General features: G+C 71.0%; 177 protein-coding genes, 2 tRNA genes and 13 pseudogenes (2 of these 192 cut by a window edge). 72 read left to right on the top strand and 120 right to left on the bottom strand.

Going from position 1 to position 215,705, the window contains the following annotated elements; genetic code table 11:
- On the top strand, positions 1-899 hold the 3' portion of the coding sequence (gene trpS, locus ACOBQB_RS31060) for a tryptophan--tRNA ligase (protein WP_423596384.1). 112 nt of this gene lie to the left of the window's left edge; only the last 899 of its 1,011 coding nucleotides appear in the window; its start codon lies beyond the left edge, outside the window; the stop codon is at positions 897-899.
- A 447-nt stretch (positions 900-1,346) separates the two neighbouring features.
- On the opposite strand, the gene proC is transcribed toward trpS, so the two are convergent.
- From proC to ACOBQB_RS31045, 3 genes and pseudogenes are all read right to left on the bottom strand, one after another.
- A complete protein-coding gene (proC, locus tag ACOBQB_RS31055) occupies positions 1,347-2,171 on the bottom strand; it encodes a pyrroline-5-carboxylate reductase (RefSeq protein WP_423596382.1) in 825 nt (274 codons plus the stop codon).
- A gap of 90 nt (positions 2,172-2,261) precedes the next feature.
- Positions 2,262-2,381: pseudogene (locus tag ACOBQB_RS31050) on the bottom strand (ABC transporter permease); the annotation flags it as partial.
- Positions 2,382-2,438: 57 nt separating this feature from the next.
- Positions 2,439-2,921: an EamA/RhaT family transporter gene (locus ACOBQB_RS31045; RefSeq protein ID WP_423596380.1), complete on the bottom strand. Its 483-nt coding sequence runs from the start codon at positions 2,919-2,921 to the stop codon at positions 2,439-2,441.
- Positions 2,922-3,155: 234 nt separating this feature from the next.
- Between ACOBQB_RS31045 and ACOBQB_RS31040 the strand changes: the two genes are divergently transcribed.
- The gene (locus ACOBQB_RS31040; RefSeq protein ID WP_423596378.1) at positions 3,156-5,567 is read left to right on the top strand and encodes a protein kinase domain-containing protein; all 2,412 of its coding nucleotides are present in this window, start codon (positions 3,156-3,158) and stop codon (positions 5,565-5,567) included.
- A 90-nt stretch (positions 5,568-5,657) separates the two neighbouring features.
- On the opposite strand, the gene ACOBQB_RS31035 is transcribed toward ACOBQB_RS31040, so the two are convergent.
- From ACOBQB_RS31035 to ACOBQB_RS31015, 5 genes and pseudogenes are all read right to left on the bottom strand, one after another.
- Positions 5,658-5,957, bottom strand: coding sequence for an SH3 domain-containing protein (locus ACOBQB_RS31035; RefSeq protein WP_423596376.1), 300 nt, complete (start codon positions 5,955-5,957; stop codon positions 5,658-5,660).
- 110 nt (positions 5,958-6,067) lie between these two features.
- Positions 6,068-7,921, bottom strand: coding sequence for a dihydroxy-acid dehydratase (gene ilvD, locus ACOBQB_RS31030; RefSeq protein ID WP_423596374.1), 1,854 nt, complete (start codon positions 7,919-7,921; stop codon positions 6,068-6,070).
- 216 nt (positions 7,922-8,137) lie between these two features.
- A pseudogene (locus tag ACOBQB_RS31025) lies at positions 8,138-8,606 on the bottom strand (TetR/AcrR family transcriptional regulator); the annotation flags it as partial.
- Positions 8,603-9,427, bottom strand: a complete 825-nt coding sequence (locus tag ACOBQB_RS31020) for a sugar phosphate isomerase/epimerase family protein (protein WP_423596372.1) — start codon at positions 9,425-9,427, stop codon at positions 8,603-8,605. The gene ACOBQB_RS31020 and the pseudogene ACOBQB_RS31025, both read right to left, overlap by 4 nt.
- Before the next feature lie 70 nt (positions 9,428-9,497).
- Positions 9,498-10,433, bottom strand: coding sequence for a Ppx/GppA family phosphatase (locus ACOBQB_RS31015; protein ID WP_423596370.1), 936 nt, complete (start codon positions 10,431-10,433; stop codon positions 9,498-9,500).
- A gap of 311 nt (positions 10,434-10,744) precedes the next feature.
- On the opposite strand from ACOBQB_RS31015, the gene ACOBQB_RS31010 reads away from it, so the two are divergent.
- Complete coding sequence (locus ACOBQB_RS31010; protein ID WP_423598878.1) at positions 10,745-11,542, top strand: hypothetical protein; 798 nt, start codon at positions 10,745-10,747, stop codon at positions 11,540-11,542.
- Between the two features lie 40 nt (positions 11,543-11,582).
- Here the strand turns inward: ACOBQB_RS31010 and ACOBQB_RS31005 are convergent, their stop codons facing one another.
- Complete coding sequence (locus ACOBQB_RS31005) at positions 11,583-13,403, bottom strand: BACON domain-containing protein (RefSeq protein ID WP_423596368.1); 1,821 nt, start codon at positions 13,401-13,403, stop codon at positions 11,583-11,585.
- Positions 13,404-13,629: 226 nt separating this feature from the next.
- Here ACOBQB_RS31005 and radA point away from each other — a divergent pair, with 226 nt between their 5' ends.
- Together radA and disA are read left to right on the top strand one after the other, a co-directional pair.
- Entirely contained in the window at positions 13,630-15,039 is a 1,410-nt protein-coding gene (gene radA / locus ACOBQB_RS31000) for a DNA repair protein RadA (protein ID WP_423596366.1), read from the top strand.
- Between the two features lie 79 nt (positions 15,040-15,118).
- Complete coding sequence (gene disA, locus ACOBQB_RS30995; RefSeq protein WP_423596364.1) at positions 15,119-16,243, top strand: DNA integrity scanning diadenylate cyclase DisA; 1,125 nt, start codon at positions 15,119-15,121, stop codon at positions 16,241-16,243.
- A 43-nt stretch (positions 16,244-16,286) separates the two neighbouring features.
- Here disA and ACOBQB_RS30990 read toward each other — a convergent pair whose 3' ends face one another.
- Positions 16,287-17,111, bottom strand: a complete 825-nt coding sequence (locus ACOBQB_RS30990) for a hypothetical protein (RefSeq protein ID WP_423596362.1) — start codon at positions 17,109-17,111, stop codon at positions 16,287-16,289.
- A 173-nt stretch (positions 17,112-17,284) separates the two neighbouring features.
- On the opposite strand from ACOBQB_RS30990, the pseudogene ACOBQB_RS30985 reads away from it, so the two are divergent.
- Positions 17,285-17,899 (top strand): annotated as a pseudogene (locus ACOBQB_RS30985) (phosphatase PAP2 family protein); the annotation flags it as partial.
- A 177-nt stretch (positions 17,900-18,076) separates the two neighbouring features.
- Here ACOBQB_RS30985 and ACOBQB_RS30980 read toward each other — a convergent pair.
- Entirely contained in the window at positions 18,077-18,739 is a 663-nt protein-coding gene (locus ACOBQB_RS30980) for a response regulator transcription factor (protein WP_423598876.1), read from the bottom strand.
- An 8-nt stretch (positions 18,740-18,747) separates the two neighbouring features.
- Complete coding sequence (locus ACOBQB_RS30975) at positions 18,748-21,069, bottom strand: histidine kinase (protein WP_423596360.1); 2,322 nt, start codon at positions 21,067-21,069, stop codon at positions 18,748-18,750.
- A gap of 191 nt (positions 21,070-21,260) precedes the next feature.
- Here ACOBQB_RS30975 and ACOBQB_RS30970 point away from each other — a divergent pair, with 191 nt between their 5' ends.
- From ACOBQB_RS30970 to cseC, 5 genes are all read left to right on the top strand, one after another.
- Positions 21,261-22,196, top strand: coding sequence for an A/G-specific adenine glycosylase (locus ACOBQB_RS30970; protein ID WP_423596358.1), 936 nt, complete (start codon positions 21,261-21,263; stop codon positions 22,194-22,196).
- A 205-nt stretch (positions 22,197-22,401) separates the two neighbouring features.
- Positions 22,402-22,950 (top strand): SigE family RNA polymerase sigma factor, encoded by a 549-nt coding sequence (locus tag ACOBQB_RS30965; protein WP_398516120.1) that lies wholly within the window; start codon positions 22,402-22,404, stop codon positions 22,948-22,950.
- Entirely contained in the window at positions 22,938-23,582 is a 645-nt protein-coding gene (locus tag ACOBQB_RS30960; protein WP_423596356.1) for a hypothetical protein, read from the top strand. Before ACOBQB_RS30965 ends, ACOBQB_RS30960 begins: the two co-directional genes overlap by 13 nt.
- A gap of 160 nt (positions 23,583-23,742) precedes the next feature.
- Complete coding sequence (gene cseB, locus ACOBQB_RS30955; RefSeq protein WP_423596354.1) at positions 23,743-24,456, top strand: two-component system response regulator CseB; 714 nt, start codon at positions 23,743-23,745, stop codon at positions 24,454-24,456.
- Positions 24,457-24,530: 74 nt separating this feature from the next.
- Positions 24,531-26,030, top strand: a complete 1,500-nt coding sequence (gene cseC, locus ACOBQB_RS30950) for a two-component system sensor histidine kinase CseC (RefSeq protein WP_423596352.1) — start codon at positions 24,531-24,533, stop codon at positions 26,028-26,030.
- Between the two features lie 18 nt (positions 26,031-26,048).
- On the opposite strand, the gene ACOBQB_RS30945 is transcribed toward cseC, so the two are convergent.
- The 3 genes from ACOBQB_RS30945 to ACOBQB_RS30935 all read right to left on the bottom strand — a co-directional run bounded on the left by ACOBQB_RS30945 (position 26,049) and on the right by ACOBQB_RS30935 (position 28,620).
- Positions 26,049-26,495, bottom strand: a complete 447-nt coding sequence (locus ACOBQB_RS30945; protein WP_423596350.1) for a VOC family protein — start codon at positions 26,493-26,495, stop codon at positions 26,049-26,051.
- On the bottom strand, positions 26,492-26,983 hold the full coding sequence (locus tag ACOBQB_RS30940; protein WP_423598874.1) for a helix-turn-helix transcriptional regulator: 492 nt from the start codon (positions 26,981-26,983) through the stop codon (positions 26,492-26,494). Before ACOBQB_RS30940 ends, ACOBQB_RS30945 begins: the two co-directional genes overlap by 4 nt.
- 83 nt (positions 26,984-27,066) lie before the next feature.
- Positions 27,067-28,620 (bottom strand): MDR family MFS transporter, encoded by a 1,554-nt coding sequence (locus tag ACOBQB_RS30935; RefSeq protein WP_423596348.1) that lies wholly within the window; start codon positions 28,618-28,620, stop codon positions 27,067-27,069.
- A gap of 153 nt (positions 28,621-28,773) precedes the next feature.
- Between ACOBQB_RS30935 and ACOBQB_RS30930 the strand changes: the two genes are divergently transcribed.
- Positions 28,774-29,361, top strand: a complete 588-nt coding sequence (locus tag ACOBQB_RS30930; protein ID WP_423596346.1) for a TetR/AcrR family transcriptional regulator — start codon at positions 28,774-28,776, stop codon at positions 29,359-29,361.
- A 34-nt stretch (positions 29,362-29,395) separates the two neighbouring features.
- Here ACOBQB_RS30930 and ACOBQB_RS30925 read toward each other — a convergent pair whose 3' ends face one another.
- The gene (locus ACOBQB_RS30925) at positions 29,396-30,085 is read right to left on the bottom strand and encodes a M23 family metallopeptidase (protein WP_423596344.1); all 690 of its coding nucleotides are present in this window, start codon (positions 30,083-30,085) and stop codon (positions 29,396-29,398) included.
- A gap of 481 nt (positions 30,086-30,566) precedes the next feature.
- Here ACOBQB_RS30925 and ACOBQB_RS30920 point away from each other — a divergent pair, with 481 nt between their 5' ends.
- Positions 30,567-33,671: an NACHT domain-containing protein gene (locus tag ACOBQB_RS30920; protein WP_423596342.1), complete on the top strand. Its 3,105-nt coding sequence runs from the start codon at positions 30,567-30,569 to the stop codon at positions 33,669-33,671.
- A gap of 87 nt (positions 33,672-33,758) precedes the next feature.
- Here the strand turns inward: ACOBQB_RS30920 and ACOBQB_RS30915 are convergent, their stop codons facing one another.
- Positions 33,759-36,287 (bottom strand): ATP-dependent Clp protease ATP-binding subunit, encoded by a 2,529-nt coding sequence (locus ACOBQB_RS30915; RefSeq protein ID WP_423596340.1) that lies wholly within the window; start codon positions 36,285-36,287, stop codon positions 33,759-33,761.
- A 440-nt stretch (positions 36,288-36,727) separates the two neighbouring features.
- Between ACOBQB_RS30915 and ACOBQB_RS30910 the strand changes: the two genes are divergently transcribed.
- On the top strand, positions 36,728-37,318 hold the full coding sequence (locus tag ACOBQB_RS30910) for an SCO3374 family protein (RefSeq protein WP_423596338.1): 591 nt from the start codon (positions 36,728-36,730) through the stop codon (positions 37,316-37,318).
- On the opposite strand, the gene ACOBQB_RS30905 is transcribed toward ACOBQB_RS30910, so the two are convergent.
- From ACOBQB_RS30905 to ACOBQB_RS30860, 10 genes are all read right to left on the bottom strand, one after another.
- Positions 37,297-37,635, bottom strand: a complete 339-nt coding sequence (locus tag ACOBQB_RS30905) for a histone-like nucleoid-structuring protein Lsr2 (RefSeq protein WP_423596336.1) — start codon at positions 37,633-37,635, stop codon at positions 37,297-37,299. The two genes, ACOBQB_RS30910 and ACOBQB_RS30905, sit on opposite strands and share 22 nt — an antisense overlap.
- 266 nt (positions 37,636-37,901) lie before the next feature.
- The gene (locus ACOBQB_RS30900) at positions 37,902-38,444 is read right to left on the bottom strand and encodes an amino-acid N-acetyltransferase (protein ID WP_423596334.1); all 543 of its coding nucleotides are present in this window, start codon (positions 38,442-38,444) and stop codon (positions 37,902-37,904) included.
- Positions 38,445-38,453: 9 nt separating this feature from the next.
- Positions 38,454-38,897, bottom strand: a complete 444-nt coding sequence (locus ACOBQB_RS30895; protein ID WP_423596332.1) for a BlaI/MecI/CopY family transcriptional regulator — start codon at positions 38,895-38,897, stop codon at positions 38,454-38,456.
- Between the two features lie 221 nt (positions 38,898-39,118).
- Positions 39,119-39,298, bottom strand: coding sequence for a hypothetical protein (locus ACOBQB_RS30890; protein WP_423596330.1), 180 nt, complete (start codon positions 39,296-39,298; stop codon positions 39,119-39,121).
- Between the two features lie 14 nt (positions 39,299-39,312).
- Positions 39,313-39,966, bottom strand: coding sequence for a hypothetical protein (locus ACOBQB_RS30885; RefSeq protein WP_423598872.1), 654 nt, complete (start codon positions 39,964-39,966; stop codon positions 39,313-39,315).
- Positions 39,967-40,934: 968 nt separating this feature from the next.
- Positions 40,935-41,741, bottom strand: a complete 807-nt coding sequence (locus ACOBQB_RS30880; RefSeq protein ID WP_384550121.1) for a type III pantothenate kinase — start codon at positions 41,739-41,741, stop codon at positions 40,935-40,937.
- Positions 41,741-42,730, bottom strand: a complete 990-nt coding sequence (nadC, locus tag ACOBQB_RS30875) for a carboxylating nicotinate-nucleotide diphosphorylase (protein WP_423596328.1) — start codon at positions 42,728-42,730, stop codon at positions 41,741-41,743. Before nadC ends, ACOBQB_RS30880 begins: the two co-directional genes overlap by 1 nt.
- Positions 42,731-42,732: 2 nt before the next feature.
- Positions 42,733-44,448 carry an L-aspartate oxidase gene (locus tag ACOBQB_RS30870; protein WP_423596326.1) on the bottom strand — a complete coding sequence of 572 codons (1,716 nt, stop codon included), beginning with the start codon at positions 44,446-44,448 and terminating at the stop codon, positions 42,733-42,735.
- Complete coding sequence (gene panC / locus ACOBQB_RS30865) at positions 44,445-45,449, bottom strand: pantoate--beta-alanine ligase (protein ID WP_423596324.1); 1,005 nt, start codon at positions 45,447-45,449, stop codon at positions 44,445-44,447. Before panC ends, ACOBQB_RS30870 begins: the two co-directional genes overlap by 4 nt.
- Positions 45,446-46,384: a Rossmann-like and DUF2520 domain-containing protein gene (locus ACOBQB_RS30860; protein ID WP_423596322.1), complete on the bottom strand. Its 939-nt coding sequence runs from the start codon at positions 46,382-46,384 to the stop codon at positions 45,446-45,448. The genes panC and ACOBQB_RS30860 overlap by 4 nt, the downstream gene beginning before the upstream one ends.
- Before the next feature lie 147 nt (positions 46,385-46,531).
- Here ACOBQB_RS30860 and ACOBQB_RS30855 point away from each other — a divergent pair, with 147 nt between their 5' ends.
- Positions 46,532-47,713, top strand: a complete 1,182-nt coding sequence (locus ACOBQB_RS30855) for a threonine aldolase family protein (RefSeq protein ID WP_423596320.1) — start codon at positions 46,532-46,534, stop codon at positions 47,711-47,713.
- On the opposite strand, the gene ACOBQB_RS30850 is transcribed toward ACOBQB_RS30855, so the two are convergent.
- On the bottom strand, positions 47,670-47,915 hold the full coding sequence (locus tag ACOBQB_RS30850) for a hypothetical protein (RefSeq protein ID WP_423596318.1): 246 nt from the start codon (positions 47,913-47,915) through the stop codon (positions 47,670-47,672). The two genes, ACOBQB_RS30855 and ACOBQB_RS30850, sit on opposite strands and share 44 nt — an antisense overlap.
- 216 nt (positions 47,916-48,131) lie before the next feature.
- Between ACOBQB_RS30850 and ACOBQB_RS30845 the strand changes: the two genes are divergently transcribed.
- Positions 48,132-49,238 carry a DUF5937 family protein gene (locus ACOBQB_RS30845; RefSeq protein ID WP_423596316.1) on the top strand — a complete coding sequence of 369 codons (1,107 nt, stop codon included), beginning with the start codon at positions 48,132-48,134 and terminating at the stop codon, positions 49,236-49,238.
- A 36-nt stretch (positions 49,239-49,274) separates the two neighbouring features.
- Here the strand turns inward: ACOBQB_RS30845 and ACOBQB_RS30840 are convergent, their stop codons facing one another.
- Entirely contained in the window at positions 49,275-49,946 is a 672-nt protein-coding gene (locus ACOBQB_RS30840) for a response regulator (RefSeq protein ID WP_423596314.1), read from the bottom strand.
- Between the two features lie 97 nt (positions 49,947-50,043).
- Positions 50,044-51,245 (bottom strand): annotated as a pseudogene (locus ACOBQB_RS30835) (sensor histidine kinase).
- Positions 51,246-51,351: 106 nt separating this feature from the next.
- Here ACOBQB_RS30835 and ACOBQB_RS30830 point away from each other — a divergent pair.
- A pseudogene (locus tag ACOBQB_RS30830) lies at positions 51,352-52,430 on the top strand (SAM-dependent methyltransferase).
- Here the strand turns inward: ACOBQB_RS30830 and ACOBQB_RS30825 are convergent.
- A complete protein-coding gene (locus ACOBQB_RS30825) occupies positions 52,395-53,558 on the bottom strand; it encodes an NADH-quinone oxidoreductase subunit D (protein ID WP_423596312.1) in 1,164 nt (387 codons plus the stop codon). The pseudogene ACOBQB_RS30830 and the gene ACOBQB_RS30825 sit on opposite strands and share 36 nt — an antisense overlap.
- 102 nt (positions 53,559-53,660) lie before the next feature.
- Here ACOBQB_RS30825 and ACOBQB_RS30820 point away from each other — a divergent pair, with 102 nt between their 5' ends.
- Both ACOBQB_RS30820 and ACOBQB_RS30815 read left to right on the top strand, forming a co-directional pair.
- Positions 53,661-54,170 (top strand): PH domain-containing protein, encoded by a 510-nt coding sequence (locus tag ACOBQB_RS30820; protein WP_423596310.1) that lies wholly within the window; start codon positions 53,661-53,663, stop codon positions 54,168-54,170.
- 152 nt (positions 54,171-54,322) lie between these two features.
- The gene (locus tag ACOBQB_RS30815; protein WP_423598870.1) at positions 54,323-55,651 is read left to right on the top strand and encodes a PH domain-containing protein; all 1,329 of its coding nucleotides are present in this window, start codon (positions 54,323-54,325) and stop codon (positions 55,649-55,651) included.
- A gap of 202 nt (positions 55,652-55,853) precedes the next feature.
- On the opposite strand, the gene ACOBQB_RS30810 is transcribed toward ACOBQB_RS30815, so the two are convergent.
- From ACOBQB_RS30810 to ACOBQB_RS30795, 4 genes are all read right to left on the bottom strand, one after another.
- Positions 55,854-57,017, bottom strand: coding sequence for a hypothetical protein (locus ACOBQB_RS30810; protein ID WP_423596308.1), 1,164 nt, complete (start codon positions 57,015-57,017; stop codon positions 55,854-55,856).
- 122 nt (positions 57,018-57,139) lie between these two features.
- A complete protein-coding gene (locus ACOBQB_RS30805; RefSeq protein WP_423596306.1) occupies positions 57,140-58,114 on the bottom strand; it encodes an ABC transporter substrate-binding protein in 975 nt (324 codons plus the stop codon).
- A 38-nt stretch (positions 58,115-58,152) separates the two neighbouring features.
- A complete protein-coding gene (locus ACOBQB_RS30800) occupies positions 58,153-58,833 on the bottom strand; it encodes an ABC transporter permease (protein ID WP_423596304.1) in 681 nt (226 codons plus the stop codon).
- The gene (locus ACOBQB_RS30795; protein ID WP_423596302.1) at positions 58,830-59,558 is read right to left on the bottom strand and encodes an ABC transporter permease; all 729 of its coding nucleotides are present in this window, start codon (positions 59,556-59,558) and stop codon (positions 58,830-58,832) included. Before ACOBQB_RS30795 ends, ACOBQB_RS30800 begins: the two co-directional genes overlap by 4 nt.
- 209 nt (positions 59,559-59,767) lie before the next feature.
- Between ACOBQB_RS30795 and ACOBQB_RS30790 the strand changes: the two genes are divergently transcribed.
- Positions 59,768-60,925, top strand: a complete 1,158-nt coding sequence (locus ACOBQB_RS30790) for an ABC transporter ATP-binding protein (protein ID WP_423596300.1) — start codon at positions 59,768-59,770, stop codon at positions 60,923-60,925.
- A 32-nt stretch (positions 60,926-60,957) separates the two neighbouring features.
- On the opposite strand, the gene ACOBQB_RS30785 is transcribed toward ACOBQB_RS30790, so the two are convergent.
- On the bottom strand, positions 60,958-62,076 hold the full coding sequence (locus tag ACOBQB_RS30785) for an alpha/beta hydrolase (protein WP_423596298.1): 1,119 nt from the start codon (positions 62,074-62,076) through the stop codon (positions 60,958-60,960).
- A gap of 255 nt (positions 62,077-62,331) precedes the next feature.
- Between ACOBQB_RS30785 and ACOBQB_RS30780 the strand changes: the two genes are divergently transcribed.
- From ACOBQB_RS30780 to ACOBQB_RS30755, 6 genes are all read left to right on the top strand, one after another.
- Positions 62,332-64,152 carry a phosphatidylglycerol lysyltransferase domain-containing protein gene (locus tag ACOBQB_RS30780; protein WP_423596296.1) on the top strand — a complete coding sequence of 607 codons (1,821 nt, stop codon included), beginning with the start codon at positions 62,332-62,334 and terminating at the stop codon, positions 64,150-64,152.
- A 30-nt stretch (positions 64,153-64,182) separates the two neighbouring features.
- On the top strand, positions 64,183-65,055 hold the full coding sequence (gene folP, locus ACOBQB_RS30775; protein WP_423596294.1) for a dihydropteroate synthase: 873 nt from the start codon (positions 64,183-64,185) through the stop codon (positions 65,053-65,055).
- Positions 65,052-65,582, top strand: coding sequence for a nuclear transport factor 2 family protein (locus ACOBQB_RS30770; protein WP_423596292.1), 531 nt, complete (start codon positions 65,052-65,054; stop codon positions 65,580-65,582). The genes folP and ACOBQB_RS30770 overlap by 4 nt, the downstream gene beginning before the upstream one ends.
- 177 nt (positions 65,583-65,759) lie before the next feature.
- A complete protein-coding gene (gene folB / locus ACOBQB_RS30765; protein ID WP_423596290.1) occupies positions 65,760-66,119 on the top strand; it encodes a dihydroneopterin aldolase in 360 nt (119 codons plus the stop codon).
- Complete coding sequence (gene folK / locus ACOBQB_RS30760; RefSeq protein ID WP_423596288.1) at positions 66,116-66,727, top strand: 2-amino-4-hydroxy-6-hydroxymethyldihydropteridine diphosphokinase; 612 nt, start codon at positions 66,116-66,118, stop codon at positions 66,725-66,727. Before folB ends, folK begins: the two co-directional genes overlap by 4 nt.
- Before the next feature lie 73 nt (positions 66,728-66,800).
- Positions 66,801-67,289: a DUF3180 domain-containing protein gene (locus tag ACOBQB_RS30755; RefSeq protein ID WP_423596286.1), complete on the top strand. Its 489-nt coding sequence runs from the start codon at positions 66,801-66,803 to the stop codon at positions 67,287-67,289.
- A 4-nt stretch (positions 67,290-67,293) separates the two neighbouring features.
- Here the strand turns inward: ACOBQB_RS30755 and ACOBQB_RS30750 are convergent, their stop codons facing one another.
- The 7 genes from ACOBQB_RS30750 to dacB all read right to left on the bottom strand — a co-directional run bounded on the left by ACOBQB_RS30750 (position 67,294) and on the right by dacB (position 75,523).
- Positions 67,294-67,422, bottom strand: coding sequence for a hypothetical protein (locus tag ACOBQB_RS30750; RefSeq protein WP_423596284.1), 129 nt, complete (start codon positions 67,420-67,422; stop codon positions 67,294-67,296).
- 433 nt (positions 67,423-67,855) lie between these two features.
- Positions 67,856-68,461 carry a GTP cyclohydrolase I FolE gene (gene folE / locus ACOBQB_RS30745; RefSeq protein WP_205034924.1) on the bottom strand — a complete coding sequence of 202 codons (606 nt, stop codon included), beginning with the start codon at positions 68,459-68,461 and terminating at the stop codon, positions 67,856-67,858.
- Between the two features lie 113 nt (positions 68,462-68,574).
- Positions 68,575-70,602 (bottom strand): ATP-dependent zinc metalloprotease FtsH, encoded by a 2,028-nt coding sequence (ftsH, locus tag ACOBQB_RS30740; RefSeq protein ID WP_423596282.1) that lies wholly within the window; start codon positions 70,600-70,602, stop codon positions 68,575-68,577.
- 231 nt (positions 70,603-70,833) lie between these two features.
- Positions 70,834-71,394, bottom strand: a complete 561-nt coding sequence (gene hpt, locus ACOBQB_RS30735) for a hypoxanthine phosphoribosyltransferase (RefSeq protein WP_055565725.1) — start codon at positions 71,392-71,394, stop codon at positions 70,834-70,836.
- Positions 71,395-71,447: 53 nt separating this feature from the next.
- Positions 71,448-72,503: a tRNA lysidine(34) synthetase TilS gene (tilS, locus tag ACOBQB_RS30730; RefSeq protein WP_423596279.1), complete on the bottom strand. Its 1,056-nt coding sequence runs from the start codon at positions 72,501-72,503 to the stop codon at positions 71,448-71,450.
- Between the two features lie 241 nt (positions 72,504-72,744).
- Positions 72,745-73,887 carry a zinc-dependent metalloprotease gene (locus tag ACOBQB_RS30725; protein WP_423596277.1) on the bottom strand — a complete coding sequence of 381 codons (1,143 nt, stop codon included), beginning with the start codon at positions 73,885-73,887 and terminating at the stop codon, positions 72,745-72,747.
- A 148-nt stretch (positions 73,888-74,035) separates the two neighbouring features.
- On the bottom strand, positions 74,036-75,523 hold the full coding sequence (gene dacB / locus ACOBQB_RS30720) for a D-alanyl-D-alanine carboxypeptidase/D-alanyl-D-alanine endopeptidase (protein WP_423598868.1): 1,488 nt from the start codon (positions 75,521-75,523) through the stop codon (positions 74,036-74,038).
- 124 nt (positions 75,524-75,647) lie between these two features.
- Between dacB and ACOBQB_RS30715 the strand changes: the two genes are divergently transcribed.
- The gene (locus ACOBQB_RS30715) at positions 75,648-76,139 is read left to right on the top strand and encodes an inorganic diphosphatase (RefSeq protein ID WP_030785786.1); all 492 of its coding nucleotides are present in this window, start codon (positions 75,648-75,650) and stop codon (positions 76,137-76,139) included.
- 124 nt (positions 76,140-76,263) lie between these two features.
- A complete protein-coding gene (locus tag ACOBQB_RS30710; protein ID WP_423596275.1) occupies positions 76,264-77,940 on the top strand; it encodes a threonine/serine ThrE exporter family protein in 1,677 nt (558 codons plus the stop codon).
- Between the two features lie 21 nt (positions 77,941-77,961).
- Here the strand turns inward: ACOBQB_RS30710 and ACOBQB_RS30705 are convergent, their stop codons facing one another.
- The 6 genes and pseudogenes from ACOBQB_RS30705 to ACOBQB_RS30680 form a co-directional block, all read right to left on the bottom strand.
- On the bottom strand, positions 77,962-78,642 hold the full coding sequence (locus ACOBQB_RS30705) for a DedA family protein (RefSeq protein WP_423596273.1): 681 nt from the start codon (positions 78,640-78,642) through the stop codon (positions 77,962-77,964).
- A gap of 177 nt (positions 78,643-78,819) precedes the next feature.
- A pseudogene (locus ACOBQB_RS30700) lies at positions 78,820-79,330 on the bottom strand (MerR family transcriptional regulator).
- Between the two features lie 82 nt (positions 79,331-79,412).
- Positions 79,413-80,057, bottom strand: a complete 645-nt coding sequence (locus ACOBQB_RS30695; protein ID WP_423598865.1) for a PadR family transcriptional regulator — start codon at positions 80,055-80,057, stop codon at positions 79,413-79,415.
- Between the two features lie 96 nt (positions 80,058-80,153).
- Positions 80,154-80,312 (bottom strand): annotated as a pseudogene (locus tag ACOBQB_RS30690) (DUF664 domain-containing protein); the annotation flags it as partial.
- Entirely contained in the window at positions 80,270-81,727 is a 1,458-nt protein-coding gene (locus ACOBQB_RS30685; protein ID WP_423596271.1) for an aldehyde dehydrogenase family protein, read from the bottom strand. The pseudogene ACOBQB_RS30690 and the gene ACOBQB_RS30685, both read right to left, overlap by 43 nt.
- Positions 81,728-81,837: 110 nt before the next feature.
- The gene (locus tag ACOBQB_RS30680; protein WP_423596269.1) at positions 81,838-82,701 is read right to left on the bottom strand and encodes a helix-turn-helix domain-containing protein; all 864 of its coding nucleotides are present in this window, start codon (positions 82,699-82,701) and stop codon (positions 81,838-81,840) included.
- Positions 82,702-83,015: 314 nt separating this feature from the next.
- Here ACOBQB_RS30680 and ACOBQB_RS30675 point away from each other — a divergent pair, with 314 nt between their 5' ends.
- A complete protein-coding gene (locus tag ACOBQB_RS30675) occupies positions 83,016-83,507 on the top strand; it encodes an ATP-binding protein (RefSeq protein WP_423596267.1) in 492 nt (163 codons plus the stop codon).
- Positions 83,508-83,550: 43 nt separating this feature from the next.
- On the opposite strand, the gene ACOBQB_RS30670 is transcribed toward ACOBQB_RS30675, so the two are convergent.
- From ACOBQB_RS30670 to rpmG, 5 genes are all read right to left on the bottom strand, one after another.
- Positions 83,551-83,790, bottom strand: a complete 240-nt coding sequence (locus ACOBQB_RS30670) for a DUF397 domain-containing protein (protein ID WP_223775964.1) — start codon at positions 83,788-83,790, stop codon at positions 83,551-83,553.
- 354 nt (positions 83,791-84,144) lie between these two features.
- On the bottom strand, positions 84,145-84,384 hold the full coding sequence (rpsR, locus tag ACOBQB_RS30665) for a 30S ribosomal protein S18 (protein ID WP_157996640.1): 240 nt from the start codon (positions 84,382-84,384) through the stop codon (positions 84,145-84,147).
- A gap of 2 nt (positions 84,385-84,386) precedes the next feature.
- Positions 84,387-85,517: a CobW family GTP-binding protein gene (locus ACOBQB_RS30660; RefSeq protein WP_423598863.1), complete on the bottom strand. Its 1,131-nt coding sequence runs from the start codon at positions 85,515-85,517 to the stop codon at positions 84,387-84,389.
- Between the two features lie 62 nt (positions 85,518-85,579).
- Positions 85,580-85,825, bottom strand: a complete 246-nt coding sequence (locus ACOBQB_RS30655; protein ID WP_423596264.1) for a type B 50S ribosomal protein L31 — start codon at positions 85,823-85,825, stop codon at positions 85,580-85,582.
- Between the two features lie 5 nt (positions 85,826-85,830).
- Positions 85,831-85,995, bottom strand: a complete 165-nt coding sequence (gene rpmG, locus ACOBQB_RS30650; RefSeq protein WP_030361075.1) for a 50S ribosomal protein L33 — start codon at positions 85,993-85,995, stop codon at positions 85,831-85,833.
- 71 nt (positions 85,996-86,066) lie between these two features.
- Between rpmG and rpmB the strand changes: the two genes are divergently transcribed.
- The 3 genes from rpmB to ACOBQB_RS30635 all read left to right on the top strand — a co-directional run bounded on the left by rpmB (position 86,067) and on the right by ACOBQB_RS30635 (position 87,299).
- On the top strand, positions 86,067-86,303 hold the full coding sequence (gene rpmB / locus ACOBQB_RS30645; protein WP_423596261.1) for a 50S ribosomal protein L28: 237 nt from the start codon (positions 86,067-86,069) through the stop codon (positions 86,301-86,303).
- A gap of 3 nt (positions 86,304-86,306) precedes the next feature.
- A complete protein-coding gene (gene rpsN / locus ACOBQB_RS30640) occupies positions 86,307-86,612 on the top strand; it encodes a 30S ribosomal protein S14 (RefSeq protein ID WP_423596259.1) in 306 nt (101 codons plus the stop codon).
- A gap of 63 nt (positions 86,613-86,675) precedes the next feature.
- Positions 86,676-87,299 carry a hypothetical protein gene (locus tag ACOBQB_RS30635; RefSeq protein ID WP_423596257.1) on the top strand — a complete coding sequence of 208 codons (624 nt, stop codon included), beginning with the start codon at positions 86,676-86,678 and terminating at the stop codon, positions 87,297-87,299.
- Between the two features lie 186 nt (positions 87,300-87,485).
- Here the strand turns inward: ACOBQB_RS30635 and ACOBQB_RS30630 are convergent, their stop codons facing one another.
- Positions 87,486-89,711: an FUSC family protein gene (locus ACOBQB_RS30630; protein ID WP_423596255.1), complete on the bottom strand. Its 2,226-nt coding sequence runs from the start codon at positions 89,709-89,711 to the stop codon at positions 87,486-87,488.
- A 41-nt stretch (positions 89,712-89,752) separates the two neighbouring features.
- Positions 89,753-90,850: a peptidoglycan-binding domain-containing protein gene (locus ACOBQB_RS30625; protein ID WP_423596253.1), complete on the bottom strand. Its 1,098-nt coding sequence runs from the start codon at positions 90,848-90,850 to the stop codon at positions 89,753-89,755.
- Between ACOBQB_RS30625 and ACOBQB_RS30620 the strand changes: the two genes are divergently transcribed.
- Both ACOBQB_RS30620 and ACOBQB_RS30615 read left to right on the top strand, forming a co-directional pair.
- Positions 90,842-91,054 carry an ATP-binding protein gene (locus ACOBQB_RS30620; RefSeq protein WP_423598861.1) on the top strand — a complete coding sequence of 71 codons (213 nt, stop codon included), beginning with the start codon at positions 90,842-90,844 and terminating at the stop codon, positions 91,052-91,054. The genes ACOBQB_RS30625 and ACOBQB_RS30620 overlap by 9 nt on opposite strands.
- Entirely contained in the window at positions 91,051-91,584 is a 534-nt protein-coding gene (locus tag ACOBQB_RS30615) for a hypothetical protein (RefSeq protein WP_423596251.1), read from the top strand. The genes ACOBQB_RS30620 and ACOBQB_RS30615 overlap by 4 nt, the downstream gene beginning before the upstream one ends.
- A 28-nt stretch (positions 91,585-91,612) precedes the next feature.
- On the opposite strand, the gene ACOBQB_RS30610 is transcribed toward ACOBQB_RS30615, so the two are convergent.
- Positions 91,613-92,806: a DUF2786 domain-containing protein gene (locus tag ACOBQB_RS30610; protein WP_423596249.1), complete on the bottom strand. Its 1,194-nt coding sequence runs from the start codon at positions 92,804-92,806 to the stop codon at positions 91,613-91,615.
- Between the two features lie 120 nt (positions 92,807-92,926).
- Between ACOBQB_RS30610 and ACOBQB_RS30605 the strand changes: the two genes are divergently transcribed.
- Together ACOBQB_RS30605 and ACOBQB_RS30600 are read left to right on the top strand one after the other, a co-directional pair.
- Positions 92,927-93,808 (top strand): ABC transporter ATP-binding protein, encoded by an 882-nt coding sequence (locus ACOBQB_RS30605; protein WP_423596247.1) that lies wholly within the window; start codon positions 92,927-92,929, stop codon positions 93,806-93,808.
- A 2-nt stretch (positions 93,809-93,810) separates the two neighbouring features.
- Positions 93,811-95,997, top strand: a complete 2,187-nt coding sequence (locus ACOBQB_RS30600) for an FtsX-like permease family protein (RefSeq protein ID WP_423596245.1) — start codon at positions 93,811-93,813, stop codon at positions 95,995-95,997.
- A gap of 612 nt (positions 95,998-96,609) precedes the next feature.
- Here ACOBQB_RS30600 and ACOBQB_RS30595 read toward each other — a convergent pair.
- Positions 96,610-97,545, bottom strand: a complete 936-nt coding sequence (locus tag ACOBQB_RS30595; protein ID WP_423598859.1) for an NADP-dependent oxidoreductase — start codon at positions 97,543-97,545, stop codon at positions 96,610-96,612.
- Positions 97,546-97,717: 172 nt separating this feature from the next.
- Between ACOBQB_RS30595 and ACOBQB_RS30590 the strand changes: the two genes are divergently transcribed.
- On the top strand, positions 97,718-98,986 hold the full coding sequence (locus ACOBQB_RS30590) for a LuxR C-terminal-related transcriptional regulator (RefSeq protein WP_423596243.1): 1,269 nt from the start codon (positions 97,718-97,720) through the stop codon (positions 98,984-98,986).
- Positions 98,987-99,010: 24 nt separating this feature from the next.
- Here the strand turns inward: ACOBQB_RS30590 and ACOBQB_RS30585 are convergent, their stop codons facing one another.
- Entirely contained in the window at positions 99,011-99,280 is a 270-nt protein-coding gene (locus ACOBQB_RS30585; RefSeq protein WP_423596241.1) for a hypothetical protein, read from the bottom strand.
- Between the two features lie 449 nt (positions 99,281-99,729).
- Between ACOBQB_RS30585 and ACOBQB_RS30580 the strand changes: the two are divergent.
- Positions 99,730-101,447: pseudogene (locus ACOBQB_RS30580) on the top strand (bifunctional 3'-5' exonuclease/DNA polymerase).
- Positions 101,448-101,465: 18 nt separating this feature from the next.
- Here the strand turns inward: ACOBQB_RS30580 and ACOBQB_RS30575 are convergent.
- The 4 genes from ACOBQB_RS30575 to ACOBQB_RS30560 all read right to left on the bottom strand — a co-directional run bounded on the left by ACOBQB_RS30575 (position 101,466) and on the right by ACOBQB_RS30560 (position 109,702).
- Positions 101,466-104,885, bottom strand: coding sequence for a BTAD domain-containing putative transcriptional regulator (locus ACOBQB_RS30575; protein WP_423596239.1), 3,420 nt, complete (start codon positions 104,883-104,885; stop codon positions 101,466-101,468).
- Between the two features lie 233 nt (positions 104,886-105,118).
- Complete coding sequence (locus ACOBQB_RS30570) at positions 105,119-107,050, bottom strand: sensor histidine kinase (RefSeq protein WP_423598857.1); 1,932 nt, start codon at positions 107,048-107,050, stop codon at positions 105,119-105,121.
- A 58-nt stretch (positions 107,051-107,108) separates the two neighbouring features.
- The gene (locus ACOBQB_RS30565; protein WP_423596237.1) at positions 107,109-107,894 is read right to left on the bottom strand and encodes a response regulator transcription factor; all 786 of its coding nucleotides are present in this window, start codon (positions 107,892-107,894) and stop codon (positions 107,109-107,111) included.
- 188 nt (positions 107,895-108,082) lie between these two features.
- Positions 108,083-109,702, bottom strand: a complete 1,620-nt coding sequence (locus tag ACOBQB_RS30560) for a PLP-dependent aminotransferase family protein (protein ID WP_423596235.1) — start codon at positions 109,700-109,702, stop codon at positions 108,083-108,085.
- Positions 109,703-109,815: 113 nt separating this feature from the next.
- Between ACOBQB_RS30560 and ACOBQB_RS30555 the strand changes: the two genes are divergently transcribed.
- The 3 genes from ACOBQB_RS30555 (at position 109,816) to ACOBQB_RS30545 (ending at position 112,704) form a co-directional block, all read left to right on the top strand.
- Positions 109,816-110,661, top strand: a complete 846-nt coding sequence (locus ACOBQB_RS30555; protein ID WP_423596233.1) for an alpha/beta fold hydrolase — start codon at positions 109,816-109,818, stop codon at positions 110,659-110,661.
- Positions 110,662-110,755: 94 nt separating this feature from the next.
- Complete coding sequence (locus ACOBQB_RS30550; RefSeq protein ID WP_423596231.1) at positions 110,756-112,096, top strand: histidine kinase; 1,341 nt, start codon at positions 110,756-110,758, stop codon at positions 112,094-112,096.
- Positions 112,060-112,704 carry a LuxR C-terminal-related transcriptional regulator gene (locus tag ACOBQB_RS30545; protein ID WP_423596229.1) on the top strand — a complete coding sequence of 215 codons (645 nt, stop codon included), beginning with the start codon at positions 112,060-112,062 and terminating at the stop codon, positions 112,702-112,704. Before ACOBQB_RS30550 ends, ACOBQB_RS30545 begins: the two co-directional genes overlap by 37 nt.
- Before the next feature lie 82 nt (positions 112,705-112,786).
- Here the strand turns inward: ACOBQB_RS30545 and ACOBQB_RS30540 are convergent, their stop codons facing one another.
- Positions 112,787-113,485 carry an SDR family NAD(P)-dependent oxidoreductase gene (locus tag ACOBQB_RS30540; protein ID WP_423598855.1) on the bottom strand — a complete coding sequence of 233 codons (699 nt, stop codon included), beginning with the start codon at positions 113,483-113,485 and terminating at the stop codon, positions 112,787-112,789.
- Between ACOBQB_RS30540 and ACOBQB_RS30535 the strand changes: the two genes are divergently transcribed.
- Complete coding sequence (locus ACOBQB_RS30535) at positions 113,441-114,067, top strand: hypothetical protein (protein ID WP_423599022.1); 627 nt, start codon at positions 113,441-113,443, stop codon at positions 114,065-114,067. The two genes, ACOBQB_RS30540 and ACOBQB_RS30535, sit on opposite strands and share 45 nt — an antisense overlap.
- Here ACOBQB_RS30535 and ACOBQB_RS30530 read toward each other — a convergent pair.
- Positions 113,991-114,572 carry a cupin domain-containing protein gene (locus tag ACOBQB_RS30530; RefSeq protein WP_423596227.1) on the bottom strand — a complete coding sequence of 194 codons (582 nt, stop codon included), beginning with the start codon at positions 114,570-114,572 and terminating at the stop codon, positions 113,991-113,993. The genes ACOBQB_RS30535 and ACOBQB_RS30530 overlap by 77 nt on opposite strands.
- A gap of 81 nt (positions 114,573-114,653) precedes the next feature.
- Positions 114,654-115,248 (bottom strand): annotated as a pseudogene (locus ACOBQB_RS30525) (TetR/AcrR family transcriptional regulator).
- A gap of 198 nt (positions 115,249-115,446) precedes the next feature.
- On the opposite strand from ACOBQB_RS30525, the gene ACOBQB_RS30520 reads away from it, so the two are divergent.
- Positions 115,447-116,499, top strand: a complete 1,053-nt coding sequence (locus tag ACOBQB_RS30520) for a serine/threonine-protein kinase (RefSeq protein ID WP_423596225.1) — start codon at positions 115,447-115,449, stop codon at positions 116,497-116,499.
- Between the two features lie 5 nt (positions 116,500-116,504).
- Positions 116,505-117,260 carry an RICIN domain-containing protein gene (locus ACOBQB_RS30515; RefSeq protein WP_423596223.1) on the top strand — a complete coding sequence of 252 codons (756 nt, stop codon included), beginning with the start codon at positions 116,505-116,507 and terminating at the stop codon, positions 117,258-117,260.
- Between the two features lie 50 nt (positions 117,261-117,310).
- Here the strand turns inward: ACOBQB_RS30515 and ACOBQB_RS30510 are convergent, their stop codons facing one another.
- The gene (locus ACOBQB_RS30510) at positions 117,311-117,865 is read right to left on the bottom strand and encodes a Uma2 family endonuclease (RefSeq protein WP_423596221.1); all 555 of its coding nucleotides are present in this window, start codon (positions 117,863-117,865) and stop codon (positions 117,311-117,313) included.
- A gap of 280 nt (positions 117,866-118,145) precedes the next feature.
- Between ACOBQB_RS30510 and ACOBQB_RS30505 the strand changes: the two genes are divergently transcribed.
- Both ACOBQB_RS30505 and ACOBQB_RS30500 read left to right on the top strand, forming a co-directional pair.
- Positions 118,146-118,922 carry a hypothetical protein gene (locus ACOBQB_RS30505; RefSeq protein WP_423596219.1) on the top strand — a complete coding sequence of 259 codons (777 nt, stop codon included), beginning with the start codon at positions 118,146-118,148 and terminating at the stop codon, positions 118,920-118,922.
- 97 nt (positions 118,923-119,019) lie between these two features.
- On the top strand, positions 119,020-119,163 hold the full coding sequence (locus ACOBQB_RS30500) for a hypothetical protein (protein WP_423596217.1): 144 nt from the start codon (positions 119,020-119,022) through the stop codon (positions 119,161-119,163).
- Positions 119,164-119,495: 332 nt separating this feature from the next.
- Here the strand turns inward: ACOBQB_RS30500 and ACOBQB_RS30495 are convergent, their stop codons facing one another.
- From ACOBQB_RS30495 to ACOBQB_RS30475, 5 genes are all read right to left on the bottom strand, one after another.
- Positions 119,496-121,154, bottom strand: a complete 1,659-nt coding sequence (locus ACOBQB_RS30495) for a protein kinase domain-containing protein (RefSeq protein ID WP_423596215.1) — start codon at positions 121,152-121,154, stop codon at positions 119,496-119,498.
- A gap of 75 nt (positions 121,155-121,229) precedes the next feature.
- Positions 121,230-124,451: a type I restriction endonuclease subunit R gene (locus ACOBQB_RS30490; protein ID WP_423596213.1), complete on the bottom strand. Its 3,222-nt coding sequence runs from the start codon at positions 124,449-124,451 to the stop codon at positions 121,230-121,232.
- A gap of 12 nt (positions 124,452-124,463) precedes the next feature.
- On the bottom strand, positions 124,464-125,738 hold the full coding sequence (locus tag ACOBQB_RS30485; RefSeq protein WP_423596211.1) for a restriction endonuclease subunit S: 1,275 nt from the start codon (positions 125,736-125,738) through the stop codon (positions 124,464-124,466).
- A complete protein-coding gene (locus ACOBQB_RS30480; protein ID WP_423596209.1) occupies positions 125,735-127,765 on the bottom strand; it encodes a type I restriction-modification system subunit M in 2,031 nt (676 codons plus the stop codon). Before ACOBQB_RS30480 ends, ACOBQB_RS30485 begins: the two co-directional genes overlap by 4 nt.
- Positions 127,762-129,495, bottom strand: coding sequence for an N-6 DNA methylase (locus ACOBQB_RS30475; protein WP_423596208.1), 1,734 nt, complete (start codon positions 129,493-129,495; stop codon positions 127,762-127,764). Before ACOBQB_RS30475 ends, ACOBQB_RS30480 begins: the two co-directional genes overlap by 4 nt.
- Before the next feature lie 155 nt (positions 129,496-129,650).
- Here ACOBQB_RS30475 and ACOBQB_RS30470 point away from each other — a divergent pair, with 155 nt between their 5' ends.
- Complete coding sequence (locus ACOBQB_RS30470) at positions 129,651-130,220, top strand: hypothetical protein (protein ID WP_423596207.1); 570 nt, start codon at positions 129,651-129,653, stop codon at positions 130,218-130,220.
- Between the two features lie 832 nt (positions 130,221-131,052).
- Here the strand turns inward: ACOBQB_RS30470 and ACOBQB_RS30465 are convergent.
- From ACOBQB_RS30465 to bldG, 11 genes are all read right to left on the bottom strand, one after another.
- Positions 131,053-131,126: transfer RNA gene (locus ACOBQB_RS30465), tRNA-Thr, on the bottom strand.
- A gap of 106 nt (positions 131,127-131,232) precedes the next feature.
- Entirely contained in the window at positions 131,233-132,816 is a 1,584-nt protein-coding gene (locus ACOBQB_RS30460; RefSeq protein ID WP_423596205.1) for an alpha/beta hydrolase, read from the bottom strand.
- Positions 132,817-132,986: 170 nt separating this feature from the next.
- Positions 132,987-134,192 (bottom strand): DNA polymerase III subunit delta', encoded by a 1,206-nt coding sequence (locus tag ACOBQB_RS30455; RefSeq protein ID WP_423596203.1) that lies wholly within the window; start codon positions 134,190-134,192, stop codon positions 132,987-132,989.
- 132 nt (positions 134,193-134,324) lie between these two features.
- Positions 134,325-137,696 carry a dTMP kinase gene (gene tmk, locus ACOBQB_RS30450; protein WP_423596201.1) on the bottom strand — a complete coding sequence of 1,124 codons (3,372 nt, stop codon included), beginning with the start codon at positions 137,694-137,696 and terminating at the stop codon, positions 134,325-134,327.
- Between the two features lie 121 nt (positions 137,697-137,817).
- On the bottom strand, positions 137,818-140,709 hold the full coding sequence (gene topA, locus ACOBQB_RS30445; RefSeq protein ID WP_423596199.1) for a type I DNA topoisomerase: 2,892 nt from the start codon (positions 140,707-140,709) through the stop codon (positions 137,818-137,820).
- Positions 140,710-141,305: 596 nt separating this feature from the next.
- Positions 141,306-141,503, bottom strand: coding sequence for a hypothetical protein (locus ACOBQB_RS30440; RefSeq protein WP_423596197.1), 198 nt, complete (start codon positions 141,501-141,503; stop codon positions 141,306-141,308).
- A gap of 202 nt (positions 141,504-141,705) precedes the next feature.
- A complete protein-coding gene (locus tag ACOBQB_RS30435; protein WP_423596195.1) occupies positions 141,706-143,229 on the bottom strand; it encodes a DUF7059 domain-containing protein in 1,524 nt (507 codons plus the stop codon).
- Between the two features lie 110 nt (positions 143,230-143,339).
- Positions 143,340-143,930, bottom strand: a complete 591-nt coding sequence (locus ACOBQB_RS30430) for a small secreted protein (protein ID WP_423596193.1) — start codon at positions 143,928-143,930, stop codon at positions 143,340-143,342.
- A gap of 233 nt (positions 143,931-144,163) precedes the next feature.
- On the bottom strand, positions 144,164-146,566 hold the full coding sequence (locus ACOBQB_RS30425; protein WP_423596191.1) for a sodium-translocating pyrophosphatase: 2,403 nt from the start codon (positions 146,564-146,566) through the stop codon (positions 144,164-144,166).
- A gap of 315 nt (positions 146,567-146,881) precedes the next feature.
- Positions 146,882-147,322 carry an ATP-binding protein gene (locus tag ACOBQB_RS30420; RefSeq protein WP_423596189.1) on the bottom strand — a complete coding sequence of 147 codons (441 nt, stop codon included), beginning with the start codon at positions 147,320-147,322 and terminating at the stop codon, positions 146,882-146,884.
- Between the two features lie 81 nt (positions 147,323-147,403).
- Complete coding sequence (gene bldG, locus ACOBQB_RS30415; RefSeq protein ID WP_423596187.1) at positions 147,404-147,745, bottom strand: anti-sigma factor antagonist BldG; 342 nt, start codon at positions 147,743-147,745, stop codon at positions 147,404-147,406.
- 80 nt (positions 147,746-147,825) lie between these two features.
- Here bldG and ACOBQB_RS30410 point away from each other — a divergent pair, with 80 nt between their 5' ends.
- A complete protein-coding gene (locus ACOBQB_RS30410; RefSeq protein ID WP_423596185.1) occupies positions 147,826-150,282 on the top strand; it encodes a DEAD/DEAH box helicase in 2,457 nt (818 codons plus the stop codon).
- A gap of 34 nt (positions 150,283-150,316) precedes the next feature.
- Here the strand turns inward: ACOBQB_RS30410 and ACOBQB_RS30405 are convergent, their stop codons facing one another.
- Positions 150,317-151,210 (bottom strand): LysR family transcriptional regulator, encoded by an 894-nt coding sequence (locus tag ACOBQB_RS30405; protein WP_423596183.1) that lies wholly within the window; start codon positions 151,208-151,210, stop codon positions 150,317-150,319.
- Positions 151,211-151,400: 190 nt separating this feature from the next.
- On the opposite strand from ACOBQB_RS30405, the gene ACOBQB_RS30400 reads away from it, so the two are divergent.
- The gene (locus tag ACOBQB_RS30400; protein ID WP_423596181.1) at positions 151,401-151,790 is read left to right on the top strand and encodes a VOC family protein; all 390 of its coding nucleotides are present in this window, start codon (positions 151,401-151,403) and stop codon (positions 151,788-151,790) included.
- Positions 151,791-151,957: 167 nt separating this feature from the next.
- Here ACOBQB_RS30400 and ACOBQB_RS30395 read toward each other — a convergent pair whose 3' ends face one another.
- The 10 genes and pseudogenes from ACOBQB_RS30395 to ssd all read right to left on the bottom strand — a co-directional run bounded on the left by ACOBQB_RS30395 (position 151,958) and on the right by ssd (position 161,204).
- Positions 151,958-152,371, bottom strand: a complete 414-nt coding sequence (locus ACOBQB_RS30395) for an Rv3654c family TadE-like protein (RefSeq protein ID WP_423596179.1) — start codon at positions 152,369-152,371, stop codon at positions 151,958-151,960.
- Positions 152,368-152,853 carry a TadE family type IV pilus minor pilin gene (locus ACOBQB_RS30390; RefSeq protein WP_423596177.1) on the bottom strand — a complete coding sequence of 162 codons (486 nt, stop codon included), beginning with the start codon at positions 152,851-152,853 and terminating at the stop codon, positions 152,368-152,370. Before ACOBQB_RS30390 ends, ACOBQB_RS30395 begins: the two co-directional genes overlap by 4 nt.
- Positions 152,840-153,067 (bottom strand): DUF4244 domain-containing protein, encoded by a 228-nt coding sequence (locus tag ACOBQB_RS30385; protein WP_423598853.1) that lies wholly within the window; start codon positions 153,065-153,067, stop codon positions 152,840-152,842. The genes ACOBQB_RS30390 and ACOBQB_RS30385 overlap by 14 nt, the downstream gene beginning before the upstream one ends.
- Before the next feature lie 137 nt (positions 153,068-153,204).
- Positions 153,205-154,018 (bottom strand): annotated as a pseudogene (locus ACOBQB_RS30380) (type II secretion system F family protein).
- Positions 154,015-154,947: a type II secretion system F family protein gene (locus tag ACOBQB_RS30375; protein ID WP_423598851.1), complete on the bottom strand. Its 933-nt coding sequence runs from the start codon at positions 154,945-154,947 to the stop codon at positions 154,015-154,017. The pseudogene ACOBQB_RS30380 and the gene ACOBQB_RS30375 overlap by 4 nt, the downstream one beginning before the upstream one ends.
- A gap of 8 nt (positions 154,948-154,955) precedes the next feature.
- Positions 154,956-155,342: pseudogene (locus ACOBQB_RS30370) on the bottom strand (secretion protein); the annotation flags it as partial.
- Between the two features lie 37 nt (positions 155,343-155,379).
- Entirely contained in the window at positions 155,380-157,827 is a 2,448-nt protein-coding gene (locus ACOBQB_RS30365) for a tyrosine-type recombinase/integrase (protein WP_423590873.1), read from the bottom strand.
- On the bottom strand, positions 157,824-159,083 hold the full coding sequence (locus tag ACOBQB_RS30360; protein ID WP_423590875.1) for a tyrosine-type recombinase/integrase: 1,260 nt from the start codon (positions 159,081-159,083) through the stop codon (positions 157,824-157,826). The genes ACOBQB_RS30365 and ACOBQB_RS30360 overlap by 4 nt, the downstream gene beginning before the upstream one ends.
- A gap of 113 nt (positions 159,084-159,196) precedes the next feature.
- Positions 159,197-160,063 (bottom strand): annotated as a pseudogene (locus ACOBQB_RS30355) (TadA family conjugal transfer-associated ATPase); the annotation flags it as partial.
- Positions 160,060-161,204, bottom strand: a pseudogene (gene ssd, locus ACOBQB_RS30350) (septum site-determining protein Ssd). The pseudogenes ACOBQB_RS30355 and ssd, both read right to left, overlap by 4 nt.
- Before the next feature lie 604 nt (positions 161,205-161,808).
- On the opposite strand from ssd, the gene ACOBQB_RS30345 reads away from it, so the two are divergent.
- Positions 161,809-162,633, top strand: coding sequence for an HAD family hydrolase (locus ACOBQB_RS30345; RefSeq protein ID WP_423596175.1), 825 nt, complete (start codon positions 161,809-161,811; stop codon positions 162,631-162,633).
- A gap of 392 nt (positions 162,634-163,025) precedes the next feature.
- Here the strand turns inward: ACOBQB_RS30345 and ACOBQB_RS30340 are convergent, their stop codons facing one another.
- Positions 163,026-163,841 (bottom strand): oxidoreductase, encoded by an 816-nt coding sequence (locus ACOBQB_RS30340; protein ID WP_423596173.1) that lies wholly within the window; start codon positions 163,839-163,841, stop codon positions 163,026-163,028.
- 101 nt (positions 163,842-163,942) lie between these two features.
- On the opposite strand from ACOBQB_RS30340, the gene ACOBQB_RS30335 reads away from it, so the two are divergent.
- Positions 163,943-164,923 (top strand): ATP-binding protein, encoded by a 981-nt coding sequence (locus ACOBQB_RS30335; RefSeq protein ID WP_423596171.1) that lies wholly within the window; start codon positions 163,943-163,945, stop codon positions 164,921-164,923.
- A gap of 15 nt (positions 164,924-164,938) precedes the next feature.
- Here the strand turns inward: ACOBQB_RS30335 and ACOBQB_RS30330 are convergent, their stop codons facing one another.
- A complete protein-coding gene (locus ACOBQB_RS30330) occupies positions 164,939-166,222 on the bottom strand; it encodes a hypothetical protein (protein WP_423596169.1) in 1,284 nt (427 codons plus the stop codon).
- A 297-nt stretch (positions 166,223-166,519) separates the two neighbouring features.
- On the opposite strand from ACOBQB_RS30330, the gene ACOBQB_RS30325 reads away from it, so the two are divergent.
- From ACOBQB_RS30325 to ACOBQB_RS30300, 6 genes are all read left to right on the top strand, one after another.
- Positions 166,520-168,889, top strand: a complete 2,370-nt coding sequence (locus tag ACOBQB_RS30325) for a bifunctional SulP family inorganic anion transporter/carbonic anhydrase (protein ID WP_423596167.1) — start codon at positions 166,520-166,522, stop codon at positions 168,887-168,889.
- Positions 168,890-168,989: 100 nt separating this feature from the next.
- The gene (acs, locus tag ACOBQB_RS30320; protein WP_423596165.1) at positions 168,990-170,948 is read left to right on the top strand and encodes an acetate--CoA ligase; all 1,959 of its coding nucleotides are present in this window, start codon (positions 168,990-168,992) and stop codon (positions 170,946-170,948) included.
- A 238-nt stretch (positions 170,949-171,186) separates the two neighbouring features.
- Positions 171,187-172,626, top strand: coding sequence for a Na+/H+ antiporter NhaA (gene nhaA, locus ACOBQB_RS30315; RefSeq protein WP_423596163.1), 1,440 nt, complete (start codon positions 171,187-171,189; stop codon positions 172,624-172,626).
- Between the two features lie 90 nt (positions 172,627-172,716).
- Positions 172,717-173,214, top strand: a complete 498-nt coding sequence (locus ACOBQB_RS30310; RefSeq protein ID WP_423596161.1) for a phage holin family protein — start codon at positions 172,717-172,719, stop codon at positions 173,212-173,214.
- On the top strand, positions 173,211-174,251 hold the full coding sequence (locus ACOBQB_RS30305; protein ID WP_423596159.1) for an alpha/beta fold hydrolase: 1,041 nt from the start codon (positions 173,211-173,213) through the stop codon (positions 174,249-174,251). The genes ACOBQB_RS30310 and ACOBQB_RS30305 overlap by 4 nt, the downstream gene beginning before the upstream one ends.
- A gap of 125 nt (positions 174,252-174,376) precedes the next feature.
- Positions 174,377-174,565: a hypothetical protein gene (locus tag ACOBQB_RS30300; protein ID WP_423596157.1), complete on the top strand. Its 189-nt coding sequence runs from the start codon at positions 174,377-174,379 to the stop codon at positions 174,563-174,565.
- A gap of 34 nt (positions 174,566-174,599) precedes the next feature.
- Here ACOBQB_RS30300 and ACOBQB_RS30295 read toward each other — a convergent pair whose 3' ends face one another.
- The 3 genes from ACOBQB_RS30295 to nth all read right to left on the bottom strand — a co-directional run bounded on the left by ACOBQB_RS30295 (position 174,600) and on the right by nth (position 177,734).
- Positions 174,600-175,805, bottom strand: a complete 1,206-nt coding sequence (locus tag ACOBQB_RS30295) for a MarP family serine protease (RefSeq protein WP_423596155.1) — start codon at positions 175,803-175,805, stop codon at positions 174,600-174,602.
- A gap of 49 nt (positions 175,806-175,854) precedes the next feature.
- Positions 175,855-176,673, bottom strand: coding sequence for an NUDIX hydrolase (locus ACOBQB_RS30290; protein WP_423596153.1), 819 nt, complete (start codon positions 176,671-176,673; stop codon positions 175,855-175,857).
- A gap of 65 nt (positions 176,674-176,738) precedes the next feature.
- Positions 176,739-177,734 carry an endonuclease III gene (gene nth / locus ACOBQB_RS30285; protein WP_423596151.1) on the bottom strand — a complete coding sequence of 332 codons (996 nt, stop codon included), beginning with the start codon at positions 177,732-177,734 and terminating at the stop codon, positions 176,739-176,741.
- A 356-nt stretch (positions 177,735-178,090) separates the two neighbouring features.
- On the opposite strand from nth, the gene ACOBQB_RS30280 reads away from it, so the two are divergent.
- A complete protein-coding gene (locus tag ACOBQB_RS30280) occupies positions 178,091-178,765 on the top strand; it encodes a Crp/Fnr family transcriptional regulator (RefSeq protein ID WP_016642758.1) in 675 nt (224 codons plus the stop codon).
- Positions 178,766-178,870: 105 nt separating this feature from the next.
- On the opposite strand, the gene ACOBQB_RS30275 is transcribed toward ACOBQB_RS30280, so the two are convergent.
- From ACOBQB_RS30275 to ACOBQB_RS30260, 4 genes are all read right to left on the bottom strand, one after another.
- The gene (locus ACOBQB_RS30275) at positions 178,871-179,701 is read right to left on the bottom strand and encodes an MBL fold metallo-hydrolase (RefSeq protein WP_423596149.1); all 831 of its coding nucleotides are present in this window, start codon (positions 179,699-179,701) and stop codon (positions 178,871-178,873) included.
- A gap of 73 nt (positions 179,702-179,774) precedes the next feature.
- A complete protein-coding gene (locus ACOBQB_RS30270) occupies positions 179,775-180,644 on the bottom strand; it encodes an NUDIX hydrolase (protein WP_423596147.1) in 870 nt (289 codons plus the stop codon).
- A gap of 73 nt (positions 180,645-180,717) precedes the next feature.
- Positions 180,718-181,188 (bottom strand): RidA family protein, encoded by a 471-nt coding sequence (locus ACOBQB_RS30265; protein ID WP_423596145.1) that lies wholly within the window; start codon positions 181,186-181,188, stop codon positions 180,718-180,720.
- Entirely contained in the window at positions 181,185-181,346 is a 162-nt protein-coding gene (locus ACOBQB_RS30260; RefSeq protein WP_003975360.1) for a DUF4177 domain-containing protein, read from the bottom strand. Before ACOBQB_RS30260 ends, ACOBQB_RS30265 begins: the two co-directional genes overlap by 4 nt.
- 195 nt (positions 181,347-181,541) lie before the next feature.
- Between ACOBQB_RS30260 and ACOBQB_RS30255 the strand changes: the two genes are divergently transcribed.
- Positions 181,542-182,522 (top strand): ArsA family ATPase, encoded by a 981-nt coding sequence (locus ACOBQB_RS30255; protein ID WP_423596142.1) that lies wholly within the window; start codon positions 181,542-181,544, stop codon positions 182,520-182,522.
- Complete coding sequence (locus ACOBQB_RS30250) at positions 182,519-184,093, top strand: ArsA-related P-loop ATPase (protein WP_423596140.1); 1,575 nt, start codon at positions 182,519-182,521, stop codon at positions 184,091-184,093. Before ACOBQB_RS30255 ends, ACOBQB_RS30250 begins: the two co-directional genes overlap by 4 nt.
- 141 nt (positions 184,094-184,234) lie before the next feature.
- On the opposite strand, the gene ACOBQB_RS30245 is transcribed toward ACOBQB_RS30250, so the two are convergent.
- A complete protein-coding gene (locus tag ACOBQB_RS30245; protein ID WP_030782081.1) occupies positions 184,235-184,579 on the bottom strand; it encodes a WhiB family transcriptional regulator in 345 nt (114 codons plus the stop codon).
- Between the two features lie 620 nt (positions 184,580-185,199).
- Between ACOBQB_RS30245 and ACOBQB_RS30240 the strand changes: the two genes are divergently transcribed.
- Positions 185,200-187,509 (top strand): transglycosylase domain-containing protein, encoded by a 2,310-nt coding sequence (locus tag ACOBQB_RS30240; protein ID WP_423596138.1) that lies wholly within the window; start codon positions 185,200-185,202, stop codon positions 187,507-187,509.
- Between the two features lie 486 nt (positions 187,510-187,995).
- Here the strand turns inward: ACOBQB_RS30240 and ACOBQB_RS30235 are convergent, their stop codons facing one another.
- Positions 187,996-188,460 (bottom strand): GatB/YqeY domain-containing protein, encoded by a 465-nt coding sequence (locus tag ACOBQB_RS30235; protein WP_423596136.1) that lies wholly within the window; start codon positions 188,458-188,460, stop codon positions 187,996-187,998.
- Between the two features lie 117 nt (positions 188,461-188,577).
- Here ACOBQB_RS30235 and ACOBQB_RS30230 point away from each other — a divergent pair, with 117 nt between their 5' ends.
- The 5 genes from ACOBQB_RS30230 to ACOBQB_RS30210 all read left to right on the top strand — a co-directional run bounded on the left by ACOBQB_RS30230 (position 188,578) and on the right by ACOBQB_RS30210 (position 194,994).
- A complete protein-coding gene (locus tag ACOBQB_RS30230; protein WP_423596134.1) occupies positions 188,578-189,507 on the top strand; it encodes a metallophosphoesterase in 930 nt (309 codons plus the stop codon).
- A 172-nt stretch (positions 189,508-189,679) separates the two neighbouring features.
- Positions 189,680-190,435: a Pr6Pr family membrane protein gene (locus tag ACOBQB_RS30225; RefSeq protein WP_423596132.1), complete on the top strand. Its 756-nt coding sequence runs from the start codon at positions 189,680-189,682 to the stop codon at positions 190,433-190,435.
- A 50-nt stretch (positions 190,436-190,485) separates the two neighbouring features.
- Positions 190,486-190,559, top strand: a tRNA-Pro gene (locus ACOBQB_RS30220).
- Positions 190,560-191,293: 734 nt separating this feature from the next.
- Positions 191,294-191,632 carry a hypothetical protein gene (locus ACOBQB_RS30215; RefSeq protein ID WP_423596130.1) on the top strand — a complete coding sequence of 113 codons (339 nt, stop codon included), beginning with the start codon at positions 191,294-191,296 and terminating at the stop codon, positions 191,630-191,632.
- Between the two features lie 977 nt (positions 191,633-192,609).
- Positions 192,610-194,994, top strand: coding sequence for a hypothetical protein (locus ACOBQB_RS30210; protein ID WP_423596128.1), 2,385 nt, complete (start codon positions 192,610-192,612; stop codon positions 194,992-194,994).
- A gap of 186 nt (positions 194,995-195,180) precedes the next feature.
- Here the strand turns inward: ACOBQB_RS30210 and ACOBQB_RS30205 are convergent, their stop codons facing one another.
- From ACOBQB_RS30205 to ACOBQB_RS30195, 3 genes are read right to left on the bottom strand one after another with little or no spacing between them, the layout of a single operon-like run.
- A complete protein-coding gene (locus ACOBQB_RS30205; RefSeq protein ID WP_423596126.1) occupies positions 195,181-196,701 on the bottom strand; it encodes a LacI family DNA-binding transcriptional regulator in 1,521 nt (506 codons plus the stop codon).
- Between the two features lie 27 nt (positions 196,702-196,728).
- Positions 196,729-197,112 (bottom strand): DNA-binding protein, encoded by a 384-nt coding sequence (locus tag ACOBQB_RS30200; protein ID WP_423596124.1) that lies wholly within the window; start codon positions 197,110-197,112, stop codon positions 196,729-196,731.
- Positions 197,113-197,168: 56 nt separating this feature from the next.
- Positions 197,169-197,426 carry a helix-turn-helix domain-containing protein gene (locus ACOBQB_RS30195; RefSeq protein WP_030561284.1) on the bottom strand — a complete coding sequence of 86 codons (258 nt, stop codon included), beginning with the start codon at positions 197,424-197,426 and terminating at the stop codon, positions 197,169-197,171.
- A gap of 474 nt (positions 197,427-197,900) precedes the next feature.
- On the opposite strand from ACOBQB_RS30195, the gene ACOBQB_RS30190 reads away from it, so the two are divergent.
- The 6 genes from ACOBQB_RS30190 to ACOBQB_RS30165 all read left to right on the top strand — a co-directional run bounded on the left by ACOBQB_RS30190 (position 197,901) and on the right by ACOBQB_RS30165 (position 203,376).
- Positions 197,901-198,305: a hypothetical protein gene (locus ACOBQB_RS30190; RefSeq protein WP_423596122.1), complete on the top strand. Its 405-nt coding sequence runs from the start codon at positions 197,901-197,903 to the stop codon at positions 198,303-198,305.
- A 185-nt stretch (positions 198,306-198,490) separates the two neighbouring features.
- Positions 198,491-198,817 carry a hypothetical protein gene (locus ACOBQB_RS30185; protein WP_423596120.1) on the top strand — a complete coding sequence of 109 codons (327 nt, stop codon included), beginning with the start codon at positions 198,491-198,493 and terminating at the stop codon, positions 198,815-198,817.
- A gap of 53 nt (positions 198,818-198,870) precedes the next feature.
- Complete coding sequence (locus ACOBQB_RS30180; protein ID WP_423596118.1) at positions 198,871-199,539, top strand: ATP-binding protein; 669 nt, start codon at positions 198,871-198,873, stop codon at positions 199,537-199,539.
- Between the two features lie 456 nt (positions 199,540-199,995).
- Positions 199,996-200,991, top strand: a complete 996-nt coding sequence (locus ACOBQB_RS30175; protein WP_423596116.1) for a DUF2637 domain-containing protein — start codon at positions 199,996-199,998, stop codon at positions 200,989-200,991.
- Between the two features lie 329 nt (positions 200,992-201,320).
- Entirely contained in the window at positions 201,321-201,692 is a 372-nt protein-coding gene (locus ACOBQB_RS30170; RefSeq protein WP_423598849.1) for a plasmid mobilization protein, read from the top strand.
- A 4-nt stretch (positions 201,693-201,696) separates the two neighbouring features.
- Complete coding sequence (locus tag ACOBQB_RS30165) at positions 201,697-203,376, top strand: mobilization protein (RefSeq protein ID WP_423596114.1); 1,680 nt, start codon at positions 201,697-201,699, stop codon at positions 203,374-203,376.
- A 47-nt stretch (positions 203,377-203,423) separates the two neighbouring features.
- Here ACOBQB_RS30165 and ACOBQB_RS30160 read toward each other — a convergent pair whose 3' ends face one another.
- The 12 genes from ACOBQB_RS30160 to ACOBQB_RS30105 all read right to left on the bottom strand — a co-directional run.
- On the bottom strand, positions 203,424-204,653 hold the full coding sequence (locus ACOBQB_RS30160; RefSeq protein ID WP_423596112.1) for a damage-control phosphatase ARMT1 family protein: 1,230 nt from the start codon (positions 204,651-204,653) through the stop codon (positions 203,424-203,426).
- Between the two features lie 733 nt (positions 204,654-205,386).
- On the bottom strand, positions 205,387-205,596 hold the full coding sequence (locus ACOBQB_RS30155; RefSeq protein WP_225882038.1) for a hypothetical protein: 210 nt from the start codon (positions 205,594-205,596) through the stop codon (positions 205,387-205,389).
- A 459-nt stretch (positions 205,597-206,055) separates the two neighbouring features.
- A complete protein-coding gene (locus ACOBQB_RS30150) occupies positions 206,056-207,555 on the bottom strand; it encodes an amino acid permease (protein WP_423596109.1) in 1,500 nt (499 codons plus the stop codon).
- 44 nt (positions 207,556-207,599) lie between these two features.
- The gene (locus ACOBQB_RS30145) at positions 207,600-208,529 is read right to left on the bottom strand and encodes a hypothetical protein (RefSeq protein ID WP_423596107.1); all 930 of its coding nucleotides are present in this window, start codon (positions 208,527-208,529) and stop codon (positions 207,600-207,602) included.
- A 79-nt stretch (positions 208,530-208,608) separates the two neighbouring features.
- The gene (locus ACOBQB_RS30140; protein ID WP_423596105.1) at positions 208,609-209,259 is read right to left on the bottom strand and encodes an L-threonylcarbamoyladenylate synthase; all 651 of its coding nucleotides are present in this window, start codon (positions 209,257-209,259) and stop codon (positions 208,609-208,611) included.
- A 4-nt stretch (positions 209,260-209,263) separates the two neighbouring features.
- Complete coding sequence (locus ACOBQB_RS30135) at positions 209,264-210,028, bottom strand: phytanoyl-CoA dioxygenase family protein (RefSeq protein WP_423596103.1); 765 nt, start codon at positions 210,026-210,028, stop codon at positions 209,264-209,266.
- Positions 210,012-210,848, bottom strand: coding sequence for a creatininase family protein (locus ACOBQB_RS30130; protein ID WP_423596101.1), 837 nt, complete (start codon positions 210,846-210,848; stop codon positions 210,012-210,014). Before ACOBQB_RS30130 ends, ACOBQB_RS30135 begins: the two co-directional genes overlap by 17 nt.
- Positions 210,845-211,642: a class I SAM-dependent methyltransferase gene (locus tag ACOBQB_RS30125; protein ID WP_423596099.1), complete on the bottom strand. Its 798-nt coding sequence runs from the start codon at positions 211,640-211,642 to the stop codon at positions 210,845-210,847. The genes ACOBQB_RS30130 and ACOBQB_RS30125 overlap by 4 nt, the downstream gene beginning before the upstream one ends.
- The gene (locus ACOBQB_RS30120; RefSeq protein WP_423596097.1) at positions 211,639-212,304 is read right to left on the bottom strand and encodes an HAD family hydrolase; all 666 of its coding nucleotides are present in this window, start codon (positions 212,302-212,304) and stop codon (positions 211,639-211,641) included. The genes ACOBQB_RS30125 and ACOBQB_RS30120 overlap by 4 nt, the downstream gene beginning before the upstream one ends.
- Entirely contained in the window at positions 212,301-212,747 is a 447-nt protein-coding gene (locus ACOBQB_RS30115) for a hypothetical protein (protein ID WP_423596095.1), read from the bottom strand. Before ACOBQB_RS30115 ends, ACOBQB_RS30120 begins: the two co-directional genes overlap by 4 nt.
- Positions 212,729-213,799, bottom strand: coding sequence for an enolase C-terminal domain-like protein (locus tag ACOBQB_RS30110; protein ID WP_423596093.1), 1,071 nt, complete (start codon positions 213,797-213,799; stop codon positions 212,729-212,731). Before ACOBQB_RS30110 ends, ACOBQB_RS30115 begins: the two co-directional genes overlap by 19 nt.
- Positions 213,796-215,705 carry the 3' portion of a hypothetical protein gene (locus ACOBQB_RS30105; RefSeq protein ID WP_423596091.1) on the bottom strand. Its footprint extends 142 nt past the window's final position, so 1,910 of the gene's 2,052 nt are visible here — the last part of the coding sequence; its start codon lies off the right edge, out of view; its stop codon occupies positions 213,796-213,798. Before ACOBQB_RS30105 ends, ACOBQB_RS30110 begins: the two co-directional genes overlap by 4 nt.

The raw sequence follows: 215,705 nt of genomic DNA, 5'->3' as shown, positions 1-215,705 counted from the left end.
TCAGCGTCGTCGATCTGCACGCGCTGACGGTGGAGCACGATCCCGGCCGGGTACGCAGGCTCAGTAGGCAGGCGGCGACGCTGATGCTCGCATCGGGGATCGATCCCGAGCTGGCCACCGTCTTCGTACAGAGTCATGTGGACGAGCACGCCCGGCTCTCGTATCTGCTGGAGTGCGTCGCCACGGACGGCGAGATGCGCCGCATGATCCAGTACAAGGAGAAGTCCGTCCGTGAGCGGGCGAGCGGCGGAAGCGTGCGGCTGTCGCTGCTCACCTATCCCGCGCTCATGGCGGCGGACATCCTGGCGTACGGGGCGGATGAGGTGCCGGTCGGTGACGACCAGACGCAGCACGTCGAGCTCACGCGGGACCTGGCGGTGCGGTTCAACCAGCGGTACGGACACACGTTCGTCGTGCCGCGCGCCACTCCGCCCAAGGTGGCGGCGCGGGTCATGGACCTTCAGGACCCGACGTCGAAGATGGGCAAGTCCCATGAGGCGGGGGCCGGGATCATCTATCTGCTGGACGAACCCGAGGTCGTACGGAAGAAGGTCCTGCGGGCCGTCACCGACAGCGGCAGCGAGGTCGTGTACGACCGGGGGGCCCGGCCGGGGGTCTCGAATCTGCTGGAGATCCTCGCCGCTTGCCAAGGTGGGAACCCAGAAGCCTTGAGCGGTGTATACGAGTCGTACGGCGCACTGAAAACCGACACCGCCGATGCCGTGGTCGAGCTGCTCAGGCCCGTGCAGGAGCGGCACAAGGAACTGATGGCGGATCCCGCGTATGTAGAGGGGGTGTTGCGGCGGGGAGCTGAGCAGGCCAGGGCGATGGCCAAGCCGACGGTGGACGGTGCCTATCGGGCGATCGGGCTGCTGCCGCCGGTGAACGACGTGCGGTAGGCGCGGAGGAATCGGGGCGGACTGTCAGGGCAGGGCTTGGAGGGGGACGTGGGTCACATGGACCGTGTGCGAGCAAGGGCAAGCTGCGACGGGCCGCAGTCGCGAGCGCGGCCGAGGGGACGTGGGGGTATGTGCGCGCGGAGCACAGTGGAACACCGTGCCGGAGCCGATGAGCACCGAGGCGCCCGCGCCAAGATGGCGAGCACGGACATACCCCCACGGCCCCGCCCACACGACGCACCGAAGGCGACACCACCCACCGCGGCCGGACGAGAGGCGGCCTCGACTCACGACGGCCGGTCCCGAGGCAGCAGCCAACCCACGACGGAGGCCCGCGGCGGCCAACCCGCGGACGGTCGGCTCACGGACGGTCGGCTCACGAGCGGTCGGCTCACGGGCGGCCGGGCCCTGCGGCTGATTCGGGGGACGGAGAAAGCAGAGGCGGAGTTAGTTGTTGTTGCCGGAGGCCAGCTCGCGGCTGCGGTCGCGTGCGGCCTCCAGGGCGGCGATGAGCGCCGCGCGTACTCCGTGGTTCTCCAGTTCACGGATGGCGTTGATCGTCGTACCGGCAGGGGAGGTGACGTTCTCGCGGAGCTTCACCGGGTGTTCGCCGCTGTCGCGGAGCATGACGGACGCGCCGACCGCCGCCTGGACGATCAGGTCGTGCGCCTTGTCGCGGGGAAGGCCGAGCAGGATGCCCGCGTCGGTCATGGCCTCGACGAGGAAGTAGAAGTAGGCCGGCCCCGAGCCGGACAGCGCCGTGCAGGCGTCCTGCTGTGCCTCCGGCACCCGCAGCGTCTTGCCGACCGCACCGAAGATCGCCTCGGCGTGGGCGAGCGCGTCCGCGGTGGCGTGGCCGCCGGCGGAGATGACGGACATGCCCTCGTCGACGAGGACAGGCGTGTTCGGCATGACGCGGACGACCGGGGTGTTGTCGGCCAGGCGCTCTTCGATGAAGGCGGTGGTGATGCCCGCGGCGGCGCTGATGACGAGGCGGTCGGCGGTGACGTGCGGGGCGAGTTCGTCGAGCAGCTTCGCCATGTCCTGGGGCTTGCAGGCGAGGATGAGGGTGTCGGCCTGCTTGGCGGCGTCGGCGTTGCTGACGGGGGTGACGCCGTAGCGGGTGCGGAGTTCGTCGGCGCGTTCCTGGCGGCGGGTGGTGACGAGGAGGTCGGCGGGGGCCCAGCCGCCGCGGATCATGCCGCTGAGCAGGGCTTCACCGATCTTTCCGGTGCCGAGGACTGCGACTTTCTGGCTCGTGTTGCTGCTCATGAACGGGGGCCTCCGGGTTGCGTCGTCCGGGTGCCATCCTCCCACTGGGGTGCCGGGGGCGGCGGGGTTGTCCGGTGGGCGGACCCCCGTTCACGCCGTGCGGCGGCGCAGAGTGGCCGCGCCCAGGCACAGGACCAGCAGGGCACAGACGGCGACGATGAGGGCGTCGCGTACGAAGTCGCCGGTGATGTCGGGGTGGCGGAGGACTTCCCGCGACCAGCAGGTCAGGGCTCTCGGGGCTCTCAGGGCTCTCAGGGCTCCGAGACTTCAAGCCTTCCGCTTTTTGCGCGAAGGGTTTCCCGTCCGCCGGGACGCGCGCTTCGCGTACTGCTCGCGGGCCCTCTCGTACTCCTCGCGGTGGAGCTGTTCGCCCGGGGCCTCTGTCAGGGAGCGGAAGAAGTGGGCGAGGAGGACGCCGATGAAGCCGATGGTCAGCAGGCCGCGCATCGAGGCCTGGGACGCCGGGTCATGGCGCTTGGCGAAGCCCTCCCAGGTACGGCGGAAGGCGATCACGCTACAGATCGCGAACATCACGACGACGAGGAGGTTGACGAACGTACCGACGTCCGCGATGGACAGGCCTTCGTAGGCGAAGCGCAGTACGAAGCAGCCCGCGGCCGCCGCCAGGAGCGAGCCCACGGCGACAGCGGCGCGGCGGACGCCGTAGCCGCCGTCGTGGGCGAGCCACGTCGTCCCGAAGAAGCGGATGGGCTCGGGCTGCGGGCCGGGGGTGGTGGGTTCGTCGCTCACCGTTTGATTATCGCCCGCCGGGCGCCGTGCCCGACCGAACGACCGCCCGAGACGGCACGGGATGGACGGGACGGCACGGGACTGCGCGGGGACGGCGCGGGGACGGCGCGGGGACGGCGCGGGACGGCGCGGGGCGGCGCGCCCTATTCGTCCCCCTCCTTGTCCTCTCCTGCCATCCGGCAGCTAGTTTGGGCGGCGTAAGACGTAACGGGGGATCACGGGGAGGTCGGGACAGTGTCGCTCCGTGGAGGAGATCCGGAGGAGATCGGCGGCTATCCGCTGGAGGCGCGGCTCGGCTCGGGCGGCATGGGTACGGTCTTCCTGGCGCGTACGGCTTCGGGGCGCCCCGTGGCGATCAAACTGATCCACCAGCAGTTCGCGGACGACGACGAGTTCCGCATCCGCTTCCGGCAGGAGATCGCCGCCGCCCGCCGGGTCAGCGGCGCCTTCACCGCGGCCGTCATCGACGCCGATCCGGAAGCCTCGCATCCGTGGATGGCGACCACGTACATCGAGGGCCACACCCTCGCGCAGCGCATCGCCAAGCAGGGCCCGATCGGCGGCGCCGAGTTGCGCACCCTGTCCATCGGCCTCACCGAGGCGCTGCGTGACATCCACCGCGCGGGGGTCGTGCACCGGGACCTCAAGCCGTCCAACGTGGTCCTCTCCCCCGAGGGGCCGCGGGTCATCGACTTCGGCATCTCACGCGCGGCGGACCAGCAGACGCTGACGATGACGGGGCGGGTGATCGGCACGCCGCCGTTCATGTCGCCGGAACAGTTGCAGGCGCCGCGCGGCGTCGGGCCGCGCTCGGACGTGTTCTCGCTGGGCACGCTGCTGGTCTACGCGGCAACAGGGCAGGGCCCCTTCGACGCGGACAGCCCCTACATGACGGCGTATCAAGTCGTGCACGAGCCGCCGTCGCTGGGCTCGGTCCCGGCCGCGCTGCGGGCGGTGGTCGAGCCGTGCCTGGCGAAGGATCCGAAGGACCGGCCCTCGGCGGACGAGCTGCTCGTACGACTGCGGGACCTGCCCACGGATCTCGGTGGCGCGGCGGCCGGGAGCGGTGCGCGCTGCACGCGCGAGACGGCCACACAGCACCATCTGGCCGGGCAGGACACCCCACCGCCGAGCACCTCCGCGCCGCCGGATGCGTCCCCCGCGCCCCCTGAGTCACCCAAGTCCCCCGCGGCCCCCACCTCCCCTGAGTCCCCTGAGTCCCCCGCGGCCCTCACCTCCCCCACCTCCCCCACTGACATCTCGGCCCGCACCGACCTCTCGTCCCCCACCGACCTCTCGGCTCATGGCAAGCGCGAGGTCACCGACGACCACAACCGCCCTCGGCCCCGCCGCCGCCTCCGCAAGGTGCTCGCCGCCGCCGTCGCCGTCGCCGCGATCGGTGGCGGTGTCGCGCTGATGAACACCGATGTCTCCGGTGAGCCGGGCGGTACGGGTGGCTCCGGCAAGGGAGGTGACGGCGGCCGCACCGTCGCCGCCACCGGAGCACCCCTCCCGGACGGCTTCAAGCCGTGGCGCAAGACCGTGCCCGGCGGCCGCGCGGACATCCCGGACGAGTTGCGCTGCGAGGCGCGCGGCGACGCCCTGTTCTGTGGGGGCGGGGGCGTCGTCGCGACCCGCATCAGGGCCTCCGACGGTTCCCGGGTCTGGACGGAGAAAAGCCCTGGAGTTCCCGTCCAGGGCATGCACCTCGTGGGCGTCACTGACGACACGGTGCTCGGTTACCGCTTCGCGGCCGAGGACGCGCCGGGCGATCCGCAGACCGAAGTGGTGGCCATCGACGCGGACAAGGGCACGGAGCTGTGGTCCGTGCCGTCCGGCGCCCAGTCGACGGCCGTCACGGGACGTACGCAGGACGCCGTGGTGCTGAACTCCACCGTGGTGACGGTCGATGCGTCCAACTCGCGGTTCGAGGCCCGGCAGGCGCACACCGGGAAGGTCCTCTGGCGCCGGCCGTTCCCCGTGGGCGAGCAGTGCGCCCCCGTCCCGGCGGGGACGCGGCTGTACGCGATGTGCGCGCCGGACGCCGAGCTCGCCTCCGGCGCGGTACGCCACCCCGTCCTGCACGTCACCGACCTGGCCTCGGGCAGCCTGGGCCAGGCGATCCCTCTCAAGGGCCCCGCCCAGCCGGTCGGCACCGCCGGCGACAGCCTCGTACTCCTCCACCAGCGTCAGGAGGGCCCGGCGACGGTCGGCTACGACGAGGTCGTGCGGGTGGACCGGGCCTCGCACAACACCACGTACGCACGGCTGCCGAAGGTGTACGAGGGGACGCCCGGCATGGCCGACGGCACCGTCTTCCTCAGCGGGCGGACAGGCCTCGTCACGGCGTTCGACCCGGCGACCGGCAGGAAGAAGTGGGCCCGGCAGACGGACGTCGAGGGCGCCTCGGGGCCCGTCCTGGGCGATGACGGGGCGTTGTACTTCAGCTCGGCCAGCGGCCGGGTCGCCGTGCTCTCCTCGCACAAGGGCAAGCCTCTGTTGTCCACGGGGCCGCGGGCCGACGGCGTGGCGGGCGAGACGAACGCCGAGCCGCGCGTGGTCGTCGCGGGCCGCCTGGTGGTCGTGACGGCGGCCAAGAACACCGTGTTCGCGTTCGACGTGACGAAGCCGCCGAAGTCCGGCTGACGTGACGAAAGCCGCCGAAGTCCGGCTGAGAGGCCGGGCCCCGGCGGCGGGCTGAGCACCGGCCGCAGCATGGCCGGCGGTCGGGTGTGCTCAGCAGCGCGGCGCCACGTAGCCGTCGCTGCCCGTGCGGACGTACGTGTCCGAGACGTAGCGGCCGCTGCCGATCCGGTCCCACAGCTTCGAGGTGCCGGTCGGGCCGGTGACCGTCTCGCCCGGCTTCTGGCAGTGGATGGTGACGCGGGTACCGGCGCTCAGCCGGCCGACCTTGGCGTACGACGTGCCGGGCCCCGAGCGGACGTTGACGTCCGCGGCGATCGCGTACGTCCCGGCGGCCGCCGCCTCGACCCCCGTGGCCTCGGCGCTCTCTGGTGTGATGACGTTCTCGCTCATCGTGCTCCCCCGTAACCGGCGGCGCGGGCCGCCCTTGGCGTGTTCCTCACACCAAGGACGCGCCCGCGCCGCAAACGGTTTCTGGGGATTCTCCCGGGGTTCTCGCCGGTTCAGCCGAGCTTCGACACGTCCCGCACCGCGCCCTTGTCGGCGCTGGTCGCCATCGCCGCGTACGCGCGCAGCGCCGCCGAGACCTTGCGCTCGCGCGCCTTGGGTTCGTACACGCCGCCGAGGGCCTCGCGGCGGCGGTCCAGCTCCGCGTCATCGACGAGGAGTTCGATCGAGCGGCCCGGGATGTCGATGCGGATGCGGTCGCCGTCCTCGACCAGCGCGATCGTGCCGCCGGACGCCGCCTCGGGCGAGGCGTGCCCGATCGACAGGCCCGACGTGCCGCCGGAGAAGCGGCCGTCGGTGACCAGGGCGCAGACCTTGCCGAGGCCGCGGCCCTTCAGGAAGGACGTCGGGTAGAGCATCTCCTGCATGCCCGGGCCGCCCTTGGGGCCTTCGTAGCGGATGACGACCACGTCGCCTTCCTTGACGGCCTTGTTGAGGATCTTCTCGACGGCCTCTTCCTGCGAGTCGCAGACGACCGCGGGACCCTCGAAGGTCCAGATCGACTCGTCGACGCCCGCCGTCTTCACGACGCAGCCGTCCACGGCGATGTTGCCCTTGAGGACGCCGAGTCCGCCGTCCTTGGAGTAGGCGTGGGCGACGTCGCGGATGCAGCCGTTCGCGGCGTCCGTGTCGAGGGTGTCCCAGCGCTCGGACTGCGAGAAGGCCTCGGCGGAGCGCTTGCAGCCGGGCGCCGCGTGCCACAGCTCCACGGCCTCCTCGGAGGCGGCGCCGGAGCGGACGTCCCAGGTGTCCAGCCACTCCTTGATGGAGGGCGAGTGGACGGTGTGCACGTCCTCGTTGAGCAGGCCGCCGCGGTACAGCTCGCCGAGGAGGGCGGGGATGCCGCCGGCGCGGTGCACGTCCTCCATGTAGTACGTCGTGGTGGGCGCGGCGTTCGGGGCGACCTTGGCCAGGCAGGGGACGCGGCGCGAGACGGCGTCGATGTCGGTCAGGTCGTACTCCACCTCGGCCTCGCGGGCTGCGGCGAGCAGGTGCAGGATCGTGTTGGTCGAGCCGCCCATCGCGATGTCGAGCGCCATGGCGTTCTCGAACGCGGCGTGGGTGGCGATGCTGCGCGGCAGCACGGAGGCGTCGTCACCGTCGTAGTACCGCTTGGTGATGTCGACGACGGTCCGGCCCGCGCGCTCGTACAGCTCCTTACGGGCGGTGTGGGTGGCGAGGACCGAGCCGTTGCCCGGCAGGGAGAGGCCGATGGCCTCGGTCAGGCAGTTCATCGAGTTGGCGGTGAACATGCCGGAACAGGAGCCGCAGGTCGGACAGGCGTTCTCCTCGATACGGAGGATGTCCTCGTCCGAGATGCTTTCGTCGACGGCGTCGCTGATCGCGTTGACCAGGTCGAGCTTGCGGACCGTGCCGTCGACGAGGGTGGCCTGACCGGCCTCCATCGGGCCGCCGGAGACGAAGACCGTCGGGATGTTGAGGCGCAGGGCCGCCATCAGCATGCCGGGGGTGATCTTGTCGCAGTTGGAGATGCAGATCAGGGCGTCGGCGCAGTGGGCCTCGACCATGTACTCGACCGAGTCGGCGATCAGGTCGCGCGAGGGCAGGGAGTACAGCATGCCGCCGTGGCCCATCGCGATGCCGTCGTCCACGGCGATGGTGTTGAACTCGCGGGGGATGCCGCCCGCCTCGCGGATCGCGTCGGAGACGATGCGGCCGACCGGCTGGAGGTGGGTGTGGCCCGGCACGAACTCCGTGAAGGAGTTGGCCACGGCGATGATCGGCTTCCGCCCGATGTCGGCCCCGGGTACACCGGAGGCGCGCATAAGGGCGCGGGCGCCCGCCATGTTGCGGCCGTGGGTGACTGTGCGGGACCTGAGCTCGGGCATCGTCGCTCGCTCCTTCGTAAGAGATGGGGCTGCTGTCGAGCGTACGCCGCGGCTCCAGGATCTGGACAGTGTGTCCGGATGGCGGGACGGGTGTCTCGGCGGGCGAGCGGGGTCCGGTTGTACGTTCCCGGGCTCACGCCCTGACCGCGCGCCCGGGGCGCGTGGCCTGGCAGCTCACGCCCCCGTCGGCTGCCCCTGCACCACCGGCGCCACCCGCTGGGCGACGATGAGGCGGCGGAAGACCGCGGCGGCCGTGGCGTTGTTCATCGCGGAGCGCACGACGGCGAGCAGCGGGGCGCGCGTGGCGGGGTCTCCCACACGCCGAAGACGAAGCGGGTCAGGCGCTCGCCGACCCCGTCGAGCGGCCCCTCCTCGACGGCGGCGGGCGCTTCCAGCGCGGGCGCCAAGGCGAGGGTGACGGCTGCCTCGAAGACCTGCTCCTTCGTACCGAAGTAGTGGTGCACGAGCGCCGGGCCCACCCCGGCGGCCTTGGCGATGCCGCGCACGGACGTCTTCTCGTATCCGCGTTCGGAGAATGCGTCTCGCATCCCCGTTCGGAGAATGCGTCGCGGGCCGCCTGGAGGATGCGGTCGCGCGTGGCGGGCCCGGTCTCGGACTGCGTACGAGAGGGACGTCCCCGGCGGCGCGGGGCGGCGGGCCCCGACGGCGCGCCGGCGGAGGTCATGAGCGGGGCACCTTGACCGCCGACGCCAGATGCAGCCGCGTGAAGGCGAGCGCCTCGGCAAGGTCGGCCTCGCGTTCGGCACTGGACATCGCACGCCGCGTGTTGACCTCGATGACGACGTGCCCGTCGAAGCCGGTGGTCGCCAGGCGCTCCAGGAGCTCGGCGCACGGCTGGGTGCCGCGGCCGGGGACGAGGTGTTCGTCCTTGGCGGAGCCCTTGCCGTCGGCGAGGTGGACGTGACCGAGGCGGTCGCCCATGCGGCCGATCATGTCCATGGCGTCCGTGCGGGCCGTCGCGGTGTGCGAGAGGTCGACGGTGAAGTGGCGGTAGTCGTCCTTGGTGACGTCCCAGTCGGGGGCGTAGGCGAGCATCTCGCGGTCGCGGTAGCGCCAGGGGTACATGTTCTCGACGGCGAAGCGCACGTCGGTCTCGTCGGCCATGCGCCAGATCCCGTCGACGAAGTCGCGCGCGTAGTTCCGCTGCCAACGGAAGGGCGGGTGCACCACGACCGTGGACGCGTCGAGCTTCTCGGCGGCGGCCCTGGCGCGCTGGAGCTTGACCCACGGGTCGGTGGACCAGACGCGCTGCGTGATCAGCAGGCACGGGGCGTGAACGGCGAGGATCGGGATCTGGTGGTAGTCGCTCAGCCTGCGCAGGGCCTCGATGTCCTGGCTGACGGGGTCGGTCCAGACCATGACCTCGACGCCGTCGTAGCCGAGGCGCGCGGCGATCTCGAAGGCCGTCGCCGTCGACTCCGGATAGACCGAGGCCGTCGACAGGGCGACCTTCGCATCCGGGATGCGCACCACTGGTTCTGCCACGAAGGACAGCGTACGGGCCGCGCCCGCACGCCGGGCAGGTGGCCTCATCTCACCAGGCCCCGGGGCCCGCTCACGGAGTCGGCGGCAGGTGGTCGAGCCGCCGCAGGATCACGCCCTCACGCAGCGCCCACGGGCAGATCTCCACGGTCTCGACCCCGAAGAGGTCCATCGCGCCCTCCGCGACGAGCGCCCCGGCGAGCAGCTGCCCGGCCCGCCCGTCGGAGACACCGGGCAGCTCCGCGCGCTCCTGCGTGGTCATCGCGGCGAGCTGCGGCACCCAGTCCTCCAGGGACTTCCGCTTCAGTTCGCGCTGTACGTAGAGACCGTCGGCCGAGCGCGCGGCACCCGCGAGGCGGGCGAGCTGCTTGAACGTCTTCGACGTGGCCACGATGTGGTCGGGGGCGCCGAAGCGGGCAAACTCCCCGACGGTCCGGGCGATCTGGGCGCGCACGTGCCGCCGCAGCGCCTTCACGTCGGAGGGATCCGGCGGATCCGTCGGCAGCCAGGCCGCGGTGAGCCTGCCGGCGCCGAGCGGCAGGCTGACCGCGCAGTCCGGCTCCTCGTTCATGCCGTACGCGATCTCCAGCGAGCCGCCGCCGATGTCCAGGAGGAACAGCTTGCCCGCGGACCAGCCGAACCAGCGCCGGGCGGCAAGGAACGTGAGCTTGGCCTCCTCCTCGCCGGAGAGCACCTGGAGGTCGACGCCGGTCTCCTCTCTGACCCGGGCCAGGACGTCGTCGGCGTTGGTCGCCTCGCGCACCGCGGAGGTGGCGAAGGGCAGCACTTCCTCCACGCCCTTGTCCTCGGCGGCCTCCATGGCCGCGCGTACGGTGGCGACCAGGCGGTCGACGCCGTCGGGGCCGATCGCCCCTACGGGGTCGAGGAGTTGGGCCAGGCGCAGGTCGGCCTTGTGCGAGTGCGCGGGCAGGGGGCGCGCGCCGGGATGGGCGTCGACCACGAGCAGATGCACCGTGTTCGACCCCACGTCGAGGACACCGAGTCTCATGTACGGAACGCTACGCCGCGTGGGCCTCCCGGCTGGCCCCGGGCGGCTCACCGCACGCATACCCTGGAGTTGTGCCAAAGACGAAAAAGACGAAGGCCGACAAATCGAAGTCGGGGAAGTCGTCGCCCAAGCCGCCCGGGCCCCAGGAGCCGACGAAGCAAGGGGAGCTGGAGAAGGTGGGAAGTCAGGGCAAGGAGAAAACGACGGACAAGTCGGGTAAGCCGAACAAGTCAGGCAAGGCCGACAAGTCAGGGCGAGCCGTGAAGCCCGAGAACACCGTGAAGGCCGGGCGGCCCGAGAAGGCCGAGGAGATCGGGAAGTCCGGCAAGCCGGCGAGGACCGGCCGGGGCGAACCGGACGAGAAGGGCCTGGACTTCGCCCGGGCCTGGGTGGAGTTCCCCGACCCCGCGGACGACGAGCAGATCTTCCGCTGCGACCTGACCTGGCTGACCTCCCGCTGGAACTGCATCTTCGGCAGCGGCTGCCAGGGCATCCAGGCGGGCCGCGCCGACGACGGCTGCTGCACGCTGGGCGCGCACTTCTCGGACGAGGACGACGAGAAGCGCGTGGCCGCGTACGTGGAGCGGCTCACGCCCGACATCTGGCAGCACCACGACGTGGGCCGGGAGACCGGCTGGGTCGCCACGGACGAGGACGGCGACCGCCAGACCCGTCCGTACAACGGCTCGTGCATCTTCCAGAACCGCCCCGGCTTCGCGGGCGGCGCGGGCTGCTCGCTGCACATCCTGGCGCTCCGGGAGGGCCGCGAGCCCCTGGAGACGAAGCCGGACGTCTGCTGGCAGCTGCCGGTGCGCAGGACGTACGAGTGGATCGACCGGCCCGATGACACACGTGTCCTACAGGTGTCGATCGGTGAGTACGACCGGCGCGGCTGGGGCCCCGGCGGCCACGACCTGCACTGGTGGTGCACGTCGGCGACCTCGGCGCACGGCGCGGGTGACCCGGTGTACGTCTCCTACCGCCCCGAGCTGATCGAAATGATGGGCAAGGAGGGCTACGACCGCCTGGTGGAGCTGTGCGAGGAGCGCCTCGCCTCGCAACTCCCGCTTCTGGCACCGCACCCGGCGGATCCGGCCCGGACCCGGTAGGCGCCGTGAGGGGCGCGGAGGGGCTCACCGCTGGCCGGCCTCACCCCTGGCTGGGCGTGCCCCCGCCCTCACCCGGCGGTGGCGACGAGTCCCCCGGCCCCGGGTCCGACGGCGTGGGCTCCGGGTCCGTGGGCGTCGGCGTGGGATCGGGGTCGGTGGGCCCGGGGTCCGAGGGGCCCGGATCCGACGGGCCCGGGTCCGAGGGGCCGGGATCCGAGGGGCCCGGGTCGGAAGGCCGGGGGTCGGTGGGCCGCGGCCCCGGTCCCGGCGGCGTCGGCGGCCGCCCGCCCCCGTACCCGTCGATCGAGATGACCGCGCCCGAGGGGGCGATGGCCACCCGTGCGCGCCAGGGGCCGGACGGCTCGCGGTTGCGGTCGACGTAGACCTGGATGGTGACGGACTCCCCCGGCGCGAGCGTGCCCGACGAGCGGCTGAGGTAGAGCCAGGACGCCTGCTCGCTCGCCGACCAGCGGACCGGTGAGCCGCCGGACGCCGTGAGCGTGATGAGCGTCGTGTCGCCGCTCGGCTGCGCGTCGACGGTCAGGCGCCCGGGGCCCGTGCTCGCACCGGACGAGGACCCGCCGCTGACGACCTCCACGGAGACGTCGTGCGAACGGCCGCCCGCGCCGAAGCCGGGCCCGTCCTTCTTGCGGGCGTTTCCCGCGTTCTCGTAGTCCCGTACGTCGTCGCTGCCGAGGCCGCCCGGGCCCTCGCCGTCGCTCGCGGTGACCGCGCCGCCGTCGTGGCCCTCTCCGGTGAGCGGCGCTCCCCGGTAAGCGGCCCAGAGGGCGAGCACCGGGGCGGCCACCACGGTGGCGACGACGGTCGTCGTGACGGCACGCGCGCGCAGGCGGTCGCGGCGCGCGGCGTTGTCCTTGGGGTCGATCGGGAAACCGCGCCGGTTGTAGCGGGGGTGGGCGCCCCGCGCGCGCGGGAGGCGCGCCATGGCCTGGGCCAGAGCGTCCCGCGGGGCCTCGATGACGGGGAGGGTGGCCGGGCTGATGGCCGTGCCGGGCCAGGCGCCCGCCCCGGCGCGCTCGGCGGTGCGGCGGCAGCGCGGGCAGTCGTCGACGTGCCGGACGAGCTCGCGGCGCAGGGCCGTGCCGAGCAGCACCTGATTGTCGCCGGTGAGACGGGCGACGATGGGGCAGCTGCCGGTCTCCACGACGGTGAGCGCGGCGCGGGTGCGCTCCACCTCGCAGGCGGCGGAGGCGAGCAGGCCGCGGGCCTTGGCGAGGTCCATGCCGAGGACGGCGGCGATCTCGGCGGGCGTGAGCTGGTGGCGCACGGCCAGTTCCAGGGCCTCCCGCTGCTCGGGGGTCGTCCCGGCGGCTTCCGGCCAGGCCAGCTGCGCCAGTTCACGGTGGCGCCGCTGCTCGGTCTCCTCCGTGGCGTGCGGGGCGGGTCTCGCGGCGCCCGCGGTCGTCTCCGCGGCGTGCGGGGCGGGTCTCGCGGGGCGCGGGGCGGACTTCTCGGCGTCCGGGGCGGACTTCGCGGCGCGGGTGGTGCCCGTGCCGCGGGCGGCGTGCGCGCCCTGGCGGTCGCGCTTGGCCTCGGCCAGACGGCGCAAGCAGACCCAGCGCGCGAGGGCGTAGAGCCAGGCCCGCAGCTCACGCTCGGCTTCGGGGCCGCGCGAGCCCCGCCGCTCGGCGAGGTGGAGCACGTCTCCCAGCGCCGCGGTCGCCGCGTCGTGATCGCACAGGACGGACAGGCAGTACGTGAACAGCCCGTTCAGGCACGGTTCGTAGCGCGCGGGCGGGGTCGTCCGGGGCGCCGGGCGGGGCGCCGCACGCTTGCGCGCGTCACGGTGCGCCCGGTGTGCGCCGGTTGCGTTCGCGGGAGTTTCCGGCCTGCTGCTCATCACCCGTGCGAAGTTAGGCGGATGATGCAGGCCGCTTCCTCCCCCTCGCACACATTTAATCCTTACGGGTGAACAGATCCCTCGAAAGGGGACAGGAACCCACCATTCCGCAGTCTTGACTTGCGCGCGGAACCCGCTGCCGTGGAACCCGCTGTTGTGGCGCCCGTTGTCGGGGAACCCGCTGTCGCGGAACCCGTTGTCAGTGGCCTCGGCTACGGTTCCGAGCATGGCTGCCCGTACGAAGACCTCCAAGGACAGGCCGTCCTACCGCTGCACCGAGTGCGGCTGGCAGACGGCCAAGTGGCTCGGCCGCTGCCCAGAGTGCCAGGCCTGGGGCACGGTCGAGGAGTACGGCGCGCCCGCGGTCCGCACCACCGCCCCCGGCCGCGTCACCTCCTCCGCCGTCCCGATCGGCGAGGTCGACGGCCGTCAGGCCACCGCGCGCTCCACCGGCGTGCCCGAGCTGGACCGGGTCCTCGGCGGCGGCCTGGTCCCCGGCGCCGTGGTGCTGCTCGCGGGCGAGCCGGGCGTCGGCAAGTCCACGCTGCTCCTGGACGTCTCGGCGAAGGCGGCCAGCGAGGAGCACCGCACCCTCTATGTGACCGGTGAGGAGTCCGCGAGCCAGGTCCGGCTGCGCGCCGACCGCATCGGCGCCATCGACGACCATCTCTACCTGGCCGCGGAGACCGATCTCTCCGCCGTCCTCGGCCACTTGGACGCGGTCAAGCCCTCGCTCCTGGTCCTGGACTCGGTGCAGACGGTCGCCTCGCCCGAGATCGACGGCGCGCCCGGCGGCATGGCGCAGGTCCGCGAGGTCGCGGGCGCCCTGATCCGCGCCTCCAAGGAGCGCGGCATGTCCACCCTCCTGGTGGGCCACGTCACCAAGGACGGCGCGATCGCGGGCCCCCGCCTCCTGGAGCACCTGGTAGACGTGGTCCTCCAGTTCGAGGGCGACCGGCACGCGCGCCTGCGCCTGGTCCGCGGCGTCAAGAACCGGTACGGCACCACGGACGAGGTCGGCTGCTTCGAGCTGCACGACGAGGGCATCACCGGCCTCGCCGACCCCAGCGGCCTCTTCCTGACCCGCCGTGCCGAGCCCGTCCCCGGCACCTGCCTGACCGTCACCCTGGAGGGCCGCCGCCCCCTGGTCGCCGAGGTCCAGGCGCTCACGGTCGACTCGCAGATCCCGAGCCCCCGGCGCACCACCTCCGGCCTGGAGACCTCCCGCGTCTCGATGATGCTGGCCGTCCTGGAGCAGCGCGGCCGGATCACGGCCCTCGGCAAGCGGGACATCTACAGCGCGACGGTCGGCGGCGTGAAGCTCTCCGAGCCCGCCGCGGACCTCGCCGTCGCGCTCGCCCTCGCCAGCGCGGCGAGCGACACCCCGCTGCCGAAGAATCTCGTCGCGATCGGGGAAGTGGGCCTGGCCGGCGAGGTCAGACGGGTCACTGGCGTCCAGCGCAGGCTGGCCGAGGCCCACCGGCTCGGCTTCACGCACGCCCTCGTACCGACCGATCCCGGCCGGATCCCCGCCGGTATGAAGGTCATCGAAGTCGCCGACATGGGGGACGCCCTGCGTGTCCTTCCACGATCCCGTCGCCGAGAGGCCCCACGGGAGGAGGAAGCGCGCCGGTAGACTTTGCCCTGGTCTCGCCCATCCGTACGAAGTCAGACGTACGCAAGAGGCTTGGACAACCTGCGACCGAGGGAGTGCAGTGGCAGCCAACGACCGGGCAGCGAACCCCGGCAAGTCCGGCGGAAGCTCGGCCGCCGATGTGCTGATGCGCGCCTCCCTGAGCGCCGTCGCGCCCGGCACGGCCCTGCGCGACGGGCTCGAACGCATCCTGCGCGGCAACACCGGCGGCCTCATCGTCCTCGGCTGGGACAAGACCGTCGAGTCGATGTGCACGGGCGGCTTCATCCTGGACGTCGAGTTCACGGCGACGCGCCTGCGCGAGCTGTGCAAGCTCGACGGCGGCATCGTCCTCGACAAGGACATCACCAAGATCCTGCGCGCCGGCGTGCAGCTGGTGCCGGACCCGAAGATCCCCACGGAGGAGACGGGCACCCGTCACCGCACGGCGGACCGCGTCTCCAAGCAGGTCGGTTTCCCGGTGGTCTCCGTCTCCCAGTCCATGCGCCTGATCGCGCTGTACGTGGACGGGCAGCGCCGCGTCCTGGAGGACTCGGCGGCGATCCTCTCCCGCGCCAACCAGGCCCTCGCGACCCTGGAGCGGTACAAGCTCCGCCTCGACGAGGTCGCGGGCACGCTCTCCGCCCTGGAGATCGAGGACCTGGTGACGGTGCGGGACGTCACGGCGGTCGCCCAGCGCCTGGAGATGGTGCGCCGCATCGCCACGGAGATCGCCGAGTACGTGGTGGAGCTGGGCACGGACGGCCGGCTTCTCGCCCTCCAGCTGGACGAGTTGATCGCGGGCGTCGAGCCCGAGCGGGAGCTGGTCGTCAGGGACTACGTGCCCGAGCCGACGGCCAAGCGCTCCCGCACGGTCGACGAGGCGCTGTCCGAGCTGGACGCCCTCACCCACGCGGAGCTGCTCGAACTCTCCACCGTGGCGAGGGCCTTGGGCTACACCGGCTCTCCGGAGGCCCTGGACTCCGCCGTGTCGCCGCGCGGCTTCCGCCTCCTGGCCAAGGTGCCCCGGCTCCCCGGCGCCATCATCGACCGCCTCGTCGAGCACTTCGGTGGCCTGCAGAAGCTGCTCGCCGCCAGCGTGGACGACCTCCAGACGGTGGACGGCGTGGGCGAGGCCCGCGCCCGCAGCGTCCGCGAGGGCCTCTCACGCCTCGCGGAGTCGTCGATCCTGGAGCGGTACGTCTAGTAGACCGACCCTGGAGCGGTGCCCCGCGGCAGCGCGGGGACCGTCAGTCCTTCTCCAGGACGAACGACGCCCGGGCGGTCCCGAGGCCAGGGGCCTTCGCCTCGACGAGGTAGGTGTCCGCGGGCGCCGAACGCGGCGCGGGCGTCGCGCACCGCGGGGCGCTGGCGTGCCGGTCCCACTGCACGGTGTGCGTGATGCGCCCCTCGGCCGGCACGCGCAGCAGCAGGCTGCCGCTTCCGGCGGGGCAGTCGTCGGAGGACCAGAACGCGTCGTCACCGTCGGCCTGAGTGATCGTCACGACCGTTGCCCTGCCGCCCAGATCGACCTTGCAGGCCTTGCCGCCGCTGTTCTCGGCGATCAGCTCGAACTTCGGCTTCTCGTCGATCCCGTACTCGTTCTGGACGCTGCGGACCTTCAACTTCACCGTGCTGCCGGTGCAGTTGGGCAGTTTCGTCCCGGCCGGGAGCCGGTCGGCCGAGCCGCCCCCGCCCTTGGCGTCGTCCGAACCGCCGGAGCCCCCGGAGCCCGAACCTCCGGAGCCACCCGAGCCAGAACCGGAACCAGAACCTGACCCGGACCCGGAACCAGAACCGGATCCGGAACCGGAGTCCGAGCCTTCACTCGACTCGTCCCGCCCGCCCGGGTGTTGGCTGACCGCGGGCCCCGAGCTGGAGGGCCCCGGAGTGATCGACGTGGCGGGGCCGTTGCCGCTCGGCCCGTCGGCGCCGTTGCGTTCGCCGTCGCCCCCGGAGGTGGCGACCCAGACGGCGAGCAGCACCAGCAGGCCCAACACGGACAGCAGGACGGCCCTCCGACGCCAGTAGATGGTGGAGGGAAGCGGCCCGACAGGATTGCGCAGAGATCCCACGCCCAAACCTTACGAGAGATCTGACGCGTGTCCTGCCCCACCCGCCGTCCTGGGCAACAAAGTTTGTAGATCATCATCCCGGAACGCCCTCCCGGCCCTGTCGATCGTCAGGGGCCCCCACGGGTCGGTCGCCAGATGTGACGATTCGGACTCACTCCGTACCGTCCGTAATCATGGACACCATGGACGACGACCTCTACCGCGACATCACCGACTTCGCCCACGACACCCCCTCGTGGTTCCAGCACCTCGCCGAGGTGTGGACGGAGCTCGGCCTGCTTCTCTTCGGCGTGCTTTTCATCGTCGCCTGGTGGCGGGCCCGGCGCGGTGACCCCCGCGCCCTGGCCATCGCGGTGCTCGCCCCGCTCGCCACCGCGGTGGCGTATGTGTGCAGCGAGCTGCTCAAGTCGGTGATCGACGAGGAGCGCCCCTGCCGGGCGGTGTCCGGCGCGCTGAAGCCGCTCGTCGAGTGCCCCGCCTACGGCGACTGGTCCTTCCCGAGCAACCACTCGACGATCGCGGGCGCCGCCGCCATCGGTCTCGCCCTCGCCTGGCCCCGCATCGCGGCCCTCACGGTCCCGATGGCCGTGCTCATGGCGTTCTCGCGGGTCTTCGTCGGCGTGCACTACCCGCACGACGTGGCGGTCGGTCTCGTCCTCGGCGCGGTGCTCGCGTTCGTGGTGGTACGGATCACCACGCGTCCCGTGGCGCGGATCGGGCAGGCGATGCGTGGCTCCTCGAACGGCCTCGTGAAGTGGTTCGCGGGTCCGGGCCCCGCCCTCGCGCCGTCCCCCGCGACGGACCCGGCGGCGTACGACTCCCCGACGATGACGTTCCGCCGCCACGACTCGCACCCGCACGACGCGCACCACCACGACTCGCACGGCCACGGAACGCACCGCCGCGACTCGCACGGCCACGGAACGCACCGCCGCTGACACGGGCGGCCGGCGTGCCCGCGGGGCTCAGTCCGTTTCCGGGACGAGCCCCGCTTCGTACGCGACGATCGCCGCCTGGACGCGGTTCCTGACGTCGAGCCGCTCAAGGACCGCGCTCACATACGCCTTGACCGTGCCCTCCACGAGGTGCAGCCGGGCAGCGATCGCCGGATTGGACAGCCCCGCGCCGACCAGGCCGAGGACCTCGCGTTCGCGTGGGGTGAGGGCCCCGACGCGGGCGCGGGCCTCGGCGCCGCGGCCCATGCGCCGGGCGCCGAAGCCGTCGATGACATGCCGGGCCACCTTCGGCGAGAGGAAGGCGGCGCCGCCCGCCACCGCCCGTACGCCCGCGATGAGTTCATGCGGGTCGCCGGACTTCAGCAGGAAACCGGTGGCGCCGCCGCCCAGCGCCCGTGCCACGTACGCGTCTTCGGAGAACGTCGTCAGCATGGCGACCGCCGTCCCCGGCACGGTACGGACGATCTCCTCGCCCGCGGCGAGTCCGTCCAGGCGCGGCATGCGGATGTCCAGCAGCGCGACGTCGGGCCGGTGGGCCTGCGCGAGGGAGACGGCCTCGCGCCCGTCGGCGGCCTCGGCGACGACCTCGATGTCCCCGCCCGCGGCGAGGATGGCGCGTACACCCGCGCGGATCATGGCCTCGTCGTCGGCCAGCAGGACCCGGATGGTCATCGCCTGATTCACCGCACACGCTCCTTGTTCATCTCACCTGCCGTGGGGATCACGGCCTTGTCCACGAGGCGGGCCCTGTTCTCGCCGTTGTCGCCGCCGAAGCAGACCCTGAAGTAGGGGACGGCGGTGAAGAGTTCACCGCTCGCGCGGTAGTACGCGCAATCGGCGCCCTCCGGCGGCGGGGCCGGCGCGCGCTCCACGGGCGGGTCGGTGGCGGCCTGGTCCGGCAGCAGGTGCGCCACCTCGGCGCGGGGTGCGCCGACGCGCAGCCGTGCGTAGTCGGCGGGGTCGAGGACCGAGTGGGTGCGTGAGTACGCGTACCAGGCGAAGGCCCCGCCGACGAGCAGCGCGCCCGTGGCGACGACAGCGCCGAAGGCCAGGACGGTGCGGCGGCGCGCGTACGCGAGGTGGGCGCCGAAGCGGGGCGGGGGCGCGGGGGCGGCCCCCTCGGCGGGGACGCGCGCGGTGACCCGGAAGCCGTCGCCGTGCGGCCCCGCGTCGAAGGCGCCGCCCAGATCGGTGACGCGGGCCCGCAGACCGCGCAGCCCGCTGCCACCCTCGGACGGCGGACCCGGCTCCTGGGGACGGCCGTTGGTGACGGTGACCGTCGTCGCGTGGCGGTCGCGCGCCACGGTAACGGTGACGTGGGCCCCGGGCGCGTGCCTGGCGGCGTTGGTCAGGGCTTCCTGGACCACGCGATGGACGGTGCGCTCGGCGAACACGGCCTCTGCTTTGCCGGCTGACGGGGCGTGGGCCACCGATACGGCCTGGGCGGCGACCTCAGCCTGGGGGCCCGCCCCGGCTGCACGCACCGACACGGCCTGGGCCGCCGCCTCGGCTTCGGCCGCAGACGCACGTTGAGGACTCGCCTGGGCTTCGGGCACCGCCTCGGCTACGAACGCCGATGCCGCTTGGGGTGCCGCCTCAACTACGGGGCCCGGCCCGGCTTCGCGTACCTGGGCCGCCGCCTCAGCTCCGACTGCCGACACACGATGAGGGTTCGATCCCACTTCGGGCACCGCCTCGGCTTCGGCCGCAGACGCACGTTGAGGACCCGCCTGGGCTTCGGGCACCGCCTCGGCTACGAACGCCGATGCCGCTTGGGGTGCCGCCTCAACTACGGGGCCCGGCCCGGCTTCGCGTACCTGGGCCGCCGCCTCAGCTCCGACTGCCGACACACGATGAGGGTTCGGCCCCGCTTCGGGCACCGCCTCGGCTACGAACGCAGACGCACGTTGAGGACCCGCCTGGGCTTCGGGCACCGCCTCGGCTACGAACGCCGATGCCGCTTGGGGTGCCGCCTCAACTACGGGGCCCGGCCCGGCTTCGCGTACCTGGGCCGCCGCCTCAGCTCCGACTGCCGACACACGATGAGGGTTCGATCCCGCTTCGGGCACCGCCTCGGCTTCGGCTGTCGGCACGCGTTGAGGCCGCGGCCCCGCTTCAGGCACCGCCTCGCCTGCGGGGTCCGTCCCGGTGTCACGCCCCGCCGGCCGCAACCCGCATGCGTGGTCGTCGGTGTACGTGATGCGCAAGCCCGACTCCGCCGCGCGTGCGACGAGGTCCGCGACGCTCTCCCCGGTTGGTGCCAGCGGTGCTCGCTCGTCGTCGTCCTCGCGGAGCAGGCCGATGATCGCGTGCAGGCGGTCCGTGGCTTGCGAGGCCGCCGCGCGGAGGTCGGCGGCGGCCTCGCGGTGCGGGGCCGGCAGGTCGGGGGCGACCTGGAGGGCGCCGGCGCGGACGGCGATCAGGCTCAGTTCGTGGCCCAGGGAGTCGTGCATGTCCTGGGCGATACGGGCCCGTTCCCGCAGCCGGGCGCGGTCGGCGACGATGCGCTGCTCGCGCTCCAGCTGGTCGGCGCGCACCCATCCCGCGGCGGCCAGTTCGCGGGCCTGGCGCCAGTAGCGGCCGGTGAGCCACGGGAAGACCGTGCCGAACACGAGCGTGCCCATGAGGACCAGCCACTCCACCACGGGGTCGACATCACGCACGGCGATCTTGACCGTGCCGACGAGCGCGACGGCACCGAAGGCGAGCAGGGCCGGGCGGGCGCGGCCCGCGCGGCGGCCGAGGAGCAGGGCGAAGGCGGCGAGGGCGGGCCCGTAGGAGAGCGTGAAGAGGGAGGAGCCGGTGACGAGGCCGAGGGCTGCCGCCGCGAGGAACGCGGGCAGCGGCCGGGTGCGGTGGATCGCGACAGCGGCGGCGAGGACGGCGAGCGAGGTGATCTGCTGCCAGGCCGGGCGGGGTTCGTTCATGCCGAGCCGGTCCACCGACACCACGGGGACGGCGAGCGCCCCCCACAGCAGCGCGCTCCTCGTACGTCTCTCCACGCACCCGACGCTACGTGTCCGGTGACACCCGCCACCCCTGCCGATCGTCAGGTGCGGCGGGGCCATACAGAACCCGGTCACACAGAACCCGGTCACTCAGAAACCGGTCACTCAGAACCCGGCCACACCGGACACACCTCGCCCGGGGGAACCCGTGGAACCGACGCGGCCATGGCAGGATCGATGGTGCCATGACTGCTCCCACGAAGCCCATGCCGAACAGCCCGGCCCCGGGGGACTCCCCCGAGCCCACCGGGGACGCCCTCCACACCCCCGTCATCGCCTGGTTCGACGCGCACGCCCGTGATCTGCCGTGGCGGCGCGAGGACGCCGGGCCGTGGGGCGTGATGGTCAGTGAGTTCATGCTCCAGCAGACGCCCGTCAGCCGGGTCCTGCCCGTGTACGAGCAGTGGCTGGCCCGCTGGCCCCGCCCCGCCGACCTCGCCAAGGAGGCCCCCGGTGAGGCCGTCCGCGCCTGGGGACGGCTCGGCTACCCGCGCCGCGCCCTGCGGCTGCACGGCGCGGCCGTCGCCATAACGGAGCGGCACGGCGGCGACGTACCCACGCAGCACGGCCAGCTGCTCGCACTGCCCGGCATCGGGGAGTACACCGCTGCGGCCGTGGCGTCCTTCGCGTACGGGCAGCGGCACGCCGTCCTGGACACGAACGTGCGCCGGGTCTTCGCACGGGCCGTGACCGGGGTGCAGTACCCGCCGAACGCGACCACGGCCGCCGAGCGCAGGCTCGCCCGCGCCCTGCTGCCCGAGGACGAGCGCACCGCCTCGCGCTGGGCCGCCGCCTCGATGGAGCTCGGCGCGCTGGTGTGCACCGCGAAGAACGAGAACTGCGCGCGGTGCCCGATCGCCGACCGGTGCGCCTGGCGCACGGCGGGCAAGCCGGCCCACGACGGCCCGGCCCGCCGCGGCCAGACGTACGCGGGTACGGACCGCCAGGTGCGGGGCAAGCTGCTCGCGGTGCTCCGTGAGGCCCTGACGCCCGTACCGCAGGCGGTGCTCGACCAGGTGTGGGACGAGCCGGTGCAGCGGGCCCGCGCGCTGGACGGCCTGGTCGCGGACGGTCTCGTCGAGCCGCTGCCCGACGGCCTCTACCGGCTGCCCCTGACCTGACGCCGGGGGCGCCCGGCGCCCTTGGCGGACCCGGTGAGCGCAGGCGTTTACGCGGGTCCTACTTCTGTTACACAACCTACGCACAGCCGTGCGTCCGCCGCTGGCTGCTCCGCACAACCCCGTGACACGGCCTCCGTAGCTTCTTACCTGTACCGCACAGGCAAGGACCGCGGTCGACATGGGGACGGAACGGAGGCGGTTTCATATGGCGCACGGCGAGGTGCTCGAGTTCGAAGAGTACGTCCGCACTCGGCAGGATGCCCTGCTGCGCAGTGCCCGGCGCCTGGTCCCGGACCCCGTCGACGCCCAGGACCTGCTGCAGACCGCGCTCGTACGGACGTACGGCCGCTGGGACGGCATAGCCGACAAGCGGCTCGCCGACGCCTACCTGCGCCGCGTCATGATCAACACGCGTACCGAGTGGTGGCGGGCGCGCAAGCTCGAAGAGGTGCCCACCGAGCAGCTGCCCGACGCGAGCGTGGAAGACTCCACCGAACAGCACGCGGACCGCGCTCTGCTCATGGACATCATGAAGGTGCTCGCACCCAAGCAGCGCAGCGTCGTCGTGCTGCGACACTGGGAGCAGATGTCCACAGAGGAGACGGCCGCCGCACTCGGCATGTCGGCCGGAACGGTCAAGAGCACGCTGCACCGGGCGCTCGCCCGGCTCCGCCAGGAGCTGGAGAGCCGCGACCGCGAGGAACTGGTCGCCGGCGCGCTCGGACGTGAGGAGCGGGAGCGTTGCGCGGCCTAGGCCCTGAGGCCAAGTCAAGCGTGCAGGCGGTGAGCACGGCGGTGGCCGTGCTCGCCGCCGTCGGCCTTTCCCTCTCCGCCTGCTCGACCGGTGGTTCCGGCGCACGCGACGAGGGCCCGGCCCGCAGCGAGCCCGTGCTGTCCGCCTCGCCGTCCACGTCGCCGTCGGTCTCCGTGCCGTCGGAGAAGATCGACGCGGTGCGGCTCGTCAGGGACGACCCGAAGGTCAGCCCGGCGGTCAAGAGGGACCTGAAGCCGTGCGCGGGCAAGACGTACCCGATCGACGTGTCGTACGGCGACCTGACCGGAGGCTCCGCCGCCGACGTCGTGGTGAACGTCCTGACCTGCGCGGACGCCGTCGGCATCGGCAGCTACGTGTATCGCGCAGAGAACGGCGGGTACAAGAACGTGTTCACGGCCGAGGAGCCCGCGTCCGTCTACGCCGAGATCGACCGGGGCGACCTGGTCGTGACGAAGCAGCTGTACGAGAAGGGCGACTCGGTGGCGTATCCCTCCGGCGAGGAAGTGATCACGTACCGCTGGTCGGCGCACCGCTTCACCGAGGCGGACCGTACGCGCAGCGACTTCAGCAACGCGGTGGGTGGCGAGGAGCCCGCGCCGGCGGCGGAGTGACGACCGTCCCTCCCCGCGGAGAACCCGCAGAACCCCCACCACCCGCAGGCCCGCAGAACCCGCACCACCCGCAGACCCGCAGACCCGCAGACCCGCAGACCCGCAGACCCGCAGACCCGCAGAGAACGTACAGAGCACCGAGAAGGACTGAGAGCATCCGATGGCAGAGCAGACCCATGTCCTGTTCGTCGAGGACGACGACGTCATCCGTGAGGCCACCCAGCTCGCCCTGGAGCGCGACGGCTTCGCGGTGACGGCCATGCCCGACGGGCTGGCGGGCCTTGAGGCGTTCCGCGCGAACCAGCCGGACATCGCGCTGCTCGACGTCATGGTGCCGGGCCTGGACGGCGTCTCGCTGTGCCGCCGCATCCGCGACGAGTCGACCGTCCCCGTGATCATGCTGTCGGCGCGCGCGGACTCCATCGACGTCGTGCTGGGCCTGGAGGCGGGCGCCGACGACTACGTGACGAAGCCGTTCGACGGGGCCGTCCTGGTCGCCCGTATCCGCGCCGTCCTGCGCCGCTTCGGGCACGCCAGCGGTAGCGGCTCGGCGACGGCCGCCTCGGGTGAGGAAACCTCGGCGGCGGGCGGTGTACTGCACTTCGGCGACCTGGAGATCGACACGGAGGGCATGGAGGTCCGCAGGGGCGGCACCCCGGTCGGGCTGACGCCGACCGAGATGCGGCTGCTCCTGGAGTTCTCGTCCGCGCCCGGCACGGTCCTCTCCCGCGACAAGCTCCTGGAGCGCGTGTGGGACTACGGCTGGGGCGGCGACACCCGCGTCGTCGACGTCCATGTGCAGCGGCTGCGTACGAAGGTGGGCCAGGACCGCATCGAGACGGTGCGCGGCTTCGGCTACAAGCTCAAGGCGTGAGCTCACGGCGTGAGCGGACGCGTGACGAACGGCGCACGGCGGCGGCCCCGGGGCCGCGGACTCAGGGGACGTACATGAACGGGGGCCACAGGGCGGTCGAGCGCGTCCGTGAGGTGCTCCGGAACGGCGTGGGCACACGCCTGCGCACCGGCCTGCGCACCGGTCTGCGGACCACCGGTTCACGCACCACCGATCTGCGCACCGGTCTGCGGACCACCGGTTCACGCACCACCGATCTGCGCACCGGTCTGCGCACCACCGGCCTGCGCACCGGCGTGCGCTGGAAGATCAGCGCGGCGATCGCGCTGGTCGGCGCGCTGGTCGCCGTGGCGCTGAGCCTCGTCGTGCACAACGCCGCGCGTGTCTCGATGCTGGACAACGCGCGCGACGTGCAGGACGAGCGCATCCAGTTCGCCCTGCGGCTGTACTCCGCGTCGCAGCGCCAGACCCTCCAGTTCGGCACGAAGGTCGACGACCCGGAGCTGCCCGAGGAGCTGCGGCAGAAGGTCCTCACGGGCCGCCGCGCCACCTTCGTCGAGGACAAGCCGGACGGCGTGCCGGACATCTGGGCCGCCGTGCCGCTCGCCGACGGGCACGTCCTGTCGCTGCACTCCCGTTTCACCGACCGCAGCGCCACCGTCATGAAGGACCTCGACCAGGCCCTGGTCATCGGCTCGATCGCGGTCGTCTTCGGTGGCTGCGCCCTCGGCGTGCTGGTCGGCGGGCAGCTGTCGCGGCGCCTGCGGAAGGCGGCGACGGCGGCGAGCGAGGTCGCCCAGGGGCAGACGGACGTCAGCGTCCGCGACGCGATCGGCGGTGTCGTCAAGGACGAGACCGACGATCTGGCCAGCGCCGTGGACGCGATGGCCGACGCCCTCAAGCAGCGCCTGGAGGCCGAGCGCCGGGTGACCGCGGACATCGCGCACGAGCTGCGCACCCCGGTGACCGGGCTGCTCACGGCGGCCGAGCTGCTGCCGCCGGGCCGCCCCAGCGAGCTGGTCAAGGACCGCGCCCAGGCGATGCGCACCCTCGTCGAGGACGTCCTGGAGGTGGCCCGCCTGGACTCCGCGGCCGAGCGCGCCGAGCTCCAGGACATCACCCTCGGCGAGTTCGTGACGCGGCGGATGGCGTCCCTGACCGCGGACGTGACGGTGACGGTGGTGCACGAGTCGGAGGTCACCACCGACCCGCGCCGTCTTGAGCGCATCCTCGGCAACCTCGTCGCCAACGCCGCCAAGCACGGCAAGCCGCCCATCGAGGTCAGCGTCGAGGGCCGCGTGGTCCGGGTGCGCGATCACGGCCCCGGCTTCCCCGAGGCCCTCCTGCACGAGGGGCCGAGCCGCTTCCGCACGGGCAGCACCGACCGGGCGGGGCACGGCCACGGCCTCGGTCTGACGATCGCGGCGGGCCAGGCGCGGGTGCTCGGGGCGCGGCTGACCTTCCGCAACGTACGCCCCGCGGGTGCGGCGCCCGAGGAGCCCTCCGAGGGCGCGGTCGCGGTGCTGTGGCTGCCGGAGCACGCGCCCACGAACACCGGGAGCTACCCGATGCTTCAGCTGCCGGACAACCTCTGACGGACAGCCGTCAGGGGGTCAGCACGACCAGTCCTTGTCGAGGTCGAGGCCGCCCTCGCGGCGCTGCGTGAACGAGAACCAGTTCCCGGAGTCGTCGCGGAAGAGCGCCTCGATTCCGTACGGGCGCTCCTGCGGCTCCTGGAGGAACTCGACGCCACGCGCCTTCAGCTTCTCGTAGTCCCCGTGTACGTCGTCGGTGACGAGGACGCCCGCGCCGAGGACGCCCTTGGCGACCAGCTTCTTCATGGCCTCGGCCGACTCGGGGTCCATGGCGGGCGGGCCCGGCACCATCAGCGTCAGCTCCACGTCGGGCTGGTCCTTGGCGCCGACCGTGAGCCAGCGCATGCCGCCGTCGCCCATCGTCATGTCCGTACGGACTTCCAGGCCCAGCTTCTCGGTGTAGAACTCCTTGGCCCGGTCCTGGTCGAGGACCCAGACGGTGGAGATGGCGAGTCCCTTGATCATGGCGTGCTCCAAGCGGGAGGGGGGGTGGGGCGGGGCTCCGCCCCACCAGAACACCGTAGGCAGTGCGGCTCTCGGTCCGCTTCTTCACATGTGCGACTCTCCTTCCGCCCGGGGAAGCCGTCGGCCCAGAGCATCGCGTAACACCCGGGGATGAGGGCGGCGCCGCGGCCCACGTGCTGGGTGCGGTGCTCGCTGGGGGTCAGGCCGGTGCGGCGCTTGAAGGTGGACGAGAACGTGCCGACGCTGCTGAAGCCGACGAGCAGGCAGATCTCCGTGACGGTCAGGTCGGCCGTGCGCAGCATGTCCTCGGCGCGCTCGATCCGGCGGCGGGAGAGGTACTGCCCCGGCGGCTCGCCGTACACCTCCTTGAAGGCGCGGATGAAGTGGTGGCGGGAGTAACCGGCGTGGGCCGCCACCGCGTCCAGGTCGAGGTGCGGGTCGGCCCAGTCGCGGTCCATGGCGTCCTTGGCCAGACGCATCAGCCGCAGTTTCTCCACACCCCGATGCTGGCACGCGGCACTGACAACGGCCCCCGGCGCGAGGGCGCCGGGGGCCGGGGAGGGCGACCGGGTCAGGCCGGGCCCGAGCCGCGCAGCGGGGTCTCCTTCACAAAGAGCGAGGCGAGCAGCGCGGCGACGCCGATGGCGGCACCGAGCAGGAACGCCGCGTGCGTACCGGAGGCGACCGCGACCTTGTACGCGTCACTCACCTGCTCCGGCAGCTTCGCCAGGCTCGCCGCGTCGAGCTGCGCCGACTTCTCGGTGACCTTGCCGCCCAGCTCCCCGGCGCGCTCGGCCATCACGTGCTGGACCCGGTCGTTGAAGAGCGCGCCCATGATCGCGACGCCGAAGGAGGAGCCGAGCGTACGGAAGAGCGTGGCCGAGGACGAGGCGACGCCCATGTCCTTCATCTCGACGCTGTTCTGGGCGACCAGCATGGTGACCTGCATCAGGAAGCCCATGCCCGCGCCGAGCACCGCCATGTAGAGGCCCGAGGTGAGCCGCGAGGTCTCCGTGTCCATCTGCGCCAGCAGGAAGAAGCCGACGATCATCAGTACGGTGCCGACGACCGGGAAGGCCCTGTACTTGCCGGTGGCCGTGGTGAACCGGCCGGCGAACATCGAGACGACCATCATCGAGAGCAGCATCGGGAGCAGCAGCAGCCCGGAATTGGTCGCCGAGGCACCCTGCACGGATTGCTGGTAGAGCGGCAGGAAGAGCATCGCGCCGAACATCACGAAGCCGGTGATGAAGCCGATCACGGCCATCAGCGAGAAGTTGCGGCTGCGGAAGATGTGCAGCGGCATGATCGGCTCGGCGGCCTTCTTCTGTACGAGGAGGAAGCCGATGAGCGCGACGACGCCGATGGCGATGAGCTCCATGATCACGGCGGAGCCCCAGGTGTACTCCGTGCCGCCCCAGGTGGTGACGAGCACCAGCGCGCTGATGCCGACGGTGAGCAGGGCCGCGCCGAGATAGTCGATGCGCCCCTCGGCCTTCTTCTTCGGCAGGTGCAGGACCGTGGTCACCATGGCGAGCGCCACGGCGCCGAGCGGCAGGTTGATGTAGAAGGCCCAGCGCCAGCCGAGGTGGTCGGTGATGGCGCCGCCGACGAGCGGGCCGCCGATCATCGCGACCGCCATGACGCCGGTCATCATGCCCATGTACTTGCCGCGCTCACGCGGCGGCACGAGGTCCCCGATGATCGCCATGACGCCGACCATCAGCCCGCCCGCGCCGAGGCCCTGGATGGCCCGGAAGCCGATCAGCTGCCCCATGTCCTGGGCCATGCCGCTCAACGCGGAGCCGGCCAGGAAGATCACTATCGCGGTGAGGAAGGCGCCCTTGCGCCCGTACATGTCGCCGACCTTGCCCCAGATGGGGGTCGAGGCGGCGGTCGCGAGGGTGTACCCGGTCACGACCCACGAGAGGTGCTCCAGGCCGCCGAGGTCGCCGACGATCGTCGGCATCGCGGGGCTCACGATCATGTTGTCGAGCATCGCGAGCAGCATCGCGATCATCAGGGCCATCAGCACGACGCGCACGCTGCGCGGCCGCGGCTCGGCCTTTCCCCCCGGCTCGGCCCCCTGCTCCGGTCCGGCTTGCGCCGTGCTGGTGTTCGCCATGTTCCCCACTCCCGCGCCTTCCAGGACGCCTTCGGCGCCCACGGACCCACCCGGCGCCTTACTTGCCGCCCGGCTAGTTGACTACACTGAGGGAAGGTAGACCCCCGACTAGCCGGGCGTCAAGTAAGTTTGAGTGGAGCCGAGGAGCACCCGATGGGCACGGGCACAGGCAAGCAGCAGCGTCGCGGGAACACCCGCCAGCGCATCCAGGACGTGGCCCTCGCACTCTTCGCCGAACAGGGGTACGAGAAGACGTCGCTGCGCGAGATCGCGGAGCGGCTGGAGGTCACGAAGGCGGCGCTGTACTACCACTTCAAGACCAAGGAAGCCATTTTGACCAGCATCTTCGACGACCTCACCCGGCCGATCGACGAGCTGATCGAGTGGGGCCACCAGCAGCCGCAGCCGCCCACCCTCGCCATCAGGGAGCAGGTCCTGCGCCGCTACAGCGAGATCCTGGTCGACGCGGCACCGCTCTTCCGCTTCATGCAGGAGAACCAGGCCACGATGCGCGACCTGAAGACCGGCGAGAGCTTCCGGGACCGCATGATCGGGCTCTACGAGATCCTCAAGGACCCGGGGGCGCCGATGGCCGACCAGGTGCGGTGCTTCAGCGCCCTGTTCACCATGCACGGCGGGATGTTCGTGCTCAAGGACATCGAAGGCGACCCCGAGGAGAAGCGGAAGGCCATCCTCGAAGTCGCCATCGATCTGGTCACGCAGGCGCACGCGGGCGACTGAGCCCACGTGCGCCGGGGTCGGAGACCCGCTCGGGTCAGACCTTCACGCCCACCGAGCGCAGGAAGGCGACCGGGTCCACGGCCGTGCCGTAGTTGGGGGTCGTACGGATCTCGAAGTGCAGGTGCGGGCCGCTGGAGTTGCCGGTGTTGCCGGAGAGGGCGACACGCTGGCCGGTGGTGACGTTCTGCCCCACGCGGACGTCGACCTGCGAGAGGTGCGCGTACTGGGAGTACGTGCCGTTGCTGTGCTTGATCACGACGGCGTTGCCGTACGCGGGACCGTCGCCGGCGCCGTTGGGGCCGGCCTTGACGACGGTGCCGCCGTGCACGGCCGCGACCGGGGTGCCCACCGGGACGGCGAAGTCCTGGCCGGAGTGCTTGTGCGACCACATGCTGCCGCCGAGACCGAAGCTCGCGGAGAGCGTGTAGCGCTGGACCGGGTGGACCCAGGCGGCAGCCGTCGGCGCCTTCGGGGCGGCCTTCGGGGCCGCCTTCTTGACCGCCGCGGCCTTGGCCTTCTGGGCGGCCTTGGCCTGGGCGGCGGCCTGCGCGTGGACGGAGTTCACGGTGACGCGGGGCAGCGCGCCGCCGCTCTGGGCGCTGTCCGCAGCGACCGAGACCCCGGCCCCGAGAACCGCCGACATCCCGAGGCCCGCGGCGACGACGGCCGCCCGCGTACGGGAGAGGGACGGGCGGGGATGGTGGGACTTGGTGCGCTTCGACATGGGGACGTCCTTCGGAGCTGGGTGACGGAGGCGTGAGAGAACCCGGCGGACGGGAGCGGGTGGGATCCCGCTGAGCACGCTTCGCCGGGTCGGCCATCCCTTGGTAACCCGCCCTCAGTCCACGCCCAAACCACCCATCTACTACCGAAAGCCGTAGTCAGCCGTCAGGATTTCGCCCTCTTGACACCATCAAATCCGGACAATTCACCTGATCATCGATCACGGGATTTCCCGCCGCCGGGAAGGTTTAAGCGCACGTAAGGGCGCCCGTCGGCCCGTGTCCACACCCGGCCCCCACCACACCCCCACCTGGATGCGCCCGACGCGGCAAAGGTCCCGGAGGTTGTGGGCCGAAGGTCCCGCGTCCCGATCCCCCCGGGTCCACTATTCCGCCTAGTACCGGGCGAAATCCCTGTGCGGCATGTCACCGGTCGGCAAGATCGACCCCGCCGCCGATGTGACGCCGACTACGCTCACGCCCATGGATCCCGCGGTCATGGGCACCCGCCTGGCATCGAGCGTCATCGGCCCGCTGATCAAGCGACTGTTCGTCCGGGAGGGACCGGGGGCAGGCCTCGTGGAGCGGCCCGTGCGGCTCTCCGGGCTCGTCTCCTTCCGGGGCGAGAAGCGCACGCTGACCGAGCCCGACGTGCGCCGCCTCGCGCAGCGGCTCGTGAACCGGTCCCTGGCCTGCCCCGGCGAGGCCCCCTTCCCGCCGGACGAGGCAACCGCGGTCACCGACGCCCTGGCCCGCGTACTCCTCGCCCTCGGCGGCCTCGACATGGACGACGTCCAGGCAGTCCGCCTCGGCCACCGGAAGCTGGCCCGCGAGCTCATCCGCGGCGCGTCGGCCACCGGCATCCCGGTCCCCGCGGGGCTGTCCGCGGACGCCGCCCGCTATCTCGACTCCGTCACCGAGTGGGCCTGCCTGCACATCCTCCAGTTCTTCACGCAGCGCTCCACGTTCGTGGCGGCGACGCTGGTCGCGCAGAGCCACGGCCAGGACGAGCTGATCGCCAAGGTCGACGAACTGATCGCCCGCGACCCCCGCCCGGGAGCCCTGGACGCCGCCTTCGAACGCCGCTACCTCGCGTACGTGGCGAAGAAGCACGGCAAGCTGACGATCTTCGGGATCCACCTGACGGACACCCCGGGCAAGTGGCCCCTGGACGCGGCCTACATGTCCCTGGAGGCGACGGCACCCGGGCGCGTGACGACGGCGCGGCTCCTGGCCGGCGCGGAGTACCACGTGGAAGAGGTGGAGGTCGTCGAGCACAGCTCCCCGCTCCCCGCCGACCAGGCCCTCGCCGCCCACGACCGCGTCCTGCTGCGCGGCGAGGCCGGCTCCGGCAAGACGACCCTCGTCCAGTGGCTCGCGGTCAGCGCCGCCCGCCAGGACCTGGCCGAGGGCCCCATGACGTACCTCTACGACCGTGTCCCCTACGTCCTGCCGCTGCGCGCCCTCACCCGCCACGGCGAGCGGCTGCCCGCCCCCGCGGACTTCCTCGCGTCGGTCGGCTGCCCGCTCGCCGGCACGCAGCCCGCAGGCTGGGAGGCGCGCGTCCTGTCGGCGGGCCGCGCCCTGGTCCTGGTCGACGGCATCGACGAGATCCCGGACGCGGAACGCGCCCGCACGCGCGCGTGGCTCACGGATCTCATCGACGCCTACCCCGGCAACCACTGGCTGGTCACCTCGCGCCCCTCGGCGATCCGCACCGACTGGCTCGCCGAGGAGGGCTTCACGGAGCTGACGCTCTCCGCGATGAGGCAGCCGGATGTGGCCGCGTTCATCGAGCGCTGGCACACTGCGGCGGTCACCGGCAAAGCCGACGACGACGCGGTCCTCAAGGCGTACGAGAACCAGCTCCTGGCCGCGGTGAAGTCGCAGCCGGACCTCGGCCTCCTGGCCACCAACCCCCTGATGTGCGGCCTGATCTGCGCCCTGCACCGCGACCGCAGGGGTTTCCTGCCGCTGGGCCGCAAGGACCTCTACACCGCCGCCCTCTCCATGCTCCTGGTCCGCAGGGACCGCGAACGCCACATGGCCGTCCCCGAACTGCGCGAGGAGCCGCAACTCCAGCTCCTGCAACGCCTCGCGTACTGGCTGATCCGCAACGGCCGCACGATGATGGACCGTTCCCGCGCGGAGTCGATCATCGCGGACGCCCTGCCGGCCGTCCCGGAACTCGCCGCGCTCGGCGACGCGGAGGCCGTCTACGCCCACTTCCTGCACCGCAGCGGCCTGTTGCGCGAGCCGGGCCCCGATACCGTCGAATTCGTGCACCGCACCTTCCAGGACTTCCTGGGCGCCCGCGCGGCCGTCGACGAGGGCGACTTCGGCGTCCTCGCCCGGCACGCGGCGGACGACCAGTGGGAGGACGTCATCCGCATGGCGGTGGCCCAGGCGCGGCCCCGTGAACGCACCGAACTTCTACGCGAGGTGATGGCCTACGGAGACGGCCACCCCGACAAACGCTCCCGGAATCGCGTCCATCTCCTCGCCGCGGCCTGCCTCGAACACGCGGCGGAACTCGCCCCGGCGGTACGGGAGGAGGTGGAGCGGCGCACGGCCCGGCTCATCCCGCCGCAGAGCCGCCGCGAGGCGCGCGAGCTGGGCGCGGTCGGCCCGATGGTGCTCGACCTGCTGCCGGGCCCTGACGGCCTTGACGACGAGGACGCCAGAGACGTGGCGATCACCCTGACACACGTCCGCTCGGACAGCGCCATCCCCCACCTCGCGCGCTTCGCCCGCCATCCGGCCATAGCCGTACGCAGCCAGCTCATGTGGGGGTGGAGCCGCTTCGAACGCCGGGCCTACGCGGAGCAGGTCATCGCGCGCCTGGACGACGGCACGACGCACTTCTCGATCCGCGACGACGAGCAGGTGGCGGAGCTGGAGCGCCTGGGACTGCGCCCGCGGCACCTGGACATCCGCGAGACGGTCTCGCCCGGGGCCGCCTCCCGCCTGCTGGCCGCCACGGCTCCCGGCTACCTCTCGCTCGGCCTCTCCCCCGCCCGCCTCACCGAGGAGGCTCTCGCGGCCGTACGCGGCGTGACGGAGCTGCGGCTGTGGAACATCCGCGAGCCCTACACGCTCGCCCCGCTGCCCCCGCAGGCCCCGCTGCGCACCCTCGGGATCTTCGACGCCGACCGGCACCTGGGCGACCTGCACCGCGTGGACCGGTGGCCGCACCTGGCGGGCCTGATGATCGGCCACGAGAGCACCGCGCACGACGGCCTGCCGTGGGATGCCCTCACGCGCCTGCCCCGTCTCACGATGATGTCGCTCCCCTCCGGCTGCCTGGCCGACGCACCGCCCGGTGCGAGCCTGCCCGGCGTCACCGAGCTCACCCTCCACGTCGAGAGCGGCTGGGAGGCCGCACAGGCCCGGCTCGGCGGGCTCTTCCCCGGCGTGCGACGCCTGCGGCTGACCGTGCTCCCCGACCGGGAACCGATCGGCATCGCCCCGCTGCCCACGCTCCTGCCGGACCTCGCCCTGGTGAGTGTCCCCGCCATGCAGGCTTACGGCTACGAGACGTTCCCCGCGCACGTCAAGGTCGACGCGTACGCCCTGCACACCGACTGAGCCGCCCCCGCCCCGCCCATGCGAAAAGGGGCTGCCCCGGAACCGTACGAAACGGTCCGGGGCAGCCCCTTCGAGCGTGCCCTGAGGCTATGCGTCCTTGCTCAGGTTCGGGCCCGCGCCGCCACCGGCGGCCGACTCGATCGGCGGCACGTCGGGCAGCGCCGCCTTCTCCTCGCCGCGGAAGGTGAAGGTCTTGTTCTCGCCCTCGCCCTCCGTGTCGACGACCACGATGTGGCCGGGGCGCAGCTCGCCGAAGAGGATCTTCTCGGAGAGGGTGTCCTCGACCTCGCGCTGGATCGTGCGCCGCAGCGGACGCGCGCCGAGCACCGGGTCGTAACCCTTCTTCGCGAGCAGGTCCTTCGCGGACTGGGAGAGCTCCAGGCCCATGTCCCGGTCCTTGAGGCGCTCGTCCACCTTGGTGATCATCAGGTCGACGATCTGGAGGATGTCGTCCTGGCTGAGCTGCGGGAAGACGACGACGTCGTCCACGCGGTTCAGGAACTCCGGGCGGAAGTGCTGCTTCAGCTCGTCGCTGACCTTGTTCTTCATCCGCTCGTAGTTGGACTTCGTGTCGCCCTGGGCCGCGAAGCCCAGGTTGAAGCCCTTGGAGATGTCACGCGTTCCAAGGTTGGTCGTCATGATGATGACCGTGTTCTTGAAGTCCACGACGCGGCCCTGGGAGTCGGTCAGGCGACCGTCCTCCAGAATCTGCAGGAGCGAGTTGAAGATGTCCGGGTGGGCCTTCTCGACCTCGTCGAAAAGGACGACGGAGAACGGCTTGCGGCGGACCTTCTCGGTCAGCTGACCGCCCTCTTCGTAACCCACGTAACCGGGAGGCGAACCGAAGAGACGCGAGACCGTGTGCTTCTCGCTGAACTCCGACATGTCGAGCGAGATCAGCGCGTCCTCGTCACCGAAGAGGAATTCGGCGAGCGCCTTGGACAGCTCGGTCTTACCGACACCGGACGGACCGGCGAAGATGAACGAACCACCCGGACGCTTCGGGTCCTTCAGCCCCGCACGCGTACGCCGGATCGCCTTCGAGAGCGCCTTGACGGCGTCCTTCTGGCCGATGACGCGCTTGTGGAGCTCGTCCTCCATGCGCAGCAGGCGGGAGGACTCCTCCTCCGTGAGCTTGAAGACCGGGATGCCGGTGGCCGTGGCCAGGACCTCGGCGATCAGCTCGCCGTCGACCTCGGCGACGACGTCCATGTCGCCGGCCTTCCACTCCTTCTCGCGCTTGGCCTTCGCGGCCAGGAGCTGCTTCTCCTTGTCGCGCAGGGAGGCGGCCTTCTCGAAGTCCTGCGAGTCGATCGCGGACTCCTTGTCCCGGCGCACGCCCGCGATCTTCTCGTCGAACTCGCGGAGGTCCGGCGGCGCGGTCATCCGGCGGATGCGCATCCGGGAACCGGCCTCGTCGATCAGGTCGATCGCCTTGTCCGGCAGGAAGCGGTCCGAGATGTACCGGTCGGCCAGGGTCGCGGCCTGGACCAGCGCCTCGTCGGTGATCGAGACGCGGTGGTGCGCCTCGTACCGGTCGCGCAGGCCCTTGAGGATCTCGATGGTGTGCGGCAGCGACGGCTCCGCGACCTGGATGGGCTGGAAGCGGCGCTCCAGCGCGGCGTCCTTCTCCAGGTGCTTGCGGTACTCGTCGAGCGTGGTGGCGCCGATGGTCTGGAGCTCACCGCGGGCCAGCATCGGCTTCAGGATCGAAGCGGCGTCGATGGCGCCCTCGGCGGCACCCGCACCGACCAGCGTGTGCAGCTCGTCGATGAACAGGATGATGTCGCCGCGGGTGCGGATCTCCTTGAGCACCTTCTTCAGGCGCTCCTCGAAGTCACCGCGGTAGCGGGAACCGGCGACGAGCGCGCCGAGGTCGAGGGTGTAGAGGTGCTTGTCCTTGAGGGTCTCGGGCACCTCGCCCTTGACGATGGCCTGCGCGAGGCCCTCGACGACGGCGGTCTTGCCGACGCCGGGCTCACCGATCAGGACCGGGTTGTTCTTCGTACGGCGGGACAGGACCTGCATGACCCGCTCGATCTCCTTCTCGCGCCCGATGACCGGGTCGAGCTTGGACTCACGAGCGGCCTGGGTCAGGTTCCGGCCGAACTGGTCGAGCACCAGGGACGTGGAGGGCGTGCCCTCGGCAGGACCGCCGGCGGTGGCGGTCTCCTTGCCCTGGTAACCGGAGAGCAGCTGGATGACCTGCTGCCGCACCCGGTTGAGATCGGCGCCCAGCTTGACCAGGACCTGGGCGGCGACGCCCTCGCCCTCACGGATCAGGCCGAGCAGGATGTGCTCCGTGCCGATGTAGTTGTGGCCCAGCTGAAGGGCCTCGCGGAGCGACAGCTCCAGGACCTTCTTGGCACGGGGGGTGAAGGGAATGTGCCCGGACGGAGCCTGCTGGCCCTGCCCGATGATCTCCTCCACCTGCTGGCGGACCGCCTCGAGCGAAATCCCGAGGCTCTCCAGGGCCTTAGCGGCGACACCCTCGCCCTCGTGGATCAAGCCCAGGAGGATGTGCTCGGTGCCGATGTAGTTGTGGTTGAGCATCCGGGCTTCTTCCTGAGCCAGGACGACAACCCGCCGCGCGCGGTCGGTGAACCTCTCGAACATCGTTAATCGCTCCTCAGAGCGGTCAGGCAGTAAGGGGTCGGTCCCCTCCCTGTCCTTCCGCAGCTTAGTCCCGCAAGCGGGGACCGCTCATTCCAACTGCCGACACCCGGCCCTCCTCATCGAGGAACTCCAGACCCCGAACGCCGACAACTGCCTCAACCCGATGGTGCGAGACGATGTTCCCGCAGGCCAGGCAGTTACCCCCACCAGCACTACGCCGATGGCGAACGTGAGACGCCCGGAACCGCGTGTCGCCCCTCCCCACTAGGGATGTCTTACCCGTAACGACGGACAGTCCATGCGGCGCGCCCCGGTTCCCTCCGCTACGGGCGAACACTCTTGCACCGCCGAACACGCCTGTACGCCCCCTTTCCGGACACGTTACGCATTCAGTCGGCGACCCTGCGTAACTCGCGCCGCCTTCGGGCTGTTGCTGTGACATGGCCCCCACAGTTCCTCAGCCCCGGACCCCGGTCGAGCAGAGCGACCCGGTGCGGCAGTGGTACGAGAACGGACTCGGCTGGGCGACCGTGCCCGGCCCCGGCCCGGTGCGCCTCGTGACGGGGCTGCGCTTCGACGTCCTGGAGCTGCCCGCGGAGGCGGGCTTCGCGGCGCTGCGCCACCTCGGGCCGAGGGCTCCGGTGGCGCTGCGCGGGGAAACGATGCGCCTCCTGGTGGGCACGGGAAGCGCGGACGAGCTGCCGGGGCTGCTCGACTGGCTGGAGTGGGGGAACATCCCCCTCGACCTCACCGCCGTCGGGGCAGGCGGGCACATCGACGCGCCCACGCCTCCGGGGTGGTCCGGCTCGCGGGGGGCCGCCGTGTGGCTGCGACCCCCGGAGCCCGGGTGCGAGGTGGAGCCGACGCTGCCGGCGCTGGCGTCCCTGCCCACGATGGGGGGCGGCGGGACCGCGCACCACAGCGACCCCGCCGTGGGCTCCGATCTCGTACGGCTGGTGGACACGGCGGCAACGCAGTGCCACCGGGTCCGGCTGCGACGGCGCAACCGTCAGCCGTTGGCCTTCTCGTAGGCCTCACGAATCGACGCGGGAACACGGCCGCGGTCATTGACCTCGAAACCGTTCTCCTTCGCCCAGGCGCGGATTGCGGCGGTGTCCTGGCTACCGCTCGTCGACGCCGCACGCGCCTTGCCGCGGCCGCTCGAACCCCGGCCGCCAGTACGCCGACCGGCCTTGACGAAGTCCTCCAGGGCGCCACGGAGCTTGTCCGCGTTGGCCGTGGTGAGGTCGATCTCGTAGGACTTGCCGTCCAACGCAAACGTCACGGTCTCGTCTGCCTCGCCGCCGTCGAGGTCATCGACAAGAAGGACCTGAACCTTCTGTGCCACCGGATTTCCTTTCATCGATAACTTCGAGGCCGGCCCGCACGGCGTACGCCGCCCGATTCACCGGCCCCTGTTATATGCAGTACTGCAGTACGTCGGAAAGCAAACCGCTTTTGCCGGAAAAACACAAACCCCTGGGAGAGACCAGGGGCCCCTAGAAGCCTGGAAACATGCGCGTTTCGGACATAGGCGACCGCGGCAGGTGGTCGGATCGGAATACCGCAGCGGCGATCAGATGCAGAAGCATCCGGTCGATCACATCCGGGCGATCACAGGTGCAGAAGCATCCGACTGTTACCCAAGGTGTTCGGTTTCACTCGTTCGAGGCCGAGGAACTCGGCGACGCCCTCGTCATAGGAACGCAGGAGCTCGCTGTAGACATCTCCGTCGACCGGAGTCTCGCCGATCTCCACGAAGCCGTGCTTCGCGAAGAAGTCGACTTCGAAGGTGAGACAGAAAACCTTCCGGACGCCGAGCCACCGGGCGGTCTGGAGCAACTTCCCGAGCAGCTGATGCCCTACGCCGGCCCCCTTGACCTCGGGATTCACCGCGAGAGTACGTACTTCCGCGAGGTCTTCCCACATCACGTGCAGGGCGCCACAGCCGAGCAACTCGGCGTTGTCGTCCCGTTCCGCCACCCAGAACTCCTGGATGTCCTCGTAAAGCGTCACCGTCGCTTTGTCCAGGAGGATGCGCTCCCGTACGTACGAGTCGAGGAGCCGGCGCACGGCCGGCACATCGGCGGTTCGCGCCCTGCGGACCGAGACCGCTTTTGCGCTGAGTTCGCTGAGTTCGGGGCCCTCTGCTGCCATGAGCGGACGCTATCGCCCGGTGTCCGGCTCCGCCGAGTCGGGGTTCTCTGGGCCGGGCTTCTCCGGGCCGGGGTTCTCCGGGCTGGGGTTCTCCGGGCCTTGGACGATACGCATGGCGTCGCTCAGCGCTTCGCGCTGTTCCGCCGACATCATCCCGAAGAAGGCGACGAGAGCGGCGGCGGGGTTGTCGCTCCGCGACCAGGCTTCGTTCATCAGTGCGGCTGCGTAGGCAGCCCGAGTGGAGACCGCCTCATATCGATAGGCGCGGCCTTCCGCTTCGCGGCGCACCCAGCCCTTCTGATGGAGATTGTCCAAAACGGTCATCACGGTGGTGTAGGCGATGGACCGTTCCTGCTGAAGGTCTTCCAGGACTTCTCGAACGGTCACGGGGCGGTTCCACTTCCACACCCGTGTCATGACGGCGTCTTCGAGTTCTCCCAATGGACGAGGCACAGCAGAACAATAGTGGGAGACGTCACTATTGGCGTGATGGGTGAGGGACGTGGCGTAGACGGCGTAGGACTCGTAGGCCTAATTACGCAACAAAAAGGGCGTACGACTCGAAAGGGGGTGAGTCGTACGCCGTGGTGTGCGCGGGGGGGTGCACGGAGTCGCACGCCGGGTGGTACAGCCGAGTGGTACAGGTGTGACCTGCGGCTTCGGTGCCGGGCGGGTCAGGCGCCGCCGGCCTTGGAGGCCTGGTGGAGGGCCTCGGCCCGGCTGATCGCGGCGTCTGCTGCCGCGTCCTCCTTGGCCTTGTTGGCACCGCCCTGGGTCTTCACGATCGTCACGATGAGACCGCCGAAGAACACGGCCATCACTACGGGGGGCACGAGCGCGGAAACGTAGTCCATGCCCCCCAGCGTAGCTAGCCCGCGACGAGTTGGTGCGGCGGGTCCGCGGGGGCGGGGGTCTGGGTGGGTGCCGCCGGGGGCGTGGGAGGTGTGGGGGGCGTGGAGGGCGTGGAGGGCGTGGGCGGTTCTGCGGGTGGCGCGGGGCGGCGTCTCGGCGGGAAGACCTCGGCCGGGGTGGGGACCGGGCGGGCCGGGTCCTGCGGCCGGTCCTGCTTGGCGGTGGCGAGGCCGCCGGGCAGGGAGCGCAGGGGGGTGCGGGAGGCGGGGACGGTGGGGCGTTCCTGGACGCGGAGAGAACGCCCTGCCAGGCGGGCGCGGACGGACCGCTCGGCGAGCGTCCGGCAGCGGTCGAGCAGCGTGGCGGCGAAGGTGTTGCCGCGCAGGGCGCGCAGGGCGGCGAGGTCGTCGGGGCCGGGTTGGTAGCCGGCGCCGAGTACGTCGTCCAGGAGGGCGAGGTAGCCGGCCGCGGTGCCGGGCAGGGCGGCCCGGTAGCGGGACAGGTCGGCCACGAGGAAGGCGCGGAGCCTCGCGCTCTCCCGCATGGCCTCGTCCACCGATTCGGCGAGGCGGAGACAGTCCTGGACGTCCTCGTCGGGGACAGGGCTGGGGTTCAGGGCGAGAGCCAGAGCGCGACGGAGCACACGCAGCTCCTCCGCGCTGAAGGCCATGCCGCCGCGGGATCCGTATGGCGTGGGCATGAGCTGACGATACGCGCCAAACGGACAAAATCGGCTTAACGCCAGTGTGTGGCGCGGCGGGGGCGCCTCTGGTGCGTCGTGGGGCGGGGCCGCGGGGGTACGTCCGTGCTCGCCATCTTGGCGCGGGGCCTTTGCTGCTTCGGAGCCCTGATGACCACCACTGTGCTCCGCGCGCACATACCCCCGCGTCCCCTCGGGAGCGCTCGCGACCGCGGGCCGTCGTCGCTTCACGGTGCCCCTCGGAAGCGCTCGCAGCTGCGGGCCGTCGTCCGGTTTCCGTCGGGCCCGTGCGGAGGCTGCGGGCCGTCGTCCGGTTTCCGTCGGGCCCGTGCGGAGGCTGCGGGCCGTCACCGGTTCACGATTCCCCCGGGCACGCTCACGACTGCGGGCCCTCGTCATTTCACGATTCCCCCCGGGCACGCTCACGACTACGGGCCCTCGTCACCTCACGATTCCCCCCGGGCCCATGCGCAGGCTGCGGGCCCTCGTCACTTCACGATTCCCCCCGGGCACGCTCACGACTACGGGCCCTCGTCACCTCACGATTCCCCCCCCGGGCCCATGCGCAGGCTGCGGGCCGTCGTCGCTTCACGGTGCCCCTCGGAAGCGCTCGCAGCTGCGGGCCCTCGTCCGGTTTCCGTCGGACCCGTGCGGAGGCTGCGGGCCGTCGTCCGTTCACGTTCCCCGGGCCCGTTCGCAGGCTGCGGGCAGCACCCCGTCCCCGACCGTACCCACCTTGACGTCCCGACACCGAGCAACTGACACCAGCCTCTGCCCCCACACCTCGACGTCGGGTAACGGGCACCCCGCCCGCCCCTACCTCGACATCTCGACGCCAGTAACGGGCGGGTGGGTGGGAGAGATCCGGCGCGGAGCGGCGGGGTGGGGGTGCCGCCGGGCGCCGTCGTGCTCCGTACCGCCGGGGGCACGTGCACCCCTCAGCTGCGGGAGACGTTGCGTTCGTAGACCAGGCGGAGGCCGATCAGCGTCAGCCACGGCTCGTGTTCGTCGATGACCGACGCCTCGCCCAGCACCATCGGCGCAAGCCCCCCCGTCGCGATCACCGTCACGTCGTCGGGGTCGCCGCCCGCGCCCACCAGCTCGCGCGCCATGCGGTTCACGACACCGTCGACCTGGCCCGCGAAGCCGTACAGGATGCCCGCCTGCATGGCCTCCACGGTGTTCTTGCCGATGACGCTCCGCGGGCGGGCCAGCTCGATCTTGCGGAGCTGTGCGCCTCGTACGCCCAGCGCCTCCACGGAGATCTCGATGCCGGGGGCGATGACGCCACCCGCGTACTCCCCGCGCGCGGACACCGCGTCGAACGTCGTGGCCGTGCCGAAGTCGACGACGATCGCCGGGCCGCCGTAGAGCTCGACCGCCGCGACCGCGTTGATGATGCGGTCGGCGCCGACCTCCTTGGGGTTGTCCATGAGGATCGGGACGCCCGTCTTGATGCCGGGCTCCACGAGGACGGCGGGCACGTCTCCGTAGTAGCGGCGCGTGACCTCGCGCAGCTCGTGCAGGACCGAGGGGACCGTCGAGCAGATCGCGATGCCGTCGATGCCGTCGCCCAGCTCCTCGCCGAGGAGGGGGTGCATGCCCATCAGGCCGTTGAGCAGGACGGCGAGTTCGTCGGCCGTGCGGCGGGCGTCGGTGGAGATGCGCCAGTGCTCGACGATGTCCTCGCCGTCGAACAGGCCGAGGACGGTGTGGGTGTTTCCTACGTCGATGGTCAGCAGCATCAGTCGCGCACCGCTTCCCGCAGGTCGAGGCCGATGTCGAGGATCGGCGAGGAGTGGGTCAGGGCGCCGACCGCGAGGTAGTCGACGCCTGTGGCGGCGTACGCGCGGGCGTTTTCCAGAGTGAGGCGGCCCGAGGACTCCAGGAACGCGCGGCCGCCCACGAGGGCGACGGCCTCCTCCGTCTCGCCCGGCGTGAAGTTGTCCAGGAGGATCAGGTCGGCGCCCGCGTCGACGACCTCGCGGAGCTGGTGCAGCGTGTCGACCTCCACCTCGATCGGTACGTCCGGGAACTGCTCGCGTACGGCCTTGAAGGCCTGCGCGACGCCGCCCGCGGCGACCACGTGGTTGTCCTTGACCAGGGCCGCGTCGGAGAGCGACATGCGGTGGTTGACGCCACCGCCCATGCGTACGGCGTACTTCTCCAGGGCGCGGTAGCCGGGCGTGGTCTTGCGGGTGTCGCGGACCTTGGCCTTGGTGCCGTCCAGCACGTCCGCCCACGCGCGCGTGGCCGTCGCGATGCCGGAGAGGCGGCACAGGATGTTCAGGGCGCTGCGCTCGGCGGTGAGCAGGTCGCGGGTGCGGGTGGTGACGCTGAGCAGCACGTCGCCGGCCTCGACGCGGTCGCCGTCCTCGACGTGCCGCTCGACCTCGAACTCCTCCTCGCACACCACGGAGACGACCGCTTCGGCCACGCGCAGGCCCGCGGCCGTGCCCGCCTCGCGCGCGACGAAGTCGGCGGTGGCGACGGCGTCCTCGGGGATGGTGGCGACCGTGGTGACGTCCACGCCGCCCGCCAGGTCCTCCTCGATGGCCATGTGCGCGATGTCCTCGATCTGGAGGGGATCCAGGCCCGCCTCGGCCAGGAGGCGCGCGAGAGCGGGGTCGAGGCCGCACTCCAGGGGGTCGAAGGCGTCGTCCCCGCCGCAGCCGCAGGCGTCGCCGCAGCCGCCGCCGGTCGGGGCGAGGGGGAGGTCGTCGGGGGTGCTCACGGTCACTGCTCCTGGGGACTGGGGCGGGTCGGGGGGAAGTCGGGGGTCGCTGTGGTGTGTGCCGCCAGCGTTCTGTCCGGGTTGAGGCGTACGACGATGTGGCGCCGCCACGCCTCGTCGTCGCGGTCGGGGTGGTCCTCGCGCCAGTGGCAGCCGCGGGTTTCCTCGCGGCGCTGAGCCGCGGCCACCAGGACGCGGGCGACGCACAGGAGGTTGGTGGTCTCCCAGGTGTCGACGCCTGGCTCCGCGGTCTTGCCGTGCTCGGCGAGGGCTCCTGCTGCTTCGGCGTGGATGCGGGCGAGGCGGGCCGCCGCTTCCTTGAGGGACTCGGCGGAGCGGAGCACTCCGGCGCCCTCGGTCATCACGCGCTGGATGGCGAAGCGCGCCTCGGGCGGCAGCAGGGGGTGCGAGGGGGTCTCCGGCCGCGCGACGGGATGCGGCACGCACGCGTGGAGGGTGTTCCGCGCGTGCTGGGTGGTGATGTCGGCGGCGATGCGCTCGGCGTAGACCAGGCCCTCCAGGAGGGAGTTGGAGGCGAGGCGGTTGGCGCCGTGCACGCCGGTGCAGGCGACCTCCCCGCAGGCGTACAGGCCGGGGACGGTGGTGCGGCCGTGCGGGTCGGTGCGGACACCTCCGGAGGCGTAGTGCGCGGCCGGGGCGACGGGGATGGGCTCGGTGACCGGGTCGATGCCGTGGGCGCGGCAGGCGGCCAGGATCGTCGGGAAGCGGGTGGCCCACATGTCGGCGCCGAAGTGCCGGGCGTCGAGGTACATGTGCTCGGCACCCCGCTCCTGCATGCGGCGCGTGATGCCCTTGGTGACGATGTCGCGGGGCGCCAGCTCGGCCAGTTCGTGCTGGCCCACCATGAAGCGCACGCCGTCGGCGTCCACCAGATGCGCGCCCTCGCCCCGCACCGCTTCGGAGATCAGCGGCTGCTGGCCCTCGGCGTCGGCGCCGAGGAAGAGCACGGTGGGGTGGAACTGCACGAATTCGAGGTCGGAGACCTCGGCGCCCGCGCGCAGGGCGAGGGCGACGCCGTCGCCCGTGGACACGGACGGGTTGGTGGTCGCCGAGAAGACCTGGCCCATACCGCCGGTCGCGAGGACCACCGCGGGGGCCTGGACGGCCCCCACGCCGTCGTGCTGGCCCTCTCCCATGACGTGCAGGGAGACACCGGCGGTGCGACCGTCGGCGTCGGTCAGCAGGTCCAGGACCAGAGCGTTCTCGACGGTCGGTATGCCACGCGCGCGTACCGCCTCGACGAGGGCGCGGGAGACCTCCGCGCCGGTCGCGTCGCCGCCCGCGTGGACGATGCGGCGTCGGTGGTGGCCGCCCTCGCGGGTCAGCTCGATGGCGCCCTCGGGCCCGGTGTCGAAGTGCGCGCCGGTCTCGATGAGGCGGCGTACGGCGTCGGGGCCCTCGGTGACGAGGGTGCGCACCGCCTCCTCGTCGCAGAGGCCCACGCCCGCCACGAGCGTGTCGTCCAGGTGCTGTTCGGGTGTGTCGCCCTCGCCGAACGCCGCGGCGATGCCGCCCTGGGCCCAGCGTGTGGAGCCGTCGTCCAGGCGGGCCTTGGTCACCACGACCGTCCGCAGGCCGGCGGCCGAGCAGCGCAGGGCGGCGGTCAGTCCGGCCACTCCGGAGCCGACGACCACGACGTCGGCGTCCAGGGACCAGCCGGGCGCGGGGGCGTGCAGCCGTATTCCGGTGGCACTCATAGGGCGGCTCCGAAGGTGAGCGGGATGTTGTCGATCAGCCGTGTCGAGCCGACCTTGGCGGCCACGGCGAGGACGGCTTCGCCGGTGTGGCCGGGGCGTACGTCGGTGAAGTCGGCGGGGTCCACCAGCGCCACGTAGTCCAGCTCCAGCGGGGGCCGCAGGCGCGCGGCCTCGTCGAGGACCTGCCGGGCCGCCGCGACGACGGCGGCTGGCCCGCCGGGCGTCGAGGGCGCCGAGGACTGCGCCACGGCGTGGGCGTCGGCCGCCGCGCGGGACTCGCCGATCGCGCTGAGGGCCTCGGCACGCGCGCGCGTGGCGGGCGCGCTGGCGGCACGGGCGCGCAGCGCCTCCTGTGCGGCATGCCGGTCGCGGCCCGCGAAGAGGGCCTGGGAGAGGGCGAGGGCGGTGCGCCGCTCGTCCGGCGCGAGGTAGCGGTTGCGGCTGGAGAGGGCCAGGCCGTCGTCCTCGCGGACGGTGGGGACGCCGACGATCTCCACGGGGAAGTCGAGGTCGCGGACCATGCGGCGGATCAGCGCGAGCTGCTGGGCGTCCTTCTGCCCGAACAGCGCCACGTCCGGGCCGGTGAGGTGCAGCAGCTTGGCGACGACGGTGAGCATGCCGTCGAAGTGCCCGGGGCGGGTCGCGCCTTCGAGGACCGTGCCCATGGGGCCCGCGCTGACGCGGACCTGGGGCTCGCCGCCCGGGTAGACCTCGTCGACGGCGGGGGCGAACACGGCGTCCGCGCCCGCCTGCTCGGCGATCTTGACGTCGGCGTCGAGGGTGCGGGGGTAGCGGTCGAGGTCCTCGCCCGCCCCGAACTGCAGGGGGTTCACGAAGACCGTGACGACGACCTCACCGTCGGGGCCGGCGATACGGCGGGCGGCGCGGATCAGCGAGGCGTGCCCGTCGTGCAGGGCGCCCATGGTCATGACGACGGCTCGGCGGCCTTCACGCGTGCGGGTGCGCAGGGCCTCGGCGGTGTGCAGGAGGGTGGTGGTCATCGGCTGCCCCCCTCGGTCCCGCTGACGCCGCCCGCGCCGTTGGCCAGGACGCCGAGGAGGTCCTCGGCGAGCTCCGGCTTGAGCAGGCCGTGGGCGAGGGCGCGGTCGGCGGTGGCTCGGGCCATCGCGAGGTAGCCGGCGACGGTCTGCGGGGCGTGCTTGCGCAGCTCGGCGACGTGCGCGGCGACCGTGCCCGCGTCGCCGCGCGCCACGGGGCCGGTGAGCGCCGCGTCGCCCGAACGCAGAGCGTTGTCCAGGGCGGCGCCGAGCAGCGGGCCGAGCATCCGGTCGGGGGCCTCGACGCCCGCGTTACGCAGCAGGTCCATGGACTCGGCGACCAGGGTGACCAGGTGGTTCGCGCCGAGGGCGAGCGCCGCGTGGTAGAGCGGGCGGTTCTCCTCGGCGATCCACTCGGGCTCGCCGCCCATCTCGATGACCAGGGCCTCGGCGGCGAGCCGCAGCTCCTCGGGCGCGGTCACGCCGAAGGAGCATCCGGCCAGGCGCTGCACGTCGACAGGGGTACCGGTGAACGTCATGGCGGGGTGCAAGGCCAGCGGCAGGGCGCCCGCGCGCAGGGCGGGCTCCAGGACCTTGGTGCCGTACCGCCCGGAGGTGTGCACGAGGAGCTGTCCCGGGCGCACCGCGCCGGTCTCCGCGAGGCCTTCGACCAGGCCCGGCAGGGCGTCGTCTGGCACGGTCAGGAGCACCAGGTCGGCGCGTTCGAGGACCTCGGCCACCGGGACGAGGGGGACGTCGGGCAGCATGACGGCGGCCCGGCGCACGGAGGTGTCGGATACTCCCGACGCGGCCACCGGGCGGTGCCCGGCGAGCTGGAGCGACGCGGCGAGCGCGGGGCCGACGCGGCCCGCTCCCACGACTCCCACCGTGAGCCTCGCGGGGCGCTCCCGCGGGTCCGGCTGATGCGATGCGTTCACGCGATGACGCCTTCCGTTCCAGTCCGCTCGGGGTACCGGACGATTTCTCGTCATGCTAACGCGATTGCCCCGCGCCGCGTCTTCCGCTGTCCACAGCCTGTGGCAATTCATATGACCGGTGGCGGTGGGCCGGGTCATCCTCGGGGAATGACTGCGAACGACGCGGAACGGACACACCCCGACGACCGGCCGGCGGACGACGAGCCCGCCGGCCGGGCCCGGCGCGTGGCGGCGGCCCGCGGTGCCGCCCGCACCCTGCACCGCTCCCCTCTCCACCTCCCCCTCACCGAACGTTTCTCGGCGCTGGCGGCGGCCGCTCCCGAGGTCGTCGGCACGGGCGACGCCACGGACGTCTACGGCGACGGCGTCGTCGCCGCGCTGGAAGAGGAGGTCGCACGGCTGCTCGACAAGGAGGCGGCCGTCTTCTTCCCGACCGGCACGATGGCCCAGCAGGTCGCCCTGCGTTGCTGGGCGGGCCGCACCGGGAACGCGACCGTGGCGCTGCACCCCAAGGCGCACCCCGAGGTCCACGAAGGAGGCGCCCTCTCCACCGTCAGCGGGCTGCGCACGGTGCATCCGACGGACGAGCCGCGCCTGCCCACGGCCGACGAAGTGCGGGAGTTTCCCGAGCCCTTCGGGACGCTGATGCTCGAACTGCCGCTCCGGGACGCCGGTTTCGTCCTGCCGACATGGGAGGAGCTCGAAGCGGTCGTGGAGGCGGCGCGGGAACGGGACGCGGTCGTGCACGTCGACGGCGCCCGGCTGTGGGAGTGCACGCCGCACTTCGGCCGTCCCCTCCCGGAGATCGCGGGCCTGGCGGACACCGTGTACGTGTCGTTCTACAAGTCCCTCGAAGGGCTGAGCGGTGCCGCGCTGGCCGGCCCGCGCACGCTGGTCGAGGAGGCGAGGGTGTGGCGCCACCGGTACGGAGGGCAGCTGTTCCAGCAGTTCCCGGCCGCCGTCTCCGCCTTGCTGGGCCTCAAGCACGTCCTGCCGCGGCTGCCCGATTACGTCGCCCACGCGCGCGTGGTCGCCGAGGCACTGCGCGAGGGGTTCACGGCCGCCGGGGTCCCCTGGTCCCGCGTACACCCGGAGCGGCCGCACACGCACCAGTTCCAGGTGTGGCTGCCGTACGCGCCGGACGTGCTGGACGAGGCCTCTCTCGGGCAGGCCGAGGAGACGAGGACCCTGCTGTTCGGCCGCTGGTTCGCGGACGGGCCGCCCGGCCTCTCGGTCACGGAGGTCACCGTGACCGAAGAGGGCCTTGGCTGGACGTCCGGCGACGTCAGGGAAGCGGTCGCGGAGTTCGTGCGACGGATCCCCCGCTGAGGCGTCCGCCGCGTGCGAAGCGTGCCAGGGCTGCGCGGAGCCGGCCGTGGGCGGGGCGTTCTTCCACGACGGCTCGGAAGCGGCCGTACTCGCGCACTTCGCGGGCGGCCTGCCAGTCGTTGCGACCGGGCGCGGGCGGCGTCGGCTGGCTGTGCTGGGCGGCGCGGTAGGCGTCGAGAAGGTACTGCTGGGTGACGCTCATGACATCTCACCTCTCGGGATAAAGGGTACTTATCGGGCAGCACGTGGTCGTGGGTGCCCCGGTGTCGTGCGGACAGGTGAAGGGAGGGAGCCCGAAGACCTCGGCGGCTCCGGTGATGACTACAGACTGCTCCCGTCGGGCCGTCCCCGTCGCGTCGATTGACGGCGCTCGTCAATCGACGGCCGCGCTGTCAGTGGCGCGGTGCACCATGGGGGCATGAGCGTGAGCATCGACATCAGCGGCCTGTCGCGGGAGCGGATCCACGTCGTGCCCTCGCCCTTGGCCGAGCTCGGCATGGCGCTGCACGCGCTGTCGGAGCCGGGCCACCACCCGGGGCTCCAGGGCTGGGCGACGGCGGTCTCGGCGCGGCTGGACCCGTGCCTGGCGGACCGCATGTGCGAGGCCGACTTCCTATGGCGTACGACGTTCTCGGACGTGTTCGCGCCGTTCGCCGGCCTCCCGGGGCCGAGCGCGCTCCCGGGGGCCACGCTCACCGAGGAACTCGACCAGCTGGACAAGCTGACGGACGAACAGTTCGTCGACGCCGCCCTTGAGTTCACCTGCCAGTCGACGTACTCGGACCCCGACCGCAATCTCCTGACCGACCCCGCCGTGCAGCAGCGCGCGCTGGACCTGGCCGCCGCGCGCGGCCCTCACCAGGTGCGGTTCACCAAGCGCCTGCTGGACGACCCGCCGGCCGTCCGCGCCTGGCTCCGAGGGCTCCTGGAGGACTGCGACGAGGCGTTCTTCGCCGACACCTGGGCCCGCGTGAGCCACCAACTGGCCGCGGACGCCCGGCACAAGACGGAGCTCCTGCGCCGCAAGGGCCTCGCGGAGGCCCTGAAGGCGATCTCCGGGGCGGTCTCCCTGAACGAGGACGACCGGCTCATCACCGTCGACAAGATCAGCGAAGGGCGGACGACCACGGGCTCGGGCGGTCTGGTGCTCGTGCCGACGAGTCTGGGCTGGCCGCACCTCATGGTGCTGCACCGCAAGGGCTGGCAGGCCTCGATCACCTACCCGATCAGCGCCCCCGGGCTCACCGCCCCGCCGACCGTGGAGCAGCTGACCCGCCGCATGTCGGCGCTCGCCCACCCGGTGCGGATGCGGCTCTGCCGGCACCTGGCGCGTGGGTCGTACACCACCGGTGAGCTGGCGGACGCGCACGGCATGACCGCCCCGGAGATATCCCGGCACCTGACCGTCCTGAAGAAGGCCGGCCTGGTCACCACGCGCCGCCGCGGGCGCTATGTGCAGCATCAGCTGGACATCAGCGTGGTGTCCCGCCTCGGCAGTGACTTCATCGAAGGCGTGCTGCGTTAGTCACCGCGGGGGCTGGGCCTCATAGGCCCGCGGGAGCTAGGAAGCGCCCCCGGCCCGCACGAGACCCGTCTCGTACGCGAGGACCACGACCTGCACCCGGTCCCGCAGGCCCAGCTTGGTCAGGATGCGGCCGACGTGGGTCTTCACGGTGGCCTCCGAGAGCACGAGCCGGGCCGCGATCTCGCCGTTCGACAGGCCCTGCGCGACGAGCACCATCACCTCGCGCTCGCGGCTCGTGAGGCGTTCCAGCTCCTGGTGCTGCGGCTGCCCGCCCGCGTTCGGCAGCATCGGCGCGAACCGGTCGAGCAGGCGCCGCGTGGTGGACGGCGCGACCACCGCGTCACCGCTGTGCACGGCACGGATCGCGGCGAGCAGCTCTCCCGGGGGCACGTCCTTGAGCATGAACCCGGAGGCGCCCGCCTTCAGCCCCGAGAAGGCGTACTCGTCGAGGTCGAAGGTGGTCAGGATCAGCACCTTCGGCGGGTTCGCGTCCTGGCAGACGCGCCGGGTCGTCTCGACGCCGTCCAGTTTCGGCATGCGTACGTCCATCAGCACGACGTCGACCTTGGTCGAGCGCAGCACCTCAAGGGCCTCGACGCCGTCCCCCGCCTCCGCGACGACCTCCATGTCCGGCTGCGCGGCGAGGACCATCCGGAAACCGGTGCGCAGCAGCGCCTGGTCGTCGACGAGCATCACGCGGATCGCCATCATGGTGTCCCTTCGGGGGTCAATGCGGGAGTCAATGCGGGGGCCAGTGCAGGGGTGCGGCACCGGTGACAGGTGTCATCGACGGACATGATCGAGTTCAGTGTGCCGGTTTGAGGGGCAGCAGCGCGCTGATCCGGAAACCGCCGCCGGGGCGCGGCCCCGCGTCCAGGGTGCCGCCGACCATGCCGACGCGCTCGCGCATGCCGATCAGACCGTGCCCCCTGCCGTCGGCGCCGCCGTCCTCGTACAGCTCGTGCGGGGCGCCCTTGCCGTCGTCCTCGACGAGCAGCCCGAGGCCGTCGTCGAAGTAGACCAGGCGCACGCTCGCCCCGGCGTTCTCACCGCCGTGCTTGCGCGTGTTCGTCAGCGCCTCCTGGACGATGCGGTAGGCGGTGAGCTCCACGCCGCTGGGCAGCGGGCGGGGGTGCCCTCCACCTTGTAGTCGACGGGCAGACCGGCCGTGCGCACCTGCTCGATGAGCTCGTCGAGCTGCTCGACGTCGGGCTGCGGGACGTACTCGGACCCTTCCTCGGGCTCCCCGGTGCGCAGCACGCCGAGCAGGCGGCGCATCTCGGCGAGCGCCTGGCGGCCGGTCCCCGAAATGGTCTCCAGGGCCTTCTTCGCCTGGTCGGGCGCGGTGTCCAGGACGTACGCGGCGCCGTCGGCCTGGACCACCATCACCGAGACGTTGTGCGCGACGACGTCGTGCAGCTCGCGCGCGATGCGGGCCCGCTCGGCCGCCACCGCGACCTTCGACTGCGCCTCGCGCTCCTTCTCAAGACGGTCGGCGCGCTCCTCCAGCTGCGCCAGGTAGGCGCGGCGGGTGCGGATGGAGTCGCCGAGGACCCAGGCGAGCGCGAACGGGACGATCTGGAAGATCGTGAAGAGAATGCTGCCGATGACGGAGGAGTTCTCCGAGGGCCAGCGCATCATCGAAAGCGGCGCCGCGCACAAGCCGCCCACCAGCGCGAACCGCGAGGCCCACGGCGCCCCGTCGGCCGCCGCGGTGTAGATGATCACGAGCATGGCGAAGTTCGCGGGCATCGTCTCCACGTCGAAGACGAGCTGGCAGAGGCCGATGACGGCGACGAGGACCAGCATCTGCTCGGTCGCCCGCCGGCGCAGCGCGACCGCCAGGCAGAGGCCGAGGACCGCCGGGACCGCCAGGAAGGTCGGCTCGTGTCCGTTCGCGTCGGACATCGACACGAGACCGAGCCCGGAGATCCCGAACAGGACGAAGGCCCAGAAACCGTCGACCCATGTCGGGTGTCTGCGGAGAAAGGCATAGAGGCGCTGCACGTAACCCAGCGTAGGCAGCCCCACGGCACCCGTGGGTCAACCGGAGGTGCGATCCGAATCGATCGCTTGTACTCCCCAAGGTGGAGGCCCGCTTAGCCTGCGGTCTGTGACGAACGACGACAACAGAGGCGGGGCGGGTGGCGCGCGTGGCTGGCGCGAGGCGACGGAGGCCGCTCTGTACGGCCCTGACGGCTTCTACCGCCGTCCTGAGGGACCCGCCGGACACTTCCGCACTTCCGTCCACGCCTCGCCCCTCTACGCCGCCGCCGTGGCCCGCCTCCTGTGCCGGGTCGACGAGGCGCTCGGCCACCCGGAAGAGGTCGCCTTCGTGGACATGGGCGCGGGCCGCGGCGAATTGACGACGGCCGTCCTGAGCGCGCTGCCCGCCGACGTCGCGGCACGCGCGCGTGCGTACGCGGTCGAGCGGGCGGAGCGTCCCGCCGACCTCGACCCCCGCGTCGCCTGGCTGCCCGCGCCGCCGGCCGGCGTGACGGGCCTGCTCTTCGCCAACGAGTGGCTGGACAACGTCCCCCTGGACGTCGCCGAGGTGGACGCCGACGGAACGGCGCGCTACGTCCTCGTACGCGATGACGGTGCCGAAGTGCTGGGCGGCCCCGTAGAGGGCCCGGACGCAGCATGGCTGGCGCGCTGGTGGCCGCTGGGCGCCGAGCCCGGGCTGCGCGCCGAGATCGGCCGTCCCGGGACGCGGCGTGGGCGGCGGCCGTGGCATCCCTGGAGCACGGCCTGGCGGTCGCCGTCGACTACGCCCACGACCGGGGGGCCCGCCCGCCCTTCGGGACGCTCACGGGCTTCAGGGCGGGCCGGGAGACGGCGCCCGTGCCGGACGGCAGCTGTGACATCACCGCCCATGTGGCGCTGGACGCCTGCGCGGGTGCGGGCGCCGCGCTGCTCACCCAGCGGGCGGCGCTCGGCGCGCTCGGGGTGAGCGGCGGCCGCCCCCCGCTGGCCCTGGCCTCCGAGGACCCGACCGCGTACGTACGCGCCCTCACGCGCGCGGGAGAGGCCGCGGAGCTGGCCGCGCCCGGCGGGCTCGGGGACTTCCGGTGGCTGCTCCAGCCCGTCGGCGCCCCCGAAAGCACCGCGCTACGTGCCGATGCCCTACTTGCCGACGTCCTACCTGTTGATGTCCTACTTGTCGATGTCGCCGACCACGAAGAAGAGTGACCCGAGGATCGCCACCATGTCCGCGACCAGCTGCCCCGGGAGCAGCTCGGTCAGGGCCTGGATGTTGTTGTACGAGGCCGAGCGCAGCTTGAGGCGGTAGGGGGTCTTCTCGCCCTTGGAGACCAGGTAGTAGCCGTTGATCCCGAGAGGGTTCTCGGTCCACGCGTACGTGTGGCCCTCGGGGGCCTTGAGGACCTTCGGGAGACGCTGGTTGATCGGCCCCTGCGGGAGGTCCACGATCCGGTCCAGGCAGGCGTCGGCGAGGTCCAGGGCGTTGTGGGTCTGCTCCAGGAGGCACTCGAAGCGGGCCAGGCAGTCGCCCTCCTGGCGCGTGACGACCTTCAGGGTGTCCTGGAGGTCGGCGTACGCGAGGTAGGGCTCGTCGCGGCGCAGGTCGAAGTCGACCCCGGAGGCGCGGGCGATGGGACCGCTCACTCCGTAGGCGTGCGCCGCCTCGGGGCTCAGGACGCCGACGCCGCGCGTGCGCCCCCGGAAGATCTCGTTGCCGAGCACCAGGCGGTCGTACACGTCCATGCGCGAGCGCACCGAAGCGACGGCCTCCCGCGCGCGGGAGGTCCATCCGGCGGGCAGGTCCTCCTTGAGGCCGCCCACGCGGTTGAACATGTAGTGCATGCGGCCGCCGGAGATCTCCTCCATCACGTTCTGGAGCTCCTCGCGCTCGCGGAACGCGTGGAACACCGGGGTGATTCCGCCCAGTTCGAGGGGGTACGACCCGAGGAACATCAGGTGGTTGAGGACGCGGTTCAGCTCGGCAAGCAGCGTGCGCGTCCACACCGCCCGCTCGGGGACCTCCATGCCGAGCATCCGCTCGACGGCCAGCACCACGCCGAGTTCGTTCGAGAACGCCGACAGCCAGTCGTGGCGGTTGGCCAGCATCACGATCTGCCGGTAGTCCCGCGCCTCGAAGAGCTTCTCCGCGCCGCGGTGCATGTAGCCGATGACCGGCTCGGCGTGCTGGATGCGCTCGCCGTCCAGGACGAGGCGCAGGCGGAGCACACCGTGCGTGGACGGGTGCTGGGGGCCGATGTTGAGCACCATGTCGGTGCTCTCGGCCGCGCCGCCGATGCCGAGCGTGGTCTGCGTGGTGGTCTCCGTCGTGGGACTCATGGGCACAGTCTCTCGCACGCCCTCCCCGCGCGTAGCCGACCGTCGGGCCTACGCGACCGTAGGGCCTACGCGGTTGTCGGAGGGCGTACGTACGCTGGGGGCATGGAAACGGGGACGGCAGGAACCGCTGGACCGGCGGGGGCACGGGTCGAACCGGTGTGGACGGGCCTGCCACGGGGTCTGCTGAGGATGCGGCGGCTGCTGCTGGTGCTCTGGCTGCTGCCGCTCGCGGCGGCCACCGGCGTGCTGCTCGGCCTCTTCGCGGGCCCGGCGTGGGCGGCCTTCGCACTGCTGCCGCTGGCCGTCGCGGCGTGGGGCTGGCCGATGCTGGGGCGCAACTGGCGCTCGTGGCGGTACGCCGAGCGCGACGACGACCTGCTCATCAGCCGGGGCGTGCTGTGGCGCGAGGAGACCGTGGTGCCGTACGGCCGGATGCAGCTCGTCGAGGTGACGTCGGGGCCCGTGGAGCGGCACTTCGGCCTGGCGAGCGTGCAGCTGCACACGGCTGCCGCCGCCACCGACGCGCGCATCCCGGGGCTGCTCCCCGAAGAGGCCGAGCGGCTGCGCGACCGCCTGACGGAGCTCGGCGAGGCCAGATCGGCGGGGCTGTGAGCGGGGCGGTGAGCGGGAACGGGCCGACCGAGGACGGCGGGGCCGTGAGCGGGGAAGCGCCGGCCGAGGACGGCGGGGCCGTGAGCGGGGAAGCGCCGGCCGAGGACGGCGGGGCCGTGAGCGGGGAAGCGCCGGCCGAGGACGGCGGAGCTGTGAGCGGGGACGGGCCGACCGAGGACGGCGGGGCCGTGACCGAGCGGCGGCTGCATCCTGTGACGCCGCTGCGCCGCGCCTGGGCGCCGTTCGCGATCCTGGTGGGCTGGGCCGTCCACGACCCGAACGGCACGCGGCAGCGCCTGTCCGAACTGACGGCCACCACTCTGCTCCTCGGCTGCGTGGCCGTGCTCCTCGGAGGTGCCGCGTACGGCTTCCTGAGCTGGTGGTTCACCCACTTCGCGGTCACCGACACCGAACTGCGCATCCGCACCGGCCTGTTCTTCCGGCGCACCGCCCACATCCGGCTCGACCGGCTCCAGGCCGTCGACGTGACGCGGCCGCTGCTCGCCCGCATCGCGGGGGTGGCCAAGCTGAAGCTGGACGTCGTCGGCGCGGACAAGAAGGACGAGCTGGCCTACCTCGGCGAGCGCGACGCCGCCGAGCTGCGGGCCGAACTCCTCGCCCGGGCGGCCGGTTTCGCCCCCGAGGAGGCACGTGAGGTCGGCGAGGCGCCGGTGCGCGGCCTGTTGCACGTACAGCCGCGCATGCTCGCCCTCTCCCTGATGCTGACGGGCGCGCCCTGGGCGATGCTCGTCGCCTCGGTCGTCGTGCCCACGTTCCTGTGGTTCGCCACGCACAATCTGTGGACGGTCCTCGCCACCGGACTGCCCATGCTGGGCGGCGCGTTCGCGAGCAGCGGCGGCCGGTTCATCAAGGAGTACGACTGGACGGTGGGCGAGTCCCCGGACGGCCTGCGCATCGACCACGGCCTGCTCGACAAGGCGCACGAGACGGTGCCGCCGGGGCGGGTGCAGACCGTGCACGTCGTGCAGCCGTTGCTGTGGCGGCGGCGCGGCTGGGTGCGGGTCGAGCTGGACGTGGCGGGCTCGGCCAACAGTGTGCTGGTGCCGGTCGCCCCGCGGGAGTTCGCCGAGGCGGTCATCGGGCGGGTGCTGCCGGGCACGCGCGTGCCGGACACGGCCGAGCTGTCCAGGCCTCCCGCGCGCGCGGCGTGGTGCGTGCCGCTCTGGTGGAAGGGCTACGGCCTCGCGGTCACGGACGCGGTCTTCGCGGCGCGGCACGGCCTGTTCAAGCGGCGCCTGTCGCTGGTGCCGCACGCCAAGGTGCAGAGCGTACGGCTGTCACAGGGGCCCTGGGAGCGGTACAAGGGCGTGGCCGACATACGGGTGGACACGGGCGCCAACAAAACGGTGACGGCCCGCCTGCGGCCGGCCGCAGAGGCGGCAACCCTCCTCCAGTCCCAGGCGACCCGCTCCCGCACAGGCCGCAAGGAGGCCCGCCCGGACCGCTGGATGACCCCGTAACCCCAATCGCCGAGACTGTGCCCGTAAGGGGCGCGAGGAACTGCGCGCCCAGCCACAACCGACCCGCACACACCACCCGGCCCCGTAAGGGGCGCGGGGAACTGCGCACCCAGCCACAAACACACCCGCAGCCGACACACCCACCCGCCGGCCCAGCCACAGCCGCCTCCCAGCGAACACACCCCGCCCAACCCGCGGAGCGCTACGCCCGGAGGGCCGTCCGCAGCACCCCCACGTCGATCTGCTCCGTCTCGTCGTGCGCTGTCAGGTCGATGACCTGGCCCGCGTCCGCCGCGTCCCCGGCAGGCGCGTCCTTGAACTCCGCCTCGGTCTCCGCCTTGTGGACCGCGAGGGCCTCCTCGCCCACCACGTCGGCGAGGTCCTCGTTCTGCACGGACTCCAGCGCGGCGGGAGCCGCACCCTTCGTGCCGAAGAAGTCGAAGCCGCCCTGGGGCGCCTGGCGCCGGGTCTGCGCGGGCGGCGCGACGGCGACCGCGCGCTCGTGCCCGCCGAATCCGCCGGCCGCCCCGGACTTCCCCCGCGACTCGTCCTCCGCGTCCGGCCCGGCCTTCGGGGCCGCTTCCCGGGCCACCTCCGGCCGCGCCTCGGGCACCGCCGGGGACGCCATGCGCTCCAGCGCCGCGTTGGCCAGCACGAAGAGCGACGGCGTCGGAACCACGACCGGCCGGACGGCCGGCGCGGAGGCGGCCGCGGGGGCGGAACCCGAAGCCCCCGCACCCGGAGCGCGACCCACGGCAGAACTCCCCGCCCGCACCGGCGCTCCCGCCCGCACAGCCGGCACCAGATCCGCGGCGCCACTACCGCCACCGGAACCAGCACCCTCACCCGCGTCCGCCCCGGAAGCCGGCAGCGCCGGCACCGGCGCCGGCGCCGGCGCCGGCGCCGAGGATGATGCCTCTATGGCGAGCAGCCGCCGCCCCTCAAGGGCGCTGGCCCGCTCCGTCTCGGCGGTCGCGTACCGCCGCAGGAGCGCGGCGTGCTCGTTGCGCAGCGCGGCCAGCTCAGCCCGCTTGGCGCGCAGTTTGGTCTCCAGCTTGACCCGCAGCTCGCGGGACTCCTCCAAGTCGGACTCGGCCTCGGCCATCCGTTCCTCGTAGCGCCACTCGTCGCTCGCTCGCGCGCGCGTGAGTTCGGCGACGCGCTTGCCCGCCGCCTGGTCCCAGCGGCGCATGACGACCGAACCGACGACGGCAGCGGCGGCCGCGGCCGCGACAAGTCCGCGGAGCACGACCGGTTCCGCGAACATCCAGGCGCCGCCGGCGCAGAGAACGGAGACGCCTGCGACCGTCGAAGGGGGAAGCAGCCTGTGCAGGGGTGGGGAATGGCGGTGACGTCCACGTGGCATGGCCAGAAACTTACCGCGCGTAGGCGAAGTCTGGTGCCCCGCCCGCCAAAAAGCAGGTGCTACATCAGAAACTCGCTTCAACTCCCCACCCCTCCACCGGAGCCACTCAGTCGATTTCTTGATCAACTTCCGATGAGGCTCTTCGACTTCAGATAGTCGTGCGCGACATCCGCTTCCTTCTGCCGATCCTCGTCGACCTTCCGGTTGAGTTCGATGAGGTCTTCCGTCGTGAGCACCTTGGTCAGCTTCGCGAGCGCGTCGGCTATCTCCTTGCCGCCTGCCTCCTCGGCGTTGACCACGGGCAGGATGTTGTCCGCGTTCTGGAGCTTCTTGTCGTCCTCAAGGATCACGAGGTCGTAGTTCTTCAGCGTCGCGTCGGTCGTCGTGGTCAGCACCAGCTGGTCCGTGCCGTTCTTCACGGCCTGCTTGGACTGCGTGGTGCCGACGCCCTTGGGATCGATTCCGGCGACATCGATCCCGTACTTCGTCTTCAGTCCGGGTGCGCAGAAGGGCCGGGACTCGCATTCGTCGCCCGCCGCGATCGTGACCTTCTCGCCCGACCTGCCGAGATCCGAGAGGGTCTTGAGCTTGTGCTTCTCGGCGTATTCCTTGGAGACCGCGAACGCGTTCTGGTCGACCGCCTCGCCCGCCGGCAGCACCTTCAGGCCCTGTGGCTCCGCGAGCTTCTCCAGGGCCCTCACCGTCGCATCGAGATCACTGGAGGCGACGGCCTTGGCCTTCGGGCCGTTCTTCTCCAGGTTGAGGAATTCGGCGAGGGTCGCGGCGTATTCGGGCGCGACGTCGATCGAGCCCTTCTTCAGTTCGGGCTTGTAGATCTCGCGGTTCTGCACGGTCTTGACCTGCGTGTCATATCCGGCTTCCTCAAGAACCCCCGCGTAGAGCTCGGCGAGGACCTTCTGCTCGGTGAAGCGCGCCGAACCCACCACGAGCGACCCCTTCTTGCCGCCGCCCTTGTCCGAGCCGTTGCCCTTGTTCTCCAGACTGTCCCCGCCGCACGCGGCGAGTCCCGCGGTCAGTGCCACGACGGCCGCGGCCGCACCTGCCATCCGTCGCACGCGACGCGTTGTGCTGTACATCGGTGAACCACCATTTCGAAAGGGAAGGAAGACAGAACTCACCGGACCGCCCCGCCCGACCGCCGCATCGGATCGAAAACGCGCCCCACCACCACCAGGACCCCCTCCACCAGCAGGGCGAGCAGCGCCACCAGGAAGGCGCCCGCGACGACTTGAGGGGTGTTCTGCAGGTTGAACCCGGCGGTGATGATCCGGCCGAGACCGCCCTCGCCCGCCATCGCGGCGAGCGTGGCCGTCGCGACGACCTGCACCCCGGCGGACCGGACGCCGGTCATGATCAGCGGATACGCGAGCGGCAGCTCGACCCGCGCGAACACCTGACCGCCGCTCATGCCCATCCCGCGCGCGGCCTCCACCACCGCCCGGTCCACCTCACGCATCCCGAGGTAGGCGTTGGTCAGCAGCGGCGGCACGGCGAAGAGGACCAGCGCGATCAGCGTCGGGGCGTCGCCGTGCTCACCGAGCGGGGTGAGCGTGAGCAGGATCAGCAGGGCCAGCGTGGGCACCGCCCGGCCGACGTTGGAGATGTTGACCGCGAGCGCGCCGCCCTTGCCGATGTGGCCGAGCCAGAGTGCGAGAGGCAGCGCGATGAGGCAGGCGACGGCGAGGCAGACCCCGCTGAAGTACAGGTGCTCGGCCAGGCGGTGCCACACCCCCTTCTCGCCCTGCCAGTTGGCGCCGGTGGTCAGCCAGTCGTACGCACCTGTGATCGCGTTCATGCGGGTTCAGCCACCTTGGCCACGGTCGCCTTGCGCGTGTCGCGGCTCGTCCGTATTCGGTGGACCCGCGTCCAGGGCGTCAGCCATCGCTGGAGGGCGAGCAGCAGCAGGTCGGCGACGACGGCGAGCAGGACGCACAGGGCGGAGGCCGTGAGGACCTGGGCCTTGAAGGTCGTGTCGAGGCCGTCGAGGATCAGGGTGCCGAGCCCTCCGTAGTCCACGATGGCGCCGACGGTCGTCAGGGCGACCGTGGAGACCGTGGTGATGCGGACGCCGGCCAGCAACGCGGGCAGCGCGAGCGGCAGTTCCACCTCCCACAGGAGTCGCAACGGGCCGTACCCCATCCCCTTGGCGGCGTCTCTCGCCTCTTCGGGGACGGCCTGGAGCCCGGCCAGGATGTTCCGCACGAGGACCGTGAGGGAGTACAGCACCAGGCCGGTGACGACCAGTGAGGCGGAGAGCCCGAAGAAGGGCAGGAGCAGGGAGAACATCGCGAGCGAGGGGATCGAGTACAGCACGGTCGTCACGCCGAGGATCGGTCCCGACAGGAAGCGCCACCGCCGCGCGAGGAGCGCGAGCGGCAGGGAGACGGCGAGGCCGATCGCCACGGAGGTCAGCGTGATCCCGATGTGCTGAAGGGTCGCGTCGGTCAGCTCCTGGCTGCGGGTGCTCACGTACTCCCCGCAGATCCAGTCGTTCGTCACCAGACAGGTCCGCTCGGTCACGCGCCCACACCTCCCCCGAAATCACAGACGTATGCCGCACACACGTCCCCCCGTGTCTGGCGACCCTAACGCGAGGCACTGACAATCGCCGAGGGCCGTCGTACGGCCGCGACACGACCACCACGCGCGGCCCGCCACCGCCCGCCATCGCCCATCGCTGTCCACTGCGGTCCACCGCCGTCCGCCGCCGTCCGTCACAATGGGGAAGCATGATCCGGTTCGAGCACGTCACCAAGCGCTACGCGGACGGCACCACGGCCGTCGACGACCTGTCCTTCGAGGTCGCCGAGGGTGAACTGGTCACCCTCGTCGGCCCGTCGGGCTGCGGCAAGACGACCACGATGAAGATGGTGAACCGGCTCATCGAGCCGAGCGAGGGCCGGATCTTTGTGGACGGCCACGACATAGCGGCGACCGACCCGGTCCAACTGCGGCGCCGCATCGGCTATGTCATCCAGCAGGTCGGCCTCTTCCCGCACAAGACCGTCCTGGAGAACACCGCGACCGTCCCGCACCTCCTCGGCGTCAAGCGCGGCAAGGCCCGCGAGCGCGCCGCCGAACTCCTCGACCTGGTCGGCCTCGATCCGGCCGTCTTCGGCGACCGCTACCCCGAGCAGCTCTCGGGCGGCCAGCGTCAGCGGGTCGGCGTGGCCCGCGCCCTGGCGGCCGATCCGCCGGTGCTCCTCATGGACGAGCCGTTCGGCGCGGTCGACCCCGTGGTGCGCGAGCATCTCCAGAACGAGTTCCTGCGCCTCCAGCAGGCCGTGCGCAAGACCGTGTTGTTCGTCACGCACGACATCGAGGAGGCGGTCCGCCTCGGCGACCGCATCGCTGTCTACGGCCAGGGCCGCATCGAGCAGTTCGACACCCCCTCGACGGTCCTCGGCGCCCCCGCGAACCCGTACGTGGCCGACTTCGTCGGCGCGGACCGCGGCCTGAAGCGGCTCTCCGTGACCCCGATCGAGGAGGGCGACCTCGAACAGCCGCCCGTGGTGCACCTCGATGACACGCTGCCCAAAAAGCTCGACGCCCGCTGGGCCGTCGTCCTGGACGGCGAGAACAACCTGCACGGCTGGATCTCCGCCGAGCACGCGCGCGTGGGTGACGGCACGGTCCGCGCGCACGCCCGCCGCATGGAGGCCTGGCTCCCGGTCGGGGCGAGCCTGAAGCAGGCGTTCGCGACGATGCTCCAGCACGACGCGGGCTGGATCGCGGTCATCGACAAGGACAGCGAGGGCCGCTTCCTGGGAGTGCTGACACCGGCCCGGCTGCACGAGGCGCTGCGCCGGTCGACGGCGGCGGACGCGCGGGACATCGCGCGGGCGGAGGTCGAGCTGGAGACGATCGCGGCCATCGGCACGGACTGACCGCCGGCCGAATCCGCCGAAAAAAGAGCGGCTCAGTTGTCGTCGAGCCGCCCGCTCATCCACTGGAGGGTGGCGGGGATCTCCCTGCGCCAGGTGTTGAAGTTGTGCCCGCCGCTTTCGAGCGTGATCGACGACACGCGCGTGGGCTCCTTCACCTTGTCGATGAACTTCAGGGTGTCCTGGTAGTTGTCCTCGCCCTTCTTGCTGGTGGTGACCAGGAGGGACGTCTTGGGCGCCGGCTTGTGGTCGAGGTACCACATCAGGTCCGCGTCCCGCTCCAGCTGCTCGTCACCGTGGAAGAGGTCACCGGTGGTGACGTCGATGGGCGCCTTGTAGTACGCCGACAGGCCCGCCGCGGCGCCGTACTGACCCGGGTGGTGCAGGGCGAACTTCAGGGCGCAGTAGCCGCCCGTGGAGTCGCCGATGACGCCCCAGTTCCGGGCCTTGGTGCCCACCCTGTAGTGCTGCGAGATGGCGCCGGGCAGGTCCTTGGCGAAGAACGTCTCCGCCTGCGGGCCGTCGGGGATGTCCACGCACTCGGTGTCGCGCGGCGGCGCCACGGTCGGCCGCAGCATGATCAGGATCATCGGCTGCATCTTGCCCTCGGCGGAGAGCCGGTGGGCGGTCTGCGGGTAGTGCAGCCCTTTGATGAGCGCCTCGGCGGTGCCCGGGTAGCCGGTGAGGACCACGGCCGCGGGGAAGGTGCGGTTGCGGTAGAACGACTGGAAGTACTCGGGGGGCAGGTAGACGTAGGCGGGGGAGCCTATCCGGGACTCCTTCCCGCCGATCTCGATCTTCTGGATCTGGCCGCCGGTGGCGGGACGGCCGCCGCCTGGCACGTTCACGGACTTGGTGTCGAGGACCTTGACAGGCCCTGCTCCTTTGGCCGGATCGTGATCCACCACGATGCCGGGCGTCGTCTCCTGGCCGAAGAGGTCGGCCCAGGTGGCGTAGAAGCCGAAGGCCTGGTTGGCCGCGAGCCCCACTGATGCGAAGATCGTCACCTGAGTGGCGAGAAGCAGGCCGACGCGGCCCGTGATCGCCTTCCAGGAGCGGCGGGCGAGCCGCGGCCAGAGCCAGATGGTGCCGAAGAAGAGCAGTACGGCCAGCAAGACCGCAAGGGCGAGGACCTTGTTGCTCGTGAGACCCATGGGGTTTTCCTGCCTGCGCTTTCTACTACCGTTGCCTCGGGCTTGCCGCGGCGGGACCGGATCGGGGCTCTGGCCTTGCCGGCTCCTTGCCGAAAGCCTTGCCTGCGCTTTTCCAGCGGTTTCCGACCGGGAATGAACCCGTTTCCCCGAAGAACCGTCCTAGAGGGCGCAATGGTGCCGGATGCCGTTTTGGCACCGGATTCAAGCTCTCTCGCAGAACTACGGGATGCGATGTCTGTCAGGATAGATGGGGAAATGTCGGGTGGGGTTCCGGGGAGTGAGGATCGCCACCGCGACAGCCGCCTCCGCCGGATACTGCGCGGTCCGCGCCCCGAGACCGTACCGACCCTCGTCGCCAGAGCCTGCACCCTCGTAGGTCTGCTGAACGTCGCGGCGGGTGTCTTCCCCCGCTTCCGGTACAGCCGCATGCACGCCATCGCCGAGGTGCTGCCCGGCGCGCTCGGCCCCTTCGCGGCCGCACTCGCGCTCAGCTCCGGCATCCTCCTGCTCCTGCTCGCGCACGGTCTGCGGCGCCACAAGCGGCGTGCCTGGCGGGCCGCCGTGGTGCTGCTGCCCGCGGGCGCCATGGCGCAGTTCGCGTACCGCCACTCGGTGATCGGTGTCCTGATCTCGCTCGCGCTCCTCGCGCTGCTGCTGCGTCATCGTAGTGAGTTCACGGCCCTGCCCGATCCGCGCAGCCGCTGGCGGGCGCTGGCCAACTTCGTGCTCCTCGGCGCCGGATCGATTCTGCTGGGCCTGGTCATCGTCAGCGTCCACCCGGGCAGGGTCATCGGGGACCCCAGCATCACGGAGCGCCTGGAGCACGTGCTCTACGGCCTGTTCGGCTTCGAGGGCCCCGTCGCGTACTACGGGGACACGTCCTGGACCGTCGGCTTCTCCCTCGGCGCCCTCGGCATGCTCACCGCCCTCACCACCGTCTACCTCGCCTTCCGGCCCGAGCACCCGGCCGCGCGCCTCACCGAGGACGACGAGACCAAGCTGCGCGCGCTGCTCGACAAGCACGGCGGCCGCGACTCGCTCGGCCACTTCGCGCTCCGCCGCGACAAGGGCGTCGTCTTCTCCCCCAGCGGCAAGGCCGCCGTCACCTACCGCGTCGTCTCCGGAGTGATGCTCGCCAGCGGCGACCCCATCGGCGACGTCGAGGCCTGGCCCGGCGCCATCGAGCGCTTCATGGACGAGGCGAAGGCCCACTCCTGGACGCCCGCCGTCATGGGCTGCTCCGAGACCGGCGGCGAGGTGTGGACCCGCGAGACCGGCCTCGACGCCCTCGAACTGGGTGACGAGGCGGTGGTGGACGTCGCGGATTTCTCCCTGTCCGGGCGTGCGATGCGCAACGTACGCCAGATGGTCAAGCGGATCGAGCGCAATGGCTACGAGACGCGCGTGCGGCGCATCCGTGACCTCGGTGAGCAGGAGCTCACCCGGATCCAGCGGGCCACCGACGACTGGCGCGGCACCGACACCGAGCGCGGCTTCTCCATGGCGCTCGGCCGCATCGGCGACCCGAACGACGGCGACTGTCTGATCGCCACCGCCCACAAGGCGGACGAGGAGCCGGGCCCCTACGGCGACCTGAAGGCAGTCCTCCACTTCGTGCCGTGGGGCAAGGACGGCGTCTCCCTGGACCTCATGCGCCGCGACCGCGCCGCCGACCCCGGCATGAACGAACTGCTCATCGTCGCCGCCCTCCAGGCCGCCCCGAAGCTCGGCGTCACGCGCATGTCCCTCAACTTCGCGATGTTCCGCGCGGCCCTCGCACGCGGCGAGAAGCTCGGCGCGGGCCCGGTCCTGCGCGCCTGGCGGGGCCTGCTGGTCTTCCTCTCCCGCTGGTTCCAGATCGAGTCGCTGTACAAGTTCAACGCGAAGTTCCGCCCCCGCTGGGAGCCCCGCTTCGTCGTCTACCGCTCCAGCAAGGACCTGCCCCGCATCGGTTTCGCCGCCATGCAGGCCGAGGGCTTCGTGACCCTGGCGCTGCCCCGCTTCCTGCGCAGGGGCACCCCGCAGCGCCGCCCCTGCCCGCACCAGACCGCGGAACGCGAGATGCAGGCGGCGTAACCCGCCCCCGTCCGGGCCTACGCTGGAGACATGAGTACGTTGAGCGGGCGGGGATCGGTCCAGGGGCTGCCGGAGTGGGACCGCTGCGCGGTCATGGGCGTCGTGAACGTCACGCCCGACTCCTTCTCCGACGGCGGCCGCTGGTTCGACACCACGGCCGCCGTGAAGCACGGCGTCGACCTGGTCGCCCAGGGCGCGGACCTGGTGGACGTCGGCGGCGAGTCGACCCGTCCCGGCGCCACGCGCGTGGACGAGGACGAGGAGCTCAAGCGCGTCGTCCCCGTGGTGCGGGGCCTGGCCGCCGAGGGCGTCACCGTCTCCGTGGACACCATGCGCGCCACCGTCGCCGAGCAGGCCCTCGCCGCGGGCGCCGTCCTGGTCAACGACGTCAGCGGCGGCCTCGCCGACCCCCGCATGGTCCCCGCCGTCGCCGCCGCCGGCGCCCCCTTCGTGGTCATGCACTGGCGGGGCTTCCTCACCGACATCCACGCCAAGCCCGTCTACGAGGACGTGGTCTGCGAAGTCGTCGACGAGCTCCACGCGCGCGTGCAGGCCGCCATTGAGGGCGGCATCGCCCCCGAGCACATCGTCGTCGACCCCGGCCTCGGCTTCTCCAAGGAGGCCGAGCACGACCTGGCGCTCCTGGCCCACCTGGACCGGTTGCGCGAACTGGGCCACCCCGTGCTGGTCGCCGCCTCCCGCAAGCGGTTCCTCGGCCGGGTCCTCGCGGGCCCCGAGGGCGCCCCGCCGCCGGCCCGCGAGCGCGACGCCGCCACCGCCGCGGTCTCCGCCATCGCCGCCCACCAGGGCGCCTGGGCGGTCCGGGTGCACGAGGTGCGGGCCACGGCCGACGCCGTGCGCGTCGCCCAGGCCGTGACGGACGCCGCGGGCGGCCACCGGTGACCGGGGCGGCCCGTACAGACGTCGAGCAGGTGGAACTCGCCAACACGGCCTTCTACGAAGCGCTGGAGCGCGGCGACTTCGACAAGGTCTCCGACCTGTGGCTGGACGCCGAAGCCGACGGCGTCACCGGCGATGACGACGACCGCACGGACGAGAGCGTGGACGGGACCGCCGACGGGGACGCGATCTCCTGCGTCCACCCCGGCTGGCCCGTCCTCACCGGCCGCGGCGAGGTCCTCAGGTCGTACGCGCTGATCATGGCGAACACCGAGTACATCCAGTTCTTCCTGACCGACGTGAAGGTCGGCGTGGCCGGTGACACGGCCCTGGTGACCTGCACCGAGAACATCCTCAGCGGCGGCCCGCCCCCGGAGGGCGGCGGAGAGCTCGGCCCGCTCGTGGGTCAGCTCGTGGTCGCCACGAATGTGTTCCGCCGCACACCCGACGGCTGGAAACTGTGGTCCCACCACGCCTCGCCCGTGCTGGCCGAAACCGACGACGACGAGGGTGACGAACCCCCCTCCTGAGTGGGTAGAGAGCGGAAAAAGAAGCGGGATCACGCCGGATCACGGGGCCGCCGCGCCCCGTCGGAAGGCCCCGCGGGCGAGCACTGTCAGTGCTCGCAGGTAGATTCGATCGAGGCTGGTGTGCCGACCGCACTCGGTGCAGGCCTGCCGATACCGACGATTGCAGGAGTGATTCGCGTGGATCGTGTCGCGCTGCGCGGCCTCAAGGCCCGCGGGCACCACGGTGTCTATCCGCGGGAACGCGAAGAGGGCCAGACCTTCATCGTGGACCTGGTTCTCGGCCTGGACACGCGAGCGGCCGCGGCCGACGACGACCTGGCGAAGACCGTGCACTACGGCGTCGTGGCCGAAGAGGTCGTGGCCGCCGTCGAGGGCGAACCGGTCGATCTGATCGAGACCCTTGCCGAGCGCATCGCCCAGACGTGTCTGAAGCACGAAGGAGTCCTGGAGGTCGAGGTGTGCGTGCACAAGCCGGACGCCCCGATCACCGTCCCCTTCGACGACGTGACCGTCACCATCATCCGGAGCCGAGTATGACTGCGCCCTTCAAACCGGGTCAGAGCGACCCGACCGTCCAGCCGGTGCCCACCTCCGTGGTCGAGCAGGTGGACGCCGCGGACAGCACCCTGTCCAACCCGAAGCGGGCGGTGATCTCCCTCGGCAGCAACCTCGGCAACCGTCTGGAGACCCTCCAGGGCGCCATCGACGCCCTGGAGGACACGCCGGGCCTGCGGGTCAAGTCGGTCTCTCCGGTGTACGAGACGGAGCCGTGGGGCGTCGACCCCGGCACCCAGCCCTCGTACTTCAACGCCGTCGTCGTGGTGAAGACCACCCTGCCGCCCTCCTCGCTCCTGGAGCGCGCGCAGGCCGTCGAGGAGGCCTTCCACCGCGTCCGCGACGAGCGCTGGGGCCCGCGCACCATCGACGTGGACATCGTGGCGTACGCCGACGTGGTCTCCGACGACCCGGCGCTCACGCTGCCCCACCCGCGCGCGCACGAACGCGCCTTCGTCCTCGCCCCCTGGCACGACATCGACCCCGAGGCCCAGCTGACCGGCCGCGGCGCGGTGGCCGAGCTGCTCGCCTCCGTCACCCGCGAGGGCGTCGCGCCGCGCGCCGATCTGGAACTCCGGCTGCCCGAATAGTCGTTAGGGTCTACAAGATCCGTACCAAGATCCGTACGACGATGACGGCGATGAAGGCGATGAAGGGTCACTCGTGAAGCAATTGCGCATCAGGACACTGGCCGGCCTCTTCGTCGTGGCCGGAGTGCTGTCCTGGTCGGGCGCCCGCCTGTGGGACTCCGTCGGCACCCTGCCCAGGGTCCCGCTGGCCGCGCCCATCGTGCTCGCGGTGATCGCCGTCGTGCTCCTGTCCACGGCGCTCTCGCTGCGCTCACGCCTGCGTGCCCAGCGTGAGCGCCGCCCCGGCGCGAAGGGCGTGGAGCCGATGATGGCCGCCCGCGCCGTCGTCTTCGGCCAGGCCAGCGCCCTGGTCGTGGCACTCGTCGCGGGGATGTACGGCGGCGTGGGCGCGTTCCTGCTGGAGTTCCTCGACATCCCGCCCCGCCGCGACCAGGCGATCTACGCCGGGCTCTCGGTCCTGATGGGCATCGCGGTGATAGCGGCGGCGCTCTTCCTGGAGCGGGTCTGCAAGCTCCCCGAGGACGACGACGAGGAAGGCGGCGGCCAGGCGGCCCCGGCGTAGACGGTCACCACTGCTGCCGGGCCAGGTGACCGCTGTCCAGGTAGCTGGGGCGGGGGTCGAGCTGGAATCCGTAGAGGGTGTAAGGCTTGTCCCCTGCCGTACGCCGACGCACTTCGCGGACTTGGGTCCACACCGACTCCCGTAGCTGTGCCGGGTGCTGCTCCGGCCTGAACGTCCCGCACGCAGGCCGGTTATCAGGTCCGCGAGGTATGACGAGACCACGCGGACCCGAAAGCCGGGAACTTCACGCCGTAAGTAGCCAGAGGGCCGCGACACCGGCTCCAGTCGGCCTCGCAGGCGTGTGGCGGCAGCCAGGCAGCGTAGACACCGCTCAGCGAACCCTTCATCGTTGACGACCAACGACACGTAGTCCGTACCGACAGTGCCATCCGAACAGATGGCGCCGATCATGTACCCGAACTCATAGCCCGGTCTGATCGTCAGACGTGACCGGCACAACGTGCGAGCCGGAGTCCAGGCGAGCACCGTGCCTGCGGCAGTCAGCCCTTCGATCAGCGGTCGATCTCACTGATGCAGGGCCGTAGAGGGAAGCACTGACAATCGGGCTAGCGGGCGATGATCAGACTCATCGCCTCATTGCGCGTCGCGGGGTCGCGCAGCTGACCGCGGACCGCGGAGGTGATCGTCTTGGCGCCGGGCTTGCGGACCCCGCGCATCGTCATGCACATGTGCTCGCACTCGACGACCACGATCACACCGCGCGGCTCCAGTATCTCCATCAGGGAGTCCGCGATCTGCGTGGTCAGCCGCTCCTGCACCTGAGGTCGGCGCGCGTACACGTCCACGAGCCTGGCCAGCTTCGACAGACCGGTGATCTTGCCGTCGGTGGACGGGATGTACCCGACGTGGGCGACGCCGACGAACGGGACCAGATGGTGCTCGCAGGAACTCATGACCTCGATGTCCTTCACCAGGACCATCTCGTCGTGCCCGAGGTCGAACGTCGTCGTCAGCACGTCCTCCGGCTTCTGCCACAGCCCGGAGAATATCTCCCGGTACGCCCGCGCCACGCGTGCCGGAGTCTCCAGGAGGCCCTCCCGGTCGGGGTCCTCTCCCACGGCGATCAGCAGTTCGCGCACGGCGTTCTCGGCCCGCTTCTCGTCGAACTCGCCGATCGAGCCCTCGCCGTCCAGGGTCACCGGGTCGGTCATGTTGTGCCTCGTTCCTGTGCGTCTCACGCGGGCGTACGAAAGTGCCGCGCCCCCCAGGCTAAAACCTGGGGGGCGCGGCGATCATTCCGGGCCCGCTGAGGCGCGCGGCGCGGTCAGCTCTCGGGGCGGTCCTCCGGGGCGACCTCGATGTGCTGCTCCGTGCCACCGGCGGTCACCGCGGGGGTGGTGGCGCCGTTCGCGCCGTTCGTCAGGGACAGCTCCTTGGGGGAGAGCACCGGCGGACGGGTCGAGGGGGTGCGCCGCGAGGAGCCGGTCCACGCCGGGCGGGCCGGGCGCTTCACGATCCCGGCGAAGATCTCGGCGATCTGCTCCTTGCCGAGGGTCTCCTTCTCCAGGAGCTGGAGAACCAGGTTGTCGAGGATGTCGCGGTTCTCGACGAGGATCTCCCACGCTTCGTTGTGCGCGGTCTCGATGAGCTTCTTGACCTCTTCGTCGACCAGCGCGGCGACCTCTTCCGAGTAGTCCCGCTGGTGCGCCATCTCGCGCCCGAGGAACGGCTCGGTGTTGTCCCCGCCGAACTTGATCGCGCCGAGACGCTCGGTCATGCCGTACTGCGTGACCATCGCGCGAGCGGTGGCCGTGGCCTTCTCGATGTCGTTCGCCGCGCCCGTCGTCGGGTCGTGGAAGACGAGCTCCTCGGCCGCGCGCCCGCCCAGCATGTACGCGAGCTGGTCGAGCATCTCGTTGCGTGTCGTGGAGTACTTGTCCTCTTCGGGCAGGACCATGGTGTAACCCAGGGCCCGGCCGCGGGACAGGATCGTGATCTTGTGGACCGGGTCCGAGTTCGGCGAGGCCGCCGCGACCAGGGCGTGTCCGCCCTCGTGGTACGCGGTGATCTTCTTCTCCTTGTCGGACATGATCCGGGTCCGCTTCTGCGGGCCCGCCACGACACGGTCGATCGCCTCGTCCAGCGAGTGGTTGTCGATCAGCTTCTTGTCGCCGCGCGCCGTCAGGAGCGCCGCTTCGTTCAGCACGTTCGACAGGTCGGCGCCGGTGAAGCCGGGGGTCCGGCGGGCCACCGCGCCCAGGTCGACGTCCGGGGCGACCGGCTTGCCCTTCTGGTGAACCTTGAGGATCTCAAGACGGCCCTGCATGTCCGGGCGGTCGACGGCGATCTGCCGGTCGAAGCGGCCGGGGCGCAGGAGCGCCGGGTCGAGGATGTCGGGCCGGTTCGTGGCGGCGATCAGGATGACGCCGCCCTTCACGTCGAAGCCGTCCATCTCGACGAGCAGCTGGTTCAGCGTCTGCTCGCGCTCGTCGTGGCCACCGCCGAGGCCGGCGCCGCGGTGGCGGCCGACCGCGTCGATCTCGTCGACGAAGACGATCGCCGGGGCGTTCGCCTTGGCCTGCTCGAAGAGGTCACGCACTCGGGAGGCACCGACACCGACGAACATCTCGACGAAGTCGGAACCGGAGATCGAGTAGAACGGCACCCCGGCCTCACCGGCGACGGCGCGCGCGAGGAGCGTCTTGCCGGTACCGGGCGGGCCGTAGAGGAGGACGCCCTTGGGGATCTTGGCGCCGACGGCCTGGAACTTCGCCGGCTCCTGGAGGAACTCCTTGATCTCGTGGAGCTCCTCGACGGCTTCGTCCGAACCCGCCACATCGGAGAAGGTCGTCTTCGGGGTGTCCTTGGTGATGAGCTTGGCCTTGGACTTCCCGAAGTTCATGACCCGGGAGCCGCCGCCCTGCATCTGATTCATCAGGAACAGGAAGACGACGACGATGAGGACGAAGGGGAGGAGGGAGAGCAGGATGCCGACGAAGGGGTTCTGCTTCGACGGGGAGACGGTGTAACCGTCCGGGATGTCCTTGCTCTCGTACTTGGTCTGCAGCGAATTGGCGAGGGCGACGCCCTGGTCGCCGATGTAACTCGCCTGGATCTTGCTGCTGCCCTTGACCTTCTGGCCGTCCTTGAGCTCGACCTTGATGATCTGCTCGTCACCGGTGGTGAGCTTGGCGGACTCGACCTTGTCGTCGTTGATCGCCTGAACGACCTGACCGGTGTCAACCGTCTTGTAGCCACCGGACGAGCCGACGACCTGCATCAACACGACCACGGCAAGGACGGCCAGCACGATCCACATGACTGGCCCACGGAAGTATCGCTTCACGTCCATCCATACGGAGCGATGACGCCCCGTCCCTCCTGCCATAGTGAGTTTGATAAAGACTGTTCTTCGGACGGTACCCCAGCATTGTGACCCGAAGCCGCACGGGACGGCTGGCAAACCCGTCTTCGCATGGTTCAACGGCGGGAAACGGGTGAGGGTTCCCCGCCGCCGTACGCAGTCCCGCGGATGTCAGGCCATACGGGCTTAGACGCTTACGGGCTTACGCGCTCACGGGCGTCAGCCGCCGTAGACGTGCGGGGCCAGCGTGCCGACGAAGGGGAGGTTGCGGTACTTCTCCGCGAAGTCCAGGCCGTAGCCCACGACGAACTCGTTGGGGATGTCGAAACCGATCCACTTCACGTCGATCGCGACCTTCGCCGCCTCCGGCTTGCGCAGCAGCGTGCACACCTCCAGGGAGGCGGGCTCGCGCGAACCGAGGTTCGACAGGAGCCAGGACAGCGTCAGCCCGGAGTCGATAATGTCCTCGACGATCAGGACGTGCTTGCCCTTGATGTCGGTGTCCAGGTCCTTGAGGATCCGCACGACGCCGGAGGACTGCGTACCCGCGCCGTACGACGACACCGCCATCCAGTCCATCGTGACGGGGGTGGACAGCGCGCGCGCCAGGTCCGCCATGACCATCACGGCGCCCTTGAGGACACCGACGATCAACAGGTCCTTGCCCGCGTACTCCGCGTCGACCTTCGCTGCCAGCTCGGCCAGCTTCGCGTCGATCTCTTCCTTGGTGATGAGCACCGACTTGAGGTCGGTGCCCATGTCTTTCGCGTCCACCCGCATCACTTTCGGTCGTCCCACCGGCCGACCGGCCCGCGATGAGCACGGGCCTCACGTCAGCCTTGCCGGATCACCAGTCTGCCACCCTGGCGCCGGGCCACGACTTTGCCCGGGAGATTGATGGCTCCCTGGCCGCGCCAGCCGGTGATCAGACGGTCCACCTCTTCGATGTGCCGGGCGAAGAGCGAACCGGCGGGCGCCCCGGCCTCGGTGACGGCCCTGCGCACGATGCGGCGGCGTACGGCGGGCGGCAGGGCGTAGAGCTTGGCGCACTCCAGGAGGCCCGCGGCGTCCCGGACGGTCGGCTCGGCCTGGTCGGCCCACATGTCGAGGGCGTCGGCGTCGTCACGGGAGAGCTGCGCCGTCCGGGCGAGGGCTTCGACGACGCCCTTGCCGAGGGCCTTCTCCAGGGCGGGCAGACCCTCGTGGCGCAGCCGGGAGCGGGTGTAGGCGGGGTCGGCGTTGTGCGGGTCGTCCCAGACGGGCAGCGACTGGACCATGCACGCCTTGCGGGCGGTCTGGCGGTCGATGTGCAGGAAGGGGCGGCGGTAACGGCCGGCGACCCCCGAGGCCGCGGCCATTCCGGACAGGGAGCGGGTGCCGGAGCCGCGGGCGAGACCGAGCAGGACGGTCTCCGCCTGGTCGTCGCGGGTGTGGCCGAGCAGGACGGCGGCCGCCGAGTGCCGTTCGGCGGCGGCGTCCAGGGCTGCGTAGCGGGCGTCGCGGGCGGCGGCCTCCGGGCCGCCGGACCGGCCGACCTCGACGGCCACGGACTCCACCGGGCCGAGGCCGAGGGCGGTCAGCCGGACGACGACCTCGGCGGCGCGGAGGTCGGAGCCGGGTTGCAGTCCATGGTCGACGGTGACACCGCCGGCGCGGATGCCGAGCTTGGGCGCTTCGAAGGCGAGGGCGGAGGCGAGCGCCATGGAGTCGGCGCCACCGGAGCAGGCGACCAGCACGAGCGGCTGCTGGGTCGGCTCGTGTGGGGAGGGTGGGGAGTGCGAGGGGTGGGTGGGGGCGCTGTCGGAGCTGCGCTGTACGTCGGTCAGTACGTCGTGGAGTACGCGGCGGACCGCCAGGCGTATCGCCGCGACCGCAGGATGGGGACCCATGTCCGGTTCCCTTCATGAAGTTCGGGGGTGAGCCTCGGACCAATCACTCAGGACCCACTGGGGAGGCCGGGCCTGGTCGCGCGGACCAGACCTCGGCACCCCCGAGCGTCAGTCACTCAGAGTGTGTCGATGGTGACAGAACCGAGCCGTTCCCCGAGCATCGCACGCCTATCCATCGCCCACGGTCCCTCGGACGGGTGATTGCTGGGGCGTTCTCCTGCCATCGGCCGCATTCGGTCCCTCAGTCTCCCTTACGGTGCACCCTCGCGACCCAGTCCGCCGGTTTGGCGATCTCCGCCTTCGTGGGCAGGGTGTTCGGCGAAGTCCACACGCGGTTGAAGCCGTCCATCCCGACCTCCTGCACGACCGCGCGCACGAAGCGCTCGCCGTCCCGATATTGGCGCAATTTCGCGTCGAGCCCGAGCAGCTTGCGCAGCGCCTGGTCAAGGCGGCTCGCGCCACGGGCCCTGCGCTCCCTGAACTTCTCGCGGATCTCCTCGACGGAGGGCACCACGTCGGGGCCGACGCCGTCCATCACGAAGTCCGCGTGGCCCTCCAGGAGGGACATCACGGCGGTGAGGCGGGCGAGGATCTCACGCTGGGCGGGGGTCTGCACCAGCTCGACGATGGAGCGGCCACCGTCGGCGGCGGTCCCGCCTTCTTCGCCACCCTCGTCTTCGGATCGGCCGCCCGCGAACGTCTGGGCGGCCTCCCTGATGCGCTCCAGGACCGTCATCGGGTCGACCTCGGTCTCGCCGAGGAACGACTGGATCTCGCCTTCGAGATGATCGCGCAGCCAGGGCACGGCGGTGAACTGGGTGCGGTGTGTCTCTTCATGGAGGCAGACCCAGAGGCGGAAGTCGTGGGGGTCGACGTCCAGCTCGCGCTCGACGTGCACGATGTTGGGGGCGACGAGGAGGAGCCTGCCGCCGCCGTTCGCCCCCGCGGGGAGGGCGCGGGTGGCCGGGGCGAAGGTCTCGTACTGGCCGAGGACGCGGGAGGCCAGGAACGACAGGAGCATGCCCAGCTCTACGCCGGTGACCTTGCCGCCGACCGCGCCGAGGACCGCGCCGCCGGGTCCGCTGCCGCGCTTGTCCTGCATCTTCTCCAGGAGGGGCTTGAGGATCTCCCGGAAACCGGCCACGTTCGCCCGGATCCAGCCTGCTCTGTCGACGACGAGGACGGGGGTGTCGTGGGTGTCCTCCGTGCCCATCCCCGTGAAGGAACGGACGTGTTCCTCCGAGGACTTGGCGTGCCGGCGCAGTTCCGCGACGACGGCGCGTGCCTCGTCCTTGCTCACTTCTGGGCCCGGCCGCACGAGGCGGGTCGCGGTCGCCACCGCGAGATTCCAGTCGACCATCTCCGCACCACCGATGCTCGTCATGCGTCAACGGTACGTGCTTGGCCCCTCTGGTGGAGGGGGTTGACCCCCCAGGTTGCCCTGGGGTGGCCCTTAGGGGGCCGGGGCGTCGGGGGTCGTGGCGGGTTGGCTGTGGCTGAGCGCGCAGTTCCCCGCGCCCCTACGGGGCGCTTCAGCGGCAGCCGCAGTTGGCCAAGGTGGAGGCCATGTGGTCCAGGGACGACTGGGCCGCTTGGGGGTCTGTGGTGCCTGTGGTCATGAAGGCGAAGAGGAGGAGGCGGCCGTCGGCGTCGACCACCGTGCCCGCGAGGGTGTTCACGCCCGTGAGCGTGCCGGTCTTGGCGCGGACGACGCCGGTGCCCGGGGAGTCCTTCGGGTAGCGGTCGACGAGTGTGCCGGTGAAGCCCGCGACGGGCAGGCCCGTCACCACGGGGCGCAGCTCGGGGCGGCCCGGGTCGGCGGCGCGGCCCAGGAGCGCGGCGAGGAGCTCGGCGGAGATCCGGTCGGCACGGTCGAGGCCGCTGCCGTCGGCGATCTCGGCGTCCGAGACCGGCAGCTTCAGCTCGGCCAGCTCAGCGCGGACCGCGTCGCCCGCGCCGTCGAAGCTGGCGGGTTCCTTCGCCGCGAGAGCCGTCTGGCGGGCCAGCGCCTCGGCGATGTCGTTGTCGCTGTGGGTCAGCATCCGCTCGACCAGGGCGGACAGGGGCGGTGACTCGACCTCGGCGAGGGACGCGGCACGCTCGGAGGCCTTGGTCGGGCCGGGGTCTGCCTGCGTCGCGATGCCGTGGTCCTTGAGGAAGCCCGCGAACTTCTTCGCCGCGTCGCCCGCCGGGTCCGCCGAGCGCGGCGCCGGTCCGCTGGTGGAGTCGTCGAGGCGGCCCTCATCGGCCATCAGGGCGCTGACCGGGGTGATGTTCTCGTTCGGGCCGATGGGGTGCTGCGGCGGCCCGGAGTACAGCGAGGTGTCGTAGGAGAGCCGCACCTCGTCGATGTCGCGGTCCTTCAGCGCGCGGGCGGTGTCCTCGGCCAGTCGGCGCAGGCTCGCGGCCGTGTCGGTGTAGCGGCCGTCCTCACGGGCGGTCATCGTGGGGTCGCCGCCGCCGATCAGGACGAGGTCCCGCGAGTCCGGCTCCACGACCGTCCTGGTCGCGATGCGGTGGTCGGGGCCCACCGCGGACAGCGCCGCGACCGCCGTCGCGATCTTTATGGTCGACGCGGGCGTCAGCTCCTCCCCCGCGCCCTTGTCGTAGACCCGCTTCCCGGAGGCCGCGTCGAGCACGACCGCCGAGCGCTTCGGGCCGAGCGCGGGGGCCTTCAGGAGCGGGTCGAGTACGTCCGCGAGGGCGCGGTCCGTGGGCCTCGGCGCCGTCCCCGCGGGCGCGCCGAGCCCGGCGAGCACCGCGGGGGCGCTCGGAGCGGCCTCGGGCCCCTGTCCCGACGTACGACCGCCGTGATCTGCGCCACCCCCGGCCTCCTGGGCGGCGGCCCACTCCCGCTCCGCCGTACGCTGACCTGAGGAGTCCCACGGGCCGGCCGCGGCCACCGCCCCGGCCGAGATCACCAGGCCGAAGGCGGCGGCACCCGCCGTGAGCTGCCAGGTCGTGAGCTTCCCCGAGAACCGGGGACGCTTGAAGGCGGAGGGTTTCGCCAGCTGTCGCATCAGCTGTCGAGGCCGCTGCCAAGGTCTGAGCTCCGGCACGACGACCAGCCCCTTTCGCGATCACACATCTGCGTGAGGGACACTTAATCACCCGAAGTATGTGCTGATCATGGAGGAGCCACCCGTGGAGTTCGACGTCACCATCGAGATTCCGAAGGGTTCGCGGAACAAGTACGAGGTGGACCACGAGACCGGCCGGATCCGTCTGGACCGTCGCCTCTTCACGTCGACCAGTTACCCCGCGGACTACGGCTTCGTCGAGAACACCCTCGGCGAGGACGGTGACCCGCTGGACGCTCTGGTCATCCTGGACGAGCCGACCTTCCCCGGCTGCCTCATCAAGTGCCGCGCCATCGGCATGTTCCGCATGACCGACGAGGCGGGCGGCGACGACAAGCTGCTCTGCGTCCCGGCCTCGGACCCGCGTGTGGAGCACCTGCGTGACATCCACCACGTCTCCGAGTTCGACCGCCTGGAGATCCAGCACTTCTTCGAGGTCTACAAGGACCTGGAGCCCGGCAAGTCCGTCGAGGGCGCCGACTGGGTCGGCCGTGCGGACGCCGAGGCCGAGATCGAGAAGTCGTACAAGCGATTCGAGGCGCAGGGCGGCCACTGAGCCTCCCGCCCCCGTTCGGGCCGCGCGATCCGGGACCCCCGGGCCGCGCGGCCCGTTCGTGTATTTGTGCCCATACTGGCCATATGGAGGGTGCGTACGAGTCGTATGAGAAGTGAGGGCATCAGTGGCCGAGCATGAGGCCGAGGACCGAAAGCCTCAGTCGGACGAGGCCCGCAGCGCGTTCGCGCAGCCCAGCGGGGTGGCGCCGCAGCCACCGGCTCCCGAGGACGAGTCGCAGACCACCTCCGAGTTCGCCATCCCCGACGGTCTCGCCGCTCCCTCCCCGACGACGTCGCAGGAGCCCGAGAAGTCGGCGTTCTCGACGCCGCACACCTACAGCGCCCGCAGCGCCCCGCAGGCCTTCACCCCCGCGCACGGCGTCCCCCTGGTGAAGCTCACCAAGGAGGCGCCCTGGCAGGACCAGATGCGCACGATGCTGCGCATGCCGGTCACCGAGCGGCCCGCCACGGAGCCCGCGCAGAAGCACGAGGACGAGGCCGGGCCCGCCGTGCCGCGCGTGCTGGACCTGACGCTGCGTATCGGGGAGCTGCTGCTCGCGGGCGGTGAGGGCGCCGAGGACGTCGAGGCGGCGATGTTCGCCGTCTGCCGCTCCTACGGCCTCGACCGGTGCGAGCCGAACGTGACGTTCACGCTCCTGTCGATCTCCCACCAGCCGTCCCTGGTGGACGACCCCGTCACGGCCTCCCGGACGGTACGCCGCCGGGGCACCGACTACACCCGGCTCGCGGCGGTCTTCCACCTGGTGGACGACATCAGCGACCCGGAGATCGAGGTCTCCCTGGAGGAGGCCTACCGCCGTCTCGCGGGGATCCGGCGTAACCGTCACCCCTACCCGGGCTGGGCCCTCACGGCGGCCGGCGGGCTGCTCGCGGGCTCCGCGTCCGTCCTGGTCGGCGGTGGCGCGCTGGTCTTCGTGGTGGCCGCCGTCGGCGCGATGCTCGGCGACCGGCTCGCGTGGCTGTGCGCGGGGCGCGGGCTGCCGGAGTTCTACCAGTTCGTGGGGGCCGCGATGCCGCCCGCCGCGATGGGTGTCGCGCTGAGCTTCGCGCACACCGAGGCGACCATGGCGTCCGCGGTCATCACCGGCGGGCTCTTCGCGCTGATCCCGGGGCGGGCCCTGGTGGCGGGCGTGCAGGACGGTCTGACCGGCTACTACATCACCGCGGCCGCGCGCCTGCTCGAAGTGATGTATCTGATCGTGGGCATCGTCTGCGGCGTGCTGCTGGTGCTCTCGCTCGGCGTGATGCTGGACGCGACGAACCTGACGCCGGAGACGGAGTTCGGGGTGTCGTCGACGCGGCCGGTCATCCAGATACTGGCGTCGATGGCGCTGAGTCTCGCCTTCGCGATACTCCTCCAGCAGGAACGCCACACGGTCCTGATCGTGACGCTCAACGGCGGCATCGCCTGGGTGATGTTCGGCGCCCTGGCGCACACGCCGCTGGAGCTGTCGCCCGTCGCCGCGACGGCCGTGGCGGCCGGTCTGGTGGGGCTGTTCGGGCAGCTCTTCTCGCGCTACCGGTTCGCGTCCTCACTGCCGTACGTGACGGCGGCGATCGGGCCGCTGCTGCCCGGCAGCGCGACGTACTTCGGGCTGCTCGCCCTGGCGCAGAACGACCTCAACACCGGCATCAACTCGCTCACCAAGGCCGTCGCCACGGCGCTGGCCATCGCGATCGGCGTGAACCTGGGGAGCGAGGTCTCCCGGCTGATCATGAAGGTGCCCGGCGCGGCCTCGGCGGCGAACCGCCGGGCGGCGAAGCGGACCAGGGGCTTCTGACCGCCCCGGGGCCCGTGGGGGCTACCGCTTGGCGTGGCGGCCGCGCTGCGCCGCGGGGGCGCCCTCGGCCAGCGCCGCCTTCTTGGACTTGCCGCGCGCCCGCAGGAACTCGATGGCGATCGGCACCACCGAGATGAGGACGATCAGGATGAGGATCGCCTCGATGTTCTTGTGGACGAAGTCGATGTTGCCGAGCCAGGCGCCGAGCAGCGTGACGCCCGCGCCCCACAGGATGCCGCCGATGATGTTGAACGTGATGAACGAGCGGTACCGCATGCCGGAGACACCGGCGATGATCGGCGTGAACGTACGCACGATCGGCACGAAGCGGGCCAGGACCAGCGACTTGGGGCCGTACTTCTCGAAGAACTCGTGGGCCTTGACCACGTTCTCCTGCTTGAACAGCTTGGAGTCCGGGCGGTTGAACAGCGCGGGGCCGACCTTCTTGCCGAAGAGATAGCCCGCCTGGTCGCCGAGGATCGCGGCGAGACAGATCAGTACGCAGGCCAGCCACAGCGGGGTGTCCAGCTTGTGCGTGGTGATCAGCAGGCCCGTGGTGAACAGCAGCGAGTCGCCGGGCAGGAAGAAGCCGATCAGCAGGCCCGACTCGGCGAAGACGATCACCAGCAGACCCCAGAGGCCGAACTGGTTGAGCAGGTAATCCGGATCCAGCCAGCTTGGTCCGAGCGCAAGCGTCGTCACGGTTCCGGGCTCCTGAAGGTGAGGGGGCGGTGCGGCGGCAGGTGCAGCCGCCCAAAGTTATCAACGTGGGGCGGCACGGCCAGGTTCCACGGTCCAACTAGGCAGCATAGTAAGGGGCGCCCTCCGTTGAGGACGCTGAGAACGCCCCTTACCAGCCCCTCACCAGCCTTGTACCGGTCAGCCGTCGTGCCCCGCGTTCGCGCGGATCGCGTCCCGCATGAACACCGCGACCCCCGGCCGGACGGCCTCGTGGAAGGCCGTGAACCGCTCGTCGGCGACGTACATCTCGCCGAGGCAGGTGTGCGTCTCGTACGCGCACTCGTAGTGGTGCCGGGAGATGAAGAGGCGGTGCTCCTCGGCGCCGTCCATCGCCTCCGGGGAGTCGGCCGCGAACCCCTGGGCGAGCAGGTCGCCCATGTGGTTGTGGACCGCGTCGAGCTCGTCGTTGATCCGCTTCCAGTCGTCCTTGGTGTACGACGGCGGCGGCCATCTCCTGGAACTTGTGGATACGCGCGGTCAGCAGCTCGTGCCGGCGGCGCAGGTGCTCCCGCGGGTCGGCGTCGCTGTAGCGCCGGTGACCCGCGTGGCTGCGCTCGCCGGGCACGAGCAGGCCGATCTCGTCGTAGTGGTGCAGCGTGCGCACCGTCACACCGGCGAAACCGGTGGCCTGTCCCACGGAGTAGTCCATGGCCTCCGCTCTCCTTCTCGGTACACGGATCAGCCTGCGTCCTCACGTCGCGTGAGGTGCAAGCCCGTACCGCGCGGGCCGCTCAGCCGGAGTGGCCGTCCGTGTCCGGCGGGCCCGCCGCGTAGGGGTTCTCCTCGCCGTCCGCCAGTACGCCGACGAACGGCTCGCCCTCGCCCGCGAAGGTGTAGGCGCCGCCCTCGATCCGCTCGATGAGGCCCCGCGCCCACTCCATGCCGCCGTCGGCGGTGTGCACCCAGTAGTTCATGATCTCGCCGATGTGACCGAGCTGCCCGGGGCCTTCCTCGGGCGTGTAGTACTCGGTGACGGACGTGCGCCACCCCTCCATCGCCCGCACCCGCTCCTTGAGCAGCGCGACCGCCTCCTCGCGCGGCAGGTCCACGATGAAGCCCAGGGCGGACGTGAGCATGTCCGGCCGCTGGTCGTACGTGGCGAGGGCCTCGCGGAGCAGCGTGAAGAACTCCCCGGTGCCCTTGTCCGTGATCTCGTACTCGGTGCGCGGGGGGCCGCCCACGGTGGACGGCGCCGTCTCATGGGCGAGCAGGTGGCCCTGCTTGGCCAGCTGTTTCAGCGCGTGGTAGATCGAACCGGGCTTGGCGTTGGACCACTCGTGGGCGCCCCAGTACTCCAGGTCGTTGCGGATCTGGTAGCCGTGGGCGCGGCCGTGCTGACGCACGGCCCCGAGAACCAGTAGCCGGATCGCTGACATGTACCGCGCCCTTCCGCTAACCCCCCAGTCATCAATTTTGACTAGGGTATCCCTCTCCAGAGCCGTCGGCTCGAAAGCCGTCTTTCCGTCCAGGGACTCCCGGATGGTGTCGGCGTGGCCCGCGTGCCGCCCGATCTCCTCCACGCGGTGCAGCGTCAGCCAGCGCATCGAGACGGCCCCGTCCTTGGGGGACCAGGGCAGGGCGGAAGGCGTCAGAACGGGAAGCGGGAGCGGCCGTGCTGCACCGAGATCCACTTCTGGGTGGTGAAGACGTCCACCGTCGCCTCGCCGTTCAGACGGCCCACGCCGGAGCTCTTCTCGCCGCCGAACGGCACGATCGCCTCGTCGTGGACGGTGCCGTCGTTCACGTGGATCATGCCGGTCCGTACGCGCTTGGCGATCCGCACACCGCGCTCGATGTCGGCCGTGTGCACCGCGCCGCTCAGGCCGTACGGGGTGTCGTTGGCGATCCGTACCGCCTCGTCCTCGCCGTCGAAGGGCAGGAGCAGGGCCACGGGTCCGAAGATCTCCTGGCTGAGGACCGGGGAGTCGGCGGCCAGGCCCGTCAGGACGGAGGGCGTGACCACGTTGCCCTCGGCGCGGCCGTGCAGGAGGGCGCTCGCGCCCGCGGCGACGGCCTGCTCGACGACGGCCGAGACGGCGTCCGCCTGCGAGGAGTTGATGAGCGGGCCGATGTGGGTGCCGGGCTCGGCCGGGTCGCCGACCTTGAGCGAGGCGGCCTTGGCGACGAACTTCTCGGTGAACTCCGCCTCGACGGACCGGTCCACGAGGATGCGGTTGGCGGCCATGCAGACCTGGCCCTGGTGCACGAAGCGGCTGAAGACCGCCGCGTCCACGGCGTAGTCGATGTCGGCGTCGTCCAGGACGATCAGCGCGCTGTTGCCGCCCAGTTCCAGGACCGAGCGCTTGAAGTGCGAGGCGCAGACCGTGGCGACATGCCGGCCCACGCGGTCCGAACCGGTGAACGAGATGAGGCTCGGCACCGGGTGCTCGATCAGGGCGTCGCCTATCTCGGCTATGTCGGTGATGACGACGTTGAGCAGGCCGGCCGGCAGTCCGGCGTCCTCGAACACCTTGGCCACGAGGCTGCCGCCGAGCACCGGCGCGTTCTGGTGGGGCTTGAGGACGACCGCGTTGCCGAGGGCGAGGGCCGGGGCGACGGACTTGATCGACAGCAGGAACGGGAAGTTGAAGGGGCTGATGACACCGACCACGCCCACCGGGACGCGGTACACGCGGTTCTCCTTGCCGTCCTCCGGGGAGGGCAGGATGCGGCCCTCGGCCCGCAGGGCGAGGTGCACGGACTCGCGCAGGAACTCCTTGGTGAGGTGGAGCTCGAAGGCCGCCTTGAGCCGGGTGCCGCCCAGCTCGGCGATGATCGCCTCGGTGATCTCCTGCTCGCGGTCCTCGATGATCCGCAGGGCCCGCTCGAAGACGCCGCGCCGGGCGTAGGGGTTGGTCTCGGCCCACTCCCGCTGCGCGCGCTCGGCGGCGCGGTAGGCCTGGTCGACCTCGTCGGCGGTGGCGACGGTGATGGACGCCAGCTTCTCGCCGTTGTACGGGTTGAAGTCGATGATGTCCCAGGAGCCTGATCCGGTCTTCCACTCCCCGTCGATGTACTGGTGAGCCAGATCAGTGAAGAAGGACATGAGACGGACCCCTTGCCGTGGCAGCGGACGGAAGCAGGCATCCGAACCGGTGGCAGACACCTGAGGTCACGTCATAGTACTTATGTTTCAGGTGAGTTGGCGGTGACGGTTCAAGTAAGTTGGAGGAGTCCGCGCAGAAGGTCACGGCTGTCCGCCGCGTCCGGGCTGTCCTTGTGCAGCTGCGCCGCCACCCGCTCGTACTGGGCGACCTCTTCCGCCTTGTCGAGATAGAGCGCGCCGGTCAGCTGCTCCACGTACACGACGTCGGAGAGGTCGGACTCCGGGAAGCTCAGCATCGTGAAGGCGCCGCTCTCGCCCGCGTGGCCGCCGAAGCTGAACGGCATCACCTGGAGCGTGACGTTCGGCCGCTCGGAGATGTCGATCAGGTGCTGGAGCTGACCGCGCATCACCTCCCGGTCGCCGTACGGGCGTCGGAGCGCCGCCTCGTCCAGGACGCAGTGGAAGCGGGGCGCGTGTTCGGAGGCGAGGAGCTTCTGCCGCTCCAGGCGCAGCGCGACGCGCCGGTCGATCTCCGCCTTGCTCGCGCCCTGCATGCCGCGCGCGACGACCGCGTGGGCGTACGCCTCGGTCTGCAACAGGCCGTTGACGAACTGGACTTCGTAGACGCGGATCAGTGAGGCCGCGCCCTCCAGGCCGATGTACGTCTGGAACCAGCCCGGCAGGACGTCGGAGTAACTGTGCCACCAGCCCGTGAGGTTGGCCTCCTTCGCCAGCGAGAGGAGTGCGCCGCGCTCGGCCTCGTCCGTGACGCCGTACAGCGTGAGTAGGTCCTCTATATCCCTGGACTTGAAGCTCACCCGTCCCAACTCCATGCGGCTGATCTTCGACTCGGAGGCGCGGATCGAGTAACCGGCCGCTTCGCGGGTGATGCCCCGGGATTCCCTCAGGCGCCTCAGCTGCGAGCCCAGCAGGATGCGCCGTACCACCGAGCCACTCGACTCCCCTGCGGTCACTTCGCTCAATCCTCCCCATCGACTGGAAGCCAGCAGTCTGCCATTAAACGCTTCGGGCCGTACACGTTCGGTTACAGAAAGGGAAAGCCTCCGAAAGCTGACCAGAAGAAGTCGGGGGGAGAAATGGGCAACAAGTGGCATGGGAACCATCAAGTCCGGCGCGTGCACGTGCATCTGCCCTTGCATCTGCTCTGCGCATTCGGAACCATGGTCCGCGCGCCACTGCTGTACCGACCGTGTACCACCCGCACCATCGGCGACCGACCGCGCCACCGCTCCATCGCTATGTACCGCGAAACCGGGGAGTGCCTCGCATGGGGACGAATGGATCGACCATGCTCGTCGAGCCGCTGAGGCAGGGGCTTCCTCCACTCGACCCCTCGGCGGTCGACAGCGCGGCGTCCGTCGCCCTCCCCGCCCGTTACGAAGCGGTGGGCAGCGCACGGCAGTTCACCCGCACGACACTCGGGCAGTGGGAACTGGAAGAGCGTTTCGACGACATAGCGCTGGTCGTCTCCGAACTCGTCACCAACGCGCTGCGGCACGCCCTGCCCGCCGACACTCCGCGCGAGCAGCCGGAGCCGCCCGTGCGGCTCCATCTGATGCGCTGGGCGTCGCGTCTGGTGTGCGCGGTGCGCGACCCCAGCGACGAGAGTCCCGTCGCGCGCGACACCGACGACGACTTCTCCGCGGAGTCGGGCCGGGGCCTGTTCCTGGTGGAGTCCTTCAGCGACGGCTGGGGCTGGCACCCGCTCGCCGGCGCGGTGCGCGGCAAGGTGGTCTGGGCGTTGTTTCAGCTGCGCTGAGCGGTACGGGCGGGGGGCTACAAGGGGCCTACAGGAGGGCGGGCTAACCGCCTATCAGGTGGTCGAACTCCCCGTCCTTCATCCCCAGCAGCATCGCCTCTATCTCGGCGCGCGTATAGACGAGTGCCGGGCCGTCCGGGAAGCGCGAATTGCGTACGGCGACATCGCCGCCGGGCAGCTTCGCGAACTCGACGCACGAGCCCTGCGAGTTACTGTGCCTGCTCTTCTGCCAGACCACCCCGTGAAGCTCCGTGGCCGCCATGCCGTTAAACGCGTGGTGCACAGATCGCTCCCCGGTGGTGGTGCAGTGCCTGTAGTGGCTCTAGATGCAGTGGTCAACTGTCCCGGATCATAGCTGTGTTCACATGCCGATGCATGGGCAGATGCACGTGCACGCGCGGTGGTGCGTTGATTACAGCCCTGAGCGCAGCCCTGAGTCAGCCCCTGAGCACAGCCCCGAGTGCGGTCTTGTTCGCCGCCCGATCGCGGCTCTTCGGAAGCGGCTCTTCAGAAGCGGCTCTTCAGAAACAGACGCACACCGCGCCGGATGTGTTCCGTCCGGAGACGGAAAACAGCGGCGCGGTGTGCGGGGGGGAGCGGGGCAGGAAGGGAAATCGGCGGTGTGGGCGGCCTCGGGTCAGCGCGGGGTGCCGTACGGCAGGAGGGCCATCTCGCGGGCGTTCTTGATCGCGGCGGCGATCTGCCGCTGCTGCTGCGCCGTCACACGCGTCACACGGCGGCTGCGAATCTTGCCCCGGTCGGAGATGAACTTCCGGAGCAGGTCCGTGTCCTTGTAGTCGATGTACGTGATGCCGGCCTGGTCCAGGGGGTTGGGGCGCGGCTTCTGCGGGCGGGCGGGGGACTTGCGGGGGGACAAGGTCAGACCTCCAGGAGGGTGTCGAAGGCGGGCGGCAGGTTCTTCCAGGCGTCACGCCCGGCGGCGTACTCCTCGTCGGTGAGCAGGCAGGACTCCAGGACCTCTGCGAGCCCCGCGCGGTCCAGGCCCGGCGAGGTGAACACCAGGTGGTTGCAGCAGTCGCCGTGCTCCGGATGCCAGTCGAGGGCGGCGGCCGCGCGGCGCACCGGCGGCACCATCTCCCACGCGGCGTCGGGCAGCGAGGCCAGCCAGGGCCCGGCGGACTCCACGCAGAGCGCGCCGCCCGCCGCGTCCCAGCCGAGCAGGGTGTCCGGATGGTCGGCGAGCCAGAACCGGCCCCGGCTGCGGGCCGCCGCGCACGTCAGGTCCTCCAGCGCGTCGTAAAGCCGCCCGGGGTGGAACGGCCGCTCCCGGTGCCATACGAAAGTGGAGACGCCCGACGCGTCGGCCTCGACCGGCAGCAGCGCGCAGGACGGGTGCTGCGCCGCGGCGGCCGCCTCGACGTCGAACCCGGCGAGGACGGCGCCCGCCAGATCGCCGTGGCCGATCGGGACCTGGCGGGCTGTCGGATGGAGCTGGGCGAGCAGCGCACGGTCCTCGTCGTCGGCCTCGGCGGAGTCCATGACGGCGAGCACGGGGGCGTACTCCAGCTGGCGCGCCCAGGTGTCGGCGACGGTGCGCTGGTCGGTGGGGGCCGCGGCGAGTCCGGCCTCCATGAGGTCGTCGCCGTTGCCGAGGCAGGGCAGGAGCAGGGCGGGGTCCACCGCCGTGACCACACCGCTGAGCCTGAGGCCCTCGCCGCCGTGCGCGGTGATGACCTCGGCCATGGCCTTGGGCTCGACCGAGTCCCACAGCTCGACGACCGCGAGCCGGGTCAGGCCCGCGTCCGCGAGGCGCTCCAGCTCGGGCACGAGGTCCTCGCGGAGCGCGCAGCACGCGCAGTCGTTGACGAGGGGGGCGTCGCCCGTGGAGAGCACGCCGGTGGCGTCGCGCACGGTGCGCACGACCGTGCCCCGCACCGCGGTCGACAGGTCGTGGTGGAGGGCGACGCTGTCGGGGACGGTGGCGAGGAGGTGCTCGACGGCCGCCCTGCGGGCGTCCGCGTGGAGTCCGCCGACGATCACGGTGTCCATCGGGCGGGCGCCGTGATCGTCGCGCTCGCCGTACTGACCGGGCTTGTAGTGCCGGTGGTCCATCAGCGCTTACCGAAGCGGCGTTCGAAGCGCTCGACGCGGCCCGCGGTGTCCAGGACGCGGGCCGTCCCCGTGTAGAAGGGGTGGCTCGCGGACGAGACCTCGACGTCGATGACCGGGTACGTGTGCCCGTCCTCCCACTCGACCGTCTTCTCGCCGGTGGCGGTGGAGCGGGTGAGGAAGGCGAAGCCCGCGGCCTTGTCGCGGAAGACGACGGGGGCGTACGGCGGGTGGATGTCCTTGCGCATGGCGGTCAGCGCTCCTCTCGGAAGTCGACGTGGCGGCCGGCCACCGGGTCGTACTTGCGCAGCGTGAGGCGGTCGGGGTCGTTACGGCGGTTCTTGCGGGTGACGTAGGTGTAGCCGGTTCCCGCCGTGGACCGGAGCTTGATGACGGGGCGGAGTTCGTTGCGGGCCATGTGGGTAGTATATGAAAACGACTCCCGTTTTCAACAGCGGGTGCCTTCGACCGACAGAGAGGTGCGTCACCTTGTCCGCCCACTGCCAGCTGACCGGCGCGAAGCCCGGTTTCGGCAACCACATCTCCCACTCCCACCGGCGGACCTCCCGCCGCTTCGACCCCAACGTCCAGCGCAAGCGGTACTGGCTGCCGAGCGAGGGCCGGTACGTGCGGCTGCGGCTCAGCACGAAGGGGATCAGGACCGTCGACTCCATCGGCATCGAGGCGGCCGTCGCCCGGATCCGCACCCAGGGCGGGAAGGTCTGACCGATGGCGAAGAAGAGCAAGATCGCGAAGAACGAGAAGCGCCGCGAGATCGTCGCGCGGTACGCCGCGCGGCGGGCCGAGCTGAAGGAGATCATCCGCAGGCCCGGCACCGGCGACTCCGAACGGCTCGCCGCCCAGCGGGAGTTGGCGCGGCAGCCGCGTGACGCGAGCGCCACGCGCGTGCGCAACCGGGACAGTGTCGACGGGCGTCCGCGCGGCTATGTGGGGGCGTTCGGCCTGTCGAGGGTGAAGTTGCGTGAACAGGCGCACGCCGGATTCCTCCCCGGTGTGCGCAAGTCCTCCTGGTAGCTTGGCGCGCGACTTCGCCGGCGCCGCCGGCGTGCGATGCCGGGCTCTCCAGGGGGACTTCACGTGCGTACGTACGTCCGTAAAACTCGTCGTGCCGGTCATGTCCGGATCCGGGCCGGGGCCGTCGCGGTCGGTCTGGTCGCGGCGCTCGCCGTGGCCGGGTGCGGCGGTGGCGGCGACGGCGACGGCGACGGCGGCAGTGACGGCGGCGGCAAGGACCGCGGTTCGTCCGCCGGGTCCGCCGGGTCCGGCGGCTCGGACGGCGGCGGCTCCGATGGCTCCGGCCGCGGCAGCCTGGAGGGATCGTGGGTCTCCACGACCGGCGGGAAGCCGCTGGCTCTCGTGATCCACGAGAAGTCGGCGTCGCTGGTGGGCGAGGACGTGATGTGCAGCGGCAGCGCGGGCGGCGGGAGGATCAGCCTCAAGTGCCCGCAGGGGAACGCCGATCGCACGACCGGACGGATCGAGTCCGTGGACGCCAAGACGCTGAAGGTCGCCTGGGAGGGTGCTGGCGAGGACGAGTTCCTGAAGACGGACGGCGGCAAGCCGCCCAAGGGGCTGCCCACGGACATGCCCACCGATCTGCCGGACCTGCCCACGGACATGCCCACCGATCTGCCGGACCTGCCCACGGACATGCCCACCGATCTGCCGGAGGATCTGCCCACGGGCATGCCGCAGACCTGACGGCGTACCGCTTTCGCGGCGGTCAGCGGGTCGGGGGGCCTTTCTGGTCACCCGGCCCGTTCGACGTCCCGGAGGCCTCGGAGCCGTCCACGAGCATCGGGGGCGGGGGCGTATCGGACGGCGGCAAGCTGCCCGAGGGCCCCACGGGCATGCCGCAGACCTGACGGCGTACCGCTTTCGCGGCGGTCAGCGGGTCGGGGGGCCTTTCTGGTCACCCGGCCCGTTCGACGTCCCGGAGGCCTCGGAGCCGTCCACGAGCATCGGGGGCGGGGGCGTGTCGAGGGCGTCGGTGAGTTCTTCGAGGGTGTCGAGGAGCAGACCGGCCCCTCTGCGGACGACGCGGTCGGGGACGCCCTCGCCGTCCCACTCCTCCAAGGCCGTGCGGACCGCGTCCCACCGCGGGGGGCGGCGTTCGCGTACCGCCTTCGCGCCCTGTTCCGTCGACTTGCGCAGCGCCTCGGCCAGGCGGGCCGCCGCGGGGACGGGGGTGGCGTCGCGCTCCGGCAGGTGTGCCTCCATCAGCATGGCCACGCGGCCCAGTTGGGCGAGGGCCCGCTCCGCGTCGGCGGCCGCGGCGCGGGACAGGCCGCGGTGGCGCACCGGCTCGTTCTTGGCGCGGTCCGTCGCCTCCTGCCAGGCGACGCGGGCGTCACGCGCGGCGAGCAGGGCCTGGCGGACGTCGGGGCAGGCCTGGCCCGCCGGGTACGCGTAGCGGTCGACGACGGCGGCGGCGTAACGGCCATCGGTGACCAGCCAGTCCGCGAGGCGGGTGCGCAGGCGCGGGGTCTCCCAGGCCGGGTACAGCGCGTACGCGATCATCGCGAGGACGCCGCCGAGGAGGGTGAGGACGACGCGTTCGGGGACGGTCTGCGTCCACTGCTGGCCGCTCATGCCGAGCAGGAACACGACGTACGCCGCCACGCAGGCCTGCGCGGCGACCTGGCCGGTGCGCATGAGCAGGTACATCATCCCGGCGCAGAGCACGGCGAGTGCGGCGGACAGGCCGATGCCGGGGTGGGCGAGCTGGACCAGGGCCGTGGCGAGCGCGACGCCGACGAGGGTGCCGCCGAAGCGGGCCACGGCGCGGGAGTACGTCTGGGAGAAGTCCGGCCGCATGATCATGACCGCCGCCATGGGTGCCCAGTAGCCATGCCCGAACGGCAGCCAGGTCCCGAGCAGATACCCGGCGGCGGCCACCGCCGTGACCCGGATCGCGTGCCGGGCGATGGGGGACTCGTGGCTCAGGGCGGCCCGCATGGCGCGCAGGGCGGAGGGGACGAGCGCGGGCAGGGAGGGCCGCAGCAGGGCGCTCTGCGGCGCCTGTGATGCCTGCGGGGTCTGTGGTGTCTGTGGTGCTTGCGGGGACTGTGGTGCTTGCGGGGTCGGCTTGTCGTGGGCCGGGGTCGGCTTGTCGTGGGGCGGGGTCTGTGGGGTGCCCGCGGTCTCCAGTACGTCGCGCAGGAGCGCGCCCAGGCGGGTCGCCGCGCGGTGGGCCGGGCCTGTCAGGATCGCGCCCGTGTCGGGGGTCTTGAGGGTGGCCAGGGCCGCCGGGGGGACGCGCACCGGCTCGCCGTGGCGGATCGCGCGGGCGGCCGCGTCCAGGACCGTCCCGGCCGCCGCGAGGATCTCGCGCACCCGGTCGCGTTCCCTGCCCTCGGGCGGGACGCCGACCGCCGGGTCGGCGAGGGAGGCGAGGACCGGGCGGATGCGTTCGGCGATGCCTCGTGCGCCGTGCAGTTCGCGGGGGCGGCGGCGGGCCTGGCGCGGGGTGATCGTCGCCGCGTCGCGGGCCGCCATCAGGGGCTCGGGGTCGAAGGGGGCCACGGGGTCGTGACGGAGCCTGCGGGCGTAGTCCGCCTCGGCGGCCAGGGCGTCGGCGAGGGCGTCGCGGTGGGCGCCCCATCTGCGCACCGGGAAGAGGATGACCAGGGCCGCCTGGACGCAGCCGCCTGCCACCATCACCGCCGCGTGGACGGCCGCGGCGGCGACCGAGGTCGGGATGGTGACCGTCACCAGCATGATCGCGACGTTGGAGGAGGCGATGATGCCGACGGTCGGGCCCGCGGCCCAGCTCAAGCCCGACAGGAACGTCCACAGGGAGAGCAGGGCCAGGAAGAGGAGCAGGTGGGAGCCGGTGAGGTAGCCGAGGAAGGTGGAGAGGGCGAGGCTCGTGCCGGAGGCGAGCGCCAGCTCCGGGCGGGGCCGCCAGCTGCGCTGGAAGGTGGCGATGGCCGCCTGGAAGGCGCCGAAGGCGGAGCTGGCGGCCACCGCCGGGCCGAAGAGGGTGAGGCTGACGCCGATGACGATGGCGAGGCCGGCGGCGCCGCGGGCGGCCACGAGGGGTTCGAGGCGTTTGCGCTCGACGGTCAGGCCTGAGCGGGCTGTCACTTTCAGCGCTCGGAGCCAGGTCACTCTGTGATGATACGGGGGATACGCGGCATATCGGCAGAGGGCTACGGGGCGCTCAGCGCGACCGTGGGTGCAGGCGGCAGGCCCGCACCGCCGGGTAGAGACCCGCGGTCACGCCGATCAGCAGCGTCGCGCCGAAGCCCGCCGTCAGGGACCACGGCGGCACCACCGGCGTCCAGCCCTGCGCGAGGGAGAAGCCGTACGTCGCCGCCGTGCCGAGCACCGCGCCCGCCGCGCCGCCGAGCGCCGAGCGCCGAGCGCCGAGCGCCGACAGGAGCGTCCTCACGGGCCTCGCTGACGAACTTCACGCTCGCCGTCGCCCGCGTGTCCTCGTCCGCTGCCACCGACCGGCCGCCGTCCAGGGTGACTTCGACCGTGACGGCGTCGCCGGGGCCGCTGTCCTCCGGCTTCCCGGCGGCGTCCGGCGCCGCCGTGCCGGTGACCCGGCCCGGCTCCGTCCTGCCGCTGGGCAGGGTGACCTCGGCCTTCGTGCCCTTCGCGGTGAGCGACACGTCGCTCTGGTCGAGTTCGGCGCGGACGACGGGTTTCGTGGAGGCGACGGTGAGGACCCGGTCGCCCGGACCCATCTGGTCGGCGAGCGCCGCGTCCGCCGAGGCGACCTTGACCTGGTCGGGCTGGAAGACGACGTCTCCCTTGCCGACCCGGCCCGTCGGCGTGCGGTTGACGGACTTCTGCCACCGCTTGACAGCGGCCTCGGTCGCCCGGTCGAAGCGCGGGTCGACATACAGGCCGGAGCCGTATCCGAGGGCGACGAGGTTGCGTTCCAGCTGGAGGACGTCGCTGCCCCGATTCCCGGCCCGCAGCTCGCGGAAGGCGGGGACGGGCCCGTACAGCAGCGTCACCGGCTTGTCGTCCAGTTCGTAGAGCCCTTGGCCGCGCGTCACCGTGACGCCCTCGCACGCGGCGACCGTGACCGTGCCCTCGACCGCCGACTTCACCGGGCGGCGCCCCGCGAAGTCGACCTTGCCGTCGACCGTCTTGGACCGCACGAGGTCGGTGCGTACGACGGTGGCGGTGGCGGGCGGCAGTCCGTCCGCCACGCGTCCGGCGCCTTCGCCGCCGCCGCGGAGGGCGTACGCTCCGGCGCCGAGCGCCGCCGCCCGCCCGAAGTACTGCCCCACGTCTTCGACCGCTTCTACAAGGAGGACAGTGCCCGGACCCGCTCGGAGGGCAGCGGCCTGGGCACGGCCATCGCCCTGGAGAACGCGCGGCTGCACGGCGGGACCATCGAGGTGGCGAACAGGGACGGGGGCGGGGGCGGGGGCGGGGCGGTGTTCACGTTGCGGATGCCGTGGCGGCGATCCGCGGAGGTGGGCGGGGCGTGAGGAGGCTGGTCGGAGTCATGCTGATGGCGCTCGTCCTGGTCGGGGTCGTGCTGATGGCGCTCGTCCTCGCCGGGTGCGGGGTGCGGCCCACCGGGGTGGTGGACGCGGGGGCTCCGGCGAGCGGGCTCACCAAGGGGCTGCGGCTGTACTTCGTCTCCGAGCCGGGCCGGCTGGAGGGCGTGCCCCGGCCGGGGCAGGAGATCCGGAAGCCGGCCGACGTCGTCAAGCTGCTGATGGGCCCCTCCGAGTCCGAGAAGCGTTCCGGGCTCACCACGCTGGTCGCGGGCGGGCCGTACGACGTCACCGGCGAGAGCGACCGGCTCTCGGTGCGGGTCCCCGACTGGGAGCTCGACCCCACCTCCGTCCAGGACCGCAACCTCGCCGGGCAGCTGGTGTGCAGCCGGGCGCGGGCGCGGTCCGTCCTCGACAAGAGCGGGCGGACACGGCCGGACGACGTACGGGTGACGGTGGTGTTCGTGGCGGGCGGCGGGGAGTCGGGGCCGCATGTGTGCTCGGACTTCTTGACGTAGCGCGCGTTTTTGCGGGACCGCTCCGGGCTCAGCGAAGGGCGGGGCCCCGGCCCGGCGGCGTGACGTGGGCGCGATCGGCCGCCGCCGTGCCGTGGGCCCAGCCCTCGCCGTCCGTCGCGCCGCGCACCCGCGTCGTGGTCGTCTCCGGGAACATCCGCTCCGCGCGGTCGGTCACCGCCACCTCGCGCGCCGCGAGCACGGGCAGCAGCGAGGCGGCACCGCCCCCGGACGCCTCGGCCGCCGTGGCCGCCTCGGCCGCTTCCTTGACCGCGTGCTCGCCCGCCCGCGCCAGCCGTGCGCCGATGCGGTGCGCGTACGCCAGCAGGAACGTCTGCCGGAACGTCTTCGTACGCTTGCGGCCCGCCGCACGCTGTCCCGCCTCCGCCTTCGTCATCGCCGCCGTGCCCTGCACCAACAGGGAGGTGTAGAGCAACTCCACGGCCTCCAGGTCGGGCTCGAAGCCGACGACGGTCGAGAAGCCGAACGCCTCGTTCCACACCGCCCGGCAGCGGTTCGCGGTGGCCACGGAGTCGAGCAGGATCGCCTTCGCCGTCTCGTACGGGGCGTCCACACCGACGCGGCACGCCCCCGGAACGTCCTTCGCGTGCGTACGGGCGGCGAGCAGCGCCTCGTCGAGGGAGTGGCGCGCCATCAGCTCCTGCGCCTTCGCGGTGAGCGCCTCCGCCTCCTCCAGGTAGCCCGTCGCCTCGGCCTTGGCGAGCAGCGCGCGGATGCGGGTGAGCGTGCGGGGCTCGCCCTCGACGGGGCCCGGCACGGACTCGCCGGGCGGCGGGCCGACCGGCTCGATCGGAGGAAGGCGCAGCAGCAGGCGGTAGAGCTGGAGGTGGGTGGTGGCGTACGAGAAGCGGTCGCGGGGCGGGGCGGTCCCGGTCCCGGGGCCGAGGTCGCGTTCGAGGTCGGCGAGCTGGTCCGTCCAGCGGGGCGGCAGGTGCGCGTAGCTCCGCGTCTCGGAGTGGATGAGGTCTGCGGCCAGGCGTACGTGTGGCTCCTCCAGGTCACGCCGGACCAGGCGTACGACGTCGGCGGGCTGCCAGCCGCCCCGCCACGCGCGGCGCAGGTATTCCTCGCCCCGGCGGCGCAGCTCGGCGTCCGCCCCGGGGGCCGCCGCGAGGAGGGAGGCTCCGGTGTCCAGGCCCTCGTCGGCGTCGCCGTACAGCGCCGCCGCGAACGCGTCGTCGATCACCGAATCCGTGGGGCCCATGGGGCAAGGGTATGAGGTGCGGGCACCCCCGAGCGGCGGGTGGGGGTAGGGCTGGCCCTACCCCCGGGACGCCCCCCAGTGGTCGTGTGCGCGGGCGCGCCCGGCGGTTGGCTTGAGGACATGAACGAGACCCTCTCAACTGCCGTACACCCCGCCGCCGTACGCCTCACCGCCGTACACCGCCTGCACGGTGACGTGGCCGCCCTCGACGGCGTCGACCTGGAGGTGCCCGCCGGGACCTTCGTCGCGGTCATGGGGCCATCCGGCTCCGGCAAGTCCACGCTCCTGCAGTGCGCCGCCGGGCTCGACCGGCCGACGTCCGGGACGGTCGAGGTGGGCGGGACCCCGCTGACGGGGCTGAGCGAGCGGCGGCTCACGCTGCTGCGCAGGGAACGGATCGGTTTCGTCTTCCAGGCCTTCAACCTCCTGCCCTCCCTGAGCGCCGCCCAGAACGTCGCCCTCCCGCTGCGTCTCGCGGGCCGCCGCCCCTCCCGAACGGAGATCCGCGACGCCCTCGGCCGGGTGGGTCTCGCCGACCGGGCCGGGCACCGGCCCGGGGAGCTGTCCGGCGGCCAGCAGCAGCGGGTCGCCCTCGCGCGGGCGCTGGTCAGCCGCCCCGCCGTGCTCTTCGGCGACGAGCCGACCGGCGCGCTGGACACGGGCACCAATCGGCAGGTGCTGGGGCTGTTGCGGGGGCTTGTGGACCGGGAGGGGCAGACGACGGTGATGGTCACGCATGACCCGGTGGCCGCGGCGCACGCGGACCGCGTGGTGTTCCTCGTGGACGGGCGGGTTGCGGGTGAGCTGCGGGCGCCGAGTGCGGGTGGTGTGGCGGAGCGGATGGCTTCGCTGGAGGGCGGGGCGGGGGCGGCCGGGGGCGGTGCGGGGGCGGCTGTTGGTGTTTCCAGGGCTGCCGGCGGTGGCGCCGGGGCCGTCGGCGGTGTTTCCAGGGCTGCCGGGTGTGCGGGCCGTGGTTGTGTGGATGAGAGGGCCGGGCTGTGAGCATGTTCCTTGCTTCTCTCCGTACCCGGTGGAGCAGTCTCCTCGGGGCCTTCGTCGCCGTCGCCCTCGGCGTCGGGCTCACCGCCGCCATGGGGCTCGGGCTCGACGCGAGCCTCGCGGGGCCGGACCGGCCGATCGTGCGGTTCGCCGGGTCGCCCGTCGTCGTCCTGGGGCAGGACCGGCTGACGGTGCCGGTCGAGCGGGGCCCGGACACCACCCACGTATCGAAGCCGCTCTCTCATCCACACCCTGTGGACGCCGGACTGCTGCGCGACCTCCGGCGGCTCGGGCCCGTACAGCTGGACGGCGGCAAGCGGGACGCGGTCGGCGTCGACGCCCCCGTCCGGGCGGTACGCGATGTCGTCGACGGGCGGGCCCGCGTCCTCACCGGCGACGACCGCCGCCAGGCCGATCCCGGCACCGCGCGCGACGCCGAGGCGATGGTGGCCGTCAACTCCTTCCTCGGCACGGCGGGCGGCGTCGCCGCCTTCGTGTCGGTGTTCGTCACGGCGTCGACGTTCGCCTTCGTCGTCGCGCTGCGGCGGCGCGAGTTCGGGCTGCTGCGGATGACGGGCGCCACGCCCGGGCAGGTACGCCGGCAACTCCTCGGCGAGGCGTTCGCGGTGGGTGTCACGGCGTCCCTCGCGGGGTGCGCGCTCGGGGCGTGGGGCGGGCCGCGGCTCGGGGCGGCGATGGTGGACGCCGGCATCGCGCCGCGATCGTTCACCATCCCCGGGGCGTCCTTCCTGGCCTCCGCGCCGCTCTCCTGGCCCTTCCAGCTCGCCTTCTGGACCGGCCTCTTCGTCGCCCTCACCGGCGCCTGGGTCGCCTCCCGGCGGGCCGGCCGCATCACCCCGACCGAGGCGTTGCGCGACGCGTCCGTGGACAGCGGCGTCATGCCGTGGAGCCGGCGGGTCATCGGCGCCGCCCTGCTGGCCTGCGGGCTCGGGCTGCTCGTCTGGACGCTGGTCACGGACCCGGCCTCGCTCATGAAGCGCAAGACGTACACCGTCCAGCCGATGATCCTCATCACCGCGGCCGCCGCGCTCGCACCGCTGCTCGTACGGCCCGTCGTCCGCGCCTTCCGGCTGCCCGGCGCCGTCGGACTCCTCGTCCGCGAGAACTCCGCCGCGTCCGTGCGCCGCACCGCCGCCGTCGCCGCGCCCGTCCTGGTCACCGTCGCCCTCGCGGGCAGTCTGCTGGGTTCCGCGCAGACCGTGAGCGAGGCGAAGGGGGCGGAGGCGCGGCAGCGGACGGCCGCTGACCTTGTCGTCACCGGGCGGGACCTGGAGGCCGTGGCCCGCCGGGAGGTACCCGGTGCCGCCGCCGTCTCCGCGTCCGCCTCCACCGCCGTCTACGTCCGCGAGGAGGGCAGCGCGCTCGTCCGGTCCGACGCGCGCGCCGTGCGCGACCCCGCCGCGCTGGCGGCGACGTCCCGGCTGCCGGTGGTCGCCGGTGACGTACGCGACCTGGACGACCGGTCGATCGTCGTCAACGAGGAGTGGGCGAAGCGGGGGGTCGGTGAACACGTCGACGTCTGGCTGGGCGACGGGCGACCCGCGCGGCTGCGGATCGTGGCGGTGCTTGCCCGGGGCAGCGGCGACAACGGTGCGTATGTGACCTCGGCCAACGCCTCGCTGGGGCGGCGGGACGGGGACGGGGGCGCGGGTTCGGTTGCGGTTGCGGTTCCCGTGGACCGGGTCGACGTGCGGCTGACAGCGGGGGCGGATCGTGACCGGGCCGCGGGGGTGCTGGCGGAGCGGAGCGGGGGTGAGGTGCGGTCGGCGGAGGCGTGGCTGGCCGCCACGTATCCCCGTACCAAGGCGCAGACACGGCTCGGGCTGCTGATGCTGCTCGGCATCTCCCTCGTCTACACGGGGGTCTCCCTGGCGAGCACGCTGCTGATGGCGGCGTCGGTGCGGGGGGCTGAGCTGCGGGCCCTGCGGCTGGCGGGGGCGACGCGGTGGCAGGTTCGGGGGGTGGTAGCCGGGGAGGCGGTGGTGGCGGTGACGGCGGGCGCGGTGCTCGGCCTCGCCGTGACGGCGGTCAGCCTCGGGGGGCTGGCTGTGGGGCTGGCGCGGTTGTCGGTGCCGGTGGGGGTGGTGGTGCCGTGGGATGTCGTGGCGGGCGTGGTGGGGGTTTGCGGTGTGGTGGCGGTGGGGGTTGCCGGAGTGCGGGGGCGGGCGTGAGGGGGGCGTGAGGGGAGGCCGGGGCTGTGCCTCGCCTCGGGGCGTCTTCGGGGGCGGGGCCGCGGGGGCATGTCCGTGCTCGCCATCTTGGCCCTCGACCCCGGATGCTCATCGACCCGGGGAGCACCACCACTGTGCTCCGCGCGCACATACCCCCACGTCCCCTCCGGCGCGCTCGCGGTTACGGGCCGTCCTTGGGCGACGACGGGCGGGCGTTCGTCCCACCTCCCGGGGCGCTGGCGGCTGCGGGTGTAGTCCCCGGGTGCGCCTCGGGGCGTCTTCGGGGGCGGGGCCGCGGGGGCATGTCCGTGCTCGCCATCTTGGCCCTGGACCCCGGGTGCTCATCGACCCGCGGAGCACCACCACTGTGCTCCGCGCGCACATACCCCCACGCCCCCTCCGGCGCGCTCGCGGCTACGGGCCATCCTTGGGCGACGACGGGCGTGCGTTCGTCCCACCTCCCCGGGCGCTGGCGGCTGCGGGTGTGGTCCCCGGGTGCGCCTCGGGGGCGGGGGCAGCCCGCTCACGCGGGTGGGCTTCCTGGGGCGGGGCGGCGGGCGTGCCGCATGCTCCCCGGCTTGCTCACGTGCGGGTGGTGTCGGTGGTGGTGGTTCACGCACGCGGGAGCAGGATCAGCTTGCCTCCCGCGTGGCCCGACTCGCTGAGTTCCTGGGCCTTGGCCGCGTCCGCGAGGGGGAAGGTCTCGGCGACCGGGAGCCGCAGGCGGCCCTCCGCGGCGAGGCGGGCGTGGTCGGCCAGGGCCGGGAGCGGGTCGCTGACGGCGGACGCCGAGAAGGGGACGCCGTGGGTCGCCGCGTCCGGGTCCGCGATGGTGACGACGCGGTCCGTCGTGCCGCCGCGCAGCTCGATGGAGAGCGGCAGGGCACCCCGCCCCGCGGCGTCGAAGACCGCGTCGACGCGGGCGCCGTCCGGGCGCTGACTCGTCAGCTCGGCGACGCGCTCCGCCAGCCCGTCCCCGTACGCCACCGGCAGCACGCCCAGCTCCCGCAGCCGCCCGTGGTGGGCGGGCGACGCCGTCCCGATGACCGTCGCGCCGCGCGCCACCGCCAGTTGTGCCGCGACCGTGCCGACGGCGCCGCCCGCGCCATGCAGCAGCAGCGTCTCGCCCTCGGCCACGCCGAGCAGGTCCAGCACGCGCTGCGCGGTCTCCGTGGCGACGGGCAGCGCGGCCGCCGACTCCCACGAGAGAGCGGCGGGCTTGCGGACGTACTGACGTGCCAGGGCGTACTCGGCGTACGTACCGGAACCCCTGTCCGCCCAGCCGAAGACCTCGTCGCCGACCGCCACCCCGGTGACGCCCTCGCCCAGCGCGGCGACGACGCCCGCGAACTCCCGCCCGGGCACGGCCGGCAGCGTGGTCGGGAAGAACTCCTCCATCCAGCCGCGGCGGGTCTTGTAGTCGACCGGGTTGACCCCGGCGGCCCTGACCTTGACGCGGATCTGGCCCGCGCCGGGCTGCGGCCTGTCGATCTCTCGCAGGCCGAGGACCTCGGGCCCGCCGAACTCCTCGAAGACGACGGCTTCCATGGTCTCCGCTGTGGTCCCGGTGACTGCCATGACGGCTCCTTTTCCCTGATCCGATGGGGTGACGGGCTCCACTTTCCTGCCACCGGCGGGTGGGGGCGGCCAGCCTTTCGGCCGGTTCCACCTGGCTGAAAGGCCAGCCCCTTCCGGGCGTCCCCGCCGTAGGCTGATGGTCATGGACTCGACCTGGGACTCGGACTCCGTCTCCGTTCTCGACGCCGCCGGCGACATCCTGCGCGCCCCGCTCGACGAGGTCCTGCCACGGCTCTCCGGTGTCCTGGCGGGCCTGATCCCGCACCGCGCCGCCGCCGAACTGGCCACGGAGTGCGCGCACTCCCCCTTCAAGACGGCCGGGGAGGCCGCGCTCGCGGAGCGGATCACCGCCGCCGAGCTCGACCGGCTCGGCCCCGTCGTGGGCGTCGGGCGGACCTGGCAGGGCACGGCCGGGATCGGCGGTGCGGAGCACCCCGTACTCGCCCTGCACAGCGACAGGACCACGCGCGGCGCGCTGCTCGTCCTGGTGCGTGAGCAGGCCGGGCCGCTCGACACGGCCGCGATCGACACCGCGCGGGTCCTGTGGGACCTGGTCACCAGCCACCTCGACCGGCTCGCCGCCGAGGCCCTGCCCGGCGCGCTGGCCCAGTCGCGGGCGGCCGCCGGGGCGCGGGCGAGGGCCATCGCGGAGGCGGGCGAGGCGCACACCGCCGTGCTGACGGGACTGCTCGGCGTACTGCGCAGCCGCGGCCTAGACGACGGGGCCGCGCGGGCCGCGGCGACGGAACTCGCCGTCTCCGCGCTGCTCGACCTGCGTGCCGAGGCGGAACGGGATCAGTCGGTGGCGGAGGAACCGGCCGACCAGGCGTTCACCCGCCTCGAAGAGTCCCTGCGGCCGCTCCTGCGGCACAGCGAGGTGCGGCTCGCGCTCGCCCCTCCGGGCACCGCGCGGCGCCTGCCCGCCGACGTGGCGCACGCCGGGCGGGCGATCGGTCGGGGGCTGCTCCTCGCCGTCCTGGAGCAGGACGGGGTGGACCGCGTCCATGTCGGCTGGCGGCTCGACGACACCACCTTGCACGTGACCGTACGAGATGACGGTCCCGGCGCCCTCTCGTACTGCTCACTCGGACGCCGCCGGGTCACCGAGCGGGTCGAGGCCCTGGGCGGGCGGCTCGACGTCGACGCGGTGGAGGGCTGGGGGACGACGGTGACGGTGTCGCTGCCCCTCGGTACGAAGGAGTCCGCCGGGACGGCCGATCCTCTTGCCGCGCTGGGGGCGCGCGAGCTGGAGGTCCTCGGGGAACTGGCCCGGGGGCGGCGGAACCGGGACATCGCGGAGCGGCTGCACATCAGTGAGTCCACAGTGAAGTTCCACGTGGCGAACATCTTGTCGAAGCTGGGGGTGGGCTCGCGGGGTGAGGCCGCCGCGCGGTTCCACGCGGCGGCCTGAGCGGCGCCTTCCGCCCCGGGGACCTCACTGGTCGGCGAACGGGTCCCCGAGGACTCCGGCGACCCTGATGAGGCCCCGTCGGCCGTCGTCCAGGGCCGTGACGTGAACCGTGTACGTACATCCATGCTCCGCCGCGTGCTCCTTGGCCCACGCCAGGACTTCCTCGACATCGGCCGCACCGGAGACCTCGTACTCGTCGGCGCTCTGGTCCGAGCGGTCCCAGAAGTAGACCCGGTAGGTGGCGTGGTCCTGTTCCCAGGACGTGTCCCGGGGATCGATGCCGCGTATCTGCATGGGGCAACCGTAGTCAGACACTCACCGGCCGGGGCCCCCACCCGCACCCGCGAGCGCGCCGGAGGGGACGCGGGGGTATGTGCGCGCGGAGCACAGCGGTGGTCATGACGGCGCCGAAGCAGCAAAAGCCCCGCGCCAAGATAGCGAGCACGGACATACCCCCGCGTCCCCGCCCCGAGACACCCCCAGGCGCACCCCGGGCCGCACCCGCACCCGCGAGCGCACCCGAGGGGACGCGGGGGTATGTGCGCGCGGAGCACAGCGGTGGTCATGACGGCGCCGAAGCAGCAAAAGCCCCGCGCCAAGATAGCGAGCACGGACATACCCCCGCGTCCCCGCCCCACAGACGAACCCCAGGCGCACGCACCCCGGGCGCCGAAACGCCCCTAGGCGACGACGTCTCCCTCGCGCCGGAGGCGACTGTCAGTGCCGGGTGCGACACTCGCGCCATGAGTGATCGGTGGGCCGTCGCCGCGGCCGAGGGCGCCGGCGCGGAGCTCGTGCCCCTCGACGTCACCGGCCTGCCCGCGGGGCCCGTCGAACGGGAGCCCGACCTCGTGGAGGCCGTGCGGAAGCGGCCCGGCGTGGGCCGGTGGGTGTGGCGGTCGACCCCCGCTGTTTATCCCCGGCTGCTCACCGCGGGTGTCCGCGTCGAGCGGTGCTACGACGTGGAGGCCGCCGAGCTCCTCCTCCTCGGCCACGAGGGCCGCCTCGGCGAGCCCCGCTCCGCGGCCGCCGCCCTCGCCCGCCTCCGCAACGCCCCCGTACCCCCCGATCCCCCGCCCCGCGCCGCCGAACCCGGCTCGCAGGACTCCCTCTTCGAGCCCCGCCCCGGCGGCACCCCCGTCACGCTCGCCGAACTCGTCGAGGTCTACGCCGCGCAGCAGCGAAGACACGACGCCGCCGCCCACCCCGGCCGCATGCGCCTGCTCACCGCCTCCGAGTCGGCGGGCATGCTGGTGGCCACCGAGATGAACGCAGCGGGGCTGCCCTGGCGAGCCGACGTCCACCGCGCGCTCCTGACCGAACTGCTCGGCGAGCGGTACGCGGGCGGCGGCGAGCCCCGCCGCCTCGCCGAGCTGGCCGACGAGGTGTCCGCCGCGTTCGGCCGCCGCGTGCGCCCGGACCTCGCCGCCGACGTGGTGAAGGCCTTCGCACAGGCCGGCATCAGGGTGAAGTCGACGCGGCGCTGGGAGCTGGAGGGGATCGACCACCCGGCGGTGCGGCCCCTCATCGAGTACAAGAAGCTGTACCGGATCTGGACGGCCCACGGCTGGAGCTGGCTCCAGGACTGGGTCCGCGACGGCCGCTTCCGCCCCGAGTACACGCCCGGCGGTTCGGTCAGCGGACGCTGGACGACCAACGGCGGCGGCGCGCTCCAGATCCCGAAGGTGATCCGGCGGGCGGTGATCGCCGACCCCGGCTGGCGGCTCGTCGTCGCCGACGCCGACCAGATGGAGCCGAGGGTGCTCGCCGCGATCTCCCGGGACCGGGGTCTGATGGAGGTGGCCGGGGGCGAGGAGGACCTCTACACCCGGCTGTCGGACCGCGCGTTCTCCGGCGACCGCGACCACGCGAAGATCGCGCTGCTCGGCGCGGTGTACGGCCAGACGTCGGGCGACGGCCTGAAGAACCTGGCCGCGCTGCGCCGCCGCTTCCCGCTGGCCGTAGCGTACGTCGACGACGCGGCGCGGGCCGGTGAGGAGGGGCGGCTCGTGCGGACCTGGCTGGGGCGGACGAGCCCGCCGGCGGCCGGGGCCGGGGAGGACGACGAGGCGGGCATCCCCAAGAGGACCCCGGGGACCCCACCGCGCCGGGCGCATCCGCTTCCCCGGGCGGTGAGTTCACTCCCGGGTACGCCTCGACGAACGCCCGCGCGCGCGGCCGGTTCACGCGTAACTTCGTGGTGCAGGGCAGCGCCGCCGACTGGGCCCTGTTGATGCTGGCCGCGCTGCGGCGGACGATCGCCGAGGCCGGGATGCGGGCCGAACTGGTCTTCTTCCAGCACGACGAGGTCATCGTGCACTGCCCCGCCGAGGAGGCGGAGGCCGTCGCGCGCGCCGTGCGGGAGGCGGGTGACCTCGCCGGCCGGATCGCCTTCGGCGAGACGCCGGTCCGCTTCCCGTTCACGACCGCCGTCGTGGAGTGTTACGCCGACGCGAAGTGATCCGGCGGGCGCCTCGTCCTAGGGGCCGGTCCCCGGCTCCGGCTCCGGCTCCGGCCTCGGTTCCGGTTCCGGCTCCGGCTCCGGCTCCGGCTCCGGCTCCCCGAGCAGGGCCCGCAGCTCGTCGACCACCTTGCTGTCCGTGCCGTCCAGCGCTCGCAGCGCCGCCCGCCACTGCTCGTACGCCTCCTCGAAGCGCCCCTCCGTCCGCAGGAGCAGCCCGCGTTGGTGGCGGGCCAGACCCGTCATGTGGGCGTCACCGCGGTGCTCGGCGCGGTCGAGGAGGGCGGTGCACTCGCGCGTCGCGTCCCCGGTGCGGGCCAGGTCCCGCAGCGCGCGGACCAGGCCGAGGCGGGACTGGGACTCGCCGTGCCAGTCCTCGTACTCGCCGTGGATGCGCAGGCTCTCCTCGAAGTGCGTGAGGGCGGCGGCCGGTTCGCCGAGGGTGAGGAGGGCGTAGCCGATGTTGCAGTGGCCGGACTGACGGACGACGGCGTTCCCGATGGCCTCGCCGATGGCGAGGCTGCGTTCGTGGTGGTCGATGGCGGCGCGGGCGTCCGTGTGCTCGTAGAGGTTGCCGAGGTGGCTGAGGGTGATCGCCTCGCTGAGCGGGTCGGCGAGTTCCTTGGCGAGCGCGAGGCTCTGCCGCAGGGACTCGGCGGACTCGTCGTGGCGGCCGAGGCCTTCGAGGAGGAGGCCGCGGTTGTTGAGGCCCCGGCGTACGCAGGACACGATGCCGAGAACGCGCCAGAGCGCGAGGGCCTGGTCGTTGAGCGCGAGCGCCTCACCGCTGCGGCCCGACATGAAGTGCACCCCGGCGAGGTCGGTGAGGGCCTGCGCCTCGGCGGCGCTGTCGCCCTCGCGGCGGGCGGCGTCCAGGGCGATCGCGCCGAGCGTGGCCAACTCCAGGAGGCGGCCCCGGCGTTGCAGGTACGGAAAGAGGCAGCGCACCAGTACGGGCAGCAGATCGCAGGCCTCGCTGTGCCGCTCCGCGAGGGCGACGATGTTCGCCAGTTCGGTGTCGCCCCAGGCGAAGGCCTCTTCCAAGGAGAGGGGAGGGGGAGCGGGGTCGGAGCCGGAGCCTGAATCGCCCGGTGGCGGTCCGGAGGGGCCCGGCCGGGGCGCCTGCCGCTCGCACTGCTTCCTGCGGCGGGCGAGCCGGGGCTCCACGCCGCGCAGGCGGTCCTTCTTGTCGAGGCCGTCCGGCATGATCGCGCGCAAGGTGCGGCGGGCCGACTCGGCGTACCAGAGCAGCGCCTGGTCGACGACGTCCTCCGCGCCGGGGCCGACGGCTGCCGTCTCCCTCGCGAAATCGCGGACGAGGTCGTGCGGGGCGTAACGGCCGTACGCCGTCTCGTCGAGGAGAGCGACGTCGACCAGGCGGTCGAGGGCGGCGCCCGCTCGCAGCTCGTCGACACCCAACAGGCGGGCCAGCAGCGGCACGCCGTACGTGGGCAGGTCGAGCGCGCCGATCCGGGCGAGGGCGAGGGCGGCGTCGCGGTCGGCCTGGCGTTCCGACGTGCGCAGGGCGTCGAGGGCCACGGAGAGGGAGCGGCGCACGCTCAGGTCGTCGTACTCCAGATGGTGCAGGCGGCCCCCGCTGACGGTGAGGAGTTCGACGAGGGCGTCCGGTGTGAGGGCGCGGCGCGCGGCGAGGCGGGCGGCGATGATGCGCAGGGCCAGCGGGAGGCGGCCCGCCAGTTCGACCAGGGGGTGCCCCGCGTCGAGTCCTTCGCGCCCCGACACCGCCCGCAGGAGCGCGGCGCTGTCCCCGTCCGAGAGGGGCCCCAGCGGGAAGCGTGCCGCGCCGTCGAGCGTCGTCAGCGGCGACCGGCTGGTGACGATGACCGCGCAGCCGGGGCCCGCCGGCAGCAGCGGACGTACCTGCGCGGCGGTCGCGGCGTCGTCCAGGACCATGAGCGTGCGCGTCGGCGCGAGCAGGGAACGCAGTGACGCCGACGTCGCTCCCGGGTCCACGCAGCCCTCCGCGGTGCGGCGCGGCTCGGCGCCGAGGTCGCGCAGGAGCGAGGTGAGGGCCTGGCCGGGGGTGAGGGGGGTCATGCCCGGCGTCGCGCCGTGCAGGTTGACGTAGAGCTGCCCGTCGGGGAACTCCTCCCGCAACCCGTGCGCCACGTGCACGGCGAGGGCGCTCTTGCCGACGCCGGCCATCCCGGAGACGACGGCGACGCGGGGCTCCGCGGCGAGCGCGTCGCGCAGGGCCCGGGCGGTGGCTTCCCGCCCGGTGAAGTGGGCGGGGCTCGGCGGGAGTTGGGCGGGCGGTGCGGCTCTCTTGGCGGACTGATCCCCCGCAACCGGCCCCGTACAGGCCTCCGCTGCCGACCTCATACCGGCCTTCGCTTCCGACCCCGTACCGGCCTTCGCTTCCGGCTCCGTACCGGCCTTCGCCTTCGCCTCCGGCTCCGTACAGGCCTCCGCCACCGACCCCGTACAGGTCTCCGCTGCCGACCCCGTCCGGGTCTCCGCTGCCAACCCCGTACAAGCATGTGCCGCCGGCTCCGTACCGGCCTGTTCTTCCAGCACCCCCATGGCTGCGGACACGCCTGCGCCGCCACACCCTTCCGCCCCTCCGGCAGTCCCGGTGGCAATCCCTCCGGCAGTCCCGGTGACAATCCCTCCGGCGGTCCCTCCGGCAGTCACGGCGCCGCGTCGTCCTCGCAGCACCTCCTGATGCGCGTCCCCCACCGCCGCTCCGGGCTCCACGCCCAGCTCCTCCACCAGCCTGCGGCGCAGTTCGCGGTGGACGGCGAGGGCCTCCGCCTGGCGGCCCGTGCGGTGCAGTACGAGCATCAGCTGGCGGTGGAAGGCCTCGCGGAGCGGATGCTCGGCGACCAGTTCGGTCAGTTCGGGCGCGAGGGCCGCGAGTGCGGCGAGGCCGGTGCCGCGCGCCAGTTCGGCCTCGTACCGCCATTCGAGGGTGAGCAGACGCGCCTCTTCCAGGCGCGGTACGAGGGAGTGGTCCGCCAGCGGCTCCGGCAGGCCGCTCAACGGCCTCCCGCGCCACAGCGCCAGCGCGCCCGAGGCGTACGTGACGACCCGCGCCCAGTCCCGCTCGGCGCGCGCGGCCCGCGCCCGCGCCACCCGGCGTTCGAAGACGCGGACGTCCAGCTCGCCGTCGTCGACGCGCAGCCGGTAGCCGGGCACCACCGCGAGCAGCCGCTCCGGGTCGTCGAGGAGGCGGCGCAGCCGCGTCACGTGGTTCTGGAGGGAGGCCTGCGCCGAGGCGGGCGGGGCGCCGCCCCACAGCGCGTCCTTGAGGGCGCCGAGCGAGACGACCCTGTCCGGTTCCAGGAGGAGCGCGGCCAGCAGGGCGCGCCCCTTGGCGCTGCGCACAGGGCGCGGCTCGCCCGTGGCGTCGTACACGGCGGGCGCGCCGAGCAGCCCGAACCGCAGGCCGGACCGCGGCTCCTCCCGTTCACTCACGCTGTCTCCCCGGGCCGCCCGTCGCTTATCAGCCGACCGTTGGCCACATGTTAGCGATCTGTTGGCGGGGCCTGATGTGATCACTACATCGGACCTGGCCCGCCGGTACTCGCGCACAGCGCGTAGCTCGGGGGAGTGTCGCCGCCGCGCCGGGTCCGGGGGCAGAGAGAGAGCCCCGGTCGGCAGAGGTGATCGACCGGGGCTCTTGTCCTGCCCGCGGCCCTTGGGGCACCTCAGGCTCCCGGCAGCCGCACCGTGAACAGCGATCCCTTCCCCACCACGCTCTCCGCCGTGACCGTGCCCTCGTGCGCCTCCGCCAGCTTGCGCACGATGGACAGGCCGAGGCCGCTGCCGCCCGTGGCCCTCGTACGCGACTTGTCCGCGCGCCAGAAGCGGTCGAAGACGTAGGGCAGTTGGGCGGCCGTGATGCCCGTACCGGTGTCGGCGACCTCGATCAGCACCGCGTCGGCCGTGCTGCGGCAGGTGATCCGTACGCTGCCGCCCTCCGGGGTGTGGCGGATCGCGTTGGAGACGAGGTTGCCGATCGCCTGGCGCAGCCGCAGCGGGTCGGCCGTCACCCAGGGGTCGCCGAGCGCCGTCGCCCTGAGCTTGACCCCGGCGGCGTCCGCCCGCGCCTGGTGCGCCGCCGCCACCTGCTCGGCGATCTCGGCGGCGCGTACCGGTTCGCGGTGCAGGCGCAGCGTGCCGGCGTCGGCGGCCGCGAGGTCCTGGAGGTCGTCGACGATGTGCTGGAGCAGCAGGGCCTCTTCGAGGAGGGAGGTGACCAGCGCAGGGTCGGTTTCGACGACGCCGTCCTCGGCCGCCTCCAGCCAGCCGCGGATGTTGGAGAGCGGGGTGCGCAGCTCGTGCGCGACATCGCTCACCATGGCCTTGCGCTGTTCCTCCAGGGCCTTGCGGTGGGCGGCCATGTCGTTGAAGGCGGCGGCCAGTTGCCTGATCTCGCCGGCCGAGCGCGTGACCTTCGCGGGCACCGGTTCGCTCGCCTCGCCCGTCTTCATGCGCCGGGTCGCGGCGGTCAGCGCCCGCAACGGCCGGGTCAGCCTGGTCGCGGCGAGCGCGGTGACGGCGACCGTGACGGCGAGGACGGCCGCGGCGAGCCCCGCGAGGCGGGCGGTGTTGGCCCCGGAGAGGCTGAAGCCGGGCGTGCTGCGTGAGCCGTCGGGGCTGGTGATGAAGAGCAGGGCGGGCGAGGAGACGTAGGGGGCGAGCTGTTCGCGGCGGGCGCTGTCGACGCAGGAGGCGGCGGCGGCCTCCAGGACGGCGGCGCCGGGCTCCGCGGGCTGCCCGGGGACTGCGGCGGCACCGCCCCTCTCGCCGCCGCCCCTCTCGTCACCACGGGTCTCGTCGCCCCTGCTCTCGTCGCCACCACTCTCGTCGCCCCCGCTCTCGTCGCCACCACTCTCGTCGCCACGGGTCTCAGGAGGGTCGTAGGGAATGGCGGCCGGAACCGCGCCGATCGACTTCGGGCCGGAGCGTCCGGTCAGGTCGATGCTGACCCGGACCGGGACGAGGCCGCGCCGCTTCATGCACGCGTCGGCGAGGGAGTTGAGCTTCTTGAGGGCCTTGACCTCGGTCTCGGTCGGTACGTCGAGCACGGGCGTCCGGCAGTGGATTCCGTAGATGTCGCCGGGGTCGCTCCCGATACGGAGGGAGGGCCGTCCGCCGGGTCCGACGACGGTCTCGGCGGTGATGCCCCACTTCGCCAGGCAGGCCGCGCCGCTGTCGGCGGCCGCCCGCAGCCGCTTGCGTTCGCGCCGGTCGAGGCGGTACGGGCCGACCACGCGCGGGTCGATGCGGTCGGCTCTGGCGTCCTCGTCGCCCCGGCCCGCGGACAGCGTCGTGTCCACGGCGAGCGGGTCGAGGACGGCGGAGGCGGTCGGGGGCAGCGGGGTGTGCGTGGAGGGGGCCGCGGAGTCCGTGATGACCTTGCGGTCCTGCGTGGTGAGGGCGATACGGCGGCCGGTGCTCCGGGACAGTTCACGGACGGCCTCGTCGGCGCCCCGCCAGGCGGGGGCGGTGGCGCCGACGCCGAGAAGCCGGTCGTAGACACGGGCGTCGTCGGCGAGCACCTGCCCCTGCTCCTGCCGCAGCGCGCCGGACGTGGTCTGCGCGGCGAGCCAGGCGGTCGCGGCGATCGAGCCCATGGAGACGAGGACGGATACGACGAGGAGGCGGGCCAGCAGGCTCTTGCGGAGCGGAACGTCACGCGCCACGGGGCGCCGCCGTGCCGGCCGCGGCCCCGGCCGAAGCCCCGGCCGAAGCCGGAGCCTCCGCACCGGCCGAGAGTTTGTACCCCACCCCGAAGACCGTCACCAGACGCCCCGGCCGCCGCGGATCCGTCTCGATCTTCTTGCGCAGGTTGAGCACGTGCACGTCGACCGTCCGCACCGATATGTAGCCGGACGAGCCATGGATACGGTCCAGGAGCTGCGGCCGGGTGAAGACCCGGTCCGGCTCCTCGGCGAACACCGTGAGCAGGTCGAACTCGCCCGGCGTGCAGTCGACCTGCCGCCCGTCGACCGTCACCTCGTGCCGTACCGGATCGACGACGAGCCCGCCCACGCGCAGCACCCGCCGCCCGGCGTCCGGCAGCGGCGCGTGGACGCCGGCTGCGCGCCGCAGCAGCGTCCGTACGCGGGCCATGAGTTCGCGGGGGCTGTACGGCTTGGTGAGGTAGTCGTCGGCGCCCAGGTCGAGACCCGCGAGGAGGTCGTCCTCGGTGGAGCGCGCCGTCAGCATCAGGATCGGCAGCCGGACGAGCTCCGGCGGCCCGTCCCCGTCCCGCAGCAGACGCGTGACCTCCAGGCCGTCGGCCCCCGGCATCATCACGTCGAGGATCAGCAGATCCGGGGGCCTGCGCCGCACCTCGCGGAGGGCGGCGGACCCGTCGTGGACGACGGCGACCGCGTGGCCCTCGCGCTCCAGATAGCGGCGGACCAGCTCGGCCTGTTTCTCGTCGTCCTCCGCGACCAGGACAGATGCGCACATGGCGTTGAGGATAGGCACGCTCCGGCGTGTTCAGGCGAGGAAACCGGATCCGGCTGGCGGTCGGACAAGATCCTTACAGGATCCTGATAAGTGACCCACGCCCACGCCTTCCCTTTCACCGGCCCCACCGGCTCCACCGGCCGCACCGGCCCCACCGGCCTCGCCTGCACCGCCCTCGCGCTCGGCGCCTAACCGGCCTCCCCCACCGCGATGTCCACGAGCGTGTCCAGCGCCCACGCAAGGACCTCCGTCGGCGGAGAGGCAAGCCCGATCCGTACCGCCTGACCCGCGCGCTGCCCGTCGGCGGCGAAGGCCGGCCCCGGCGTCACGGCGATACCGCGCGCGGCCGCCGCCGCGACGAACGTCTCGGCACGCCACGGCGGCGGCAGCTCCCACCAGCAGTAATACGAGCGCGGGTCGATACGGAACCTCCCCTTCACCCCTGCCCCTGCCCCTGGCCCCGCACCCGCACCCGCACCCGGCCCCGGCCCCGGCCCCGGCCCGATCAACCGCTCCCGCACGATCCCGTGCCGCACCTCCACGTCGGCACGCTTGGCGGCGACCAGCGTCTCCACGGTTCCGTCGCCGACCCACCGCACGGCGGCCTCCAGGGCGAAGGCCCCCGCGGCCCAGCCACCGGACCGCAGGCTGCGCGCGAGGGCGTCCAGGTGGTCGGCCGGGGCGGCGAGCATGCCGAGGGTGAGGCCGGGGGCGACCCGCTTGGACAGGCTGTCGACGAAGATCACGCGCTCGGGCAGCAGCGCGGCGAGCGGCGCGGGCGCGTCCTCCGCCAGGAAGCCCCACGTACCGTCCTCGACGACGCGGCACCCCAGATCCCGTATGACAGCGGCCAGTCGCGCGCGCCGCTCCGCTCCCGCCGTGACCGACAGCGGATTCTGCAACGTCGGTTGTACGTAGACGGCGGCGAGGGAGGCGGTGCGGTGGGCGGCGGCGAGCGCGTCCGGCAGCATGCCCTGCTCGTCGACGGCGATGGGCACGAGCCGCACGCCGAGCTGCTCGGCGATGGCTCTCACCAGGGGATACGTGACTTCCTCGACGCCCACGCGGCCCCCGGGGCGGACGAGCGAGGAGAGGGCGGCGGCGATGGCCTGCCGGCCGTTCCCGGCGAAGAGCAGCCGCCCCGCGTCCGGGCGCCACCCGCTGCGCGCGAGCACCGTGGCGGCGGCCTCGCGCGCGGCGGCGGTGCCGTCCGGCGCGGCGGGCCGGGTGGCCTCCAGGAGCACATCGGCCCGGGCCAGGGGTCCCAGGGCGCGGGCCATGAGCGCCGACTGACCTTCCACCAGGGGGTAGTTGAGTTCGAGGTTGACCATGGCCGGGCCCGGCCCGGAACCCGGTGACCGCACGTCCGGTGACGGCAAGCCGGGTGACCGCACGTCCGACCGCACGTCCGGCGACCGCACGTCCGGTGACGGCAAGCCGGGTGACCGCACGTCCGACCGCACGTCCGGCGACCGCAAGCCCGGTGACCGCACGTCCGGCGACCGCACGTCCGGCGACCGCAAGCCCGGCGGCTGCGAGCCCGGCGGCCGTGGCGGCCCCTCCGTCAACGCCGCCCCGCCGGGATGCGGCGCCGCGGCCCTGACGAAGGTGCCGCGCCCCACCTCGCCGACGACCAGGCCCCGCCGCGCCAGCTCCCCGTACACCCGGATCGCCGTGGAGACGGCGATCCCCCGCCGCCGCGCGAAGGCCCGCTGCGTCGGCAGCCGCTCACCGCCCCGCAGCGCTCCCGCCTCGATCTCCCGGGCCACCTCATCGGCCAGCTCGCGGAAGTCTCTCCGCCTCCGCACGTCCCACCACCCGCTTCCGCTCCGACCGGCTGCCTCCCGCCGGCCGGGCCGACATTGCACCGAGAGCAAAGATCTTATTGCACCGCGCAGTTGCCGCGGCCTAGCCTCCCCTCATGGCAACCGCACAGCTCAACGGCGTCACCATCGGTTACGACGACACAGGCGACGGCGGGGTCAGCCCCTCGGCCCCGCCCCGCCCCGCCCTCGTCCTCCTCCACGGTCACCCCTTCGACCGCTCCATGTGGGCGCCGCAGCGCGAGGCGTTCGCCGGGACGCACCGCGTCGTCACCCCGGACCTGCGCGGCTACGGCGACTCGACCGTCGTCCCCGGCACCACGGACTTCGCCACCTTCGCCGAGGACGTCACCGCGCTCCTGGACCACCTGGGCGTACGGGAGTTCGCGCTCGGCGGCCTCTCGATGGGCGGACAGCTCGTCATGGAGTGCCACCGCCTGTTCCCGGAACGCCTCACGGGCCTCCTCCTCGCCGACACCTTCCCCGCGGCCGAGACCCCGGAGGGCAAGGCCACCCGCAACGCCCAGGCGGACCGGCTCCTCGCCGAGGGCATGAAGGGGTACGCGGACGAGGTGCGGGACAAGATGGTGGCCCCGTACAACACGGAGGCGTCCGCGTACGTCCACCGCATGATGCTGGCCGCCCCGCCCGAGGGAGCCGCCGCCGCGCTGCGCGGCCGTGCCGAACGCCCCGACTACCGACAGATGTTGACGCGCGTCGCCGTGCCGTGCCTCGTCGTCGTGGGCCGCGACGACACGTACACGCCGGTCTCCGACGCCGAGGCCCTGCACGCCGCGCTCCCCGACTCCGCGCTGTGTGTCGTCGAGGGGGCCGCGCACCTGCCGAACCTGGAACGCCCCGCCGAGTTCAACGCCGCGGTCCGCACCTGGCTGGACCGCCTCCCGTCACCCGCGCCCACGTCGGCGTCCGCGCCCCCGGAATAGGGGAGTTTTCTCCACCGACTCCCGGCCCGTCGCCGCCCCATAATGAACCTGCGGACCACAACAAACCCGCAGTTCAGAGACCTAGGGGGCAATCGTGACCACCACGACCACAGGGCGGCGGACCGCTCGAAGCAGTCCGCACGGCAACCGCGACGCCTTCACCCGCTCCCTGCTCCTGTGGGCCCTGTCCCTGCGGGCGTTCGGGCTCTCCCTCTGGATGGCCCACGCCCACGTCTTCGTCGCGGGCGGCCCCAACGGCAGGCTGCTGCCGGGACCCATGAGGAGCGTACGGAAGCTGGCCGAACGGCAGCGCCGCCTGGCCGAGGAGTGGACGGGCCGGGAGTTCCCCGCCCCGTACCGCGAACTGCCCGTGGCGGGCCGAGGCCTGGCCCTGCGCGCCCAGTTGGCGGGCAAGGAGGGGCAGGTCTGGCGGGACTGGCGCTGGGCGGGGCTCGATCCGTACGTCGGCGGGATGATCGCCTTCGCGCCCCTGGCCCTGCTTCTCAGCGGCGTATGGGGCCTGGTCACGGCGGTGTTCGGGGTGCGGCTCTCCGAGGAGTGGGGCAGCGTCTGGTACCTGTTCGTACCGGTCCAGGACGGGCTGACGGCCGCCCTCGCCGGGCTTCTCGGCGCCCTCCAGTTCCCGCTCGCGTACTTCTGGGCCGCGCCGAACGCCGTCCGGCTCCACGAGCGCTACCTGCGGGCGATGCTCGCCCCGAGCGAGAGCGAACTGCGCGCGGAGATGGCCGAGATGGCCGACCGCATCGATCACCTCACCACGACCCGATCCGCCGCCGTCGACACGCAGACGGCGGAGATCCGGCGCATCGAACGCGACCTGCACGACGGCGCGCAGGTCCGGCTGGTGGCGATGGGCATGACGCTCGACGCCGCCGAACACCTTCTGGAGTCGAACCCCGACGCCGTCCGCGCCCTGCTCGCCGAGGCCCGCGAGAACTCCGCGAAGGCCCTCCAGGAACTGCGCGACCTGGTCCGCGGCATCCATCCGCCGATCCTCGCCGACCGCGGACTCGCCGACGCCGTACGGTCGTTGGCGCTGATCAGCCCGCTCAGGACCGAGATCACCACCGATCTGCCCGCGCGGCCCGAGCCGCCGGTGGAGTCCGCCGCGTACTTCGCGGTCTCGGAGGCCATGGCGAACGCCGTCAAGCACGCGGAGGCCGAGCGGGCCTGGATCGACATCCGGTACGAGAACGGCGCCCCCGGAAGCGGCGACGGTACGCTGCGCGTCACCGTCACGGACGACGGCCGCGGCGGCGCCGACCCGGCACGCGGCTCAGGGCTGCGCGGCATCGAGCAGCGCCTGGCGACCTTCGACGGCGTCCTCGCCGTGAGCAGCCCGCCCGGCGGCCCGACGATGGTGACGATGGAGGTGCCGTGCGCGTTGTCCTCGCCGAAGACCACTTCCTCCTGAGGGACGGTCTCGCCCGCCTCCTGACCGCCTTCGGACACGAGGTCGCGGCGGCCGTCGACAACGGCCCCGAACTGCTCACCGCCCTCACGGACCTGCGGCCGGACATCGCGATCGTCGACGTCCGGCTCCCGCCCGGCTTCAGCGACGAGGGTTTGCGCGCCGCCGTCGAGGCCCGCGGCCGGCAGCCCGGCCTGCCGGTCCTGCTGCTCTCCCAGTACGTGGAGCCGCTCTACGCCCACGAGCTGCTGGCCACCGGCTCGGAGGGGGTCGGCTACGCGCTGAAGGACCGGGTCTCCAACGGGGCCCAGTTCATCGCGACGATCGAACGGGTCGCCGCGGGCGGCACGGCCATGGACCCCGAGGTGGTCTCCCAGCTCCTGGTCCGCAAGGCCCGGGACACCGCCATGGCGACGCTCACGGCGCGCGAGCGGGAGGTCCTGGAGTGCCTGGCGCAGGGCCGCTCCAACGCGGGCATCGCGGAGGCGCTGTTCATCTCGGAGAAGGCCGTCGCCAAGCACATCGGCAACATCTTCCCGAAGCTCGGGCTGCCGCCTTCGGACACGGACAACCGCCGGGTGCTGGCGGTCCTGGCGTACCTGGACCGCTGACGTCCCGGGCAGTGGCGGGGGGGCCAGGGCCGTTGGGGGAAGCAGGGCCGTTGCGGGGGGGGAGGGCCGTTGCGGGGTCTGGCTACCAGGTGGGGTGCGCGCCGACCCCGCCGTCCACCACCAGATCCGTACCCGTGATCCAGGACGCTGCGTCCGAGGCGAGGAACACGCAGGCGTTGCCGATGTCCTCGGGCCGCCCGAGCCGCCCGAGCGGAGCCGCCCGGCCCCACCGCTCCACGCCCTGCGGCCACTCCTCGGCGAGACCCGGCCGGTCGATGAGGCCGGGCGAGACGCTGTTGACGCGGATGCCGCGCGGCCCGTACTCCAGGGCCGCCGAGCGGGCGAACATGATCAGGGCAGCCTTGGACGCGCTGTAGTGCGCGTGGCCGGGGGCGGGCTGCGAGCCCTCGATGGACGCGATGTGTGTGATCGTGCCGCCGCCGTCCTGCCGGGCCATCAGGTCCGCGGCGGCCTGGGTGCAGCAGAAGGCGCTGGTCACGTTGGCCTCGGAGAGCCGGCGCCACTCCGCGGCCGTCATGTCCGCGAGGTCCCGCAAGGGCTGGATCCCGGCGTTGTTGACCAGCGCGTCCAGCCGGCCCCGCCAGGCGTACGCGGCCTCGACGAGGCGGTGGCACTCCTCCTCCCGGGTCAGGTCCGCCGACAGGGCGACCGCGTCGCCGCCCGCTGCCTCGATCCGCTCGACCAGTTCCCGGGCCCGCGCCTCGCCCCGACGGAAGTGCACCACGACCGCGGCCCCGGCCTGCGCGAACCGCCGGGCAATCCCGGCGCCGACACCGCCGCTGGCCCCAGTGACAAGAGCGACCCGCCCATCCAGCCCCAGCAGACTCCGATCCCACCCCACGTCACCAGACATCACGCCGCCCCGCACCTCGTCGCCACCCCCCGCGTCGTCCCGCACCACCTCGCCCCGCACCGCCTCCCCATCCCCCACGTCGTCACGCCCCGCCCCACGACGCACTGCGTCGTCCCGATCCGCCCCACCACGAACCGCCCCGCCAGGAACCACGTCGCCCCGCCTCGCCCCACCACGCACCACATCACCACGCACCACATCACCACGCACCACGTCGCCACGCCCCGTCTCGTCGCGCCCCGTCTCGTCGCGCCCCGTCTCACCACGCCCCGCCTCGCCAAGCCCCATCCCGTCACGCCCCGCCTCGCCACGCCCCGCCTCGCCAAGCCCCATCCCGGCACGCCCCGCCTCGTCACGCCCCGCCTCGCCACGCCCCATCCCGTCACGCCCCGCCTCGCCACGCCCCATCTCGTCACGCATCGAAGGCTCCCTCCGCCCCTTCCTGCCCCATCCGCACCGGCTCCCCCGGCCGGCACAGCTGCCGGATGAGCCGCGCCCGCCCCGGATACCGCGCGGCCAGCTCGTCCGGGTCCCCGCCTTCGTAATCCTGGGGCAGGAATCCCGGCGCCATCGTCGTCCCGAACAGCGACCACCCGCACCGCCGCCGGCCGTCGCCCGGGTCGGGCGCCACCCGCGCCCCCATCCAGGTCCCCGCAGGGACGACGAGCTGTACGCACCCGGCCCGCCCGAGCGCGGCGAGGCGGTCCGTGCCATCGGGTGTCAGGAGCAGCAGTTCCAGGGGGTCGCCCTCGTAGAAGTGCCAGACCTCGTCGGTGGGCAGGCGGTGCAGGGCGGAGAAGTCCCCGGGGGCGGCGGTCAGGAGCACGAGGATCGATGTGCCGGCGGGGCGGCCCCCGGCGTCGGGCGGCCCCGCCCAGATCTGGCGGAACAGTCCGCCCTCGACCGGCAGGGGCCGCAGCCCATGCCGCGCGGCGACGGCGTCAGCGGTTTCGATCCGCTCGGCCTGCTCATCCTTTTCGATCTTTTCGACCATGGCTGAAGAGGTCCCCGACCGAGACGCGTCTCATGCAAACCAACCGAACCAACCGCACCGCTCACGCCTCCCGCGTCCGGCTCAAGGCGTGAGCGACCGCCAGATCCGCTCCGGCAGGACACGCGCGGCCCGAGCGAGGTCGACGTCGTCCACACCGGAGAGCCAGCGGCGCGCGGTCGCGACGATCGGCCCCATGACGAGCGCCTCGACCATGGGTACGTCCAGTGGGGCGATCTCCCCCGACTCCACGTGCCAGGCGCACCCAGTCGGACAGCGGCGACAGCCTGGCCTCCTGGGCGTCGCGGAGCTGCTTGGCGTGGGCCATGCCCACCCGGTCGGCATAGGAGGAGTGCAGAAGCAGGGAGGCGTCCGGATGCTCCTGGACGAACGCCAGGTAGGTCCGTACGAGCGCCCGGACACCGCCCAGCGCCGTGCGGGAACGCGCGACGCCTGCGGCCAGTTCGCCGAGGAGACGTTCGAGCCAGCGCAGCAGCAGGGCGTTCATCAGACCGTCGACGCTGCCGAAGTGGTGGTAGAGACTGCCGAGACTGACCCCGCTGGCCTTGGTGAGAGCGCTGACGGTGACGCCCTGCTCCCCGTGGTCGGCGTACACCTGAAGGGCGGCGTCCAGCAGGCGTTCGGCGGTTTCCGCGCCACGTTGTTGCTTGGGGCTCATGGTGCCCATCAGCGTAGACCCCGGGCCCGTGAGGGCGGACCGAGTGCCTCCGCTCGACCGGAAGTGGAACACTTTTCTAGAAAGATCTTCCAACCAGGAGGATCGATGGTCCACACTGGTCACCGGTCGGCCCGGGCCGGTGTCCGTCCGTGCGGACGGGGGTGCGCACGGTAGCGGCACGGGTCCGGCCGACGGCCGGTGAACGGGGAGACGGTGGACGCGGCAGGCGGGCAGGGCGGTTTCGACCTCACGGGCAGCGGCGCGGAGCCGTTGCGCGAGCGGGATCCACGGCGGATCGGTTCGATTCCGCTCGTGGGGCGGCTCGGGGTCGGCGGCATGGGACGGGTGTACCTCGGCGTCGTCGACGGGCGGTATGCCGCCGTCAAGCAGATGCTGGCGTCGGTCGTCGCCGAGGACGAGGGGTTCCTGCGCCGCTTCGGACAGGAGATGGACAACCTCGCACGGCTGCCGGCCGAGGCCACCGCCCCGCTCCTCGCGAGCGACCGCACCGCCGAACCGCCGTGGTTCGCCACCGCGTACGTACCCGGGATCACCCTGGCGGAGGCCGTCGAACCGCACGGGGGGCCGTTACCGGCCGACGCCCTGTGGCGGCTCCTGCGGGAGGTGGCCGCGGGCCTGCGGCCGGTCCACGCCCTCGACATGGTGCACCGGGACCTCAAGCCGTCGAACGTCATGCTGACCCTCGACGGCGTCACCCTCATCGACTTCGGCATCGCCCGCGCCGCCGAGCAGAGCCAGCTGACCCAGACCGGCCTGATCGTCGGCACGCCGGCGTACATGTCGCCCGAACAGGCTTCGGGAAAGCGGCGGTTGACCAGCGCCTCCGACATCTTCACGCTGGGCCTGCTGATCGCGTACGCGGCGTGCGGCCGCTGGCCGTTCAAGGACGGCGCGGAGGGCAGCCCGCTGTACCGCATCGTGCACGACGCCCCTGACCTGGGCCCGCTGCGCGAGCTGGACCCGCGCCTGGCCGGGATCGTCGACACCTGCCTGGACAAGGACCCCGAGGGCCGCCCGACGGCAGCGGAACTGCTCGACCTGGCCGCACAGATCGGCCCCACCGTCCCGCCCTGCTGGCCGGCCCGGTCACCGACCGCTTGGCGGGCCGCGCGGCCTTCGCGGCGAAAACCCCACCGGAGCCGACGGAGCGGCCCCCCGAAGAAACCACCCCGGACACCTCCGCCGCCCCGGCCCGCCCCGAGCGACGCCGCCGCCGCAACCGCATCCTGATGGCCGTGGTCCCCGTAGTAATCGCCACCGGCACGACCCTGGCCATCCAGAACCTCCCGTACGTCAGCTCCCCGGACCGCGCAGCGGGCTCGACACCCTCCACGACGGCAACGGCTCCGCCGAACGACGAGAAGGCCTCGAAGAGCCCCACGGAAAAACAGAAAAAGAACGGAGAACGGAAAGACAGGAAAGACAAGTCCAGCCCGTCGAACGACAAGGCGGGAGGCGACGACGCACCGGCCGACGACTCGACCCGGGACACAAAGAGCCCGCCCGAGAACGACGACAAGGGAAACCCCCCGGACTCGAACCCTGACACCGACACCGACACCGACTCCCCCAACACCGACACCGGCGGCAGCGACAACGACGGTGACAACGGCGACACGCCGACCACCCCCACCTCAGGCCCCTTCCGCCTGAAGAACGCCGACAACGACGCCTGCCTGACCCAGGTCTACGGCGCCGCGGACGACGGCGCCTGCGGCGACCCCAGCGCCACGTGGAAGACGGTGAGCGCGGAGAACAACAGCTTCAAGGTGGTCAACAAACAGTCGGGCTCCTGCCTGGTCGCCAACATGCTCGGCCAGGCGGTCTTCGTCGGCGACTGCACCCAGGGCTCAGCCCGCCTCTGGCGCTGGGGCGCGAACGGCACCCTGAAAAGCACCTCGAACGGCGGCTGCCTGGACCTGTCCTACGGCGGCGGAGTATCCGCCACCACCTGCCAGTCGGGCAAGGCCTCCCAGCAGTGGTCCAGGTGACGCTCACGGCGAGCGGAAGGCACAGGCGGCTACGGTCCCGGATCCGCGGATCAGAGGCACGCGAGGTCGACCTCAACCGCGAAGGGCGCCGACACCTTGATGACACCGGTGAAAACTTCCCCGTCCCGGTAGACCCCGGTAGCAGGGTCGAGGAGGTAGGTGTACACGAGAGGGACGCCGGTCGCGGCCTGCTCGACGCTCCAATAGAAGGCGATACCGGACTTCGCGTACTGGTCCGTTTTCACGATCCCGTCGGTGGTCTCCGACCCCGGTGAAACAACCTCCACGACCAGCAGCACGTGCTCAGGACGGGTGGGCGTGATGTCGATCGTGTCCGCGCGGTAGACAACGACATCCGGACGCCGGTTCGTGAGCGGGACATCCTGGAGACGGACGTCAAAGTCGGTATCGGCGTTCCAGTCAGGCCCCGCAGCCGCCTCCAAGGCGTTCGCCAGGATCCGAGCGAGCCTGTTGTGGCGCTTGGACGCACTGGGACGCACAACGACCATCCCGTCCACGATCTCGATCCCCGCGCACTGCTCCTCGGACCAGGAGTCGTACTGCTCCGCCGTGATCTGCTCGTGCATCCACGCGGGGGCTGCCATCTCGGCCGTCGGACGTCGGACGTCGCACGTCGGAACACGGAACAGCCGACGTGTGTGCTTCGGCCGTCCGGCAGGCGACGACAGAGGCTGGTCGTCTCTCCGCCTGGGAGAGACAGGAGGCGGCGGCTGATCCCCTCCAATCCCGGCCGCGACCGTGGCGGCGGTCCCGGCCCCGCCCCCCGCCCCGATCCCGGCCCAGCGTCCGACCTCTGCCGCGGCTCAGGCAGGTGGCGCCCCCGCCTGGCTCGCGGGTCACATTCCACCGCCTCACAACGCTTCTGTGGGAACCAACGGGAGTTCCGGCCCCACCACGGCCAGCGGGTTTACTCGCCGGCGTCCGGCGGACCTTCTCTCCGCGATCTTCACCCTGGCCGGGTCAGCTGCTCCAGGCGCACTGACTGCGCTCAGCGTGCTGCCGAGCGGCTACACGGCCGTTGCCCAGGTGGGAACTTTGCTGGCATCTGGCGTGGCCCTCCAGGCCACTCGGCGCTCCCACCCCGGGCCCCAGGCATCCAAGGCCCGCTTGCGGGCGCTCCAGCAGCAGGCGGAATCCTTGGCGGCCCCGGTGGCGGAAGGGCAGAAGATACGCCAGGAGATCGAGGCCCTGGACCTGGCCGGCGCAAGCCGAGACATACAGATCAACCAGCAGATCAAGGACCTCCAAACCGAGCTGAGTAACGCTCAATCTCGGATCACCATCGCCCTCAACAAGGAAAGCGCGAGGCTGAGGGCCGCACTGAGCGGACTGGCCGCCAAGGAGCAGAAGCGACTGGATGCGGCGCTGACCTCAGCGATCACCACACACGTCCAGAACAAGCTCCGCCGCGCTTCCATCCAGGAGGCCAAGAAGCTCTCGAACATCAGCAGCGGGACGGTCACGGCCCTGATCGCCGCCGGCATCCATACGGCCGCCGACTTCACGAGGGTCCGGTATGTACAGACCGGGCGGTACAGCAACCGCGACGCGTACCTCATCCGGCCCAACGGCCAGCAGGTCAAGGTTCCGGGCGTCGGCGAGGTACGGGCGCGCGCACTCGAAAGAGGGTGCCGCCCGTAAGGAGCGCGAGCAGCTCCAGCAACGCATCGCCACGCGCCAGCAGCAACTGAACAAGGAGAAGCAACAGCATCAGAAGGCCACGCAACGCCGGCGCGCAGTGCTGCTCCAACGCCAGGCCCAGCTCACCGACGCCGCCACAACCCACGACCTGGTGGTCACGCAGCTCACCACCGCCAGCACGGAGCACCGTCGCGCCTTCGGCCTGCGCCGCTACCTTCGCTTCGTCGCAACGGGCCACTGACCGGCCGTCGGCTGCCCGCCGCAGACCTGGCCCGGCGTCAGATAAAAAAGCCAGGTCAGACAGACGATGGCTGACCTGGCTTTTCCTGAGCCGCCTTCGGGATTCGAACCCGAGACCTACGCATTACGAGGGCCTGCAAGATCGTGACGGGCGATGATCCGTAATCGTGCTCGATCCTGTATCGCCTGGTCAGGGACTTGTCGGCCTCGTCGGCGTGATGCTCAATCCAACAGATGCTGTCCCGTCCGCTCAGGCATCGCTCACGCAACAAGCCGCTGCTCCGGCAGCTTCGCGAAGGAGCCCACGTCAGCCCTGGATTCGCTCTCGCCCGATCAGCCGAGGTCTTGACGGAGGCGGCGGAGATAGGTGTCGATCTGGGCCAGTCCAGGCCAGTCGCTTCCCCGTAGGCGGGAGGTTTCCAACCGGAGCCGCTCTCCGATGTCCAGTGCCTGGTGGAGGTTTTCCGTCGCGGCGTACAGGCTCATCAGCCGGGCGAGAGCATCGAGGTAGCGGTTGACTGCGTCCTCGTCGCCCTCGTCGGGCGTGATCTCGCTGATGCGGCCAAAAGCTTGGATAGCGGCGGTCGCTTCGCCGAGTTCCATCCGGCACTGCCCGGCGTAGTACCAGCACAGCTGGGCTTGTTCGTCGTGGTCGCCGTATCGGTCGGTGTAGTGGTGGGCGAGCGGCGCGAAGAGCGCGAGGGCCTCACGGTGGCTTCCGGCCAGGAACTTCACCTGTGCGAGGCTGAACTGCATGCCTTCTCGGAGCTCCGGGCCATCAGCCCTTGCGATCGCCTCGGCCAGTGCGTCAGCTGCCTGGGTGAACTGACCCTGCTGAGCCAGCCCCGCAGCCCGGTCGGAAACTGCGTCCGCCTCTTCCTCGGTCAGGGCAGCGGCACCTGTCGCTGACTCCTGCGACGCGGCTGCTGCCGGTGAGGGTGCGAGCGGCGAGGGAACGACGAGCGTGGGGGTGTACGAGGAGGCGACACTGGGGCTGGGCGCCCGGCCGCCGAAGGGACGCAGGAACGGCAGACGGGGGTCGAGGATGCCCTCGTCGGTCGTGGCGGCGGTGCCGGTGGAGACATGAACGAAGGGCAGGAGGGTTTCGTAGACCGCCATCGCGTCCATGCGCTGCTCGGCTTCCTTGGTGAGCATTGCCAGCAGGAGCTTCTCGATCTCGGTCGGCACGTCCGGGCGCAGGGTGCGAATGGGCGGGGGCGGGGTGTGGACGTGGTGCCACATGTGGGAGCGACTGTCGTCGGGGGTGAACGGCGGCTTGCCGGTGAGCAGTTCATGGAGCACGCAGGCGAGGGCGTAGACGTCCGCGGCGGGACCGACGGCGTTGGCCAGGCTCTGTTCGGGGGACATGTAGGGCGGGGTGCCTACGGTCATGCCGACCTGGGTGAGGCGGGGCAGGGTGCCGACTCCACGCAGGGCGGCGACGCCGAAGTCGAGGACCTTGATCACGCCTCCGGGGGCGAGTATCAGGTTGGACGGCTTGACGTCGCGGTGAACGACGTCGTGACGGTGGACGGTGTCAAGGACTGAGGCGATCTGCGCGCCGACGGCCGCGGCCCAGGAGACGGGGACCGTCGCGCTTTCGTAGTCGGTCTCGTCGATGAACGTCTGCAGTTCGCGTCCCTGCAGGAGCTGCATGACGACGAACAGTCGCCCGCTGGCCTCGTCGGTGCCTGTGTCGTAGACAGCCGGCACACCCAAGTGCTCGATACCAGCGGTGATCTGGACCTCGCGCAGGAATCGGGCCCGGCGGGTCTGCAGAGTCTCCTCGAAGGCCGCGCCCTGGAATCCGGGCGCGACCGGGCTCTCGGCCAGCATCATCTTGACCGCAACCCGGCGGTCCAGGCGCTCGTCATACGCCTGCCAGACCTCGCCCATGCCGCCCGCGCCGATCGGCGTGTGCAGCCGGTACCGGCCCGCGATCACGCGGGCCGGTACGCCGACGTCGAAGCTCGGCGTGCCGCCCTGCACCATACGAGGTCCCTCTCTGTGTGGTCGGAGCGTGACCACCCCGTTCGGCCTCTTGCCTGACGTGCTGCAGAGCACACGCTATGCGGTCGGCGGTTCCGCCGGACGGTTTCCGGACGACTTGAGTTCGGCGGCGCGCTGCTCGGTGGCGCGGCGCTCGGCCTCGCGTCGAACCGGGCGCCGGATGAGCTGGTACGCCTGCTGGGTCGCGACCTGCTTGAACAGGCGGTTGACGTCGGTGTCGTCGAAGTAGCGGACCATCAGGGCGTCGTTGGATGCCGCCTGATCGATGACGATCCGGTCGAGGTCCTTCTGCAGTTCCCCGCCGAAAACCTCCTGATCCTGGTGCAGGGCGATGGCCCGGAGCTCGGGGTCCTCACTGACGGCGACCACGAGCTGGCCGAGCAGGATCTGGTCGGTGGTGGAGAGTCCGGTCCCGTACTCGTCGTTGACGGACTTGATCACTTCGGCCAGCGACATCTCCTCCGCCTCGGCCACGGTCCCAGCCGCCTCGGGTACCAGGCCCGGCAGTACCTGCGCGCCCGCCGCCTCCAGACGCAGCTCCGGGGTGCCCGTCTGGGCGATGCGCATGTGACTCGGGGCGACCGTCCCTATGTCGGCGCCAGCGCTGCGGGCGGGCGCGGGCAGGCGGCGCAGCAGGAAGCGTCCGTACTGGTAGAGCCGTTCCAGTTCAAGGTTCTCGAATCCGATGACGTGGGAGAGCCAGCCGTACGCCTTGGTGTAGGAGTCCAGGGCGCGGCGGAATTCAGCGGCGGTGTCGGGTTCGGTGGCGTTGAGGGCGTTGAAGCGGTCCAGGGCGGGCTGCAGGTAGCCGTAGAGGCGGGCGTGGGCCTTCATGATGGCGGTGTCGGTGGCCGAGCCGCCCTGGAAGGCTGCGAAGTACGCGGCGACAAAGGCGTCCATCTCGGCTTCCACCAGGAGCTGGTAGGCCATCACCTCGCGCTCGCGGTCGAACAGGAGGTTGGGGTCGGTGGGCTCGCTGACCGACGCCTCATAGTACTGCTGGAATGCCTGCTCGATGTCCTCGGGCCGGTTGGCGAAGTCGAGGATGAACAGGTCCTCGGTGGTCTTGAGCCGGTGGGTGCGGTTGAGCCGGGAAAGGGTCTGCACCGCGGCCAGCTTCACCAGGATCTTGTCCACGTACATGGTGGTCAGCAGCGGCTGGTCGAAACCGGTCTGGTACTTCTCGGCGACGACGAGGATGCGGTGCTCGGGCTTGGGGACGGAAGGCGGGTTCGGGTCGTCCGCGCGGGTGTAGCCGAAACGTGCCGGCAGTTCGCGTTCGGGGAAGCCATTGAGCTTGGCCTCGGTGTACTCGATCCCGTCGAGGGTCAGTGCCCCGGAGAACGCGACCAAGGTACCGCAGTCGGTGAAGCTCCGCTGGTCGATGTAGGCCCGCATGGCCTGGTAGAGCCGTACGGCGTGGTCACGGCCGGAGGTGACCACCATCGCCTTGGCCCGGCCACCGAGGCGCGGACTGGAGTGCGCGCGGAAGTGGTCGACGATGATCTTCGCCCGAGAGGCCATCGACGCCTCTGACATCAGCGCAGCCCGCACCAGCCGAGAGCGCGCCTTACGCGGGTCCACCTGCTGCTCCGCCTCCTCGGCGGCAGCTTCCTGGAGCTTGAAGTACGTGGCGTAGGTGATGTAGTTGCCGAGCACGTCCAGGATGAAGCCCTCTTCGATAGCCTGCCGCATCGAGTAGACGTGGAACGGTCTCTTCTCCTGCTCCCCCGAGCCGGGATTGGCGTAAGGGGTGCCGAAGAGGTCGATCGTCTTCGCCTTGGGGGTGGCCGTGAACGCGAAGAAGGACAGGTTCGGCTGCTTGCCGCGCGCCAGGGCCGCGGCCGTCAGCGGATCGCCGTCCTCGTCCACGGCGTCCGAGCCGAGACGTCCCAGCGCCTTCTTCAGTGCCGCCGCGCTCTCGCCGCCCTGGGAGGAGTGCGCCTCGTCGATGATCACGGCGTAGCGCTGACTTCCCAGCCCGGCGACCTTGTCCAGGACGAAGGGGAACTTCTGCACCGTGGTGATCACGATCCGGGCCGTCGGCCCGGTCAGCGCGTCCGCGAGCTGCTGGGAGTTCTCGTCGATCCGTACGACCACGCCGGCCTTGTGGTCGAACTGGTAGATGGTGTCCTGGAGCTGCTTGTCCAGTACCCGCCGGTCGGTGATGACGATGACCTTGTCGAAGACCAGCTTGTTCGCCCCTAGACCGGAGGCGAGCGCAGCGGGTGCGATCTGCCCAGGGTCGTGGGAAGTGTGCAGGCTGGACAGGTGGTGCGCGAGCCAGGCGATGGTGTTGGACTTGCCCGAGCCGGCGGAGTGCTGGATCAGGTAGTTCTCCCCCGCCCCGTGGCGGGCCGCGTGCGCGATGAGTTTGCGCACCGCGTCCCACTGGTGGAACCGCGGGAAGATCAACGGCTGCGTGTGCGCACTACCCGGCTTGTGCGACGCCGCCCGGCCGGCCTTCGCGGCGGCGTCCTCGACGTGCAGGAACCGCTGCAGCAGCTCCAGCCAGTTGTCCCGGGCCCACACCTCGTCGAAGAGGTAGGAGGTGGGGTACTTCCCATCGGTCGAGGCCGGGACATTGCCCGCGCCACCGATCCGGCCAGGGCCACCGGAGCCGGTGTTGAAGGGGAGGAAGCGGGTGGCGTCGCCAGCCAGGCGGGTCGTCAGAAAGGCCAGCGTCGGATCGACCGCAAAGTGGACCAGGCTTCGCTTCGCGAAGAACAGTTCCTTCGGGTCGCGGTCGCGGCGGTACTGCCGCTTGGCGTCTTCGACGGTCTTGCCGGTCAGCCCATTCTTCAACTCCACCGAGGCGACCGGCAGTCCGTTGAGGAAGAATGCCATGTCGAGGCTGTCGGCCGGGCGGGCGGCGGAGTAGTGGAACTGGCGCACGAAGGTGAGTCGATTGGCGTCGTACTCGGCCAAGGCGTCGGCGGCGAGAGTGTGCGCGGGACGAAAGTACGCAAGTTGAATCTTCACGTTGCGGTCATTCACGCCCCGCCGCAACACGTCCAACAGGCCGCGGGAGTCGATCTCCCGCGCCACCCGCTTAGCGAACCGGCCGATGGCCTGCTCTTCGTCCTCGCCGTAGGCGGCCTGGAGCGCCAACCACGCGTCGTTCTGCGACGCGCCCAGGAACGCGACCAGCTCGGAGGTGTCGATGCCGAGCGTGGGGTCGTAGGTGTTCGACAGCCCGCGCTGCCAGCCGCTGCGCAGCAGCGCCGCTTCCACGGCGTTCTCGAATGCCTTCTCGGTGTAGACGCGGGCGTCGTTCATCTGAAATCCCCCTCAGAGATCGCGGTCGTGCACGGGGCGGGCTGTGGTGACGTCGAGCTGTCCGGTGACGGCAGCAGTGATCAAGGCTCGGCGACGCTCGGCGAGTAGAGCGGAAGACGCTTCGACAGCAGCTCTCGCGTCCCCAATATTCCGTTCGTCAACTGCAAGATCGGCGGCAATCTGCGCTTGTTGTTCGACCGGCACAGAAGGGACACGAATCCCCTTGATGTCCTCGGACCTGAGCTTGATCGTCTGGCCCGACTGTCCCCGCATCAACAGAGACATGAATCCCCGCACCGGACTACTGCGCAACATCAGGGAGATAAAATCGGGATTCCATCCGCGATCCGTGCGAACACGATATAGGAGGTCGCTGAGGAGCAGATTGCACCCCTCGGTACGGGCCACCGTCGACACTCCAACAAGTTCCGCAGATCCGCTTCCCCGCGTCAGCAACAGGTCGCCATCCTGGATTTGATAGCGCACATCAGGCTGCACATCATCGGGGAGCCTTTTGTGCTCCAGGTGACGGAAGCTACCCGAACTCACCGCACTCGTCTTGAGTACTGCCCACTCGCCCGGCCCAGCGATGGCATCCTCGCACTGCGGGCTCCACCCTTGCTCCACAGAGCGAATAACCCTTCGGAGAGCAATGAGCCCGTGAGACGAGATCATAGTCTCGACCGCGGCGGCCAGCCGCGACGTCCATAGCTCTTCAAGCATGCCGAGCTGCCGGTCACGAGCCAAAAGGAGGGCATCGATTCGGGCGATCTCGGCATCGAGAAATTCGGCGATGCGACGCTGTTCATCCCGCGGAGGGATGGGGATCGGGACGTTGTTCAGCTCTTCTTTCGTAACGTGGACCATACCGATCATGCCACTGGTGAGCTCTCGTTCGATCCAGTACGTTGCAGCCTGCAGCGACCAGTACAACCACGTCTTTTCGCAGCCCTGAACGGAGACCTTGAAGATGTGCTGGTTCAGAAAATGAAGCCCCGGCTTCTCCCATCTGAAGGGGCCGAAGGACGTACCCGGATTCCCGGACCAAGAGAAGAGCAAATCCCCGGCGCTGACGTGATGCTTTTCACTCAACGTCAGATCGGAATGGTTAAAATTCTCCGAGCCGTTCAGGTTTTCAATTCGAATGATGGGGGTGCCGGACTCCACCCAACCATCGGATTTGAAAACGTACCCATTGTGCAACGTCGCGAGATATTTGAGCGGAACCACTCTCCATGAGTCCGGCGGCGTCGCACCGTACGGAACATGGCGGGAGGCAAACGTCACGCGGTCACCTCGCCGATCAGGGCCTGAATCTCGGCCTCCAACGACTTCAGTTCCGCGTCGATCGCCGTAAGTGGCCTCGGCGGCGTGTAGACGTAGAAGTGGCGGGTGAAGGGGATCTCATACCCCAGCTTGAATCGCTCCATCTCCTTGGTCTTCGGATTGCGGGTCTCGGCGATCCAAGCGTCCGGGACGTGGGGAAGCACCTCACGAGCGAAATACTCGTCGATGTCTTCGCTCAGCGGGACGTTCTCGTTGTCGCGCAGGTCGGAGTCAGACTCGGGCTTGCCCTTGACGAGCTGAACCTCACCCTCCGGATCGGCCACTCCCACGGCATCACGCAGGGCCTTCTGGAAGGGCGTGGCGGAGGGCCACAGCACGCCGCCGGCCACCATCGCCGTGCGCATGGCGTCCCACGCCTCAGCCTTGGTCGACCACTGCGACCCGAGCAGCGGCTTGAGCGCGGCCAGCAACAACTGGACCGCTGCCTCGCCCCCGACCGCCTTCTTCACGGCGGCAGACGCACCGAGCTGAGCGAGGCCGTCATCGGTCAGCGCGAAGCGGAGCTTGAGCGGCCGGTCCACGGTGATGCGCTGATAGCCGAAGTCCCGGTTAGCGAAAACCTTCACCCGCCCGTGATCCGGATGTGCTTCGTCGCTGGCGATGCTCAGCGCATCGCGGTAGATCGCGCAGATCTTTCCGATCTGCGCCCGTGTGATCTCCTTGCGCTTCTCACCGAGGGACTTGCGCATCTTGGTCCACTGATCGCGAGCGTCGAGCAGGATCACGCGGCCCTTGCGGTCGGCAGGCTTGCGGTTGGTGACGATCCAGAAGTACGTGGAGATGCCCGTGTTGTAGAAGAGCTGGTCCGGGAGGGCGACGATCGCCTCCAGGTAGTCGTGCTCGATGATCCACCGGCGGATCTCCGACTCGCCCGACCCTGCCCCACCAGTGAAGAGCGGGGAGCCGTTGAAGACGATGGCCAGGCGGGTGCCGCCGACCTCGTCGCCCGCATCGTCCTTCTTGAGCGGCTGCATCTTGCTCATCATGTGCTGCAGGAACAGCAGCGAGCCGTCGTTGATCCGAGGCAGGCCAGCTCCGAAGCGGCCGTCAAATCCCCGGTCCTCGTGCTCACGGCGTACGACCTTCTCGACCTTCTTCCACTCCACACCGAAGGGTGGGTTGGCGAGCATGTAGGTGAAGGTCTCGCCGTCGTGGCCGTCCTGACTGAAGGAGTTGCCGAAACGGATGTTCTTAGCCGTATGGCCCTTCAGCAGCATGTCGGAGCGGCAGATCGCGTACGACTCGGCGTTCAGCTCCTGTCCGAACAGGTTGACGCGCACGCCCGGGTTCAGCTTACGGATGTGTTCCTCGGCCGCAGAGAGCATGCCGCCAGTACCGCAGGCCGGGTCGAGGATCTTCACGACCTGACCCTTCTTGGTCAGCCGGTCGTCGTCCGGGGCGAGCAGCAGCTCGACCATCAGCTCGATGACCTCGCGCGGGGTGAAGTGCTCGCCGGCGGTCTCGTTGGAGGCATCGGCGAACTTGCGGATCAGCTCCTCGAAGACGTAGCCCATGTCGTGGTTGTCCACGGCCTCGAAGCTCAGGTCCAGGCCGGCGAACTTCCGCACCACCTGGTAGAGCAGGTCAGCGTTGTCCAGGCGGTCGATCTGGAGGTGGAACTCGTAGCGGTTGATGATCTCCGTGGCCTCCGAGGAGAATCCCCGGATGTAGTCCTTGAGGTTCTTCGCCACGTTGGCCGCGTCGCTGCTGATCGTGTCGAAGGTCTGCTCGGAGAGGTTGTAGAACTTCAGCTTGGAGGCTGCCATGAGCAGTCCGTCCTTGTTCTCCCCGGTGTAGGAGGCCGCCCGGTCCCACACCGCCTGGCGGGTCGGGGCCATGACGCAGTCCAGCCTGCGCAGCACCGTCAGCGGCAAGATGACCCTTCCGTACTCCGAGCGCTTGTAGTCACCGCGCAGCAGATCGGCCACCGACCAGATGAAGTCGGCCAGTTCCTGGTTCTTGCTCAACGTGCCCTGTCCTCTCGCCTCACTGCGGCGTCTCTGTCGGTCGTCGTGCTTTGCTGTTCAGCGTCGTCGCCGTCACAGGTCGGCGGCGGATCGAGGGCGCCGCCGGTGAGGCCGTCGCGGGCGAGCCGTGCAGCCCGGTCACCCATCCTGGCGAGTTCGGTGAGTTCGCGCTCGAACGCGCCCAACGAGCGAAAGGCGTCGCCGTAGCGGTGCTGTCGCTCAACGTCCATGCGGGGTAGACGCGCCGCCTGCAGGTCCGCTCGGAACGTACCCGAGGAGGACGTGCTACGACGGGCGTTCGCCGCGCTACTGGCGAATCCACGTACATAGTCGGGATCCAGCTGGTCGCTGGCGGAGATGAGCTCATCACCGTCCAGGCTGACCAGGCCGGCGGCCAGCAGGTCACTCACTGCGACCGGGACGCCGTCGTCCAGGGCGTCGGACCGGCCGCGTGGGGGAAGCTCGGGAAGCAGCGCCCGCAGGCGGTTCAGGCGCGTGTCGAAATCCTCGCGCAGCTTGGCGTACTCCACCGCGTAGTCGGGTTCCGGCTCGCGTACGTAGCGGCTGGGCGTGAGGTCCACCTCGTTGTCCAGGAGATCGATCAGCGGCACCTCCGCCTGCTGGTGCGGCTGAGGCTCCCACGGTCCGTCCGGGCTGTTGGCGCTGAGATCCACCATGCGTACCGTCCTCGTCGCCCGCCCAGGGACGGAGGGACGAATCAGCAGCCACAGGTGTAGCGGGAGTGCGTGACTGGCGGCGAGGCCCGGTGGCAGGGCCACCACCGCGGCGACGCAACCACGACGCACCAACTCCGCCCGGATCCTGCGACCGGAGCGGCGATGGGCGACTGATGCCGGCAGGACCACCACAGCCTGCCCGCCGGGTGCCGTGTGGTGGTAGCAGTGCTGAAGCCAGGCGAGTTCACTCTCTCCTCGCGAGGGGACACCAGCCTCCCAGCGCGGATCGATGAGAAGCTGCTCGCGGCCCCAGTCGGCCACGGCGGTCGGCGGCTCGCACACGACCAGGTCCGCGCGGAGATCGGGAAACGCGTCAGCTCGCAACGAGTCGCCCACAACGACCTGAACCGGCGCCGCCGCCCCGGTGGCGACCAAGGCCGCGCGCACGTGGGCCACGCGCGTCGCGTCCGCGTGTGTGTCCTGCCCCAGTCTGCTCCCGACCGCGCCGCCGCCCACCGCGACGAGAAGCGAGCCGATGCCGCACGCCGGGTCGAAGACGGTGCCAGTGGTTTCACCAGCGAATTCTCGGACAGCGCGAGCCAGTCGCAGTGTCGAGGCCCCGTCCAACGTGGCCCGCGCGGTGGACTCCAGCAGCCGGGCAACCAGAGCGTCCATCACCTCGGTGGGCATCCGGTCGGCGACCAGTCCGTCCACCGCCTCGCGGGCGGTCTGGTCGGTCAGCTCTTCCGCATCGCCCCGGAGATGTTCCCCGACAGCAGCCAGCGCCCTGACCATTTCCTCGCCGTAGGTGCCACGCAGCGCCTGCCAGAGTCGGACCTCCCCACTGACCTCTCGCCCTTCGCGCTGCCCTTCCAGCCACTGCCGTACCTCGGCGAGCGAGAACAGGGGACTCGCCGAGGTGCCCCCTACCGGGGCGGGGAAGTCCGAACGCCGCCTGCGCCAGTTGGACACCGCGGCGCGCGTCACGCCCGCCAATCGCGCGATCTCCGCAGCGGTCACCGCGGTACCAGGCACCTCGTCTTCTGCGGCCATGGGGCGACCGTACACCAGCATCACCACGAGCCCAGGTTACATCGCGTTGACACCGCCAACAGAATACAGTTGACTTCGATGTCAGGCGCTGGCGATGCGGACGCCCACGCCACATCCCCCGACGCTTCGCGGGGGTCGAGCGAGGGGAATCGATCATGGCTGCTGATCGCGAGCACGACGAAGAGGACGACCGCGAGAGCGTCGACACCCTCTATCGCAACTGGGAGCAGCTGGTCTTTCGGCTGCGCAGAACCGGCGACGAGGTCCGTGCTCTCCACGCACGCATGACACCGTGGCACGGATCGGAACCGCGGCGCGCGGCGGACTGGAACTGGATCATGAAAGCATTCGCGCGAGTAGCCTCAACCGCCAGCAAGAGCGACTTCGAGAGCTTGATCTTCCGGACCACAGAACTGCACCACCGTGGTATCGAGATCCTAAATCCGGATCGCGGACCCCAGCCCATTCCGTCACCCTTCGTACGGCAAATGCCCGCGGATCAGGCCGAAATCGAAGCCAAGCGCTACCAACGCCAGGTTCGGCATGTGCTCACCTATCAAGAACACATCCGCCACTCCCTCGACCACTTTGTCATCGCTTGGACGGCGCTCGTCGACGGCTGCTCGATCTGCGACTGGGAGATGATCGACGACGAGTTCCCCAAGCTCGCCGTGTTGGCCACGGAAGCCCAGAGAGCCTTCGACATCTGGCTATCGCTCGACTGATGTCGTCTCGGTTCAGAAGGGGAGGCCCAAGCGCTCTCTCGACATGCATCCGGCGAGGGATGACGACGCACTTCGGCGCGTCCTTGAAGATGCTTCGATGGGCTGCTGGGGGAGCCCTCGCGACCTGCTGGCCGCCACGGAGGCGGGCTGGGACCGGCGAACCTTCCGCCGCCAGGTCCTCGCCGAGGCCGGGGCGCGGCCCAGGTTCGCCGACACCTGGGCCAAGGCCGAACCGCGCTCACCACACACCCTCACCCGGCTGGCCAATGTGCAGGCCCTGCGGGCGATGATCGCTGGCCCTGAGGGCGGCCGGGTGCTGATGGAGGAGGTGTGGGCGACCTGCCGCACCGCGCTGGCGGTGTGCCGCAGGATGTCGCCCCTCTGGTTGTCATGCCTCGCGCTACTGCGCATCCATGCCCCGAACCGGAAGACACTGATTCGGGTGCGGGAGGAGATCAAGCAGCGTGACCGTGGAACCCGCGAGGCGCACCACGCTCGTACCCCTGCTCCGCCCCAGCCCCCAGCGCCCGATTTCCGGTCTCCAGCTCAACGGCGGGGGGAAGTTCCAGCCGCTTCTCTCGGCTCATCGCCTTCGCCCGGCCGACGGATTCGCTCCCACGCATACGCGCTCCAACCATGATTGAGCCCTCGGCGAACGTGACGACCACGCCCGGTTCCAGGCCACCAAATGCAGCATGACGAAGCCTGTGTCCTCACGACACAACGTGATATCGATCGCAAGCCACCTCGCGGCACCCCGGCCGTGTGACGCGTCACGCCCCGAGCAACAGAAAACCCCAGGTCACGGGCTATGTGACCTGGGGTTTCTCGGAGCCGCCTTCGGGATTCGAACCCGAGACCTACGCATTACGAGTGCGTTGCTCTGGCCATCTGAGCTAAGGCGGCGCGCCGTCCGCACCATCGTGCGATCAGCAACGCGGCCAAGTCTACACAGTCTCTGGGGGTGCTCCGCACACCCCTCCCGGACGGGGCCCGCAGCCCCTCGGAACCGCTACGAGCAGCGCTTTCCGTCCGCCGGTGCTGTGCCCTCCAGGAGGTACCTGTTGATCGTCGAGTCGACGCACGCGCTGCCCCTGCCGTACGCCGTGTGGCCGTCGCCCTCGTACGTGAGGAGGTGGCCGGAGGCGAGCTGTGAGGCCAGGGCCTGTGCCCAGTGGTAGGGGGTCGCCGGGTCGCGGGTCGTGCCGACGACCACGATGGGGGCCGCTCCCTCCGCCGTGATGCGGTGCGGCTCACCCGTGGCCTTCAACGGCCAGTACGCGCAGTTCAGCGAGGACCACGCGAGGCCCTCGCCGAAGACCGGGGAGGCCTTCTCGAAGTCGGGCACGGCCTCCTTGGCCTCGGCCGGCGTGGTGAAGGCGGGCGGCAGGTCCAGGCAGTTCACGGCGGCGTTGGCGAACATCAGGTTCGCGTACGTGCCGTCGCTGTCCCGCTCGTAGTAGCTGTCGGAGAGGGCCAGCAGGGCCGAGCCGTCCTTGTTCCGCATCGCCGAGGTGAGCGCGTCCCGCAGCTGCGGCCAGGCGCCCTCGTCGTACATCGCGGCGATCACGCCCGTCGTGGCGAGTGCCTCGCCGAGCTTGCGGCCCGAGGAGTCGCCGGCCGGCAGAGGCGCGCGGTCCAGTTGGTCGAAGAAGCCCTTCAGCCGCTTGCCCGCCTCGCCGGGGCTCCGGGAGCCGAGCGGGCACTCGCGGCCGAGCGCCACGCAGTCCTTCGCGAACGCCCGGAACGCCGTCTCGAAACCGGCGGTCTGGTCGCGGTTCATGCGCCGTGCGGACAGGGACGGGTCCATCGCGCCGTCCAGCACGAGGCGGCCCACGCGCTTCGGGAAGAGCCCGGCGTACGTCGCGCCGAGGAAGGTCCCGTACGAAGCGCCGACGTACGACAGCTTCTCGTCGCCCAGCGCCGCCCTCAGGACGTCCATGTCCCGCGCCGCCTCGACCGTGGAGACATGCGGCAGGATCGCCCCCGACCGCTTCTCGCAGCCCGCCGCGAAGTCCTCGAAGGAGGCCCGGAGGCCGTCGGTCTCGCGCTGGTCGTCAGGGGTGACGTCGGTCTGCGTGTACGCGTCCATCTCCTTGCCGTCGAGGCAGGTGACGGGCTCGCTGCGGGCCACGCCGCGCGGGTCGACGGCGACCATGTCGTAGTGGGCGCGGACCTCTTCGGGGTAGCCGAGCGCCGCGTACGACTGGAGGTAGCCGATCGCGGAGCCGCCGGGTCCGCCCGGGTTGACGAGGAGTGAACCGAGCCGTGTCTTCCGCTGGGTGGCCTGCTTGCGGGCCACCGCCAGCTTGATGTCGCCCGCCGCGGGTTTGTCGTAGTCGCGCGGGGCCTTCATCGAGGCGCACTCGAAGCCGGCGACACCGCACTCGCGCCAGCTGAGCTTCTGGTCGTAGTACGGGGCCAGCTCCGCGGGGGTGGAGCGGGGCAGCGCGGCCATGGAGACGTCCGCCGTCGGGCCCCCCGACGAGCAGCCCGAGACGAGCAGCCCGGCGGCCACGAGCAGCGTGCCGCACGTACGGACGGAGAGGCGGCGGTGGCGGCGGTGGCGACGGCGGCTGTCGCGACTGGTGTCCATCACGCGAGACTAACTCTCCGCGCATGGCACATCACAGGCGGTACATCACCGCTACTCGTATGGGTGATGCCGTCAACCAGGCGCTCACACACCGCCGTTCACTGCCAGACGTCCGCCCACCGCCGTTCACCGCCGGACACCGGCACGCCGCCGTTCGCCGCCGTACGGCGTCATCCCGCCCGCAGCGCCACCGTCATCGCCTCCACCGCGAGGAGCGGCGCCACATTGCGGTCGAGGGCCGTGCGGCAGGCGCCGATCGCCTCGATGCGGCGCAGTGTGGACTCCGGCGAGGTGCCGAGGGCCATGCGCTCCAGCATGTCCTGCACCTCGGTGTTGGCGATGGCCACGCGGGAACCGAGCTGGAGGGCGAGGACGTCGCGGTAGAGGCCGGTCAGGTCGATGAGCGCGAGGTCCAGGCTGTCGCGCTGCGTACGGGTCCTGCGGCGCTTCTGCCGGTCCTCCAGCTCCTTCATCACGCCCGCGGTGCCGCGCGGCATCCGGCCGCCCTGTCCTCCGCCGAGCGCCGCCTTCAGGTCCTCGGTCTCCTTGGTGTCGACGTCCTCGGCGACCTGCTTCGCGTCGTCGGTCGCCGTGTCGATCAGCTCCTGCGCGGCCTTGAGGCAACCGCCGATCTCCTGCACGCGCAGGGGCAGCTTCAGGACGGCGGCCCTGCGCTCACGCGCGCGCGGGTCGGTGGCGAGCCGCCGGGCGCGGCCGATGTGCCCCTGCGTGGCGCGCGCCGCGGCGGCCGCGACGTCCGGCTCGATGCCGTCTCTGCGTACGAGCACGTCGGCCACGGCGTCCACCGGAGGCGTACGCAAGGTCAGGTGCCGGCAGCGGGAGCGGATGGTCGGCAGCACGTCCTCCAGGGAGGGCGCGCAGAGCAGCCACACGGTGCGGGGGGCGGGCTCCTCCACGGCCTTCAGCAGGACGTTCCCCGCGCCCTCCGTGAGGCGGTCGGCGTCCTCCAGGACGATGACCTGCCAGCGGCCGACCGCGGGCGAGAGCTGGGCACGCCGGACGAGCTCGCGGGTCTCCTTGACGCCGATGGACAACAGGTCCGTACGCACCACTTCCACGTCGGCGTGGGTACCGATGAGGCTGGTGTGGCAGCCGTCGCAGAAGCCGCAGCCGGGCACGCCGCCGAGCGCGCGGTCCGGGCTCGTGCACTGCAGGGCGCCGGCGAAGGCGCGCGCCGCCGTGGACCGTCCGGAGCCGGGCGGGCCCGTGAACAGCCAGGCGTGCGTCATCTTCGACGAGTCCGGCACGGGCATGTCGGCGGCGACCGCCGTCACCAGCGCGTCGGCGTCCCGGGCGGCGGCACTCAGCTGCTCGCTCACCCGCTCCTGACCCACCAGGTCGTCCCACACGCTCATGGGGTCACCGCCTTACTCTGCACGCTGCTCTGCACTGCACTGAACTGCTCTCGCCGGACTGCCCATTGTGGGACACGGCACTGACAATCCGGCACGGACCGGCTCCGGTGTTCACGTTCCGACGGCGGTGTGTCAACGCCGACGGCCTCCCCGGCGCCCTCGCCTGGCGTCGCCGCCGCCACCGTCGCCGTGGTCCAAGTCGGCGTCCACATCGGCGTCGTCCTCGTGCGAACCCAGCAGTTCGTCCGCCAGAGTCGGCATGCCGTCCTGCGGCGTCTCCTCGGCCCAGTCGGGCCGGGACCGCACCGGTACGCCTTGCTCGTCGATCTGGGGCAGCTCCCGGGTGCGCTCATTGGCGCTCTCGGGGGTCGCCGGGCGCTCGTCCCGGAAGTAGCCCGGCGGCACCTTGCCGTCGAGGTCCGCGCGGTCCTCGCGGACGGCCGGCAGGACGGCGGTGTCATCCGTGGCCCCCGGAACGGGCGGCTGCGGCAGCACCGCGGTGTCCTCCGACCCCGGACCGTCGGGCCGCACCTGCGGCAACACAGCGGTCTCGTCGGCCGCTCCGGAGGGCGGTGGCGCCACGACCGGCGTGGGCACGGTGGTCTCGTTGTCCGGCACGGACGGTACGGGCGGCACGGGTGGCCTGGGCGCCGCGGACGACTCGGCCCCCGCGGACTCGAACCCTGCGGACGCAGACCCCGCCGACTTCCCCGAAGCCTTCGACAACCCGACGCCCTTCGAAGCCCCAGAGCCCGCAGCCGACGCAGAGTCCGCCGTTGCCCCGGCAGCCCCGGCTGCCCCAGGCGCCCCGGCAGCCACAGCCGCCCCCGCCGACTTGCCCGGCGCAGGTGCAACAGGCGTAACCGGCGTAACTGACGGAACAGGCGCCACCGGCGTAACAGGCGCCACCGGCGCCGCAGCCGCCTCCGCAGCCGCCGCGGCCATCCTCCGCGCCTCCTCCGCCCGCAGCAACGCCTCCTCGGCCTTCCGCTGCTTCTCCAGGCGGCGCTTCTCCGCCTCGGCCCGCCGCCGCGCCTCTTCCTCGGCCTCCCGGCGGCGCCGCTCCTCCTCGGCAGCCCTGACCTTCTCCTCGGCGAGCAGCCTGGCCTTCTCCTCCTCGGCCTTGCGGCGGGCCTCCTCGGCACGCTTCCTGGCCTCCTCGGCCTGCCGCTCGGCCTCGCGGCGCTGGGCCTCCTCCAGCTCGCGCCGCTTGCGCTCCTCCTCCTCGGCGCGGAGCTTGGCGAGCTGCGCCTGGCGCTCACGCTCCAGGCGCTCCTCCTCGGCCTTGCGCGCGGCCTCTTCCTCGGCCTTGCGCCGCGCCTCCTCCTCGGCGGCCTTGCGGGCCTCTTCCTGGGCCTTCACCTCGGCCTCGGAGAGCGGCAGCACCAGGTCGAGCCGGTGCCGGATCACGGTCGTGACCGCCTCCGGCTCCTGCGAGGCGTCGACGACGAGGTAGCGGCCCGGGTCGGCGGCGGCGAGCGTGAGGAAACCGGACCGCACGCGCGCGTGGAACTCGGCGGGCTCCGACTCCAGCCGGTCGGGCGCCTCGGTGAACCGTTCGCGGGCGGCCTCGGGCGACACGTCGAGCAGGCAGGTCAGATGCGGTACGAGGCCACCGGTCGCCCAGCGGTTGATGCGGGCGACCTCGGTCGGCGACAGATCGCGGCCCGCGCCCTGGTAGGCGACGGACGAGTCGATGTAGCGGTCGGAGATGACGACGGCACCGCGCTCCAGGGCGGGCCGTACGACCGTGTCGACGTGCTCGGCGCGGTCGGCTGCGTACAGGAGCGCCTCGGCGCGGTGCGAGAGCCCGGCCGACGAGACGTCGAGGAGGATCGACCGCAGCCGCTTGCCGACGGGCGTCGCCCCCGGCTCGCGCGTGACGACGACCTCGTGGCCCTTGGCGCGGATCCACTCGGCGAGCGCCTCGGCCTGGGTGGACTTCCCCGCGCCGTCACCGCCCTCCAGGACGATGAAGAAGCCGCTGGCGGAGGGCGCCTGCACCGGGTCGTCGCCGCGCAGCGCGTCCCGCAGGTCGTGCCGCAGGGGCACGCCCTGCCGGTCGTCGGCCTTGGCGAGGACCAGCGCGGCCACCGGCAGCAGCAGCGCGCCGACCAGCATCAGCGTGAAGGCGGCGCCTCCGTGGTCGAAGACGAACTTGCCGTTGACCATGCGGTGCGGCCCGATCAGGGCGGCGACCACCGGGGCCACCAGCACGCTCAGCGCGACGACGAGGCGTACGACGGCCTGGAGGTGCTCCGTGGTGCGGGCCCTGCGGTAGTCCTCGACCTCCTGGTCGAGGAGGGAGTGCCCGATGTTCGCGGCGACGCCCGCGGCGACACCGGCGAGGGCCAGGAGCAGCAGGACGGTCGTCACGTCGGGCACGAGGCCCGCGGCGAGCAGCGCGACGCCGGTGAGGGCGATCGCGAGCGCGAGCAGCCGACGGCGGGAGAGCGAGGTCAGCAGGGACGGCGCAGTACGGATGCCGACGACGGTGCCGCCGGTCAGGGCGAGGACGATCAGGCCGTACGTGACGGGCCCGCCGCCGAGGTCCTTGGCGTGCAGCACGGCGACGGCGACGGCCGCGGCGATGGCGGCGGCGACGGCGGCGCAGGCCGTGACGAACAGCGGGATGGCTCCGGTGCGGCCCTTGTCGGTGCCGGTGCCGTTGCGGGGCCTGCGCAGGCCTTCGAGCGGGCTACGCGCGCGTGGCGTCGGCGTACCGGGAAACCGCAGGAAGTACACGATGGAGAGCGACCCGGCGTACAGCCCGGCGGCGACGAACGAGGCGAGTCCCGCCTGGTGCTCCGCGAACCAGTCGAGCCCGGCGCCCAGGAGGTTGCCGACGAGCGTGATCGCGACGAGCACGGCGGCCGCGAGGGGCAGCGCCACAAAACCCGTACGCAGGGACAGGCGCCGCAGCGCGTCCATGTGGTCCGGCAGGGGCCGCACCGTCGCGCCCTCCAGGGGCGGCGCGGGCAGCAGGGCGGGCGCGGCGCTCTCCCGTGAGACCGTCCAGAACCGCTCGGCGACACCGACCACGAAGGAGGTCACCAGGAGCACCGCGAGGGCGTTGTCCGGGGTCCAGTCGATCCACAGCGGGGCGACGACCAGCAGGGCGGCGCGCACGCCGTCGGCGCCGACCATGGTCCAGCGCCGGTCGAGGGGGCCGCCCGGTGATGTGAGGGAGGTCAGCGGGCCCAGCAGTACCGCTCCGAAGAGGAGCGTGGCGAGGACGCGCGCTCCGAAGACGGCGGTGACGGCGAAGGCCACGCCGCGGTAGCCGCCTCCGAAGGCGCCTTCCGCGATGGCGGACTGGAGGGCGAGAATCACCAGGACGAGCAGGGCGAGCGCGTCGCCGACACCGCCGACGAGCTGTGCGCTCCACAACCGCTTCAGCTGCGGTACGCGCAGCAAGGCGCGGACGGCACGCTCTCGGGAATCTGCGACCAGGGCTTCGTCGGGGGCCGGGTTTCCGGCCGTTGGCTGCTCGGCACGCGTCATCCGTCCAGCCTATCCGGACGCGCCACCTCCCACTCCTCCCCACCCGAACAAACGACCGCACCGGGTGCCGGTCAATCAGGCACCCGGTGCGCGCTGCATCAAACGCCCGGCACGGGAGGCGTCAGTCCTCCGAAGCAGAGGCCGTACTGGAAGCGGCCGCCTTAGCAGTCGTCTTCTTAGCCGTCGTCTTCTTAGCCGTCGTCTTCTTAGCCGTCGTCTTCGTGGCAGTCGTCTTCTTGGCGGTGGTCTTAGCGGCCGTCTTCTTGGCGGCTGTTTTCGTAGCAACCGTCTTCTTGGCGGCAGCCTTCTTTGCGGGCGCCTTCTTCGCGGCCTTCTTGGCGGTCTTCTTCGCCGGCGCCTTGGCCCGCTTCTCCGCGAGCAGTTCGTAGCCCCGCTCCGGAGTGATGTCCTCGACCGAGTCCGCCGCCCGCAGCGTCGCGTTCGTCTCGCCGTCCGTGACATACGCCCCGAAGCGGCCGTCCTTGACGACGACCGGCTTCCCGCTGACCGGGTCCTCGCCCAGCTCCTTCAGCGGCGGCTTCGCCGCGGCGCGACCGCGCTGCTTCGGCTTGGAGTAGATCTCCAGGGCCTCTTCCAGCGTGATCGTGAAGAGCTGCTCCTCGCTCTCGATGGAGCGCGAGTCGGTGCCCTTCTTCAGATACGGGCCGTACCGGCCGTTCTGCGCGGTGATCTCGACGCCCTCGGCGTCGGTGCCGACGACGCGCGGCAGCGACATCAGCTTCAGCGCGTCCTCAAGGGTGACCGTGTCGAGCGACATGGACTTGAAGAGCGAGGCCGTGCGCGGCTTGACCGCGTTCTTGCCGGTCTTCGGGGTGCCCTCGGGGAGGATCTCGGTGACGTACGGGCCGTAGCGGCCGTCCTTGGCGACGATCTGGTTGCCGGAGACCGGGTCGGCGCCCAGCTCGAAGTCGCCGCTCGGCTTGGCGAGCAGTTCCTCCGCGTACGCGACGGTCAGCTCGTCCGGCGCCAGGTCCTCGGGGACGTCGGCCCGCTGGTGCTCCTCGGAGTCGCGCTCGCCGCGCTCGATGTAGGGGCCGTAGCGGCCGACGCGCAGCATGATGCCGTCGCCGACCGGGAAGGAGGAGACCTCACGGGCGTCGATGGCACCGAGGTCGGTGACGAGTTCCTTGAGGCCGCCCAGGTGGTCGCCGTCGCCGTTGCCCGCGTCGGCGGCGCCTCCGGAGGGCTCGCCCTCACCGAAGTAGAAGCGCCGCAGCCACGGCACGGCCTGTGCCTCGCCGCGCGCGATGCGGTCGAGGTCGTCCTCCATCCTGGCGGTGAAGTCGTAGTCGACGAGCCGCCCGAAGTGCTTCTCCAGGAGGTTGACGACGGCGAACGACAGGAAGGAGGGAACGAGTGCCGTCCCCTTCTTGAAGACGTAACCGCGGTCGAGGATCGTCCCGAGGATCGACGCGTACGTCGACGGGCGGCCGATCTCGCGCTCTTCGAGCTCCTTGACCAGCGAGGCCTCGGTGTAGCGGGCCGGCGGCTTGGTGGCGTGGCCGTCCACCGACATCCCGTCGGCGGAGAGCGCGTCGCCCTCGTTGACCTGCGGGAGCCTGCGCTCGCGGTCGTCCAGTTCGGCGTTCGGGTCGTCGGCGCCCTCGACGTAGGCCTTGAGGAAGCCGTGGAAGGTGATGGTCTTGCCGGACGCGCTGAACTCGGCGTCCCGGCCGTCGCTCGCCCGGCCGCCGATCTTGACGGTGACGGAGTTCCCGGTCGCGTCCTTCATCTGGGAGGCGACGGTCCGCTTCCAGATCAGTTCGTAGAGCCGGAACTGGTCACCGGTCAGGCCGGTCTCGGCGGGCGTACGGAAACGGTCGCCCGAGGGGCGGATCGCCTCGTGCGCCTCCTGCGCGTTCTTGACCTTGCCGGCGTACGTGCGCGGCTTGTCCGGGAGGTAGTCGCTGCCGTAAAGCTGCGTGACCTGCGCGCGGGCCGCCGTGACGGCCGTGTCGGAGAGGGTCGTGGAGTCCGTACGCATGTAGGTGATGAAGCCGTTCTCGTACAGCTTCTGGGCCACCTGCATGGTCGCCTTCGCGCCGAAGCCGAGCTTGCGGCTCGCCTCCTGCTGCATCGTCGTCGTACGGAAGGGGGCGTACGGCGAGCGGCGGTACGGCTTGGACTCGACGGACCGTACGGAGAAGTTCGTGTCCTGGAGCGCGGCGGCCAGCGTGCGGGCGTTCGCCTCGTCCAGGTGCAGGGTGCCCGCGCTGCCCGCCTTGAGCTGCCCGACGGAGTCGAAGTCGCGGCCCTGTGCGATGCGCTTGCCGTCGACCGTGGTGAGGCGGGCGACCAGCTGCGAGGGGTCGGAGGCGTCACCGGCACGGCCGGTGCCGAAGGTGCCGGTCAGGTCCCAGTACTCGGCGGAGCGGAAGGCGATGCGCTCGCGCTCCCGTTCGACGACAAGGCGGGTGGCCACGGACTGGACGCGGCCGGCCGACAGGCGCGGCATGACCTTCTTCCACAGGACCGGCGAGACCTCGTAGCCATAGAGGCGGTCGAGGATACGGCGGGTCTCCTGGGCGTCGACCATGCGCTTGTTGAGCTCGCGCGGGTTGGCGACGGCGCTGCGGATCGCGTCCTTGGTGATCTCGTGGAAGACCATCCGGTGGACGGGGACCTTGGGCTTCAGGACCTCAAGGAGGTGCCACGCGATGGCTTCGCCCTCGCGGTCCTCATCGGTGGCGAGGAAGAGTTCGTCGGAGTCCTTCAGCAGGTCCTTGAGCTTCTTGACCTGCGCCTTCTTGTCGGCGTTGACGACATAGACGGGCGCGAAGTCGTGCTCGACGTCCACGCCGAGGCGGCGCACCTCGCCGGTGTACTTCTCGGGCACCTCCGCGGCGCCGTTGGGGAGGTCGCGGATGTGCCCGACGCTGGCCTCGACTACGTAGCCGGGGCCGAGGTAGCTCTTGATCGTCTTCGCCTTGGCAGGCGACTCGACGATGACGAGTCGGCGGCCGCCCTGTGCGGTCTCGCTGGTCGGGGACAACTTCGCTCTTCTCTCCGGTCGAACGTCGGTGGCAGTGCGCGGTGGCACCACTTGGTCGCAGTGCTCGTGACAGTGCGGTGGCGTGCTCGCATGGCCTGCGTTGCGCTGTCGCTGCGGAGTGTGACGGTACATCCCGCCCCCGTGTCAAACGGGAAAAGCCCGCAACGGCCACTCGAACGGTAACCCGACTACCGCCATTCCTGCCGCCCGGAGTGGCGACCTGCCGTTTCGGCGCCCGGCGGGAGGCGCGGCCGCGCCGGACCGGGGCGATCACCGCGACGGGCTCCCGGGCCGCGCCGGAGTGGGTTCCTCGATCACCGCGGAACAAACCCCTCCGCCGCGCCGGAGCACGGCAGGGCCGCTACCTCTGTACGACCTCCCGGGCCACCCGAGTACGGCCCGGTGGCCCACTGCGGCACGGCCGCCCCTTGACCGGAGCGCGACGCTCCGCCCCCTGACGAACCACCGCCGAGCCGCCGTCGAACCACCGCCGGACCCCTGCCGAACACCCGCCGAACCCCGGCCGACCCCCCCGCCGAAAAGCGACGCCCCGCCTCACCGGAAGGAGAGGGTCCGCAGGCCGCGGCGCGTCGGCTTCACAGCCGCGTGAAACACCACACGCCGAGCAGCAGCGCCCCGGAACCCGCGAGCGCGGCGAGCGTCGCCGATGCGACGGGGCTCACACCCTGGGCGACAGGCTCGTGGCGGGCGGCCCGCACCCCGGTCCACAGCAGCAGTGCGGCGCCGAACAGCGCGAACACCGTTCCGGCGAAAATCGCTGGTGCGCTCTCCATGGCCCTTGCCTCCCCGTACGGCGCTCCGCTCGGCGCTCCCCGCGCGGCCCTGGTCCGCAGGCTGGCACGCGCGGGAATCGGGAGCGCGAAATCGGGGTGAACGTCCGGCGGCCCGCTCACCCGGCCGCCCATACCCGAATTACCGGATCAGTACGAGATGTTGGCCGGTTTCACCACCCCGCCGGGGGCGGCGGGCCAAGCCTTAGGCCTGGACGGGCAGCAGGAAGCCCTGCTCCACGAGGAGCCTGAGCTGCGCGGGCGTCCGGTCCCGCAGCAACACGGGGTCCTCACCCACCAGTTGGGCGATGGCGTCCAGGATCCGCCCGGCGCTCAGCGACCCGTCGCACACACCCGCGAACCCGGCGCCCACCGTGTCCACCTTGGTGGCCCGCCGCATCCCCCGGTGCTGGCGCAGCACCACGTGCTCCGGGTCCTCGGCGCCCGGCAGCCCGACCTGCTCCTGCACGACCTCGTCCGCGAGCTTGAAGTGCGCGGCGAGCAGCGCCGCGTCGTCGTGCGTACGCAGGTAGTCCTGCCGGTCGAAGAACTCCCGCACCGTCTCGCCGAGGGGCTGCTCGACGGGGTGCGGCCACTCCTCGACGGTGATGGACGGCTCGGCGGCGCCGGTCTTCCTGAGCGTGATCCAGCCGAAGCCGACGGCCCGCGTCCCGCGCGCCTCGAACTCGTCCAGCCACGCCTCGTACCGCGCCGCGTACCGCGTGGGGTCCTCGCGGTGGTCCCCCGCGTCGCGCAGCCACAGCTCGGCGTACTGCGTGATGTCCTGCACCTCGCGCTGCACGATCCAGGCGTCGCAGCCGCGCGGCACCCAGGAGCGCAGCCGGTCCTGCCACTCCTCTCCGTCCACGTGCTGCCAGTTGGCCAGGAAGTGCGCGTACCCCCCTTCGTTCAGCCGTGCCCCCGTCTCCTGAACGAGCGTGCGGCACAGATCGTCCCCGCCCATCCCGCCGTCCCGGTAGGTGAGCCGGGCCCCCGGGGAGATCACGAAGGGCGGGTTCGACACGATCAGGTCGTACGTCTCCTCGCCCACCGGCTCGAAGAGCGAGCCCTCGCGCAGGTCCGCCTCCGGGGCCCCGGACAGGGCCAGCGTCAGCCGGGTGAACTCCAGAGCGCGCGGATTGAGGTCGGTCGCCGTCACGCGCGTGGCGTGCTGGGCCGCGTGCAGGGCCTGGATGCCGGAGCCGGTGCCGAGATCGAGCGCGCTGTCGGCGGGCGTGCGCACGGTGAGCCCGGCGAGCGTCGTGGAGGCGCCGCCGACCCCGAGGACGACGCCCTCGTCATGGCTGCCGATGCCGCCGGCGCCGCCCACCGCGCAGCCCAGGTCGGAGACGATGAACCAGTCCTCGCCGTTCGGCCCTCCGTAGGGCCGCACGTCCACGGTGGCCCGCAGCTCCCCGCCCCCCTCGACCAGCCAACCGCTCTCCAGGAGGGCGTCGAGAGGCAGAACATCCGCCACGCGCGCGTGCGGCACGGTTTCCTGGAGCAGGAACAGGCGTACGAGCGCCGCGAGGACACCGTCCGCGCGGGTGGCCCGCAGCGCGGGCACGGTCTCGCTGCGGGCGAGCGCGGCGTACGCGGAGGCGCCGAGCAGTTCGAGGAGTCCGTCGGCGGTGAAGTCGGCGTCGAGCAGGGCCCGGCGCAGGGAGGCCGCCACATCGGCGCGGTCGGATGAGGGCAGGGGGAGGCTGGCGTTACTCACGCCCCCCATTGTGGCCCGCGGCTCATGCCGACGCCCCCGGTGCCGCCATGGGCGCCGGGGGCGACTGGGTCCGCGAGGGAGGAACGTACGGCCATGAGGTGGCAGGCCGTCAGCTCTTGTCAGCTCTTGGTGGACGGCGTGGCGGACGCGCTCTTGCAGCTGTCCTGCTTGGCCATCGCCTTGCCGACGTCCCCCTCCTGTAGCTTCTCCAGCGCTTCGTTGCCGCTCTTGCTCAGCTTGTCCAGCTCGCCCGCGACGTCCTTGAGGCCGTCCGCGAAGTCCGCCTGGTTCTTGGTGTCCAGGCCGTCGACCTGCTTCTTCAGGTCCTCGTACGACTTGGAGATGGCGTTGAGTTCCTTGACGGCGTCGTCGGTCTTCTTCTGTCCGTCGTCCACCGGCGGCGCGCCAGCGCGCTTCACGGAGGCACCCATCGCCTTGTAGGCGTCGGACATGTCCTGGAACGCCTTGGAGTCGGTCTTCTGGACGTCGGCCGGCGAGCTGTTGTCGGAGGTCTCCTTCTGGATCGCGGCGTTGGCGTCCGCGATCTTCTTCGACTGCGGCTGGACGGAGTCACAGACCTTCTTGGCCCAGTCGTCCAGCTTCTTGTCACCGTCGTCGTCGCTGCTGCACCCGGACAGAGCGAGTACCAGTACCGCACCGCCGGACAGTGCGGCTGCAAGCTTCTTGTTCACCGGATTGGTCCCTTCCATGGCTCTCGGCCCCGGAACTTACACGCCAAACGAGCGACAAACGCATGCCGGGGGTCCGTTACAACCGCTATTGCAGCCATTTGCACCAAGGGAGGGTCGGCACAGAGCGCGAGAGAAGGCTCACGGCTTCCCGCGTACGCCGAACGGTCGTCGGGGCGCCCGCACGACAGCGGGCGGACGGCGCATCAAAGTGCGCCGTCCGCCCGCGTGTTGGACGGTGATCCGAACCGGCGTTACGAAACGACCGCCGGGTCGACCGACTTGGCCGTCCGCTCGGCGTTGCCCTCGTCCCCGACGGCGATGCCCCGCCGCTTGGAGACGTAGACCGCGCCGATGATGACCGCGATGGAGAGCCCCGCGATCAGTACCCGCATGCCGACGCTGGCGTTGTCCCCGTAGCTGAAGTTGATGACGGCCGGCGCGATGAGCAGCGCCACCAGGTTCATCACCTTCAGCAGGGGGTTGATCGCCGGGCCGGCGGTGTCCTTGAACGGGTCGCCGACGGTGTCGCCGATCACGACCGCGGCGTGGGCCTCGCTGCCCTTGCCGCCGTGGTGGCCGTCTTCGACGAGCTTCTTCGCGTTGTCCCAGGCGCCGCCGGAATTGGCGAGGAAGACCGCCATCAGCGTGCCCGTGCCGATCGCTCCCGCCAGGAACGAGCCGAGGGCACCGACGCCGAGCGAGAAGCCGACCGCGATCGGCGTGAGCACGGCGAGCAGACCCGGTGTGGCCAGCTCGCGCAGCGCGTCCTTGGTGCAGATGTCGACGACGCGCCCGTACTCCGGCTTCTCGGTGTAGTCCATGATCCCGGGGTGCTCGCGGAACTGCCGCCGCACTTCGTAGACCACGGCCCCGGCCGACCGTGACACCGCGTTGATCGCCAGCCCCGAGAAGAGGAAGACGACCGCGGCGCCGAGGATCAGGCCGACCAGGTTGTTGGGCTGCGAGATGTCCATGACCAGGTTCATCGGAGCGCCGTCGCCGAGTTTCTCGCCGACGTCCTTGGCCGCGGTGGCGATGGCGTCGCGGTACGAGCCGAAGAGCGCCGCCGCCGCGAGGACGGCGGTCGCGATGGCGATGCCCTTGGTGATGGCCTTGGTGGTGTTGCCGACGGCGTCGAGGTCGGTGAGCACCTGCGCGCCCGCTCCCTCGACGTCACCGGACATCTCCGCGATGCCCTGCGCGTTGTCGGAGACGGGGCCGAAGGTGTCCATGGCGACGATGACGCCGACCGTGGTCAGCAGGCCCGTGCCCGCCAGGGCGACCGCGAAGAGGGCGAGCATGATCGACGTACCGCCGAGCAGGAACGCCCCGTACACGCCGAGCCCGATCAGCAGCGCGGTGTAGACAGCCGATTCGAGGCCGATGGAAATGCCGGCCAGGACGACGGTCGCCGGACCCGTCAGCGAGGTCTTGCCGATGTCCTTGACGGGACGCCGGGTGGTCTCGGTGAAGTAGCCGGTCAGTTGCTGGATCAGGGCGGCCATGACGATGCCGATGGCCACGGCGACGAGCGCGAGAACCCGCGGATCGCCGCCGTGGGCCGCGATCGCCCCGTCCGTGACGCCGTCCAGCTGCGCGTACGAGGACGGCAGGTAGACGTAGACGGCGGCGGCCACGAGCACCAGCGAGATGACCGCGGAGATGAAGAAGCCGCGGTTGATGGCGCTCATGCCGCTGCGGTCGGCGCGGCGCGGCGCCACCGCGAAGATGCCGATCATGGCCGTCACGACGCCGATGGCCGGAACGATCAGCGGGAAGGCGAGCCCGGAGTCGCCGAACGCCACCTTGCCGAGGATCAGCGCGGCGACGAGCGTGACGGCGTACGACTCGAAGAGGTCGGCGGCCATACCGGCGCAGTCGCCGACGTTGTCGCCCACGTTGTCGGCGATGGTCGCGGCATTGCGCGGATCGTCCTCCGGAATGCCCTGTTCGACCTTGCCGACCAGGTCGGCGCCGACGTCGGCGGCCTTGGTGAAGATGCCGCCGCCGACGCGCATGAACATCGCGATCAGGGCGGCGCCGAGTCCGAATCCTTCGAGCACCTTCGGCGCGTCGGCCGCGTAGACGAGCACCACACAGGAGGCGCCCAGAAGGCCGAGCCCCACCGTGAACATGCCGACGACGCCGCCCGTGCGGAAAGCGATCTTCATGGCTTTGTGCGAGACGGCGGTGAGATCCTTTTCCGGCTCGCCCGGTGCCGGGGTGGCTTCTCGGGCGGCGGCGGCAACGCGCACATTGCTGCGTACGGCGAGCCACATGCCGATATAGCCGGTGGTCGCCGAGAACGCCGCGCCGATCAAGAAGAAGATCGATCGTCCGGCGCGCTGATTCCAGTCGTCCGCGGGCAGGAGCATGAGCAGGAAGAACACCGCGACGGCGAATACGCCGAGTGTGCGCAGCTGCCGGCCGAGGTAGGCGTTCGCGCCTTCCTGCACCGCCGCCGCGATCTTCTTCATGCTGTCGGTGCCCTCGCCTGCCGCGAGTACCTGGCGTACCAGGACCCCGGCGACGACGAGGGCCGCGAGCGCGACGGCCGCGACGACCATCACGATGAGGCGATTGTCATCTGTCAGGACTGCGGCTGCGAAGGTTGAGGGATGGTCGATCTGATGAGGGGTAGAAAGCCCCGCCATTCGTCCTCCTTGACGCTTGGGCTGAGCTCAAGATGTGGACGGATTGTAGGGAGCAGAACCTGATCAAAACAGAGCGCCGCTAACGCGATTGACCTGAGATTGCCCCTCAGCAAATGATCGCGGGCCATGGACTGGCACCGAAAGCGGTAATGCCTCAAACCCGTTGACGAGAGATCGTCGATCTACATGACTGATCTACGTAATAAATGATCGCAATGAAAAAGGCCCTGTTCACCGTGGCGGTGAACAGGGCCTGCGTGTGCGCGGTCAAGGCAGAAACAGCACGGGGGATCAGGGCACAAACTGCGCGGGGGATCAGGGCACAAGCGGCGCGGGCGTCGTCGGCCAGGTCATCCGGATCAGGCCGCCGGACTCGCCCGCGGTGACCTCGACATCGTCCACGAGACCGCTGATGACGGCGAGACCCATCTCGTCCTCGCCCTCGGCCTCCGGCTCGTCGCCTTCGCCGCCCTGCCCGTCGGACACCCGGCCGCCGGGCGTCGCGCGGGGGGCCTCGTCGCCGACCTCGATGGAGAACTGCTTCTCGTCCTCGGTCAGCGCGACCCGCACGGGCGCCGAGACGCCGCTGCTCTGATGCAGTCCCACGGCACGCGTGCAGGCCTCGCCGACAGCGAGCCTGACCTCGTCGAGAACGGCCTCGTCCACTCCGGCCCTGCGCGCGACCGCGGCCGCCACGAGACGGGCGGTCCTGACGTGCTCGGGCAGCGCGCTGAAGCGGAGTTCAACGGTGGCCATACATCCCCCTCGAACGTACGCACGTGCTGTCAGAGGGCCGGGCCGCGGGCCCGGCCCCCTGCTGTACTGCCGTCACGGACCTCAGTCCGTGGCCGCCACTGCTTCCTCGACCGAGGTGTGAATGGGGAACACCTTGGTCAGGCCGGTGATGCGGAAGATCTTCAAAATGCGCTCCTGGTTGCAGACCAGGCGCAGCGAGCCCTCATGGGCACGCACGCGCTTCAGGCCGCCGACCAGCACGCCGAGTCCGGTGGAGTCGAGGAAGTCCACGCCCTCCATGTCGACGACCAGATGGAAACTGCCGTCGTTCACCAACTCGACCAACTGCTCGCGCAGCTTGGGCGCGGTATATACATCGATTTCGCCACCGACCACGACGACCGTGCGATCGCCGACGGTACGGGTCGACAGGGACAGGTCCACGGATCCTCCAGCACCTTGCTATCGAGCGGTCATCCCTCGGGACACCTCGGCAGAGCCCCCAGGACGGATCGCCAGCCGCGATGGCATTCAATCACTTACCGGCGGGCGTGCACGACGCCTTTGGACCATTGTCCATCCCGCCAGTGACACACTCGATGCCGATGGCCAAAATTTCTCCTCCCGGAAGACCCTCTGCGGGCGCCCCGGCACAGCCGTCCCCGCAGGTGGTCCTCGACCGGCTCACCGCGGGGCCGAGCCGTGCATCGCGCGTCACTCATACGGAGCACTTGCCCCCACGTGCGGCCCGGTATGCAGTCTGGCCGGACCGCATCCGCCCCGAGGTCATATCCGCCGTCCGGGCGGCGGGCATCGAGCGCCCATGGGCCCACCAGGCGCAGGCGGCCGAGCACGCGCTGGACGGCGAGTCCGTGGTCGTCGCGACCGGCACGGCCTCCGGGAAATCCCTGGCCTACCTCACACCCGTCCTCTCGGCCCTCCTCGACGGCTCCGAGGCACCCAACGGGCGTGGCGCCACCGCCCTGTACCTGGCTCCCACGAAGGCCCTGGCGGCCGACCAGCGGCGCGCTGTCCGCGAACTCGCGGCCCCGCTCGGCAACGCCGTACGCGCCGCCGTGTACGACGGCGACACCCCGGTGGAGGAACGCGAATGGGTGCGTCAGTACGCCAATTACGTGCTGACCAACCCCGACATGCTGCACCGCGGGATCCTCCCCTCCCACCCGCGCTGGTCCGCCTTCCTGCGCGCCCTGCGCTACGTGGTCATCGACGAGTGCCACACCTACCGCGGCGTCTTCGGCTCCCACGTCGCCCAGGTCCTGCGCCGTCTGCGCCGCCTGTGCGCCCGGTACGGCTCCAATCCCGTCTTCCTGCTGGCTTCGGCCACCTCCGCCGAGCCCGCGCTCTCCGCGGAGCGCCTGACGGGTCTGCCCGTGCGGGAGGTGGCCGACGACGCCTCGCCCCGCGGCGACCTTGTCTTCGCCCTCTGGGAGCCCCCGCTCACCGAGCTCCACGGCGAGAAGGGCGCCCCGGTGCGCCGCACCGCGACCGCCGAGACGGCGGACCTGCTCACCGACCTGACCATCCAGGGCGTCCGCTCGGTCGCCTTCGTACGTTCTCGGCGTGGCGCCGAGCTGATCTCGGTGATCGCCCAGGAACGCCTCACCGAGGTCGACCGCTCCCTCGCCCGCCGTGTCGCCGCCTACCGCGGCGGCTACCTCTCCGAGGAGCGCCGCGCACTGGAGCGCGCCCTGCACTCCGGGGAACTCCTCGGCCTCGCCGCGACCACCGCCCTCGAACTCGGCGTGGACGTCTCGGGGCTGGACGCCGTCATCATCGCGGGCTACCCCGGTACGCGGGCCTCGCTCTGGCAGCAGGCGGGCCGCGCGGGGCGTTCGGGGCAGGGCGCCTTGGCGGTGCTGGTCGCCCGTGACGATCCGCTGGACACCTACCTCGTCCATCACCCCGAGGCGCTGTTCCGGCAGCCGGTGGAGTCCACCGTCCTCGACCCCGACAATCCGTACGTGCTCGCGCCCCATCTGTGCGCGGCCGCCGCGGAGCTGCCGCTGGTCGAGGAGGACCTCGCCCTCTTCGGCCCGGCCGCCGAGGAGCTGCTGCCGCAGCTGGAGGCCGCCAAACTACTGCGGCGGCGCACGAGGGCCTGGCACTGGACCCGCCGGGAGCGGGCCGCCGACCTCACGGACATCCGCGGCGAGGGCGGCACCCCTGTACAGATCGTCGAGGAGAGCACGGGCCGGCTCCTCGGCACCGTCGATGCGTCCGCCGCGCACACGACCGTGCACGAGGGCGCGGTCCACCTCCACCAGGGCCGTACGTATCTCGTGCGCCACCTCGACCTGGAGGACTCGGTGGCGCTCGTCGAGGAGGCCGTGCCGCCGTACTCCACGACCGCGCGCGACACCACGGCGATCTCCATCCTGGAGACGGACGTGGAAGTCCCCTGGGGGGCGGGCCGCCTCTGCTACGGCTCCGTCGAGGTGACCAACCAGGTCGTCTCCTTCCTGCGCCGGAAGCTGATCACGGGCGAGGTCCTCGGCGAGACGAAACTGGAGCTGCCTCCTCGGACGCTGCGTACGCGCGCCGTCTGGTGGACGGTCACCGAGGACCAGCTGGACGCCGCGCGCGTCCATCCCGAGATCCTCGGCGGCGCCCTGCACGCCGCCGAGCACGCCTCCATCGGCATGCTGCCGCTGTTCGCCACGTGCGACCGCTGGGACATCGGCGGTGTCTCCGTGCCGCTGCATCCGGACACGCTCCTTCCCACGGTCTTCGTGTACGACGGTCATCCGGGCGGGGCGGGCTTCGCCGAGCGGGCCTTCCACACGGCGCGGGAGTGGCTGACGGCCACACGCCAGGCGATCGCCTCCTGCGAGTGCGAGGCGGGCTGCCCTTCGTGCATCCAGTCCCCGAAGTGCGGCAACGGCAACGAGCCTTTGCACAAGCGGGGGGCTGTGCGGCTGCTTTCTGTGTTGTTGAGGGACGCGGAGCCGTCCACCTAGGTCGGCCCTCAGCGGCGGCCGGTGGGCGGCGGCGTCACTCCGCCGGGGGCCGCGTGTCGGCGTCGGCGTCCAGCAGGGCCAGGAAGGCGGAGGCCGCGGGCGACGGAGTGAAGCGGCTCCACACGAGGCGTTCCACCCGCACCGGCCCGTTGGTGACCGGCACGGCCCGCAGACCGGGCAGTTCCGCGGCGAACGTCGCGGGCAGCATCGCGATGCCCAGCCCGTGGCGGACCATCCGGGCCATGAGTTCGACACCGGACACCTCGAACGCGACCTCGCGTCGCAGCCCTGCCGCCGCGAACGCCTCGTCCGACTGGGCGCGGGCCGCGCTGCCCTCGGCGAAGTCCACGAACGCCTCTTCGGCCAAAAGGCAGAGGTCCACCTCCTTCTCCATGGCCAGCGGGTGGCCCAGGGCGACCACGGCTACGTGCTGCCCGTGGGCGAGTTCCCGGTCCCGCACGCCCTGCGGCCGGTATCCGGGCTGTACGCCGAGGAACGCCGCGTCCAGCGCGCCATCCCGCACCTGCTCCACGAGCCGCTCACTGGAGCCGGTCCGCAGGCTGATCCGCACCTGGGGGTAGCGCAGGTGGTAGTCCCGCAGCACCGCCGGGAGGTCGACGGCCGCCACGGTCGGGATCGACCCGACGGCCAACTTGCCCCGTATCTCGCCGGTGGCCGCCGCCACCTCCGCCCTGGCCCGCTCGGCCGCTTCCAGCGCCTGACGGGCAGCGGGCAGGAACGCCTCCCCGGCAGCGGTCAACCGCACCCTACGACTGGTCCGCTCGAACAGCCTTGCCCCCAATTCCCTCTCCAGCCGCCCCACTTGATGGCTCAGCGCCGACTGGACGACGTGGCACCGCTCGGCGGCACGGGTGAAGTTCTCCGTCTCCGCCACCGCGAGGACGTAACGCATCTGCTGGAGGTCCATTCGACGCATCGTGAAACACGATCGATCGAATGACAAACATGCGTTGGACCGATGAATCAGAACTCGACGATGCTGAAGTCAACGGCGAGCCGGGCCAGTCGACGCCTGGCCCACCAGCTACGGGGGCGCCCCCCACCACCACAACAACCGGCGCGGTCATGCCTGCGCCCCCGACTCCACGGAGATGCCCATGCGCGTGATCGCCTTCGACCACCTCGTCCTGAACGTCACCGACATCGAGCGCTCCCTCGCCTTCTACACCGGCCCGCTGGGGTTGCAGCCGGTGCGGGTGGAGGAGTGGCGGGGAGGCAAGGCGCCCTTCCCGTCCGTGCGGGTGAGCCCGACCACCATCATCGACCTCGTCAAGGCCTCCGACGGGCAACCCGAGGGCTCCAACGTCGACCACATCTGCCTCGTGGTGGAGCCGCTCGACTGGCAGCAGGTCATCGGCTCCGGCGTCTTCACGGTGCTGGACGGCCCCGGTGAGCGCTTCGGCGCCCGAGGCACCGCCCTCTCGCTCTACGTGCAGGACCCGGACGGCAACACCGTGGAACTGCGCTGGTACCCGCAGGACGCCTGAGCCCCGGGCCTCCATGCCCTGACGCCTGGCGGCCGCATCACTACGGCTCCGAGGCATGGCCACACTCCGCGCACGGCACGTGGCTCGGTATAGGCGGCGAATCCGCCGGTCCAGCGCGGGACAGGGCCCGGGCTGCCCCCATGCCCTCCCACAGGGCGGCCGCACCACTACGGCTCCGCGGCAACAGCACACTCCGCGCACGGCACGTGGCTCGGTATCGGCGGCGCATACGCCGGTCCGGCGCGGGAGTTGACCTGCACCGAGAAGGGCCCCGCCGAGGCCGAGGCCGTGACCTCGGAGATCTCGCCCCGGACCGCGCAGCGCACAAGCCTCGCCCCCTGCGCCGCCGCCACCCTCTCCGCCCCCGCGCACGCCTTCGACGTCCCCGCCGCCCAACGATCCGCCGCCGCCAGCGTCGCCAAGTCCGCCGCGCCGCCCGCCCGATGCCGGGCCACGACGGCCTGCCCCATCGCGAGCACTGCCCCGCAGACCACGCAGAGCACCACCATCACCACCGCCGACCAGACGGTGGCGGACCCTCGGTCCCGCCCCGAGCCACGCCACGGCACCCCGTCCCTCATAGGCCAACCCCCGCCGTGCCCTTCGCCGACGCCCAACTTTTCGCCGCCGCGGTTCCCTCTGCCGGGGCCGCAGCCTCATTCACTGAGGCCGCCGTCTGCTCCCCCGGCACCACCGTCTCCTCCGCCAAAGCCACCGCCTCGGACCGCAGCCGCAGACCGAGGCCCAGCGCTCGCGGGCCCGGCGCGTCCACGACGACCTCGACCCGCACCAGGTCGCCGTCTCGCCGCACGGACACCCGCGCTCCACGCGGCGCCGCCTGTCTCGCCGCCGCCACGGCCACCGCCTCCGGATCCTGCCTCGCCGCCGCGCGGGCTCCTGCCCTGGCCGCGTCCACGCACTGGATCTGCGCGCACGCGACCAGCAGCGTCCAGACCAGCGCCATGGCGAACAGGACCAGCGTCGGCAGCACCACGGCCGCCTCCGCCGTCACGAACCCCCCGTCCCGGCCCCGCGCCCGCGGCCCACGCTCAGAACGACGCATGGAGTGCCTTCTCCACCACGGCTTGCAGAGCGGCCCTGACCTGCCCGCTCGTCACCACCTTGTAAAGCAGCCCGGCGAACCCCACCGCCGCGATCAACCCCATCGCGTACTCGGACGTGACCATCCCCGCGTCCTTGCCCGCGTCCTTGCCCGCCGCGCGAGCCCGCCGAACCAACGTCCGCGCACCGTTGTGCACACGCATCTCAACCCCCATGAATGTTCTGTGTGTTGCCTCGGCCCTGATGGCGAAGGCAGCCGCAGTCATCGCAGCCATCGCCTCTGTGTTCATCCCGTTGTGTTCATTCGTTGTGTTCATTCGTTGCGTTCATGTGCTGTGTTCCTGTGCTGAGTTCATTCCGCCCGCAGCAGTCCTTCCGCGAGCCCGATCACTACCGGCACCACTCCGACCGCGATGAACGCCGGCAGAAAGCACAGGCCCACAGGCGCCGTCATCAGAACCCCGGCCCTGCGTGCCCTGGCTGTGGCCGCCCGGTCCCGCGCGGCCCGGGCGTCCGCGGCGAGGCGGGCCACGGGCTCCGCGGCCGGCGCTCCCGACTCACCCGCCCGCTCCAGGAGGCGGGCCAGCGGCGCGGCGCCCGGTATAGCAGCCAACTCCCGCCAGGCGTGGGATGGTTCACCGCCCAGCCGTACTTCCGCGGCCCCACGCGCGAGCCGCTCGCCGACCGGGCCCCGCAGCGACTCCCCGACGGCTCGCGCAGCCGCGACTGGACTCGCCCCGGCGGCTACACAAGCCGCCAAGAGATCGGCCGCAAGGGGCAGCTGCCGCTCCGCCTCCACCGAGTGGCCGCCAGCCCCGGCCGACCCGTGAGGCGAGGCCCTGGCGCGCTGTCGGCGCCAGGCGCAGTCAGCCGGCAGCCACTCCCGCCGCGAGCCCACAAGCCCCACCCACCAAGGCACAGGCCAGGCTCGCGACCCCGGCCACCACGAACCAGGCGCGTGCCCTGCCACGCAGCCCCGACCACCGGTCCCGACACCGGCGCCGGACAGCTGGTCTTTCCACGCCCAGAGCCTCCGCGGCCCGCCGCCCCAACGCCCTCTCCCGCCGGGCGGTCCACACCGCCAGCACCAGCCAGAGCACGGCCGTGACACTCCACACCGCCACCCCCAGCCTGTGGACAGAGCTCAACCAACTCACAGAACTCATCGCCCCTCCGCTCCTCGAACGATCCGCAGCGCCCACCACACCCCGGCGCCCTCCAGCACCCCGCCCGTCACCAGGCAGCCGAGTCCCGCTCCCGTGTGCAGCAGCACCCGCAGCGGATCCGCTCCCAGCGCGCTGCCCATCAGCAGCCCCAGCACCGGCAGCCCCGCGAGCATCACGGCGGTCGACCGCGCACCGGACAACTGGGCTCTCAGGTCAGCCCGTTGGTCCCGCTCCACACGCAGCGCACCTTCCAGCCGCTCCAGCCCCGCCGCGAGCCCCGCTCCCCGGTCCACGGCCACGCGCCAACAGGCCGCGAGCCCCGACAACCCCTCCGCCCCCGGCTCCCGAGCCGCCTCCACCAACGCCCCCGGCACGTCCCCACCGAACCGCGCCGCCGCCAGCACGGCACTCGGCCCCGCACCGCCCGGCTCGCCCGCCACCCCAGAGACGGTCCCCCGAGCCACCGCCCCCGAAGGCCCCACCTCCAAAGCCCCGGCCCCGGCAGCGCCCCCACCGGAACCACCACCCCCCTCCCCAAGAACCACCCGCAACGCCTCCCCCGGCTGCCGCCCCGCCCGCACCTCACCCGCGAGCGCCCCGCACAGCGCGATCACCGCGTCACCACACCGCTCCCGCCCCCGGCTTGCGTCCCGGGCCCGCCGCACCCGCCCCGCCACCGGCACCCCCGCCGCTCCCGCGACCAGCGGCAGCAGAGACTCCCCGAGGAGCGCCACCACAGCCCCGGCCACCAGGCACCACCACGCAGGCCGCATCCGGCCGCGCCCGGCGGCGACGGCCAGCCGCCAGGACCACCCGCCCGCCTTCTCCGGCGCCCCGGCCACGAGCACCGCCCGGACCCGCCGAGCCGTGCGGTCCCGGCCGTCCATCAGCCACGCCGCGCTCCCCACGCACACCGCCGCCGCCCACATCGACGTACTCACGCCGGACCACCCCGCTCCCCGCCCAGGAGGAGCGAGTCCAGCCGCCCCCACCCGGGCCCCTCGACGAAGGCCTCCTCGCCCCATCGCAGCGCGGGCACGGTCTTCACCAGCCCCGATGTGGCACGCTCCAGGACATGCACCTCGGCGATGCGGCGGCGGCCCACCCGGTCACGTACGAGATGGACGACCACCGAGAGCGCTGCCGCCAGCTGGCTGTGCAGGGCGGCACGGTCGAGCCCCGCGGCCGTCCCCAGGGCCTCCAGGCGGGCCGGGACGTCCCCGGCGGCGTTGGCATGCACCGTGCCTTCTCCGAACTTAGAAGTCGCGCATGCTCCGAGCTCTCCGAGGATGGAAAGAGTGCTGGTCACAGGGCCTCCTCTCATGAAAGCGGCTCCGCCAGCGTGCTGGCGGAGCCGGGGGTCAGGCTCGTGCGGCGATCTCGCCGAACGAGGGCATTCCTAGGTAGATCGACTGTCTGGTTCTTGCCGTTTGCGCGTCCATCTGGGCGAGTTTGTCCTTGGCTCCCTCAAGGGTGGTCCCATGGCCCTTGACGTCACCGAGCCAGCCTTCTCGTTCGGCCTCGGCAATGCGGTCGACGAGGTTGTCCCTGTACTCGACGAGGCGCCGCCGCTCGCGCGGGTCCGGTCGGAGCATCGGACATCGGATGCAGGCGTGCTCGTGGATGCAGCCGGTTCCATAGGCGCGTCCGCAGGTGCCGATGGAGACCTTGCGGAGCTCGAAGTGCCCCAGGAACTCGTCCCATTCGGCGTCGGTCGGCCTGCGGTATTCCTCGCTCGGGCGTGTCGACCGGCGTCGCGCGATGAACGCGCGGTGGGCCTCGATGGCCTCCATGGGGTAGATCGCCTTGTAGCGCATGGTGGTCGAAATGTCGTCGTGACCGGCGATGACCTGCGCAATGTGTGGTGGCAGGCCGTTCATGATGGCGTCGGTGATGAAGATCCTTCGGAAGTCGTGAGGCTGGTAGTCGAGCTGCTGGCCGGTGTTGTCGGTCAGGCCGGCGAAGTCCAGGGTCTCGTCGAGAGCCCGGCGGATCGTGGTCTCGGAGATCGGCCGGTTCTGTCCGCCCGTGCGCCACTGGAACAGCAGCGGCATGGGCGCATTCCAGACCTTCTCGCCGCCGTCATAGGCGCGGACGAGCGGAACGGTCCCGGAGGCGTCGCGGATTCTGGTGATGATCGCGCCGAGGACGTCGGCGAGTTCGGGACTGACCAGCAGGAGCCGTTCCTTGTCGGTCTTCGACGGGGCGATCTGCAGCAGCGGGACGACCTCGCCCGTGGTGGGCAGGGTGTACTGAGTGATGCTGTGGTGGCTGACCTCCAGCATCTCCTCGATGCGGACGCCGGTGTGACGGAGGAACTCCACCGTCGCCCAGGCCCAGAAGGCCCGGTTCTCGGCATAGCCGAACGTGCAGCGACGTCCTTCCTCGTTGTAGACGGTGTTGGCGGTCACGCCGTCGGCCCAGCGGGGATGCTGGATGCGGGTGTAGGTCTTGCCGAGGACCTGGAACGTGGCTCCGGGGGCAACCTCAAGGGCCGCCTCGTGCCGTGTCCGGGCCTCCTTGAGCTGCCGGTCCGCGGCCTCGACGAGGGCTGGTAAGACGGGCAGCCGTTCCCTGGTGCGCTGGTCCGACTTCGCCTTCTGCCGACGGGCGTGCTTCTTGAAGGACAGCTCGGACTCCTTGACGGGGCTGGGCGCCACCCAGGCCGCCCAGCGTTCCGGCTCCTCGAAGGCCCACTGGGAGATGTCGAGGTAGAACGCGCGGATAGTGTTCAGCACCGAGATGGCGCTGTGCCGAACGGTGGTGATCTCGACGTAGCTGCCGTCCGGCTGGTTCTTGCGGCGGGTCTTGGTTCGGATGCGCTCCTTCCATGCGGTCGCGACGTTCTTCGGGAGTCGCAGTGAGTCGATCCCGGGCTGGTGACGTTCGAGGTCGGCCCAGAAGAGCTGGGCGAGGTTTCGCGACAACCCCTCCAACGACGTGTAGTCCAGGGAGGGTTGGCGCTCGGTGAGGTAGTCCACGATCAGGTCGCGGACCGGTCGGCACTTCAGCTGGTAGCGGTCCACGAGCTCTTCGACGCTGACCTGGCCGGCCCGCCGCTTGAAATCGCGGAGGGTCGCGGGCGAGTCCGGCGGAAAGACCTCCAGATTCTTGAGCCAGAGGTAGAACAGCGACCGGCCGCCTCCGGTGGCCATGACCTGGGCTTCGACGCCTCGCAGTTCGAGGCAGTCGCCGACGGTGATGTCGGCGACCTTGCCGCCCTTGGCCAGGATGATCGTGGCGATCTGGTTGCGGGCCTGCAGGCCGAGCTTGGCGTCCCAGATGCCCGGGTCGGACCGCGCTTCCAGGGCGGCGAAGCCGTCCGGGTCGCGATACTCGGCCACGATCTCGCGCATGTGCCGTGACCTGCGAGTCAGCAGCCAGGCGGGGTCGGGTCGGATCACATCCGCGATGGCAAGGGCCAAGATCCCGGCTCGGAGAACTCCGTCGGGAACACGGCCCACTTGCTCCTCGACCCAGGCTTCGAGCTCAGGCAGGCCGGCGGCGAAGTTCTTGTCCAGCGGGCTGTTGCACCAGCGCTGCTGCCAGGTCTCGCCGTCGAATTGCCTGAGCCACCAGAGGACGTTGCGAGCCCCGCGTCGCCGCGTGTAGCTCGTGTTCTTCCCGGCGTCCTTGAACAGCTCCTGCAGCCGATCGAGGATCGTGTCGAAATCGGCTGCAGTCTCCGGCCACGCCTCCGGAACGGACCTGGGAGGGTATGCCTTCAGCAGGGCCTTGTAGTGCGATCCGTGGAACGTGAGAACAGGGCCCTGAGCTGGCACTTTAGCCAGCAGCATCGTGGTGGTCATGATCGTCCGAACAGGACGTCCAGGCTTGCCGCGTTGTAGCCGGAAGCCGGCGGCCGCGGCGCGGGGAGCTTCCCTGCGGCCTGGCGGGCGTGGTGGGCGAGCAACTGCTCGACGATCTCGTCCTGGCTGGCCGCCAGGTAGATCTCCGTGGTGGACAGATGCGCGTGATTGAGGACCCACTGGACGTCGGTGAGTGACAGTTCGGGGTCGCGGGCCATGCGGTAAGCGGCGGTGTGCCGCAGGTCGTGAAGGGTCCAGTTCGACCCGAGGAGGTCGTTGGCCCGGTTGAACATGGCCCTGGCCGCGTCGTAGTTCAACGGGCGCCAGGGCCGTCTCAGCGTCCACCACAGCGTCTGGTTGCGGCCTCGGGGAACCCCGCCTCGCCAGGCCTCTTCCTGGGCCAGGCGGAGCCAAACGAACGCGTCGGTGGAGGCGGGAACCTGCTGATACTCGCGGGTGCCCTTGCGGGTCACGCCGAGCAGCTGCTGGCCCGGATGTGCGTCCTTGGTCTTGCTGCCGAGGAGTTCCTCGGCCCTGACCCCGGTGGAGACCCAGAAGGCCAGCAGGGCCCGGTCCCGGTTGTGGTTCAGCGCGGCGAACAGGGCGTTGAACAGCTCGTCGGGGATCCGCTTCGGGATCCGCTTGGGCACGGTCGGGCGGTAGCGGCCCGTCCGTTCGTCCTGGAAGACCTCCATGGGGTTGTGGTGGGCGTTCGGTCGCGCCGCCGCCTGGGCTCGGCGGGAACGGCGGGAGCGGTCAAGCGGGAACGGGTTGAGCAGCGGCCCGGCGCCGCCCTCTTCGCAGTGGAAGTCGTAGAACAGCCGGATGGCCGTCTCGTTGTGGGCCCTGGTCGTCGGCGCGTAGTTCTCGCCCGGCCCGGACTTGCCCGTCAGCGGGTTCGGGGTGCCGCGATCCGGTCGGATCTGCTTCGGGAGCCCGCCGGGCGGCAGCCCGTACTTCTCGTAGCGCCAGTGCAACCGAACAGGCTTGGGAGCGAGCTGGAGCCAGCGGGTGAAGTCCCGGGCGTCGGCTCGGCTCGCCTTGTTCCACTTGATTCCCAGGACCCACAGGAACCTGTACCAGCGCAGCAAGTCCATGCCGTACGACCGGATCGTGGCCGGCGGCTTGGAGCATGCCTGTAGTTCGGCGAACCACTCCGCCGCCTCTTCGACGACGACATCTTCAGGGTCGATGAGCCTGTACGGCTCCTCCGCCTTCCCCGTCTCCTCCAGCCGACCGATCTGCGGTACGGCCAAGTTCGTCAGGTCTCTGCGAAGCACTTCAGGTGAGTTCACGAGTGGGCTAACGCAGCAACCCTCATCTGGTCACTGACCTGCGGCAACGACCTACTTAGTTCGGTCAACAGGCAGCAGCCGCCCTCATGGCCGGTGTTGAGCGCGGCCAGCAGATGCACAACTTCCGCGCCCCGCACCTCGCCGACGACCAGCCGGTCGGGCCGCATCCGCAGCGCCTGGCGCACCAGGTCGTCCAGGCCCACGAGACCGGCCCCCTCTTGATTCGCCGGGCGGGATTCCAGGCGCACCACATGTGGATGCTCGGGCTTCAGCTCCGCGGAGTCCTCGGCCAGCACGATCCGCTCCTTGGCCCCGACCAGGCCGAGCAGCGCGCTCAGCAAGGTCGTCTTGCCGCTGCCCGTGCCACCGCTGATCAGGAAGGACAGGCGCGCGTCGAGCAGCGCCCGGAGCACGCGGTCACCGCCGGGTGGCACCGTCCCCGCCGCGACCAGCTCCGTGAGCGTGAAGGCCTTGGGCCGCACAACCCGCAGGGAGAGGCAGGTAGAACCCACGGCGACCGGTGGCAGCACGGCGTGCAGCCGGGTGCCGTCGGGGAGGCGCGCGTCCACCCACGGCCTCGCGTCGTCCAGGCGCCGTCCCGCCACGGCGGCGAGGCGTTGGGCGAGGCGGCGCACCGCCGCCGCGTCCCGGAACCTGACCGCGGTGAGCTCAAGGCCGCCGCCCCGGTCCACCCACACCCGGTTGGGCGCGGAGACCAGTACGTCGGTCACCGAGGAGTCCGCGAGCAGCGGCTCCAGAGGTCCCGCGCCGACCAGCTCCGACCGCAGCTGTTCGGCGGCGCCGAGTACTTCGGTGTCCCCAAGGACCCGGCCCTGGGCCCGCAGCGCCTCGGCGACGCGCGCGGGGGTGGGCTCCGTGCCGTTCTCCGCGAGCCACTGGCGCACTCCGTCCAGCATCCGCGCCCCGACGACGGCACTCATACGCCCCCTCCCGGAGCGTCGACCGGCACCCGGTCCCAGAAGGCTGCGCAGAACCGCGCCAGCGGGCCACGCACGGCTCCTCCGGGGGGCACGCCCGCCGTCTGGGCCGCCACCAGCTCCGCTTCCCAGGGCACCTCACCGGCCAGCGGCAGGCCGAGCAGCCCCGCCACCTCCTCCGCTTCGAGCCCGCCGAGGCCTTGGCGGTGCGCGCCCGTGGGGACCACCACCCGCAGGTCCCTCAGCACCAGTCCCGCCGCCGACGCCACCCGCCTGGCCCCCGCCACCGCGCGCAGCTCCGGCGGCACCACCAGGAGGCACAGGTCCAGCTGCTCCAACGCCTCCGCCACCGTCTCGTCCACCCGGCGCGGCAGGTCCACGACGACCACACCGCCGCGCCTGCGCGCCGCGGAGACGACCGCCCGCACCGCCTCCGGGGCGACCGCCACCGCTTCGCCCCGATCCCAGCTCAGGACCCGCAGCGCGTGCAGTTCCGGCAGCGACTCCTCCAACGCCTCTCCGCCGACCCTGCCCCGCGACGCGGCGAAGGCCGGCCAGCGCAGCCCTTCGGCCGTCTCCCCCCGAGGAGGATGTCCACGCCGCCGCCCAGCGGATCCGCATCGACGAGCATCGTGCGCCGCCCGGCGCGGGCGGCCGTGACCGCGAGGGCACAGGCGAGGGTGGAGGCCCCGGCCCCGCCGCGCCCTCCGATGACGCCGACGGTGAGCGCGGGCCGCCCCACGCCCTCGGCCACGTCGGCGATGCGGTCCACCAGCCACTGCTCGCCGTCGGGCAGGACCAGGACCTGCTCGGCGCCGATCTCCACCGCCCGCCGCCACACCCCGGAATCGTCCTGATCCCTCCCAACCAGCACGACCCCACGCCGTCGTTTCGCCCCGCGCACCCGGTGCGCCGCGTCGTCCCCGACGAGCACGAGCGGGGCCGTGTCCCAGCCCTCTCCGCGCTCCGGCCCGCCGTGGTGCACCTCGGGCCGCGCTCCCGCCGCGGCGCACAGCCGCAGCAGGTCATCGAGGAGTTCCACATCCTCCGTGACGATCAACGGCCCGCCCCGCCGCGCCGGCGCCGACGCCGGCCCGTCCGGCGATCCGTCCCGTGAACCGCCCCGTGAAATGACCCCACCCATGATCTCCATCCCCCTCTCACGCACGCTCCTGTGAATGCCGCGCTCCACATGGGCGAAGAACCGGCACAGCAATCCGGCCATGAACTTCGCGAGCAGAACGAGCGGAATCAGCGTGCAGCGGTCCTGGAAATCGTGTGGATCTTGGTCAATAACTGTGGACAAGGCGGTGGCTGTGAATATCTCCATCACCCGAACCGGTGACACGGCGACGACTTCGCGCCTGCTTCCCGCCCACTTCCCGGCCACTTCCCACCGGCTTCCCACCGGCTTCCCACCGGCTTCCCCGACGACTTCCGGCGGCTTCCACAGCGCACCCAAACAGCTACACACAGTAACGACTCTTGGGCAGAGCTCAAAACCGCCGCGAGGACCCAAGGAAGATCCGGAAGGCCGGGAGATGATCAACGGAGGGTTCAAAAACCCATCCGGACATGCGACGACCCCCGCCGGGGGAGAGCGGGGGTCGTCCCCACGGTCCGACTCGGGGGGGGAGGAGCCAGACCGGGTTAGCACGGTCGCGAACGATCCGTGACTTCCATGGTGTACCCGAGAGCCTTCTCAGGCAAACCCACGCGCCTCAGCTTACGCCGAATGGTGGGCGCCTATGCTCGGGCTCGTGGAAAACCACTCCTTGCCCCGCACCGCCGCCTTCTTTGACCTGGACAAGACGGTCATTGCGAAGTCGAGCACGCTCACGTTCAGCAAGTCGTTCTACCAAGGCGGCCTGATCAACCGCAGGGCCGTGCTGCGCACCGCGTACGCGCAGTTCGTCTTCCTGGCGGGTGGCGCCGATCACGACCAGATGGAGCGCATGCGCGAGTACCTCTCCGCCCTCTGCCGGGGCTGGAACGTGCGCCAGGTCCAGGAGATCGTCGCCGAGACCCTGCACGACCTGATCGACCCGATCATCTACGACGAAGCCGCGTCCCTCATCGAGGAGCACCACATCGCGGGCCGCGACGTCGTCATCGTCTCCACGTCCGGCGCCGAGGTCGTCGAGCCGATCGGGGAGCTTCTCGGCGCGGACAGGGTCGTGGCCACGCGCATGGTGGTCGGCGACGACGGCTGCTTCACCGGGGAGGTGGAGTACTACGCATACGGCCCCACCAAAGCGGAGGCGATCAAGGAATTGGCCCGCTCGGAGGGATACGACCTCGACCGCTGCTACGCCTACAGCGACTCTGCGACCGACCTGCCGATGCTCCAGACCGTCGGGCACCCCTTCGCGGTCAACCCCGACCGGACGCTGCGCCGCGAGGCCCTCGCGCGCGATTGGCCGATCCTCGACTTCCATCGCCCGGTGCCACTCAAGCAGCGCCTGCCCGCCCCGCCCCGGCCGGCACTCGTCGCGGCGGCCGCCGTGGGGGCGGCGGCGGCCACCGCGGGCCTCGTCTGGCTCGCCGGCCGCCGTCGCGCGACGACAGGCTGAGGGCGGGCTGACGGCGGGCTCGGCTGCCGCACTGCCGACTCCAGGCTCGCCCGATTCGCCCGTATTTGAACGCAAAAGTAAAGAAGTGCGGCCAGCACTACCGCTCGCCCCAGTACTGGAGTACAAAGGAGTCAACGGCCCGCGAGACCAAGGACATCCGAGAGGATTACCTTCTAACGCAACCACGGCCCCACGGACCGAAGCATGAACACCGGGCACCCACGCGACGTCGACCCGTCGATTACGGGCCAGCCGCACCAGGTGACGGGCGAAGTTCCCGACCTGATGGGCAACCTTCGAGGACGCTTGGTAACCCGGTGGACATGCCAGCGGCGGTACGGATATCCGTACCGCCGCAACCCTTTTCGGGACCCGTTGGGCCCCGCGCAGCCCTATGCCGCTCCGCGCTGGAGCGCCTCGCAGACCGCCGTGGACTCCCTGACGCCGAGTTCAACGGCCCTTCCGCAGTGGGCAATCCAGGCCGCCATGCCGTCCGGCGTACCGGAGGCGTAGCCGTCCAGCGCCGCCACATAGGCCGCTCGGCCCAACTCGGCGTGGCCCGCCTCGGCGGGGCAGATCGACTTCGGGTCGAGGCCGCTGCCGACCAGGACGATGCGCTCGGCCGCGCGCGCGACCAGGCCGTTGTGGGAGCCGAAGGGGCGCAGGGTGAGCAGTTCGCCGTGGACGATGGCGGCCATCACCAGGGCCGGCGCCGAGCTCCCCGCGATGATCAGCTGCGACAGCCCCTCCAGGCGCCCCGCCACCTCGTCGGCCTCCGGCAGGGGGAGCTCGATCAGCGGCTCCTCGACGGGCTCCCCCGCGAGGCGCGGGCGTCCCGCGGCCTCGGCGGAGTCCGCGGCGGCGACCAGGTGCAGCCGCGCGAGGACCCGCAGCGGCGACTGCCGCCAGATCGAAAGGAGTTGGCCCGCCTCGGCCGTCAGCCGCAGGGCCCCTCCTACGGTGCGCGCCTCGCCGTCGCCACTGAAGTCGCTGCGCCGGCGCACTTCCTCAAGGGCCCATTCGGCTCCGGAGAGCGCGGCGGAGCCGCGGGCGCCGCGCAGTGCCGCCTCAGAGGTGATCTCGTTGCTGCGGCGCCGCATGATCCGGTGTCCGTAGACCCGGTCCACGGCCCTGCGCACGGAGTCCACCGAGTCGGCCACGCCGGGCAGGGCCCCCAGGGCCGCGATCGGATCGGGTGTCGTACTCATGAGTACGACACTACGTACTCCAGCCCCCGACCCCACGAAGGAGTGGTCTTCTTCACGCACGCCCGGCACGCACCGTCCGCGAACCACTACTCTTTGTGGTTATGAAAATCGCTTTCGTGGGCAAGGGCGGCAGCGGCAAGACGACGTTGTCCTCGCTCTTCATCCGCCACCTCGCCGCCACCGGCGCCCCCGTCATCGCGGTGGACGCCGACATTAACCAGCACCTGGGCCCGGCGCTCGGCCTCGACGAGGCGGACGCCACGCGGCTGCCCGCTCTGGGGGCGCACCTGCCCCTGATCAAGGACTATCTGCGCGGCTCGAACCCGCGGATCACCTCCGCCGACACGATGATCAAGACGACGCCGCCGGGCGAGGGCTCGCGGCTGCTGCGGGTGCGCGAGGACAACCCCGTGTACGACGCATGCGCCCGGCCCCTGGAACTCGACGGCGCCACCGCGCGTTTGATGGTCACCGGGCCGTTCACCGAAGCCGACCTCGGTGTCGCCTGCTACCACTCCAAGACCGGAGCGGTGGAGCTGTGCTTGAACCACTTGGTCGACGGCCGCGACGAGTACGCGGTCGTGGACATGACCGCCGGCTCGGACTCCTTCGCCTCCGGCATGTTCACCCGCTTCGACATGACGTTCCTGGTCGCCGAGCCGACGAGAAAGGGGGTCTCCGTCTATCGCCAGTACAAGGAGTACGCACGCGACTTCGGCGTCGACCTCAAGGTCGTGGGCAACAAGGTGCAGGGCCAGGACGACATCGACTTCCTGCGCGAGCAGGTCGGCGACGACCTCCTGGTGACCGTCGGACACTCGGACTGGGTGCGCGCCATGGAGAAGGGCCGCCCGCCCCACTTCGCGCAGCTGGAGGAGGCCAACCGCCGTTCCCTGCACACACTTCAGGACACCGTCGACGCCTCGTACGAACGACGGGACTGGGAGCGCTACACCCGCCAGATGGTCCACTTCCACCTGAAGAACGCGCAGAGCTGGGGCAACGACCGCACGGGGGTCGACCTGGCGGCCCAGGTCGACCCCGACTTCGTTCTGCGCGAGCAGATGGTCACCCCTGCCTGAACGGGGCTCCTGGCGCTACGGCTTGCCCGCCGGAGCGCCCGGGACGCCCTTCGGGGCCGGTGCGGGCTGGGCGGAGAGGAACGCCGCCCAGCCTTCCTTGGGGGCCTTGCCGACCCGCAGCTTGGTCAGCTTGGCGAGCACCTTCGGGTCCTGCGCGTCGAGCCAGTCCGTGAGTTGCCGGAAGGAGACGCAGCGCACCTGGGGTTTGGTGCAGACCGCCTCGATGGTCTCCTCGATGGCGCGCATGTACGTGCCGCCGTTCCACGACTGGAAGTGATTGCCGATGATCAGCGGTGCGCGGTTGCCCTTGTACGCGCGCTCGAAGCCCTGAAGCAGCCCGTCACGCATCTGGTCGCCCCAGTACTCGTGCTTCGACGGGTCGCCATGCGAGGTCGACCCGGACTGGTTGACCATGAAGTTGTAGTCCATGGTGAGCGTCTCGAAGTTGCGGCCGGGGACCGGTACGAGCTGCATCGACAGGTCCCAGAGGCCTTCCTTCTTCTTGGGCCAGACCTGGTCGTTCACGCCGCTGGTGTCGTAGCGGAAGCCCAGCTGCCGCGCCGCCCGCATGAAGTTCTTCTGCCCCTCCAGGCACGGGGTCCGGGCCCCGATCAGCTCCTTTTCGTAGTCGAAGGGCAAGGGCTGCGCCTTGCGCAGGCCCGTGTTGGTCTTCCAGCCCTTCACAAAGGACTTGGCCTGCTTGATCTCGCTCTTCCAGTCCGCGACGGACCACTCGCCGACCCCCCGCCCCTTGCCGCAGAAGTGGCCGTTGAAGTGGGTGCCGATCTCGTTGCCCTCCAGCCATGCGGCACGGAGCTGCTCGACGGTGTTCTTGATTCCCTTGCGGTCGTTGAAGCCGATGTCCGAGCTGCCGGCCAGATGCTGCGGCGGCCTGTAGAGCCTGCGCTTCTCCTCGGGGAGCATGTACACGCCGCTGAGGAAGTACGTCATCGTGGCGTTGTTCCGCTTGGCCACCTTGCGGAAGTGGGAGAACAGCTTCTGGCCGTCCTCGCCCGCGCCGTCCCAGGAGAAGACGACGAACTGCGGGGGTTTCTGGCCGGGCTTCAGGCGGGCCGGTCTCGGCAGGTTGGGCTGCTTGCCGGTGAAGGCCGTGGAGCCGTCCCCGATCAGGCGGACCGGGCTCTTGGGCGCCTGGGCCCCGGCCGCTTTCTTCGCGCCAGGGGCGCCTTCCTTGGTGCCGGCGCCGGTGCCGGCGTCGCCTCCCGCGCAACCGGCCAGTGCTGCCGCGCAGGCCACGAGGGCGGTGAGGCTCGCGGTGGTCCTCCAGGTGGCGGCCATCTTCCGCCCACCTCTTTCCGTGCAAGTCGGGACAGAACGGTCAGCAACTTCGCACGGAGGCCGGAGTGAATTAGTACGACAAGCCGATAAAGATTTTTATTCACTCATCAGAGTGGTTGATTGCCCCATTTGCACCGATAGTCCACCCAGAACCTTTACTCTGCATTACTCTTCGTTTACCGAGAGTTGAGATATCCCGCCGCTGCAACGCCGTGACCCACGGCCGCGACCCGCCCTCCGGAGGCGTCCGGAGGACCCCCTGTTCCGCGACCGCGCTGCCCCGGAGGAGACGGGAAAATGTCTGCCTGCGTACCCACTCGCACCACCGACTCGGCCCCCACCCCTGGCGGCCAGGAGCCCCACACCCCACCGCACAAGAAGTTCCGCATCGCCGGTGCCGACGTCTCCGCGTCGATCGCCGTCTTCCTGATCGCCCTGCCGCTGTCCCTCGGCATCGCCCTCGCCACCGGAGCACCCCTCCAGGCGGGCCTCGTCGCCGCCGCCGTCGGCGGCATCGTCGCCGGGCGGATCGGCGGTTCCCCGCTCCAGGTCAGCGGCCCCGCCGCAGGGCTCACGGTCGTCACCGCCGACCTCATCCAGCGGTACGGCTGGCGGACCACCTGCGCCATCACCGTCCTCGCGGGCCTCGCACAGCTGGGCCTCGGCTGTCTGCGCGTCGCCCGCAGCGCGCTCGCCGTCAGCCCCGCCGTGGTGCACGGCATGCTGGCCGGCATCGGCGTCACCATCGCCGTCGCCCAGCTGCACATCGTGCTCGGCGGCACCCCGCAGAGCGAAGTGCTCGCCAACCTCCAAGCGCTGCCGGCCCAGCTGGCCGACCTGCATCCGGCGGCACTGTCGATCAGCCTGCTCACCCTCGCCGTCCTGCTGCTCTGGCCCCGGATCCCCGGCCGTGCCGGGCGCGTCGCCCGCGCCGTGCCCGCCGCCCTCGTGTCGGTGGCCCTCGCGACCTGCGTGGCCTCGGCCGCCGGACTGCGGCTCGACCGGGTCGAACTGCCCTCCTGGCGCAGTCACGCGCTGGCAGGGCTCCCCGAAGGACCCGCGCTCGGGCTCGTCGCCGCCGTGCTCACCATCACGCTGGTGTGCAGCGTGCAGTCGCTGCTCGGCGCCGTGGCCGTCGACAAGCTCGTCTCCAAGCAGCCCGAGCTGCACGCGGGCGTGCGCCGCTCCGACCTCAACCGCGAACTGCTCGGCCAAGGCAGCGCGAACATCGTCTCCGGCGCGCTCGGCGGCCTGCCCGTCGCCGGGGTCGCCGTGCGCACCGTGGCCAATGTGCGCGCGGGTGCCGTCAGCCGGAACTCCACGATGCTGCACGGCGTTTGGGTAGTAGTGGCCGCGCTGCTCCTGGTCCCCGCCCTGGAGCTGATCCCGCTCGCGGCCCTCGCCGCACTCGTCATGGCCGTCGGCCTCCAGATGGTCAGCCTGAACCACATCCGCACGATCACCCGCCACCGCGAGATCCTCGTCTACGCCGTGACCACCCTCGGCGTCGTCTTCCTCAACGTCCTTCAGGGCGTCGCCATCGGCATCGCCGTCGCCGTGGCCGTCTCCCTGCACCGCCTCGCCCGCACCCGCATCACCCACGAGGTGCGGGACGGCGCCCACCACGTCCGTGCCCGGGGCCAGTTGACGTTCCTCGCGGTGCCGCGCCTCAGCCGGACGCTGCACCTCGTACCCCACGGCGAGGACGTGGTCGTAGAGTTGGACGGCTCCTTCATGGACCACGCCGCGTACGAAACGCTCCAGTGCTGGCAGGACGAGCACACCGCCCACGGCGCCCGCGTCGAGATCACCGGCCGCGCCGGGACCCGCATCGCCGAGCCCGCCAGCGCCTCGCACTCGTGCTGCCGGCCGTGGACGCCCTGGCGCAACCACCACTGCGACCGGCCGCAGGAGGAACAGGATGCGGGCCGCCCCAGCAACCACCAACTGGCCAGCGGCATCAGCGCGTTCCAGCGGAACACGGCGCCCCATGTGCGGGAGGAGCTGGCCAGGCTGGCACGTGAGGGCCAGCAGCCCGCACAGCTGTTCCTGACGTGCGCGGACTCCCGGGTCGTCACATCGATGATCACCTCCAGTGGTCCCGGTGACCTGTTCGTCGTACGCAATGTGGGCAATCTGGTGCCGCTGCCGGGCGCGGAGAGCGGGGACGACTCGGTGGGCGCCGCGATCGAGTACGCGGTCGAGGTCCTCAAGGTGCGGTCCATCACCGTCTGCGGGCACTCCGGGTGCGGCGCCATGCAGGCGCTGCTCAACACCCCGCCCGGCGGCGCCCAGACGCCGCTGCGGCGGTGGCTGCGGCACGGCCTGCCGAGCCTGGAGCGGATGGGCGCACAGGACAGGGCGTGGGCGCGGCTGTCGGGGCGGGCACCCGCCGACGCGGTCGAGCAGCTCTGCCTCACCAATGTCGTCCAGCAGTTGGAGCACCTGAAGGCGCACGAGTCGGTGGCGCGCCGCCTTGCGGAGGGTGACCTCGAACTGCACGGCATGTACTTCCACGTCGGAGAGGCGCAGTCGTATCTGCTGACGGAGGGCAGCGATACCGAGCACCTGCCCGACGAGGTGTTCGACCAGGTGGTACCCACCGCGCTGGTCGAGGGCCGGGAGTCCGAAACCCCGCGGGAGACCGACGTGAGGGATAAGGTCTAAACCAATTTTCGGCAGGCCCTTGTCACCACGGGATGTCTCTGATGAGCTGTGGCTTCGGACACAACGGTCGCCCCCGGCAAAGCAGCGCAAGGGAGATGTCGTGAGCAATGAAAGCCTGGCCAACCTCTTGAAGGAGGAGCGTCGCTTCGCGCCGCCGGCGGAGCTGGCGGCCGCCGCCAACGTCACCGCGGCGGCGTACGAACAGGCCAAGGCTGACCGGCTCGGCTTCTGGGCCGAGCAGGCCCGCCGGCTGACCTGGGCCACGGAACCGACCGAGACGCTCGACTGGTCGAACCCGCCGTTCGCCAAGTGGTTCGCCGACGGGAAGCTCAACGTCGCGTACAACTGCGTCGACCGCCACGTCGAGGCGGGCCACGGCGACCGTGTCGCGATCCACTTCGAGGGTGAGCCCGGCGACAGCCGGGCCATCACCTACGCCGAGCTCAAGGACGAGGTCAGCCGCGCGGCCAACGCCCTGACCGAGCTCGGGGTCCAGAAGGGCGACCGCGTGGCCGTCTATCTGCCGATGATTCCCGAGGCGGTCGTCGCGATGCTGGCCTGCGCCCGCATCGGCGCCACGCACTCGGTGGTCTTCGGCGGTTTCTCCGCGGACGCCATCGCCGCCCGCATCGAGGACGCCGACGCCAAGGTCGTCATCACGGCCGACGGCGGCTACCGCAGGGGCAAGCCCTCCGCGCTCAAGCCCGCCGTGGACGAGGCCGTGAGCCGCGTGGAGGGGGTCCGGAAGGTCCTGGTCGTCCAGCGCACCAAGCAGGACGTGGCCTGGACCGAGGGCCGCGACGTGTGGTGGCACGAGATCACGCGGAAGCAGTCCGCCGAGCACACCCCCGAGGCCTTCGACGCCGAGCACCCGCTCTTCATCCTCTACACCTCGGGCACCACGGGTAAGCCGAAGGGCATCCTGCACACCTCCGGCGGCTACCTCACCCAGACGGCCTACACCCACCACGCTGTCTTCGACCTCAAGCCTTCGAGCGACGTCTACTGGTGCACGGCCGACGTCGGCTGGGTCACCGGCCACTCGTACATCACGTACGGCCCGCTGGCGAACGGCGCGACGCAGGTGATGTACGAGGGCACCCCCGACACCCCACACCAGGGCCGCTTCTGGGAGATCGTCCAGAAGTACGGGGTCACGATCCTCTACACCGCGCCCACGGCGATCCGTACGTTCATGAAGTGGGGCGACGACATCCCCGCGAAGTTCGACCTCGCCAGCCTGCGGGTCCTCGGTTCGGTCGGCGAGCCGATCAACCCCGAGGCCTGGATGTGGTACCGGAAGCACATCGGCGGCGACAAGTGCCCCATCGTGGACACCTGGTGGCAGACCGAGACCGGCGCGATGATGATCTCGCCGCTGCCGGGTGTGACCGAGACGAAGCCGGGAAGCGCCCAACGCGCGCTGCCGGGCATCAGCGCCACCGTCGTCGACGACGAGGCGAACGAAGTGCCGGACGGCGGCGGTGGCTACCTCGTCCTGACCGAGCCGTGGCCGTCGATGCTGCGCACCATCTGGGGCGATGACCAGCGGTTCCTGGACACGTACTGGTCGCGCTTCGAGGGCCGGTACTTCGCCGGTGACGGCGCGAAGAAGGACGAGGACGGCGACATCTGGCTGCTGGGCCGCGTGGACGACGTGATGCTCGTGTCCGGGCACAACATCTCCACCACCGAGGTCGAGTCCGCGCTCGTCTCGCACCCCTCGGTCGCCGAGGCGGCGGTCGTGGGCGCGGCGGACGAGACGACCGGCCAGGCCATCGTCGCCTTCGTGATCCTGCGCGGCACGGCGAACGCCGAGGACGAGGGCCTGGTGGCGAACCTGCGCAACCACGTGGGCGCCACGCTCGGCCCGATCGCCAAGCCGAAGCGGGTCCTGCCGGTGGCGGAGCTACCGAAGACCCGTTCGGGCAAGATCATGCGGCGCCTGCTGCGGGACGTCGCGGAGAACCGCGAGCTGGGTGACGTCACCACGCTCACGGACTCCTCCGTCATGGAGCTGATCCAGTCCAGGCTCCCGTCCGCGCCGAGCGAGGACTGAGGCGACAGGCGACTGACGGCAGGCGACAAGCGGCAGGCGACTGACCGGCACACGAACGCGAGTGCGAGGAGGGCATCCGGCGAACGCGCCGGGTGCCCTCCTCGCACTTAGAGTGAAGATCACCGGATGCGTCCGCGCGTAGGTTAGGTAGGCTAAGAACCGCGTCAACGTCGCGACAAGAATTCACCCTCGACGCCGCGACGGGAAGTACCTAGGTGCGCCGGGAAGTCTGGTCGGCATGTGCTCACCCCTGCCCACCGACCGGAGGTCGACTCACGTGACCGCGCCCGCCCCCCGCCCCAGCCGCAAGGTCCTCACCCGGCTCTCGCTGCCCGAACGTAATTTCGTCGCCGAGGCCCTGCGTGCCGAGACGGTCGGCGGCGTGCTGCTGCTCGTCGCCGCCGTCACCGCGCTGATCTGGGCGAACACGGCCGGAGGCTCGTACGAGTCGGTGCGCGGCTTCCACCTCGGGCCCGCGTCGCTCGGGCTCGACCTCTCCCTCCAGCACTGGGCGGCCGACGGGCTGCTCGCGGTCTTCTTCTTCGTGGCGGGCATCGAACTCAAGCGCGAGTTGGTCGCCGGTGATCTGCGCGATCCCCGGGCCGCCGCGCTGCCCGTCGTCGCGGCGCTCTGCGGCATGGCGGCGCCCGCACTCGTCTACGTCCTGACCAACACCCTCGGCGGCGGGTCGATGGACGGCTGGGCCGTGCCGACCGCCACCGACATCGCCTTCGCGCTCGCGGTCCTCGCCGTCATAGGCACGTCGTTGCCGTCCGCGCTCCGGGCCTTCCTGCTCACGCTCGCGGTCGTCGACGACCTCTTCGCGATCCTGATCATCGCCGTCTTCTTCACCAACGACCTCAACTTCCCCGCGCTCGGCGGCGCCGTCGTCGGCCTCGTCGTCTTCTGGCTGCTGCTCAGGAAGCGGGTACGCGGCTGGTACATCTACGTGCCCCTGGCGCTCGCCATCTGGGGCCTGATGTACAACAGCGGCATCCACGCCACCATCGCGGGCGTCGCCATGGGCCTGATGCTGCGCTGCCACCGGGAGGACGACAGTGAGCAGCACTCCCCCGGCGAGCACATCGAACATCTCGTACGACCTCTCTCCGCGGGCCTGGCCGTGCCGCTGTTCGCCCTGTTCAGCGCGGGTGTCTCCGTCTCGGGCGGCGCGCTCGGCGACGTGTTCACCCAGCCGGAGACGCTCGGTGTGGTCCTCGGCCTCGTGGTCGGCAAGGCGGTCGGCATCTTCGGCGGCACCTGGCTCGCGGCCCGCTTCACCAAGGCGGAGCTCAACGACGACCTGGCCTGGCCCGACGTGTTCGCGGTCGCCTCGCTGGCCGGCATCGGCTTCACGGTGTCGCTGCTGATCGGCGAACTCGCGTTCGCCGAGGACCCCCTGCTCACCGACGAGATCAAGGCCGCCGTACTGATCGGCTCGCTCATAGCGGCCGTACTCTCCGGAACCCTGCTGAAGCTGCGGAACGCCAAGTACCGCAAGCTGTGGGAGGAAGAGGAGCGCGACGAGGACCTCAGCGGCGTACCGGACATCTACGAGCTGGAGGACCCGGAGTACCACCGCCGAATGGCCGCCATCTACGAGAAGAAGGCCGCGGAACACCGCAGGCTTGCCGAAGTGGCGGGTGGGGAACGCAAGGATGGCAACGGTCCGGCATGATCTGAGCAGACATATCTCAGAACTCTGAGCAGATATGCCGCAGAAGAGATCAGAAGAGTAAAACCAGCCAGAGAACAAGGGGAGAACGCGATGAGCTCACCCGACGGTCACGTCGGCGCCGAGCGCAGCCTCGGCCAGCTGGTCGCCACGGCGACCGGCGAGATGTCCGCGCTGGTGCACGACGAGATCGCGCTGGCCAAGGCCCAGCTGCGACAGGACGTCAAGCGCGGCGCGATCGGCGGTGGCGCGTTCGCCGCGGCCGGCACGGTCCTCATCTTCTCGCTGCCGATGCTGAGCTTCGCCCTCGCGTACGGCATCCGTACCTGGAGCGGCTGGAATCTCGCGGTCTGCTTCCTGCTCTCCTTCGCCGCGAACGTGCTGGTGGCCGGAGCGCTCGCGCTGATCGGCGTCGTCTTCGCGAAGAAGGCCAAGAAGGGCAAGGGCCCGCAGAAGGTCGCGGCTTCGGCCAAAGAGACGGCAGCCGTACTGGGGAACGTCAAGCCGCATCCCCGTGCGGTGAGTCCGGCCGCCGTCGTGGACGTCCGAGTCGGTGAGACGGGGGCCACTGTGGCACGCTCGTCCTCATGACGGACCCCGCCCATCACGACCCTGCCCCTCAGGACCCCACCCCGCAGAGCCACGCCCCTCAGGACCACGCCCGCACCGGCGCCACGCAGTACGGCCCCACGCTCGGCGCCACCGCTCATGCGGCACAACCGGCCTCGGCCGTACGCGTCGAGGGGCCCTGGACCCACCGGGACGTGGCCGCCAACGGCGCGCGGTTCCACATCGCCGAAATGGGTGACGGGCCGCTGGTCCTGCTCCTGCACGGCTTCCCCCAGTTCTGGTGGACGTGGCGGCACCAGCTGGTGGCGCTCGCCGACGCGGGCTTCCGTGCCGTCGCGATGGACCTGCGGGGTGTGGGCGGCAGCGACCGCACCCCGCGCGGGTACGACCCGGCGAACCTCGCGCTCGACATCACCGGCGTCGTGCGCTCACTCGGTGAGCCGGACGCCGCGCTCGTCGGGCACGACCTCGGCGGGTACCTGGCGTGGACGGCGGCCGTGATGCGCCCCAAGCTGGTGCGCCGCCTCGCGGTCTCCTCGATGCCGCATCCGCGCCGCTGGCGCTCGGCGATGCTCTCCGACAGGAAGCAGACCGCCGCGGGGTCCTACGTGTGGGGCTTCCAGCGGCCGTGGCTGCCGGAGCGTCAACTCGTCGCCGACGACGGCGCCCTGGTGGGGCGTCTGGTCCGGGACTGGTCGGGTCCCCGGCTGCCGGAGGACGAGGCGGTGGAGACGTATCGGCGCGCCATGTGCATCCCGTCGACGGCGCACTGCTCGATCGAGCCGTACCGCTGGATGGTGCGGTCGATGGCACGGCCCGACGGCATCCAGTTCAACCGTCGCATGAAGCGGCCGGTGCGCGTGCCGACGCTGCATCTGCACGGTTCGCTCGATCCGGTGATGCGTACGAGGAGCGCGGCGGGGTCCGGCGAGTACGTCGAAGCGCCGTACCGCTGGCGGCTGTTCGACGGGCTCGGACACTTTCCGCACGAGGAGGACCCGGTGGCGTTCTCCACGGAGCTGGTGAACTGGCTGAAGGATCCCGAGCCCGACCGCTGACCGGAGCCTCCCGAACCGCTTCCGGCACGAACATCTGTCCTACGAACGCCAATTGCCCGCCGCATAGGCCAATTGGGTTCCCCGCGCACGGTTACCGACCATGCGGCCCGGGCAGACGTCGGGGTATGGGCTGGACGCACGACTACAGTGACGCAGCACGCAATCGCCGCTCGGCCACAGCGCTGAACAGCCGCGAGAGGGGCGGGCCGCAGGACCCGGGCCGTCACGGCCCTCCTCAGGGCATGGGAATTCCCCGCATCCTCCGCCGCAGGGCCCGCTGGGTCTCCGCGCGGCTCCGGCATACGCGCGACTGACCCCGGCCCGCTCCCCGCGGCTCCCGGGCGCGGCCTAAAGCGCGCAGCCCTGGCTGTCGACCTCTTGGTTGGCGGTGCGGCCGCGCTCGATGTCCTCGCGCACCTCGTCCGCCGTCAGGGCGTAACCCGTGTCCGGGTCGTCGAGGGACTTGGCGAAGACCACGCCGTAGACCTTGCCGTCGGGCGTGAGCAGCGGGCCGCCGGAGTTGCCCTGGCGGACCGTCGCGTAGAGCGAGTAGACGTCGCGACGCACGGTGCCCCGGTGGTAGATGTCCGGTCCCTTGGCCGAGATGCGGCCGCGCACGCGCGCGGGGCGGACGTCGTAGGGCCCGTCCTCGGGGAAGCCCGCGACGATGGCGCTGTGCCCGCTGGCCGCGTCCGCGGACGTGAACTGGAGCGGCGGCGCCTTCAGCGTGGGCACGTCCAGTACGGCGATGTCCCGCTCCCAGTCGTAGAGGACGACCTTCGCGTCGTACACCTGGCTCTGATCGCCTATCTGGACGGTCGGCTCGTCCACGCCGCCGACCACGTGCGCGTTCGTCATCACGCGGCGGTCGGCGAAGACGAAGCCGGTGCCTTCGAGGACCTTGCCGCAGCTGCGGGCCTCACCGCGCACCTTCACGATGGAGCGCTTCGCGGTCGTGGCCACCTTGCTCTTGGCGAGCTTGGGGTCGGGCGGCTGGACCTCCGTGATGGGCTCGTCGGAGAACGGGCTGAAGACCTGCGGGAAGCCGTTCTGCGCGAGGACGGAGGAGAAGTCGTCGAACCACGTGTCGGCCTCGGCCGGCAGGGCGCGCGAGACACCGAGGAGCACCTTGGAGTTACGCACCTCCTTGCCGACCGTGGGCAGCGTCGTCCCGGCGAGGAGGGAGCCGATCATCCAGGCGACCAGGAGCATCGCCACCACGTTCACCAGCGCGCCGCCCGTCGCGTCCAGGGCGCGGGCGGGCTGCCAGGTGATGTATCTGCGCAGCTTGTTGCCGAGGTGGGTGGTGAAGGCCTGGCCGATCGAGGCGCAGACGATCACGATGACGACGGCGACCACCGCCGCGGTCGTACTCACCTGTGCCGCGTCGTCGTCCGTCAGGGCGTCCCAGATGACCGGCAGCAGATAGACGGCGACCAGGCCGCCGCCGAGGAACCCGATCACCGAGAGGATGCCGACCACGAAGCCCTGACGATAGCCCACGACCGCGAACCACACGGCGGCGAGCAGCAGCAGGACGTCCAGCACGTTCACCGATTCAATCCTCGCCTCGCATCGCGGTCGCCACTTCGCTGCAACCTTGTCATGCGCGCCAGTCGAGCGGGACCTGCTTACTGCGGTCCCAGGGGCGCTCCCAGCCCGCGAAGTGCAGAATTCTATCGATCACTCCGGCGGTGAAACCCCAGACCAGGGCCGACTCGACGAGGAACGCGGGGCCGCGGTGGCCGCTCGGGTGGATCGCCGTCACGCGGTTCGCCGGGTCCGTGAGATCGGCCACGGGCACCGTGAAGACGCGGGCTGTCTCGTTCGGATCGACGACGCCGACCGGGCTCGGTGCGCGCCACCAGCCGAGCACGGGCGTGACGACGAAATCGCTCACGGGGATGAACAGGCGCGGCAGTACGGCGAAGAGCTGGACGCCCCGGGGGTCGAGGCCCGTCTCCTCCTCGGCCTCGCGCAGGGCGGCGCGCAGAGGGCCGTCGGTGCGCGGGTCGCCGTCCTCGGGGTCGAGGGAGCCGCCGGGGAAGGAGGGCTGCCCCGCGTGGGAGCGGAGGGAGCCGGCGCGCTCCATCAGGAGCAGCTCGGGGCCGCGCTCGCCCTCTCCGAAGAGGACGAGGACGGCGGACTGACGGCCGGCGCCGCTCTCCGGGGGCAGGAAGCGGCTCAGCTGGAGCGGCTGGACGGTCCGGGCGGCGCGGGCGACGGGGGTCAGCCAGGAGGGCAGGGAGTCGGTGCTGAGGAGATCGTGGTCGGGGCTGTGGCCTAGGCCGGGGCTGGGCCTGTGGCCGGAGCTGGTGCCATCGCCCTTGTGGTTGCCGTTGCTGTTGCCATTGCCGTTGCCCGCAGCCTTGAGCCCGTTGTCGCTGTCCGTGGCGTTCGTCATATCGCTCGCGTGCGTCATCGGCACCCCCGTCCGTCTCTCCACAACGCTCTTCGCCCCTGGGTTCGTTCCGCCCTGCCGTGCTTTCACCCCGCGGCCAAGGGTGGCGCGGGCTTTCCGGGGTAGCCCGCCGGGGGCTTGAGCCGCTGGCCCGGGAAGCCGCCCATCTCGTACTTCAGGAGCTTCTTCGCCTTCTCCGGGTCCGTCTCGCCCTCTCCGTACGACGGGCAGAGCGGGGCGATCGGGCAGGCGCCGCAGGCGGGCTTGCGGGAGTGGCAGATGCGGCGGCCGTGGAAGATGACGCGGTGCGAGAGCATCGTCCACTCGCTCTTCGGGAAGAGCGCGGCGACGGCGGTCTCGACCTTCTCCGGGTCCGTCTCCTCGGTCCACTTCCAACGGCGTACGAGCCGGCCGAAGTGGGTGTCCACAGTGAGCCCAGGGACGCCGAACGCATTGCCCAAGACCACGAACGCGGTCTTGCGGCCCACGCCGGGCAGCTTGACCAGGTCGTTGAGGCGCCCCGGCACCTCGCCCCCGAAGTCGTCCCGCAGGGCCTTCGCCAGACCCATGATCGACTTCGTCTTGGCGCGGAAGAACCCGGTGGGCCTGATCAGCTCCTCGACCTCCTCGGGGACGGCGGCGGCCAGATCCTCCGGGGTCGGGTACTTGGCGAACAGCCGCGGCGTCGTCTGGTTCACGCGCAGGTCGGTGGTCTGCGCCGAGAGCACCGTGGCGACCAGCAGCTCGAAGGGGTTCTCGAAGTCCAGCTCGGGGTGGGCGTACGCGTACACGTCGGCGAGCTCGCGGTTGATCCGCCGGGCACGGCGGACGAGGGCGGTGCGGGACTCGGGCGCGGCCTTCTTGGCGGGAGCCTTGGCGGCTTTCTTGGCGGGCGCGGCCTTCTTCGCGGGCGCGGTCTCCTTGGCGGAGGCGGTCTTCTTGGCGGAGGCTGCCGCTGTCGGCGTCTTCTTCGTCACTGGAGGTGCCTTCTTCGGGGAGGTCGATCGCCGCGCGGGGGCCGTTCGCTTCTCGGGGGACGGTGGGGACGGTTCTCTCGTCTCTCTCGTCGCCCCTACCCCCATCGGCGCCGGCCTTGCGCCCTTCGCCGACGGCGGTGTGTCCTTCGAACGCACTACACGCGCCCGAATTGTCGGATTGTCCGACCCTCCGGACGCCTGTTCGCCCACAGCGGAATCGCGGGGTGCGGCCACCATCTCAGCCCCCTCGGCCTGTGCTCTCACCGGCTTTTTGGACACCCGGCCAGCCTAGAGCCCCCCACTGACATCCGTCCCTGACCCCAAAGATCGGCCCCCAATTGGCCCCCTCCCCCACAGCACGCCACGCCAGTGCGGCAGACTTGTGACTGATCACACTGTTTGGACCGTCCGGCAAAATGGGGAACACGGTCCCCTGATGCAGGTCGACAAGGAGAGAACTCGTGGACGACGTTCTGCGGCGCGCCCCGCTCTTCGCGGCGCTCGATGACGAGCAGGCCGCGGAGCTCCGCGCCTCCATGAGTGAGGTGACGCTCGCGCGCGGGGATGCGCTTTTCCATGAGGGCGACCCCGGAGACCGCCTGTATGTGGTCACCGAGGGCAAGGTGAAGCTCCACCGCACCTCGCCCGACGGCCGGGAGAACATGCTCGCGGTGCTCGGCCCCGGTGAGCTGATCGGTGAGCTGTCGCTCTTCGACCCGGGCCCGCGGACGGCCACGGCCTCCGCCCTCACCGAGGTGAAGCTGCTCGGCCTCGGCCACGGCGACCTCCAGCCCTGGCTGAACGCACGGCCCGAGGTGGCCGCCGCGCTCCTGCGCGCCGTCGCCCGGCGCCTTCGCAAGACCAACGACCAGATGTCCGACCTGGTCTTCTCCGACGTGCCGGGCCGTGTGGCCCGCGCGCTGCTCGACCTCTCGCGCCGCTTCGGCGTGCAGTCCGAGGAGGGCATCCACGTCGTGCACGACCTCACGCAGGAAGAGCTCGCCCAGCTGGTCGGCGCCTCCCGCGAGACGGTCAACAAGGCCCTGGCGGACTTCGCGGGCCGCGGCTGGCTGCGCCTGGAGGCGCGCGCGGTGATCCTGCTGGACGTCGAGCGCCTCGCCAAGCGGTCGCGCTGACGCTGACGCCGAGTCTGTACATCGATGGGCCCCGCCTCTTCGGAGGCGGGGCCCATCGCGTTGCTCGTCCGGCCGCAGGACGGGGCACTGGCGCCCGCGCCCCGGTCAGATCAGACCGTGCTCCCGCAGGTAGTCCAGCTGGGCCCTGACGGACAGTTCCGCGGCCGGCCACAGGGAGCGGTCCACGTCCGCGTACACATGCGCGACGACGTCCGCGGCCTCCGTGTGGCCGTTCTCCACGGCCGTCTCGACCTGGGCAAGACGGCTGGCCCGGTGGGCCAGGTAGAACTCGACGGCACCCTGGGCGTCCTCCAGGACCGGGCCATGACCCGGCAGGACCGTGTGTACGCCGTCGTCGACCGCCAGGGAGCGCAGGCGGCGCAGGGAGTCGAGATAGTCGCCCAGGCGGCCGTCAGGGTGCGCCACGACCGTCGTACCGCGGCCGAGGATCGTGTCGCCCGTCAGGACCGCCCGGTCGGCAGGGAGATGGAAGCAGAGCGAGTCCGCGGTGTGGCCCGGGGTGGCCACCACGCGCATCTCCAGACCGCCCGTGGTGATCACGTCACCGGCCGCGAGGCCCTCCTCGCCCAGCCGCAGGGCGGGATCGAGGGCGCGTACGTGAGTCCGGGTCAGCTCGGCGAAGCGGGCGGCGCCCTCCGCGTGGTCGGGGTGGCCATGGGTCAAGAGGGTCAGGGCCACGCGCTTGCCCATCTTCTCGGCCGTCTCGACGACGCGGCTCAGATGGGCGTCGTCGAGCGGGCCCGGGTCGACGACCACCGCGAGGGGCGAGTCCGGCTCCGAGACGATCCAGGTGTTGGTGCCGTCCAGCGTCATGGCGGAGGGGTTGGGCGCGAGGACGTTGACCGCACGGGCGGTGGCGGGACCGCTGAGAACTCCGCCACGGGGCTGTCCCGGGAGGGCGGCGGCTTCTGTCATGCGGGGGTGACTCCCGTCGGGGTCGGGGTGTGCGGGGGACGCAAGGGGAAGGGCGCTCGGGCGTGGCGCGGGGTCACCGCGCGCCGTCCGGGGCGATCCGCTTGGTGAACTCGCCGTGGCCCGGCCAGGACAGCACCAGGGCGCCGTCCTCCAGCCGCGCCTGAGCGAGCACCGGAGTCATGTCCTGGGCCCCGGCCGCGCCGAGCGCCTCGGAGGGTGCCCCGTACGCGCTCAGCGCCCGCAGCGTCGTGATGGTCGGCGGCATCATCAGCAGCTCGCCCCTGTCGTAGCGGGCGGCCGCCTCCGCCGGGCGGATCCACACGGTCCGGTCCGCCTCCGTAGAGGCGTTGCGCGTGCGCTGCCCCGCCGGAAGGGCCGCCACGAAGAAGAACGTGTCGTAGCGCTTGGGTTCGAACTCCGGGGTGATCCAGCGCGCCCAGGCCGCGAGCAGGTCGCTGCGCAGGAACAGTCCCCTGCGGTCCAGGAAGTCCGCGAAGGGGAGGTCACGGGCCACCAGGGCCTCGCGGTCCGCCTCCCAGTCCTCGCCCGTGGTGTCGCCGACGACGCTCTCCGGAGTGGGCCCGGCGAGCAGCACGCCGGCTTCCTCGTACGTCTCTCGGACCGCCGCGCAGACGATCGCCTGGGCGGCGGCCTCGTCGTCGACGCCCAGCCGGGTGGCCCACCACGCGCGCGTGGGCCCCGCCCAGCGCACCAGGTGGTCGTCGTCGCGCGGGTCGACGCCGCCGCCCGGATACGCGTACGCGCCTCCGGCGAAGGCCATGGAGGCGCGTCTGCGCAGCATGTGAACCTGCGGGCCGCTGCCACCGTCCCTGAGCAGCATGACGGTGGCGGCGCGGCGCGGGGTCGCCGGAGTCAGCTCGCCGCTCGCGAGGGCGCGGATGCGGTCGGGCCACTCCGGGGGATACCACTGCCCATTTGCCATGGGCGGAGGCTATCCCTTGGTGAGCTGATGTTCGAGAGGCGGCAATCGAGCGCCCATGGGGGCCCGGCCGGCCTCACGCCTCGGTCAGCTCCACCTGGAACTCGACCTCGACCGGCGCGTCCAGCGGCAGCACGGCGACACCCACCGCGCTGCGGGCGTGCACGCCCTTGTCGCCGAGCACCTCGCCGAGCAGTTCGCTCGCGCCGTTGATCACGCCGGGCTGGCCCGTGAAGTCCTGGGCGGAGGCCACGAAGCCGACGACCTTCACGACACGCGCGATGCGGTCGAGGTCACCGGCGACGGACTTCACCGCGGCCAGGCCGTTCAGCGCGCAGGTGCGGGCCAGGTCCTTGGCCTCCTCCGGGGTGACCTCGGCACCGACCTTCCCGGTCACGGCGAGCTTGCCGTCCACCATCGGGAGCTGCCCCGCGGTGTAGACGTACACGCCGGACTGGACGGCCGGCTGGTACGAGGCGAGCGGCGGCACGACGGCGGGCAGCGTCAGGCCGAGCTCGGCGAGGCGCGCCTCGACTTGCCCGCTCATGCCTGCTTCTCGCGCTTCAGGTAGGCCACCAGCTGCTCGGGGTTGTTCGGCCCGGGCACGACCTGGACCAGCTCCCAGCCGTCCTCGCCCCAGGTGTCCAGAATCTGCTTCGTGGCGTGGACGAGCAGAGGCACGGTTGCGTATTCCCACTTGGTCATATGGCCGACTGTAGTCGCTGTCAGGGGATGCTCAGGTTGGGCATCACGGAACGCTCGGCGTGGGCGCCAGGGGACCTCGACCTGGGCGTCAGGGAACCTAGGCCTGGGCATCAGGGAATGCTCAGGGTCGGCTTCAGGGAACAGTCAGGGTGGGCTCCTGCGTAGGCCCGGCGGTGACTGGTTAGGCTCACAAGTGTGAGCAGGCTCCAGGTCGTCAGTGGCAAGGGCGGTACCGGCAAGACCACGGTGGCCGCCGCCCTCGCGCTCGCCCTCGCGACGGAGGGGAAACGCACCCTCCTCGTCGAGGTCGAGGGCAGGCAGGGCATCGCGCAGCTCTTCGAGACGGAGGCGCTGCCTTATGAGGAGCGGAAGATCGCCGTCGCTCCCGGGGGCGGGGAGGTGTACGCCCTCGCCATCGACCCCGAGCTGGCGCTGCTCGACTACCTCCAGATGTTCTACAAACTGGGGGGCGCCGGCCGGGCGCTGAAGAAGCTCGGCGCCATCGACTTCGCGACCACCATCGCACCCGGTCTGCGGGATGTCCTGCTGACCGGCAAGGCCTGCGAGGCGGTACGCAGAAAAGACAAAAGCGGGCGGTACGCGTACGACTGCGTCGTCATGGACGCCCCGCCGACGGGACGGATCACCCGCTTCCTGAACGTCAACGACGAAGTCGCCGGGCTCGCGAAGATCGGGCCCATACACAACCAGGCGCAGGCCGTGATGCGGGTCCTCAAGTCGCCCGAGACCGCCGTGCACTTGGTCACGCTGCTGGAGGAGATGCCCGTCCAGGAGACCGCGGACGGCATCGCCGAGCTGCGAGCCGCGCGGCTGCCGGTGGGGCGGGTCATCGTGAACATGGTGCGTCCCGCCCTGCTCGACGAGGCCGAGCTGGAGCTGGGCCTGGAGCGGATGCCTCGTACGGCCATCGCCAGGTCGCTGTCGGCCGCGGGGCTCGGCGGGGCCCGGCGGGGCGGGAACGCCGAGCGGCTGGTCGACCCGCTCCTGGAGCAGGCCGCGGAGTACGCCGAGCGGTACGCCCTGGAGCGCGACCAGCGGGACGTGCTGTCGGAGTTCGGCCAGCCGCTGCACGAACTCCCGCTGCTGGCGGGCGGAATGGACCTCGCGGGCCTGTACGAGCTCGCCACGGCACTGCGGAAGCAAGGGATCGCATGACCCCGGAACCGGCACGGACCTCGGACTCGACAGGCGCCTCGGACTCGCTGCGCGCCTCGGACTCGGCAGGCGTCCTGGACCCGGCGGCCGCCTCTGACTCTGCCCGGCCCCTCGACGCCAGCCGCGCGCTGGACGTCGACGCTCTGATCGACGACCCGAAGACCCGCATCGTGGTGTGCTGCGGCTCCGGAGGCGTCGGCAAGACGACCACGGCGGCCGCCATAGGCCTGCGCGCGGCCGAGCGGGGCCGCAAGGTGGTCGTCCTCACCATCGACCCGGCGCGCAGGCTCGCCCAGTCCATGGGCATCGACCAGCTCGACAACGTGCCGCGACGGGTCAAGGGCATTGAAGGCGATGGCGATGGCGCTTGCGACGGTGACGGCGGTGGCAATGGCGCTTGCGACGGAGCTGGCGCTGGCGCTGGTGCTGGCGCTGGTGCTGGCGAACTGCACGCCATGATGCTCGACATGAAGCGGACCTTCGACGAGATCGTCGAGGCGCACGCGGACAAGGAGCGGGCGGCCGCGATCCTCGCCAACCCCTTCTATCAGTCGCTCTCGGCGGGCTTCGCGGGCACGCAGGAGTACATGGCGATGGAGAAGCTGGGGCAGCTGCGCTCGCGGGACGAGTGGGACCTGATCGTCGTCGACACGCCGCCCTCGCGCTCGGCGCTGGACTTCCTGGACGCGCCCAAGCGGCTCGGGTCCTTCCTGGACGGCAAGCTGATCCGGCTGCTCATGGCGCCGGCGAAGGTGGGCGGCCGGGCCGGAATGAAGTTCCTGAACGTCGGCATGTCGATGATGACGGGGGCCCTGGGCAAGCTGCTCGGCGGGCCGCTGCTGCGTGACGTACAGACGTTCGTGGCGGCGATGGACACCATGTTCGGCGGCTTCCGCACGCGGGCGGACGCCACGTACCGGCTGTTGCAGGCACCGGGCACGGCGTTCCTCGTGGTGGCCTCGCCGGAGCGGGACGCGCTGCGGGAGGCCGCGTACTTCGTGGAGCGTCTGGCGGCCGACGACATGCCGCTGGCCGGTCTGGTGCTGAACCGCGTGCACGGCAGCGGCGCCGCTCAGTTGTCGGCCGAGCGGGCGCTTGCCGCCGCGGAAAATCTTGAAGAGAGCGGCATTGTGGATCAGGGGGGCGGGAAGGTTGGAGTTCGTAACTCCCTTGAGACTCCCGCGACTTCGGAGACATCGGCGCCCTCCGAGGCTCCTCACGAGACCACACCGTCCGAGCCGGCCGGCACATCCGGAACGTCCGAACCGACCGGTACATCCGAGCCATCCGGCACGTCTGAGCCACCCGGCACGTCCGAGCCACCCGGCACGTCCGACCTGGCCAGTACATCCGAGCTGGCCGGTACATCCGAACCGTCTGTCGAGCAATTGACCGCGGGGTTGCTGCGGCTGCACGCCGAACGCATGCGGCTGCTGGCGCGTGAACAGCACACGCGTGACCGCTTCACCGCGCTCCACCCCGAGGTGGCGGTGGCGGAAGTGGCCGCGCTGCCGGGAGATGTGCACGACCTCGCCGGGCTCCGGGCCATTGGGGACCGGTTGGCGGGCTGACCGCCGTGCCGTGCGAGCCACCTGGGCGCCACGCGGGCTAGCTGCCGAACCACGCGGGCATACCGGGGCGCTACGCGGGCGCACCGGGGCTCTGCCCGAGCGGGCCGGGGCGCTACGCGACTACGCGAGCGGGTCGGCGCGTTAACCCACCGCGGCGTAGCTCTCGTACGTCTCCTCGTCCTCCAAGTCCACGGGCAGCAGGCCCGCACCGCGCTCGTACTCGGAGCGCGCTGTCTCCAGGAGCCTGCGCCATGAGGTGACGGTGGGGCGCCTGCGCAGCAGTGCGCGGCGCTCACGCTCCGTCATGCCACCCCACACGCCGAACTCGACGCGGTTGTCGAGCGCGTCGGCCAGGCACTCGGTCCGCACCGGGCATCCGGTGCACACCGCCTTGGCCCTGTTCTGCGCTGCTCCTTGAACGAACAGTTCATCTGGATCGGTAGTGCGGCAGGCCGCCTGCGCACTCCAGTCGGTTACCCAGCCCATACCGGCGCCGTCCTCTCCCGAATCGAGGCTCCCCCACGGCGGCAGCGGCATATTCACCGCCGCCAGTTGAGGACGTTACGGAAGGTAGGCACAGCGCAACACCCCCTTCGGGCCCAATCTTGAATGGCCCGAACGGACTATGCGTAAGCGGCAGATCACCCGACGGAGTGAGCTGGCGACATATGTGAGGTACCCGACAAAGGCGGGCAGTTCAGTTGAGTCACAACGGACACTCGACGCCACATAAGGCGAAGTCGGACATCAGGTCGGCATAAATCCGTCGGGTCCGGAAGTGCCGGAGGGCTTGTCGCCGCACCCCACTGCTGTGACAGTTGGCACCAGCTTAGGCCAAGGCATTGCGGCCTGTCCGGCGATTCGGGACGCCGGCCCCCGACGCCGACGCGGTACGGCGCGGCGGCGGTCACGGTCACGGTGGCGGTCACGGCGCAGTGGCGGTCACGGTCACGGCGGCAGTCGCAGTCGCAGTCGCAGTCGCAGACACAGTCGCAGTCGCAGTCGCAGACACAGTCGCAGCCGCGGATGTCACGATCCGGCACTCGAACATTCCGATGATCACTCGGTCCCTCGGAACGCCCTTGACGACGGATTAGGGTGCCCCCATGGGAAAGAAGCGCTCGGGCGGTGGTCTGTCACCTATTCAGCAGGCCGCGAAATTCCTCGGTGTCAGCGTGCTGGCGGGTGCGGTGCTGGCCGGGATCGCCCTGCCCGCGGCCGGCGCGCTGGGCCTAGCGGCCAAGGGTTCGGTCGAGGGGTTCGACGAGATCCCCGCCAACCTCAAGCAGCCGCCGCTCAGCCAGCGCACCAGCATCCTGGACAACAAGGGTGGCCACATCGCCACGGTCTACTCGCGTGACCGCACGGTGGTGCCCCTGAAGGACATCTCGCCGTACATGCAGAAGGCGATCGTCGCGATCGAGGACGCCCGCTTCTACGAGCACGGCGCGGTCGACCTCAAGGGCATCCTGCGCGCCCTCAACCAGAACGCGCAGAGCGGCGGCGTCTCCCAGGGCGCGTCGACGCTCACTCAGCAGTACGTGAAGAACGTCTTCGTCGAGGAGGCGGGCGACGACCCGACGAAGGTCGCCGAGGCCACGCAGCAGACGCTGGGCCGCAAGATCCGCGAGCTGAAGTACGCGATCCAGGTCGAGGACAAGCTCGGCAAGAAGCGCATCCTCAAGAACTACCTGAACATCACCTACTTCGGTCAGCAGGCGTACGGCGTCGAGGCCGCGTCCCAGCGCTACTTCTCCAAGCCCGCCAAGGACCTGAAGCTCGAGGAGGCCGCGCTCCTCGCCGGCATCGTGCAGTCGCCCAGCCGGTACGACCCGGTCAACGACGCGACGGAGGCCACCCAGCGGCGCAACGTCGTGCTCCAGCGCATGGCCGACACGCACGACATCTCGCAGCAGGAGGCCGACGAGGCCAAGAAGTCGGACCTCGGCCTGAAGGTGAGCCGCCCCAAGAACGGCTGCATCACCGCGGTCAGCGGCGCCGGCTTCTTCTGTGACTACGTACGCGAGGTCTTCCTCAGCGATCCGGTCTTCGGCAAGACGAAGGAAGAGCGGGCCAAGATCTGGAACCGCGGGGGCCTGAAGATCCGTACGACGCTCGACCCGCAGACGCAGGATTCGGTGCAGGCGTCGATCAAGGACCACGTGAACAAGGGCGACGAGGTGGCGACCGCCGCCACCATCGTCGAGCCGGGGACGGGCAAGATCCTCGGCATGGGGCAGTCGCGGCCCTACGGTTTCCAGAAGGACGAGACCACGATCAACCTCTCCGTGGACGACGACATGGGCGGCGGGGCGGGCTACCAGCCGGGCTCGACGTTCAAGCCGATCGTCGCGGCGGCGGCGCTGGAGGGCGGCAAGTCGCCGGGGCAGAGTTACTCGTCCCCGTACGAGATGCCGTATCCGCAGCGGGTCTCGACCTGTAGTGGCAAGGACTGGGTGAACGTCAACAACGAGACGCTCACCAACGAGAACGAGTCCGAGGTCGGCCCGTACGGCATGAAGGAAGCGACCGCCAAATCGGTCAACACCTACTACGTGCAGCTGATCGGCGACGTCGGCATCTGCCCGGTGACGAAGCTGGCCGCCAAGATGGGCGTCGAGCGCGCCGATGGCGGGGAGCTGGCCCAGGCGCCGTCGATCGCGCTGGGCACGCAGGAGATGTCGCCGCTGACGATGGCGTCGGCGTACGCCACTTTCGCCTCGCGCGGCACGTACTGCTCGCCGATCGCCATCGAGTCGATCACGACGCTCGGCGGCAAGTCGTTGCAGGTGCCGAAGTCGGCGTGCTCGCGGGCGATGTCGGAGAAGACCGCGGACACGATGAACACCTTGCTGCGGGGCGTGGTCGAGGACGGCACGGGCAAGCAGGCCGGTCTCGGCTCCCGGCCGAGCGCGGGCAAGACGGGTACGACCGACTACCGCTACGCCGCCTGGTTCGTGGGCTACACCCCGAACATGTCAGGCGCGGTCTGGGTCGGCGACCCGCAGCACAAGCGGCGGATGGTCGACATCACCATCGGTGGCGTCCCGTACGGCAAGGTCTACGGTGGCGAGGTGCCGGGCCCGATCTGGCGCGACGCGATGAGCGGCGCCCTGGCGGGCAAGCCGGCGCCCGGCTTCACCTCGGTGCAGCTTCCCGGGCGGGACAAGGGCAGGGGCGGCGACCATGACGCGGACGGCGGCGACGGCGGCGACGGCGACGGCGGCAACCACGACAACAAGCCGGGTGGTGGCGGTGGGGGCGGTGGTGGCGGTCACGGTGGGGGCGGCGGTGGTGGCAACCCGTGGCCGGAGATCACTATCCCGCCGGACATGCTGGGCGGTGGCCATGGCAATGGCAATGGCGGTGGCGGTGGGTTCGGCGGCGGGATCGGCGGGGGTTGGCCCCGTAGGTGAGCAGGTAGCTGCGTAGGCCGGACGTTCGTGGAGCGAAGGCTTCCGTGGAGCAAGGCTTCCGCGGAGATACGAGAATGAGGGCGCCCCCTGTGGTGGGGGCGCCCTCGTCGTCGTAGGGCCGCAGGTGCGTCGGGGGTGGTGGGCGGCGGAAGGTAGGGGCGGGGCGTGGCCTGGAGCGGGGCTCGCGGCCGGGGCTCGGTCCGGTGGTCGCGGTCAGGGGCCGGCCCGGTGGTACCGGCCAAGACTCGGCCCGCAGCGGTGATCGCGGCCAGGGGGCGGCCCGTTGCCCGCGGCCAGGGCTCGGCCCACAGCGATGCCCGCGGCCAGGGCTGAGCCCGCAGCGATGCCCGCGGCCAGGGCTGAGCCCGCAGCGGTGATCGCGGCCACGGGGCGGCCCGTTGCCCGCGGCCGGGGCTCGGCCCACAGCGACCCGCGGCGAGGGGCCAGCCCATTACCCACGGTCAGGGATCAGCCCGCTGCCCGTTCTCAGCCCGCGAGGTGCTTCTTGACCGTGGCGGCGACGCGGCCGCCCTCGGCCAGGCCCGCGACCTTCGGGTTCACGATCTTCATGACCTGGCCCATGGCGCGCGGGCCCTCGGCGCCGGCAGCCTTGGCCTCCTCGACCGCCTGGGCGACGATCGCCTGGAGCTCGTCGTCGGAGAGCTGCTTCGGCAGATACTCGGCGAGGATCTCGCCCTCCGCCTTCTCCCGGTCCGCCTGCTCGGTACGCCCGGCCTGCCCGAAGGCCTCGGCGGCCTCGCGGCGCTTCTTCGCCTCGCGGGCGATCACCTTCTGCACGTCGTCGTCGGAGAGCTCGCGCGCCTGCGTGCCCGCGACCTCCTCCTTCGTGATGGCGGTGAGGGTCAGCCGGAGCGTCGAGGAGCGCAGCTCGTCACGCCCCCGGATCGCGGCCGTGAGGTCTTCCTGAAGCTTCGACTTGAGCGTGGTCATGGGTTGATTGTGGCAGGTGCGGACGGTTTCCCGCCCGCCGATTTCCCCCGGCTGCGGGCCGGTTGCCCGCGGCTGCCCTCCCGTTTCGGACCGGGCGGCGTCTGACACGATGGGAGGATGCGCGCGCACTACGCAGTACCCCTGGGCATCACGGCGACGGTCGCGGCCGGTCTCGCCTACTCGGTGGGCTTCGAGGCCCGTTCGTTCCGGCTGAGGCGGGTCACGGTGCCCGTACTGCCGCCGGGGATGCGCCCCTTGCGGGTCCTCCAGGTCTCCGACATCCACATGGTTTCCGGTCAACGCAAGAAGCAGCGGTGGCTGCGGTCGCTCGCGGGCCTGCGCCCCGACTTCGTGATCAACACGGGTGACAACCTCTCCGACCCCGAGGGCGTACCGGAGACGCTGGACGCGCTCGGCCCGCTGATGGAGTTCCCCGGGGCGTACGTCTTCGGCTCGAACGACTACTACGGCCCGAAGCCGCGCAACCCCGCCCGCTACCTGGTCGAGAAGGTCCAGGGCAAGCACGGCCTGAACGGCAACGCCCCCGCGGTCGGCGTCATCCACAACCCCTGGGAGGACCTGCGCGACGGGTTCGACGCCGCGGGCTGGGTGAACCTCACGAACACGCGGGGCTCGCTGAAGATCGACGGTTACGAGATCGGGCTCACCGGCGTGGACGACCCGCACATCAAACGCGACCGGTACGCGCGCGTGGCGGGCGGTCCGGACTCCGGCGCCGACTTCTCGATGGGCATCGTGCACGCGCCGTACCTGCGCTCCCTGGACGCGTTCACGGCGGACGGCTACCCGCTGATCCTGGCCGGCCACACCCACGGCGGGCAGCTCTGCATCCCCTTCTACGGCGCGCTGGTCACCAACTGCGACCTGGACACGGACCGCGTGAAGGGCCTCTCGACCCACCAGGCGGAGGGGAAAACGTCGTACATGCACGTCTCGGCGGGCTGCGGCGCGAACCGCTACACCCCGATGCGGTTCGCGTGCCCGCCGGAGGCGACGCTGCTGACGTTGGCGCCGCGGCGAGGGTGAGGCGAGAGCCGTAGATCGGGCGGTACGGGCTTGACGAGGCCGGGAGCCGTAGATCGGAGGTCCTGGCTCAACGAGGCCGGGAGCCGTAGATCGGGCGGTCCGGGCTGCACAGGGCCGGGGGCCACGCCCTGGAGGCAACGCTGCTGACGGCCGTGCCCCTACCGTGGGGAACATGATCGATCCGACTACCTCGGGCATATCCAGCGCCTCGGGTGTCCCGGCGGAGGCGGTCGTACCCCCCGTACGCCGCCCCGCCGCGGCCGCCCTGCGCGCACTGATCGCCCTCGCCGCGCTGACCGGAATCACGATCGCCCTGGTCACCGGCAGCAACCCGCTACGCGTCCTCAGCTACTTCACCATCCAGAGCAACCTGCTGGTGGCGGTGGTCCTCGGCCTCTCCGCACGGCGGGCCTGGCGGGGCCACCGCCCGCTGCCGCCCTGGGTGACCGGCGGCACGCTCCTCTTCATCGCGACGACGGGCCTCGTCTACCACCTGGTCCTGGCGAACGGCCCCGGCGGCTTCTCCATGACGGGGGACGCGGGGTCCATGGCCGGCTGGCACTCGTACTCCAACCAGCTCCTGCACACCGTGACGCCGGTCGGCGTGACCCTCGACTGGCTGCTCCTGACCAGGCCGGGCGGCCTACGCCCCCGCCACGCGGCCCTCTGGCTGCTCTACCCCGTCGCCTACCTGGCCTTCGCCCTCACCCGCGGCGCCCTGATGCCCCCGGCCTTCCCGGCCCGCTACCCCTACCCGTTCCTGGACGTCGACGCCCACGGCTACCCCGGCGTCCTTGGCAACGCGCTCACCTTTGGCGCGGCCTTCTACGCCCTGGCCCTCCTGACCACCACCCTGGACCGCGTCCGCCCCGAACCACGGGGCCCCGAAAACCGGATTTCGTCTCAGGCCGCCGGTCCGCTAAAGTAATCGATGTCGCCACGGGCCTGCAGCAATGCGGGGCGGTGGAGCAACGACATCGGGGTGTAGCGCAGCTTGGCAGCGCGCTTCGTTCGGGACGAAGAGGTCGTGGGTTCAAATCCCGCCACCCCGACAGTGAAGTACCAGGTCAGGGGCTTGATCCGCATCGCGGGTCGGGCCCCTGAGTCGTTGTGGGGGCCGGTTTGGGAGCCATTTGGGAGCCGAGTTCGGATCTGGCTCCTGGTACCGCTCCGCAGGATCAGGCTCTGATGGGCACGCGCTGCCCGGCAGAACGGCTTATCGCCTTCGTCGGGCTCAGCGAGCTGTGGCACGGCGCAGTGGCGACCGCCGCCAGCGCCCATGACCCGCCACAGTTCCGTAAGGAGGAGAGGAGCCACTCCGCGGCTCACGGCAGGATCGTGTGCGAAAGGGCGGCAATGAGGATGGACGAGGGCCGGCTGTCGCGCTCCTCCGCGAACATGATCACGCAGTGTCATATGAGGACCTACACAGCACGCTGAAGCGGACTGCGGACTGGCCTAGTGGACGTCCGCGACGTTGACGTGCCGCTTCTCCAGGATCTGACGGGACAATTGCGAGCCGCCGGAACCAGTCCGCGTAGCCGATCGGGTTACTGCGCTGCCACTTCCGGCGCGTACGACCGACGACGCACGGTGGCGGGTCGTGGGTGACATGAACGACATCCGCTAGGGGGTGGTGCCACGTCGAACCAGCCCCCTCGACTGCCCGGAACAGCCAGCGAGGCTCCCGAGCTATCTCACCTCTGCACGAGCGGTTGGCCAGGATCAGCCCCTCCAGTGAGGCAGATCCTGGCTTTCCCTTATTAACTCAGTAAGCTACTGAGTTATGGACTTCACAATTATCAAGCACGCGGTCGAGGTTGACCACGGCATCAAGCGCTTGTCCATGCACTTCATCAAGAAACATGCTGCGCCGGAACGAGCCCGGCTCAGCTCTGAGTTGTGCACACAGATCAGCGAAGAGTTCGAGAGGATCGGGCTCTCCACCCTGCCGCGGACGCTGCCGACATCCGAGAACGAGTTCGTGTGGGTCATTCAACGCGACAGCATCCTCGGCGAAGTTGCCGACGCCGCCGCCGCCCTGGCACACCTGGACAAGCTCGGGATGAGTCCTCTCCCCCAAGTGTTCGACAACTACCCGCGAGCCAAGAGCAACTTGAGCTGAAGTTGCGTAGAAGCGACACGCCTGATTCCTGCATGTCGCGTACATCAATGAGCGCATCTACCGCATCTAGCGTGGGCTTCGAGCTAAAAACGACTGCGCGCACCTGCGGCCCGTCCGTACGGTGGTTCCAACGGGGCCCGCCAAGCGCGCTGGTGACGCCACGTCACATGCCCGCAGGGCACCGGCACCGGCACCGTCAGGAGTTGTAGATGAGTGACGCTGAAGAGATACGCGCCCCGCGCGAGGAACCCGTCTTCATCGTCGGCACCTCCGGACGGCTGCCGCTTCGGACCATATGCGTGCTTGAACTGACAGGAGCAGAGATTCCCAGGTACCGACATAGATGGAACGCTCTTCTCGGTGACCGTCTCCGCATTCATGCAGCAGGGCGGTTACCACATCCGAGCAGACTCGTCAAGAGGGAATGGCGTCTCCGCATGAGGGCCACCAGCGCCAAAGCTGCGCAGGCACTGGGTCGCCAGTACGCCAGACAATTCACCGAGGTACTGGCCGAGTTCCCCAAGCCGCTCATCGCCCACATGCCAAAGCGACACTCCAGGCAGGCCGATCAGGAGGTGCTCGACTGGTTGTGCACTCGACTCGCCGGACGACCCTCGGGGCTGGCCCTCATCCACACCAGCCGAGGGATTGCCTGGTTCCGCCTTACGGCGGACGGCCCGGATCTTGAACCCCTGCCTCCAGAATCACCCGCCTTGAGGGCTCTTCCCTGTCGTGCGGCCGAGGTCGAGCTGTTCCTGACACCCGCAAAGCTCGGGGCCTACGCCGCTTATCAACACCGGTGCTACCCGCACATGAGCTGCAGGCCGACCTGGCTCCCACCAGAGTTGCCCTGGGCAGATGACGATGTATCGGGAGCACTCCCGGCATAACGACCTGAGCGGCGAGTTCAGTGCGGCTCGCCGCCCTTCGTGATGACCGCCAGGCCACTTCGGACCACACATTGGAGATCTGCGCCCATGACCACCGACAAGCCTGCTGCCCTATCCATCGACGTCCCCTGGGGAACGGACACGATCCGGGTAACCAACGTCTCGCCCCACCTCCCTGCCGACTCAGCGGACAGCCATGTCGCGGCGGTGACCGCAGCGGGCCGGGCCAATCCGAGCACCTGGCTGCCGGACACTGCATGGGGAGCCATAGCTCGTGCGACAACTTGGCCCGAAGCATTGGCAGTTCAGCTTCGCCCGACGCAGGATGAGCCCACGGGCCTCCTAATGGTCGAGAACGTCGAAGGGGCGACGCTGCTGTCGGTTGTCACCCGTGTCCTGCTCAGCGAGTTGTTTCCTGGTCCCCAGCCTCGTACCGGCATGGAGGTCTCGGAGGTACCCGACCCGCAGGTGCACGGGATCACCCATGAGGGCCGTCCCGGTGCGATCGTGCAGTACCGCTACGAGAACCCCGCCCACCTGCGGAACCACGTGTGGCAGACCATCCACGCGACGCTGTCGCTCAACAGCTACGCCACTTCCATCCTCACGCGCTCCGTCACCCGCAACCTGATCACCCACCCCGTCGAGATCGCCTTCGAGGACGGCGCGGAGCCGATCCACGTTCTCGTCGTCCGTGACGGCATCACCCGACTCGCCAGCGCCTGGGCGGTACTAGCCGGGCACGGTGCCGACCCCGCCGAGGTGGCCACCCTGGCGACCGACGCACTGCTCGGCAGCGCTTCCGCGGCGGGGACGGCCGCAGGGCCCGGTCTCGGGGAGCGGCTAGCCGCCAGCCGAACTCGGTGGCGGCAGGAACTTCGGCAAGAATTCCACGATGAGATGAAGGGGACGACACCCGGGCTTCGGGCCGCTCAGATCGCCCAGTCCTACGTCGTTCCGGCGCAGATCGCCGTCGGGGTTGAGGGACATGAGGGCCGAGTGCTGTCTCCCGAGGACATCTTTGATGACGCCATTCGTTCAGTACTGGCCTCGGTACACGTCGAGTTCAAGCAGTGGGACGCGGCGGCCCAGAACGTCGAGGTCATCACCCGGGCCCTGAAGCGGATCATCCAGCAGGGCGACCCGCGTTGGAACACGGCCGATCTCCAGGCGGTGTACGGCCTTGCCGTCGGCCGCATTCCCGTGGCCGAGCTTCCGCAGGTCTTCGGGGGCGATCCGGCACCACCCGGGACCGCCTTGTGGCGTGCCGTCTACCTGGTCAGCGCCCTGACACAACCAGATCTCCTGGAGCTTCTCAAGGACCAAGCCAAGGCCATCAAGGGCGGCCAGCGTATGAGTATGAAGGGGTTCGGGGAACTGCTCGGTCCGATCATCGACCTGCCCTGGCGTGCGAAGAAGAAGCTCGTCACCAAGCAAGCGCGAAACGCGTGGAACAACGGTGGTGTGCTGTCGAACGACGTCACCCAGGGCTGGACTCCACAGCCCATCGACGACTTCACCGCGCTGATCGCACCGGCGATGAACGGCGACGACGACGCCCGCCGAACCCTGGCTGTGGCCGGCGGTGTCGCCTTGATCGCCGACAAGCTGCTAACCAGGAACGTCGGCTCATCGCTGGGGGCCAAGAAGGAGAAGGGCGGTGTCCCTTTCCGGTCGGACGTGAACAAGGTCATCGAGGGACTCTCACGGCCGACGAACGAACTCGGCCTGTGGACTCTCGCGCTGGCCGCTAACACGTTCCGCAGTGACGACCTCCCACAGAACTCCGTGCCCAGGCAGAGCCTGACCGGCAGGGAGTCGGCCATGTCCGCCGAGCCGCCGTACGTGTACTTCAAAGTCGACCTCAATGCCCCAGACCGCATCGCTCGCGACGCCAATGGCGTGCCGATGCCACTGTACGAGTGGGACGTCGTCGCGGCCTCGGCCCCGGAGCGCGCGGCACAGGCCGTACCCTCGTCGACGGTCACCGGTCCGGCGCCGGTGCAGGTTCCGGCGGCGCCCTCGGCGAACGGTGAAACGGTGCTGGTAGACGGCGGCGTCTCCACCAGTGCCTCTTCCGGCGAGGTGCCCATCACCACGGACCCGGTGACGGCGCTATTCCAGGACGGCGCTGCTCAGGGGGCCGAGGAAGCTCTGCCCACCGTCCCCGTCCCGGCTCCCCGCGCCGAAGACGCTCCGCCACCTCCCAGCCAGCGCGCCGCCGCGCACCGCAAGGCCCTCCACCTCGGGGTGCAGGGCGCCCGGGACGCCCTCGACCATCTGCACGCCCTGGAGCCGGAAGTCGGGGACCACACCCCGATCGTCCCGGTGGACCAGCTGGACGACCTACACAAACTGCTGGTCGGCATCCTGACTGACGTGGAGAACCTGCGGCGCAGGACCGTGGAGAACCATGTGCCAGAGGGCGACGACCCGGAATCCGACGAATCCCAGGAGACAGTCCTGGACTGACCGGTAAGAGGTCGTTGTTCAAATCCTCCTCCCTGACAGTGAAACACCAAGTTGGGACCGGTGCTGATAGATCACACCGGTCCCAACTTGCTGTATGCCCCGTTTAGGAGCCACCCGGGGTGCAGACTCCGAGATCCGGCTCCCGGCTGGCTGCCAGCGAGTGGCTTTCCTCCTTGTTGAGACTCCTCAGGCAAATGGGACGTACTGTGTGCGTCGCAGAAGATCACTGAGTACGCGCACCGGTGACGTGGGGCTCATCGCCAGACGGGCGCCGAGGGCCATCTCCCACTGCTCGGTCAGTCCGAGCATGAGTCGCTTGCGCATACCTGGGGTGACGTGTGCGTAGCGTGCCGAGACGGAGCCATCGATGTGTCCCATGCGTTCGTCCATGAGGACCTTCTCAGTGCCGAGATCCTCCATCACGGTCCGGTGGGTGTGGCGGAGACCGTGGGGTGTGAGGCCCTTGGCGATCGGGAGCCAGCAGGCGTCGGCCCGGTCGCTGGCTCCGCGTCCTCGGGCCGGGACGCCGGGCCAGGGCTCGCCGAGCAGCGGTACTGGACGGGCTTCCTGCGGTGCCTTCTTCGGGTACCAGCCGGAGACAGCCGGGGTGAACAGCCACGTCGCGAAGCCGTTTCGGCGCCAGTGGGCTGCTTGCTGCGACACCGCGCCGCCCCGCACGAACCCAAGGTCCGCGACGGCCCGCTCCACCCTCATCCGCTTGGCTTCGGTGACGCGGTCGGGGTGGTTGAGGACGTTGGACACCGTGCCCGTGGAGACTTCGGCACGGCGTGCGACGTCGACGAGCTTCGCACCCTGGTGGCCGCCGGTGCGGGCCGCGCCCTGGCCACGGAAGACGTAGGTCTTTCCGTGGCACGGGCAGGGCTTCGGCTTCGTGCGGGCGATGTGGTTGGCGACCAGGGCCGACAGCCAGCCCATCGCGTCGATGGTGCGGTAGCTGTCGTCCTTGGGTGGGCAGCGCACCAGCTCGCCGGTGTCGAGTTCGTACAGCTGCCACTCGACGCGGACGGAGCCGGGGCGGGCGAACTCCGTCTCCAAGCCGACGATTTCGCCCCAGCGCATGCCGGTGTACCCCTTGAGGACCACGGCGACGAACTCGTCGTCGCGGCCGGAGAGCAGAGCTGCGCGCTCGGCGGTCAGCAGGATGCCGAGCGGGTCGGTGACGACCTTCTCCGGACCACGGTCACGGGAACGGCCGGCGCGCTTGCCGCGTCCGCGCCGTCTGGCGGCCGGGTTCGAGGTGATCAGGCCCTCGTCGATTGCATCCTCGAAGATCAGGTGGAGCGTCGAGCGCCAAGTCTTAACGCTGGAGGCCGCGTAGACGGCCTTCTCCTTCTTCTCCCACAGGTCGACATCGGTGCGCAGGATGCCGGCAAGCGCCTTGTCCTCGAAGTCGGCGAGCAGGTGCTCCTCGATGTGGCGCTTGTAGTTCTGCATCGTCGAGGCGGCCAGGTCCTGGGCGGCGTACCAACGACTCGCGTACTCGCCGAAGGTCTCCTGGCCGAGTGCCGGGTCGCGCCAGTCTCCGCGCCGGTACTTGTTCTCCGCCTCACTCGCGGCACGCTGGGCCTCGCCCTTGGTGGCGAACTTGATCGCCTTGCCGTTGTCGTCGGCGACCGTGAGGTGCTTGCCGGGCGCGATCTTGTATCGGCCGCGCCAGTAGTTTCCGCGCTTCTCCGCGAAACCCACGGATTCCTCCCCTTCCCGTGTCGTCGGCTAGGCGGCTGGCCCGAACTGGCTCTGACGGGCTCGGCGTGGTGGCCGGGCGCGCAGGCGAGCCGCGGACGCGGCAGACGACGGAGAAGGCTGAGGTGAGGGGGACTTGGGCGCAGGAGGAGCTTCGGCTCGCTGCCGCGGAATTGCGGGGCGGGTCTCGTGCATGCGGATGATCTCCGCTAGGTGCTCGTCGGTGAAGCGGTAGGCACGGCCGACCCTCGTGAAGGGGATGAGCCGTCGGCGGGCGCGGTCCTTGACCCACCAGGCCGAGCAGCCGAGTACGTCGGCGATCTCCTCGGGGACGTAGAGGCGCGGCAGCGAGGAGCCGCCGTCGGGTCGGAGCGGAGCAGGCGTGGGCGCGGCGGGTATTGCGGCTTGGGGCAAGAGGGAGGGGTCCTTACGCAGGCGGTGCTGTGGGGCATGAGTTGGAATGCCCGCGATCACAGCGCGGTGTCGCCCTCCAGGAGGGCGAAGGGCGGGACGTGGAGGGCCTGGGCCAGGGCAGCGAGGTCGTCGATGTCGCAGCGACGCTGGGCGCGTTCGATACGGGAGAGCGCCGTGTTCGACATCGGGTGGCCAAGGGCGGTCACACGGGCGGCGAGCTGGCGTTGGGAAAGTCCGCGCTCGGTACGGAGAATTTCGATGGTTCGGGCGGTCCGGATTCCTACTGGACCGATTTGAAGGGGTCGGGCTGCCATGGGTTTTTTGTAGCTCGCCTTCTCCGGTTTCGCTAAGCGGGGATCGTCTGCTATAAAGCACCGCCGCGATTCCCAAACCGGCAACTCGGGCATTCAGGGGTCGGGGGTGGAATGCCCAGCCTCGCTCTGACGTGCGGTGTTGTGTTGTAGCTTCCCCGGCAGCGGGCGTCAACGGTTCGGCAATGTGATCCTTCTGGCTCGGTTAATTGTGCCGTCGATTTCGGCGACCGGGGATCGCGCCTTACTGTTTTGGCGGGGCGCCGCCCGCCTCATTTCCAACGGCATTTCTGCCGTGAGAGATGGGGGTGGACTTATGCGATGGGGTGTGGCTGTGTTGACGACACCCCCGCATACGCGGATGCCTGCGGCGCACGCCACGCCGTAGGTCACGAACCGCCCCTCTCCCCCACCCCCGACCAACGACGGTGAGCCCTGCCCAACCGCCCGGCCACCGAGTGAGGACACCCACCTGCCTTGGCACGGATACGCACCATCAAGCCGGAAGCCTTCACCTCTGAGTCGCTGGCCGAGGTCTCGATCTCCGCGGAACGGACCTTCTTCGGGCTCCTCACCCAGGCCGACGACCACGGCCGCTTCCGCGACCAAGCCGCCGTCATCGCCGGTGCCCTGTGGTCACTGCGCCCCGAACACGGCCCGCTGGCGGTCGAGGACGACCTCACCCAGCTCGCCGGGGCCGGCCTGATCTGCCGCTACGAAGGCCACGACGGCAAGAACTACCTGCACATCGTCACCTGGGCCAAGCACCAGAAGATCAATCGGCCCAGCGGCAGCCGCTGCCCCGCCTGCCCGCGCCAGAGGGCGGACGGCACACGCAGCCCTCCGAGAGCCATCACGCAGGACTCACGGAGCCTTCGTTGAGCTCTCCCGGAGTCCTCGCTGAGGAGTCGCCTCTGCGGGACCCTTCGATGAAGAGCGGCGAAACCGCAGCTCAGGAGGGTTTCAGTGAGGGATCACGGAACATTCCGGGAGGGCTCACTGAGGACTCAGTGAGCCCTCATGGTCCGGATCTAGGACCTAGGATCCTGGATCTAGGATCACCTCCGGTGGGGGGCGCGAGCGCCCCCGCACCCGAGTCCGTCTCGGCCAAGGCGCTCATCGCCGAGTACGCCGTCGCATGCGCCAACCGGCCGCCCACAGGCTTCCTGGGGCATCTCGGCAAGGAGACCGCCCGTCTGCTCGCCGAAGGCATCGACGCGGCGTACGTGCGCGCCGGTCTCGAGCGACTGCGTGCCAAGGGCCTACATCCCAGCGTGTTGCCGAGCCTGGTCAACGAGGCCATGAATCCGCCCGCGCCGAGCGACACGTCCCCAGGGCACCGGCCGTGGGCCAACCCGGTCGACGCGCAGGCCGCGTACGGGGGTGAGCTGTGACCACGGCGACCTCTGCGATCTCTGCCCGCGAGCCACGCCAACTGGGTGGCGCCATGGCCAAGCTGGAGGCGATCCTGGCCGCCCGCGACATTGACCCCGCCACTGCGGTCGACGCGGCGCCGTCGCCGGAGCCGGTGACCGCGCTGGAGCTGGCCGCCGCCCGCATCCCGCGCCGCTACCGCGACGCACTGGCCGACCATGACCACGTGTCGGCCTGGGTCGAAGAGATCGCGGCCGCGGGACGGCCGGGGCCAGGCGGCGCACCGGGCATCGCCTACGGCCCCTCGCTGCTGATCGCAGGCCCGACCGGAACCGGCAAGACCTACCAGGCGTACGGCGCCATCCGCTCGCTGCTCGGCGCCGGGGTCCGGCTGCGCTGGGAGGCCATCACCACCGCTGAGCTGCACGCCACCCTGCGCCCGCGCCCGGGCCATGACGGCGAACGCCGCTTCCAGGAACTGGCTCGCAGCCCGCTGCTGCTCCTCGACGACCTCGGCGCCGCCAAGGCATCGGAGTGGACCGAGGAGCTGACCTACCGACTCATCGACCATCAGTACGTCCACGAGCTGCCCACCCTCATCACCACCAACCTCCCCATCGCCGACCTGCGCACCGCCGTCGGCGACCGCGTCGCCTCCCGCCTCGCCGAGATGACCCGCCGCGTCATCCTCGAAGGCCCCGACCGCAGGCGCGGCACGGTCACCGGCCCGCGCGGGTATTAACAAGCCCTTGCGCCCCGGCGTCGCCTCACCCGCCTCGTCGACAGCAACCTGGCCACCAAGGCCGACGGCGTTGCCGGAGGGGGCGAGCAGACCCGTTCCTACGCCACCGTCCGATGCCTCACCGCCGTCGGCTGGATCCCTACCGGTGCGCGCGGAGCGATCACGCGAGCGTCCACGCCGTACATGCGCCCAGGCGTACACGCGCGGAGCCCTCTTCAGAACGGCCCGCGTGCACGCCCCTCACTCCCGCCCCACAGGCCCCACCTCTCCAGCCTGGAGCCCACTGCCTTGCACTTCCCTGCCCCGAGCGCACCGACAGCCATACGCGGCAACCACAGCACCTATGCAGGCAGTGACCCTGCTACCGCCCGCTCCGGCCGCCGACGACAAGGCCCTCGCCAACATGACGATCCTGGCGATGCTCGCCGGGCGCCCGCCCCCACTGGGGAGCGTCGCGTGAACCGCAACGGACGCATCACCCTGGTCGTCGGCCTGGTGGCAGTCGTCCTCATGGCCTTCCGCGTCTCGTGGAACGCGCTGTCCGACGTGGCCCGCGCCATCGGCGCCGACTCCACCGCCGCCCTGCTCTATCCGATCGTGGTCGACGGGCTGATGGCGCTCGCACTGGTCGCCACGCTCGTGCTGCCCGGGGCCGACCGGAAGTTCGCGCTGCGGGTCCTGGCGACCTACACGATCGCCAGCCTCCTTATGAACTACGTGCACGGCCTCGCTCCGGCCCTGCACACCTCGTCGATCCGGTGGGGCCAACTGGCCGACTGGGACCCGGCGAACTGGGCCCTGGTGCTGCTGGCGACCTCGCTCCCGGTCGGGTCGATCTACTTCGGGTCGGACCTCGTGGCGAAGGTGCTGCACCACACCCCCGAGTCGGCTGACCCAGCCGAAACGGCCCCTGGCCGGTCGGCCAGCCAGCAAGCTGACGAGTCGGCTAGTGAGCAGACCGCACAGCCGACGTCTGACCAGGGTGAATCGGCCCCCGGCCAGCCGACCGAGTCGACCCCCGTGAAGGTCGCCGAAGCGCCCGCGACAGGGCCGACCGCAGCCGACGAGTCGGCCCCCGCCCCTGCTGCCCGGCCGCCCCGGTCGGCCGCCGTGGCGGAGTCGACCGGAGCCGCCTCGCGTCGAACGACCGGTCGGATCCCCGCCGCCAAGTCGACCGCCGACCGCACCCGGACCGACGCCGAAATCCTCGACGCGGCCCGACTCCTGACCTCCAACTGGAGCGACGACAGGCTGACCGCCGAGCGCCTGCGCGACGAACTACGGATCGGCCAGAAACGCGCCCGCGTCGTCCGCGACCAGCTGAAGGCCGAACGCACCGGCCAGGCCAAGTCCGCCGCGTACGACGACTTCGAACGCGAGCCTCTCGACGAACTCGACAAGGCCGCCGCCCAGCAGCAGGGCGAACCCAACGCGCCTGCCGACGCCGCCTGATTCCCCACGTTCACCTCACCCTCACGGCCCACCCCCGAGCTCCTCGGGAGGCAGCGCGGGGCCCTCGACACCAGCACCCCACGGAGATCCACCTCATGCACGACCCGCACCACGAACCCGTCGCAGCTCAGCAGCAGACGATCACCACATCCGTTACACGCGCAGCAAGTTGTCGGGTAAGGAGTCCTTACCCGGCCTCCGCCCCACAGGGGGCGGAGGCTTCCGGCGCCGAGGGGGCACCGGAGTCGGCCGGCCCGGGGGAGCCGACCGAGGGAGGGACAAGCGAGCCGTCGTCGAACGCGCCGCAGCAGCCTGCACCGCGTCGCCGCCTGCGTGACAAGCAGCTGCGCGAGCACCGCGTCCACCCCCGCTATAGCGATGACGAGTTCGACCTCGTGAAGAACGCCGCCGCTCTGAGCCGCATGCAACCCGGCGGCTATGTGGCTGAGTGCTCGCTGGCCGCCGCCCGCTCCAATGACCCCACCGCTGCGGTCGCCGACTATCGCGCCATGGTCAAGGCGCTGATGGCCGCCAACGGGCAACTGGGCAAGATCGGCAACAACCTCAATCAGCTCACCTGGCACCTCAACAAGGACGGCGCCTGGCCCCAGCCCGACACCGTCCAGCGGCTCCTGGACCGCGTCGAGGCGTCGATCGCCGACGTGGACGCAGCCGTCGCCCAGGTCACAGAGGGCCGGTGAGCCGGTGATACCCAAGATCATCCTTGGCAGGGGTCCGGAGGCTACCCGCCGCACGATCGGATATCTCTTCGGTAAGGGCCGGGCCAATGAGCACACCGACCCGCATCTGGTGGCGTCTTGGAACGGCTTCGCCCCTGACCCCGGCCGCAGCCCCCACCGCGACCCGAAGGAGGTGGAAAAGCAGCTTGTCGCCCAGCTCGACCAGCCCGTGCAGATGCTCGGCGACAAGGCGCCCAAGGACACCGTGTGGCACTGCCCGGTCCGCGCCGCACCCGAGGACCCCATCCTCACCGACGCCCAGTGGGCAGACATCGCCCGCCGCATCGTGGCCGCCGCCGGCATCGCCCCCGACGGGGACGAGGAAGCCTGCCGCTGGGTCGCCGTGCGCCACGCCGACGACCACATCCACATCGCCGCCACCCTCGTCCGCCAGGACGGCCGACGCCCCCAGCGCGGCTACGACCAACGCGCCGTCCAGCGTGAGGCTCGCCGGATCGAAATCGACTACGGGTTGCGGCGGTTGAAGCCGGGCGATGGCACCGCCGCCAAGCGCCCGACCAGCAAAGAGCACTTCAAGGCCAAGCGCCTGGGCCAGGACGCCACATCCCGCGAGATCCTGCGCCTGCGGGTACGCCGCGCGGTGGCCGCCGCCTCCAGCGAAGCTGAGTTCTTCGCCTTCCTGGGGGCGACCGGCGTGAAAGTACGCCCGAAGACCGAGCCGTCCGGCGACGTGATCGGCTACAGCGTCGCTCTGCCCGGCGACGTCAATAAGCAGGACGAACCCATCTGGTACGCGGGCTCCACCCTCGCCGGCGACCTCTCTCTGCCCAAGATCCGCCAGCGCCTCACGCACGCCAGCCACGAGCCCGTCCCCATCCCGCTGGGCGATCCGTGGCACCAGGCCACGGCCGCCACCGAACGCATCCCCCACCACCTCATCCATGGTGACGATCCTGCCGCCCAGGGCCAGCTCGTCGCACTCGGTGCCGCCTTGGACTTGCTGCCGCTCACTGCACCGGCCGGGGTGAGGGGCGAACTGGAACGGGCCGCCTCGGCGTTCGAGCGCGCCACCCGCTCCCGCATCGCCGCCGACGACGCCAGTGCCCGCGTTCTGCGCCGCAGCGTCCAGGCGATCTGGCGCAACCCCGCAGCCGTGGGCGACGGGTCCGGCCTGGCGATGCTGATCGACGCCGCGCTCACTGCGGTCGCCTTCGCCCGGCACTGGCACCGCACCCGCCAGCACGCCCAGCAGGAGGCGGCAGCCGAACAGGCCCTCCTCCACCTGCAGATCGCGTACGCGCAGATCGCCACACCGGTGCTGGACAGCCTCGCCCGCCACGCGCCCAGCCTGCAGACCAAGCATCGCCTCGCCCAGTACGTCCAGAAGGCGGTGCCCGCCTACGCCGAGCGCATCCTTGACGACGCCGCCTGGGATGCCTTGGCCGCAGTGCTCGCCGAGGCCGAGAAGGCAGGGCACAACGCGGACACCGTCCTCGACCAGGCTGTCAGCCAACGCACCCTGGACGACGCCCGCAACCCCGCCCGCGCCCTGACCTGGCGCATCCAGCGCCTCGGCCAGCGCCACGCCCCCGGCCCTCGCGCCCAGGCCACCGTGCAGCACCCCGTCCCCGGCACCAGCGCACCCGGCGTCAGGCCAGCTACCGGTGCCGCTCGTCGGTGTTGACCGGGCACAGAGGGCCAGGAGCCGCTGGCCCAGCGCGGCGGCCGCGTCTACGGCCGAACTTGGATCAAGGCATGAGTACCGCTCGTACGCCAAGCCGCACCTGACTGCTCCAGAGCGTCCAGCGCTTTCTGCTCCAGCCCCACGATGACGTCGGACTTGAGCGTGCGAAACGCCGCGACGGCCCCGGGGAAGCACGCCGTGCAGTCGGCGAACGGCGTCGTCGCGTCCCACAGGCGGTCGCCCACCAGCCGCCGGTAGTTGAGGTCGCCCTTCAGGATGGTCAGCGTGACGGCCGCGAACTCCTCTCGCAGGTCCTCCGGCATGTCCTCATACGGCAGCGGCGCGCAGAAGAACGGGTGGGCGCGGATCTCCAAGCGCCCGATCGCCATAGCATCCCAGAGGCGCCCGCTGATCCCACCCGCCTCACCGGGCGCCTCAGCGAGGCGGCGCAGGCAGTCGACGACGTCGGCCGTCATCGCGTCGGAGACGTAGTACGGGTAGGGCTTTACGTGGAGCACGATCCGCTCGGCATGCCGGTGCAGCAGGAGGTGGTCGATGAGGATCAGGTCCGGGGTCAGCTCCCGCCCCGCGTTGTCCGCCACCACGGCGACCGTAGCGCCGCCTCCGGCGGGTAGGAGCTGCCAGAGCACAGCGCTGTCATCGGCGACCAGCCCATCGTTAGCACCTCCGGCCGCTGCGTCCCCCTCCGTAACGCGGAAGCCGAGGTCCGCGCGGTTACCCCAGAGCGAGGCGTGGACCAGAGCTGTGGCTCGCTCGTCGGCCGGTGCGTCGGCGAGCGCGTCCAGGGCCCGAAGCTCCTCGTCCACTGCCGTGCCGCGTAGCTCGGCCCTCTTGAAGGGGGCGAAGGGGTCGACCCCTTGCCACGGGCTCGTACCGAAGTATTCGGTGGCGCCGAGGAGCCTGCGGTAGAAGTAGCTCTCCGCCCACAGGAACGGGGCGTCGAACCACGATCGCCCGAAGTGCTTTCGTCCCCAGGCCGACCACTGTCCGTGGTCGGGCTCCGAGGGAGCGAGTGGTTTGATCACGCCGTTGGTGATCTCGTCCAGCAAGGCATCGAGAGCCTCGTGCTGGCGGGGACCGTACGGAAAGGCGTCTCGTACCTGCTGGATCAGTGCCGGATGCCGCTTGGCCAGGACACCCCAGGCGAACGAGCCGGGCTCGTTGCTCAAGATGACCGGTGCGTGCGGTTCGGCGGCCAGACGGGCGGAGCCGCTGCCCACGCCGTCGTCCGAGCTGCGGGACGTCTTCTCTGCCATGGTGTCCAAGCCTTTCGCTTGTCGCTCACGAATCCTTGATCCTCAGGGCCACTACCCCCGCCGCACTGCCGACCAGCACCTCTCCCGTTACGGGTTCGAAGGCCGCGCAGTGCAGGGAAGCGTCCACCCTGACCTGAGCGATCTGGCTTTGCTCACTGAGCGACCACAGACGCACTGTCCCGTCCGCCGCGGCTGACACCAGGCGGTCTCGTCGCCGGTGAAGCCGAGCATAAGGATGCGGCCGGTGTGCCCGGCGAGGTGGGAGGTGAACCTGTCCGCGCCGAGTTGCCGCACCGCGATGTCACCGGTTCCCGCACCGACCGCGACACGATGCCCCCCTGGTCCGACGACTGTGGCGGCGCGGGCCCACCCGCTAGGGCTGGAGAACCAGCTCACAAACTCCCCGGTGAGGGCGTGCCACCCGCGTACGGAGCCGTCGCCTCCACAGGCAGCGACGAGATCACCGCTGTTGTCGAAAGCGAGCGGGCGCAGCCGGCCCGCGTGAACGTCCTGGCTCCACAGCAGCGCCCCTGTAGAGAAGTCCCAAACCCGGATGTTTCCGTCACCCGTACTCGCGGCGATGCGGGATGTCGAGCGAGCCATCGCAAACGGCCGAAGGCGGCGGAGACACCAGGCCGGCGTACGGGCAGCCCTCGGTCAGCGCCACTCCCCAGGCTGTGAGCCGAGTCGGTAGGTCCCAGTGCGTTGAGCCACTCAGCAACAGAGGGTGACCTCAGCGCTCGCTGTTGCCCGGTTCGGGCACGGTCGAGTGGGCAGGTCTTGTCCGGTCAGGGGAAGGCGTGGCCGCGCTGTCGTGGTCGCTGACGAGCCACGCACCCAAAAGGAGGCCCACGACGAGCAGGACCAGGTGACGGTTCTTCTTCCACCACGACGGCGGGCTGGGCTTGGTTATGACGTACTCCACGCCTGGGGGCTTCGGCACGGAGGTCCTCCCTCTCTTGGAGAGCATCCCGGAGTAGGCGTGATGCTGCCTTGGTCCGGGAGCGTGTGGACGTGCGGACGTAGACGTTTACGCGAGTGGAGTTGCCGGTGAGGGCCCAATCCGTGGTGGCGGCTGGGCGTGCAATGGACGGGCAGTTCCCGCTGCCGAGCGGGTCGCCTCGTATCGGCTTGGAGCCAAGTGTGAAATATGAAGCGGTCGAGCAGCTACTCGATTAGCGGTGCCGCCGGCACGATGAGCCCTGCGAACCAGAGGTTCTCAGCCAAGCGGCTGCAGGCGTTTCGCGGTTTGAGCGAAAGGTGCTGTGCAGACAGCTGGAGATACCGCCACTCGCGCCAAGGCTGCCGAACGCAGACTCCGCGTGGCCCGCCCCACATCAGCACGGACCACGTCAAAGCCGTCCGGAGGGGGCCTACCAGCGAGCCGTCTGCATCCCTGGCCCTAATCGCGATCGCGGCTGGCGTTACGCGGGTGGTGCGGGTTGAGGAACCATTTGCGGGCCGAGGCAAGCCACCAGGCACCGCAGAAGGCGACGACGACCCCGACCGCGATCGGCGCGTAGTTGAAGGTGTCCGCGGTGACCGGGGAGCTCTGCGGCAGCATGAACAGCACCGTGATCACCACGACCCACACGACGGCGATCGTGCCGACCGTGGTGGACCAGGAGCCCAGGTGCCAGGGGCCACGCTCGAACCGGCTCCCCAGGCGCAGCCGCAGGAACGTGGGGATCACGTACGCGATGTAGAGGCCGATGGTCGCGATAGAGGTGACGGCCGCGTACGCGGTGCTGTTCCACAGGTAGGGCAGGCCGAGGACGAAGGCACCGCCGGTGGCGAGCCAGACGGCGTTGGTGGGGGTGCGTGTGCCGGGGTGGAGCTTGTGCCACGTCCGGGAGAAGGGCAGCGCGCCGTCGCGGGAGAAGGCGTAGATCATGCGGGAGTTGGCGGTCACTGAGGCCATCCCGCAGAAGAGCTGGGCGACGATGATGACGAGCAGCAGCCATTTGCCGGCCGCCGCGCCGAGGGCGTCCATGAGGATCTGGGCCGGGGGCACGCCGGTGCTCGATTCGAGGGCGCCGGTGTAGGAGTCGATGGCGTAGGTGAAGCCGAAGAGGAGGACGAATCCGGCCGCGAGGGAGACGAGGATCGAGCGGACGATCCCCTTGGGGCCGGCGGTGGCCGCGTCGATCGTTTCCTCGGTCATGTGGGCCGAGGCGTCGTAGCCGGTGAAGGTGTACTGCGCCATCAGCAGCCCGATGAGCACCACGTAGAGGCTGGACGAGAAGCCGGTGTTGTTGACGAACTCGCCGAAGACGAAGTGGGCCGACTGGTGGTGGTCGGGGATGAGGACCAGGGCGCCGCAGATCACGACGACGCCGAGGATGTGCCACCAGATGGACACCTCGTTGAGGGCTGCGACGATGCGCACGCCGAAGGTGTTCAGGACGCCGTGCAGGACCAGGATGATCCCGAACAGCATGATGGTGTGCCCTGGCGTGGCGACGTATCCGAACTGAAGATCAAGCAGAGCGTTGAGGAAGTTGGCGGCGCCGAAGTCGATGCCCGCTGTGACGGCTATCTGGCCGAGGGTGTTGAACCATCCGGTGAACCACGCCCAGGCCGCCGCCGAGCGTCTCGGGGCCATGCGGTGCGCCCAGAAATACAGGCCGGCGCTGGTGGGGTATGAGGAGCAGACCTCGGCCATCGACAGCCCGACAAAGAGTGTCATGAGGCCGACGAACAGCCAGCCCCACATGATCACCGCCGGGCCGCCGGTGTTCATGCCGTAGCCGTACATGGTCATGCAGCCGGACAGGATCGAGATGATCGTGAAGCTGACGCCGAAGTTGGCGCGGCCGGACATCGAGCGGGACAGCGTCTGCTGGTAGCCGAGCTGCTTGAGGCGTTCCTCGTCGGAGACGCGGGAGACATCGAGAGGCACAGGGGTTCCGTCCTTCGTACATGAAAGGGGGATGGTTCGGGTGCTCAGCGGTGTCGGCGTCGCGGAGGGCTGTAGGCCCAGCCGCGGTGCCGCAGGAACAGTTCGCGGGGCTGGCCGCAGTACGACCACGGCACTTGCGTGGCGTACGGGCCGATCGCGTCGAAGACCTCTAGGGCCTCGTGGTGGCGGTTCGCGAGCGACAGGGCGTGGGCGAGGTAGTTGGCGTCGTCGGCAAAGCAGGCGTGAGGCTGCGGTGCTCGGTAGCGCCACCAGCGCTCCAGCACCGGATCGATCTGCGGGCAGTCGACCCAGGGGTGGATCGTCAGGCCGTATGACGTCTGGTCCTGCTCCTGGCGGGACCGGTGTGCCTCCGCCAGGGCGACCAGGGGCAAGGCCGCTATGGGCAAGCCTTGGGGAGCGATGGATGCCTGCTCCTCGGCCCACCAGGCCGCCTCACCTGGCTTTCCGTGATGGCGGGGAAGCAGGTACGTGATGACCTCGTGGTGCGCCTCGCGATTCCAAGGGTCACGCTGCTTGATCTCCTCCCATACGTGGCAGAGCGTGTCCCGATCGGGAGCGTGGGTGCGAAGTAACGCGAGCATGACAATCAAAGGGGCGACATCCTGCGGCCACACATGCAGAGCGGCACGGGAGGTGGCCCACGCTTCCTCCATGAGCGTCCGGCCCGCGTCCCGTCCGACGATCATGGCGCGCAGAGCCTGGACGTTCGCGAGAAGGGCGAGGGCGTGTGGTGAGCGCGGTTCGGCCTTCGCCCAGGTGTCCGCGAACCGGAGCCGTGCCCCCGCTTCGGCGAGGACCTGGAGGCGGAAGATCCGGCGATCCCAATCCTGGCCGGTAGAGGTTAGGAGATCGCGCGGGCCCTCCCAGCGGCCCATAGAGGCATCTTCGAGAACCCGCCGCAGCGCCTCGTCGTCCCTCGCCGGGTGCGTGTCGAGGAGTGGCCTGGGTTTCATTCCCTCCCGCCCCCGACCGCGCTCCGCAGCCTGCATGGCCCCGGCGCCCGCCCCCGCGCGACGCGACTCGATATCTCCATCAGGAGGGCCGCACTTCCCGTCCAAGGACTGCGTTGACAGCTCGCTGGTGGACGAGGCCCGTGCGTACGAGCTTGGCCTCCGGGGTGAAGCAGTCCACGATCGTCATGTGGTTGGCCGCAGGGCAGACCCCTCCGTCGACGACGACGGACACCGTGAGGCCCGAGGCCGCGAGGAAGGTGTGAACCTCGTCGAGGGTGACGGCGGGGCCGCGGTCATCCGGCCCTGCGTCGCCAGAGATGTTGGCCGTCGTCGCGGCTACAGGGACCTTGGCCCGCGCAGCCAGTTCGCCGAGGAACCCGGGCGCCATGGTGGTGAGCGCCGGCGAGCCGACAGCGGCATGGCGTGCGGCGTCGTCGGGGTCCCGCCACGGCAGGAGGAGTGCGAGGTCGCCGGGCCAGAACTGTTGGGCGAGTCTCCGCGCCTCGGCTCCGAGTTGGAAGTGCTGTTCACAGACAGTCAGCGAGGGGGTGACGTAGGCGAGAGACTTGCCGCTGGGACGCCGTTTCCCCTCGAAGATGCTGCCGGCGGCGTCCGCGTTGCTGGCGTCGGCGCAGATCATGTACCAGCGGTTGGTGGGGACGATGACGAGCCCTCCGGCCTCGATGGCGCGGGCAGCGGTATCGAGTTCGCCGGGGTAGACAATGCGCATGGTGCTACTCCTGGGAAGTAGGCGCGGGGATATCCGCGAGGGGCGGGTAGTCGAGCCAGGGGTCACGGAGAGCTTGGAGGCGGTGGCCTGCGTGATGCGGGTGGGAGACGCGGAAGTACGCCATCACCCTGGGGAACGGCATGAAGTTCTGGGCCACCGTGTGGGGAACGAGGTGGTGCATCAACAGGACGTCCCCGGGGAGGCCGAGAAACGGGGTGCCTCGCTCGCGGCCGATCTCTGGCGGAACCTGCTCTGTCATTCCGAGGGACCACTCCTCGGCGAACCAGCGGGCCATGGCGAGGTGCCCGCCGGGCAGGTAGTGCAGCGCTCCGCACCGCGGGTCGCTGACGTCGGAGAGGATCACGCCGACCAGCAGGGAGAACGTACGCAGCTCGCGCGGGTCCAGGTGAGGGCAGGAGACCCCGTCGACGTGCATGGCCTTTACCGGTTGCATGCCTGGAAACTCGCTTTCGGGCACGCGTATCTGGATCTGCGCGGTCGTGACCGGTGCGGCGGCGCCGAGCAGGTCGCCGACGAGCTCGGCCGCGTCTGTCTCCGTGTACAAGGCGAGCAGTTCTGCGCTGTCCCCCAGTTCCGGGGCGAAGGTGCGCCGGGAGTACGCGGATATGTCGTCCGGAGTCATTTCCTTGCGGTACGACACGTCGATCAGGGATACGGCTCGCTTCACCTGGTCGGGGTCGGCCAAGCCGCGTCGTATGAGGACGCCGTCCCGTTTGAAGGTCGCCTTCTCCTCAGCTGTGAGACGCATGGGGCCCCCGTACGCCGGTCGGTTCGTGGGATGTGGGTGGGACGAGCCGGTCCAGCATGTCCACACACGCCTCCAGGGCGGCGGTGACGAGGGCCTGGCCGTGATCGGCGGTGGCCCGCCGCGGGTCGCCACCGATGACTCCGTGCGCGGAAATCGCGGGGTCGTCCGACGACCAGGGCCATGTGGTGCCCCGGCCGAATACGAGGCGCTGGATCTCCTCCCGTCGGGCGGGATCGTGAATGGGCTCACTCGGGAGGAGGTCCATCCGTACGTGGTCGGGTGCGAGGGCGAGCATCAGGGAGGTCTCCCGGACGCCGGCGTGCACCTCGGGGAACTCGCCGTCGTCCTGGAGCCGGCCGGCGGCGAGAGAGCCGGGATTGACCACGCAGGTTGCCGCATCGTGCGTGCGCTGGAGTTGGTGTACGAGGGCCTCAAGGACGCCCTTATTGCCTCCGTGGCCGTTGACGATGAGGACCGTACGCGCGGGGGTGGCCCTGATGTACTCCCCCACCAGCGTCTCGATCAGGGCGGTGTAGAGCGAGACGTTCAGGGTGATGGTGCCGGGTGACCAGGCGTGCTCCGGAGAGAGCCCATAGGGGACGGGGGGCACGACCCAGAGGTTGTGACGGTCCACGACGTGCGTGGCCAGTCGCGAGGCGAAGCGCTCGGCGATGAGGCTGTCCGTGTTCAGCGGCAGGTGCGGGCCGTGCTGCTCAAGAGACCCGACCGGCAGGCAGAGGACCGACCGCTCACTCAGCTCGGACGTGAGACGCGGGGCTGTCAGCCTGCCGTAGGACCGCGCCTCGCCAGCAAGTGTCATTTCTTGCCCCGCCGTCCGAGGCGGATGAGGAATTCGTTCTCCTCGGGGAAGGTGTCGTTGTCGCTGAAGTCGGCCAGCCGGTGCTTCAGCGCGCCCTCGAACTCCTTCAGCCGGTCACCGAAGAGGTGAGGAGCGGCGAAGGACGTGGAGTAGAGGTAACCGAGGATGCTCTCCGCGGCCCAGGTGCGCTGAACGGGTACGCGGACTTCCTCGACCTCGTTGAAGGGCGACTCCTCCATGATCTCGCTGTAGGGGCGGTTGTGGTGCTGGAAAGTGCCGGATCCCGCCCGCCGCTCCTCTCCGAGGAAGCTCTTCACCACATCCCGGACGGCTTCCTTCCAGGGGCTCCCAGCTGCCCAGAAGCTGTTGTCCCCGAAAATGGCGACCACGCCGTCCGGAGCGACCTGCTCGTCCAGGAGAGTCAGGACGGCGGCTTGGTCGAGCCAGTGGAACGCGCGGCAGATGGTGACGAGTTCGGCCTGCCAGCCAGCGGGTGGCGTGAAGTCTTCGGCCGTGCTCTGGACGATGGACAGGCTGGAGCCCTCGGGGAGCTTCGGCCGCAGCGCCGACTCGGCCGCGGCAAGCATGTCGGCGTCGTCGTCGACGGCGATGATGTCGCCGAAGCGGTCGAGGAGAGCCTCGGCCACGAGCCCGGTTCCCGTACCGACATCCAGGAGTCGGCGGTGGCCATCGGGGCGTGCCGGTGCAGCGCGGTCGAGCACCGATGCCACATCGTCGGGGATGCCCGGGCGGAATTGGCGGTAGTACGTGGTGGTTCCGGCGAAGAGGCTCATGTGACGCTCCCTGCTGCGAGATATTCGATGTGCGTGGCGGCCGCCGTCAGGTCGGAGACGACGCGTACGCCGTGGTCAACGACCAAGTCTTCATCGGGGACTTGGCGCCCGCGGGATATCCAGACGGCTCTGAGGCCGGATTCGACGGCCCCCACGATGTCGCAGGCCCAGTCGTCGCCGACGTGGATCACGCGATCGGGGATGACATCGAGCTGGTCGATGACGGTGTGGAAGGCGCGGGAGTCCGGTTTGGTGTGTCCGATGCGGCACGAGGGGAAGTAGTCGCTCACCCAGGGGAAGAGCAGGCCACGCAGTCCCTCGGTGTCGGCGTCGACGCACGTGACGTTGGACAGCGTGACCACAGTCGCAACGCCACTGATCCGGCGCAGAGCCTCCGTCGTGCCAGGGAAGAGACGGAATGGGGCCGGGGGAAAATCACGGGGGAATGACTCCGGTGGTACCCCCAATGCCTCGCAGACCCCGGCTGCCACGGCGTCGGTGATCTCCGGCTGGGTGTGGAGGCTGGCCCGCATGACCGCCCGGGCCTGAGCGGCGGGCAGCGGGGAGGCTTCCGTCAGCAGCATCGTCAGGCCCGGACCGTCGGCGGTACCGAGGGTTCCGCCGACGTCGACCATGACCAGGAGTGAGGGATCGGTGGTCATTGGGGCCTCTCGGTGATCGCCGGCAGGGCGGAGACGATGGCCTCGACGCGCGCCTGTCTGATGGCGGTGGTCGTGGACTCGGACAGATAGGTCAGGACGTAGCGCAGCTCCGCCTCGTCCAGCGCCTCCAAAGCGCGCCCTTCCTTCGCGGCTGCCTGCTCAAGGTCCGGCGGCACGGTGCGGGGTCGTAGCCCATGCGGAAGGTGGAGCGTTCCGTCCCATTCCGTGCCCACGGCAGGGACGGCGGAGTGCTCCGCCGGGCGTAACACGGTGACGTCGTCCAGGGTGAGGATGCGTACGAAGATCTTTTCCCCTCCCGTCTCCAGGCTCCCCTTGAGGAAGGTGTCGTGGCCGTCGAGCCGCTCGGAGAGCACCAGGAACGGCCCATCAGGTCCCTGGACGACCGTGCCGTGGACAGCGACGTTCATCGATGTGCTGGGCATGCCGTGCTCCTCGGGGCCGTGCCGAGACCTGGGGTGGCCGGCAGACGGATGCGTCCGTGTTCCACATGAAGTGGGGTGTCGTAGAGGAGTTGCCGTCTCGGCTCCCACTGGAGGCGGTACTCCACGGCCGGTGCGGCGTCGGGATGGGCGGCCGCGAGGTGGAGGCCGGGGACGAGCGAGCGCCCGTGCGGGTAGACGGGGACGGCCTGGGCGCGGGCCACGTCGAGGATCTGGAGTGCACGGGTGAGACCGCCGCAACCGACGACGTCGAGGATCAGAGCGCTGGGGTTGACGTACTGGATCAGCCCGGCCGGGTCCTCGTCGACGTGCGCGCGCTCGCCAACGGCCAGCGGCAAGTGCGTGGCCGCGAGGAGTGCGTAGGTGTCCAGGTCGTGACGCGGCAGCGGGTCCTCCAGCCAGCGGAGGCTGCCGCCATCCACACTCTGGGCGAAGGCCATGGCCACAGCTGGAGTCCAGGTACCCACCGCGTCGACGGCAAGCGGGGCACCGACGGCCTGGGCACTGCGCTCCACGGCTCTCGCCATGCGCACGGCGGCGAGATCGGGTGCGTCGGCCGACGCTCGACGCAGTCCCCACTTAGTGAAGGACCAGCCGCCCGACGCGACCCTGCCAAGTACGTCCAAGTCCTCGACGGCGGCCAGGTCCTGGGAAAGCCAGGAGGCGTAGGCCGATACGTCTGACCGTGGCGCATCGGTGCCCAGGAGGGCGGCGACGGGGCAGGAGGCGAGCCGGCCGTGCAGATCCCAGACGGCACAGTCGATCGCACCGACCGCCCACGACGCGGTCTCCGACGGGACTCGACGCGACGCCGTACGCAGCCGCTCCAGGAGCCGGACGTGATCCAGGGCATCGGCGCCAGGCACGACGGATGCCAACACATCCCTCACATAGCTGCCGATCCGCTGACTGACCGGACCGTAGGTGCCGACAGTGCCAGCGCCGCAGATCATGACGAAGATCGCGTCGTCGCCCGGTGCCGTGTTCTCCCGCACTTCGGTGATCTCCAGGCGCTCGATGGTGGCCGGGGTCATCGGACCGCCTCGCGGGAGGCCAGCAGAAGGTCGGCGGATCGCTCCACGCCCGACCGATCCATGCGGAGGGCGTGGGCGAGGGAGCGCTGGGACATGGGGCCGGGCGGCTCCTGCCAGCCGATGACGTCAACGGGGCGACGGAGCCGCCCGGCCAACAGCCCCCAGATAGCTGCGGAGTGGCCAAGCGTGAGGACGAGCACGGGAGCGCGGGCGCCGAGGTAGTGGTCGACCTCCCCGCCGTCGAGGCCGCGAGGCCACCGTGACGAGTCGCCGAGGACGGTCAGATCGAGAAGGTTCACCACCCGAACGCGGCACCCATGCCGATCGCGGATGGCGTCCACGGCCTCCGTGGCGACGGCGGCCGGGATGTCTCCAGCCGTCACGATCGTGAGGTCGGGCTCACCGTCGTCGCTCAGGTGCGGCCAGATCGCCAAGCCATGCTCACGCTCCTCGTCGAGAGTGGCGACCGGGTGCTCGGTGCAGGCGTGTTTCCCGGCGATCACGAGGTTGATGCCATCGACGGAGTCGAAGACCTCGTCCAAGACGGCCGCGGTGCGCACCGGGTCCGCCGGTGTCAGCACACGCACCCGAGGATCGGCCAGGGCGAGGAGTGCACTGGCCAGAGACGGATCACCGTGGGTGTAGACGTTGTGCCACCCATAGGACGTGAGCAGAAGGTTGAGGCTGGGCAGGCCCAGCGCGCCCGCCAAGCGCCGCTGCTTGATGTGACTCACCAAGCCGCTGGTGAGCAGCGGTGCGAACGCCTCGTACGAGACCATCACCCCTCGGCGCCCACTGGCGGTCCAGCCGGCGAGCCACTCCAGCAACACTTCCTCCGCGAGGAGTTCGTGTGCCCAGCGCTCGCTGACCAGGTCCGGGAGTCGGTTGGACGACAGCTCGTCCGGGCTGAGGACGCGGAAATCTCCACGTGTGGCGTGCCGCTTGATGACACCGGTGACCGCTGCACCGAACGTGTCCACCTGTCGGAGCACCGAGGCCCGCCCTGCCGCCCCCGGGCGCTCGGCTGGAGCGAAGGAGCACCAGCTAGCCGTGGCTACCGCCTCGGCTAGTTCCTCGCGAGGACGTCCGTCCGGGTCGAAGAGATCTGCGGTCCGGTAGGAGGCGAGCCAGTGGGCCAGCTCGGTGAGTTGCTCTTGATCGGTGTGCGGGCTGGCCAGCGGTGTCTTGTGCAGGGCGGAGGTGCCCAGCAGGGGGCGGCCTCCGAGCGATGTGGGGCCGCCCCAGCCCTTCATACAGCGCAGGATCAGTACCGTGTGCCGCCCCATAAGCGTCTCCTCCAGTGCCTTCCGTAACGTCGCGTGGAAGGCACGGTGCTCCTGCGGAGATCCCGTCACTACATGGACCACCGAGCCCGTCCAGCCCAGGCCGCCGAAGTATGCGCGGAGCTCGTCGTCGTTCATCGCACCGAGCAGCGACTGCTGTCCCATGCGGAAGCCGTTGACGTGCACGATGGGCAGTACCGAGGTGCTCGGAAGGGCTCGCTGCCCCAACCAGCTCGCTGCGGTCGTGGGGGTCTCACACTCGCCGTCCCCGATGATGGGCACGACAACCCTGTCCGGTGCGTCGAGGGCGACTCCCTGCGCGAACGGAAGACAGCCGCCGAGCCGCCCACCGAGGAAGCCGCCGGCGGAGAGAGAGGGCGAGACCTCGGACCCGAGGCCCTCCACGTCCGGGAACGCCTGCGCCAGCCGCCGCAGGCCATCCGCATCCGGACCGAACCGCGACCGCACCTTGGCGAGCTCACCCGTCACCCAGGACACGGCGAGCTGGACGACACCGGCGTGCCCCGCGCCAAGGAGCGGCACCACATCCACGCGCTGGTCCAAGTGCCCGGCGGCGAGCACCACGTGGGACAACGCCCACGCGGTGCCGGGCACGGTGCCCC

The organism is Streptomyces sp. G5(2025), assembly GCF_049542075.1.
Lineage (GTDB): Bacteria > Actinomycetota > Actinomycetes > Streptomycetales > Streptomycetaceae > Streptomyces.
This window is presented reverse-complemented; position numbering and strand designations above follow the sequence as displayed.

Coding starts and splice junctions, on each gene's coding strand:
- proC (WP_423596382.1), bottom strand. CDS start 2,171: ATGAGCAGCAACACGAGCCAGAAAGTCGCAGTCCTCGGCACCGGAAAG.
- ACOBQB_RS31035 (WP_423596376.1), bottom strand. CDS start 5,957: ATGAGCGAGAACGTCATCACACCAGAGAGCGCCGAGGCCACGGGGGTC.
- ilvD (WP_423596374.1), bottom strand. CDS start 7,921: ATGCCCGAGCTCAGGTCCCGCACAGTCACCCACGGCCGCAACATGGCG.
- ACOBQB_RS31015 (WP_423596370.1), bottom strand. CDS start 10,433: ATGAGACTCGGTGTCCTCGACGTGGGGTCGAACACGGTGCATCTGCTC.
- ACOBQB_RS31005 (WP_423596368.1), bottom strand. CDS start 13,403: ATGAGCAGCAGGCCGGAAACTCCCGCGAACGCAACCGGCGCACACCGG.
- radA (WP_423596366.1), top strand. CDS start 13,630: ATGGCTGCCCGTACGAAGACCTCCAAGGACAGGCCGTCCTACCGCTGC.
- ACOBQB_RS30980 (WP_423598876.1), bottom strand. CDS start 18,739: ATGACCATCCGGGTCCTGCTGGCCGACGACGAGGCCATGATCCGCGCG.
- ACOBQB_RS30970 (WP_423596358.1), top strand. CDS start 21,261: ATGACTGCTCCCACGAAGCCCATGCCGAACAGCCCGGCCCCGGGGGAC.
- ACOBQB_RS30965 (WP_398516120.1), top strand. CDS start 22,402: ATGGCGCACGGCGAGGTGCTCGAGTTCGAAGAGTACGTCCGCACTCGG.
- cseB (WP_423596354.1), top strand. CDS start 23,743: ATGGCAGAGCAGACCCATGTCCTGTTCGTCGAGGACGACGACGTCATC.
- cseC (WP_423596352.1), top strand. CDS start 24,531: ATGAACGGGGGCCACAGGGCGGTCGAGCGCGTCCGTGAGGTGCTCCGG.
- ACOBQB_RS30945 (WP_423596350.1), bottom strand. CDS start 26,495: ATGATCAAGGGACTCGCCATCTCCACCGTCTGGGTCCTCGACCAGGAC.
- ACOBQB_RS30935 (WP_423596348.1), bottom strand. CDS start 28,620: ATGGCGAACACCAGCACGGCGCAAGCCGGACCGGAGCAGGGGGCCGAG.
- ACOBQB_RS30930 (WP_423596346.1), top strand. CDS start 28,774: ATGGGCACGGGCACAGGCAAGCAGCAGCGTCGCGGGAACACCCGCCAG.
- ACOBQB_RS30925 (WP_423596344.1), bottom strand. CDS start 30,085: ATGTCGAAGCGCACCAAGTCCCACCATCCCCGCCCGTCCCTCTCCCGT.
- ACOBQB_RS30920 (WP_423596342.1), top strand. CDS start 30,567: ATGGATCCCGCGGTCATGGGCACCCGCCTGGCATCGAGCGTCATCGGC.
- ACOBQB_RS30915 (WP_423596340.1), bottom strand. CDS start 36,287: ATGTTCGAGAGGTTCACCGACCGCGCGCGGCGGGTTGTCGTCCTGGCT.
- ACOBQB_RS30910 (WP_423596338.1), top strand. CDS start 36,728: ATGGCCCCCACAGTTCCTCAGCCCCGGACCCCGGTCGAGCAGAGCGAC.
- ACOBQB_RS30900 (WP_423596334.1), bottom strand. CDS start 38,444: ATGGCAGCAGAGGGCCCCGAACTCAGCGAACTCAGCGCAAAAGCGGTC.
- ACOBQB_RS30890 (WP_423596330.1), bottom strand. CDS start 39,298: ATGGACTACGTTTCCGCGCTCGTGCCCCCCGTAGTGATGGCCGTGTTC.
- ACOBQB_RS30885 (WP_423598872.1), bottom strand. CDS start 39,966: ATGGCCTTCAGCGCGGAGGAGCTGCGTGTGCTCCGTCGCGCTCTGGCT.
- ACOBQB_RS30880 (WP_384550121.1), bottom strand. CDS start 41,741: ATGCTGCTGACCATCGACGTAGGAAACACCCACACCGTCCTCGGCCTG.
- ACOBQB_RS30870 (WP_423596326.1), bottom strand. CDS start 44,448: ATGAGTGCCACCGGAATACGGCTGCACGCCCCCGCGCCCGGCTGGTCC.
- panC (WP_423596324.1), bottom strand. CDS start 45,449: ATGACCACCACCCTCCTGCACACCGCCGAGGCCCTGCGCACCCGCACG.
- ACOBQB_RS30855 (WP_423596320.1), top strand. CDS start 46,532: ATGACTGCGAACGACGCGGAACGGACACACCCCGACGACCGGCCGGCG.
- ACOBQB_RS30850 (WP_423596318.1), bottom strand. CDS start 47,915: ATGAGCGTCACCCAGCAGTACCTTCTCGACGCCTACCGCGCCGCCCAG.
- ACOBQB_RS30845 (WP_423596316.1), top strand. CDS start 48,132: ATGAGCGTGAGCATCGACATCAGCGGCCTGTCGCGGGAGCGGATCCAC.
- ACOBQB_RS30840 (WP_423596314.1), bottom strand. CDS start 49,946: ATGGCGATCCGCGTGATGCTCGTCGACGACCAGGCGCTGCTGCGCACC.
- ACOBQB_RS30825 (WP_423596312.1), bottom strand. CDS start 53,558: ATGAGTCCCACGACGGAGACCACCACGCAGACCACGCTCGGCATCGGC.
- ACOBQB_RS30820 (WP_423596310.1), top strand. CDS start 53,661: ATGGAAACGGGGACGGCAGGAACCGCTGGACCGGCGGGGGCACGGGTC.
- ACOBQB_RS30810 (WP_423596308.1), bottom strand. CDS start 57,017: ATGCCACGTGGACGTCACCGCCATTCCCCACCCCTGCACAGGCTGCTT.
- ACOBQB_RS30805 (WP_423596306.1), bottom strand. CDS start 58,114: ATGTACAGCACAACGCGTCGCGTGCGACGGATGGCAGGTGCGGCCGCG.
- ACOBQB_RS30800 (WP_423596304.1), bottom strand. CDS start 58,833: ATGAACGCGATCACAGGTGCGTACGACTGGCTGACCACCGGCGCCAAC.
- ACOBQB_RS30790 (WP_423596300.1), top strand. CDS start 59,768: ATGATCCGGTTCGAGCACGTCACCAAGCGCTACGCGGACGGCACCACG.
- ACOBQB_RS30785 (WP_423596298.1), bottom strand. CDS start 62,076: ATGGGTCTCACGAGCAACAAGGTCCTCGCCCTTGCGGTCTTGCTGGCC.
- ACOBQB_RS30780 (WP_423596296.1), top strand. CDS start 62,332: ATGTCGGGTGGGGTTCCGGGGAGTGAGGATCGCCACCGCGACAGCCGC.
- folP (WP_423596294.1), top strand. CDS start 64,183: ATGAGTACGTTGAGCGGGCGGGGATCGGTCCAGGGGCTGCCGGAGTGG.
- folK (WP_423596288.1), top strand. CDS start 66,116: ATGACTGCGCCCTTCAAACCGGGTCAGAGCGACCCGACCGTCCAGCCG.
- folE (WP_205034924.1), bottom strand. CDS start 68,461: ATGACCGACCCGGTGACCCTGGACGGCGAGGGCTCGATCGGCGAGTTC.
- ftsH (WP_423596282.1), bottom strand. CDS start 70,602: ATGGACGTGAAGCGATACTTCCGTGGGCCAGTCATGTGGATCGTGCTG.
- hpt (WP_055565725.1), bottom strand. CDS start 71,394: ATGCGGGTGGACGCGAAAGACATGGGCACCGACCTCAAGTCGGTGCTC.
- tilS (WP_423596279.1), bottom strand. CDS start 72,503: ATGGGTCCCCATCCTGCGGTCGCGGCGATACGCCTGGCGGTCCGCCGC.
- ACOBQB_RS30725 (WP_423596277.1), bottom strand. CDS start 73,887: ATGACGAGCATCGGTGGTGCGGAGATGGTCGACTGGAATCTCGCGGTG.
- dacB (WP_423598868.1), bottom strand. CDS start 75,523: ATGCGACAGCTGGCGAAACCCTCCGCCTTCAAGCGTCCCCGGTTCTCG.
- ACOBQB_RS30695 (WP_423598865.1), bottom strand. CDS start 80,057: ATGTCAGCGATCCGGCTACTGGTTCTCGGGGCCGTGCGTCAGCACGGC.
- ACOBQB_RS30685 (WP_423596271.1), bottom strand. CDS start 81,727: ATGTCCTTCTTCACTGATCTGGCTCACCAGTACATCGACGGGGAGTGG.
- ACOBQB_RS30675 (WP_423596267.1), top strand. CDS start 83,016: ATGGGGACGAATGGATCGACCATGCTCGTCGAGCCGCTGAGGCAGGGG.
- ACOBQB_RS30660 (WP_423598863.1), bottom strand. CDS start 85,517: ATGGACACCGTGATCGTCGGCGGACTCCACGCGGACGCCCGCAGGGCG.
- ACOBQB_RS30655 (WP_423596264.1), bottom strand. CDS start 85,825: ATGCGCAAGGACATCCACCCGCCGTACGCCCCCGTCGTCTTCCGCGAC.
- rpmG (WP_030361075.1), bottom strand. CDS start 85,995: ATGGCCCGCAACGAACTCCGCCCCGTCATCAAGCTCCGGTCCACGGCG.
- rpsN (WP_423596259.1), top strand. CDS start 86,307: ATGGCGAAGAAGAGCAAGATCGCGAAGAACGAGAAGCGCCGCGAGATC.
- ACOBQB_RS30610 (WP_423596249.1), bottom strand. CDS start 92,806: ATGGGCCCCACGGATTCGGTGATCGACGACGCGTTCGCGGCGGCGCTG.
- ACOBQB_RS30605 (WP_423596247.1), top strand. CDS start 92,927: ATGAACGAGACCCTCTCAACTGCCGTACACCCCGCCGCCGTACGCCTC.
- ACOBQB_RS30600 (WP_423596245.1), top strand. CDS start 93,811: ATGTTCCTTGCTTCTCTCCGTACCCGGTGGAGCAGTCTCCTCGGGGCC.
- ACOBQB_RS30595 (WP_423598859.1), bottom strand. CDS start 97,545: ATGGAAGCCGTCGTCTTCGAGGAGTTCGGCGGGCCCGAGGTCCTCGGC.
- ACOBQB_RS30590 (WP_423596243.1), top strand. CDS start 97,718: ATGGACTCGACCTGGGACTCGGACTCCGTCTCCGTTCTCGACGCCGCC.
- ACOBQB_RS30585 (WP_423596241.1), bottom strand. CDS start 99,280: ATGCAGATACGCGGCATCGATCCCCGGGACACGTCCTGGGAACAGGAC.
- ACOBQB_RS30570 (WP_423598857.1), bottom strand. CDS start 107,050: ATGGGCTCGATCGCCGCGACCGCCTGGCTCGCCGCGCAGACCACGTCC.
- ACOBQB_RS30565 (WP_423596237.1), bottom strand. CDS start 107,894: ATGTGCGCATCTGTCCTGGTCGCGGAGGACGACGAGAAACAGGCCGAG.
- ACOBQB_RS30555 (WP_423596233.1), top strand. CDS start 109,816: ATGGCAACCGCACAGCTCAACGGCGTCACCATCGGTTACGACGACACA.
- ACOBQB_RS30530 (WP_423596227.1), bottom strand. CDS start 114,572: ATGGTCGAAAAGATCGAAAAGGATGAGCAGGCCGAGCGGATCGAAACC.
- ACOBQB_RS30510 (WP_423596221.1), bottom strand. CDS start 117,865: ATGGCAGCCCCCGCGTGGATGCACGAGCAGATCACGGCGGAGCAGTAC.
- ACOBQB_RS30495 (WP_423596215.1), bottom strand. CDS start 121,154: ATGGTGCAGGGCGGCACGCCGAGCTTCGACGTCGGCGTACCGGCCCGC.
- ACOBQB_RS30490 (WP_423596213.1), bottom strand. CDS start 124,451: ATGAACGACGCCCGCGTCTACACCGAGAAGGCATTCGAGAACGCCGTG.
- ACOBQB_RS30475 (WP_423596208.1), bottom strand. CDS start 129,495: ATGGCCGCAGAAGACGAGGTGCCTGGTACCGCGGTGACCGCTGCGGAG.
- ACOBQB_RS30470 (WP_423596207.1), top strand. CDS start 129,651: ATGGCTGCTGATCGCGAGCACGACGAAGAGGACGACCGCGAGAGCGTC.
- ACOBQB_RS30460 (WP_423596205.1), bottom strand. CDS start 132,816: ATGGACACCAGTCGCGACAGCCGCCGTCGCCACCGCCGCCACCGCCGC.
- ACOBQB_RS30455 (WP_423596203.1), bottom strand. CDS start 134,192: ATGAGCGTGTGGGACGACCTGGTGGGTCAGGAGCGGGTGAGCGAGCAG.
- tmk (WP_423596201.1), bottom strand. CDS start 137,696: ATGACGCGTGCCGAGCAGCCAACGGCCGGAAACCCGGCCCCCGACGAA.
- ACOBQB_RS30440 (WP_423596197.1), bottom strand. CDS start 141,503: ATGGAGAGCGCACCAGCGATTTTCGCCGGAACGGTGTTCGCGCTGTTC.
- ACOBQB_RS30435 (WP_423596195.1), bottom strand. CDS start 143,229: ATGGGGGGCGTGAGTAACGCCAGCCTCCCCCTGCCCTCATCCGACCGC.
- ACOBQB_RS30430 (WP_423596193.1), bottom strand. CDS start 143,930: ATGGAAGGGACCAATCCGGTGAACAAGAAGCTTGCAGCCGCACTGTCC.
- ACOBQB_RS30425 (WP_423596191.1), bottom strand. CDS start 146,566: ATGGCGGGGCTTTCTACCCCTCATCAGATCGACCATCCCTCAACCTTC.
- ACOBQB_RS30420 (WP_423596189.1), bottom strand. CDS start 147,322: ATGGCCACCGTTGAACTCCGCTTCAGCGCGCTGCCCGAGCACGTCAGG.
- ACOBQB_RS30410 (WP_423596185.1), top strand. CDS start 147,826: ATGGCATTCAATCACTTACCGGCGGGCGTGCACGACGCCTTTGGACCA.
- ACOBQB_RS30405 (WP_423596183.1), bottom strand. CDS start 151,210: ATGGACCTCCAGCAGATGCGTTACGTCCTCGCGGTGGCGGAGACGGAG.
- ACOBQB_RS30400 (WP_423596181.1), top strand. CDS start 151,401: ATGCGCGTGATCGCCTTCGACCACCTCGTCCTGAACGTCACCGACATC.
- ACOBQB_RS30395 (WP_423596179.1), bottom strand. CDS start 152,371: ATGAGGGACGGGGTGCCGTGGCGTGGCTCGGGGCGGGACCGAGGGTCC.
- ACOBQB_RS30390 (WP_423596177.1), bottom strand. CDS start 152,853: ATGCGTCGTTCTGAGCGTGGGCCGCGGGCGCGGGGCCGGGACGGGGGG.
- ACOBQB_RS30385 (WP_423598853.1), bottom strand. CDS start 153,067: ATGGGGGTTGAGATGCGTGTGCACAACGGTGCGCGGACGTTGGTTCGG.
- ACOBQB_RS30375 (WP_423598851.1), bottom strand. CDS start 154,947: ATGTGGGCGGCGGCGGTGTGCGTGGGGAGCGCGGCGTGGCTGATGGAC.
- ACOBQB_RS30365 (WP_423590873.1), bottom strand. CDS start 157,827: ATGACCACCACGATGCTGCTGGCTAAAGTGCCAGCTCAGGGCCCTGTT.
- ACOBQB_RS30345 (WP_423596175.1), top strand. CDS start 161,809: ATGCTCGGGCTCGTGGAAAACCACTCCTTGCCCCGCACCGCCGCCTTC.
- ACOBQB_RS30340 (WP_423596173.1), bottom strand. CDS start 163,841: ATGAGTACGACACCCGATCCGATCGCGGCCCTGGGGGCCCTGCCCGGC.
- ACOBQB_RS30335 (WP_423596171.1), top strand. CDS start 163,943: ATGAAAATCGCTTTCGTGGGCAAGGGCGGCAGCGGCAAGACGACGTTG.
- ACOBQB_RS30330 (WP_423596169.1), bottom strand. CDS start 166,222: ATGGCCGCCACCTGGAGGACCACCGCGAGCCTCACCGCCCTCGTGGCC.
- ACOBQB_RS30325 (WP_423596167.1), top strand. CDS start 166,520: ATGTCTGCCTGCGTACCCACTCGCACCACCGACTCGGCCCCCACCCCT.
- nhaA (WP_423596163.1), top strand. CDS start 171,187: ATGTGCTCACCCCTGCCCACCGACCGGAGGTCGACTCACGTGACCGCG.
- ACOBQB_RS30310 (WP_423596161.1), top strand. CDS start 172,717: ATGAGCTCACCCGACGGTCACGTCGGCGCCGAGCGCAGCCTCGGCCAG.
- ACOBQB_RS30305 (WP_423596159.1), top strand. CDS start 173,211: ATGACGGACCCCGCCCATCACGACCCTGCCCCTCAGGACCCCACCCCG.
- ACOBQB_RS30300 (WP_423596157.1), top strand. CDS start 174,377: ATGGGCTGGACGCACGACTACAGTGACGCAGCACGCAATCGCCGCTCG.
- ACOBQB_RS30290 (WP_423596153.1), bottom strand. CDS start 176,673: ATGACGCACGCGAGCGATATGACGAACGCCACGGACAGCGACAACGGG.
- nth (WP_423596151.1), bottom strand. CDS start 177,734: ATGGGGGTAGGGGCGACGAGAGAGACGAGAGAACCGTCCCCACCGTCC.
- ACOBQB_RS30275 (WP_423596149.1), bottom strand. CDS start 179,701: ATGACAGAAGCCGCCGCCCTCCCGGGACAGCCCCGTGGCGGAGTTCTC.
- ACOBQB_RS30270 (WP_423596147.1), bottom strand. CDS start 180,644: ATGGCAAATGGGCAGTGGTATCCCCCGGAGTGGCCCGACCGCATCCGC.
- ACOBQB_RS30265 (WP_423596145.1), bottom strand. CDS start 181,188: ATGAGCGGGCAAGTCGAGGCGCGCCTCGCCGAGCTCGGCCTGACGCTG.
- ACOBQB_RS30260 (WP_003975360.1), bottom strand. CDS start 181,346: ATGACCAAGTGGGAATACGCAACCGTGCCTCTGCTCGTCCACGCCACG.
- ACOBQB_RS30250 (WP_423596140.1), top strand. CDS start 182,519: ATGACCCCGGAACCGGCACGGACCTCGGACTCGACAGGCGCCTCGGAC.
- ACOBQB_RS30245 (WP_030782081.1), bottom strand. CDS start 184,579: ATGGGCTGGGTAACCGACTGGAGTGCGCAGGCGGCCTGCCGCACTACC.
- ACOBQB_RS30240 (WP_423596138.1), top strand. CDS start 185,200: ATGGGAAAGAAGCGCTCGGGCGGTGGTCTGTCACCTATTCAGCAGGCC.
- ACOBQB_RS30235 (WP_423596136.1), bottom strand. CDS start 188,460: ATGACCACGCTCAAGTCGAAGCTTCAGGAAGACCTCACGGCCGCGATC.
- ACOBQB_RS30230 (WP_423596134.1), top strand. CDS start 188,578: ATGCGCGCGCACTACGCAGTACCCCTGGGCATCACGGCGACGGTCGCG.
- ACOBQB_RS30225 (WP_423596132.1), top strand. CDS start 189,680: ATGATCGATCCGACTACCTCGGGCATATCCAGCGCCTCGGGTGTCCCG.
- ACOBQB_RS30215 (WP_423596130.1), top strand. CDS start 191,294: ATGGACTTCACAATTATCAAGCACGCGGTCGAGGTTGACCACGGCATC.
- ACOBQB_RS30210 (WP_423596128.1), top strand. CDS start 192,610: ATGACCACCGACAAGCCTGCTGCCCTATCCATCGACGTCCCCTGGGGA.
- ACOBQB_RS30195 (WP_030561284.1), bottom strand. CDS start 197,426: ATGGCAGCCCGACCCCTTCAAATCGGTCCAGTAGGAATCCGGACCGCC.
- ACOBQB_RS30180 (WP_423596118.1), top strand. CDS start 198,871: ATGGCCAAGCTGGAGGCGATCCTGGCCGCCCGCGACATTGACCCCGCC.
- ACOBQB_RS30160 (WP_423596112.1), bottom strand. CDS start 204,653: ATGGCAGAGAAGACGTCCCGCAGCTCGGACGACGGCGTGGGCAGCGGC.
- ACOBQB_RS30145 (WP_423596107.1), bottom strand. CDS start 208,529: ATGAAACCCAGGCCACTCCTCGACACGCACCCGGCGAGGGACGACGAG.
- ACOBQB_RS30140 (WP_423596105.1), bottom strand. CDS start 209,259: ATGCGCATTGTCTACCCCGGCGAACTCGATACCGCTGCCCGCGCCATC.
- ACOBQB_RS30135 (WP_423596103.1), bottom strand. CDS start 210,028: ATGCGTCTCACAGCTGAGGAGAAGGCGACCTTCAAACGGGACGGCGTC.
- ACOBQB_RS30130 (WP_423596101.1), bottom strand. CDS start 210,848: ATGACACTTGCTGGCGAGGCGCGGTCCTACGGCAGGCTGACAGCCCCG.
- ACOBQB_RS30125 (WP_423596099.1), bottom strand. CDS start 211,642: ATGAGCCTCTTCGCCGGAACCACCACGTACTACCGCCAATTCCGCCCG.
- ACOBQB_RS30120 (WP_423596097.1), bottom strand. CDS start 212,304: ATGACCACCGATCCCTCACTCCTGGTCATGGTCGACGTCGGCGGAACC.
- ACOBQB_RS30115 (WP_423596095.1), bottom strand. CDS start 212,747: ATGCCCAGCACATCGATGAACGTCGCTGTCCACGGCACGGTCGTCCAG.
- ACOBQB_RS30110 (WP_423596093.1), bottom strand. CDS start 213,799: ATGACCCCGGCCACCATCGAGCGCCTGGAGATCACCGAAGTGCGGGAG.